This window comes from Tenacibaculum agarivorans (assembly GCF_001936575.1).
In the GTDB taxonomy this organism is placed as follows: Bacteria; Bacteroidota; Bacteroidia; order Flavobacteriales; family Flavobacteriaceae; genus Polaribacter; species Polaribacter agarivorans.
On record NZ_MSMP01000004.1, the window covers coordinates 1 to 226,920 of the forward strand.

At 30.7% G+C, this 226,920-nt stretch carries 210 protein-coding genes and 5 tRNA genes; 134 read left to right on the top strand and 81 right to left on the bottom strand.

What is annotated here, in order from left to right; genetic code table 11:
* Window positions 1-150: 150 nt before the first annotated feature.
* The 5 genes from thrS (at window position 151) to BVC87_RS03815 (ending at window position 4,083) form a co-directional block, all read left to right on the top strand.
* Window positions 151-2,103 (top strand): threonine--tRNA ligase, encoded by a 1,953-nt coding sequence (gene thrS / locus BVC87_RS03795; protein WP_075341030.1) that lies wholly within the window; start codon window positions 151-153, stop codon window positions 2,101-2,103.
* A 69-nt stretch (window positions 2,104-2,172) separates the two neighbouring features.
* On the top strand, window positions 2,173-2,691 hold the full coding sequence (gene infC / locus BVC87_RS03800) for a translation initiation factor IF-3 (protein WP_075341222.1): 519 nt from the start codon (window positions 2,173-2,175) through the stop codon (window positions 2,689-2,691).
* Window positions 2,692-2,756: 65 nt separating this feature from the next.
* Window positions 2,757-2,954 (top strand): 50S ribosomal protein L35, encoded by a 198-nt coding sequence (gene rpmI / locus BVC87_RS03805; protein WP_075341031.1) that lies wholly within the window; start codon window positions 2,757-2,759, stop codon window positions 2,952-2,954.
* Between the two features lie 110 nt (window positions 2,955-3,064).
* Complete coding sequence (gene rplT, locus BVC87_RS03810) at window positions 3,065-3,409, top strand: 50S ribosomal protein L20 (protein WP_075341032.1); 345 nt, start codon at window positions 3,065-3,067, stop codon at window positions 3,407-3,409.
* Window positions 3,410-3,486: 77 nt separating this feature from the next.
* A complete protein-coding gene (locus BVC87_RS03815) occupies window positions 3,487-4,083 on the top strand; it encodes a hypothetical protein (RefSeq protein WP_075341033.1) in 597 nt (198 codons plus the stop codon).
* A 20-nt stretch (window positions 4,084-4,103) separates the two neighbouring features.
* On the opposite strand, the gene BVC87_RS03820 is transcribed toward BVC87_RS03815, so the two are convergent.
* Window positions 4,104-4,724, bottom strand: a complete 621-nt coding sequence (locus BVC87_RS03820; protein ID WP_075341034.1) for a hypothetical protein — start codon at window positions 4,722-4,724, stop codon at window positions 4,104-4,106.
* Window positions 4,725-5,240: 516 nt separating this feature from the next.
* Here BVC87_RS03820 and BVC87_RS03825 point away from each other — a divergent pair.
* The 5 genes from BVC87_RS03825 (at window position 5,241) to obgE (ending at window position 13,759) form a co-directional block, all read left to right on the top strand.
* Window positions 5,241-5,678: a hypothetical protein gene (locus tag BVC87_RS03825; protein WP_075341035.1), complete on the top strand. Its 438-nt coding sequence runs from the start codon at window positions 5,241-5,243 to the stop codon at window positions 5,676-5,678.
* A 10-nt stretch (window positions 5,679-5,688) separates the two neighbouring features.
* Entirely contained in the window at window positions 5,689-7,926 is a 2,238-nt protein-coding gene (locus tag BVC87_RS03830; RefSeq protein ID WP_075341036.1) for a tectonin domain-containing protein, read from the top strand.
* Window positions 7,927-8,377: 451 nt separating this feature from the next.
* Window positions 8,378-11,365, top strand: coding sequence for a protein translocase subunit SecDF (gene secDF / locus BVC87_RS03835; RefSeq protein WP_075341037.1), 2,988 nt, complete (start codon window positions 8,378-8,380; stop codon window positions 11,363-11,365).
* Window positions 11,366-11,461: 96 nt separating this feature from the next.
* On the top strand, window positions 11,462-12,580 hold the full coding sequence (locus BVC87_RS03840) for an adenylate kinase (RefSeq protein WP_075341038.1): 1,119 nt from the start codon (window positions 11,462-11,464) through the stop codon (window positions 12,578-12,580).
* A gap of 186 nt (window positions 12,581-12,766) precedes the next feature.
* Window positions 12,767-13,759, top strand: a complete 993-nt coding sequence (gene obgE / locus BVC87_RS03845; RefSeq protein ID WP_075341039.1) for a GTPase ObgE — start codon at window positions 12,767-12,769, stop codon at window positions 13,757-13,759.
* On the opposite strand, the gene BVC87_RS03850 is transcribed toward obgE, so the two are convergent.
* Genes BVC87_RS03850 through surE form a run of 5 tightly spaced genes read right to left on the bottom strand, consistent with a single transcriptional unit; the run spans window position 13,756 to window position 16,958 of the window.
* Window positions 13,756-14,256, bottom strand: coding sequence for a C40 family peptidase (locus BVC87_RS03850; protein WP_075341040.1), 501 nt, complete (start codon window positions 14,254-14,256; stop codon window positions 13,756-13,758). The two genes, obgE and BVC87_RS03850, sit on opposite strands and share 4 nt — an antisense overlap.
* On the bottom strand, window positions 14,253-14,786 hold the full coding sequence (locus BVC87_RS03855; protein WP_075341041.1) for a C40 family peptidase: 534 nt from the start codon (window positions 14,784-14,786) through the stop codon (window positions 14,253-14,255). The genes BVC87_RS03850 and BVC87_RS03855 overlap by 4 nt, the downstream gene beginning before the upstream one ends.
* Window positions 14,787-14,797: 11 nt before the next feature.
* Window positions 14,798-15,907: a lipid-A-disaccharide synthase gene (gene lpxB / locus BVC87_RS03860; protein ID WP_075341042.1), complete on the bottom strand. Its 1,110-nt coding sequence runs from the start codon at window positions 15,905-15,907 to the stop codon at window positions 14,798-14,800.
* Between the two features lie 5 nt (window positions 15,908-15,912).
* Complete coding sequence (locus BVC87_RS03865) at window positions 15,913-16,200, bottom strand: hypothetical protein (RefSeq protein WP_075341043.1); 288 nt, start codon at window positions 16,198-16,200, stop codon at window positions 15,913-15,915.
* Complete coding sequence (gene surE, locus BVC87_RS03870; protein WP_075341044.1) at window positions 16,188-16,958, bottom strand: 5'/3'-nucleotidase SurE; 771 nt, start codon at window positions 16,956-16,958, stop codon at window positions 16,188-16,190. Before surE ends, BVC87_RS03865 begins: the two co-directional genes overlap by 13 nt.
* Before the next feature lie 120 nt (window positions 16,959-17,078).
* On the opposite strand from surE, the gene BVC87_RS03875 reads away from it, so the two are divergent.
* Entirely contained in the window at window positions 17,079-17,600 is a 522-nt protein-coding gene (locus BVC87_RS03875) for a hypothetical protein (protein WP_075341045.1), read from the top strand.
* A 71-nt stretch (window positions 17,601-17,671) separates the two neighbouring features.
* Window positions 17,672-19,795: a carboxy terminal-processing peptidase gene (locus BVC87_RS03880; RefSeq protein WP_075341046.1), complete on the top strand. Its 2,124-nt coding sequence runs from the start codon at window positions 17,672-17,674 to the stop codon at window positions 19,793-19,795.
* 164 nt (window positions 19,796-19,959) lie between these two features.
* On the opposite strand, the gene BVC87_RS03885 is transcribed toward BVC87_RS03880, so the two are convergent.
* Together BVC87_RS03885 and BVC87_RS03890 are read right to left on the bottom strand one after the other, a co-directional pair.
* Entirely contained in the window at window positions 19,960-20,685 is a 726-nt protein-coding gene (locus tag BVC87_RS03885) for a LytR/AlgR family response regulator transcription factor (protein WP_075341047.1), read from the bottom strand.
* Window positions 20,686-20,697: 12 nt separating this feature from the next.
* Window positions 20,698-21,753: a sensor histidine kinase gene (locus tag BVC87_RS03890; protein ID WP_075341048.1), complete on the bottom strand. Its 1,056-nt coding sequence runs from the start codon at window positions 21,751-21,753 to the stop codon at window positions 20,698-20,700.
* Window positions 21,754-21,952: 199 nt separating this feature from the next.
* Between BVC87_RS03890 and BVC87_RS03895 the strand changes: the two genes are divergently transcribed.
* The gene (locus BVC87_RS03895; protein WP_075341049.1) at window positions 21,953-24,346 is read left to right on the top strand and encodes an outer membrane beta-barrel family protein; all 2,394 of its coding nucleotides are present in this window, start codon (window positions 21,953-21,955) and stop codon (window positions 24,344-24,346) included.
* A 168-nt stretch (window positions 24,347-24,514) separates the two neighbouring features.
* Here the strand turns inward: BVC87_RS03895 and BVC87_RS03900 are convergent, their stop codons facing one another.
* Together BVC87_RS03900 and BVC87_RS03905 are read right to left on the bottom strand one after the other, a co-directional pair.
* The gene (locus tag BVC87_RS03900; RefSeq protein ID WP_075341050.1) at window positions 24,515-25,144 is read right to left on the bottom strand and encodes a hypothetical protein; all 630 of its coding nucleotides are present in this window, start codon (window positions 25,142-25,144) and stop codon (window positions 24,515-24,517) included.
* Window positions 25,145-25,280: 136 nt separating this feature from the next.
* Window positions 25,281-26,078, bottom strand: a complete 798-nt coding sequence (locus tag BVC87_RS03905; protein ID WP_083629249.1) for a DUF2797 domain-containing protein — start codon at window positions 26,076-26,078, stop codon at window positions 25,281-25,283.
* Between the two features lie 55 nt (window positions 26,079-26,133).
* On the opposite strand from BVC87_RS03905, the gene BVC87_RS03910 reads away from it, so the two are divergent.
* The 4 genes from BVC87_RS03910 to BVC87_RS03925 all read left to right on the top strand — a co-directional run bounded on the left by BVC87_RS03910 (window position 26,134) and on the right by BVC87_RS03925 (window position 28,815).
* Window positions 26,134-27,645, top strand: coding sequence for a GH3 auxin-responsive promoter family protein (locus tag BVC87_RS03910; RefSeq protein ID WP_075341052.1), 1,512 nt, complete (start codon window positions 26,134-26,136; stop codon window positions 27,643-27,645).
* Between the two features lie 6 nt (window positions 27,646-27,651).
* Entirely contained in the window at window positions 27,652-28,212 is a 561-nt protein-coding gene (locus tag BVC87_RS03915; RefSeq protein ID WP_075341053.1) for a Crp/Fnr family transcriptional regulator, read from the top strand.
* A 66-nt stretch (window positions 28,213-28,278) separates the two neighbouring features.
* Entirely contained in the window at window positions 28,279-28,470 is a 192-nt protein-coding gene (locus tag BVC87_RS03920) for a hypothetical protein (RefSeq protein ID WP_075341054.1), read from the top strand.
* A gap of 42 nt (window positions 28,471-28,512) precedes the next feature.
* Window positions 28,513-28,815, top strand: coding sequence for a hypothetical protein (locus tag BVC87_RS03925; RefSeq protein WP_075341055.1), 303 nt, complete (start codon window positions 28,513-28,515; stop codon window positions 28,813-28,815).
* A gap of 20 nt (window positions 28,816-28,835) precedes the next feature.
* Here BVC87_RS03925 and BVC87_RS03930 read toward each other — a convergent pair whose 3' ends face one another.
* The 6 genes from BVC87_RS03930 to BVC87_RS03955 form a co-directional block, all read right to left on the bottom strand.
* The gene (locus BVC87_RS03930; protein WP_075341056.1) at window positions 28,836-30,314 is read right to left on the bottom strand and encodes a hypothetical protein; all 1,479 of its coding nucleotides are present in this window, start codon (window positions 30,312-30,314) and stop codon (window positions 28,836-28,838) included.
* 94 nt (window positions 30,315-30,408) lie between these two features.
* Window positions 30,409-30,891: an energy transducer TonB gene (locus tag BVC87_RS03935; RefSeq protein ID WP_075341057.1), complete on the bottom strand. Its 483-nt coding sequence runs from the start codon at window positions 30,889-30,891 to the stop codon at window positions 30,409-30,411.
* A 105-nt stretch (window positions 30,892-30,996) separates the two neighbouring features.
* On the bottom strand, window positions 30,997-31,887 hold the full coding sequence (locus tag BVC87_RS03940) for a DUF4350 domain-containing protein (protein ID WP_143569710.1): 891 nt from the start codon (window positions 31,885-31,887) through the stop codon (window positions 30,997-30,999).
* Window positions 31,888-31,892: 5 nt separating this feature from the next.
* Window positions 31,893-33,398, bottom strand: a complete 1,506-nt coding sequence (locus BVC87_RS03945) for a M56 family metallopeptidase (protein ID WP_075341059.1) — start codon at window positions 33,396-33,398, stop codon at window positions 31,893-31,895.
* 12 nt (window positions 33,399-33,410) lie between these two features.
* Entirely contained in the window at window positions 33,411-34,805 is a 1,395-nt protein-coding gene (locus tag BVC87_RS03950) for a M56 family metallopeptidase (RefSeq protein ID WP_075341060.1), read from the bottom strand.
* Between the two features lie 5 nt (window positions 34,806-34,810).
* A complete protein-coding gene (locus BVC87_RS03955; RefSeq protein WP_075341061.1) occupies window positions 34,811-35,179 on the bottom strand; it encodes a BlaI/MecI/CopY family transcriptional regulator in 369 nt (122 codons plus the stop codon).
* A 113-nt stretch (window positions 35,180-35,292) separates the two neighbouring features.
* On the opposite strand from BVC87_RS03955, the gene BVC87_RS03960 reads away from it, so the two are divergent.
* The 3 genes from BVC87_RS03960 (at window position 35,293) to BVC87_RS03970 (ending at window position 39,872) form a co-directional block, all read left to right on the top strand.
* Window positions 35,293-35,793 carry a DUF456 domain-containing protein gene (locus tag BVC87_RS03960; protein WP_075341062.1) on the top strand — a complete coding sequence of 167 codons (501 nt, stop codon included), beginning with the start codon at window positions 35,293-35,295 and terminating at the stop codon, window positions 35,791-35,793.
* 248 nt (window positions 35,794-36,041) lie between these two features.
* Entirely contained in the window at window positions 36,042-37,736 is a 1,695-nt protein-coding gene (lysS, locus tag BVC87_RS03965) for a lysine--tRNA ligase (RefSeq protein WP_075341063.1), read from the top strand.
* 24 nt (window positions 37,737-37,760) lie between these two features.
* The gene (locus tag BVC87_RS03970; protein ID WP_075341064.1) at window positions 37,761-39,872 is read left to right on the top strand and encodes a hypothetical protein; all 2,112 of its coding nucleotides are present in this window, start codon (window positions 37,761-37,763) and stop codon (window positions 39,870-39,872) included.
* A gap of 68 nt (window positions 39,873-39,940) precedes the next feature.
* Here BVC87_RS03970 and BVC87_RS03975 read toward each other — a convergent pair whose 3' ends face one another.
* Complete coding sequence (locus BVC87_RS03975; RefSeq protein WP_075341065.1) at window positions 39,941-41,671, bottom strand: polysaccharide lyase family 7 protein; 1,731 nt, start codon at window positions 41,669-41,671, stop codon at window positions 39,941-39,943.
* A 362-nt stretch (window positions 41,672-42,033) separates the two neighbouring features.
* On the opposite strand from BVC87_RS03975, the gene BVC87_RS03980 reads away from it, so the two are divergent.
* Together BVC87_RS03980 and BVC87_RS03985 are read left to right on the top strand one after the other, a co-directional pair.
* Entirely contained in the window at window positions 42,034-43,989 is a 1,956-nt protein-coding gene (locus tag BVC87_RS03980; protein ID WP_083629251.1) for a NosD domain-containing protein, read from the top strand.
* Window positions 43,990-44,156: 167 nt separating this feature from the next.
* On the top strand, window positions 44,157-46,178 hold the full coding sequence (locus BVC87_RS03985) for a ComEC/Rec2 family competence protein (RefSeq protein ID WP_083629253.1): 2,022 nt from the start codon (window positions 44,157-44,159) through the stop codon (window positions 46,176-46,178).
* 12 nt (window positions 46,179-46,190) lie between these two features.
* Here BVC87_RS03985 and BVC87_RS03990 read toward each other — a convergent pair whose 3' ends face one another.
* The 4 genes from BVC87_RS03990 to BVC87_RS04005 form a co-directional block, all read right to left on the bottom strand.
* The gene (locus BVC87_RS03990) at window positions 46,191-46,706 is read right to left on the bottom strand and encodes a thioredoxin family protein (RefSeq protein ID WP_075341067.1); all 516 of its coding nucleotides are present in this window, start codon (window positions 46,704-46,706) and stop codon (window positions 46,191-46,193) included.
* Window positions 46,707-46,799: 93 nt separating this feature from the next.
* Window positions 46,800-48,377 carry a peptide MFS transporter gene (locus BVC87_RS03995; protein ID WP_075341068.1) on the bottom strand — a complete coding sequence of 526 codons (1,578 nt, stop codon included), beginning with the start codon at window positions 48,375-48,377 and terminating at the stop codon, window positions 46,800-46,802.
* A gap of 19 nt (window positions 48,378-48,396) precedes the next feature.
* A complete protein-coding gene (locus BVC87_RS04000) occupies window positions 48,397-49,947 on the bottom strand; it encodes a peptide MFS transporter (RefSeq protein ID WP_075341069.1) in 1,551 nt (516 codons plus the stop codon).
* A gap of 24 nt (window positions 49,948-49,971) precedes the next feature.
* A complete protein-coding gene (locus BVC87_RS04005; RefSeq protein WP_075341070.1) occupies window positions 49,972-52,131 on the bottom strand; it encodes a S9 family peptidase in 2,160 nt (719 codons plus the stop codon).
* 151 nt (window positions 52,132-52,282) lie between these two features.
* On the opposite strand from BVC87_RS04005, the gene BVC87_RS04010 reads away from it, so the two are divergent.
* The 4 genes from BVC87_RS04010 to BVC87_RS04020 are packed head-to-tail and all read left to right on the top strand — an operon-like array spanning window position 52,283 to window position 56,382.
* Window positions 52,283-54,016: a hydroxymethylglutaryl-CoA reductase, degradative gene (locus BVC87_RS04010; protein ID WP_075341071.1), complete on the top strand. Its 1,734-nt coding sequence runs from the start codon at window positions 52,283-52,285 to the stop codon at window positions 54,014-54,016.
* Window positions 54,016-54,192, top strand: coding sequence for a hypothetical protein (locus BVC87_RS23330; protein ID WP_159439313.1), 177 nt, complete (start codon window positions 54,016-54,018; stop codon window positions 54,190-54,192). The genes BVC87_RS04010 and BVC87_RS23330 overlap by 1 nt, the downstream gene beginning before the upstream one ends.
* 46 nt (window positions 54,193-54,238) lie before the next feature.
* On the top strand, window positions 54,239-55,168 hold the full coding sequence (locus tag BVC87_RS04015; protein ID WP_075341072.1) for a GYDIA family GHMP kinase: 930 nt from the start codon (window positions 54,239-54,241) through the stop codon (window positions 55,166-55,168).
* Window positions 55,165-56,382 carry a BaiN/RdsA family NAD(P)/FAD-dependent oxidoreductase gene (locus tag BVC87_RS04020; RefSeq protein WP_075341073.1) on the top strand — a complete coding sequence of 406 codons (1,218 nt, stop codon included), beginning with the start codon at window positions 55,165-55,167 and terminating at the stop codon, window positions 56,380-56,382. Before BVC87_RS04015 ends, BVC87_RS04020 begins: the two co-directional genes overlap by 4 nt.
* 4 nt (window positions 56,383-56,386) lie before the next feature.
* On the opposite strand, the gene BVC87_RS04025 is transcribed toward BVC87_RS04020, so the two are convergent.
* The 3 genes from BVC87_RS04025 to BVC87_RS04035 all read right to left on the bottom strand — a co-directional run bounded on the left by BVC87_RS04025 (window position 56,387) and on the right by BVC87_RS04035 (window position 58,294).
* Window positions 56,387-57,238, bottom strand: a complete 852-nt coding sequence (locus BVC87_RS04025) for a CPBP family intramembrane glutamic endopeptidase (RefSeq protein WP_075341074.1) — start codon at window positions 57,236-57,238, stop codon at window positions 56,387-56,389.
* 111 nt (window positions 57,239-57,349) lie between these two features.
* Entirely contained in the window at window positions 57,350-57,652 is a 303-nt protein-coding gene (locus BVC87_RS04030) for a hypothetical protein (RefSeq protein ID WP_075341075.1), read from the bottom strand.
* An 18-nt stretch (window positions 57,653-57,670) separates the two neighbouring features.
* Window positions 57,671-58,294, bottom strand: a complete 624-nt coding sequence (locus BVC87_RS04035; RefSeq protein WP_075341076.1) for a hypothetical protein — start codon at window positions 58,292-58,294, stop codon at window positions 57,671-57,673.
* 114 nt (window positions 58,295-58,408) lie between these two features.
* Between BVC87_RS04035 and BVC87_RS04040 the strand changes: the two genes are divergently transcribed.
* Window positions 58,409-59,176: a sterol desaturase family protein gene (locus tag BVC87_RS04040; RefSeq protein WP_075341077.1), complete on the top strand. Its 768-nt coding sequence runs from the start codon at window positions 58,409-58,411 to the stop codon at window positions 59,174-59,176.
* Here BVC87_RS04040 and BVC87_RS04045 read toward each other — a convergent pair.
* Together BVC87_RS04045 and BVC87_RS04050 are read right to left on the bottom strand one after the other, a co-directional pair.
* Window positions 59,173-59,409, bottom strand: coding sequence for a hypothetical protein (locus BVC87_RS04045; protein ID WP_075341078.1), 237 nt, complete (start codon window positions 59,407-59,409; stop codon window positions 59,173-59,175). The two genes, BVC87_RS04040 and BVC87_RS04045, sit on opposite strands and share 4 nt — an antisense overlap.
* Window positions 59,410-59,642: 233 nt before the next feature.
* Entirely contained in the window at window positions 59,643-60,008 is a 366-nt protein-coding gene (locus BVC87_RS04050) for a MotA/TolQ/ExbB proton channel family protein (RefSeq protein WP_075341079.1), read from the bottom strand.
* A gap of 164 nt (window positions 60,009-60,172) precedes the next feature.
* Here BVC87_RS04050 and BVC87_RS04055 point away from each other — a divergent pair, with 164 nt between their 5' ends.
* From BVC87_RS04055 to rodA, 14 genes are all read left to right on the top strand, one after another.
* Window positions 60,173-61,270 (top strand): sensor histidine kinase, encoded by a 1,098-nt coding sequence (locus BVC87_RS04055; RefSeq protein ID WP_234974629.1) that lies wholly within the window; start codon window positions 60,173-60,175, stop codon window positions 61,268-61,270.
* Entirely contained in the window at window positions 61,260-61,967 is a 708-nt protein-coding gene (locus BVC87_RS04060) for a LytR/AlgR family response regulator transcription factor (RefSeq protein ID WP_075341080.1), read from the top strand. The genes BVC87_RS04055 and BVC87_RS04060 overlap by 11 nt, the downstream gene beginning before the upstream one ends.
* A 34-nt stretch (window positions 61,968-62,001) precedes the next feature.
* Entirely contained in the window at window positions 62,002-63,090 is a 1,089-nt protein-coding gene (locus BVC87_RS04065; RefSeq protein ID WP_075341081.1) for a diphosphomevalonate/mevalonate 3,5-bisphosphate decarboxylase family protein, read from the top strand.
* A 1-nt stretch (window position 63,091) separates the two neighbouring features.
* Window positions 63,092-63,580 carry a toxin-antitoxin system YwqK family antitoxin gene (locus BVC87_RS04070; RefSeq protein WP_159439314.1) on the top strand — a complete coding sequence of 163 codons (489 nt, stop codon included), beginning with the start codon at window positions 63,092-63,094 and terminating at the stop codon, window positions 63,578-63,580.
* 37 nt (window positions 63,581-63,617) lie between these two features.
* Window positions 63,618-64,544: a mevalonate kinase family protein gene (locus BVC87_RS04075; RefSeq protein ID WP_075341083.1), complete on the top strand. Its 927-nt coding sequence runs from the start codon at window positions 63,618-63,620 to the stop codon at window positions 64,542-64,544.
* Between the two features lie 5 nt (window positions 64,545-64,549).
* Window positions 64,550-65,470, top strand: coding sequence for a geranylgeranylglycerol-phosphate geranylgeranyltransferase (locus BVC87_RS04080; protein WP_075341084.1), 921 nt, complete (start codon window positions 64,550-64,552; stop codon window positions 65,468-65,470).
* A gap of 46 nt (window positions 65,471-65,516) precedes the next feature.
* Window positions 65,517-66,338 (top strand): pseudouridine synthase, encoded by an 822-nt coding sequence (locus BVC87_RS04085; protein WP_075341085.1) that lies wholly within the window; start codon window positions 65,517-65,519, stop codon window positions 66,336-66,338.
* Complete coding sequence (locus BVC87_RS04090; RefSeq protein ID WP_075341086.1) at window positions 66,339-66,794, top strand: GAF domain-containing protein; 456 nt, start codon at window positions 66,339-66,341, stop codon at window positions 66,792-66,794.
* A gap of 352 nt (window positions 66,795-67,146) precedes the next feature.
* The gene (purH, locus tag BVC87_RS04095; protein WP_075341087.1) at window positions 67,147-68,670 is read left to right on the top strand and encodes a bifunctional phosphoribosylaminoimidazolecarboxamide formyltransferase/IMP cyclohydrolase; all 1,524 of its coding nucleotides are present in this window, start codon (window positions 67,147-67,149) and stop codon (window positions 68,668-68,670) included.
* 76 nt (window positions 68,671-68,746) lie between these two features.
* Window positions 68,747-69,775: a rod shape-determining protein gene (locus BVC87_RS04100; RefSeq protein WP_075341088.1), complete on the top strand. Its 1,029-nt coding sequence runs from the start codon at window positions 68,747-68,749 to the stop codon at window positions 69,773-69,775.
* 7 nt (window positions 69,776-69,782) lie between these two features.
* Entirely contained in the window at window positions 69,783-70,595 is an 813-nt protein-coding gene (mreC, locus tag BVC87_RS04105) for a rod shape-determining protein MreC (protein WP_075341089.1), read from the top strand.
* Entirely contained in the window at window positions 70,588-71,100 is a 513-nt protein-coding gene (gene mreD, locus BVC87_RS04110) for a rod shape-determining protein MreD (RefSeq protein ID WP_075341090.1), read from the top strand. Before mreC ends, mreD begins: the two co-directional genes overlap by 8 nt.
* Complete coding sequence (mrdA, locus tag BVC87_RS04115) at window positions 71,097-72,995, top strand: penicillin-binding protein 2 (RefSeq protein ID WP_075341091.1); 1,899 nt, start codon at window positions 71,097-71,099, stop codon at window positions 72,993-72,995. The genes mreD and mrdA overlap by 4 nt, the downstream gene beginning before the upstream one ends.
* Entirely contained in the window at window positions 72,967-74,244 is a 1,278-nt protein-coding gene (gene rodA / locus BVC87_RS04120) for a rod shape-determining protein RodA (RefSeq protein ID WP_075341092.1), read from the top strand. Before mrdA ends, rodA begins: the two co-directional genes overlap by 29 nt.
* A gap of 380 nt (window positions 74,245-74,624) precedes the next feature.
* On the opposite strand, the gene rpsT is transcribed toward rodA, so the two are convergent.
* The 4 genes from rpsT to proS all read right to left on the bottom strand — a co-directional run bounded on the left by rpsT (window position 74,625) and on the right by proS (window position 76,722).
* Window positions 74,625-74,876: a 30S ribosomal protein S20 gene (gene rpsT, locus BVC87_RS04125; RefSeq protein ID WP_075341093.1), complete on the bottom strand. Its 252-nt coding sequence runs from the start codon at window positions 74,874-74,876 to the stop codon at window positions 74,625-74,627.
* A 36-nt stretch (window positions 74,877-74,912) separates the two neighbouring features.
* Window positions 74,913-74,984: transfer RNA gene (locus BVC87_RS04130), tRNA-Glu, on the bottom strand.
* Between the two features lie 113 nt (window positions 74,985-75,097).
* A tRNA-Glu gene (locus BVC87_RS04135) sits at window positions 75,098-75,169 on the bottom strand.
* Between the two features lie 74 nt (window positions 75,170-75,243).
* Entirely contained in the window at window positions 75,244-76,722 is a 1,479-nt protein-coding gene (proS, locus tag BVC87_RS04140; RefSeq protein ID WP_075341094.1) for a proline--tRNA ligase, read from the bottom strand.
* Between the two features lie 144 nt (window positions 76,723-76,866).
* On the opposite strand from proS, the gene BVC87_RS04145 reads away from it, so the two are divergent.
* The 5 genes from BVC87_RS04145 (at window position 76,867) to porT (ending at window position 81,791) form a co-directional block, all read left to right on the top strand.
* Window positions 76,867-77,931, top strand: a complete 1,065-nt coding sequence (locus tag BVC87_RS04145; RefSeq protein WP_075341095.1) for a hypothetical protein — start codon at window positions 76,867-76,869, stop codon at window positions 77,929-77,931.
* A gap of 43 nt (window positions 77,932-77,974) precedes the next feature.
* Window positions 77,975-79,351, top strand: coding sequence for an OmpP1/FadL family transporter (locus BVC87_RS04150; protein ID WP_075341096.1), 1,377 nt, complete (start codon window positions 77,975-77,977; stop codon window positions 79,349-79,351).
* 116 nt (window positions 79,352-79,467) lie between these two features.
* Window positions 79,468-80,370, top strand: coding sequence for a NifU family protein (locus BVC87_RS04155; protein ID WP_075341097.1), 903 nt, complete (start codon window positions 79,468-79,470; stop codon window positions 80,368-80,370).
* Complete coding sequence (ubiE, locus tag BVC87_RS04160) at window positions 80,363-81,091, top strand: bifunctional demethylmenaquinone methyltransferase/2-methoxy-6-polyprenyl-1,4-benzoquinol methylase UbiE (RefSeq protein ID WP_075341098.1); 729 nt, start codon at window positions 80,363-80,365, stop codon at window positions 81,089-81,091. Before BVC87_RS04155 ends, ubiE begins: the two co-directional genes overlap by 8 nt.
* Before the next feature lies 1 nt (window position 81,092).
* Complete coding sequence (porT, locus tag BVC87_RS04165) at window positions 81,093-81,791, top strand: type IX secretion/gliding motility protein PorT/SprT (RefSeq protein WP_075341099.1); 699 nt, start codon at window positions 81,093-81,095, stop codon at window positions 81,789-81,791.
* 443 nt (window positions 81,792-82,234) lie between these two features.
* Here porT and BVC87_RS04170 read toward each other — a convergent pair whose 3' ends face one another.
* The 3 genes from BVC87_RS04170 to BVC87_RS04180 all read right to left on the bottom strand — a co-directional run bounded on the left by BVC87_RS04170 (window position 82,235) and on the right by BVC87_RS04180 (window position 83,873).
* Window positions 82,235-83,041 carry a mechanosensitive ion channel family protein gene (locus BVC87_RS04170; protein WP_075341100.1) on the bottom strand — a complete coding sequence of 269 codons (807 nt, stop codon included), beginning with the start codon at window positions 83,039-83,041 and terminating at the stop codon, window positions 82,235-82,237.
* Window positions 83,042-83,070: 29 nt separating this feature from the next.
* The gene (locus BVC87_RS23845; protein ID WP_262509520.1) at window positions 83,071-83,196 is read right to left on the bottom strand and encodes a hypothetical protein; all 126 of its coding nucleotides are present in this window, start codon (window positions 83,194-83,196) and stop codon (window positions 83,071-83,073) included.
* 104 nt (window positions 83,197-83,300) lie between these two features.
* Window positions 83,301-83,873: an RNA polymerase sigma factor gene (locus tag BVC87_RS04180; protein WP_075341102.1), complete on the bottom strand. Its 573-nt coding sequence runs from the start codon at window positions 83,871-83,873 to the stop codon at window positions 83,301-83,303.
* A gap of 217 nt (window positions 83,874-84,090) precedes the next feature.
* Between BVC87_RS04180 and BVC87_RS04185 the strand changes: the two genes are divergently transcribed.
* Window positions 84,091-84,954, top strand: coding sequence for a sigma-70 family RNA polymerase sigma factor (locus tag BVC87_RS04185; RefSeq protein WP_075341103.1), 864 nt, complete (start codon window positions 84,091-84,093; stop codon window positions 84,952-84,954).
* Window positions 84,955-85,054: 100 nt separating this feature from the next.
* Window positions 85,055-85,711, top strand: a complete 657-nt coding sequence (gene rpe, locus BVC87_RS04190; RefSeq protein ID WP_075341104.1) for a ribulose-phosphate 3-epimerase — start codon at window positions 85,055-85,057, stop codon at window positions 85,709-85,711.
* On the opposite strand, the gene BVC87_RS04195 is transcribed toward rpe, so the two are convergent.
* The gene (locus tag BVC87_RS04195; protein WP_075341224.1) at window positions 85,671-86,495 is read right to left on the bottom strand and encodes a zinc-dependent peptidase; all 825 of its coding nucleotides are present in this window, start codon (window positions 86,493-86,495) and stop codon (window positions 85,671-85,673) included. The genes rpe and BVC87_RS04195 overlap by 41 nt on opposite strands.
* Before the next feature lie 278 nt (window positions 86,496-86,773).
* Between BVC87_RS04195 and BVC87_RS04200 the strand changes: the two genes are divergently transcribed.
* A complete protein-coding gene (locus BVC87_RS04200; RefSeq protein ID WP_143569711.1) occupies window positions 86,774-88,117 on the top strand; it encodes a hypothetical protein in 1,344 nt (447 codons plus the stop codon).
* Window positions 88,118-88,218: 101 nt separating this feature from the next.
* Window positions 88,219-88,545: a hypothetical protein gene (locus tag BVC87_RS04205; RefSeq protein WP_075341106.1), complete on the top strand. Its 327-nt coding sequence runs from the start codon at window positions 88,219-88,221 to the stop codon at window positions 88,543-88,545.
* A 140-nt stretch (window positions 88,546-88,685) separates the two neighbouring features.
* Here the strand turns inward: BVC87_RS04205 and BVC87_RS04210 are convergent, their stop codons facing one another.
* The 16 genes from BVC87_RS04210 to mraZ form a co-directional block, all read right to left on the bottom strand.
* Window positions 88,686-89,783 (bottom strand): helix-turn-helix domain-containing protein, encoded by a 1,098-nt coding sequence (locus tag BVC87_RS04210; RefSeq protein WP_075341107.1) that lies wholly within the window; start codon window positions 89,781-89,783, stop codon window positions 88,686-88,688.
* 154 nt (window positions 89,784-89,937) lie between these two features.
* Window positions 89,938-90,011 (bottom strand) — tRNA-Arg (locus BVC87_RS04215).
* Between the two features lie 65 nt (window positions 90,012-90,076).
* Window positions 90,077-90,523: a GatB/YqeY domain-containing protein gene (locus tag BVC87_RS04220; protein WP_075341108.1), complete on the bottom strand. Its 447-nt coding sequence runs from the start codon at window positions 90,521-90,523 to the stop codon at window positions 90,077-90,079.
* 87 nt (window positions 90,524-90,610) lie between these two features.
* On the bottom strand, window positions 90,611-92,485 hold the full coding sequence (ftsZ, locus tag BVC87_RS04225) for a cell division protein FtsZ (protein ID WP_075341109.1): 1,875 nt from the start codon (window positions 92,483-92,485) through the stop codon (window positions 90,611-90,613).
* A 38-nt stretch (window positions 92,486-92,523) separates the two neighbouring features.
* A complete protein-coding gene (ftsA, locus tag BVC87_RS04230; protein ID WP_075341110.1) occupies window positions 92,524-93,873 on the bottom strand; it encodes a cell division protein FtsA in 1,350 nt (449 codons plus the stop codon).
* Entirely contained in the window at window positions 93,860-94,525 is a 666-nt protein-coding gene (locus BVC87_RS04235; RefSeq protein WP_234974631.1) for a cell division protein FtsQ/DivIB, read from the bottom strand. The genes ftsA and BVC87_RS04235 overlap by 14 nt, the downstream gene beginning before the upstream one ends.
* Before the next feature lie 77 nt (window positions 94,526-94,602).
* A complete protein-coding gene (gene murC, locus BVC87_RS04240; protein WP_075341111.1) occupies window positions 94,603-95,949 on the bottom strand; it encodes a UDP-N-acetylmuramate--L-alanine ligase in 1,347 nt (448 codons plus the stop codon).
* On the bottom strand, window positions 95,946-97,040 hold the full coding sequence (gene murG, locus BVC87_RS04245; RefSeq protein ID WP_075341112.1) for an undecaprenyldiphospho-muramoylpentapeptide beta-N-acetylglucosaminyltransferase: 1,095 nt from the start codon (window positions 97,038-97,040) through the stop codon (window positions 95,946-95,948). Before murG ends, murC begins: the two co-directional genes overlap by 4 nt.
* Window positions 97,041-97,042: 2 nt before the next feature.
* Entirely contained in the window at window positions 97,043-98,233 is a 1,191-nt protein-coding gene (locus tag BVC87_RS04250; protein WP_075341113.1) for an FtsW/RodA/SpoVE family cell cycle protein, read from the bottom strand.
* Between the two features lie 2 nt (window positions 98,234-98,235).
* On the bottom strand, window positions 98,236-99,570 hold the full coding sequence (murD, locus tag BVC87_RS04255; RefSeq protein ID WP_075341114.1) for a UDP-N-acetylmuramoyl-L-alanine--D-glutamate ligase: 1,335 nt from the start codon (window positions 99,568-99,570) through the stop codon (window positions 98,236-98,238).
* Window positions 99,570-100,796 carry a phospho-N-acetylmuramoyl-pentapeptide-transferase gene (gene mraY / locus BVC87_RS04260; RefSeq protein WP_075341115.1) on the bottom strand — a complete coding sequence of 409 codons (1,227 nt, stop codon included), beginning with the start codon at window positions 100,794-100,796 and terminating at the stop codon, window positions 99,570-99,572. Before mraY ends, murD begins: the two co-directional genes overlap by 1 nt.
* A gap of 3 nt (window positions 100,797-100,799) precedes the next feature.
* Window positions 100,800-102,266 carry a UDP-N-acetylmuramoyl-L-alanyl-D-glutamate--2,6-diaminopimelate ligase gene (locus BVC87_RS04265; protein WP_075341116.1) on the bottom strand — a complete coding sequence of 489 codons (1,467 nt, stop codon included), beginning with the start codon at window positions 102,264-102,266 and terminating at the stop codon, window positions 100,800-100,802.
* Window positions 102,267-104,228: a penicillin-binding protein gene (locus tag BVC87_RS04270; protein ID WP_075341117.1), complete on the bottom strand. Its 1,962-nt coding sequence runs from the start codon at window positions 104,226-104,228 to the stop codon at window positions 102,267-102,269.
* A gap of 62 nt (window positions 104,229-104,290) precedes the next feature.
* The gene (locus tag BVC87_RS04275) at window positions 104,291-104,614 is read right to left on the bottom strand and encodes an FtsL-like putative cell division protein (RefSeq protein ID WP_075341118.1); all 324 of its coding nucleotides are present in this window, start codon (window positions 104,612-104,614) and stop codon (window positions 104,291-104,293) included.
* A gap of 1 nt (window position 104,615) precedes the next feature.
* Window positions 104,616-105,515 (bottom strand): 16S rRNA (cytosine(1402)-N(4))-methyltransferase RsmH, encoded by a 900-nt coding sequence (gene rsmH, locus BVC87_RS04280; RefSeq protein ID WP_075341119.1) that lies wholly within the window; start codon window positions 105,513-105,515, stop codon window positions 104,616-104,618.
* Window positions 105,508-105,969, bottom strand: a complete 462-nt coding sequence (gene mraZ, locus BVC87_RS04285; protein ID WP_075341120.1) for a division/cell wall cluster transcriptional repressor MraZ — start codon at window positions 105,967-105,969, stop codon at window positions 105,508-105,510. The genes rsmH and mraZ overlap by 8 nt, the downstream gene beginning before the upstream one ends.
* A gap of 198 nt (window positions 105,970-106,167) precedes the next feature.
* Between mraZ and BVC87_RS04290 the strand changes: the two genes are divergently transcribed.
* The 12 genes from BVC87_RS04290 to BVC87_RS04345 all read left to right on the top strand — a co-directional run bounded on the left by BVC87_RS04290 (window position 106,168) and on the right by BVC87_RS04345 (window position 116,933).
* Window positions 106,168-106,932: an alpha/beta fold hydrolase gene (locus BVC87_RS04290; RefSeq protein WP_075341121.1), complete on the top strand. Its 765-nt coding sequence runs from the start codon at window positions 106,168-106,170 to the stop codon at window positions 106,930-106,932.
* A 2-nt stretch (window positions 106,933-106,934) separates the two neighbouring features.
* The gene (gene yihA / locus BVC87_RS04295; RefSeq protein WP_075341122.1) at window positions 106,935-107,546 is read left to right on the top strand and encodes a ribosome biogenesis GTP-binding protein YihA/YsxC; all 612 of its coding nucleotides are present in this window, start codon (window positions 106,935-106,937) and stop codon (window positions 107,544-107,546) included.
* 7 nt (window positions 107,547-107,553) lie between these two features.
* On the top strand, window positions 107,554-108,243 hold the full coding sequence (locus BVC87_RS04300) for an RluA family pseudouridine synthase (protein WP_075341123.1): 690 nt from the start codon (window positions 107,554-107,556) through the stop codon (window positions 108,241-108,243).
* 96 nt (window positions 108,244-108,339) lie between these two features.
* Window positions 108,340-109,368, top strand: a complete 1,029-nt coding sequence (locus BVC87_RS04305) for an alkane 1-monooxygenase (RefSeq protein WP_075341124.1) — start codon at window positions 108,340-108,342, stop codon at window positions 109,366-109,368.
* A gap of 4 nt (window positions 109,369-109,372) precedes the next feature.
* Entirely contained in the window at window positions 109,373-110,773 is a 1,401-nt protein-coding gene (locus tag BVC87_RS04310; protein ID WP_083629262.1) for an aldehyde dehydrogenase, read from the top strand.
* A gap of 190 nt (window positions 110,774-110,963) precedes the next feature.
* Window positions 110,964-111,362, top strand: coding sequence for a hypothetical protein (locus BVC87_RS04315; RefSeq protein ID WP_075341125.1), 399 nt, complete (start codon window positions 110,964-110,966; stop codon window positions 111,360-111,362).
* Between the two features lie 153 nt (window positions 111,363-111,515).
* Window positions 111,516-112,214, top strand: coding sequence for a DUF3667 domain-containing protein (locus BVC87_RS04320; protein ID WP_075341126.1), 699 nt, complete (start codon window positions 111,516-111,518; stop codon window positions 112,212-112,214).
* Between the two features lie 23 nt (window positions 112,215-112,237).
* Window positions 112,238-112,600, top strand: a complete 363-nt coding sequence (locus BVC87_RS04325) for a hypothetical protein (RefSeq protein WP_075341127.1) — start codon at window positions 112,238-112,240, stop codon at window positions 112,598-112,600.
* 28 nt (window positions 112,601-112,628) lie between these two features.
* Window positions 112,629-113,156 (top strand): DMP19 family protein, encoded by a 528-nt coding sequence (locus tag BVC87_RS04330; protein WP_159439315.1) that lies wholly within the window; start codon window positions 112,629-112,631, stop codon window positions 113,154-113,156.
* 259 nt (window positions 113,157-113,415) lie between these two features.
* The gene (locus BVC87_RS04335) at window positions 113,416-114,876 is read left to right on the top strand and encodes a serine hydrolase (protein ID WP_075341129.1); all 1,461 of its coding nucleotides are present in this window, start codon (window positions 113,416-113,418) and stop codon (window positions 114,874-114,876) included.
* A 55-nt stretch (window positions 114,877-114,931) separates the two neighbouring features.
* On the top strand, window positions 114,932-115,807 hold the full coding sequence (locus BVC87_RS04340; RefSeq protein ID WP_234974632.1) for an AraC family transcriptional regulator: 876 nt from the start codon (window positions 114,932-114,934) through the stop codon (window positions 115,805-115,807).
* Between the two features lie 52 nt (window positions 115,808-115,859).
* Window positions 115,860-116,933: a family 16 glycoside hydrolase gene (locus BVC87_RS04345; protein WP_075341130.1), complete on the top strand. Its 1,074-nt coding sequence runs from the start codon at window positions 115,860-115,862 to the stop codon at window positions 116,931-116,933.
* Between the two features lie 13 nt (window positions 116,934-116,946).
* Here BVC87_RS04345 and BVC87_RS04350 read toward each other — a convergent pair whose 3' ends face one another.
* Entirely contained in the window at window positions 116,947-118,452 is a 1,506-nt protein-coding gene (locus BVC87_RS04350) for a serine hydrolase (RefSeq protein WP_143569712.1), read from the bottom strand.
* A gap of 265 nt (window positions 118,453-118,717) precedes the next feature.
* Between BVC87_RS04350 and BVC87_RS04355 the strand changes: the two genes are divergently transcribed.
* The 18 genes from BVC87_RS04355 to BVC87_RS04435 all read left to right on the top strand — a co-directional run bounded on the left by BVC87_RS04355 (window position 118,718) and on the right by BVC87_RS04435 (window position 129,440).
* Window positions 118,718-119,284: a hypothetical protein gene (locus BVC87_RS04355; protein WP_075341132.1), complete on the top strand. Its 567-nt coding sequence runs from the start codon at window positions 118,718-118,720 to the stop codon at window positions 119,282-119,284.
* Between the two features lie 43 nt (window positions 119,285-119,327).
* Window positions 119,328-119,678, top strand: a complete 351-nt coding sequence (locus tag BVC87_RS04360; RefSeq protein ID WP_234974633.1) for a hypothetical protein — start codon at window positions 119,328-119,330, stop codon at window positions 119,676-119,678.
* Window positions 119,679-119,716: 38 nt separating this feature from the next.
* Window positions 119,717-121,090, top strand: coding sequence for an SH3 domain-containing protein (locus tag BVC87_RS04365; protein WP_075341134.1), 1,374 nt, complete (start codon window positions 119,717-119,719; stop codon window positions 121,088-121,090).
* Between the two features lie 90 nt (window positions 121,091-121,180).
* Complete coding sequence (locus BVC87_RS04370; protein ID WP_075341135.1) at window positions 121,181-121,747, top strand: hypothetical protein; 567 nt, start codon at window positions 121,181-121,183, stop codon at window positions 121,745-121,747.
* 165 nt (window positions 121,748-121,912) lie between these two features.
* Entirely contained in the window at window positions 121,913-122,479 is a 567-nt protein-coding gene (locus tag BVC87_RS04375; RefSeq protein ID WP_083629263.1) for a T6SS immunity protein Tdi1 domain-containing protein, read from the top strand.
* Between the two features lie 34 nt (window positions 122,480-122,513).
* On the top strand, window positions 122,514-122,900 hold the full coding sequence (locus tag BVC87_RS04380) for a VOC family protein (protein ID WP_075341137.1): 387 nt from the start codon (window positions 122,514-122,516) through the stop codon (window positions 122,898-122,900).
* 27 nt (window positions 122,901-122,927) lie between these two features.
* Window positions 122,928-123,470, top strand: coding sequence for a hypothetical protein (locus BVC87_RS04385; protein WP_075341138.1), 543 nt, complete (start codon window positions 122,928-122,930; stop codon window positions 123,468-123,470).
* Window positions 123,471-123,541: 71 nt separating this feature from the next.
* On the top strand, window positions 123,542-124,261 hold the full coding sequence (locus BVC87_RS23760; RefSeq protein ID WP_234974634.1) for a hypothetical protein: 720 nt from the start codon (window positions 123,542-123,544) through the stop codon (window positions 124,259-124,261).
* Window positions 124,262-124,324: 63 nt separating this feature from the next.
* Complete coding sequence (locus BVC87_RS04395) at window positions 124,325-124,759, top strand: GNAT family N-acetyltransferase (RefSeq protein ID WP_075341139.1); 435 nt, start codon at window positions 124,325-124,327, stop codon at window positions 124,757-124,759.
* Between the two features lie 154 nt (window positions 124,760-124,913).
* On the top strand, window positions 124,914-125,348 hold the full coding sequence (locus tag BVC87_RS04400) for a hypothetical protein (protein WP_075341140.1): 435 nt from the start codon (window positions 124,914-124,916) through the stop codon (window positions 125,346-125,348).
* A gap of 133 nt (window positions 125,349-125,481) precedes the next feature.
* Window positions 125,482-125,928 (top strand): hypothetical protein, encoded by a 447-nt coding sequence (locus BVC87_RS04405; protein WP_075341141.1) that lies wholly within the window; start codon window positions 125,482-125,484, stop codon window positions 125,926-125,928.
* The gene (locus BVC87_RS04410; RefSeq protein WP_234974635.1) at window positions 125,885-126,364 is read left to right on the top strand and encodes a RidA family protein; all 480 of its coding nucleotides are present in this window, start codon (window positions 125,885-125,887) and stop codon (window positions 126,362-126,364) included. Before BVC87_RS04405 ends, BVC87_RS04410 begins: the two co-directional genes overlap by 44 nt.
* 14 nt (window positions 126,365-126,378) lie before the next feature.
* Entirely contained in the window at window positions 126,379-126,774 is a 396-nt protein-coding gene (locus BVC87_RS04415) for a VOC family protein (protein ID WP_075341142.1), read from the top strand.
* Window positions 126,775-126,781: 7 nt separating this feature from the next.
* A complete protein-coding gene (locus BVC87_RS04420; protein ID WP_075341143.1) occupies window positions 126,782-127,327 on the top strand; it encodes a GNAT family N-acetyltransferase in 546 nt (181 codons plus the stop codon).
* A gap of 12 nt (window positions 127,328-127,339) precedes the next feature.
* Window positions 127,340-127,837: a hypothetical protein gene (locus tag BVC87_RS04425; protein ID WP_075341144.1), complete on the top strand. Its 498-nt coding sequence runs from the start codon at window positions 127,340-127,342 to the stop codon at window positions 127,835-127,837.
* Window positions 127,838-127,901: 64 nt separating this feature from the next.
* The gene (locus tag BVC87_RS04430; protein ID WP_075341145.1) at window positions 127,902-128,537 is read left to right on the top strand and encodes a transglutaminase-like domain-containing protein; all 636 of its coding nucleotides are present in this window, start codon (window positions 127,902-127,904) and stop codon (window positions 128,535-128,537) included.
* Between the two features lie 18 nt (window positions 128,538-128,555).
* Window positions 128,556-128,723: a hypothetical protein gene (locus tag BVC87_RS23915; RefSeq protein WP_317041723.1), complete on the top strand. Its 168-nt coding sequence runs from the start codon at window positions 128,556-128,558 to the stop codon at window positions 128,721-128,723.
* A gap of 9 nt (window positions 128,724-128,732) precedes the next feature.
* On the top strand, window positions 128,733-129,440 hold the full coding sequence (locus BVC87_RS04435) for a pirin family protein (protein WP_317041724.1): 708 nt from the start codon (window positions 128,733-128,735) through the stop codon (window positions 129,438-129,440).
* Between the two features lie 16 nt (window positions 129,441-129,456).
* Here BVC87_RS04435 and BVC87_RS04440 read toward each other — a convergent pair whose 3' ends face one another.
* Window positions 129,457-131,844 carry a penicillin acylase family protein gene (locus BVC87_RS04440; RefSeq protein ID WP_075341146.1) on the bottom strand — a complete coding sequence of 796 codons (2,388 nt, stop codon included), beginning with the start codon at window positions 131,842-131,844 and terminating at the stop codon, window positions 129,457-129,459.
* Between the two features lie 70 nt (window positions 131,845-131,914).
* On the opposite strand from BVC87_RS04440, the gene BVC87_RS04445 reads away from it, so the two are divergent.
* The 5 genes from BVC87_RS04445 (at window position 131,915) to BVC87_RS04465 (ending at window position 136,266) form a co-directional block, all read left to right on the top strand.
* Window positions 131,915-133,063, top strand: a complete 1,149-nt coding sequence (locus BVC87_RS04445) for a DegT/DnrJ/EryC1/StrS family aminotransferase (RefSeq protein WP_075341147.1) — start codon at window positions 131,915-131,917, stop codon at window positions 133,061-133,063.
* Between the two features lie 6 nt (window positions 133,064-133,069).
* Entirely contained in the window at window positions 133,070-133,489 is a 420-nt protein-coding gene (locus tag BVC87_RS04450) for a hypothetical protein (RefSeq protein WP_075341148.1), read from the top strand.
* Window positions 133,490-133,494: 5 nt separating this feature from the next.
* A complete protein-coding gene (gene galE, locus BVC87_RS04455) occupies window positions 133,495-134,502 on the top strand; it encodes a UDP-glucose 4-epimerase GalE (RefSeq protein WP_075341149.1) in 1,008 nt (335 codons plus the stop codon).
* A 589-nt stretch (window positions 134,503-135,091) separates the two neighbouring features.
* Window positions 135,092-135,652 (top strand): TetR/AcrR family transcriptional regulator, encoded by a 561-nt coding sequence (locus tag BVC87_RS04460; protein ID WP_075341150.1) that lies wholly within the window; start codon window positions 135,092-135,094, stop codon window positions 135,650-135,652.
* A gap of 62 nt (window positions 135,653-135,714) precedes the next feature.
* A complete protein-coding gene (locus BVC87_RS04465; protein ID WP_075341151.1) occupies window positions 135,715-136,266 on the top strand; it encodes a carboxymuconolactone decarboxylase family protein in 552 nt (183 codons plus the stop codon).
* Window positions 136,267-136,305: 39 nt separating this feature from the next.
* On the opposite strand, the gene fabD is transcribed toward BVC87_RS04465, so the two are convergent.
* Entirely contained in the window at window positions 136,306-137,190 is an 885-nt protein-coding gene (gene fabD / locus BVC87_RS04470; RefSeq protein ID WP_075341152.1) for an ACP S-malonyltransferase, read from the bottom strand.
* A 67-nt stretch (window positions 137,191-137,257) separates the two neighbouring features.
* Here fabD and BVC87_RS04475 point away from each other — a divergent pair, with 67 nt between their 5' ends.
* The 5 genes from BVC87_RS04475 to BVC87_RS04495 are packed head-to-tail and all read left to right on the top strand — an operon-like array spanning window position 137,258 to window position 141,569.
* On the top strand, window positions 137,258-137,962 hold the full coding sequence (locus BVC87_RS04475) for a queuosine precursor transporter (protein WP_075341153.1): 705 nt from the start codon (window positions 137,258-137,260) through the stop codon (window positions 137,960-137,962).
* 18 nt (window positions 137,963-137,980) lie between these two features.
* Window positions 137,981-139,240: a mechanosensitive ion channel family protein gene (locus BVC87_RS04480; RefSeq protein ID WP_075341154.1), complete on the top strand. Its 1,260-nt coding sequence runs from the start codon at window positions 137,981-137,983 to the stop codon at window positions 139,238-139,240.
* Window positions 139,230-140,276 carry an ABC transporter permease gene (locus BVC87_RS04485; protein WP_075341155.1) on the top strand — a complete coding sequence of 349 codons (1,047 nt, stop codon included), beginning with the start codon at window positions 139,230-139,232 and terminating at the stop codon, window positions 140,274-140,276. The genes BVC87_RS04480 and BVC87_RS04485 overlap by 11 nt, the downstream gene beginning before the upstream one ends.
* A 32-nt stretch (window positions 140,277-140,308) precedes the next feature.
* Entirely contained in the window at window positions 140,309-140,755 is a 447-nt protein-coding gene (locus BVC87_RS04490) for an acyl-CoA thioesterase (protein WP_075341156.1), read from the top strand.
* Entirely contained in the window at window positions 140,748-141,569 is an 822-nt protein-coding gene (locus BVC87_RS04495) for a DNA/RNA non-specific endonuclease (protein ID WP_075341157.1), read from the top strand. The genes BVC87_RS04490 and BVC87_RS04495 overlap by 8 nt, the downstream gene beginning before the upstream one ends.
* 139 nt (window positions 141,570-141,708) lie before the next feature.
* Here the strand turns inward: BVC87_RS04495 and BVC87_RS04500 are convergent, their stop codons facing one another.
* Genes BVC87_RS04500 through pabB form a run of 4 tightly spaced genes read right to left on the bottom strand, consistent with a single transcriptional unit; the run spans window position 141,709 to window position 147,163 of the window.
* Window positions 141,709-143,688: a protein-disulfide reductase DsbD family protein gene (locus BVC87_RS04500; RefSeq protein WP_075341158.1), complete on the bottom strand. Its 1,980-nt coding sequence runs from the start codon at window positions 143,686-143,688 to the stop codon at window positions 141,709-141,711.
* 16 nt (window positions 143,689-143,704) lie between these two features.
* Complete coding sequence (tilS, locus tag BVC87_RS04505; protein WP_075341159.1) at window positions 143,705-145,015, bottom strand: tRNA lysidine(34) synthetase TilS; 1,311 nt, start codon at window positions 145,013-145,015, stop codon at window positions 143,705-143,707.
* A 6-nt stretch (window positions 145,016-145,021) separates the two neighbouring features.
* Window positions 145,022-145,843, bottom strand: coding sequence for an alpha/beta hydrolase (locus BVC87_RS04510; protein WP_075341160.1), 822 nt, complete (start codon window positions 145,841-145,843; stop codon window positions 145,022-145,024).
* Window positions 145,844-145,846: 3 nt separating this feature from the next.
* Window positions 145,847-147,163: an aminodeoxychorismate synthase component I gene (pabB, locus tag BVC87_RS04515; protein WP_075341161.1), complete on the bottom strand. Its 1,317-nt coding sequence runs from the start codon at window positions 147,161-147,163 to the stop codon at window positions 145,847-145,849.
* A 222-nt stretch (window positions 147,164-147,385) separates the two neighbouring features.
* Here pabB and BVC87_RS04520 point away from each other — a divergent pair, with 222 nt between their 5' ends.
* The 8 genes from BVC87_RS04520 to BVC87_RS04555 all read left to right on the top strand — a co-directional run bounded on the left by BVC87_RS04520 (window position 147,386) and on the right by BVC87_RS04555 (window position 161,094).
* Window positions 147,386-149,200: a hypothetical protein gene (locus BVC87_RS04520; protein ID WP_075341162.1), complete on the top strand. Its 1,815-nt coding sequence runs from the start codon at window positions 147,386-147,388 to the stop codon at window positions 149,198-149,200.
* A 22-nt stretch (window positions 149,201-149,222) separates the two neighbouring features.
* Entirely contained in the window at window positions 149,223-150,965 is a 1,743-nt protein-coding gene (locus BVC87_RS04525; RefSeq protein ID WP_143569713.1) for a hypothetical protein, read from the top strand.
* Window positions 150,966-150,970: 5 nt separating this feature from the next.
* Window positions 150,971-151,663, top strand: coding sequence for a hypothetical protein (locus BVC87_RS04530; RefSeq protein ID WP_143569714.1), 693 nt, complete (start codon window positions 150,971-150,973; stop codon window positions 151,661-151,663).
* A gap of 3 nt (window positions 151,664-151,666) precedes the next feature.
* Window positions 151,667-153,640: a hypothetical protein gene (locus BVC87_RS04535; protein ID WP_075341165.1), complete on the top strand. Its 1,974-nt coding sequence runs from the start codon at window positions 151,667-151,669 to the stop codon at window positions 153,638-153,640.
* Between the two features lie 212 nt (window positions 153,641-153,852).
* The gene (locus BVC87_RS04540; protein ID WP_075341166.1) at window positions 153,853-155,775 is read left to right on the top strand and encodes a hypothetical protein; all 1,923 of its coding nucleotides are present in this window, start codon (window positions 153,853-153,855) and stop codon (window positions 155,773-155,775) included.
* A gap of 22 nt (window positions 155,776-155,797) precedes the next feature.
* A complete protein-coding gene (locus tag BVC87_RS04545; RefSeq protein ID WP_075341167.1) occupies window positions 155,798-157,258 on the top strand; it encodes a M12 family metallopeptidase in 1,461 nt (486 codons plus the stop codon).
* Between the two features lie 22 nt (window positions 157,259-157,280).
* Complete coding sequence (locus tag BVC87_RS04550) at window positions 157,281-159,653, top strand: DUF7452 domain-containing protein (RefSeq protein WP_143569715.1); 2,373 nt, start codon at window positions 157,281-157,283, stop codon at window positions 159,651-159,653.
* A 19-nt stretch (window positions 159,654-159,672) separates the two neighbouring features.
* Window positions 159,673-161,094 (top strand): hypothetical protein, encoded by a 1,422-nt coding sequence (locus BVC87_RS04555; protein ID WP_143569716.1) that lies wholly within the window; start codon window positions 159,673-159,675, stop codon window positions 161,092-161,094.
* A 443-nt stretch (window positions 161,095-161,537) separates the two neighbouring features.
* On the opposite strand, the gene BVC87_RS04560 is transcribed toward BVC87_RS04555, so the two are convergent.
* Window positions 161,538-161,759 (bottom strand): hypothetical protein, encoded by a 222-nt coding sequence (locus BVC87_RS04560; RefSeq protein ID WP_075341170.1) that lies wholly within the window; start codon window positions 161,757-161,759, stop codon window positions 161,538-161,540.
* 348 nt (window positions 161,760-162,107) lie between these two features.
* Here BVC87_RS04560 and BVC87_RS23655 point away from each other — a divergent pair, with 348 nt between their 5' ends.
* From BVC87_RS23655 to BVC87_RS04580, 5 genes are all read left to right on the top strand, one after another.
* Window positions 162,108-162,278, top strand: a complete 171-nt coding sequence (locus BVC87_RS23655) for a hypothetical protein (protein WP_200799161.1) — start codon at window positions 162,108-162,110, stop codon at window positions 162,276-162,278.
* A gap of 32 nt (window positions 162,279-162,310) precedes the next feature.
* Window positions 162,311-163,882: a T9SS type A sorting domain-containing protein gene (locus BVC87_RS04565; RefSeq protein WP_075341171.1), complete on the top strand. Its 1,572-nt coding sequence runs from the start codon at window positions 162,311-162,313 to the stop codon at window positions 163,880-163,882.
* Window positions 163,883-163,892: 10 nt separating this feature from the next.
* A complete protein-coding gene (locus tag BVC87_RS04570) occupies window positions 163,893-164,759 on the top strand; it encodes a fibrobacter succinogenes major paralogous domain-containing protein (RefSeq protein WP_075341172.1) in 867 nt (288 codons plus the stop codon).
* Window positions 164,760-164,805: 46 nt separating this feature from the next.
* Window positions 164,806-165,909, top strand: a complete 1,104-nt coding sequence (locus BVC87_RS04575) for a fibrobacter succinogenes major paralogous domain-containing protein (RefSeq protein WP_143569717.1) — start codon at window positions 164,806-164,808, stop codon at window positions 165,907-165,909.
* Window positions 165,910-165,977: 68 nt separating this feature from the next.
* On the top strand, window positions 165,978-167,327 hold the full coding sequence (locus tag BVC87_RS04580; RefSeq protein WP_075341174.1) for a TlpA family protein disulfide reductase: 1,350 nt from the start codon (window positions 165,978-165,980) through the stop codon (window positions 167,325-167,327).
* A 185-nt stretch (window positions 167,328-167,512) separates the two neighbouring features.
* Here the strand turns inward: BVC87_RS04580 and BVC87_RS04585 are convergent, their stop codons facing one another.
* Window positions 167,513-169,048, bottom strand: coding sequence for a YifB family Mg chelatase-like AAA ATPase (locus BVC87_RS04585; protein ID WP_075341229.1), 1,536 nt, complete (start codon window positions 169,046-169,048; stop codon window positions 167,513-167,515).
* 305 nt (window positions 169,049-169,353) lie between these two features.
* Between BVC87_RS04585 and BVC87_RS23765 the strand changes: the two genes are divergently transcribed.
* From BVC87_RS23765 to msrA, 3 genes are read left to right on the top strand one after another with little or no spacing between them, the layout of a single operon-like run.
* Window positions 169,354-169,884: an N-acetyltransferase gene (locus tag BVC87_RS23765; RefSeq protein ID WP_234974636.1), complete on the top strand. Its 531-nt coding sequence runs from the start codon at window positions 169,354-169,356 to the stop codon at window positions 169,882-169,884.
* 10 nt (window positions 169,885-169,894) lie between these two features.
* Window positions 169,895-170,146 carry a peptide methionine sulfoxide reductase gene (locus BVC87_RS04595; RefSeq protein WP_075341175.1) on the top strand — a complete coding sequence of 84 codons (252 nt, stop codon included), beginning with the start codon at window positions 169,895-169,897 and terminating at the stop codon, window positions 170,144-170,146.
* An 11-nt stretch (window positions 170,147-170,157) separates the two neighbouring features.
* The gene (gene msrA, locus BVC87_RS04600; RefSeq protein WP_075341176.1) at window positions 170,158-170,658 is read left to right on the top strand and encodes a peptide-methionine (S)-S-oxide reductase MsrA; all 501 of its coding nucleotides are present in this window, start codon (window positions 170,158-170,160) and stop codon (window positions 170,656-170,658) included.
* An 88-nt stretch (window positions 170,659-170,746) separates the two neighbouring features.
* Here msrA and BVC87_RS04605 read toward each other — a convergent pair whose 3' ends face one another.
* Window positions 170,747-175,939 (bottom strand): beta strand repeat-containing protein, encoded by a 5,193-nt coding sequence (locus tag BVC87_RS04605; protein WP_075341177.1) that lies wholly within the window; start codon window positions 175,937-175,939, stop codon window positions 170,747-170,749.
* A 283-nt stretch (window positions 175,940-176,222) separates the two neighbouring features.
* Between BVC87_RS04605 and BVC87_RS04610 the strand changes: the two genes are divergently transcribed.
* Together BVC87_RS04610 and BVC87_RS04615 are read left to right on the top strand one after the other, a co-directional pair.
* A complete protein-coding gene (locus BVC87_RS04610) occupies window positions 176,223-179,267 on the top strand; it encodes a glycosyltransferase family 117 protein (RefSeq protein WP_159439316.1) in 3,045 nt (1,014 codons plus the stop codon).
* A 10-nt stretch (window positions 179,268-179,277) separates the two neighbouring features.
* Entirely contained in the window at window positions 179,278-180,042 is a 765-nt protein-coding gene (locus tag BVC87_RS04615; protein ID WP_075341179.1) for a class I SAM-dependent methyltransferase, read from the top strand.
* Window positions 180,043-180,306: 264 nt separating this feature from the next.
* On the opposite strand, the gene BVC87_RS04620 is transcribed toward BVC87_RS04615, so the two are convergent.
* A complete protein-coding gene (locus BVC87_RS04620; RefSeq protein ID WP_083629268.1) occupies window positions 180,307-183,033 on the bottom strand; it encodes a substrate-binding domain-containing protein in 2,727 nt (908 codons plus the stop codon).
* Window positions 183,034-183,444: 411 nt separating this feature from the next.
* On the opposite strand from BVC87_RS04620, the gene BVC87_RS04625 reads away from it, so the two are divergent.
* The 5 genes from BVC87_RS04625 to BVC87_RS04645 all read left to right on the top strand — a co-directional run bounded on the left by BVC87_RS04625 (window position 183,445) and on the right by BVC87_RS04645 (window position 187,753).
* Entirely contained in the window at window positions 183,445-184,749 is a 1,305-nt protein-coding gene (locus BVC87_RS04625) for a site-specific integrase (RefSeq protein ID WP_075341180.1), read from the top strand.
* Between the two features lie 14 nt (window positions 184,750-184,763).
* On the top strand, window positions 184,764-185,627 hold the full coding sequence (locus BVC87_RS04630; protein ID WP_075341181.1) for a hypothetical protein: 864 nt from the start codon (window positions 184,764-184,766) through the stop codon (window positions 185,625-185,627).
* 176 nt (window positions 185,628-185,803) lie between these two features.
* A complete protein-coding gene (locus BVC87_RS04635) occupies window positions 185,804-186,103 on the top strand; it encodes a DNA-binding protein (protein ID WP_075341182.1) in 300 nt (99 codons plus the stop codon).
* Window positions 186,096-187,313 carry a primase C-terminal domain-containing protein gene (locus tag BVC87_RS04640; RefSeq protein WP_075341183.1) on the top strand — a complete coding sequence of 406 codons (1,218 nt, stop codon included), beginning with the start codon at window positions 186,096-186,098 and terminating at the stop codon, window positions 187,311-187,313. The genes BVC87_RS04635 and BVC87_RS04640 overlap by 8 nt, the downstream gene beginning before the upstream one ends.
* 80 nt (window positions 187,314-187,393) lie before the next feature.
* Window positions 187,394-187,753, top strand: coding sequence for a hypothetical protein (locus BVC87_RS04645; RefSeq protein ID WP_075341184.1), 360 nt, complete (start codon window positions 187,394-187,396; stop codon window positions 187,751-187,753).
* A gap of 18 nt (window positions 187,754-187,771) precedes the next feature.
* Here BVC87_RS04645 and BVC87_RS04650 read toward each other — a convergent pair whose 3' ends face one another.
* The 8 genes from BVC87_RS04650 to BVC87_RS04685 form a co-directional block, all read right to left on the bottom strand.
* Complete coding sequence (locus BVC87_RS04650) at window positions 187,772-188,488, bottom strand: recombinase family protein (RefSeq protein ID WP_075341185.1); 717 nt, start codon at window positions 188,486-188,488, stop codon at window positions 187,772-187,774.
* Window positions 188,488-188,805, bottom strand: coding sequence for a hypothetical protein (locus BVC87_RS04655; protein WP_075341186.1), 318 nt, complete (start codon window positions 188,803-188,805; stop codon window positions 188,488-188,490). Before BVC87_RS04655 ends, BVC87_RS04650 begins: the two co-directional genes overlap by 1 nt.
* 100 nt (window positions 188,806-188,905) lie before the next feature.
* On the bottom strand, window positions 188,906-191,944 hold the full coding sequence (locus BVC87_RS04660; protein ID WP_075341187.1) for a type III restriction-modification system endonuclease: 3,039 nt from the start codon (window positions 191,942-191,944) through the stop codon (window positions 188,906-188,908).
* 81 nt (window positions 191,945-192,025) lie between these two features.
* Window positions 192,026-192,931: an Abi family protein gene (locus BVC87_RS04665; protein WP_075341188.1), complete on the bottom strand. Its 906-nt coding sequence runs from the start codon at window positions 192,929-192,931 to the stop codon at window positions 192,026-192,028.
* Window positions 192,932-193,094: 163 nt separating this feature from the next.
* Complete coding sequence (locus BVC87_RS04670) at window positions 193,095-194,966, bottom strand: site-specific DNA-methyltransferase (protein ID WP_075341189.1); 1,872 nt, start codon at window positions 194,964-194,966, stop codon at window positions 193,095-193,097.
* Window positions 194,963-195,733 (bottom strand): DUF4391 domain-containing protein, encoded by a 771-nt coding sequence (locus BVC87_RS04675; RefSeq protein ID WP_075341190.1) that lies wholly within the window; start codon window positions 195,731-195,733, stop codon window positions 194,963-194,965. Before BVC87_RS04675 ends, BVC87_RS04670 begins: the two co-directional genes overlap by 4 nt.
* Window positions 195,734-198,892 carry a helicase-related protein gene (locus BVC87_RS04680; protein ID WP_075341191.1) on the bottom strand — a complete coding sequence of 1,053 codons (3,159 nt, stop codon included), beginning with the start codon at window positions 198,890-198,892 and terminating at the stop codon, window positions 195,734-195,736.
* Window positions 198,893-199,093, bottom strand: a complete 201-nt coding sequence (locus tag BVC87_RS04685) for a helix-turn-helix transcriptional regulator (protein WP_075341192.1) — start codon at window positions 199,091-199,093, stop codon at window positions 198,893-198,895.
* Window positions 199,094-199,206: 113 nt separating this feature from the next.
* On the opposite strand from BVC87_RS04685, the gene BVC87_RS04690 reads away from it, so the two are divergent.
* Together BVC87_RS04690 and BVC87_RS23335 are read left to right on the top strand one after the other, a co-directional pair.
* Window positions 199,207-199,407 (top strand): hypothetical protein, encoded by a 201-nt coding sequence (locus tag BVC87_RS04690; protein WP_075341193.1) that lies wholly within the window; start codon window positions 199,207-199,209, stop codon window positions 199,405-199,407.
* Window positions 199,408-199,785: 378 nt separating this feature from the next.
* Window positions 199,786-199,959: a hypothetical protein gene (locus tag BVC87_RS23335; RefSeq protein ID WP_159439317.1), complete on the top strand. Its 174-nt coding sequence runs from the start codon at window positions 199,786-199,788 to the stop codon at window positions 199,957-199,959.
* Window positions 199,960-200,084: 125 nt separating this feature from the next.
* Here BVC87_RS23335 and BVC87_RS04695 read toward each other — a convergent pair.
* Window positions 200,085-200,166 (bottom strand) — tRNA-Leu (locus BVC87_RS04695).
* A 126-nt stretch (window positions 200,167-200,292) separates the two neighbouring features.
* On the opposite strand from BVC87_RS04695, the gene BVC87_RS04700 reads away from it, so the two are divergent.
* From BVC87_RS04700 to BVC87_RS04710, 3 genes are all read left to right on the top strand, one after another.
* Complete coding sequence (locus tag BVC87_RS04700) at window positions 200,293-201,555, top strand: phage integrase SAM-like domain-containing protein (RefSeq protein ID WP_075341194.1); 1,263 nt, start codon at window positions 200,293-200,295, stop codon at window positions 201,553-201,555.
* Window positions 201,556-201,622: 67 nt separating this feature from the next.
* Window positions 201,623-201,832, top strand: coding sequence for a hypothetical protein (locus BVC87_RS04705; RefSeq protein WP_075341195.1), 210 nt, complete (start codon window positions 201,623-201,625; stop codon window positions 201,830-201,832).
* Window positions 201,829-202,644 carry a hypothetical protein gene (locus BVC87_RS04710; RefSeq protein ID WP_075341196.1) on the top strand — a complete coding sequence of 272 codons (816 nt, stop codon included), beginning with the start codon at window positions 201,829-201,831 and terminating at the stop codon, window positions 202,642-202,644. The genes BVC87_RS04705 and BVC87_RS04710 overlap by 4 nt, the downstream gene beginning before the upstream one ends.
* Window positions 202,645-202,868: 224 nt before the next feature.
* Here the strand turns inward: BVC87_RS04710 and BVC87_RS04715 are convergent, their stop codons facing one another.
* Complete coding sequence (locus BVC87_RS04715; protein ID WP_075341197.1) at window positions 202,869-203,531, bottom strand: hypothetical protein; 663 nt, start codon at window positions 203,529-203,531, stop codon at window positions 202,869-202,871.
* A gap of 100 nt (window positions 203,532-203,631) precedes the next feature.
* On the opposite strand from BVC87_RS04715, the gene BVC87_RS04720 reads away from it, so the two are divergent.
* A complete protein-coding gene (locus tag BVC87_RS04720; protein WP_075341198.1) occupies window positions 203,632-203,847 on the top strand; it encodes a helix-turn-helix domain-containing protein in 216 nt (71 codons plus the stop codon).
* A 164-nt stretch (window positions 203,848-204,011) separates the two neighbouring features.
* Window positions 204,012-205,016 (top strand): hypothetical protein, encoded by a 1,005-nt coding sequence (locus BVC87_RS04725; RefSeq protein ID WP_075341199.1) that lies wholly within the window; start codon window positions 204,012-204,014, stop codon window positions 205,014-205,016.
* A gap of 179 nt (window positions 205,017-205,195) precedes the next feature.
* Here the strand turns inward: BVC87_RS04725 and BVC87_RS04730 are convergent.
* Both BVC87_RS04730 and BVC87_RS04735 read right to left on the bottom strand, forming a co-directional pair.
* Window positions 205,196-205,277 (bottom strand) — tRNA-Leu (locus BVC87_RS04730).
* Window positions 205,278-205,379: 102 nt separating this feature from the next.
* A complete protein-coding gene (locus BVC87_RS04735; protein WP_075341200.1) occupies window positions 205,380-205,880 on the bottom strand; it encodes a hypothetical protein in 501 nt (166 codons plus the stop codon).
* Between the two features lie 115 nt (window positions 205,881-205,995).
* Here BVC87_RS04735 and BVC87_RS04740 point away from each other — a divergent pair, with 115 nt between their 5' ends.
* From BVC87_RS04740 to rimM, 8 genes are all read left to right on the top strand, one after another.
* A complete protein-coding gene (locus tag BVC87_RS04740; protein ID WP_075341201.1) occupies window positions 205,996-207,381 on the top strand; it encodes a dipeptidase in 1,386 nt (461 codons plus the stop codon).
* Between the two features lie 80 nt (window positions 207,382-207,461).
* Window positions 207,462-209,363 carry a DUF3857 domain-containing protein gene (locus tag BVC87_RS04745; RefSeq protein ID WP_075341202.1) on the top strand — a complete coding sequence of 634 codons (1,902 nt, stop codon included), beginning with the start codon at window positions 207,462-207,464 and terminating at the stop codon, window positions 209,361-209,363.
* Between the two features lie 17 nt (window positions 209,364-209,380).
* Window positions 209,381-211,363, top strand: a complete 1,983-nt coding sequence (locus BVC87_RS04750) for a DUF3857 domain-containing protein (RefSeq protein ID WP_075341203.1) — start codon at window positions 209,381-209,383, stop codon at window positions 211,361-211,363.
* A gap of 5 nt (window positions 211,364-211,368) precedes the next feature.
* The gene (locus BVC87_RS04755; RefSeq protein ID WP_075341204.1) at window positions 211,369-213,318 is read left to right on the top strand and encodes a DUF3857 domain-containing protein; all 1,950 of its coding nucleotides are present in this window, start codon (window positions 211,369-211,371) and stop codon (window positions 213,316-213,318) included.
* A gap of 91 nt (window positions 213,319-213,409) precedes the next feature.
* The gene (locus tag BVC87_RS04760) at window positions 213,410-214,510 is read left to right on the top strand and encodes a DUF4407 domain-containing protein (protein ID WP_075341205.1); all 1,101 of its coding nucleotides are present in this window, start codon (window positions 213,410-213,412) and stop codon (window positions 214,508-214,510) included.
* A gap of 88 nt (window positions 214,511-214,598) precedes the next feature.
* On the top strand, window positions 214,599-214,790 hold the full coding sequence (locus BVC87_RS04765; RefSeq protein WP_075341206.1) for a cold-shock protein: 192 nt from the start codon (window positions 214,599-214,601) through the stop codon (window positions 214,788-214,790).
* 188 nt (window positions 214,791-214,978) lie between these two features.
* Window positions 214,979-215,479 carry a 30S ribosomal protein S16 gene (locus BVC87_RS04770; protein ID WP_075341207.1) on the top strand — a complete coding sequence of 167 codons (501 nt, stop codon included), beginning with the start codon at window positions 214,979-214,981 and terminating at the stop codon, window positions 215,477-215,479.
* 14 nt (window positions 215,480-215,493) lie between these two features.
* Window positions 215,494-216,021: a ribosome maturation factor RimM gene (gene rimM, locus BVC87_RS04775; protein ID WP_075341208.1), complete on the top strand. Its 528-nt coding sequence runs from the start codon at window positions 215,494-215,496 to the stop codon at window positions 216,019-216,021.
* Here rimM and BVC87_RS04780 read toward each other — a convergent pair.
* From BVC87_RS04780 to BVC87_RS04790, 3 genes are read right to left on the bottom strand one after another with little or no spacing between them, the layout of a single operon-like run.
* Window positions 216,018-216,455 (bottom strand): c-type cytochrome, encoded by a 438-nt coding sequence (locus BVC87_RS04780; RefSeq protein ID WP_083629272.1) that lies wholly within the window; start codon window positions 216,453-216,455, stop codon window positions 216,018-216,020. The two genes, rimM and BVC87_RS04780, sit on opposite strands and share 4 nt — an antisense overlap.
* Before the next feature lie 19 nt (window positions 216,456-216,474).
* Window positions 216,475-216,861: an SMU1112c/YaeR family gloxylase I-like metalloprotein gene (gloA2, locus tag BVC87_RS04785; RefSeq protein ID WP_075341210.1), complete on the bottom strand. Its 387-nt coding sequence runs from the start codon at window positions 216,859-216,861 to the stop codon at window positions 216,475-216,477.
* Window positions 216,862-216,864: 3 nt separating this feature from the next.
* Window positions 216,865-217,368, bottom strand: a complete 504-nt coding sequence (locus BVC87_RS04790; protein WP_075341211.1) for a GNAT family N-acetyltransferase — start codon at window positions 217,366-217,368, stop codon at window positions 216,865-216,867.
* 67 nt (window positions 217,369-217,435) lie between these two features.
* Here BVC87_RS04790 and BVC87_RS04795 point away from each other — a divergent pair, with 67 nt between their 5' ends.
* The 3 genes from BVC87_RS04795 (at window position 217,436) to BVC87_RS04805 (ending at window position 220,334) form a co-directional block, all read left to right on the top strand.
* Window positions 217,436-217,864, top strand: a complete 429-nt coding sequence (locus BVC87_RS04795) for a Cif family virulence factor (protein WP_075341212.1) — start codon at window positions 217,436-217,438, stop codon at window positions 217,862-217,864.
* A gap of 289 nt (window positions 217,865-218,153) precedes the next feature.
* Window positions 218,154-218,732 carry a PhnA domain-containing protein gene (locus tag BVC87_RS04800; protein WP_075341213.1) on the top strand — a complete coding sequence of 193 codons (579 nt, stop codon included), beginning with the start codon at window positions 218,154-218,156 and terminating at the stop codon, window positions 218,730-218,732.
* 66 nt (window positions 218,733-218,798) lie between these two features.
* The gene (locus BVC87_RS04805; RefSeq protein WP_075341214.1) at window positions 218,799-220,334 is read left to right on the top strand and encodes a tail fiber protein; all 1,536 of its coding nucleotides are present in this window, start codon (window positions 218,799-218,801) and stop codon (window positions 220,332-220,334) included.
* 125 nt (window positions 220,335-220,459) lie between these two features.
* Here BVC87_RS04805 and BVC87_RS04810 read toward each other — a convergent pair whose 3' ends face one another.
* A complete protein-coding gene (locus tag BVC87_RS04810) occupies window positions 220,460-221,509 on the bottom strand; it encodes a nucleoid-associated protein (protein ID WP_075341215.1) in 1,050 nt (349 codons plus the stop codon).
* Window positions 221,510-221,568: 59 nt separating this feature from the next.
* Here BVC87_RS04810 and BVC87_RS04815 point away from each other — a divergent pair, with 59 nt between their 5' ends.
* Together BVC87_RS04815 and BVC87_RS04820 are read left to right on the top strand one after the other, a co-directional pair.
* Window positions 221,569-222,096 carry a hypothetical protein gene (locus tag BVC87_RS04815; protein ID WP_075341216.1) on the top strand — a complete coding sequence of 176 codons (528 nt, stop codon included), beginning with the start codon at window positions 221,569-221,571 and terminating at the stop codon, window positions 222,094-222,096.
* Window positions 222,097-222,098: 2 nt separating this feature from the next.
* Window positions 222,099-222,533: a cupin domain-containing protein gene (locus BVC87_RS04820; protein WP_075341217.1), complete on the top strand. Its 435-nt coding sequence runs from the start codon at window positions 222,099-222,101 to the stop codon at window positions 222,531-222,533.
* Between the two features lie 58 nt (window positions 222,534-222,591).
* Here the strand turns inward: BVC87_RS04820 and BVC87_RS04825 are convergent, their stop codons facing one another.
* The gene (locus BVC87_RS04825; protein WP_075341218.1) at window positions 222,592-223,191 is read right to left on the bottom strand and encodes a ribonuclease HII; all 600 of its coding nucleotides are present in this window, start codon (window positions 223,189-223,191) and stop codon (window positions 222,592-222,594) included.
* Window positions 223,192-223,261: 70 nt separating this feature from the next.
* Between BVC87_RS04825 and BVC87_RS04830 the strand changes: the two genes are divergently transcribed.
* Entirely contained in the window at window positions 223,262-225,226 is a 1,965-nt protein-coding gene (locus BVC87_RS04830) for a putative porin (protein WP_075341219.1), read from the top strand.
* 68 nt (window positions 225,227-225,294) lie between these two features.
* Here BVC87_RS04830 and BVC87_RS23340 read toward each other — a convergent pair whose 3' ends face one another.
* The 3 genes from BVC87_RS23340 to BVC87_RS04840 all read right to left on the bottom strand — a co-directional run.
* On the bottom strand, window positions 225,295-225,450 hold the full coding sequence (locus tag BVC87_RS23340) for a hypothetical protein (RefSeq protein WP_159439318.1): 156 nt from the start codon (window positions 225,448-225,450) through the stop codon (window positions 225,295-225,297).
* 39 nt (window positions 225,451-225,489) lie between these two features.
* On the bottom strand, window positions 225,490-225,936 hold the full coding sequence (locus tag BVC87_RS04835; RefSeq protein WP_075341220.1) for a GNAT family N-acetyltransferase: 447 nt from the start codon (window positions 225,934-225,936) through the stop codon (window positions 225,490-225,492).
* The coding region (locus BVC87_RS04840; protein ID WP_075341221.1) for a Na+/H+ antiporter NhaC family protein at window positions 225,936-226,920 on the bottom strand (985 nt) is incomplete at its 5' end. The genes BVC87_RS04840 and BVC87_RS04835, both read right to left, overlap by 1 nt.

Genomic DNA, 226,920 nt, shown 5'->3' on the forward strand with positions numbered 1-226,920 from the left:
GAAAAATGAAGATTTATTCAAATCCAATAATCCAATAAAAAAACACACAGAGTTTACATTATATATTGTATTAAAAATGCTTTTACAATATCTTTGCGCCTCAAGATTTTCAATTGTAGGAAAATCTAACACTATAACATATTATATATAATGATTAAAATCACATTACCCGATGGAAGCGTTAGAGAGTATGAAAAGAATTCAACTCCAAACGATGTAGCAAAAAGTATTAGCGAAGGTTTAGCAAGAAATGTAATTTCTGCAAGTTTCAATGGTCAAACAGTAGAAACCACTACTCCATTAACTACTGATGGTGTTTTAACCTTATTTACTTTTGACAATCCTGAAGGCAAAAAAGCATTTTGGCACTCTTCTGCTCATGTTTTAGCTCAAACCGTCTTAGACTTTTACCCAAATGCAAAACTTACTATAGGACCTGCAATTGAAAATGGTTTTTATTATGATGTAGATTTTGGTGAAGAAACAATATCCGAAAAAGACTTTGCTTCTATTGAGAAAAGATTTTTAGAAAGAGCTCGTGAAAAAGCTGAATTTAAAATGAGATCAGTTTCTAAAGAAGAAGCTTTGTCATATTATAAAGAGCAAGACAATACTTATAAGGTAGAACTTATAGAAGGTTTAGAGGATGGCGATATTACTTTTTGTGATCATAGCAATTTTACTGATTTATGCCGTGGTGGACATATTCCAAATACTGGAATTATAAAAGCTATTAAAATAATGAATGTTGCTGGGGCCTACTGGAGAGGAGATGAAAAGAACAACCAGCTAACACGTATATATGGTATTTCTTTTCCTAAACAAAAAATGCTTACTGAATATTTAGAACTTTTAGAAGAAGCCAAAAAGAGAGATCATAGAAAATTAGGAAGAGAACTTGAGTTATTCACATTCTCTCAAACTGTTGGACAAGGTTTACCGTTATGGCTTCCAAAAGGAGCAGCATTAAGAAGCAGACTTGAAGATTTCCTAAAAGTTGCTCAAAAAAGGGCTGGCTATGAAATGGTAATGACTCCTCATATTGGACAAAAAGAATTATACGTTACTTCTGGTCACTATGCTAAATATGGAGAAGATAGTTTCCAACCTATTACTACTCCAAAAGATGACGAGGAATTTTTATTGAAACCTATGAACTGTCCTCATCATTGTGAGATTTATAAATTCAAACCATATTCTTATAAAGATTTACCAAAACGTTATGCAGAGTTTGGTACTGTATATAGGTATGAGCAAAGTGGTGAACTTCATGGCTTAACAAGAGTAAGAGGATTCACTCAAGATGACGCTCATATTTTTTGTACTCCTGACCAATTGGACTCTGAATTCAAAAATGTAATTGATCTTGTATTATATGTATTTACATCTTTAGGGTTTGATAACTTCACTGCTCAAGTTTCTGTTAGAGATCCGGAAACTCCAGAAAAGTACATTGGAAACGCAGACAATTGGGAAAAAGCCGAACAAGCTATTATAAATGCAGCTAAAGACAAAGGTCTAGACTTTATTATCGAGCCAGGTGAAGCAGCTTTTTATGGACCTAAGTTAGACTTTATGGTGAAAGACGCTTTAGGAAGAAGTTGGCAATTAGGAACAATTCAAGTAGATTATAATTTACCTGAACGATTTGATCTTACCTATAAAGGAAGTGATAATGAACTTCACAGACCTATTATGATTCATAGAGCCCCATTTGGTTCTATGGAAAGGTTTATCGCTATTCTATTGGAACATACTGGAGGTAATTTCCCGCTTTGGTTAACCCCTGAACAGGTTATTATACTGCCAATCAGTGAGAAATACGAAAAATATACAGAAAAAGTTTTACATTTGTTAGAAAATTCCGAAATTCGCGCCCTCGTTGATAACCGAAATGAAAAGACAGGTCGTAAGATCAGAGATGCGGAAGTAAACAAGATTCCTTTCATGATTATAGTAGGTGAAAAGGAAGAGCAAGATGGCACGGTATCTGTTAGAAAGCATGGTGAAGGAGACCTTGGAACTTATACAATAGACGATTTCGTTTCATTGATTAAGAATGAAATTAAAAAAACATTAGTTACCTTTAATAGTAACAATTAAATAATAATTTAAAATATATAAGCCATAGCAATTAGAAGAAAAGGTGGGCGTAGAAGACCCGCAAGAATAATTAAAGAAGATCAACATAGAATCAACGAAAAAATAAAATATGTTGATGAAGTTCGCCTAGTAGGTGATAATGTAGAAGTAGGTGTTTACTCTCTAGCCAAAGCTAAAGAAATCGCTCGTGAATTAGAGCTTGATTTAGTTGAGATTTCACCGAAGGCAGTTCCCCCTGTTTGTAAAGTAATTGATTATAAAAAATTCCTTTATGAGCAAAAGAAAAGAGAAAAAGCTTTAAAAGCTAAGGCGACAAAAGTAGTAGTAAAAGAAATTCGTTTTGGCCCTCAAACGGACGATCATGATTATGAGTTTAAAAAGAAGCACGCTATCAAGTTTTTACAGGATGGTGCTAAACTTAAAGCTTATGTATTCTTTAAAGGTCGTTCTATTGTATTTAAGGAACAAGGACAAATTCTATTACTTAAACTAGCTCAAGAGTTAGAAGAATATGGAAAGGTTGAACAGATGCCTAAGCTTGAAGGAAAGCGTATGATTATGTTCATTGCTCCAAAGAAAACAAAATAAAAATGTTATTCATATACATTAGATAACATAGAAAAATATAAGCAAGATAAAAACGATAGCAAGAGATGCCTAAAATGAAAACTAAATCTAGTGCCAAGAAACGTTTTAAGTTAACTGGTTCTGGAAAAATTAAAAGAAAGCACGCTTTTAAAAGTCATATCTTAACAAAGAAGTCTAAAAAGCGTAAGCTTGCATTAACACACTCTACATTAGTACACAAATCTGATGAGAGTAACATTAAGCAACAATTATTATTAAAATAATAGTTAGCTAGGTAGTAAATTAATTATTAACCATGGAGTTAGGCTCACAAAGAATTATAAATTACCTATTCGTAATTAGATAATCGCCTACTACAAAAAAACAGAGAATTATGCCAAGATCAGTAAATTCTGTAGCTTCAAGAAATAGAAGAAAGAAAATCTTGAAGCAAGCTAAAGGTTACTTTGGACGTAGAAAGAACGTTTACACAGTAGCAAAAAATGCGGTTGAGAAAGGATTACAATATGCTTACCGCGATCGTAAAAACAAAAAGAGAAACTTCCGTTCTTTATGGATCCAACGTATTAACGCTGGTGCACGTCAGTACGGAATGTCTTATTCACAGTTTATGGGTAAAGTAAAAGCTAATGATATTGAATTAAACCGTAAGGTTTTAGCAGATTTAGCTATGAATAACCCTGAAGCTTTTAAGGCAATTGTAGATAAAGTAAAATAAGTTTAATTACCTTGCTTATACTAAAAACCCAAACTTTCCCGTTTGGGTTTTTTTAAACTAATTGAAATCTAAAGCCAATGAAAATCATCAATTTTTTACTCGTAGTACTGATTTCTTCTACTACATTCAGCCAGAATAAACTAACTAAGAAACAGTTAGACGAATTACCAAATACTATAGAAAATCAATTTATTAAAACTTATGGTAAAGCTAGTTCTTGGCAGAAGTACAAAATGATTCCTAGAACTGAATTTCAAGCTTTTCAAAAAAGTGTTTTGGACAGTGTTAACCTATTAAAAAAAGATATTTCAACAAAGTTATCTACTATTGAAAATCAAGCTAAAGAAATCTCTTCTTTAAATGAAAAAATTAATGGTTTGTCTGGCAATTTAGATACAGCAATAGCTAAAGAAGATCAAATTAACTTCATTGGTATAGCTTTATCTAAAAAAACTTATAATGTAATTACTTGGTCAGTAATTGCTCTTCTTCTTGGTAGCCTACTTTTCTTTATTTTTAGATTTAAGAACAGTAATATTCTAACTAGAAAAGCTAAAAATAATTTGGCTGAAATAGAACAAGAGTTTGAACTTCATAGGAAGAAATCTTTAGAGAAAGAACAAAAACTAAGGCGTCAATTACAAGACGAAATTAATAAACAAAGGGGAGTTTAATAAACTTCCTTTTTTTATTCTTATAGGATATCATACAGTTCAGCAATTGCTTTTTCATGTTGTAAAGATTCATCAATTTCTTTTTCAAATTTAGACTCTAGTAAATAATTATAAAATCCATACTCATAGGTAATATAATTAATTGAAAAGTCTACTTCTTTTTCTATAAATATATAGTTACTCTTTTCGTCTTTTACATATGAATTGAATAAGTCTAACTTTTTTAGATTAAAATATTTCTTTGCTATAAGGTTTATAAATACTTCTTTTTCATTTTGATCTCGAAAAATATATCTAAAACAAACTAGCTGCTGCTTAAAAAAGTGTAGTTCTACAATAAATTTATAACTCCCCAACTTAACCTCCATAAACAGTACATCTATAAATTTTATTTTTTTTACTATTCTAAAGGAACCTTTTATTCTAGACTTCACTCTATTTAGGTGAGCCCCAAAATCTATGTCATTAAAAAACGTAATTTTTTCACTTGTTTTACATTCCGTTTTTAATGACTCTAATGAATTGAATAAGTTCAAGTATGAATCAGTATACTTGTAATTATTAATTATTCTTTCAAAATAAGAAGTATGATACTTTTTAGATTTGAAAAAGTATGAAAATGTTTTTCGGAATAATAACATAATAGTTTTCTATAGGTATCATCTTTCCCACCGAATTACATTGTGTACTAAATATATTAAAATTCTATGAAAAACTTAGGGTGAATTTCCTCAAAAAATGTTTATTTTTTGCAATAACTTTAAAAGTTATAAATTTTACTTTATGAAAAGAAGATTTTATTTTTTGTGATAAACTCCCCCCCTATTCTATTTAGCTGGAATTAAAAAATCCATAATTAGAATTAGATAAGTATAACAACACTTAAATTATCATATTTTCTTCCCAATCAATAATTCATTTTATTTCAAAAAAACAATTATTAGTTAGATTATTCAAAACGTTCCTTAAACTAGCCTTCAAAAATAAAGTTTCTTAATATCTATAGTTAATAGATTCATCATACACATTCAAGCTTCAAATAAAATAACTATTTATCATACTATTTTTTATTTCATTCAAAAAAAGACAGTCTTTATGTTAATTTCTTGTGCTTTTAAATATTTTTGCGATTTAATCAACCCTATAAATTAATCTCAATGAAAAAAAATTATTTATTTTTCACACTATCCCTATTGAGTATTTTTTCCTTAAGCTCTCAAACTAAAGAGCAAGAATACTCTAAAAAACAAATTCAATCATATAATAAAGTTTATCAAAAAATTCTAGACAATCCGTTTGACATTACTGCTTCGATGAGAAAAAACATTAAACAAGTTTCCATTACAGAAGAAAGAATGGGAGAAATTTTACAAGCTCAATTTAATGGCACTAAAATATCCATTACAAAAAAAGAGGCTCAAGAATTAGAAAAGTTAAAGTCTTTAATGGAGAATGATAAAAACATCCATGAAATTAAGATAAAAAAAATAATGACTGAAAATCATCTTGATTATGAAAACTATCAAAAAATTAAGAAAAAAATCACTACTAATAAGACTTTAAAAGCTAGAATTAATAAATCTCAAATTAAATAATCCCCCGAAAATGAAAACAAAATTAGTATATAAAATATTGTTTCTTTTATCCATTTCTGTTTATAGTCAAGAATTACCTAATCGCTATATAGATGAAATTACTAATGATATAACTATCACTAAAAACATAACTTTTAGCACAAATATTCCCACTATAAGAACTATTAACTTATTTGGAAATCAATTAGCCAATGAAAACACTTACGGTGAAGTTAGAACAAATCTTAAAATGGACATCTACAGTCCTAATAAAGATTATTTAGATAAAAGACCCGTCATCATATTTGCTTTTGGTGGTGGTTTTGTTAATGGCAGCAGAACAGAAAGAAGTATGGTTCAATTATGTGAAGCTTTTGCTAGACGAGGGTTTGTTACCGCTTCTATTGATTATAGATTAGGATTACATATTGGTGACTCCGAATTGGCAAAAAGAGCTGTTTATAGAGCTTTACAAGATGGAAGATCTGCAGTACGTTTTTTTAGAAAAAATGCTTCTACATATAAAATAGATCCTAATCATATTTATCTTTCTGGGCATAGTGCTGGGGCTGTATTGTCCTACCATGTTGCTTATTTAGATAAAGAATCTGAAAGACCTGCATCTACGAGAAATTTTATGGGACGAAGAGATTTAGGAAAACTTGATGATATCGGAGACAATAAAAGATATAGTAATGGTACTCTTATAAGTGGAAAAGCGAATGGTGTTATGGGCTTTGCTGGTGCTATTGGTGAATTAGATTACATTGAAAATTCATCAGAAATTCCTGGGGTATATTTTCATAGTTCAGATGACGGCACCGTTCTTTATAATACTGGCGAACCTTTTTCCAATCTAAGTTGGATTCCTGGTATAAATTTACCGGAGATACATGGTAGTAATGTCATGAATAACAGAGGGAGAAATGTAGGTGCAGAAAGAAAGTTTTATCCATTTACCAATCGTGGACATGGAGTACATACCAATGGAAGAAATATATATCCTGATATTATAGCTAATGGTGCTAAATATTTTCATGATGTACTCTTAAAACCCTCTAACACAAAACTTGAAGGAGATACTAATATTTGTGTAAGTTGCTCTTCTCAAACTTACTCTCTTACATCTGATGATTCTTATTATTATGATTGGAAGATTGAAGGTGGTACTTTTATTGACAAAGACTCTAAAAAAAATACAATTTCGGTAAAATGGAGTTCTACATTCAACGGTGAAAGAAACATATCTGTTACTCCTTATAGTAAACAACTTGCTAGAGGAGCTACTGTAAGTCTTAAGCCTCAACAAAGTTGTAATTGGGAAAAGCTTTCTGGATTAGCCATAGATGTTGGAGCTGGTAACGATAATACGTATATAGTTGGCACTAACAACAAGGTATACAAGTGGGAAAATAACAGATGGAATCAAATTCCTGGTATTGATGCCAGATTAGTTGATGTAAGTAATGGGATTCCATGGGTAATATCTACTAATAATAGAATTCATAGATATCTAAATAATAGTTGGGAACGTATAAGAGGTGCTGCTTGGGATATTGGTGCTAACGGGCCTCATGTATACCATATGGGAAGAAGTAATTCTATATACAAATATGCAGGCAATAACAGTTGGGATCATATTCCTGGAAAAAGAATTAAAAAGGTAGATGCTGCCGCTAATGGAGAAGCTTGGGCTATAGGAATGGATGATCATGTGTATCAATATCAAAATAGTGGTTGGACTGGTAAAAAGGGTAACTTCAGAGCTTCGGATATCACTGTAGTTGATGGTACTAATAAAGTATGGGCAGTAGAGCTAGGTACTGGTTACCCTCACTTATATAAGGGCAACGGTATTTGGGAAAAATTCCCAGGAATACTTACAAGTATTTCTGGCGTAAATGGACAATTATGGGGTACAAACTCTAGTACTTCTATTTATAGAAACGATTGCTTTAGTCTACAATCAAGATCTACAGAAACATCCGAAATTGTTACTAATACAGAAAATGATTTCACTAATGAAATTAAACTATACCCTAACCCTGTAAGTGATATTTTACATCTAGAATTCATTACACAAGACGATGATGAAGTTACTATAACTCTCCATAACATGTTAGGACAAATAGTATACACATCTACTATGGATAATATTGAAAGTAAATCATATCAAATCAATATGGAAAGTTTCCCTAAAAACTTATACATTTTAAATGTAGAACATAAAGGGAAGTTAATCTTGACAAAGAAAGTTATCAAAAAATAACTTTGATTTTAAAATAGTATTCATTTTAAAAGAGATGTAATATTTAAATCTCAGATAACACCTATATTATCTGAGATTTATTTTCCAGACTTTGTTACCGTTAACGTATCAATTCTGGCACCAATATTTAACATAAATTCACTCATTATTCATTTAATTATTATACATTAAAATTCGATTACGTAAAATAAAACAAATGAATAATAGTTAACATTAAAAAAACTGTAATAATCTTGATATTAAGAGATTAAAATTACAGTTTAAATATGTAGCCATAATAACTTAAACATATATTAACACCTTCATTTTTGGTCAGTTAAATAATTTAATAAAAGAATTTTCATTGCAATAGCATTGAAAATTATGAAAAAACTAGGTTTTTTTTTCTGTTATACTTTTGATACACTATATTTGCTCGATTTTAAAATGAAGTCAATTTAAATTATTGAAAATGCAAAACAAAGGTCTAATCAGATTATTTGCAATCCTATTTGGGTTAGTAAGTTTATACCAATTATCATTTACATTTTTTGCTAATAAAGTAGAAAAAGAAGCAAAAACTTTTGCTGAGGCAAATGTAAGTGATAATAAAGATGGTAGAGAGCTAGCTCGTTTAGAAAGAAAATACTTAGATAGTGTTGCAAATAAGGAAGTAGTATTAGGTAACTCTTACAATGACATTAAGGACAAAGAAATGAACCTTGGTCTTGATTTAAAAGGAGGAATCAATGCTATCTTACAAGTATCGGTAAAAGATATCTTAATAGGATTATCTAACGATTCTAAAAACACAATTTTTAACCAAGCTTTAGCTAATGCTGACGAAGCTCAGAAAAATGCTCAAGATGATTACATCGATCTATTTTACAATGAGTTTGAGAAAGCTAGCAATGGTTCAATAAAACTAAGTGATCCTACAATTTTTGGTAATAAATTACTTCGTGAAAAAATTAATTTCGAAAACACTAATAGTGAAGTAAAAGCTATTTTAGAAGAAGAAATTAATACTTCTATCACAACTGCTTTTGAAGTTTTACGTAGTCGTATTGATAAGTTTGGTGTTGTTCAACCAAATATCCAAAGAATTGGAACTTCGGGTAGAATTCAAGTAGAATTACCAGGAGCTAAAGATATTGATCGTGTACAAAGATTATTAGAAAGTACTGCTAAATTACAATTTTGGGAAGTATACACTAATATAGATGTACAAAACTTTTTCTTTTCAGCTAATGCAAAAGCAGCAGAATTATTAAAAGAAAAAACAGCGGAAACTACACAAGAAAAAGATTCAACTAAAACTAATGAATTAGATGATCTTTTAGGTGAAGCTAAAGATTCTACTGAAATCGCTAATCAGAAGAATTTATTCACATATTTATTTCCAAATATTGCTCAAAATCAGAATCAAGCTAGTTCTTTAGTAGCACAAGCAAAAGTTGCTGATACAGCTAAAGTAAATAGTCTATTAAAGAATAAAGAAATTCTAGCTTTATTACCAGCAAATTTAAGGTACGTTAAATTCTTATGGGACTACAAAGCAGCCCCAAGCGCAGATAAGACTACCGAGATACTTGGTCTATATGCTCTTAAAGGAAATAGAAATGATGTCGCTCCTATAGAAGGAGATGTAATTGCTGATGCAAAACAAGATTATGATCAATTAAGTAAGCCTGTAGTTTCTATGGCAATGAATAGTGTAGGGACTAAGAAATGGGCTAAAATGACTAGTGAAAATGTAGGGAAATTCGTTGCAGTTGTACTAGATGAGTATGTGTATACTGCTCCAAGTGTAAATCAAGTAATTTCTGGTGGTCAAACTCAGATTTCTGGTGGTACTATGACTGTTGAAGAAGCTCAAGACATTTCTACGGTATTAAAAGCTGGTAAATTACCTGCTCCAGCTAGAATTATTGAAGCAGAAGTAGTTGGACCTTCATTAGGTAAAGAAGCTATTAGTGCTAGTATGTGGTCGTTTGCTTTAGCAATTTTACTAGTATTAGTATGGATGGTTTTATATTATGGAAAAGCTGGATTATATGCTAATGTTGCTTTACTAGTAAACATATTATTCATATTTGGAGTACTAGCATCATTTAATTCTGTATTGACACTACCTGGTATTGCAGGTATCATTCTTACGATTGGTATGTCTGTGGATGCCAACGTAATTATATTCGAACGTATTAAAGAAGCCTTAAGTTCAGGTAAAGGATTATTGGAAGCCGTTAAAGAAGGATTTAGCTTTAAAGGAGCTTTATCTGCGATTATAGATGCTAACATTACTACCTTTTTAACTGGTATTATATTATATGTTTTTGGTACAGGACCAATTAAAGGTTTTGCTTTAACATTAATGATCGGTATTGGTACTTCTTTATTTACAGCTATCTTCATTACTCGTTTATTTGTAGATGGAGCTGTTAGAAAAGGATCTGATTTAACTTTTAATACTAATTTCTCTAAGAACTGGTTTAAAAATATCAACATTGAATTCTTAAAGAAGCGTAAATTAGCTTACATCGTTTCTGGAGCTTTAATTTTAATAGGTTTAGGTTCTATGGCTACTTTAGGTTTAAAACAAGGTGTTGACTTTAAAGGGGGTAGATCTTACGTTGTACGTTTTGACAAGCCTATGAAAGCTAATGAAGTAGCTAATTCTTTAAAAGATGTATTTGGTACTGCTCCTGAAGTTAAAACTTATGGTGCAAACAATCAGTTGAAAATAACTACTGTATTTAAAATTGAAGACAAGAGTAAACAAGTTGACGAAGAAGTACAAAATGCTTTATATACTGGTTTAAAATCTCACTTTACAGATCTTAGTTACGAAAACTTTAAACCTGGTTTTGAAAAGATTGGAAATGCTCAAGGTATTATGAGTTATATGAAAGTAGATCCTACTATTGCGGATGATATTAAACAAGCTGCAATATGGGCTGTATTAGGTTCATTACTTGTAGTGTTCTTATATATCTTATTACGTTTTAGAAAAGTTTCATTCTCTATAGGTGCAGTTGCTGCCGTTTTCCATGATGTTTTAGTAGTATTAGGGGTATTCTCTTTACTATATAAAGTAATGCCTTTTGATATGGAAATTGGTCAATCGTTTATTGCAGCAATTCTTACCGTAGTAGGTTACTCGCTGAATGATACCGTGGTAATCTTCGATAGAATTAGGGAATATGCTGATAATAGTAAATCATTCTCTGCAAGTTTGGTAGATAAAGCTTTAAACAGCACTTTAGGTAGAACAATCAATACATCTTTAACAACATTATTAGTAATGTTAGCTATCTTCTTCTTTGGTGGAGATAGTATTAAAGGATTTATGTTTGCCTTAATTGTTGGTGTTGTTGTAGGTACTTACTCATCTTTATTCGTTGCAACTCCAATTATGTTTGATGCAACTAAGAACAAAAAAGAAGATACTAAAAAGTAAATTCATATAAAATTATAAACAAACCGTTTTGTTTTCACTGAGTTAATCAGTAATCAAGACGGTTTTTTTTATTTAATTACCTATATTTACCACCATATGAAAATAAAGAAACTTCACGATTTATACTTCAAAGAAGTAATTAGTAAGGAAGAGATAAATTCTATTGTAAAAACTCTTGCTTATCAGGTAAAACAAGACTTACCAGAAAATGAAGTACCTTTATTTATCGGTATTTTAAATGGTTGTTTTGTATTTGCTTCTGACTTTGTACGTGAGTTTAACAGAGACTCTGAAATCACTTTTGTTAAACTAGCTTCATATGAAGGTACCTCATCAACTGATACCGTAAAAAAACTGATTGGAATTAATGAAGATATTTCTGGAAGAACAGTAATTATTTTAGAAGATATAATTGATACTGGCACAACACTTCAAGAGATTTATGAAATATTCCGAACAAAAAATATCAAAGAATTAAAAATCGTATCGTTATTTTTTAAACCAGACGTTTATCGTAAAGAACTACATATTAACTATATTGGAAAGAGTATAGAAGATAAGTTTATTGTTGGTTATGGTTTAGATTATAATGGTTTAGGGAGAAATTTACCCGCAATATATCAATTAACAACACAACCCAAAATGAAAAATATAGTATTATTTGGACCTCCTGGTGCTGGAAAAGGTACTCAGGCAACATTATTAAAAGAGAAATATAATTTAGTTCATATTTCTACTGGTGATGTTTTTAGATTCAATATTAAAAACCAAACTGAACTTGGGGTTTTAGCTAAAAAATATATAGATGCAGGAGATCTTGTTCCTGATGAAGTAACTATTAATATGCTAAAACAAGAAGTAGATAAAAATGCTGAAGCAAATGGTTTCATTTTTGATGGTTTTCCACGCACAGAAGATCAAGCTAAGGCTTTAGATGAATTTTTAGCTGAAAAAAATGAACGAATCAATGGTATGGTTGCTTTAGAAGTTCCTGAAGATTTATTAGTGGAACGAATTTTAGACCGTGGAAAAACTAGTGGCCGTTCAGATGATACTGATGAGGATAAAATCCGTAATCGTTTTAATGAGTACAATACAAAAACTGCAATCTTAAAAGATTACTACGAAGCTCAAGGTAACTTTTATGGTATTGATGGTGTAGGAACTATAGAAGAAATAACCTCTCGTTTAGCTACTGTTTTTGATAAACTATAGGCTTAACGATATTAGATATTAGATATTAGATATTAGATATTAGATATTAGATATTAGATATTAGATATTAGAAAGTTATAATATTACTTTCTATTCAACTACTTCGTTAGGATATATTCCTGAATTAGTATTTTGTTTTTAAACTATAATTTTAACTTTCTAATATCTTACTCTTAATTTAGAAAAATGACTGAAGGAAATTTTGTTGACTATATAAAGATTTATGCTTCTTCTGGTAAAGGAGGACGTGGATCTGCACATTTACATAGAGAAAAGTTTATTGCCAAAGGTGGTCCTGATGGTGGAGATGGTGGTCGTGGTGGACACATTATTTTTCGTGGTGATAAAAATATGTGGACATTATTTCATTTGAAATTTAAACGTCATTTTAGAGCTGAAGGTGGTGGAGATGGTGGATCTAGTAGAAGTACAGGTAAAGATGGTGCTGATGTTATCGTTCCTGTGCCATTAGGTACAATTATAAGAGATGCTGATACTGATGAAATCCTATTCGAAGTTACCAAAGACGGACAAGAAACTATTGTACTTGAAGGAGGCAAAGGAGGAAGAGGAAATTGGCATTTTAAATCGCCAACCAATCAAACTCCAAGGTATGCTCAACCAGGTATTGATGGTAAAGAAGCATGGTATCGAATTGAACTAAAAATACTAGCTGATGTAGGTTTAGTAGGATTTCCTAACGCCGGAAAATCTACACTTTTATCTGTTTTAACTGCTGCAAAACCTAAAATAGCTGATTATGCTTTTACCACACTTAAACCTAATTTAGGGATTGTAGAATACCGAAATCATCAGAGTTTTGTAATGGCAGATATTCCAGGTATTATAGAAGGTGCTGCTGAAGGAAAAGGTTTAGGACATTACTTTTTAAGACATATAGAACGTAATTCTTTATTACTTTTCTTAATCCCTGCGGATAGTGATGATATCAAAAAAGAGTATGACATCTTACTCAATGAGCTTAAAAAGCATAATCCAGAATTATTAGATAAGGATCGTTTACTCGCAATATCTAAATCTGATATGTTAGATGATGAGTTAAAAACTGAAATTAAAGCTGAACTACCTGAAGGTATTGAAAGCTTGTTTATTTCTTCAGTCGCACAAATGGGACTTACTGAATTAAAAGATAAACTTTGGAAACAGCTAAATAACTAGTTAATTATTCTTTTAGCAAACACAAATGCCTTTTTCCAGTAGCTCTCTTCTAGAGACGCAATTACTACTCCTTTTGATGTGCTAGAATGAATAAATTGAACAGTATTAGATCCTGTTGAAATAACTAATCCTACATGATTAATAGGTCCATCTAATCGATCGATATTAAAAAAAAGTAAATCACCTCTTTTTACTTTAGATACATCTACTTTTTCTCCTGCAGCACTCATTGCTCTGGAAGACCTTGGTAAAGTGATGTCAATTCCTTTAAAAGAAGTAAAGACTAAACCCGAACAATCCATACCATTTTTTGTAGTCCCTCCAAATTTGTATGGCGTACCTCTATAAGAATTTGCTATATCTATAACTTCTGTAATTTTACTTACCTCTCCTACTCTTTCTATTTCCATTGCATTTCTTGCTCTCTTATTTTTGTTTGCAAATCGATATGCAGAAATCAACATTAAAATCACCACAAAAAATACTACCTTCTTCATTTCAACACTCGTTTTGCTTTTACAAAGTTTCTCTTGTAATATTTTTGCGACATGTTGTTAACTGTTACCCCTCTTTTTGTTGAAGCATGAATAAAATATACAACTCCATTCTTTACTGAAGTTACTAATCCTACATGAGTAATTCTTCTGGGTTTTCTAGGATTCGTTTTAAAAAACAACAAATCTCCTTTTCTTGTACTATTCAAAGAAATTGTTTTTCCTTGGTTAGACATGTCATATGAAGTTCTAGGTAACGAAACTCCATGCTTTTTAAAGGAAGTCATAATTAAACCAGAGCAATCCATACCTCTACTAGTTACTCCTCCGTACTTATAGGGTGTACCTTTATACGTATTTGCTGTATTTATAATTTTGTTAGCTAACGCCGTTCCTTTTTTTCTGTAGGTTTTCTTTTTTGCTACAGTCTTTCTTTTTGTTGTATATCTCTTTGATGAAGTTGTAGGTTTAGATGATGAACATCCGTACGCTAAAAATAAAATCAATAAAATTTGGGGTAGTTTTTTTATCACTTATTTTCGATTTATGTTATACCATTTACAATCAATTTAGCCGTTTTTTCAGAAGCTCCTTTGCCTCCCAATTTTTGTTCTAGATCAAAATAATCTAAAAACAATTGTTCTCTTTTTTCTTTTTGAAGTAGCAATTGCAATTCTTGTTCCAGTTTTGTTTCAGTGAAGTCATTTTGAATCAATTCTGCTACCACTTCTCTATCCATAATTAAATTTACTAAAGAAATATACTCTAAAGTTATAATTCGCTTCGCTATTTGATACGATAACCAACTTCCTTTATAACAAACCACTTGCGGTACTTTAAATAAAGCCGTTTCCAATGTCGCTGTTCCCGAAGTTACTAAAGCAGCATGAGATATACTTAATAAATCATATGTTTTATGCTGAACAAATTTCACTTTTCCTTCAGACATAAACTGCTGATAAAAGCTTTCTGTTTGACTAGGCGCACCAGCCACAACAAACTGAAAATTTGGAAACTTATCTACCATTTTTAGCATGGTATCTAACATTTTGGTAATTTCTTGTTTCCTACTTCCAGGTAATAAAGCTATAATTTCTTTTTCTCCTAAATTATGCTCTTTTCTAAAACTTTCTTCATCTACTTGAACTCTATCTACAATACCATCTATTAATGGATGACCAACAAATTCAACTTCATAATCATATTTTTTGTAGAATTCTTTTTCAAAAGGAAGTATAACAAACATTTGGTCCACATCTCTTTTAATGGCCTGAACTCTACTCGCCCTACTTGCCCAAACTTGCGGTGAAATATAATAGTTTGTTCTAAACCCTTTTTCCTTTGCCCATTTTGCAATTCTAAGGTTAAAACCTGAGTTATCAATTAACACTATCACATCAGGATTAAAAGCTTCTATATCTTGCTTACAAAACTTGATAAAACCAAGAATTTTTCTGAGATTTAAAATTACCTCTACAAATCCCATAAAAGCTCTATCCTTATAATGACTTACAAGTGTTCCTCCTTGAGCTTTCATTAAATCACCGCCCCAAAAACGAATATCAGCATTAGGATCTTGTTGTTTAATCTCTTTCATCAAATTGGCGCCGTGTAAATCTCCAGATGCTTCTCCTGCTACAATATAATATTTCATTAGTTTTATAAAAACTTAAGAATAAACGTAAAAATTGCTGTACAAATAGTTGCAATTAACACTCCTTTCGCTCTATTGTCTTGTTTCTTTTTTAGAAAAATAAAAAACACAAATAAATTAGGTAAAGCTGCTAGTGCAATTACAGGACCTATTACTCCTCCCTGTTGTAACATCTCAATAGTTTCGTAAAATCCAAATCTAGAAACATATTGTACGTATATAAAAAATCCAGAAGCAGTAGCAAACAATGAAACTAAAAAACCAATAAGAACTTCTTTTTTTACAGATCCCATGTATTTAGTTTTTGTATGGCATGATGAGCTGTCATATCAAATTGAACAGGAACTACAGAAATATACCCATTTTCTAAGGCCCAAATATCAGTATCCTGACCTTTATCTTTATTAATAAATTCACCAGATAACCAATAGTAGTCTTTTCCCATAGGACTCTTACGTTTTTCAAAGTCCTCTTTCCAATATCCATTTGCTTGTCTACAAACTTTTATGCCTTTAATTTCATCCTTTTTAAGTTTAGGAATATTTACATTTAAAACTACTCCGTCAGGTAAACCATTCAGTAATACATTTAATGTAATATTTTTAATAAACTCCTTTGATGATCTAAAATCTGCATGCCAACTGTAATCTAACAAAGAAAAACCAATAGCAGGTATTCCTTCAATTCCAGCTTCTACAGCTGCACTCATTGTACCTGAATAAATAACGCTAATAGACGAATTTGATCCATGATTAATACCCGACACACATAAATCTGGCTTTCTATTTAAAATTTTATTTTTAGCCATTTTAACACAGTCTGCAGGCGTCCCAGAACAACTATATTCTATCTGTGGACCATCATCAATAGAAGTTGGATTACAATGTAAAACATTATTGACTGTAATTGCATGTCCCATTCCACTCTGTGGACTATCAGGTGCTACTACAATTACTTCTCCAATTTCATTCATTATTTCAATAAGCATTCTAAGACCAGGAGCAGTAATTCCATCGTCGTTAGTTACTAAGATCAAAGGTTTATCTTGCATTACTTTTTTATTTTTCTAAAACAAATATACATTAAATATACAGGTATTCTTTTTAACATTTCGTAAAGATATTTGCGAAGAATTAATCTGTAAACTTGTAGTGATTAAACAATTACTTATATGATTCGTATCATTATTTTTTTATTGACATTTGTTTTCTCTTTTTTTTTCTCTAATCTAAAAGCTCAAAATTCTACAACAGTACCATGTAACAGTAAAGAGTATCATCAATTTGATTTTTGGGTGGGAACTTGGAACGTTTTTGATGTAAACAATAAATTGATAGGTCAAAATACTATCATCCAAATGCCTAATGCCTGTGCAATTCAAGAAAATTGGACTTCTGCTAATGGTAATTCATTAGGTACTAGTTATAGTTATTTTGATATTTCAGATCAGAAATGGCATCAATTATGGATTGATAATAAAGGATATGTTTTAAAAACTGAAGGTCATTTTAAAAACGATAAGATGATATTGAATAGTGAAATTGTTGAATCTAAAAAAGGAAAATTTTATAATAGAATTACTTGGATACAAAATGAAGATCAAACAGTTACCCAAATATGGGAATACGTCTCTCCAGATCATAAAGTAATAAAAGAAGCGTTTAAAGGTATATATAAAAAGAAAAAGAGCTAGTAAAATTGGCATTATTTTAGTAGCTTAGCAAATACCCAATAATTTTTAAATATTTAAAAGACAGTAGGTTTATGAGGTTGAAAGTACTTATCACATTAGTAGTTACTCTATTAATTAGTAACCACACTTATGCATATAATGAGCATACAAATGATAAAGATCCTGAAAAGGATAAATTAATATTATACGTATTAAAAAATCTATTGACTCGAGGACATTATGTTCAAAAAGATTTGAACGATACTTTTTCTGAGCATGTCTACAATGAGTTTATTAACAACTTAGATCCTAGTAAAAGGTATTTTACTCAAGATGATTTAAAGGAGTTCTCTCAATATAAGTTTGAAATTGATGATCAATTAAGAGAATCAAATATTGCTTTTTACAAATTAGTTTATGGTCGATTTTTAGAAAAAATAAAAGCTGCAAAATTAACCTACAATACACTATTACTTCAACCTTTCAATTATGAAAAAGACGAAGAAATTAATATTGATTACGATAAAGTTCCTTTTGCTAAAGATGAGAATGAATTGATTCAATATTGGCGAAAGCAATTAAAACTTCAGGTAATTAGCAGAGTGCAAGATGCAGAAGAGCAACAAGAAGAAAAACTGAAAAAAGATAAGAAAGCTAAAAAGAAATCTTTCGAAGAATTAGAATATGATGCACGCAAGGAGGTATTAAAGAATATGGAAGATTTATATATCAGAATTGAAGAACTTGAAAATTCTGATTGGTATTCTACTTTTTTAAATAGTGTAGTGAGTGGCTTTGATCCACATACATCATATATGTCTCCAAGAATTAAGTCTAGATTCGATCAAGACATGTCTGGTAAATTAGAAGGTATTGGGGCTAGATTACAAAAAGAAGGAATTTATACTAAAATTGTAGAACTAGTTTCGGGAGGACCTGCTTGGAAACAAGGAGAATTAGAGCCTGGAGATATCATTCTAAAAGTAGCTCAAGGTGAAGAAGAACCTCTTGATATTGTTGGAATGCGCTTAGATGATGCCATTACTTTTATTAAAGGGAAAAAAGGTACTGAAGTTCGTTTAACAGTAAAGAAAAAATTAGACGGATCTACCAAAGTAATTCCTATTATTAGAGACATTGTTGAACTTGAAGAAACTTTTGTTAAATCTAGTGTAGTTGAAAAGAACGGAAAAAAATATGGAATTATAAATCTTCCTAAATTCTATATTGATTTTAGTGATGTTAAGAAAAGAAACGCTGCTAGTGATATGGAGCGTGAAATTGAGCGATTAAAAAAAGAGAATATAGAAGGACTTATTGTAGACCTTAGAAATAACGGTGGTGGTTCTTTAAAAACGGTAATAGATATAGGTGGTTTATTTATCGATAAAGGTCCTATTGTACAAGTTAAATATCGTGGTGAAGCAGCGAGTATTAAAAATGACACAGATGGTAAAACTTCTTGGAACGGTCCATTAGTAGTAATGGTAAATGAAATGTCTGCTTCTGCTTCAGAGATCTTTGCTGCTGCTATGCAAGATTATGGTAGAGGAGTTATTATTGGTGGTAAGCAGACCTACGGAAAAGGTACTGTACAAAATGTATTGCCTTTAAACTATTATGTAAAGAAATATCCAGACGATCTAGGAGCTTTGAAAATGACCATTCAAAAGTTTTATAGAATTAATGGAGGATCTACACAAATTGAAGGCGTGTATTCTGATATCGCTATGCCAGATCGTTATAGTTACATGGAGTTTGGAGAACGCGATTTAGATGGTGCTTTACCTTGGGACAGAGTGAAGCCAGCCAACTATAAAAGAACAAGTAGTTATAGTAACTTTGGGGAGGTTATAAGTAGTAGTAAAGAACGTATTAATGCTGATCCTAAGTTTATTTCCATTAACGAGTATGCAAAGTGGCTTAAAAAGAATCAAGATGATAACACCTATTCATTGAATTATGATTTGTATAAGCAAGAAAGTGAGGATTTACAAAAGGAAGGAAAGAAATTTAAAGATATTTTTAAGTTTGAATCTAAATTAGATTTTAATTCTCCTGAATATGAAGTTCCTTTATTTAAACAAGATTCAGTATTGAAAGATAAAAGAGTAGCTTGGCATAAAAATATGAAAAAAGACATTTACTTAAATGAAGCTTTAAATGTGTTAAGTGAATTAAAAATGAAGAACAACTACCAGTTAGTTAAGAAATAAAAAGAAAAGCGACCTTTTGGTCGCTTTTCTTTTTATTTATAAATAGGTTTAATTCTTATATATGACTACTTATTATTACTTCATAAATACTTCTCTAAATATAAAAACCATAATATCCTTATCTATTTTACTTTAGCAAAAACATCCAAAAACTAGTTCTTCAGTTATAAAATTAATTCTTTAATCTTATCAGCATACCCGCGACTTACTTTTACTTTTGTATCGTTTTTAAGTACTAACAAATAACTTTTCCCATACTTAGATACCTCTTTAATTGCTGGTAAACTTACAATACTACTACGATGAATGCGTAAGAATTGTTTAGGATTTAATTTTTCTTCCAATTGACTAATTCCTCTGTTACTAATATAGATTTCCTTTTGATCATAAATTTTAGAATAATCACCATAGGCTTCTATATGATAAATATCTTCAGTAGCTAGTGTTACATATCTAGTTCCTTTTTCTACAATCATGCGATCAGGGTATTCTGTTTTTGACATGATATGCTGATCGGCTAGTGGACCAATATGTTGTGGTGAATTTTCTTTAAGTTTAGAAATCGCTTTATCAAAACGTTCTCTCGTATAAGGCTTTAACAAATAATCTACGGCATGTACTTCAAAAGCTTGTAATGCATATTTATCATATGCCGTACTAAAAATAATAGTAGGTAATTCTTCTAGGTGTTCTAATACATCAAAGCCTGTCAATCCAGGCATCTGGATGTCCATAAATACCAAATCAGGTTTGAATTCATTAATAATTTTAATCGCATCTACACCATTATTGGCTTCTCCTACAAGAATTAATTCTTTATGATTTTCTAAATATTCTTTAATAAGTGCACGCCCAGACTTTTCATCATCCACTATCACTACTTTTTTCATGTATTTGTTGTTTTATAACTCAAACTGTACTTTGAGTCCACTAGGGAAATTATCAGTAACTTGTAATGTTGATTGATACATTTTCTGTAGGCGTTTTTGAGTATTACTTAAACCAACCCCTAAATTGAAAATAGCTTCTTTATCTTCTACACCAATCCCTGTATCATTAATTTCAAACACTAATTTATCATCTTTTTCTTGAACGATAATATCTATATGACCACCTTTCACCAATGGAGAAATACCATGTTTCACAGAATTTTCAACTAAAGGTTGTAAAATCATAGGAGGTATTTTTCGCGAAAGTAAATTATCAGGTACTGAAATATTAATAGAAAGTCTATCTTCAAAACGTTTTTGCTCTAGTTTTAAATAGGTAGTTACAAACTCTAATTCTTCTTTTAAAGTCACCAAATCTTCACGACTTGCTTTTAATTGGTATCTGAAAAGATCTGCAAGCTCAGCGATCATTTCTCGTGTCTCTTCCATTTCTTTAGGAACACTTGCATTGATTGTATTAAAGACATTATATAAAAAATGCGGATTTAACTGTGCTTTGATTGCACTTAATTCACTTTTAAGTGCTGCATTTTTAAGCTCTATTTCATATTGAAGTCTTCTTTGATTGATAATATAATGTTCATAAGCATGGAATATAGAAAACTGAATTAGGTAAAACAGTGCAGGAATATAGATATCCCATATCTCTGAATTCCCATCTAAATGCCAATAACCTAACACTTCACAAGCTTTATAGAATATTGTTTTTGCAAATAAAATAAAAAACGGAAGTCCTAAAAAATGGAGCAGTAATCGATACTTTAGAGTCCAAGCACGACATATTCTAAAAATGAAAAACCACACAATAGCCGTAGCCACAAACATTAATGTATATTGTAACCCTTGAGTAAAATACCAATCCTGTAAACTCCATAAAGTATCTGCTGGATCATTTTGCCCTCCTCTGTTATAATATAAAGTAACATGATAAAAAAAGGAAAGTGCAAGGTAGACACCTATAACGGCTAGGACTTCAGAAATGCGTATGCTAAAAATACTTTTTCTCATAATGGATTTTCCTTTATCAATTAGTGAATATACTCAAAACTATCTTTTTCTAAAGGAATGACAATTTTACTTTCGACGAGTTGACCTATAGACCGATGAATGGCCCTAAGTCAATTCATCTAGCTATACGGCACCTCATCGGTTCTTTATTTTTAATGGATGTAGCATGTTTCATATTTGTATCAAACATATAGAAATTATGAATACTCGAACACTATTTACTACTTTACTTATACTCATATCTGCTTTTGTTAAAGCACAAACACTAACTGGAACCATAGTCTCAGAAACTCAAGAGCCTTTACCTTATGTAAATGTTATTGTAAATACACAAGAAGGTAATCTTATAAAAGCTGCTATTACTAATGAACAAGGTATTTTTAAAATACAAGACCTTTCCCCTAATACATATAATCTAGTAGTATCTTTTGTAGGATATACAACGGTAAAAAAAATAATTACAATTACCTCTACATCTCTTGAATTACCTTTAATTCAAATGCAATTATCCTCAGAAATACTAGATAATGTTACAATAGTAGCTCAAAAATCTATTATTAAAGTAGAACCTGATAAAACTGTATTTAATGTGTCAGCTACAATAGGTAGTACTGGTAATAATGGTCTTGAAGTATTAAGAAAAGCTCCTGGTGTACGTTTGGATAATGGTAACAATGTTATTGTCGAAGGAAAAACAGGAGTATTGATATACATAGATGGACGTCAAAGCTTTCTACAAGGCGATGATCTTACCTCTTACTTACAATCGTTACAGGCTGATACTATAGAAAGTATAGAGATTATTACACAACCTTCTGCTAGATTTGATGCAGCTGGAAATGCGGGAATAATTAATATTATTTTAAAAAGAGAGAAAGGATTAGGTACAAGAGGTAGTATATCTAGTACTGTAACTATGGGGGATTACCTGCGAACTAATAATACCGTTTCACTCACTAGTCGACTTAAAAAGTGGAATGTATATGGCACATACTCTAACTATCTAGGACGTTCTACTAGTTTTATTGATCTTTTTCGAATTCAAGGGAATACTATTTTTGACTCTAAAACAGATTCAGAATTAGATGGGTTCTCTAATAATATCCGTTTTGGTGCTGATCATTATCTAAATAAAAAAAGTACTATAGGAGGAGTAATTACTGCTAATTTGAATGATACAGAGAGTACTTCCAATAGCAGAACTCCTATTATTAATCGTACTACAAGAGTTATAGATAGTATTTTAAGCGCTCCTAATAGTACTGACAACAATACCACAAATTTAGGACTGAACTTCAACTATCGTTACAAGGATACAACAGGAACTATATTTAGTACCGATATCGATTATGGACGTTATACTCGTGATCGACTCAATAATCAACCTAACTTTTATGTATCTCCTTCAGGAGAAGTACTTAATGAGAATATTACCTTACAGAATACACCTATACATATTGATATATATGCTGCTAAAGCGGATTACCAACAAAATCTTGGAAAAGGCACTTTTGAAACAGGTGTGAAGGTGTCCAAAGTACGTACAGATAATACTTTTGATTTCTTTAATACCATTAACGGAGAAAATATTTTAAACCTTGATCGAAGTAATCAATTTATTTATGATGAAAAGATTTATGCTGCTTATACAAAATACAACTTCGGTATTGGAAAATGGAAATTCCAAGGAGGATTACGCCTAGAAACTACCGATTCTGATGGTGATCTTATTACAAAAACAGCAACAAATGATCAATCCGTAAGTCAAATTTATACCGATATATTTCCTTCGGCAGGATTGACTTATACTGCTAACAGGAATAACTCATTTGCATTAACCTATAGTCGGAGAATTCAACGTCCTAATTATCAAGATCTGAATCCATTTGAATATCAAATTAATGAATTGAGTTTTAGACGTGGTAATCCTTTTTTACAGCCACAATACACAAATAATTTAAAGTTAGCTCATACGTATAAGTATACGTTAACCACAAGTTTTAGCTATTCATATGTGAGTGACTTTTTTGCTCAAGTAACAGAAGCTATTGACAATACTAGAAACTTTTTAAGCACTCGTAATGTTGCTAATCAAGAAGTATATAATGTTAGTGTATCTTATCCTTTCAAAGTTAATAATTGGTGGCGTGTTTATGCTAATATATATGGATCATATAATAGATTCATTGCAACTGATGATGCTTTTATTTCGACTTCACAAAAGACCTTTGGATTTTATGCACAAAATACTATTCGATTACCTAAAGATGTTAAGATAGAAGTCAGCGGATGGTTTAGTAGCCCTTCTATATGGGGGGGTACCTATAAGACAGAAAGTTTAGGTTCTCTGAATCTAGCCGCTCAAAAAAGTTGGAAGCAATGGACAGGAAAGATTAGTGTAAATGATGTACTTTACACAACTCCTTGGAATGGTACAACACAATTTGGTGATTTATTTATTGATGGGCGCGGAGGTAGTGATAGCCGTAATGTGAATTTTCACATACGATACAGCTTTGGAAATTCAGATGTAAAGAAAGCTCGTAAGCGCAAGGGAGGTTTAGAAGATGAAAAAGAAAGAATAGGTAGATAATAATGAAAGACATTCATTTACTGTAAAATCAACACTTTATATATTTAAAAATTAAAACGATGTTAACTCAAAAAAATTGATACAAAATCAAGAAATATTATTAAATCAGTTTTAACTATTTTTAGAAAACAGGTTAAACTATTCTTTATAGTTTAACCTGTTTAATTTTTATCTATGAACCCATCCTATAACTCCTTCATAAATATACCCAGCATTGACACCTTCATTATAATTTGTGGTATATAAATGATCTGTATTAGATTGTCCATAAAAACGATATAATTTAACTCGACCAGAACCTCCAGAAGTATGGATGTATGCAGATTGATTAAAGAGAATTCTTCCAGAACTAAACTCACGATCTCTAAAATTATATTCACTTAAATTTCTCCATCCTCTTCTGAGCACATTATTTCTTTCAGTTGTACTAGTGGTTAATAAGAAATCTCTATTACCTGGACTCAATAGGAAAAAAACCTGTTTAGTTCCTGATGGTGGTGTAGGAGTTATTAACTTATTATAAATACCTAATTTAAAAGGTACCCCTTCTCTCCTACCTACAGCAACTCCCACATTACCTACTCTGTAAGTGTGTATACTATTTGCTCCTCCTAAATAATAACGAGAAACGCCCATTAAACCAACAGATCTACTACTAACCGCTTTAGGTTCTAATTCAGTAGTTTCTGTAGTACTAGTTTCTTCAACTAATGGTTCCTCATCATTACATGAAGTGAATACAGCTAATGCTCCAATTACAAGAGCAAAGGTTACGATTTTAGATTTAATTGTTTTCATAAAATATAAGGTTAAAATTTACTATAAATTTAAACCTCCTTACTCTACAAAAAACTCATTTGAGGATGAATAACAGAATCTTGTGGATTGATAAGTCTACATCTGTGATTAATTACTGGCCTTTATTAAAAAAACTCTAAATCAACACCTTAATAGTCACCACTAGTCCTTCATTAGCTCTAACATTAAAAACAGTATTATCTTCGAAAATAAAGTATTGTCCTTTAACTCCCACAAGTTTTCCTGTATAGCTACCTTGTTTCTTTATATTTAAACTCTTAGGCTTTTCTGGATATTGATTTACTGGAAAGTTAATTGCTGTTTCTTTATTGTTTTCTATAAAATATTCCTGAACCTCATCAGGAATAAAAGGTCGTAAACGCTCTTGCCATATTTGTAAATTTTCATCTTCAATATCATTCTTCAGCATTTTTCTCCAGTTTGTTTTATCTGCTACATGCTCTTTTAATGCTACTTCGGTAATTCCTGCTAAATAACGATTAGGTACTTCAACTATTTCAATAGCTTCATGTGCACCTTGATCTATCCAACGTGTAGGAACTTGACTTTTACGCGTTACTCCAACTTTAACATTACTAGAATTTGCTAAATACACAATATGAGGTTGTAATTGCACTTTTTTCTCATATTCTAAATCTCGATCTTCTTCTCCTAAATGTGCTTTACTTAGCTCAGGTCGCATGATCCAATCTCCAGCACTTGGGGCATCAAAAAAGCAAGATTTACAAAAACCTTGACGATAAATTTCTTTTTCTAATCCACATGACAAACACTCATAAGTTTCAAAAGTCAATTCAATAGTTTTATTAAGTAACTGATTTACATTAATAAAATCCGTTCCCATATCTAAAAAATACTGAACTTTCTCTAAGTTTTCAGTCATCATCTTTTTTAAAACGCCCTTGTATTGCATGTTGTAAAATTTACTATTTTTAACCGTAAACAAACTTACAAATTCGAAGTCGGAAATGCCATTTCAGTTTATAAATTCTATTATTTCTTGGTTTTTAAAAAAAAGGAAGCATCAAATGGAGTTATTTTTAAAGTATCCTATTGATGTTCAGCAAGAACTTCTTCTAAAACTTATTGCCATAGCTAAGCATACAGAATTTGGAAAAACGTATAAGTTTTCAAAAATTAAAAGCTATACTGATTTTGCCAATTATGTTCCTATTCAAAAGTATGAAACTTTTGAACCTTTAATAGAACGCTGTAGAAAAGGAGAACAAAATTTATTTTGGCCAACAAAAATTAAATGGTTTGCTAAATCCAGTGGAACTACCAATGCGAAAAGTAAGTTTATTCCAGTAAGTGATGAAGCTTTAGAAGATTGTCATTTTAAAGCTGGAAAAGACATGCTATGCTTATATATAAACAATAACGAAGCTGCGCAATTATTTACAGGAAAAGGATTACGATTAGGGGGTAGCTCTGCTATTTATGAAGATAATGATACCTATTTTGGTGATTTATCTGCCATAATTATAGAAAATATGCCTTTTTGGGCAGACTACAGTTCTGCACCAAAACAAGAAGTAGCGCTGATGAGTGAATGGGAAACTAAGATGGAAGCTATTATAGATGAAACCATCCATGAAAACATTACTAGTTTAGCTGGTGTGCCTTCTTGGATGTTAGTTCTTTTAAATAAGGTTTTAGAGAAAACTGGAAAATCAAATATCTTAGAAGTCTGGCCTAATTTAGAAGTTTATTTTCATGGAGGAGTAAATTTCAACCCTTACCGAGAGCAATATAAAAAACTCATCCCAAAACCAAACTTTAAATATTATGAAACCTACAATGCTTCTGAAGGTTTTTTTGCCATACAAGACAAAAACAATTCGCATGAGCTTTTGCTGATGTTAGATTATGGGATCTTCTATGAGTTTATTCCAATGAGTGAATATGATGGTGAAAATTCGAAAGCAATACCTTTAGCTCAGGTACAAAAAGATGTAAACTACGCAGTAGTAATTACTACTAATGGCGGTTTATGGCGTTACTTAATTGGAGATACCGTAAAATTCACATCTACTGATCCTTATCGTGTTAAAATTACGGGGCGTACCAAACATCATATTAATGTATTTGGAGAGGAACTTATTATAGAAAATGCTGAAGAGGCCTTAAAATTAGCCTGTGAAAAAACTAAAGCAACCATTAAAGATTATACTGTAGCTCCAATTTTTATGGCTGGAAAAGAGAAAGGTGGACATGAATGGATTATTGAGTTTACTAAAAAGCCTAAAGATATTCACTTCTTTACCGAAATGTTAGATAACGCTTTAAAAAATTGTAATTCAGATTATGAAGCAAAAAGGTATAATAACATGACATTAGCTATGCCTAAAGTACAAGAAGCTAGAGAAGGTTTATTTTATGATTGGCTAAAACATAAAGGAAAATTAGGAGGACAACATAAAGTGCCTAGATTATCTAACAAAAGAGAATTAGTAGAAGAACTGCATAACTTAGAATAAATAGCCATGGAAAATTTTTTTATAGATAATGCTGAATTATTATTACAAAACAAAGAAATAGCTGAAGCCTTAGAAAAAATTGCAACGATTAAGCATTTTAAAAAAGGAGAGAAAATGCATACTGCTAATAACATCTGTAAACACTTTTTTTTAATTACTTCTGGTGTTGCTAGAGTATTTTACTTTAGAGATGGTAAAGATGTAACTGTGCATATAGCACAAGAACAAGAAAGTATTACTGCTATTGATAGTTTTGTACAACGTAAAAAAAGTAAATACAATGTAGAAGCTATAGAAGATGTAGATTGCTTAGTTATTTCTAGAGATGATATTGAGGAACTTTCTGCTAAAAGTCATCAATTTGAACATTTTGGTAGATTATTTTTAGAAAAGTTATACATTAATTTAGCGGAACGATTAGATAGTTTATTACTACATACTTCTATAGAACGCTATGAAGATTTATTTAGTAAAAAACCAGATTTATTCAATCGTGTACCTTCCAAACATTTAGCTTCTTTCTTAGGAATGACCCCTGAAACATTTAGTAGAATTAGAGGAAAGTAATTTCTTGACAATTATCAAGAGTTAAGAAAAATTGTAGAATTAACTTTAATCTATAAAATTAAAGTTATGACAATTTCTCAAAAACTTGACATCTTTTATCTTGAAAATAACCTTTCAGAAAAGGGTGGTGAAGATGACAATTATTTCACATTACAATTTAAATTCTTTGCTATAAAACTACCAAATTCTGAATTCAGAAAAAAAGCGGTATATATTCACGACATACAACATATTCTTTTTGATTGCGATACTACCTGAAAAGGAGAGGCCTATATTGCAGGGTGGGAAATAGCTACAGATATGTGGAAGCATTTTCCAATTGGGATACTCAGCTTATGGGCTATGGGATTTAGTTTTTTTATCTATCCAAAAGAAGTAATTAAAGGCTATAAAAAAGGATTACAATACAATGGGTTGATTGATCAAAAGATTTCTAAAGCAACGGTTATGAATCATTCTATAGAAGAATTAAATACAATGTTGCTAAAAGAAAAACCTGCTCATTTTAATCTACTTAACTTATCTTTTTGGTTCTTAATTTCTACTTTATTTTTTCTTTCTCCTTTGTTGCTACTTTTAACTGCTTTTTGGCTTTTAGTATAAAAAAATAAAAAAAGAGAATACTAGTATTCTCTTTTTTTATCTGTTTCAATATATTTCCATCCGTCTTTTCTAAAAACATTTAGTGTGTAAGAACCTTTACCTTCTTGAAAGCTTTGTTTCATACTAATCTGTATCGTATCATTTTTAACCTTGATCTTTGAAAGTCTTTCAGACATGCCATCGTCATGAATAAATATCTTTTTCTCTACTTCTTTTTCACCTTTATTTTCTATGTTATATATATGATGGTAATTATTATCTGATTTTATAAATATTTCACTGTAATCATCACAACCAGTTAATCCCATTTCATCAGCAGATTCAACCGTATAATTATCAGCTTGCACAAAAAGAACTCTTTCTCCTTTGTCTAACGTGATTGATAAATCTGCTGAAAACTTTAAAACATCATTCCCAAATAAAATAACTTCTTTTCCTTGATATTTTACACTCACATAATTTGACCATTTACAATATTCTTGCTCTTTTATCTGAGGCCGTTTGTTTTTTGTTTTTCCAAGAATAGTTACCTCAGTTATATCTTGTAAAGTAATACTCGATATTGCCTGTAATTCTTTGTCATAAACAACATGCTTTCCTGGTAGAACTACTCCTTTCTCATAAGTGCTTTCAAATACTGCTGGGGAATTTAAAATTATAATTTGATAACTTAATTCATTTCTTTCGACTAGATAACCACTAAAAACAAATACTTTTTCTGCTTTATCAGTATTTAGCTCTACTTCTACCCATTCCCCTTTTATTTTTTCTCCATCATCATCTACTGTTTTTTTCATATCTGTTACACCAGTAATGTGTAATTCCTCTCCGTAAACAAATTTTCCCAAAGCTCTACCATTTGGCACATCTCTATAAATAAGACCACTTTCCGCACTTACACATTTATACTCATCGTGCTCTGCTATACTGTATCCATTTCGAGTTTCATCAAATGTATCATCTTTTAGAAAAACTCCATATGATAAAGTCCCTTCTTTTACATCTACAGAACCTTCTTTGGCTCTTGAAAGATCTAATCGGCCAAAAGAATCTGGTTTCACTTCATAAGTAAAAACTATATGTTCATTCCAAGTTACCTCCTCGTTAGAAATTCGTTCTTCTGGATAAATATAACCATCAAACGATTGTATATCCTTATATATAAGCTCGTCTCCTTTATTTTCCCAATACAGAATCACCGTCTCTTTAAAAGAGTTATCACTTTTATTTAAGAGACTTACAAAGGCAATACCATCTAAAAACCCATTTTTATTTAAGTCGATAGTTGCGTAATCTTTACTTTTAATGGTAACTTTTTGATCAGATAAAAAGGTTGAAGAAAACTCCTTTTCTATAAATTGAGTCATCTCTTTTTTAATAGATGCTTTATCTTTGAAATTTTTCTTTACCGTCTCTTTTTTATCATTGCTTTTAGTTTCACATTTCAGCATTGAAAAACACACCACAGCAAGCCATAAATATTTTACTACTAATTTCATTTTTTTAGTTTAAAATTTAAAGGTACCTAAAGGATAAAGAATCAATATAGTTAGATTTATTTTTGAAAAGGTTCTTCCCATATTCGCAATCTCTTTATTTTCTTTCTTTTGTTTTTATGTTTATTGGAAGTTTATATTGTGTAGTTACTGGAATACCTCTTTTTATGGCAGGATATAACTTGGGCATATTCGCTACAATATCATCTAAAACATCAGGTAATTGAGGGATTTGCTCTTGAATTAATTCAGATAGATCAATGTCTTGAACTTGCATATTTCCTTCCTTATCGATAATTAGAATTACGGTTACCACTTCATTAATAAATTGTTCACTTGAAATATCATGCAACTTTAATTCTTCAGTAAATTTCTCTCTAACATTTGTTCTAAAACAATTCGTTTTTTCATCTTCCAAAAGCTCTGAACACTCTTTAAACCAAGGAGATACATCCACTGTAGAAAAATCTACAATAGTATCATTAGCTATTGAGTCTGATGTATTTACTTTTCCTGAAATATAATCACAAGAAAAGCAGACAATTAAACCTAAAAAACAAATACTGAATTTGACATTCATGATTGAAAAGTACAAATTTTTCTATTAAGAATATCATTTAAAAAGCTGAAGTAAAAACTTCAGCTTCTTTATTATTATAATCAAAATCTATATGTAGACAATTTATTATTTCCCAGATAACCAATTCATAATGTTTAATAACAATTTATAGTTTTCTGAAGCTTCCTCAGAATTCATTCCTACTTTAAATTGATTAGGTCCTGCTAATTGAGCCGTAAACATAGCTGCTTCTCCAAAAATGGCAATCCTCCCTTTTCCATATTTCATTACTGCACCTTGTGAGAGCTCTTTTGCTGGAAAACGTTTTGTTTTTTCATTAAATCTCCACATGGTATCTGGCAAATGCACAATTAACTTCTCAGTTGTTTTTAATATTGCTAGTGCTTTACTTGGGATTTTAAATGCCTGCCCCGTAAATGTTCTTATTTTTTTAATTTTTTTAAAGTGCTCATTTCCATCTACAAGTTCATGATTCCCAAGCATTTTATTCTCTTTTGTAAAATCTATAATTCCTCTTCTATTTTCATCTAATAAAAAGCTATCATAAAAAGTAAATCCAAAAGCTTTTCCTAATTGTACACTAGCTCCTGCAAAAGGCATATGGTCTGCGATAAGAAATAAGGCCCCTCCATTATGTACCCATTCTTGTATTGTTATAACTTCTTTGTTCGTGAATGCACTTTTCGTAGGTACAACAAATGGACCTCGCGCATTTTCTGATAACGCGTTCGATATCACTAAAGTTGTGACTGTATCTAGTACATGATTAGTAAACTTATGTGCAAATGATTTTACTGTATACCCTGCTTTTCGTAGTACTTTAGCAAAGGGTAAAAATCTATTATTTATTGTATGAAAATTATTGTGTGCTTCATCTACATAAACTACTCCTGTATATTTTCCTTTTTCTAATTTAGGAGTATATAATGTATCTGGTACTTGTTGTGAAAATACTAGACAATTAAACACTAAAAATATAATAATACTTAATCTCATACCCATTATTTCATTTTAAACCATAGCGGCAGTGTGTATTTTATTGCTACTGGCTTACCGTCTTTCATTGCTGGTTTCATTTGAGGCAGCTTTTTTACGATATCCATTGCGTGTTTTTTTAATTCAGAACTCATTCCATCTGCCTTTATCTTTGCAATTCTCCCTTCTTTAGTGATTATAAAATGTACGTATACTTCATCAAATAAGCAATCATGAGTCTTACACTTTTTAATGAAATTAAAGTCGAAATTTTCTAATACAAATTCTCTTATTTTAGTATTAAAACAATCTCTATCTCCTTCTTCACAACCAGGATAGACTGGAAAAACTCCGGCCATAGAAAGTGGGATTTTATTAATTGTATACTTACTACCGTAACCTTGGCTATAGTTATAATACTTCATTGACATCCCAACAGATTCTCTCGAATTATAGTGCAATATTTTTTTACCATTTTTCCCTTCAAAAATCCTAGGTTTCATTAAAAAAGATATTCTTTCGGTTTCATTATTAATAGCTACATTGTACTCTTTTCTTTCTGCTTCAGTTAGATCTTCAACTGAGTATTCTTTAGTTTTAGGAATTTCTTTTGACCAAAGTACGGTTATCAAATTTCCTTCATTATAACGATTAATATTTGATATAACTGATCCAGTTTCATCTGTATTTGAACACGAAGTATATATCAACATACTTGTTATTATGGGTAATAATAATACATATTTTAGCTGTAGAATTTTGTTAGATTGTTTTTTAGTCATCATCATAATTCTCTTTTTTACTAACGATTTTTTATAAAATTGATTTACAAATGCAATCTGTTCAACCTGAAATGCTTCTGCTAATAAATTATTGATGTATTTATTTTTCTCTGAAGATTTACTCACTATTTCATCCGAAATGAATTCATGAACTAATGAGATTCGTTTTTGATATAACCACACCATAGGGTTGAACCACATTAGTATTTTTAAAAGTTCAAAAAGTAATAAATCAATTGTATGCCTTTGTTTGCAGTGTACTAACTCATGCTCGATAACTTTTTGTCTTCTTTTATCCTCTATATTTTCTCCTAGAAAAATAAAATTGAAAAACGAAAATGCTTTTGAGTTTTCAGGGAGTAAAACAATGGAATGTGTTTTCTTTTTTTCTATTGGATTTTTATAAATCAACTGTAATATTGTGTACGATTTGATTATAAATAATACAGAAAAGAAAGAAACTCCCAACCAAAAAATAATTCCAAAGTAATTTATTGATTGATACCATTCCTGCTCTTCTATAATCGTTTCTGGAGACAATACAACCTCTGGTAACAAAACACCATACTTAACTGAAACAGAATTTTGTACTATTGGTAATTTTATAAGCGGTATTATAAAAGACATTATAGAAGTAAACAACAAATAAAATCTGTTTTTAGAAAAGAAGGTTTCTTTACTCAGAAACAAATCGTAAATAGCTAAAAACAATATTTGAAATAGTATTACTTGAATGATATAAGGTAACATAACGTTTATTATTTATTTCACTTCAAAAGTTATAGGTAACACATAGGATACCGTTACAGGTTTCCCTTGGTATTCACCAGGATGCAACTTTGATATTTTCTTTACCATACGTATAGCTTCTTCCTCTATTTTGGGATGTGGAGCTCTCGTTTCTACATCAACAATATTCCCTTTTTTATCTATTTTAAATCTCACATAAATTCTTTTTTTACCTGATGTTAGCCCTAAACTATTTACGAGATCAGCATTAAAGTTTTTTTGCACAAATTCTATTATGTTCTTATTAAAAGCTTCTTTTCCCTCTCCTTTACCTATAAAAGCAGGAGCTTTGTCTAATTCTGAAAAAGGGACAATTCCTTTTTCTAATGATAATTTCGCATTTTCATCACGCATCTTTTTCAAAAACTCTCTAACCTCCTCTTCCGAAACACTTTCTTTACCAGTTAATTCTTTTATTTTATTGAGCATTTCTTTAGAAAGTGGCGGCGGCGGTGCTAACTTCTCTTTTTCCATTTCAGCAAATGATTTTGTCTCTTTTTCATCTTCTTTTGAAGATTGATTATTGGAGCACGCTGTATATAAAAGCATACTCGCCAATACAGGAATTAATACTAAATACTTTACTTGTTTAATTTGTTTTGATCTGTTTTTAATAATCATAGTAATTCGTTTTTTAATAAATGAATGTGTATAAAATTGATTTACAAATGAAATCTGTTCAACTTGAAATGCTTCTGCTAATAAATTATTGATGTATTTATTTTTCTCTGAAGATTTACTCACTATTTCATCCGAAATGAATTCATGAACTAATGAGATTCTTTTTTGATATAACCATACCATAGGGTTGAACCACATTAGTATTTTTAAAAGTTCAAAAAGTAATAAATCAATTGTATGCTTTTCTTTACAATGCACTAACTCATGCTCAATAACTTTTTGTCTTCTTTTATCCTCTATATTTTCTCCTAGAAAAATAAAATTGAAAAACGAAAATGCTTTTGAATTTTTAGGGAGTAAAACAATGGAATATGTTTTCTTTTTTTCTATTGGACTTTTATAAATCAACTGTAGTATTGTGTACAATTTGATCATAAATAATATAGAGAAGAAAAAAACTCCTAACCAAAAAATAATTCCAAAATAATCTATTGATTGATACCATTCTTGTCCTTTAATAATTGTTTCTGGAGACAATACAACTTCTGGTAATAAAACACCATACTTAACTGGAATAGCATTTTGTACTGTTGTTAATTTTATAAGCGGTATTATAAAAGATACTATGGAAGTAAATAACAAATAAAATCTGTTTTTAGAAAAAAACGTTTCTCTACTCAGAAACAAATCGTAAATAGCTAAAAACAATATTTGAAATAGTATTACTTGAATGATATAAGGTAACATAGCTTTTATTGTTTATTATTTTTTTCAATCTCTTTTAAAATACTTTCTAATTCTTTGATATCCATTTTATTTTCCTTCATAAAAAAAGACACCATACTTTTAAAAGAACCTCCAAAGTAACCGTCCATTAATTTATGTAAGCTCTGATTACTGTAATCTTCTTTTTTAACAATTGAATAATATACATATCCTCTTCCCTTTTGCTTATGATCTACAAAGCCTTTGGTTTCCAAAATCCGAATAATAGTAGATACTGTGTTATACGCTGGTTTAGGTAATGGAAGTTCTTCAATAATATCTTTTACTGACGCTTCTTTTAGTTCCCATAACACTTGCATAATTTGCTCCTCTGCTTTAGTTAGTTGCTTATTCATAAATTTTGTTTTGAACAAATATAACTAAAAAATTAGTTTAAACTAATTTTTTAGTTAAAAAGTAACATTTTATTCAATTCATCGTCTCATAGTTATAAATAGTAGACATATAGATGGATATATTTTTAACTCTTTTAGGCTTTATATTTATTTGTTTAGGCATCATTGGATCATTTTTACCAATATTGCCTGGTCCTATTACAAGTTGGATAGGTTTGTTATTACTACACCTTACTAAAGCAATACCTAAAGATTGGACATTTTTAGGTATCACTTTATGCGTTGCAATAGCTATATTTATTTTAGATTACTTTATACCTGCCTTTGGAACTAAAAGATTCGGAGGTTCTAAATATGGAGCTTACGGTACTACTATTGGACTGATCGTGGGTCTGTTCTCTCCTATTCCTTTTGGAATGCTTATAGGTGCTTTTGGAGGTGCTTTTTTAGGTGAAGTTTTGTTTGATCGAAAAGATAATACTCAAGCCTTAAAAGCTTCTTTTGGTGCTTTTTTAGGTTTTTTAACCTCTGCTATGATTAAATTTTCAATCGCTTTTATCTATTTCTTGTTATTTCTAAGTAAAGTATGGGAATACAGTAGTGTACTTTTTTAAATTGCTATAAACAAAAAAAGCAACCCATTTACGGGAAGCTTTCCATTGGTTAACAAAACCATGGCAGTTTAACTGCCGAACAACACAACTAATGCTGCCTTACAAGAAAGCAGCCTGCAAATATACAACCTTTTTTTAATCTGATCAAAATATATTTTCATTTTTCTATAAACTAAAAGTAAATTGTTTAATCTTACAATTGATTGTATCTTTGCGCCTTAAATTTTCAATCTAAAAAAAGAATACTAATGCAATTATCAGAACAAGAAATTGTACGTAGAGAGAAGCTTAGCAAGTTACGTGAATTAGGTATCAATCCTTACCCTGCAGATTTATTTCCACTAGATAACAACTCCCAAAAAATAAAGGAAGAATTTGAAGAGGGTAAAAAAGTAATTATTGCAGGTAGACTAATGTCTCGTCGTATTCAAGGAAAAGCTTCTTTTGCTGAATTGCAAGATAGTAATGGTAGAGTACAAGTTTACTTTAATAGAGATGAAATTTGTATTGGAGAAGATAAGACGCTATACAATGAAGTATATAAAAAGTTATTAGATATTGGTGACTTTGTAGGAATTGAAGGAGAGTTATTTAAAACTCAAGTTGGAGAGATTACTGTAATGGTGAAAGACTTTAAATTATTAAGTAAAGCATTAAAACCTTTACCATTACCAAAAGTAGATGCCGATGGAAATACTTATGATGGATTTACAGATCCAGAAATGAGATATCGTCAACGTTATGCTGACTTAGCTGTTAATCCACATGTAAAAGAGGTATTTGTAAAAAGAACCAAGTTATTTAATGCGATGCGTCAGTTTTTTAATGATGCTGGATATTTTGAAGTAGAAACTCCTATTTTACAACCAATTCCTGGTGGTGCGGCAGCTCGACCATTTATTACGCATCATAATTCATTAGATATTCCGTTATACATGAGAATTGCTAACGAATTATATCTAAAAAGATTAATTGTTGGTGGTTTTGATGGTGTATATGAGTTTTCTAAAAACTTCCGTAATGAAGGAATGGATAGAACTCATAATCCTGAATTTACAGCTATGGAGATTTACGTGGCTTACAAGGATTATAATTGGATGATGGAATTTACTGAAAAGTTATTAGAGCACTGTGCTATTGCAGTTAATGGTACTACTAAAGCTACTTTTGGTGAATATGAAGTAGATTTTAAAGCGCCATATGCAAGAGTAACCATGGCTGACTCTATCAAACATTTTACAGGTTTTGATATTAACAGTAAATCTGAAGAAGAATTATTCGAAGCTGCTAAAGGTATGGGAATAGAGGTTGATAAAACCATGGGTAAAGGAAAGTTAATTGATGAAATTTTCGGAGAAAAATGTGAAGGAAATTATATTCAACCTACTTTCATTACTGACTATCCTAAGGAAATGTCTCCATTGTGTAAAGAGCATAGAGATAATCCTGAATTAACTGAGCGTTTTGAATTAATGGTATGCGGTAAAGAAATTGCCAATGCATATTCTGAATTAAACGACCCTATAGATCAACGTGAACGTTTTGAGGAGCAATTAAAGCTTTCTGAGAAAGGTGATGATGAAGCAATGTTTATTGATCAAGATTTCATTCGTGCTTTAGAATATGGTATGCCTCCTACTTCTGGATTAGGTATAGGTATGGATCGATTAATTATGTATTTAACTAATAATCCTTCTATTCAGGAAGTGTTATTCTTCCCGCAAATGAAACCAGAACGCAAGGCTCCTACTGTTGAATTAAATGACGATGAAAAAGCTGTATTGACTTTATTACAAAAAGCTGAGAAGATTGACTTAAATGAATTAAAGTCTCAATCAGGATTAAGTAATAAAAAATGGGATAAAACTATTAAAGGATTAACTAAAAATAATTTAGCTAAAGTTTCTAAAGAAGAAGCTGGATTATTTGTTGAAATAGTATAGGAACATAAAAAACGAATTTTTAAAATGATTAGATTCATAAAAAGAAAAATCAACATTAATGTTTTAATGTTGATTTTTTTATTGTTAAGCACACAAAGTATATTAGGACAAAAGGTAGATTTAGACAAAGAAAGAGCTTCTATAAGATTTATTCAACTACCTACCGATCCTATTTTAAATAGCGATGATAGAACGTATACGGTAGCATCTAATATTTCTGATTTCATTAAAAGAATTAATATTTCTGGATTTACTAAATTAGAAAAAGAAGGAACTATAAAAATTAGAATTGATGTTGATGAATTACTTTCTACTCCTGTGAAAGTATCCAAAATAGTAGAGGAAAATAAAGATAAAGAAGGAAAAGTTATAAATACTAGTACTTTTTATACAGCTAACATGGAACTTATATTGAAAGGAAGATGGTTTGTTAGCATTACAAATGGTAAATCATACAATTACCCAATAGAGTATTCTAAAAAATTACAAAGTAAAAAAACTAGCAGTTTAGATCATACAAAAAAATACTTTGAAAAAAATCAAGAAGCTTTAATCAAAAACTTTAGAAAAGAGTTTATGAAAGAACAAATTTCTAAGTTGAACTATTATCTTAATGCATCATATGGTTATAGAAATGAAAGACGAGAAGAAGTTTTTTGGATTTTAGATTCAGAAAAAAATCCAGATTATAAGGGATACCAGAGTCAATTTAAAAGAATAAAAGAAGTTTTTGGTAGAATAAAAGCTAAGCAGCCTATTACCTCAACTCATACACAGTATTTAGATAATTTTGAAGAATATTTTAATCAGTTAGTTAAAAAATATCCATTAGATAAAAGGAAACATCGAAAAATGAGGTATGCTAGCTATTACAATCTTGCCAAGCTGTATTATAATTTTGATATGTTGGATAAGGCTATTGAGTATGCCAATAAACTTATTGAGAATGATTACGATAAATCTGACGGGAAAAGAATCATTAAAAAAGCCAATAAGCTTAAAAAGTTATTTGAATTAAATCAGGTTACATCTACTCACTTTCCGGTGCAAACAGTAGATAAAGTTGTTTACAAGCAAGAAGATAAAATTGTCTCTGATAAAGCCAATAGTACCATTCCTGTAAAACAAACACCAAAAACAAAACCTTCATCAGAAATAAAGAAGAAAAATAACTATTATACCTTAACTAATAATATAGATAAGGATAATGAAATAGTTAAATCTATTATTACTGATATTGAAGAGTTTTATATGACATACGATAAAACAGGACTTGTTTTAGAAAAAGGGTATTTGATTGACAAAAATAGAATTGTAGGAAAAGAATACTATTCTCTAGGACAAGATAAGTTTACTCAATTACTAATTGTTACAAAAGATAATCAAATCAATAGTGTAAAACTTCATAATACAGAAATAGAATTAAATCTAAATGATAAAAAAAGAATAGAAAAATTAGAATATCTAAATGGTAAGTATCAGTTTAAAAGGGATGCATCTGGTAGAATTATTGATATCGTTCATAATACATACTATGATAAAATTGAAAATATCAGTTTTAATAGAGATGTTAATGGTTTACTCGAAATAAAAAAGAAAATAAAAAAATTCGGTCCTACAATCATTACTCATAAAGAAAATACACCTACTAAACATTCTTCAATTTATACTGAATTTGACAAAAAAAATAAAATCAAAATTAAAATTGAAAATGATTTTACGCTAAAGAATGACAACCATGTAGTTCTTAATAAAAATTATACATATCATACGGGTGAGAAAAAAAAGACATCAAGAGATTTTATTTATAATAATTTTAATAAACTAATAAAGTTTGAAAAAAGAACTTCTGATCATAAAAATATTCATACTCTTGAAACAAAAAATTATGAATATTTGAATAATGAGCTAGTAAAAACAGCTACAAAGATGTTTATTGATAACCAAATTCAATCTACTGATATTAGCATTTCAAAAGATATTACATCAAAATCAGAAAATGCGCCTGAGTATGAATGGAGAGAAGGTATCTATAGATTAAATAGTAATAATGAATTAATTAGTATTGTCAGAGATGGTAAATACAAAGAAAAAACCAACGGAGTTTGGAGTGATTGGAAATTCCAAAGAATGTAAATTATAAGAAAAGAGCAATTGAAATTTCAATTGCTCTTTTTTTTAGTATTAGCCTTAGTTTAAAATAATTAATGAAAAACCTTTAATTCTCTAATGGCAATCAGCCCAAAATCATCAGAATTTTTTGCTTTCTTTCCCTTCACTGATTGTAAATAACATCCTGCTTTAAAGTAATTTTCTCTTGCAGCAACTGACTTAGATGTATAAATCGTTTTTACCCTATTGCCGTTATTATCTAATTCATATAGCTTAACAATCTTATTTTTATATGTTAATTCTAAGTGTAGCTCTTGACCTAAAGTTAAACTACCTACAGTTTTTCCTCCACCTTCTAATACTTCTGTGACATAACCGTTGATTCTAAATTTAACATTTCCTGTTTTTTGGAAAGGATCTCCTTCACATTGCACTCTTATAACATCATCAAACTTATCTGTTTTGTCATGAATTTGTCCAAAACATACTTTTCCCGATTGTGGTAAATGATCCACTCTTACTCTCCAAATCATTCTATGCTCAGTATTAGTTGCTCCATCCCAGTAAATATTATTATTCCCGTTTGCAGTTAATTCTCTTAGTTCTGATCTTGGATTACCTGAACCACTAGAAGTTGGATTACCTGTATAGGCTTTAAAGTAGGTCCATGTACCATCTGTATAAAACCAATCTGGATTACTAAAATTCGCTAAATTTGGGGTTTTGTCCACATAACTCAACCCATTATTGGATGCACCTAACTTAAATGTCCCTGAATATCCATTTAATTTCCAATTTTGTAATCCTCCTAAAACTCCAGCCGGTGTTCCATTATTTCCTGGTCCAGGATCAATAACTACAGAAGCCTCTTTTATTTCTAACCAATTGATATTCCAACCACCATCTGTAGCCAATAAACGTAATGTTTGTTTTCCTTGATTTAATCTAATTGTTTTTTTCGTAGTAATCCAATTTTGCCATCCATTAGTTGTTTCTTTACTAATTCCAGCCAGTCTATTCCCATTACTTAATACATCAAATCTAATCGTTTTGTTTAATGAAGCTACTCTAAATTCGAAAGCATAATCATTCGTCGAAGGCACATCTATTTCATATTCTAAATAATCTCCAGCATCAATATATCCAACATTTAAACCTCCTCCAGTATCTGCAGTATTTTCAGTTCTTGTCCCTTGTTGATTTGTAAAATCTTCAGCTTGTATTCTTGATGGGACTGTTACAGCATTCTGTGTTCCTCCATTATTATTAGCTTCTCTTACGTTAATTTGTACTTCAGTTATACTATTCCAATCGTTACTAGAGTTTCCAAAACCTCTAATTCTTACATATCGACCTTCTGTATCTGGTAATTCGTATTTTACTAGTGCTTTAGTAGTACCTGAAGAACCTTCCGTTTTTTTGTTTAATACGGTAACAAATGAAGAAGTGGTTTCTCCTATTGCAATTTGGAAGAAGGTTTTTCTTTGATCGCCTTTAAAAAAGGCAATACTTACATCATCTATGGTCATACTCTTTCCAAGGTCATAAGTTATATACTTACCTGTTTTACCTAAAGATGACCATCTTGTATTTAAATTTCCATCAAGTGTATTAATCGGTCTATTACCATCATCTCCATTAGCAGATACGGTTATTTCATTACTATTTAGGATTCTATTAGAGATTACTAATTGCCCAATTTCTTCTGATGAAGTATCATCAATAATAGCTAATTCTTCATTAGAGCAAGAAATAGCAGAAAACAGACATAAGGCTGTAATTGTCTTAAATAAAGTAATAGGTTTGAAGGGTTTGTTTCTCATGATTTCTTCTGTTAAGTTAATGTTTTGTTTGTGTTATTTTGGTTTTCCAAATTGACAAACCATATTGGTTTACCAATTTTTAGATTATAAAAATATAAAAAAACAAATAAATGATTTGTTTTTAATCATTCTGACAATTCAAAACAAATCGGGCATAATTGTAAACCATAAGAAAACATAACATTTCCATAAAAAGTGATACAATATTTTATTTTACATTAATAAATTGAACTCAAAAATATTTGTATGTGCCTAATATATATTTGCTGGCATACAACATATATATAAGTAACTTAATCCCGTTAAATCATTGTACATTTACACTACAATAAATTATATATGAACTTCAATCCCTACATAAGATGAAAATTAACTTGTCAATATTATTAATTTGTTTCACTTCATTATTGATCTGTTGTAGTAAAAAGGAAGCTGTAATAACTGAGGATCCAATCCATAATGATAATGGACAAGATCAAAATACAACAGCCTCCCCTTGTGAATTTGACCTTTCGTCAATTCAAGCTGGAGATACTATAATTATTGATTGCCTATTAGATTTAGATGGAAAAAATATTGATCTCCCAGATGGCGTAATTTTTACTTTTAAGGAAGGTGATATTATTAATGGAACACTTAACTTTTCTGGAGAAAATAATAAAATTGATGGTAAACTTTTAAATTCAACATTAACTATTACAGGAAATGTTCGTTTATCAGAAGAAACATTTACTTTTTCTCCATCTCGATGGAAAAATATAATTCAAGGGACAGTTTCATATGAAGTAGCTTTGCAGAATACCCAAGCTTTTGAAGAGATTCTATTTTTTATTGCTGATCTAGGGGGAAAAACTATTGAAATAGATAATTTCGATGCTTATTTTGAAGTATCTACAGTAACTAGCACCACTAGTGATCAAAACTTCAGACCTACTAAGGAGGCTATTAATTTACCTTCTAATATTCATTTAAAGATGACAAATAATACATTTTTACGAATGTTTACTACTCCACCCGGTGGCGTAAACGCAACTTTAATGGCTGTTAGAAATGTAGACAATGTTAAAATATCTGGAGGAAATTTAATAGGAGATCGATTGACACGAAAATATGTTGGTGACGGTGCTGGAGAACAAGGCTCTAGATTATTTTCAATCCATGCTTCTCGTTCAATAGAAGTTGATAATGTAACTTTCGAATATGGTTCTGGTGGGGGAATTACTATTTTCTCTTTAGGTTTTCCATTTAATCCTGATTATATTCCAACTGATGGTGTACTCATTAAAAACTCTATTTTTAAGAACCTTAGACGTATGTCTACTTCTGTAACTGACGGAAAGAATATAAAAATCATAGGAAATACTTATATAAACACTGGGCAACCTATAGCTAATAATGACGATGGTGGAAATGTTGGTTATGCTATTAATATTGAAACTTTTAGAAAAAGAGATGATGACGGTAATTTATTAGAATATCAAAGAGTAAATAATGTAGAAGTTAAAGACAATATAGAGGATAATAGTAGAATAGGTTTTTTACTCGTATTAGGTAGTAGTGATGTCATTGCTGAAAACAATACAGTTCAAACAAGAATGGCCTTTAATTTTAGTAGTGGTGTTACCTTTAGCAATAATAACTTCATTGGAAAAACGAATCAAGATCAAAGCTTTGCTATTTTCGGAGCTGGGGAAAACAGTGAATTTACATTTGATAATGAAATACATAATAATACGATTGATGGAAATTATGGAACTGGAATTTCTCTATCAACTCAAAAATGTAAACTATATCAAAACACTATAAAAAATGTTGCTGTTGGTATTCAAATAAGTTCTTCTAACAGTATTGATATTTATGAAAATAAAATTAAGGCTTCTAATAATGGAGTTTTCTCCAATTCAACAACTATAAATGCCATTCAAATATTTAACAACACTATAGAATCTGATAGTTTTCATATGAAATTTACACTAGTGAATCAGACACCTGAAAGTTCTAACTTTGCCATTAATATTTATGAAAATGAATTCATAAATCAAGCTAGTAGCGTCAGTATTTCTAATACTAAAGGGATAAATTTTAATAAGAATACACTTTTAGGAGGTATCAGCTTGAACAATGTTGTTAATACCAATATTACATCCAATACCATTGCTCCTAAAAATAGCAACGGAATATTACTACAAGGAGACCTAACTGAATTGATAGTAGAGGGTAATACTATATCAAAACCTACTGTAACTCGATTTGAGTGTATTAGCAATGAATCTACCTCAACATCTGAAGTAACAACAACTAATAATTCTTGTAATTAATCTTATTTACCTTGAATTTATATAAAGAATCTAAATTATCATTTGCTAATTTAAAGGTGTGACTTCATTAAATCACTTTTTAATTTACATCAATTAATAGAAGTCTTTAAATTATTGATTAAATAGCTATTGTAACTTAACAATGTATGCATTACCTTTGAACTGTTATGAAAAAGGTATTGCTATACCCACCTACACATGTATTGCTATGTGTTATTTTGGGAATTTATATTCAACATTTTGAAAAAATATGGAAATTTGGTTTTAGTAGTTTACTAATTCTAAATTGTGTTTTTTTATTATTGCTATTTTTCTTTACTATATTACAAAGGAAAAAGCTATTCACACTTTTGTGCTTTTTATCCTTTTGTACTTTTGGTACTAGTGCTACTTACATTTCAAATTCTAAGAACTATAGTAATCACTATACAAATCTTCCATACACAAGTTCTTCAGCACTTCTTAAAATATCTAAACGGTTAAAATCGAACTCTTATTACGATACATATATTGCGAAAGTTATTCAAATTAAAGAAGTTTCTAGTACTGGTAGTATCTTATTGAATGTAAAAAAATCAAATAAAGAAAGGTTAATTGAAAATCAATTGATACTCTTAAAGCCAATATATAACGAGCTAAAACCACCTTTAAATCCTTATCAATTTGATTATAAAAACTATCTTCTCAGACAAGGTGTAACACATCAAATAACTACTGAAAACAAATATTTTAAAATCATTCCGAATACTACCTCATCGATAGAAAATTATATCTATAGTTTTAGAAACCATCTTCAAAATGAGTTAAAAAAATATTTCTCCGATACTGAAACTGTATCGGTAATGTTTGCACTTTTATTAGGGCAACGTCAAGATATCTCTAAAGCATTACTCGAAAGTTATACCAATGCGGGTGCAGTACATATTATCGCCATTTCAGGTTTACATATTGGGATTTTATATCTTCTATTATCCTTTGTATTACAACCAATAGAATTACTACCAAAAGGTAAAACTTTCAAAATTTTAATTTTAGTTGCCCTCCTTTGGTTGTTTGCTATGTTTACAGGACTTTCAGCTTCTGTAGTTAGAGCTGTAACTATGTTTACATTTATTGCTATAGGAAAAGTATTGAAAAACAAACCTCCTATAGAGTTTTCCTTAATATCGTCGATGTTAGTATTATTATTGATCAAACCTATGTTTTTATTTAATGTGGGATTTCAATTAAGTTACTTAGCCGTATTTGGAATTGTATGGATTCAACCTCTAATTGCTAGAACATATCATCCCAAACTATGGATCCTTAATCAATTTTGGCAATTGACTAGCGTTTCAATTGCAGCTCAAATTAGTACACTACCTGTAAGTCTATATTATTTTCATCAATTTCCAGGCTTATTCTTACTATCCAACTTAATTATAATTCCTTTTCTCGGTGTTATCCTTGGCTTTGGATTCTTAGTCATTATTTTACTAACTATAAAAACTGTTCCGGATTTTCTGATTTATACATATAGTACAGTTATAGAAAGCATGAATAAATGCATTACATGGATATCTGGGCAAGAACAATATATTTTTTCAAAAATCCCAATGTCATTATTAGATATGCTATTATGTTATGTCTTAATTTTTTTTATTGTTCAAATCTTACTGAAGAGAAAAACCAATTACATATTTGCGGTTCTACTTACTATAATTTGCATACAAATTTCACATATCTACCAAAACAATAAAAATCAATCAACAAAGGAGCTCATTGTTTTTCACAACTATAAATCTAGTATAATCGGTATACGAAATGGGAATGAAATGCAAATAGTTAGTAACTTAGATCGTTCAGCTATTGAAAAGAAGAAAATAATAGCTTCTTATGAGGTCAACGAAGAGGTATCTTTGAAATACGATACACTTAGAAGAAATATCTTTGCTTTTCACAATGAATATATACTTGTGATTGATAGTACAGGTGTTTATCCTAAAAAGTTTAAGAAGGATCCAATATTGGTATTACAACAGTCTCCAAAAATCAATTTAGAACGCGTAATTGAAGAGCTAAAGCCTAAACAAATTATTGTTGACGGTTCTAATTATAAAAGTTATGCTAAACGTTGGCAGTTAACTTGTATAACAAAAAAAACACCATTACATTATACAAATGAAGATGGTGCTTATATTTTAAAATAGTAAGTTTAATTACTATAGAGAGCTTTTAAAATTTTTCTCAAAATCTTTCCATGGTGTACTTTTATAAGCTTCACCACTGAAGTATGATAATATTTTTTCAAATCTTTCTTTAGCTAAATATCCTGGAACGGTTTGTATTAACTGTTCTTTAGGATCAAAAAATGCTGTAGATGGGTAACTCATTTTACCATTCATAATAGCTGCTGCTAATTCATGATATTTCGATTTCCCTTGCTGTACAAATTTGAATGTTTTTCCTTTAAAATCTATATCTCCTTTACCTTCTCCATCCATTTTCACTGCATAATAGTTATCATTTATAAACTTTACAATTACTTCATTTTTATAGGTAGTTGCATCCATTCTTTTACACCAACCACACCAGTCAGTATACAAATCAACTAAAATTGGTTTTGGGGTAGTTTTATTTAACTTTAATGCCTCTTCAAATGACATCCAGTTCACTTCTTGCGCTTGTACTGCAAATGCTGAAAGCACAAATACGGCTGCTAATAAAAAATTTCTCATACTCTTTATGTCTCAATAAGTATTCCAAATTTACAAAAAAACCTGTCAAATTTATTTTGACAGGCTTAATTTATTATAAATATGGTAATTATTCTATTTTACTCCGTGCATTAATCTTTTCATTACTGGACTTAGTCCTGCTATAATTAATCCTGCAGCTATAGGAATTACTGTAAAAATTAAGAAAAATCCTGAAATAGAATAAGCCTTTTCAATTTCTTCTATATAACTTCCTACTGTACCTGCTAATTTATTCCCCATAGCAATAAATAAATAATACACTCCAAACATAAATCCAATCCATTTTGCTGGAACTAACTTACTTATATACGATAAGCTTACTGGAGAAATACACAGTTCTCCCATGGTATGAAACAAATAAGCAGCTATTAACCAAAACATACTTACTTTAACTACTGGTTCTCCTGCAACTATACCTTGAGATCCAAGTGCTAGAAAACCAAAACCTAGACCTAATAATAAAAGACCTAATCCATATTTCATAGTTCCAGATAAGTTATACTTACTTTCCCACCATTTAGAAAAGAATGGTGCTAGTGTAATAATAAATAGTGAGTTTAAAATTCCAAACCAAGTCGCAGGAACTTCTACACTATCTTTAGAAAAATCTCTATTAATTTTCCACCCTACTATACCCCAAATAATAATGAAACTAATTGAAAGTATAATATTTCCTACAGCATATTTAGCAAATGTTTTCTTAAACAACAAATACAACACATAAGTAATAATACCTAGAGGCAAAATAGTGAGCAAAGCATCAACATATTTAAATACTGTACCATATATTCCTGTTAAATTTCTTTGAGTATATTCTTCTGCAAAAATTGTCATAGAACCACCAGCTTGTTCAAAAGCTGCCCAAAAGAAAACAGTAAAAACACAAAATACACCTACAGCTATTAATCTATCGAATACTACTTTAGAGCTTACATTTTCTTCTTCAAGATTATTATCAACAAAATCCTGATCTCCATCTTTACCAATATTCTCAAAACTTAATTCTTTGATCTTTTTTGGGGATAATCCAATATTACCAAATATATTTTGTGTGAAATAGAATTGTAACATTCCTATAAACATAAAAATTCCTGCTAATCCAAAACCTAAAGACCATGAATAATTTTCACCTATATAACCACATAGCATGATTCCCAAAAATGCACCTGCATTTACTCCCATATAAAAAATAGAATAAGCCCCATCTTTTTTTCCTTCATGATTTTTATACATATTAGAGATTATAGAAGTCATATTTGGCTTAAACAATCCATTACCAACCATCAAACATCCTAAACCTATGTATAAAAATAGAGGAGTTTCAACAGCCATAGCTGCATGTCCTAAAGTCATAATCAAGGCACCAAAAATAACTGCCCATCTATATCCTAGTAATTTATCAGCGATAAGGCCTCCAAAAACTGGTGTTAAATAAACTCCCATTGTATACGTCCCATACAAAGAAAGTGCTTCGGCTTTTTCCCAACCAAAACCTCCACTTGATATAGAACTAATTAAAAATAAAACTAAAAGTGCACGCATTCCATAATAGGAAAAACGCTCCCACATCTCTGTAAAGAAAAGCACAAATAACCCTGCTGGATGACCTAATACTTTATCTTTAAACATACTATCAATATCCGTATTCATATACTATTAATTTGGTTTATTAATTATCTGCTAATTCAAATCCTTCAGCTTCTTCATGTTTTAAGTCTCTCTCTTTCTCTTCTACTCCATGGGTTAATCTTTTAAGAGGTTTTAATATTAATATAAAAAGTCCTCCAATTAAAACTGTAAAGATCAAAATTCCAGAGAAAATAGTCAACTCACCATAATCTGAAGCGGATTCTCCAACTATACCTGCAACTTTATTTCCCAAACCTGTAGCTGCAAAATACACCCCCATCATTAGCGATGCATATTTTACTGGTGCTAGTTTCGTTATGAATGATAAAGCTACGGGAGAAATACATAACTCCCCTACAGTATGAAAAAGATACGCTAAAACTAACCAAACCATACTTGAAGTACCAGATTTTTCAAATTCCATAGCTGCAAAAACCATAAACAAGAAACCAAATCCCATAATTATTATTCCTAAAGCCATTTTAAATAGTGATGAGGCTTCTTTTCCTTTAAGTTTTCTTTTAGCCCAAAAGCTTGCTACTGCTGTTGCAAATAAAATGATAAAACCAGCATTTAAACTTTGAAACATTACTGTTGGTACTTGCCAACCAAAGAGATTTCTATCGGTTTTTGTATCAGTGTATAAATTCATTAACCCTCCAGCTTGCTCAAAAGCACCCCAAAAGATTATTACCATAATAAAAGATAGTAATAAAACTAAGAACCTATCTTTAAAAACCTGTGTTTCTAGCTCTTTATATATCATCATTAACAAAGCTGTAATTGCTGTTAAAAACAAAAATAGAAGCCCATAACCCCAGCCTAATTTATACCAACCTACTATTGATACTAAAGTTAAAAGTACAGTAATTATTAATTGTTTTGAAGATTTAAAAAGTTTACCGTACAATTGACCATAAGAAATTTCATTTTCATCATTTTTATTTACTTGTAAATTACCTACATGTTTAAGATATTTTTGTCCATATACATAATTGATAAGTCCTAAAATCATAACTATTCCTGCTAATCCAAAACCAGCATGCCATCCCCATTTAGCAACTACTAAACCTACAATCATAGTAGCCAATAGCGATCCTAAATTTATTCCTATGTAAAAAATACTAAAACCTTTATCTCTTCTAATATCTCCTTCTTTATACAATCCTCCTACCATGGACGATATATTAGGTTTTAGAAGACCAACTCCTAAAATTACTAATCCTAAACCAGTATAAAAAGCCCAAATATCTGTCATAACTAAAACTCCATGCCCTAGACATAAAATAATAGCACCTAACAAAACAGACTTTTTTTGACCTAGTAATTTATCAGCTATCATACCTCCAGGAATAGAAGCCACATATACTAACATTGTATACCATCCATATAACGCTAGTGCTTCTTTACTTGTCCAACCTAAACCTGCTCCTCTTGCATCTTCTCCCATAGTTGAAGCTGTCATATAAAGTACTAATAATGCTCTCATTCCATAATAAGAAAAGCGTTCCCACATTTCAGTTAGGAAGAGTATATATAGACCCACAGGCTGTCCAAATAACTCCTTTTGTTTAATAGCTGAATCTTTCATATAAATATATAGTTTGTTTTAAATTTAGTTTTTAAGACTATTCAATACAAAATTGGTCATTTTAGTAAATAAATGTAATCTTGTATTTTTCCCTCTGTATATTCCATGTGTTCTATCTGGATAAATGAATAGATCAAACTGCTTGTTTGCCTCTACCAAAGCATTTACCATTCTAGTTGTATTTTGAACATGAACATTGTCATCTCCTGATCCGTGAACTAATAGATAATCTCCTTTTAGCTTATCTGCATGAGTAATTGGCGAATTATTATCGTAACCACTTGCATTTTCTTGTGGAGTAGTCATATAACGTTCTGTATAAATAGTATCATAAAAACGCCAAGAAGTTACTGGTGCTACTGCTATTGCCATAGAAAACACATCGTTTCCTTGTAATAAACAGTTAGTACTCATAAAACCTCCGTAAGACCAACCCCAAATTCCAATATTCTTTGCATCTACATAAGGCTCTGTAGAAAAGAATTTTGCTGCTGCAATTTGGTCTTCTACCTCATACTTCCCTAACTCTTTTTGTGTAACTTTCTTAAAATCTCTTCCTTTATATCCTGTTCCACGTCCGTCTACACATGCAATAATTATACCTTTTTGTGCTAATAACTGATGCCAGTAATCGTTATTTGAGTTCCAACGATTTGCTACTTGCTGAGAACCAGGACCTGAGTATTGGAATAATAATAACGGATATTTTTTATTTGGATCAAAATCCTTTGGTTTTATCATCCACATATTTAAATCATTTCCATTGATATTATAAGTAAAAAACTCTTTTTTACTCATTTTGTATCCTTTCATCTTAACTTGAAGTTCAAGATTATCCTTTAAAGTCTTGAGCTTAGTTCCTGCTCCATCATATAATGTGTAAGTAGGCACTTTAGTTGATGACGAGTGTGTATTGATAAAATACTTCATGTTTTTGCTAAAAGAAGCATTACTATGTCCGCTCTTTGGAGATAATAATTGCTTTGCACTTCCATCAATACTTACGGAATATACACCTCTATTAATAGAACCATTCTCTACTGACTGATAGTATACTTTTTTAGTATCTTTATTAAATCCGTAATACTTAGTAACATCCCAATTTCCTTTAGTTACTTGATTTTTTAAAGTTCCATTTTCATCATAGTGATAAATATGATTATATCCATCTTTCTCACTAGTCCAAATAAAACTATTATCATCTAAAAATGTTAAGTCGTCTTGTACATCTACATAAGCCTCATCAACTTCATTTAATACTACTTTAGATGTATTTGTTTTAGCATCAAAGAAATATAATTTTAAATCGTTTTGCTTTCTATTTAATGTAGTAACTGATAATACATTTGGTTTATTTGTCCATTGAATTCTAGGAATGTATTCATAACCACCAAGATCAATATTCGTTACACTTTTATCAGAAACATTGAATAACTTCAAACTTACTTTTGCATTTTTTTCTCCTGCTTTAGGGTATTTAAAAGTATGCATTGAAGGGTATAACTCATTCCCTGTAACATTCATAGAAAATTGAGGTACGTCAGTTTCATCAAAACGTAAAAAAGCTACATAGTTACTATCCTTACTCCAATCAAAGGCCTTTACAAAAGCAAATTCTTCTTCATACACCCAATCCGTAGTACCATTAATTATAGCATTTACTTTTCCATCTTTTGTTACTTTTATTTCTCTATTCTCTTCAATGTTTCTTACATATAAATTATTCTCTTTTGCATAGGCTACTTTCTTGCTATCAGGAGAAAAAGTAGGTTCTTGAATATCTTTCCCTAATAAATCCAATTGCTTTGTAGCAATATCATATATATAATATGTTCCTTTATAGGAATAACGATATACTTGTTTAAAGTCAGTTCCTAATAATAATTTGGTTTCATCAGCATTAAAAGCATAAGACGTAAAATACTGTAGATTGTATAAATCTTTACTATCTACAATAGTTGCTACTTTTAATTGTGTTTCATAACTATACTTATCCACCGAAGAAGTACCTGATGCTCTGTCGAAATTAAGTACAGAGTAAAAGTCTCCATTCATTGAATTTAGCTCATTCATTCTATCGGCTGAAAATGCTCCAGACCATATTTCCTGTAATGTGATTTCTTTAGTTTGACTTGTAACAGAAAAAACTATTCCTAAAATTGCTAGAAAAATTATTTTTCTCATGGGATTTTTCATTTAGTTGACGATTTGATAAAATGTGTGCCAAGTTTACGAAAAAATAATAAATTTTACTTCAATTTAACAGAAAACTACTTTTCTAAAACCTGATTTAAAGGAAAGAAGTATCTTTGTTTCGTTATTTAAAATAAGATGAATGTCTAAGATTATTTCTGGATTCTCAAAGCTAACTAAAGAGGAAAAAATTGATTGGTTAGCTGAAAACTACTTCAACAATCAGCCTGAAATTATTCAAACTATAAAGCAATATTGGAATGTTGATGAAAAGCTACAACAGCTTCATGATGATTTTATAGAAAATACCATTTCTAATTTCTATATGCCTTATGGGGTTGCTCCTAACTTTATTATAAATGGTAGAGAGTATGTTATACCTATGGTGGTTGAAGAAAGCTCTGTAGTTGCTGCTGCTGCTAAAGTAGCTAAATATTGGAGTACCCGAGGTGGTTTTAAAACAGAAGTAATTTCTACTACTAAAATTGGACAAGTTCATTTTTTATTTGCTGGAGAAAAACAAGAGTTAGAAGAGTATTTCAATCAAAATAAAACCGAATTATATGCAGCTACTGCTTCCATCACTAAAAATATGGAAAAACGTGGTGGTGGGATTTTAGATATTGTATTGGTTGACAAAACCGATGATTTAGAAGATTATTATCAACTTCATGTTACGTTTGAAACTAAAGATAGTATGGGTGCGAATTTTATTAATTCTTGCTTAGAAGCTATCGCTAAACAGTTTCAAAGAGAAGACATAGAAATCATCATGAGTATTTTATCAAATTATGTCCCTGAGTGTTTGGTAAGAGCAGAAGTAAGCTGTCCTATTGAAGAATTGGGAGGTGAAAATCCTGAGAAATTTGCTTATAAATTTGAGCAAGCTGTTAAAATTGCAGAAATAGAACCTTATAGAGCGGTAACGCATAATAAAGGTATAATGAATGGTATTGATGCTGTTGTTTTAGCTACTGGTAATGATTTTAGAGCTATTGAATCTGGAGCACATTCTTATGCCGCACGTAATGGTAAATACTCTAGTTTAACACATTGTGAAGTAAAAGATAACATTTTTAGGTTTTGGATTGAAATCCCATTGGCTTTGGGAACTGTTGGTGGTTTAACAGCATTACACCCAATGGCGAAGTTGTCTTTAGATATGATGCAAAAACCAAACGCAAGAGAATTAATGCAAATTATAGCTTCTGCTGGTTTAGCTCAAAATTTTGCTGCATTGAAAGCATTAACAACTAAAGGTATTCAGCATGGACATATGAAAATGCACTTAATGAATATTTTAAATCAACATAATGCCACTCCAGAAGAAAAAGAGGAAATCAGTATTTATTTTGAAAATAGAACGGTTTCTCATAGCGCTGTTGTTGAAAAGATAAATGCATTAAGAAAGCCTAAAGTACCTTGGATTGATTTTTCTAATGAGCATACGGTTCGTACACAATTGAATACACTTTCTAAAAGTAGTACTCCTATATTTGGTAGCATGAACGCGCAACAAATGATAGAACATTTGAGTGCTGTAACTCAGATTGCTAATGGTAATTGGAACGTAGATGTTTTTGTTGAAGATGAAAAAGCAGCAAGACGTAGGCCCTTTTTAAACACAGATAATGAATTAACTCTTGGTTTCAGACCTTCTTTTTTGTCTGATAATCCTGTTCCTGAAAAATTCAACTCAATACCTGATGCTATTGATGATTTAATAGAACAAGTGCAATTGTTTTTTAACGTTTTTGAAAAAGATCCGAGTAGGACTGTTGTTCATCCTTTTTTCGGAGAATTGAATTTTGATTACTGGAAAAAGTTTCAAGTAAAACATTTTACACATCATTTTAAACAATTTGGATTGGTATAATGAGTAAATCACTAGAAAACTTTATAATTGGGTTAGGAACTGCATCTATCTTTTTTGCTATTTATGGAATCTTTAGAGGAGATGAATTTATAGACGCTTTAAGTGGAATAATTATTGGAGCAAGTTTAATTGGTGCTATATTCATTGAACATAATAAGAAGAAAAACAAGAAATAGAAACCGCCTAAATTCATAATCGATTCAGTTCGATTTTACAAATAGTTTGGAAAAATATTACAGCAACGGAAAATTATTACTAACTGGAGAATATCTGGTTTTAGATGGAGCAAAAGCTTTAGCCATTCCAACCAGTTATGGTCAAGATTTAACGATTACTCCTATTGATCAACCTGAATTAATATGGGGAAGTTTTACAGATGAAGGTGAATGTTGGTTTGAAGCTGCATTTAGTTTACCAAAATTACGTTTAACTTCTGCTTCTTTTAATTCTGATAAAGAAGGAAGTTCTGAAACTATTGCTGAAACATTACAAAATATTCTACAAGAAGCAAGAAAGTTGAACCCTGATTTTTTACAAACCGAAAAAGGTTATGTCGTAAAAACATCGCTAACTTTTCCTCAAAATTGGGGGTTAGGGAGTTCTTCTACTTTAATTAACAATATAGCATCTTGGGCAAATGTGAATGCCTTTGATTTATTATGGAATGCTTTTTCTGGTAGTGGGTATGATATTGCTTGTGCACAACATAACTCTTCTATTTTCTATCAACTTGACAATAAAAAACCAATCGTAGAAACTACTAGCTTCTCTCCTACTTTTTCTGATCAATTGTACTTTGTATTTTTAAATCAGAAGCAAAATAGTAGAGAAGGTATAAAAAGATACAAAGAGAAACGTGAAAAAATAAAAGATGAACATCTTTTGATTTCTAAAATTTCTGAGGATTTAATAGTAACCAACAACATTTCGGATTTCGAGAATTTAATCACTACTCATGAAGATATCATCTCTTCCATTATAGAACTACCGAAAGTAAAAGACCACTTATTTCCTGACTATTTTGGAGCTATTAAAAGCTTAGGTGCTTGGGGAGGCGATTTTGTTTTGGCAACTGGTAATGAAAACACTATTGATTACTTTAACGCTAAAGGTTACCATACTGTAATTCCTTATCACAAAATGGCATTATGAATAAAGTTATAATTATAGGTGGTGGCGCAGCTGGTTTTTTTACAGCAATTAACGCTAAAGAACAAAATCCTGATTTAGATATTACTATTCTTGAAAAAGGTAAAGATGTATTACAAAAAGTAAAAATCTCTGGTGGTGGACGTTGTAATGTAACTCATGCTTGTTTTGAGCCTAAAGAATTGGTGAAATTTTATCCAAGAGGAAAAAAAGAACTCTTAGGTCCTTTCCATCAATTTATGACTGGCGATACTTTTGAATGGTTTGAAAATCGAGGTGTTCCTTTAAAAATTGAAGCAGACAACAGAGTATTTCCTGAAGCAAATACCTCACAGGCTATTATTGATTGCTTTCAAAAAGCAGTTAAAAAACTACATATAAAAGTGTTAACAAGCCAAAATGTAGTTTCGTTTTATCAACAAAATGAAAACTGGGTTATTAACACCAAAGATCAAGAGTTTATTGCCAATAAATTAGTGATTGCTGCGGGAAGTAGTAAAAAGATTTGGGATCTTGCACATAAATTGGGCCATACAATCATTAATACCGTTCCTTCATTATTCACCTTTAATATTAAAGATGAAAGAATTACAGATTTAGGTGGTATAGCAGTTCCTAATGCTACTGTAAAAATCTCAGATACTAAATTAGAAAATTACGGACCTCTTCTTATTACACATTGGGGATTAAGCGGACCGGCAGTACTTAAACTTTCTGCTTTTGGGGCTAGAATTTTAGCTGAAAAGGAATATCGTTATAAAGTAGTTGTAAATTGGATATCTAAATCTTCAGAAGAAATACTCAACAACCTCAACGAGCTTAAAAAAGCGAATGCAAAAAAACAAATTGGGTTAAAATCGCCATTTTCAGAAATTCCAAGACGTTTATGGGAGCGTTTACTACAAGCTTCTAAAATAAATGTACAACAAAATTGGGCTAACTTAACCAAAGGCCAGGTTTTAGATTTAACAAATCAATTGACTAATGCTACTTTTTCTGCTGAAGGAAAATCTACTTTTAAAGAAGAGTTTGTCACTGCTGGTGGAATTGATTTAAAAGAAATTAACTTTAAACGTTTTGAAAGTAAACTTCATAAAAATTTGTTCTTTGTTGGTGAAATTCTAAATATTGATGCTGTTACTGGTGGCTTCAATTTTCAAAATGCTTGGACAGGTGGTTATATTTGCGCAAATGCTATAAGCAATAACGACATATAGAAATTTACTTTTTATATGGTATTATTTTGCTTTCTTTTACTGAAAGGTAGAAAAAGACAATACACACAATAAGTAATAAAAAGATAGACAAAATAGAATCTTCTATCCCATAATTAATAGTTCCTGTTATCAACTTGGGACCAGTAAATTCAGCTTTAAATACAGATCCTACACTATCTATTCCTGATAAATTTGAGCCATAAAAAGGTTGTGCAAAATTCCATCCTAAGTGAAATGCAAATGGCAACCAAATTCTTTTGGAATAGGTATACATAATTCCATGAGCAAATCCAAAAAGCAAACCTAAAACAACTGATAAAACAGTTACATTATCATTAAAAATATGCGGTAATTCAAATACAACCGAAATGATTGCTAAAGCAATATAAGTTCCTATCCAATTCTCTAAAATCCTGTATAAAATGGCTCTAAAAAAAATCTCTTCTATAAGCGCTGCTATAACAAGAAATGAAAAACTTCCTAAAAAATAAGTAAAACCCGAAAAGCTGAGTATTTTATAATAGCCTAACAAGTGTAAAATTAGAATTACAATGGACAATATGAAGAAACCCAATAAAAAACCGCCGCCTAATTCACTAAATAGATATTTTCGAGATAATTCTGTAATCTTTCTTTTTTCATAGAATTGAAATAAATAATAGTACGTTGTTAATAAAACTGCAACTGACACATAATTAATTATGAGATCTGATATTTCTTTGGATACAATAAGGCTTTGAAATATTGGTTTCGAAATAAAATTTTGAAAACCAATTAACACCAACAAACATATTCCAATACCAAGAACAATTCTAGTAATAGGATAGTTTACAATTTTTTTAAGCTTCTCATTCATATATATTCAATGTAATAAAACTAAAGCAATATACATAATTGATATTACTCTCTCCCTTATTCTTTCAACACTTGTGTTAAAGTTTTGGTTATTTTTTTGTAACCTGATCAGTTATTCTTCCTCCCCTTCGTCTTCGGATTCATAGCAATTGAAAATCATAGTATAGCCATATTCTTTAGCTTCTTCAAAAAATTGTTTTTGCTCTTCATCTAATTCTGTAGCATTTTCAATTTCAAAAAACTCATCGTCTATATTTTCAACCTTCCATCCTTCATCTTCAGTATAAAACTTTGCCAGTTGTATGGCTCCTTCTGCATCTACATAATCAACATAAACGCTTACATAAGCTCCAATTACTTTTCCAAAATATTCAGATGTAGACTCAGGAATTGCGTGTAAATTTATTAAGAACATTTTTTTATTTTTAAAAGATTAGTAATTCATTACTGTACCATAATACAACAATTGAAATGTCTGTACATCAAGCAATAAATAATTCATTGACATCATCATTCCATAGTTTGTTTTATCATAGAAAAGATAATGAAAATAAGAGAGTTTTTGTTCATTATGATCATAAAAATCTGAACTAGTTTTCAACTTCTCCTCAGAATAATTTTCTAACTGAGACAACCTATGAACATTAATTCTTAGTGAATAATTATAAAGACTATCAATTTTTATTTTTAGTTGTTTTCCTTTTTCTGTTAGATCTCCTTGATAATCAAAAATAACCTTTTCGTAATGGTCTTCATCTAATAATTCATAAAGTACACGTTCACTATTTACTTCGTTTTGAATACCTGAAATATATTTGATCACATTAGTAGACAACCTATTTAATTCTCCAATCATAACTTTAGTTTTCTGAAACATTAAAGGCTTTTCTTCAGCTTGCTTCTCAAAAAACTCAGTTCTTCCTTCTATGATTTCATTATTCATATCTATAGTTTGCTGAAGAGAGTAATGCGCAGTATTAGAAACAAGCCTATGCTGTGCATAACTATTGATTTGCAGTAAAAGAATGATTAGTAAGGTTGATTTATTGGTATACATGAACAATATTAAAGATGAAAGATACAATATTTTATTAGACAAATTATAGATTAATTACTTACAATCTATAATGCAAAGTTTTGAATAAAAGTTTAATTATTATACATTTAAAACATGATTGCGGCAGATACATTTATAGAGTTTTGGTCTAAGGGAACTTATAAAATTCTAATTAGATACTTAATAACGGCTAGTTTGGCTTTTATTTCGTTCTATTTTATGTTTAAAAACATTTTTTGGTTTAGAAAAATTCAAAAGAAACTTCCTAAAAGAAAAGATTACAAACGAGATATTATCTATTCTTTAATTTCTGTTTCTATTTTCGGAACAGTTTCACTGATTATATTTTATTATCTATTTTCTTATACCAATATCTACAGAAATTTTAATCAATACGGAGTTTTATACTATATTTTCAGTTGGATTTGGATGCTTTTCTTGCACGACACCTATTTTTATTGGATGCATCGAATGATGCATCACCCTAAACTATATAGAAAAGTACATTTAATTCATCATAAATCTACCAATCCATCACCTTGGACAGCTTATGCTTTTCATCCTTTTGAAGCTTTTTTAGAAGCTTTAATTGCTCCTTTGATAGCATTTACATTACCCGTACACATTTCTGCTTTTGGACTATTTTTCTTATTCCAAATTATCTACAATGTATATGGACATTTAGGGTTTGAATTATACCCAAAAGGATTCCACAAAACTCTAATTGGAAAATGGATAAATACTTCTACAGCACATAATCTACATCACAAAAAATTTAATGGAAATTATGGATTGTATTTCCTTTTTTGGGATAGAATAATGGGAACAATTCGTGAAGACTACTATAGTACTTTTGAAGAAACTACAGTAAAAACTAATTAATCAGCAAGTTCTCCTCGGTGCGGTTTTAATGCATCTCTGTAAATTTTCATTACAGATTCATCAACTATAACAAAAGCAATAGTATGCATTTCATTCAACTGTTGATGATCTATTTCATAATATGCTAAATTCTCAATTTGAGTAAACTCTTTTAAATGTATACAATGATGTTTTGCTGTTTCTAGAGCATCTGGACCTTTAAAATCCCAAATCAATTTTAGTTTTCTATTCATATCGCAAAAATAACCCATTTCTGATTTAGAAATGGGTTTTAACGCAACTTAACTTCATAAAAAGGACAATAAAGAAATTACGCTTATTTATTATTAATTAAAATCTTATAATTTATAGATAGTAGTTACCTGTTCCAAAAATTGGAATACTTAAAAATGGCTTTCGTTTATATCTAAAGAAATATGGAAATAGTAATGTAAGGTTAAATACTTTTAATTTATTTTTGGTTATGTTATTTCTTAAAGGTCAAACTTAATATACCCAACCTACCTATTAGAAAAACAACCATTCCAAAGACAGGACTTAACAATGCTACTTTTAAACCTCCTGCTAAAATTTCTGGTGAAACTGGACCATGAGCACTAATCGCATCAAAAGCTCCAATTAAACCTAGCATTTGTCCTAAAAATCCCCAGACAAGAGCAAAGAGACTTACATGATGTATTATTTGTTTTAATTTACCAGAGACATCTCCTTTCATGAAGGAATAAATCGTTAATCCTATACAAGTTAAAAACATTAAAAACAATGGATACGTAAAAATTGGTCCTCCTTCATTTAATCTATCAAATAATTGACCTAAAAATAAAAAGTTCATAATTCTAAAATTTAAAAGTTATTATGCTCCAAAAGTATCTCTGATATCTAGTCTTTATTTTTTATTTCGACGTTTTACAAGATTACAAACCAAAACTACTACTTTTTCAAGATAAGCTTTGAATATGCATTCCGTCTCTAAATATTGGAATTTTAGCGCAAATTATGTTGATTTTTCAAAAAAAGAAAGATATTGCAGAGATGAAAAAATATACACCTATTTTTAAATGGATATCCATAACTGCAATACATTTGATTTTTTGGATTGGAGTATACTTTTTCTTTACCTACTTTTTAGGTTATGGAAGTAAAAACACAGCATACATTAATAAATTCTCTTTATTCCTGATGCCTGTTACCATATGTACAAGTTATTTTTTCTTCTTTTTCCTTATTCCTAATTACTTATTACAAAAAAAGCAAGGTTTATTCATCCTTTATACCATTTACACATTTATTATTAGTTCTTTCTTTATCATCCTTTCTATATTATATGGACTCGTTTTTTGCTATCATTTAACAACAGATAATGCATCTCCACTAACAAAAACGATTCCTTTTATTGTTTTAGGAATTTATTTTATCGTATTAATTGTTATTATGTTAGGATTAGTAATACATAACTATAAATCCGCTTTAAAAAGTGAAGATTTAAAAAGCAAGTTTTTAGAAACTCAATTGCAACTTAAAGAACAAGAGTTAAAGTATTTGAAGATGCAAATTCATCCACATTTCTTATTCAATACATTAAACACATTATATGGCTTTGCCTTAAAAAGATCTCAGAAAACACCTGAAATCATTTTAAAACTTTCTAGTTTATTGGATTACATTTTATATCAGGTAGACAAATCAAAAGTTTCTTTACAAAACGAGATAAATCATATTCAAAATTATATAGAACTAGAAAAAATAAGATTTCAAGATAGTTTAGAAGTTCATTTTCATAAAGAAGAAATTGATCCTAAAATTGAGGTCCCTCCTATGCTTTTTTTACCTTTTATTGAAAACGCTTTTAAGCACGGTATTCCTATACATGGTAAGCTTATGGTAGATATTATAGTACATATTAAACAGGGTTCCATCCATTTTTCAGTGGTAAACTCTTCTGGAAAAACTAAGCAACATCATGGAGGCATTGGATTAGCTAATCTTAAACAGCGATTACACATGTTATATAAAGATAATGCTACCCTAATCATTTCTGAACTTGACAATAAATTCCATGTCGAATTAAAAATTCCGATCAAAAATGAATCATAAACTCAAATGTGTTGTGGTTGATGATGAACCCGTAGCAAGAGAAATATTAGAAACATATATTGATAAAACACCTAATCTAGAATTGATAGGTACCTTTAATAATGCCATTGATGTAATTCAGTTTTTGAAACAAAATACTATAGATTTATTTTTTTTAGACATAAATATGCCGGAAATTAACGGAGTCAGTTTAGCTAAAATTATTAATAAGCAGTCTCATATTATTTTCACTACAGCCTATAGAGATTATGCAATAGATGGTTTTGATTTAGATGTCATTGACTACTTACTAAAGCCAATTGCTTTTGATCGATTTATTCAAGCTATACAAAAAGTACCAACAGATAGTATACCACAACAAAATTCTAACCCTCAAAAAAAACAAGAAGACTTCTTTTTTGTAAGACATGAGAGAAAAATGGTTAAAATTAATTTTGATGAAATACAATACATTGAAAGTATGAGTGATTACATCAAAATTCACCTGAATGAAAAAACTATTATTACTAGAGAAACTATAAGTAATATTGAAAACAGACTCCCAAAATCAAACTTTTTAAGAGTCCATCGATCTTTTATTGTATCTATAAAATGTATAGAAGCCTATACGAATGAATATGTAGAAGTAAATAGAAAATCCATTCCTATAAGTAGAAATTATAAAGAAACTGTTTTACAAAAATTGGTCGATATCTAAGTGAAGTTCTATCTTTACACAAAATTTTAGAACTTTGGGAACCAATACTACTTCTTTTATTCCGAAAAATTTAGATTATTCAATAGACAAGTTAACTACTGAATGGCAAACACCAAGTAACATTGCATTGGTAAAATATTGGGGAAAAACCAATCCACAACTACCTAAAAATGCATCTATTAGTTTTACACTGAGTAATTGTCATACTACAACAAAAATTGAGTTTTCTAAACATCAAAAACTAGAAACTCCTGAATTTGAATTATTTTTTGAAGGTAAAAAGAAAGATGATTTTAAACCTAAAATCGCAACATTTTTCAATCGAATAGCAACCTATTGTCCTTATGTATTGGAATATAAAATGGTAATCTATTCCGAAAATTCTTTTCCTCATAGTAGTGGAATTGCTTCTTCTGCAAGCGGAATGAGTGCTATTGCAATGTGTTTAATGAGTTTAGAAAAGCAACTAAACCCAACAATTTCACAAGACTTTTTCAATCAAAAGGCATCTTTTTTAGCACGTTTAGGTTCTGGAAGTGCCAGTAGAAGTATTGAAGGTCCTTTGGTTATTTGGGGAGAACATGCAGATTTCAAAGAAAGCTCTGATCTATTTGGAATTCCTTTTCCTTATGATATTCATCCTATTTTTCAAAATTACCAAGACACTATCCTTTTAGTAGATAAAGGTGAAAAACAAGTATCTAGCACTGTAGGTCATAATTTAATGATTGATCATCCGTATGCTGAGAATCGTTTTAAGCAGGCTAATGATAATTTGAGTAAATTATCTAAAATTTTACAAAAAGGCGATAGTAAAGCTTTTATCAACCTAGTAGAAAGTGAAGCTTTAACATTACACGCCATGATGATGACTAGTAATTCTTATTTTATTTTAATGAAACCTAACACATTAAAAGTAATTAACGAAATTTGGAACTACAGGAATGAAACTAATAGTACAGTTTGTTTTACACTAGATGCTGGGGCTAACGTGCATTTATTATATCCTGAAAGTGAAACAAAAGAAATCCATTCTTTTATAGAAAATAAATTAGCAAAATACTGTCAAAATGGTCAATACATTCATGATCATTCAGGAAATGGAGCTAAAAATCTTTACTAAAATGACAATTAAATCCATTACATTCTTATTTCTTTTTTTAACCAGTTTTGTGTATTCACAACAAAAAATTTGGTTAGATCTAAACGGAAATCAAACCTCTAGAGAAAAAGCATTATATTATAGAGGATATCCTAAAAAAGTAAAAAAAGGATACTGGATAATTACTTATTACAAAAACGGGAAAAAGTATAAAGAAGGTTTTAGTACAGAGAAAAATGTTGGTCTAGAATTCTACCATGGTATAGTTAAATTTTATTATAAAAATGGAAACTTATTGAAAAAGGTAGGCTATAAAAACAATGTTTTGCATGGTATTCAAAGAGAATACTTTGAATCTGGGGAATTAAAAACACTCTTTAAATTTAAAAATGGGAAAGAAGATGGAGTTTGGAAAAGCTTTCATAAAAGCGGTAAAATAAAAACTAAAGGAAAATATAAAGACGGAGAAAAGGTTGGTGTTTGGAAAACCTTTTATAAGAATGTTTATTAAATAATAAGTATCTTTGTAATTAAAGATAAACTTTGAAATGAAAGGACCTCTATTTTATGCCAAAATATTATTATTTGGAGAATATGGCATCATAAAAGATTCGAAAGGATTAGCTATACCATATAATTCTTACAAAGGAGCATTAAAAGTTTCTAAAAACTTATCTGGTCAAGCTCTTAAGTCTAATGGGTATTTACGTGAGTTTTACAAGTATTTATCAACTTTAAAAACTGATCTAGTCACTTTCAATTTAAGTGAAATAGAAAAAGATATTGAATCAGGAATGTATTTTGATTCTTCTATACCTCAAGGTTATGGAATTGGAAGTTCTGGTGCTTTAGTAGCCTCTATTTATGATAAATATGCTACTGATAAAATTACAGTTCTTGAAAATTTAACCCGTGATAAACTATTAAAATTAAAAGAAGTTTTCTCTTTAATGGAATCTTTCTTTCATGGAAAAAGTTCTGGTTTAGATCCATTAAATTCATATTTAAGTTTACCAATACTTATCAATTCAAAAGAAAATATAGAAGCTACAGGAATTCCTTCACAAAAAGAAGGAAAAGGTGCAGTTTTCTTATTAGATTCTGAGCAAGTTGGTGAAACAGAACCTATGGTATCATTATTCATGAATAAAATGAAGAATGAAGGTTTTAGAAAAATGTTAAACGAAGAGTTTGTTACATATACAGATGCCTGTATTGACGACTTTTTAAAAGGAAATGTAAAGTCTTTATTTAAAAACGTAAAGCAACTATCTAAAGTGGTATTAACCAACTTTAAACCGATGATACCAAATGCTTTTCATAAAGTATGGGAAAACGGAATTCAAACTAATGATTACTATTTAAAACTTTGCGGATCAGGCGGAGGTGGATATATCTTAGGTTTTACTGAAGATTACGAAAGAGCAAAACAAAGTTTAAAAGATTATAAATTAGAACTAGTATATAGATTTTAACCTCTATGAATCTTAAGTTTTACAACAGCCCCGTATTGGTAAAACTATTAAGTCTATTATCTGTTGTAAGAGGATATAATATTTTAGTATTAATAGCTGCACAATATCTTGCGGCTATTTTTATTTTCTCTGAAAAAAAATCAGTAAGACATGTCTTACTAGATTGGCACTTATTATACTTAGTGTTAGCAACAGTATGTGTAATTGCTTCAGGATATATTATTAATAATTTTTATGATGTAAAAGCTGATAGAATTAACAAACCTATAAAAGCTAATTTAGATGATTATATAAAGCAAGAAACCAAACTTTCTTTATATTTTCTATTAAACTTTATAGCATTCGCATTTGGATGTTTAGTTTCATGGAGAGCTGCATTATTTTTCAGTCTATACATTTTTGGTATTTGGCTGTACTCTCATAAATTAAAAAAATATCCTCTTATAGGATTAGTTAGCGTAACTATACTTACCATTCTCCCTTTCTTTGTCATCTTTGTACATTTTAAAAATTTCTCAAAAGTAATTTTTGTACACGCTTTTTTTCTCTTTTTAGTAATCATGGCTAGAGAACTCATTAAAGATTTAGAAAACATTAAAGGAGCTATAGTTAATAACTATAACACATTTCCGGTAGTATATGGTGAAAGAAAAACAAAACAGTTTATTCTTTTACTTTTAATTTTGACATTAGTACCCGTATCAATTTTATTCGATTATCCAGCAATTCAATATATGAAGTATTATTTTTATGTAGCAGGAATAACATTAATACTCACTGGAATATACACATGGAAGTCAACCACAAAACAACAATATCAACGCGTGCATAACGTTTTAAAAATTTTACTATTAATAGGTGTCTTTAGTCTTTTACTGATAGACAGAGCTTTATTATTAGATAAAGTAATTGATCAACTTAATTAAAATCAAATATTTAACCTATATTTGCGCCCGTTTTAAAAAATAAAAAATGAATAATAAAAACTCGTCGAGAGGACGACAAGCTGGCAGAAACAGCAATCCTCGCTTTAAACGTCAATCTCCAGTAAAGAAAACTAACAATAATCAAAAACAAGAAGATTCTTCTGGTGTTAGGCTTAATAAATTTATAGCTAATGCAGGAATCTGTTCAAGAAGAGAAGCTGATACATACATAGAACATGGAAGTGTTACTGTTAATGGTAATCTAGTAACTGAGATGGGATATAAGGTACAGCCTGATGATGAAGTACGTTTTGATGGTAGTTTAATTTCTATGGAAGAAAAAAAATATGTGCTACTTAACAAACCTAAAAATTACATTACCACTATGGAAGATGACCGTGGTAGAAAAACTGTAATGGAACTCATAGGTAATGCGACCAAAGAGCGTATATATCCCGTAGGAAGATTAGATAGGAACACAACAGGATTGTTATTATTTACGAATGATGGAGAATTAGCTAAAAAACTAACTCACCCTAAGCATAATGTACGAAAGTTATATCATGCTTCGTTAGACAAAAAATTATCATTATCTGATTTGGATAAATTAAGAGGAGATGTAGTTATTGAAGGTCGCAAAGTTTTCATTGATGCTGTATCTTATGTAACAGGAGAAAAGAAAACAGAAGTAGGTATTGAAATTCATTCAGGTAGAAATAGAATTGTTCGTAAAATATTTGAACATTTTGGATACCATGTTGTAAAATTAGATCGTGTAATTTTTGCGGGATTAACCAAGAAGAATCTACCTAGAGGTAGATGGAGAACTTTAACACAACAAGAAGTTAACAACTTAAAAATGTTATAAATGAATATTGAAAATTTAAAAAATCAAGTAGATACTATTTTAAATAATGAAACAACTAGTATTGAAAATAAACTTCAAGCAATTTGTGATTACTTAAAAGGAGAAGTATCTTATTATGATTGGGTTGGTTTTTATTTTAAAAATGGCAACAAAGAAGAATTAAAATTAGCTCAATTTGCTGGTGAGCCTACTGAACATACTATAATTCCTTTTGGTAAAGGAATATGTGGACAAGTGGCTGTTAGCAATGAAAATTTTGTAGTACAAGATGTTTCTGAGCAAGACAACTATATTTCTTGCGGTTGGAAAGTAAAATCTGAGATTGTAATTCCAATTTTTGTTGACGGAGAAAACATAGGTCAAATAGACATTGATTCACATACAGTTAATCCTTTTTCTAAAGACGATGAAGACTTATTAGAATACATATGTAAAAAAATCGCTACATTTTTGTAAAAAAATCTATAAATCCTTGGTTATATGGTTTTTTTGTATAAATTTGTTAAAAGTTATTAACATTTTTTTTACAAACTCAAAATCCCCTAAAGATGAGTAAAAACATCCCTAGTTATGAAGGCTTAGGTAAAAACACCGAAGCTGGAAAGTTGACTTTGCTGGAAAAAATTGCCCTTTGGGTTAGAGATTTCCTCGAAAATGCAGAATAAAAAGTCAACATGGAAAAAACCAAACCGAAAAAATTTGTAAGTTATTAACATATTTTTTCGGTTTTTTCTTTGCCTTTACATAAAATCATTGCAGTAGAATTCTTCTTTTAGTAAATTTGCGCGCTCATTGACAACACAACAACATGAGCACAAAAACAATAAAATCTGCATTAATTTCTGTCTTTCATAAAGATGGACTAGCACCAATAGCAAAAAAACTTAACGAATTAGGAGTAACTATTTACTCTACTGGAGGTACAGAAAAATTCATTTCTGAATTAGGAATTGATGTAGTTTCTGTGGAAAGTGTTACTGATTACCCTTCAATTTTAGGAGGACGTGTTAAAACTTTACACCCAAAAGTTTTTGGTGGAATTCTTAATCGTCAAGATAATGAAGGAGATGTTCAACAGTTAGAAGAATATAATATCCCTCAAATAGATTTAGTGATTGTAGATCTATATCCTTTTGAAAAAACAGTTGCTTCTGGCGCTTCTGAGCAAGATATTATTGAAAAAATAGATATTGGTGGTATCTCGTTAATTAGAGCTGCAGCCAAAAACTTTAAAGATACTTTTATTGTATCTTCAATGGAGCAATATGACGAGTTTTTAAACATTATTTCTGATAATAATGGAGAAACCTCAATAGTAGACAGAAAACGATTTGCTGCTAAAGCATTCAATATTTCTTCTCACTACGATACTGCTATTTTTAATTATTTTAATGAAGATGAAGTAGCTTTTAAAGCTAGTGAGACTATTTCTAAGACATTACGATATGGTGAAAATCCACATCAAAAAGGATTTTTCTTTGGAGATTTAGATGCTATGTTTGATAAGCTCCATGGAAAAGAATTAAGCTACAACAATTTATTAGATGTAGATGCCGCTGTTAATCTAATTGGTGAATTTAAAGGAGAAGCACCTACGTTTGCTATCTTAAAACATAATAATGCTTGTGGATTTGCACAAAGAGAAACCGTTTATCAAGCTTATGTAGATGCACTTGCTGGTGATCCTGTTTCTGCTTTTGGTGGAATTTTAATTACCAACACAACAATAGATAAAGAAACTGCAGAAGAAATTCATAAATTATTCTGTGAAGTAGTTATTGCTCCTAGCTTTAGTGATGACGCATTAGAAATTTTAAAAGGAAAAAAGAATCGAATTATACTTATTCAGAAAGAAGTTACGTTATCTACTCAAACAGTAAGAACTGCCCTTAATGGAGTATTAGTACAAGATAAAGATAATAAAACGGACGCTATAGAAGATCTTTCATATCCTACAAACACAAAACCTAATCAAGACGAGTTAGAAGATTTATTATTTGCTTCAAAAATATGTAAGCATACTAAATCTAACACTATTGTTTTAGCTAAAAACAAGCAATTATGTGCTAGTGGTACTGGTCAAACTAGTCGAGTAGACGCTTTACGTCAAGCAATTGATAAAGCAAAAAGTTTTGATTTTGATTTAAAAGGAGCTGTTATGGCTAGTGATGCTTTCTTCCCTTTTCCAGACTGTGTAGAAATAGCTGATAAAGCAGGAATTTCATCAGTAATTCAACCAGGAGGATCTATAAAAGATGAATTAAGTATCAACTACTGTAATGAGAATAATCTATCTATGGTATTTACAGGAACAAGACACTTTAAACATTAGAATTATAGTGTTTTTTCTTTCATTTTTTTTATTAGATTTGTGAGAATACATAAACGGGATATAATAAATAAAATTTATGGGATTTTTTGACTTTCTAACGGAAGATATAGCAATTGATTTGGGAACTGCAAACACCCTAATAATTCATGATGGAAAAGTGGTGATTGATAATCCCTCCATAGTGGCTCGAAATAGAGTAAATGGAAAAATCATTGCTACAGGTAAGGAAGCTCAAAAAATGCAAGGTAAAACCCATGAAAACATTAAAACTATTCGTCCACTAAAAGATGGAGTTATCGCAGATTTCCAAGCCTCTGAAGATATGATCAAAGAGTTTGTGAAACAGATACCTGCAATTAGAAAGAAAATCTTCCCTCCTTCATTACGAATGGTAATTTGTATCCCTTCTGGTATAACAGAAGTAGAAAAAAGAGCAGTAATCGATTCTGCTCGTCATATGAATGCTAAAGAAATTTATCTCATCTATGAACCAATGGCTGCGGCCATTGGTGTAGGTGTAGATATTATGGAACCTAAAGGAAATATGATTATTGATATAGGCGGTGGAACTACTGAAATCGCTGTCATTGCTTTAGCAGGTATTGTTTGTGACCAATCTGTAAAAGTTGCTGGTGATTTATTTACGAGTGATATTATGTATTACATGAGAACACAACATAACTTATATGTAGGTGAAACCACTGCTGAAAAAATGAAAATCCAAATTGGCGCTGCAACTGAAGATCTTGATGAAGCTCCAGAAGACATGATGGTACAAGGTAGAGACTTATTAAGTGGAAAACCTAAACAAGTTCAAGTTTCTTATAGAGAAATGGCTAAAGCTTTAGATAAATCAATTTTAAGAATTGAGGACGCTGTAATGGAAACCTTATCAAAAACTCCTCCTGAATTAGCGGCTGACATATATAATACAGGGATTTATTTAGCTGGTGGTGGATCGATGTTAAGAGGACTAGATAAAAGATTGTCTCGTAAAACTGATTTACCTGTTTATATTGCCGAAGATCCTTTAAGAGCTGTAGTAAGAGGTACAGGTATAGCTTTAAAAAACCTGAATAGATATAAGAGTGTACTAGTAAGCTAATGTTACCATGCAACAACTCATTTTTTTCCTACAGAGATACAAATATTTTTTGTGTTTCATTTTGTTGCAAATTATAGCGCTATTTCTAACTATTAATAATCATAGCTTTCATAGAAGTAAGTTTATTAGTTCTGCAAATTCAATTTCTGGCAACTTTTACACCAAGAAAAACAGCATTAGTAGTTATTTAGATTTAAGATCTGAAAACAATTCTCTTATTGAAGAAAATCAGCTGTTAAAAAACAAAATCTCATTACTTGAACAGCAAATAGATCAAGTTGATAGTCAAACCAAAATTGATTCTATTGCCAATCAACAGTATAAATATGTTGATGGTAAAATAATTAAAAATGAATTTCATAAACCCTATAACTTTTTAACTATCAATAGAGGAAAAAAGCATGGAGTTACTAGTGAAATGGCAGTTGTAAATCATAAAGGGATTATTGGGGTTACTGACTTTTCTTCTGAAAACTATAGTAGAGTTAGATCAATATTAAATAGAGATAGTAAAATCAATGCTAAACTAAAAAACACAACGTATTTTGGTTCTTTAAGTTGGGATGGAAAAGATCTAAATACTGTTCAATTAGCTGATATCCCTAGACAAGCTACAATTAATGTGGGAGATACAATTGTTACTGGTGGTAATTCAACTATTTTTCCAAAAGGAATACCAATTGGAATTGTTGAAAAAAATTCTAAGGCAATGATTCAAGTGAAGTTATTTAACGAAATGAATAGACTTGAAAACATATACACTATTATTAATTTTGACAAACAAGAAATTAAAGATTTAGAAAACGCTAATAATGAATAAAAGAACATTCAATTTATTGTTGTCTTTCATTGGGTTAACACTATTACAAGTATTAATATTAAATAACATCTTAATATTTGGCTATGTAAACCCATACTTATACATTATTTTCATTTTTATCTTCCCGTATAAAGTAAATAGATTTCCAATACTTTTTTCAGCTTTTTTCTTGGGCTTATTTGTAGATTTATTCTCAGATTCTGGAGGGATACACACATTTGCCACAACTACAATTGCCTACATAAGACCTTACTTTTTTAAAACCTTTTTTCAAAAAACTGAAGTTGATTATGAGTTTTTTACCATGAGCCAAGAATCTTTTGGAAAAGTATTTAATTTCATTGCTTCACTAACTCTAATTCATCATTTCATTGTTTTTCTGTTGATCAATTTTAGTTTTAATAATTTCTTAAATGTTATTGTAAACACACTATTATCCTGCATTTTTTCGTTAATTTTATATTTTGTGGGGAACTTTATTTTTAGAAGAAAACAGCAATTGTGAAACGAAGCTTTTTATTAATTTTTTTAATAGGATTAGTAGGCATTATATACATAGGTAGATTATTTCAGTTACAAGTATTAGAAGGCGGTAACCCTAATCCAATAAGTAGTGCTACTATAAAAATTGAATATGACTATCCTGAACGAGGTTATATCTATGATAGAAGTGGTAAACTGTTAGTTGCCAATCAAATTTCTTACGATGTTATGGCGATTCCTAAAGAATTATCAGCCATAGATACTCTTGAATTTTGTAGCTTACTTAAAATCTCCAAAGAAGATTTTTTACGCAGAATTAAAAAAATTAAAAATGCAAAAAAGTTTGCTCCTTGGTTACCCGCAGTCTTTATAAAGCACTTAGCCAAAAAAGATTATGCTTTTTTACAAGAAAAACTACACAAATTCAAAGGATTTTACATTCAAAAAAGAACCATTAGAAATTATCCCAAACCAATTGCAGCAAACGTATTAGGTTTTTTAGCAGAAGTAAATGAGTTACAAGCTAAAAATAATCCTGAATATGAAAATGGTGAATTAATCGGAAAACTTGGAGTTGAGAGATATTATGAAAAGGAACTGAGAGGTAGTAAAGGTAAAAAACATTACAACAGAGATAATCTCAATAGAATTACAGGTTCATATAAAGAAGGTATTTATGACACGCTTTCTGTTCCAGGAAAAGATCTGACATTAACCATAGATAGTGATTTGCAGAAGTATGGTGAAAAATTAATGACAGGTAAACGAGGAGGAATTGTTGTGCTCGAACCATCATCTGGAGAAATACTCGCTTTAGTTACAGCTCCCTCTTACGACCCAAACTTATTAGTGGGTAGAAAACGTTCAGTATACTCTCCTACTCTTTTCGGAGATACCATAAATAATCCTACATATGATAGAGGCCTTCAAGGTGTTTACCCTCCTGGTTCTCCTTTTAAAATATTGAATGGACTTGTTGGCTTACAAGAAGGAGTTATTAGTGAGCAATCATACGTATATTGTTATGGAGGATATCGATACGGAAAACGTAAAAATGAATTCATGAAATGTCATTGTGGTATTTATGGCAGACCTATTCGTTTAAAAAAAGCTATAGCTAGATCCTGTAATAGCTATTTTTCTGATGCTTATCGAAAAATTATAGATAAACCTAAGGATATAAAATCCGGATTTGATAATTGGAGTAATCAGATTAAAAGTTTTGGTTTAGGAAATTATCTAGGTTACGATCTACCAGTAGGTCAAAAAGGATTAATTCCTAATGCTAAGTATTATAATGATCGTTATTCTTTTGGTTGGGGACCTACCACTAATATCTCGAATGCTATAGGTCAAGGAGAAATTCAAACTACACCTATCCAACTTGCAAACGCGACAGCTGCTATTGCCAATAGAGGGTTTTACTTTACGCCACATATTGTCAAAAAATTAAATAGTGAGAATATCAACAATGAAAAATTCACGTCAAAAAGGCAAACCACTATTGCTCCAGAACATTTTCCTGCTGTGATTGATGCGATGCATGAAGTTTTTAAAACTGGTACAGGTAGATATAGTCAGGTAAAAGGAATTGATATATGTGGAAAAACAGGAACCGTTGAAAATTTTACTAGAATAAATGGTCAAAAAGTGCAATTAACTGACCATTCAATACTTATAGCTTTTGCACCAAAAGACAACCCTAAAATAGCCATGGCTGTTTTTGTAGAAAATGGAGGTTTTGGTTCAACAATCGCGGCTCCAATAACTAGTTTAATGATTGAAAAATACATTAACGGTAAAGTGGAACGAAAATATTTAGAAGATCGAATGGTGAATCTGAGTCTTCAAAAAGAATACGATAAATTGATAATAAAAAAAGATTCCATTGAGGCAACAGGAGAACAACATCTTTAAAAACATAGATTGGTTTACTATACTACTATATTTAATTCTAGTTGCTTTTGGCTGGGTTAATATTTATGCTGCATCTTCTACAAATAGCAGCGGCGAGTTATTTGATTTTAGTAGCAGATATGGAAAACAGCTGATTTTTATCGCTTTGAGTTTCCCTTTAATTGTTTTCATTCTATTCCTTAACTCTAAATTTTACGAACAGTATTCCAGTTTAATTTATATTTTTTCTTTGGTTTTATTAGCTGGAGTCTTGGTCTTTGGAAAAAAGATAAATGGAGCTACCTCTTGGTATAATTTCGGAGGAATAGGATTACAGCCTTCTGAGTTTTCTAAAGCTTTTACAGCGCTTGCATTAGCAAAATTAATGAGTGATAGACAATATAATTTAGATCTTGTAAAAAATCAAATCAAGGCATTTATTGTTATTTTTCTCCCTGCTTTTTTTATTGCATTACAGCCAGATATGGGATCTGTATTAATTTATTTCTCTTTCTTTTTTGTATTGAATAGAGAAGGATTAACACTAAGATATTTCATATTAGGAATTATCACTATAGTTTTGTTCTTACTTACTGTAAACTATGGAACTAAAATTATCTTAATTTCTACCTTATCCGTAACCTCGCTTATCATTATATACTTAATATATAAAAACAAACAGTTTTTCAGATTTAACTGGCCCATAATTTTACTCACGTATGTAGTTTCTATTTTATTTATAACTGCTGTAGGTTATACATATACCAATATTTTAAAACAACATCAAAAAGACCGATTTGATATTTTACTTGGAAAAATTGAAGATAATAGAGGAATTGGTTATAATACCTATCAATCTGAATTAACCATTAAATCAGGAGGTTTTTTAGGCAAAGGTTTTTTACAAGGAGATCGTACACAAGGAAATTTTGTCCCCGAACAAGATACCGATTACATTTTTAGTACAGTAGGAGAAGAATGGGGATTTCTAGGTAGCGCACTAGTTATCATTCTTTTTTCTGTTTTATTATATAGAATCATTTTTTTAGCTGAACAGCAAACTAATAAGTTTTCAAGAATATACGGTTACGGTTTAGTTTCCATCCTATTTTTTCATGTTATTGTTAATATAGGAATGGTTATTGGGCTTTTACCTACCATTGGTATTCCTCTACCCTTTTTTAGCTACGGTGGATCTTCTTTATGGGGTTTTACGCTATTAATATTCATCTTTATACGATTAGATGCACACAAAAAGTATGACTATTAATTAATTTCTAATAAACACATGAATGTCGTTTAAGAATAAATGTATCACTTCGAGTGAAATTATTTGTGTAATGACATGAAAAATAATTTTATGTCAAGAAGTAAAAATAGTGTTCTCGATAGCTTTACTTAGCAAAACCGAAGTACAATTTTACCTCATCATTATTCCGTAAAGCTACTCGAACTGACAAGATTTTCATCTAAGATTAACGTTAATAAAAGAATTTAAATAGTCTTTTTTACTATTCACAATACTACTTTGACAAAATAATTCCTGGAATACTAAATCATATTTTTGATTTAAATATATAAACAACAAAAAATACCTCAGATAAAATCTGAGGTATTTTTTGTTATATTAACTAACCTTAAAATTCTTTCTTATAAAGCAGCTACGTGCTTAGTAAGCTTTGACTTTAAATTAGCAGCTTTATTCTTGTGAATAATATTATTTTTAGCCAATTTATCAAGCATAGCAACAACACCAGATAACATTCCTTCAGCTTCCTTCTTATCTGTAATAGCTCTTAATTTTCTAACAGCATTACGTGTAGTTTTATGCTGATACTTATTTCTTAAGCGCTTAGTCTCGTTACTTCTTATTCTCTTTAATGCTGACTTATGATTTGCCATTTTACTAAAATCTTAAATGTTTATAAAAAAACTTTGTACTCCGTACGGGATTCGAACCCGTGTTACCAGGATGAAAACCTGGCGTCCTAACCCCTAGACGAACGGAGCGGGAACAACCTTTTCAGATTGCGGGTGCAAATATAGAATTAATTTTCAGTACTTGCAAAATTTTATCTAAAAAAATCAGATAAAAAAAGCTTCGAAATAAATTCGAAGCTTTGTACTCCGTACGGGATTCGAACCCGTGTTACCAGGATGAAAACCTGGCGTCCTAACCCCTAGACGAACGGAGCAAAAAAACGATCTTTTGCGTTTGCGGGTGCAAATATATAATACTTTTTATAATCGCACAACTTTTTTTTATTTTTTAATACGCTTTTGCAAAAAGAACCCTTTTATTTGAGCTTTTTCCAGTTAATATACAAGAACCTTCCTCTTCTACAGCATCATTAGGTATGCATCGTATTGTAGCTTTAGTTAATTCCTTTATCTTATCTTCAGTTTCTTCTGTTCCATCCCAATGTGCAGACACAAAACCACCTTTTTCTTCTATTACTTTTTTAAACTCTTCAAAAGAATCCACTTTAGTAATATGAGTATCTCTATATGATAAAGCCTTATCATATAAATTTGTTTGAATTTCAGATAATAGATTTTCAACAAAGTTTATAAGATCATCTTGTGCTACAGTTTGCTTTTCAAAAGTATCTCTTCTTGCTACCTCTACTGTTCCATTCTCTAAATCTCTATTACCAATAGCAACTCTTACAGGCACTCCTTTAAGTTCATATTCTGCAAACTTTGCCCCTGGCCTCATGGTATCTCTATCATCAAACTTCACAGAAATTCCTTTTGCCTTTAATGCTGCAATTGTAGGTTGCATTTTATCAAAAATAGCATTCAACTGCTCTTCACCTTTATATATAGGCACAATAACAACTTGGATTGGAGCTAACTTAGGAGGTAGTACTAATCCTGCATCATCAGAATGTGTCATAATTAAACCTCCAATTAATCGAGTAGAAACTCCCCAAGACGTAGCCCAAACGTACTCTTGTTTCCCTTCTCTAGATGTATATTTTACATCAAATGCCTTTGCAAAATTCTGTCCTAAAAAATGTGATGTACCTGCCTGTAGTGCTTTTCCATCTTGCATTAATGCTTCTATAGTGTATGTATCATCAGCCCCAGCAAAACGCTCACTTTCAGATTTTGCTCCTCTAACCACTGGCATAGCCATAAATTGCTCTGCAAAAGTTGCATATACTTCTTGCATCTGTTTTGCTTCTGCTACAGCTTCATTTTTAGTTGCATGCGCTGTATGTCCTTCTTGCCATAAAAACTCAGCTGTTCTTAAAAAAAGTCTTGTACGCATTTCCCAGCGTACTACATTTGCCCACTGATTAATTAATAAAGGTAAATCTCTATGTGATTGTATCCAACCACGATAGGTATTCCATATAATAGCTTCAGAAGTTGGTCTAACAACTAACTCTTCTTCTAATTTTGCTTCTGGGTCAACTCTTAATTTCCCTTCCTTATCAGGATCTGCTTGTAAACGATAATGAGTTACTACTGCACATTCTTTAGCAAAACCTTCAGCATTTTTTTCTTCAGCTTCAAATAAACTTTTAGGGACAAAAAGAGGAAAATAAGCATTTTGATGACCTGTTTCTTTGAACATTCTGTCTAATTCTGCTTGCATTTTCTCCCAAATGGCAAAACCATATGGCTTAATTACCATACATCCTCTAACGGCTGAAGTCTCTGCTAAATCTGCCTTAACAATCAGTTCATTATACCATTTTGAATAATCTTCTGCTCTTTTTGTTAAATGTTTACTCATAATTAAAAGTTTGGCACAAAAATTGTTGCTTTTTTATTGTAAATTACAGCTACAAAACTACTGTTAAATTAGTAATTGCGATAATAAACTCGTTTTTTTTTGCTGCTAATTTCAAAAATTTTAAATTTATAAAAAGATAAGAGTATGAAATCATATTACACCAAAACCAAACTTCCAGTATACTTTTTATCATTACTTGTGGTAACTACACTAGTTTCTTGCGGGGCTGCACAATCGGTTTCGGATAGTGATGATGGAATTTATGCGGAAGACACGGAGCAGCCAAAACGCAGAGTTATTGTTAATAATCAAAAAGAATATGATGATTATAATGAAAACTACTTTACAAAAGAATTAGAACGTTTAGATGATTTAAACGGAACAGACATAATTACAGATATTGAAAATTATAGTTCTGAAGATTATGATTTTGAAGATGTTGTTGAAGATGAAGAAGAACCAGAAAATCAAATATCGACCAATAGAGAACCTTGGGGATACAGTAATGATTCTGATGTAGTTGTTAATGTTAACACATTTAGAAATGGTTTTGGTTGGGGATTCTATGATCCGCTATGGGATCCTTTCTGGAACAATCAATGGGGCTTCGGATGGGGTAACCGTTGGGGCTGGGGTTGGAATCGTTGGGGATGGAATAACTGGGGCTGGGGATATGATCCTTTTTGTCCTCCATTCTGGAACAATGGATTCTATGCAGGCGGTTTTTATGGAAATAGATTTCGTTATGGATTCAGAGGTAATAGATTTAGTCGTTTTAATAGATACGGATACAATAGAGGTTATGGCCGTGGAATTTATGGAAGAAATGCTATAGCTTCTAGAAACAGAAGAGCTTACGCTAGAAATAGTTCAAGAGTAGGTTCTAGAAGATCTAACGTATATAGAAGAGGTAACAGAACTGTAAGAAGAAGTAACGGTAATGTATACAGAAATAGAAGAGGTACTACAAGTACTAGAAATTCTCGCTCTAGTAGTAGAATAAATAGAAACTCAAACTCAAATAGAAACTATTCTTCTAACGGAAGCTCAAGAAGTAGTAGGTCTAGAAGTTATAATAATTCTAGCAGTAGAAGTAGTAGATCTTACTCTGGCAGTAGAAGTTCATCACGAAGAAGTTATTCTTCAGGACGATCTAGTTCTTCTCGTAGTAGTGGTAGAAGTTACTCTAGAAGTTCTAGAAGAAGATAACCAAAACTTAAGTACAATATAATTTAGCTATTATCCTTAAAACATGAAAAAAATTACATTCTTTGTAGCATTATTTGCTACAATAAGCAACTTGTATTGCCAATTTTCAGATCTTAATGACATTGGTATTCTTTTCTCTCAAGACCAAAGAAATGGTACTGCTCGATTTAATGCAATGGCAGGAGCTTTTGGAGCGCTAGGTAGCGATGTTTCCGCTACAGATATCAATCCGGCGGGAGCTGCAGTTGCTAGAAAAAGCAAAGTTTCTTTTACTTTAGACAATACTATAAATGATCTTGATGTCAATTATTATGGCAATACAAACAATCTCCAAGATGAAAGGTTCAATTTTAGTCAATTAGGAGCGATTCTTGTAGTTGACACCAATAGTAAATCAAACTGGAATAGAGTTGCTTTATCATTCAATTATAAGCTAAAGGCAGATTTCGACAGAACTTTTAGAGGTAACGGAAACAGTAATCTTATTTCATTTGATGAACATATTAATGATTCTAATACACCTACAATTCTTTTTGACAGATCATTGTCACAAGACTTTTCAAAAGAAACAACAGGTCAAAATAGCGTATTCAACTTAGGTTTATCAGCAGTCCATGACAATAAACTATATGTTGGTGCTTCTTTAAAATTCCATAGTTTAGAATATAGAGAAAGAGCTTTCTTCAGAGAAAGAAATGATGAAGTAAATGGAAATATATTGACAGCAGAAGAAAGTTTTGATCGATTTATTGATGGACAAGGTTTTTCTTTTAATGTTGGATTCATTTATAAGATAAATAAATTTATGCGTATTGGAGCTGCTTATGAATCTCCTACATGGTATCAAGATGTTGTTGAAGAAGAAGCTTATGATTTATTTATGGCAGGTATTCAAAATTTAGGTATTAGCGCTGGAGAAGAATCAAACTTTTTTGGACCTAATGCCCTACGATTTAGAACTCCTAGTAAATTAACTGCTAGTGGTGCATTCATATTTGGTAAAGATGGATTAATAAGTTTAGATTACACATATAGAGACTTTAGAAATGTAACCTATATAACAGATGTAAGCACAAGAAATCCTGATGGTTCTTTTTTTGACCCTAATGACTTCTTTGCTACCGACTATAGAGCAACACACGCTTTAAACCTAGGAGCAGAATGGAGATTTGAAAGATTAAGCGTTAGAGGTGGTTATTTTTATGAACAAAACCCAAACTTAAGAGAAGGCGGTAATACCAATACCGACAACTATAAAGGTTTTACAGCTGGTTTAGGATATAACTTTGGAAATACTCAAGTTGGTTTATCATATTTAAATGCTCAAACTGATGAGTTTTACAGTATCTATAATACAGGAGATGTTACTATTAATAATAGTAACTCTAGAATATCTGCAAGTGTAACTTTTAGTTTGTAAAAAATTAATTGGGGATTTTAAAACCTCTTAGGCGACGTTAATAACTAACAAAGTCCTAAGAGGTCTTTTTTATTAAATCAGTTTTTTACTGTAATTTTGTAATCTCATTTTTGATTATGAAAGAAATAAATATCCAAATAGAAAATACTAGTAATGATACTATTGTAAAGTTTGTAAGCAACTCTTTACTTATCAATACTGGTAGCCACGAATATAACAATATAGACGAAGCTAAAAACTCTCCTCTAGCTCAACAACTATTCTATCTACCTTTTGTAAAGAAAGTTTTTATAGCTGCAAATTTTGTAGCCATTCAACGTTATGATATAGTAGAGTGGGCTGATGTTCAAGAAGAGGTAAGAGTTCAAATTGAAAACTATTTAAACGAAGGGAATAGTATTGTAAAAGAGGATACTACTAAAAAAGAAGCTATAGAAGTATATGCTGAAGTTACTCCAAACCCTGCTGTAATGAAGTTTGGAACTAATAAAGCGCTTACTCAAAGCGATGTGGAGCTTAAAAATATAGAAGAAGCGAATCAATATTCTCCTTTGGCTAAAGCTTTATTTACTTTTCCTTTTGTTAAGGAAGTATTCATTTCCGAAAACTACGTTTCTGTTACCAAATATGATGTTGTTGAATGGAATGAAATTTACCAAGAAATACGATCTTTTATTAGAACATATCTTCAAGAGAAAAAGCCTATTATTTCGAAAATTCAAAAAACACCAGTTGAACAAGAAGAAGTAAAAACAGGTATTACAACGGATAATTTAGACGATACTTCTGTTAAAATAGTAGAGATTTTAAATGAATACATCAAACCTGCAGTAGCCTCAGATGGAGGAAATATAGCTTTCAAAAGCTACAATGCTGAAACAAAAGAGGTAAGTGTAGTTCTACAAGGAGCATGTAGTGGATGTCCTTCATCTACTATAACACTAAAAAACGGTATTGAAACTATGCTTAAAGAAATGTTACCTAACCAAATAAACGAAGTAATTGCCATTAATGGATAAACAAGTAAAACCTTATAAAGACTCCGAGTTAGGTAAAAAAGAGCAAATAGCTCAAATGTTTGACAATATATCTGGAAACTACGACGGTTTAAACCGTGTTATTTCTCTTGGTATAGATGTTAGCTGGAGAAAAAAAGTGGTAAAGCTAATTGGAGAAACGCAACCAAAATCTATTTTAGATATTGCCACTGGTACTGGTGATTTAGCCATGATGATGGCAAAATTAAATCCTGAAAAAATAGTAGGTTTAGACATTTCTCCTGGTATGTTAGAAGTTGGAAAGCAAAAAATTAAAAAAGCCAGCCTAGATAAAAAAATTGAAATGATTGTTGGTGATAGCGAAAATATTCCTTTTGATGATAATACTTTTGACGCTATTACTGTATCTTTTGGTGTACGTAACTTCGAAAACCTAGATAAAGGCCTTCAGGAAATTCTTAGAGTATTAAAACCTAACGGGAAGTTTGTTATTTTAGAAACATCAAACCCAACTAAATTCCCGTTTAAACAATTGTATAAATTGTATACTAACACTATATTGCCTACTGTTGGAAAGTTATTTTCAAAAGATAAGTCAGCGTATTCTTATCTTTCTGAAAGTGCTAATACTTTTCCTCATGGAGAAGCTTTCAACAATATTTTAATAAAAAATGGGTTTAAGAATGTGGAGAGCTTACCTGTTACATTTGGAGTAGCCTCTATATACACATCAATAAAATAACATGTTTAAAAAACTTTCTGTTTCTAGTTTATTATTTTTAATAGTATTTGGTGCCTACGCGCAAAGAGAACGTGTAGAGAATTTACCAAATTTTGATAAACGTTTAATCCATTATGGGTTTTATTTAGGTGCTAATACTAATGGTTTTAAAATTTCATATAAACCAAGTATTTTTTCCAATGTAGAAGTGGAAGTAGAATCTAATGTGGGATTTAATGTTGGTTTAATTGGAGATTTACGATTACATCAAAATGTCAATCTTCGTTTTGAGCCAGGTTTAGTTTCAAATACAAAAACACTTCGATTTAAGCATATTGCAAATGAAACACAAGGAACAAGAGAGGTAGGAAATACCTATTTACATTTACCTTTTATCTTTAAGTTTAGTACTAATAGGTTAAATAATATCAGGCCTTATGTATTAGGAGGTGCTTCTTTTGATTTTAACTTTTCTAGTAACGAAAAAAATCAAGATGATAACTTTTCAGGTCAGTTTAGACAGAATGCTAGTAACTTTATGTATGAAGTTGGAATTGGTATAGACCTATACCTTCCTTACTTTAAATTTTCACCTTCCATAAGAGGTGTTTTTTCTATGACTAATGAGCTAAAGCCTGATAATCGTACTCCTAGCCAATGGACAGATCCTATTGATTTCTTTGGAACAAGAGGTATATTCTTACATTTATCTTTCGAATAACAAATCATAACAATAATAAAAAAGAGTTGCTCATAAAAATGGCAACTCTACTTTAATGAATTAAGACTAGGTGTCCCCCCGGTTACCTTTGCCTTATATATAGTAAGACACTTTTACTTTTAAAAAGTCACTAATTACATCATAAAAAAATAGATTTATAAAGAAAATCAAAACAATCATCTGATTAAAAACCAATTATAAATCATAAAAAATCACTTAAATACTCAGATAAATTGATGGAGTAGTAAATTACAGTTATAAAAAATAAAAAGGACCAGTAAAACTAGTCCTTTTATGAGTTGCTCACTACGCAACCCTGTAGATAGAAGTCCCCCGAAATCTACCAAATTTTTATATAAAAAACTTTTAAGATTTGATAATCTTAAGTTTATATGTTTTCGTTATAAACTGGACAAATATAATCTAAATTTATTGAAACAAAATTATTTTTTTACAATTATTTTACTATCAACCACATCTTTGATTGGAAATATAACTTCTCCTTCTTTGGTTTTCAACGTAAGACATATATTATCTATTGCTGTAACCACACCTTCAACGTCTCCAATTTGTAAAGTAGATCCGATTACTATATTACGTCGTGAATAATATCCAAATAACAATCTAGCCACTGCATCTCTTGCTCCTAAACCAAAAGCAATAGTAAAAGCTAGTAAAACGGAACCTATAACTAAAGTTAAATTACTCTTGATTAAAGACGTATCTACTTGCGCTGCATCTAAAGCTGTTATGGAAAGAAAAACTACAATTAAATAAAAAGCAATATTACCTACTACATTACCACCACTAATTTCAAGTGATTTAAACATTCCCTGTATAGCTTTTTTAACCACGGTCCCTAAATATGCACCTCCTGCAAAAATTGCTAAGGCAGATACTAAATTTGGCAGATACTTAAAGAAACTTCTTAAACCATCAGATACAAATGTTAGTCCAAAAATACTTGAACCTGCCATTACAAAGATTAAGATTAGCAACCATTTTAATACCCCTAATATTACATTCGTAAGTACAATATTAATGGTAGTATTACCAAATATTTTTGTTTCACTTAATTTTTCAGACCACTGATCTATTTTAGTTTTTGATAGAATTTTTTTAACTATCTTCAATAAAACCTTGGTGAATAACCATGCAAAAATTAAAAAACCTAAAAACTTAAAGACTGAAGGAATAACATTCTTTATTTCGTTTAGTATTTCTTCAAAAGGTTCCATTAACTCATTCATAATGTATAGCTTAGTTTAGTTAGTGTATTTTACCCTTCATCTTTCTCACCTTTCAATTTTTCTTTTCTCTTTTTCTCTTCAACTTCATCTACTCCTCCACCTGTTAGTAAATCTCCTACAGCACTAGGATATTTCACTACGAATAAGTCCGCCATATCTATAGACAGCTTAATCATCGCCACGTCATTAAGCACTTTCTTCTTAAGTACTTCTGGCAGCTCTTGATCGCTAAGTATTTTTTTAAACGGATTATCCATATTTATAACTCATTATAGGCATTAACTACCTTTTCTTTTGCCCTCTTTAAACGCATTTTTACAGCGCTTTCCCCTAACTCTAATACCAATTGAATATCTTTTATACTCATATCATCTTGGTATTTCATTAGTAATATCATCTTATCTGATGGATCAATAATTTCTAGAGCTTTCGCTAATTTATCAGATTTCAATTCAAATAATGATGAATCATCTATTTCATCCATATTTGTATCTTCATCTTTAATCACATCAGTTACTACCGTCACTTTCTCATTCTTCTTTGCACTATTTCTTTGCACGTAATTTACACAAAAGTTATAGGTAAAAGAATATAACCACGTAGAAAACTTAGATTTTCCCTTAAATGTCCTTAGTTTAATAAATAAGCGTACAAACACGTCATGTGTTAAATCTTGAGCTTCTTCTTTACTTTTAGAAAAACCATAGCATTTGTTATACACCACACCTGCATACCTATCATAAAGTATAGCAAATAAATGGGTATCATTTTTTTCTACGATCTTCTTTACAAGCTCTTCGTCGCTTATATTATCAACTTTACTAGTTTTCAATAGTTTTATTACTAATTTGGCTCTACATTTAGATGAGACACAAAAAATAAACTAAAGTCACTTTTTAGTTTATTTCAAACCTAAATTTAACATTTAAGAATGCATCTGAAAACTTTTTTTAAAAAAAAATATACATTTTTTGTAACATTTATTTGATTGCCTACGTATAAGTATATGTAAAGTATTGATAGATAGAAAAGTTTAAAATAGAAAGTGTATGAGACAACTAAAAATTACAAAACAGGTAACCAACAGAGAAACTGCGTCATTAGACAAATATTTACAAGAAATTGGTAAAGTAGATCTAATTACTGCTGATGAAGAAGTAGAGTTAGCGCAGCGTATTAAAGCTGGTGACCAAAGAGCTTTAGAAAAATTAACTAAGGCTAACTTACGTTTTGTGGTTTCAGTTGCGAAGCAATATCAAAATCAAGGTTTAACGCTACCTGATTTAATTAATGAAGGAAATCTTGGATTAATAAAAGCTGCTAAGCGTTTTGATGAAACTAGAGGTTTTAAGTTTATTTCTTATGCTGTTTGGTGGATTCGTCAGTCTATATTACAAGCATTAGCAGAACAATCACGTATTGTACGTTTACCTTTAAATAAAATTGGTTCGATTAACAAAATCAATAAAATGTACGCATTTTTGGAGCAAGAAAATGAAAGACCTCCAAGTGCTGAAGAAATTGCAAAGAAGTTAGACATGACCGTAAGTGATGTTAAAGAATCTATGAAAAATTCTGGACGTCACGTTTCAATGGATGCACCTTTAATTGAAGGAGAAGATTCAAATCTTTATGATGTTTTAAATTCTGGTGAGTCACCAAATCCTGATAAAACATTATTACACGAATCTTTACGCATCGAAATCAACAGAGCTTTAGAAACCTTAACACCTCGTGAGGCAGATGTTGTTAGATTGTACTTTGGTTTAGGAGAACACCAACCAATGACTTTAGAAGAAATCGGAGAAACTTTCGATTTAACTAGAGAGCGTGTTCGTCAGATTAAAGAGAAGGCTATCAGAAGATTGAAACATACATCTAGAAGTAAAATTCTGATGACATACTTAGGGTAATTAGTAAATAACTGACTACATATATTTCGAAAACTCTCTTATTTAAGAGAGTTTTTTTATTGTACTTTTGCGAACAATATAAACACAACACAACTTAAAAATGAATAAATTAATAGCACCTTCTATATTAGCTGCTGATTTTGGAAATCTACAACGTGACGTAGAAATGGTAAACAACAGTAAAGCAGATTGGTTTCATATTGATATTATGGACGGTGTATTCGTTCCTAATATTTCTTTTGGAATGCCGGTTTTAAAAGCAATTTCTTCTCATGCAAACAAGACGATTGATGTTCACTTAATGATTGTTGACCCTGATAGATATATTTCAACTTTTGCTGATTTAGGAGCTGATGTTTTAACTGTACACTACGAAGCTTGTACGCACTTACACAGAACAATTCAAGCCATTAAAGCTAGCGGAATGAAAGCTGGAGTAGCGTTAAACCCTCATACTCCAATTAGTGTTTTAGAAGATATAATTACTGATTTAGATCTAGTTTGTATTATGAGTGTAAATCCAGGTTTTGGTGGTCAGTCTTTTATTGAAAACACCTATAAAAAAGTAACTCAATTAAAACAGTTAATAACTGAAACCAATTCAAACACTTTAATTGAAATTGATGGAGGTGTAACGAACAAAAATGCAAAACAATTAGTTGATGCTGGTGCAGATGTTTTAGTAGCTGGTAGCTTTGTATTTAAAAGCGACAACCCTACTGAGACCATTGCTGATTTAAAATCGATCTGTAATTAAGCATCTTTTCTATTTTAGCATACAACTTTGGAAATTGTTGCTGTAATTCTATTGGAGACTCAAAAAAATGCTCCATAATTACAGCAACAAATTCAATTTTATTTGTCATAGCATATTCTCTAAAGTAGTTAGACTCTTGTATTTGCTTTAATCTTCCTTCATTACTAACATAATCAAGAATTTCTTTATATTTTCTATAAAAAATCCTAGCACTTACATCTTTAGATTTACTACCATGAAATGTTAATGCATGCGAAAATTCATGTATGCCTAGATTAATATTATCATTGGTAATAATATTACCTATTAAAAAATCTTCCCAAGAAAAAATAATAATTTTCAATGCAGGATTATATTCCCCTTTATGATATTGTTCCGTAATAAGTGAGTAATAGACCTCTGGATATACAATTATTTTATCAAATGTTTGAGTTAAGTATTTTCTCATCCCAAATGTTAATTTGATATATGACGCTGCTATCAATACCTTTTTCTCTGGTGTGAATTCAAAGCTATTTCTAGAAATAAATTGATATTCTCTGATAAATTTAGCTACTCTATGCTCAAAGTATGCTTTGTGCTTATCATCTAAATTTTGATAAAAGGTAATACTTGTTTCTAAAAACTCTTTTTTCTGTTTCGATAGCTTTTTCTTTCTAAAATATACGTGAACGAAAATAGGTTTATTAAATACAAAAGCATACACTCTTTCTACAACATTTAACAATACCGTGGAAAAGCTAACCCCATACAAAGTTAGCTTCAACAAATAATACGACTTCATAGTAAAATTTAAGTTCGCAAGGTACATTAAATTCTTTAGCTACATTTCTATTTCAAAATGGAAATACACACTTATAAATACCAAAACTTCTAATAATGTTTTAGTGCAGTAATACTGAAGTTTTTCATTTTTCTCATTCCTATTTAATACAAACAGGTTATAGGTTATAATTTTTGTCTTAATAGGCTATAAGAATATCTTTTTGGATCAGCTTTTTATAACCTCAACCATTAATTTCATTCACCAAAACAAACATATAATTCTTAAAAATCAATAAGATGAATAATTTAAAATTCCACACGAAAAATTATTTAAAAATAATTTTTCTATTAACTATAATCTGTAAAACACAAACAGTTTTTTCTCAATTACGGTCACCAGAAAGCATATCTTGTAACACAAAAACATTAGTTCTAGTTCCTTCTTTTGAAGGTAATCCAAAGACTAATAACCTTTCCATATCTGGACTTAATCATTCCTTATTATTTGCGCAGTTATTAAACAAACAACTTTCCAATAATTGCATCGACAACATGGCTATATATGCTTTAAGTCCTGATTATAAAGAGAAGCTACAAACTTTAAAGAAAATAGACATGAAACCATTAGAAACCATAGAGCCTTTTGCTGTTTCTCACAAAAAAAGTGTCAATGTAAAATCCTTAAATACATTTTTAAAGGATTTCCATACTAATAAAAGCGATAATTTATTTGTCGTAGGAGCCGACAGCAATACTATAGGAAGGATAATAGACAAAATAGCTCCTTCAAATTCAGACATTAAAAGGTGGCCTCGAAAGAAAGTTGATTATTTAGTGTTGACCAAGGTTAGTTCTGGCAGATATATTTTAAATTATTTTAACGATGGTATAAATCCAAAATCAGAATACCCAGATATAAAAATTCCAAGAACTAAATGCTGCCCAAATCTTCCTGTAACACTTCGAACATCTGTTCCAACTAGTTCAGATTCCTTTACCCCTTATAAAAATCAAACTGTTTACTTCATACGTCATGCAGAAGCGCATCCAGGGGGGCATTTTGAAAATGGAAATTATGTCTGTAGAGGAGAATGGCGTGCGTTAGGTGCAAATACTATTCTTTATAATATAATGGATGGAAAACCAGATTATATTTTTTCTTCTAATCCTACTCAACTAATAGATGGATATTCATATGTTAGACCTTCATTAACCATTGCGCCTTTTGCTATTCAATATGGTTTACCCATAACTCTGGCTAGTTTTGAATGGTATGAATCTGAAAGCCTAGCTAATGCTTTATTCAATAAAAAATCAAAATATTTTAATCATAAAGATAATCAAACCATTATTGTATGTTGGGAACACGGGAATCTGAGAGCGTCTGTAATATCGGTTTTTGAAGAGCTCTATAAAGTACAGATAGCAACAAATAAACATTGCTACTGTGAAACAAGAAGAGAAAACCCTAAACCTGGAGGAAATACAATAATCACCTGTTGGAGAGGTGACAATTATGATTCGGTTTGGATATTAAAAACCGATAATGAAGGTAATCTTACTTTTGCCAATACTTGTGAGCATATACCTACTGAGAAATTACCTACATCCTGTCCTATTTTTAAATCTAATGAACACTAAATATTAAATTTATTTAGCCCACCTGAATTAATAGATCTATATTTTTAAATCAATTCCATTATAATAAAATTTAAAAAACTTATCACTAAAATCAATATATTATGAATAATTATATTTCTTCAGCATCTTTTTCCGTATCAAATTTCCTTACTGGCGCTTCAGCTTTTACTTCAATTGTTAAAGAAGGATACAAAATCCAAGGTTATAGAACATTAGTTGAAAATGTTTCTGGAGGTTCTGCTAAACTTAGCCTTCAGTTTTGGAAAGAAGGAAAACCTCTCGGTAAACCTCATACACTCGAAATTAGTGACTCTAAACCTCCTGGTAATTTCATCATCGCACCTAAATTTGCAACTTTAGTTGTTATTTCATTTGGTGTAATCACCTTTCCTATGGGAACTATTTTACTTAGTGTTTCAGTAAAATAATCTTTACTCCAATTTAAATATAAGAACTTACTTCCTTTGTTAAGATAATAAAATAACAGAGGAGGTTTATCTTTTTCTTAAGTACCAGACTCAATTCTACTAAATATGTTTCATGACTCAGTATAAAACCAAATTAGTCCTTAAAAATTTATTATATCTATCTGATGTACTTCAGAAGGTAAATAACCATAATTCTTTTTAAAAGCTGCTGAAAATTTACTAGGATTAATATACCCAAGTATATTGGCCACGTATGAAATTTTTAGTGAGGGATCTTGTAGAAGCATCTCTTTTGCAGATTCCATCTGTTTTAACTGAAAATACTTAAATAATGAATACCCATAAGTCTCCTTAAAATCATTTTTAAGCTTAGTAGTAGACATTCCTATATCTGATGCCAAATTTTCTATCCCTGGAAAACCTTCAAAGATAGCATCAGAAAGTCTTTTTTCAGCCTTAAGAATTTTTCTTCTACTTGGATTAGTCATAATATCAGACTTTGGTTGAACATCTTTATGTTGCATTTTTTCAATAAAAGTTGACATCAACTCAAGTGTCTGAATTTTTAACTTTAATTTATTGTTCACTCCTTTCTCTCCTTTTGTTAAGATAGTTTTTAAAATAGGAGATGACAAATTATAGGTTGCATTAAAAAGCTCAGGAATAAATAAACTCGTACTATCTGAATGTAACCATTCTTTCATTTTATCACTAGAAAATATTTTATTCTTATTCGTATTATTGTCCAACCATTTCTGAGAAAAATAAATCACAAAAAAAAGTCCTCTAGAGCCCGCAAAATGACCATTAATAGCTTTGTCTCCTGGTTTATGCAACATCCAACCTCTATCTACATTTACCATATTATTAATCAATGAAGACGGTGCTACCCGTCTCGTTTCATTCATGTATAGGCTTAATGTATAATATTCAATAGGTAATGTTGCATCGTAAATCAGCTCATAACTAACATTCTTTTTAAATTTCACATCCGATACTAAAATCCAAAGTCCCTCTTCTAATTCCTCATAATGGCAATCTCCTTCAAAAAAAGGGTTTTTAGCTTGGAATACATTTTTCTTTTCATTTATTTTCACAAAGGGCATCCAACTCATGCTATCAAGCATAATTTTAGGTGAATTGGCCAAGTAGGGTAAAACAAAAAAGCCATCTTTAACGTAAAATAATCGTGTTTTAAATTTTACAATAAACTTTTGTAGTACGGACTTTAATATCATTAATTATTTTTTGAGGGGATATAATGTATTCTAATTTACTATTAAATATTTATCCAACAAAGCTCATTAATTATATACATTTTAAAAATTCAAAGATTAATACTTAACATATATTTAAAAAAAAGAGATCAACTTTATCATTCATCTCTTTTTGTGACCTTGAAGGGAGTCGAACCCCCAACCGCTGGAGCCGAAATCCAGTGCTCTATCCAGTTGAGCTACAAGGCCTATACTTAGTTTTTAAAACAAAAGTCTTTTGGACTATATTAACAAAAAGTCCAAACCAATATGCTTTACGCTAATTTCTGTTTTACAATAGTAGATATTGTTTTTCCATCAGCTTGTCCTGCTAATTTTTTAGAAACAATTCCCATCACCTTTCCCATATCTTTCATTCCTTCAGCATTAACTTCTCCAATTACTTCTATCACCACTTTAGCAATCTCTTCTTCACTTAATGCTTCTGGTAAAAATTGCTCTAAGACTTTAGCTTCTGCCAACTCAGGATCTGCTAAATCTTGACGATTTTGTTCTATAAAAACTTGTGCACTATCTTTTCTTTGCTTTACTTGTTTCTGTACAATTTTTAGCTCTAGATCACTTGATAAATCACCTGCTCCTGACTCTGTTTTAGCTAACATAAAAGCAGACTTTAACGATCTTAAAGCAGTTAAAGCTACGGTATCTTTAGACTTCATAGCTTCTTTAAGCTTATTCATTACTTCTTGTTGTATACTCATTTGTGTTTTTTTTAATCAAAGATACTAAACAATAAAAAAATCCTGAAGAATTCAGGATTTAGTTCTTTGTTTATATTCTTACTGTTATTAATCTACATTATCATGTAAAAAAGAATTATTAGATCGTAAAGGTAAATCGTCAGAGTTTGTATCTAACGGAGTTTGCTTCTCACTAATTTTAGTATTTACATCTAAATCTATACCCAACCTTTTATATGCAGGTTGCTTTTCTATATCGTCTATATTCTGATTTACCTTATCAGAAAACTTATAGTTAAACCCTTTCATTTTCTCTCTTCTTTCTTTTGCTCTTCTCTGTAATTCAGAAATAGTAAGACTTAAAGGAGAACCTTCCGTTTGATCGTCTGAATCCGCTCCAGAGTCATTAGTAGTTCTTACCTCAAACCTTAAGTCTTCCTCTATCTCCTTTTCTATTGCAGGTGTAGAACTTTTACCTATGGTTGGTTGAATATCAAAATCATCTAACACATAACGTTTTTCAACAGCGGGAGTAGATTTAACTTCTTCAAAAACTACATCTAAGTTTTTAATTGCCTCTGTAGTTTTTATAATATCATTATTAGTTGTCTCTGGCTTGATTTCTTCATATGAATTTAATGGTAAATCAAACAATAAGTTCTGCTGAATTGGCGCCTCTACTTCTACTTTCTTCTCTTCAACTTGAGTCATATTTGTAATAATAAACTCTTCTTCTGGCACATCTTTATAACTTACTTCTTCAAATACTACACTTATATCTTTAATTGCCTCAGTAGTTTTCAACAAATTTGGCATTTTCTCTGCTGGTTCTTCAACATCTAAAACATGAACAACCTTGGTATTTGTTGTAGGTCTTGAGATTGGTTCATCAAGAGAAGTAGCTTTAGAAACTTTTTTAGTTTCAAACTCATATGTTGCTTTTTGATTGTCTTCTAAAGTATGTACAATCTTTTTCGTTTCGGTATTGTTAATCGTATTTTGCTGATCTAAAGCAAAACCTGTAGCTACAATAGTAACAGCTAGCCCTTCTTCTAGACTTTCATCCTCTCCAATCCCCATTATAATATTAGCATCATAACCAGCTTCAGTTTGGATATAATCATTAATCTCTCCTATTTCATCTAAGGTAACTTCATTAGTTCCCGAAACAATTAACAATAATACATTTTTAGCTCCTGTAATCTTATTATCATTTAATAACGGAGAATCTAATGCTTTTACAATAGCATTTTTAGCTCTGTTTGCACCAGATTCTTTAGCAGACCCCATAATTGCTGTTCCGCTGTCCGCTAATACCGTTTTAGCATCATGTAAATCGATATTTTGCTTATAGTGATGTGTAATTACCTCTGCTATACCTTTTGCTGCAGTTGCTAATACTTCATCCGCTTTTGAAAACCCTGATTTAAATCCAAGGTTTCCATAAACTTCACGTAATTTATTATTGTTGATAACAATTAAAGAGTCAACATGTTTACGAAGCTCATCTATTCCTTTCTGAGCTTGTTTTGAGCGCATTCTTCCTTCAAATTGAAATGGCATAGTAACGATACCTACCGTTAACACATCCATATCTTTAGCAATTTTAGCAATTATAGGTGCAGCACCAGTACCAGTACCACCTCCCATACCAGCAGTAATAAACACCATTTTAGTTTGCGTGTTTAACATTTGCTGAATTTCTTGAATACTTTCTGCCGCTGCTTGTGCACCTATTTCAGGATTTGCACCAGCACCTAAACCAGATGTTAAGTGTGCTCCTAATTGAATTTTATTAGGTATTGGACTATTTTCTAATGCCTGTGCGTCTGTGTTGCAAATCACAAAATCTACTCCGTGTATTTGCTTATTATACATGTAATTTACGGCATTACTACCTCCACCTCCAACACCAATCACTTTTATTGTGTTTGATTGCGTTTTTGGCATATCAAATGAAATGTTATCAAATTCTGCGCTCATAATAACTCCCCTTTATTATACTTTTTTTACTACTAATTTTATTCTGCGTTATCCAAAAATTCTTTAAATCTTTCTGTGAATTTTTCCAAGAAAGACTTCCCTTTAGGCTTAGGCCTATACACACTCTCTTTTTCTACAGAAGGTTGTTGCACTTCCTCTTCTACACTATTTTGAGCTTCTTCTTTCTCAAAACTATCATTAATAACTACAACATTATCTTCTTTAGTATACTTATCTAAACCTTCCATTAATAATCCTACTGCAGTAGCGTAAGAAGGACTAGACAATACATCATCACTGTCTCCAGCTAAATGTTCATTAGGATAACCTATACGCGTATCCATGCCTGTAATGTATTCAACTAATTGGCGTAAGTGTTTCAATTGAGAACCACCTCCAGTTAATACAATACCTGCAATTAATTTTCCTTTTTGGGTTTCATGTCCATAGTTCTTAATTTCTAGATACACATGTTCTATAATTTCTTGAACTCTTGCATGAATTATTTTAGAAAGATTTTTCAAAGTAATTTCCTTTGGTTCTCTTCCTCTTAACCCTGGAATAGATACTATTTCCGTTTCTTTATTTTCACCTGGCCAAGCAGAGCCAAACTTTATTTTTAATAATTCTGCTTGCTTTTCTATAATAGAGCAACCTTCTTTAATATCTTCTGTAATTACATTTCCTCCGAAAGGAATTACAGCTGTATGACGGATAATTCCATCTTTAAAAATGGCTAAATCTGTTGTTCCACCACCTATATCTATTAAAGCAACACCTGCTTCTTTTTCCTCTTGACTTAATACTGCAGATGCAGATGCTAAAGGTTCTAAAGTGATATCAGATAAATTTAAACCTGCACTTTTTACACATCTTCCAATATTTCTTATAGACGATACTTGTCCGACTACCACATGAAAATTAGCCTCTAGCCTACCTCCATACATTCCTATTGGCTCTTTGATATCTGGTTGACTATCTACCTTAAATTCTTGAGGTAATACATGAATAATTTCTTCACCTGGTAACATAACTAATTTATGCACCTGATTCACTAACATTTCAATATCTTCATCAGTTATTACTTCATCTGGATTAGATCTAGTTATATAATCACTATGATGTAAACTTCTTATATGCTGTCCAGCAATACCAACCACTACCTCACTAATTTTCTGTCCTGAAACACTCTCTGCTTCATCCACAGCTTGTTGAATAGACTGGATTGTTTGTGTAATATTATTTACTACACCTCTTTTCACTCCCAAGCTTTTTGCTTTACCAATACCAAGAATTTCTATTTTATTATATTCATTCTTGCGACCAATCATGGCAACAATCTTGGTAGTTCCTATATCTAAACCAACTGCGATTTTATTGTTCTCCATCTTGATTTTGTTTTGTACATACCACTTGGTTGTGATATTTAACGTTTATTATTTTATACTTATTAATTGTCTTATCCTTTAAAGCTTTATTATAAAAAGCTTTCAGCTTTTTAAATTTTAAATTGACATCAGAATACTTCCCGAAGTAAATTCTATAGTCTCCACTTCGAACGGTAAATACGTACTCGTCTGTGTTTAATTTTTGAATCCCAGTTATTTCTTTTTGGAGAAACTGATCTTTGGAAATAAACAGCACTAATTGTGTTATTTCTTCGATATTTCCTGATAAATTTACTCCACTAATTAAAGGTACGCGTGCAGAAAAGCTATTAGACAAAGGAATTTTAGCTCCTTCTTTATCAATATAATAAGCCTTATTTTCTGAAATAATTCTAGCTATAGGCTCTTTTTGTGTAATATGAGTTTTTAGCACTCCCCCAAGCGTCATAAAAACTCTAGCATTTTCTACGTAAGGATTCGACGAAACCTTCTTTTCTAGGTGGTGTAAATCTATAACTCTTTTTGATTGGTTTTTAACCGTAGCTTGATTTTGTATTAACAATTTATTAACCGACTCATGAGTTAAAAATGGATTTGCTCCTTCATCAAACTCAACTATCACATTTTCAACTACTTTCTTATGATTTCGCACTTTGGTAAAACTGTACAAAAAAAGCAATCCAATTACCAGAAATAACAACACCAAATATTTCATCAATTTCTTCATCATTACAGCTTACATTCTTTAATTAAACCCTCTTTTACTTCCTCTACTAACAACCCAATATCTCCAGCCCCTAACATTACTATAATATTTTTTTTCGATTCTTTTATAACCTCAATAACATTACTTTTCTCAACCAACTGTTTATTATCATGATTAATTTTTTGTAATAACCAATCTGATGTAACTCCTTCTATTGGTAATTCTCTTGCTGGATAAATATCTAACAATACAATTTCATCAAATTTAGAAAGTGAAACAGCAAAATCATCAGCAAAATCTTGCGTTCTACTATATAAATGAGGTTGAAAAACCACTAGCACTTCTTCTTCTGGATACATTTCTCTTACTGCTTGCTCTACTGCATTAATTTCAGTAGGATGATGTGCGTAATCATCAATTAAAACAAAATCATCAGTTTTAATTTTATACGAGAACCTACGTTGTACACCTGAAAAACTAAATAATCTATCTTTAATCTCTATCAATGAAACCCCATATACATCAGCCATTGCTATAGCAGCTAGAGCATTCATAATATTATGACGACCAGGTAAATGAAACTTAATATTTATAATCTTATCTTTTGGTGTTTTTACATCAAACACATAAGTCCCTCTTTCCACTCTAAGATTGTAAGCCGTATAATCTGCCTCTTGTTCAATTGCATAGGTCAGCCCGTTAATTGGTAACCCTTTAGCTACAATTAGTTTGTGAGCAACTTTACTAGTAAATTCTTTAAACGAATCTAGCAATGCTTGATGTTCTCCATAGATATCTAAATGATCTGCATCCATGGAAGTAATACATGCCACATCAGGAGAAAGATGCAAAAATGAACGATCAAATTCATCTGCTTCAACCACTGAAACTTTATCTTTTCCTAAGATTAAATTTGAATTATAATTCTCCGCAATACCACCTAAAAACCCAGTAGCTCCAACTGGTTGCATAATATGACCTAAAATAGAAGATGTTGTTGTTTTACCATGTGTTCCTGAAACCGCCAAACAATAAGTATTCTCAGTGATCTTACCTAAAATTTCTGCTCTTTTTAATACTTTGAAATTATTATTCAAGAAATACTCAAGTTCTGAATGTACTTTAGGTATTGCAGGAGTATATACAACTAACGAATCTTCTGTGTCTAAGAAATCATCTGACACTTGTTTAATATCATCTGTAAAATGAATAGAAATACCTGATTTTTGTAAACTATCAGTTATTGGCGAAGGCGTCTTATCATACCCCTCCACTTTCTTTCCATTTGCATGGAAATACCTAGCTAAGGCACTCATTCCAATACCTCCAATTCCAATAAAATAAACGTTATGTATCTCTTTTAAATTCACTTCTTAATCAGTCTTTCTACTTCGTTTACAATATGAGTTGTTGCATTAGGCAATGCTAACGCTTTTATATTTTCACTTAAACTTTCTTGTTTTCCTTTATCTTTCAACAATGTTTCAAACACCACCGGAAATGTATGCAATTCATCTTCTTTCAACATAATAGCTCCATGCTTATCTACTACAGACTTTGCATTCTTCGTTTGGTGATCTTCAGCAACATTAGGAGAAGGAATAAATAACGTTGGTTTTCCTACTATACACAATTCTGAAACTGAACTTGCACCGGCACGAGAGATTACAAAATCAGCTGCTGCGTATGCTAAATCCATTCTATTCAAAAATTGATGCACCTGTATATTTTCTTCAGTATTATATGTTTTATATTCCTCGTAATACAATTTACCACATTGCCATATGACTTGTAATTCTTGTCCTTTTAAAAACTCTAATTCTGTTGCTACCAACTGATTTATCCTTCTTGCTCCTAAACTTCCTCCGATAACTAAAACCGTTTTCTTTTTTTTATCTAGTTTAAAAAACGCTAAAGCCTCTTCTTTTTTTGTATGGATTAACAGCAAATCTTGTCGAACAGGATTACCAGTTTTCACTATCTTTTCAATAGGAAAAAATCGTTCCAAATTATCATAGGCTACACAAATTTTATCTGCTTTTTTACTTAATAATTTATTTGTAATTCCTGGATATGAATTTTGCTCTTGTACAACTGTTGGAATTCTTTTTCTACTTGCCATTATAAGCGCCGGACCACTTGCATAACCTCCTGTACCTATAGCCACATCAGGCTTAAAACGATTGATAATTACATTCGCTTTCCATAAACTACTCAGTAATTTAAACGGAAATAAGATGTTTTTTAACGTTAACTTTCTTTGAATACCTGAAATCCAAAGCCCTTTAATTTCATAACCCGCTTTAGGCACCTTTTCCATCTCCATCTTACCCTTAGCTCCAATAAACAAAATTTTAGCGTTTGGATAACGCAACTTTAGCTCATTAGCTATTGCGATAGCAGGATAAATATGACCTCCTGTACCTCCTCCACTTATGATTATGTTTATTGACTTTTCCATATTTATATTGTTTCGTGTAAAATATCTAACGGATTATCATCTAAAATCGACTCTTCAGTTTCATGTTTTGACGCACTCACACTTAACACCATTCCTAATGCAAAACAGGTCATCCAAATTGATGTACCCCCACTACTAATTAATGGTAATGTTTGTCCTGTTACTGGAAATAAATTCACTGCCACTGCCATATTTATAATCGCCTGAAAAACGATCGGCAAACCTACACCAATTACTAATAAAGTTGCAAAGATTGTTGTTGCTTTTTTTGCTGCAATTACAATCCTGAATAACAATAAGAAATACATAAAAATGACAAACAACGCTCCCATCATACCATACTCTTCTACAATAATTGCATAAATAAAATCGGAAGATGATTGTGGTAAAAAATTCTTTTGTACACTTTTTCCCGCTCCTTTACCAAAAGCCCCACCAGTAGCTATGGCTATTTTTGCTTTTTCTACTTGATAATTTTCTGGCGCTTCTTTTGAATTTATAAAGCCATCTATTCTTTTTTCCCAAGTATCTACTCTATTCTTCATTAAACCAGGAAACGCTTTCACCACAAGAATAAATAATCCGAGTGCAACGATTCCCATTCCTAAAATATTAGCTATGTATTTTAAAGGATACCCTCCTATGAATACCAATATTAAAATCATTGAAAAAATAATAGCCGTTGTTGAAAAGTTTGCAGGAAGAATTAATAGCAGCACCATACCAACCGGTAACCATAACTGCAATAAACTCTCTCTAAAAACAATTTCTTTTTCTTTATTTTTAGCCAAATATCTAGCTACATACACTAACGCCACCAATCCTGCTAATGTAGACGTTTGAAAACCAACTCCAACAAACGGTATATGTATCCATCTACTAGCGTTAGCGCCGCCAATAGTTGTTCCTTGTGCTAATGTTACAATAAGCAACAAAACAACTATTGGAAACATTAACACCGACCCTCCGCTAAAATATCTGTACGGAATTTTATGTACACCATATAAAATTCCAAACCCCATAATTAACAACGCAATGTGCTTAATTAAATGCCCTGTGGTTGAACCATTTCCTACCACATACACTAAATTAGTGCTTGCGCTATACACTGGCATGAAAGATAGAATTGCCAAAATAGCAACGATAGCCCAAATAGCTCTATCTCCTTTTATATGTTTAAATATCGTTTTCAATATTATAAGTTTCTTACTGCGTCTTTAAACTGCCTTCCTCTATCTTCGTAACTTTCAAATAAATCAAAACTCGCACAAGCTGGCGACAACAGAACTGTTTCCCCTTTTTGTGCAATTTTATGAGCGACTTTCACTGCTTCATCTGCACCTGCTGTTTCTACTATTATATCTACTACATTTTGGAATGTTTCAATAATTTTTCGATTATCTAAGCCTAAACAAACAATACCTTTAACTTTCTCTCTAACTAATGGTAACAAATCCGAATAGTCATTTCCTTTATCAACTCCTCCTACAATCCAAACTGTTGAACCATCCATACATTCTAGCGCATAATATGTTGCATTTACATTTGTTGCTTTACTATCATTTATATAGGTAACCCCCTCAACTTTGATTACTTTTTCTAAACGATGTTCCGCTCCTTCAAAACCTGACATACTTTCTGTAATCTTTTCATTACGTACTTTTAAAAGTTTTGCAGCCAACATTGAAGCCATTGCATTTTTAGTATTGTGCTTACCTTGTATCCTTAAATAAGATGTATTCATTATAAATTCCTCTTCGTTTATTCTAATTATTATATCACCACCCTTCTTAAAAGCTCCATAATTCAATTCTTTTGTGATTGAAAACGGAACCAATTGTGATTGAACAGGATGTAAATTCAACCAATTTGTTATCACCTCGTCATCAGCATCATAAATCAAATAATCATCTTTTATTTGATTCATTACGATTCTAAATTTTGAAGCGATATATTTATTAAAATCATAATCATATCGATCTAGATGATCAGGAGTAATGTTTGTAATCATGGCAATATGACATCGAAAGCGATCTATTCCGTCTAACTGAAAACTACTTAACTCTAACACATAGTTTTCATAACTTTTTTGTGCCACTTGCAACGCAAAACTATCTCCAATATTCCCTGCTATTCCTACATCTAATCCTCCATTTTCCAAAAGATGATGCGTAAGCATTGTTGTTGTAGTTTTACCATTAGATCCGGTGATCCCTACAATAGTTGCGTCTGTATACTCAACTGCAAATTCGATTTCAGAAATCACTTTAATCTCTTTAGCAATCAACTGTTGAATTAAAGTAACTTTATCAGGAATACCTGGGCTTTTCATTACTATATCAGCATTCATAATTTTACTTTCTGTATGCTGATTTTCCTCAAAATCTATCTCATTATGTATAAGAACTTTTTTATAATTTTCTTTTATTTCTCCCCTATCTGAAACAAAAACCTGAAAACCTTTTTGCTTTCCTAGAATAGCTGTCCCTATTCCGCTTTCTCCACCACCTAATACAACTAACCTCTTCATTATCTCAGTTTAAGTGTAACTATTGTAAACACCGCCAATAGAATTCCAACAATCCAAAAACGATTGACAATTTTACTTTCGTGATAATTCAACTTTTGATAATGATGGTGTAATGGTGACATTTTAAAGATTCTTTTTCCTTGACCATATTTCTTCTTCGTATATTTAAAATAAGATACCTGCAGAATAACCGATAAATTTTCAGCTACAAAAATTCCTGCTAAAACCGGTAGTAATAACTCTTTTCGAATTGCAATTGCAATCACAGCAATTATTCCACCTATAGTCAAACTTCCAGTATCTCCCATAAACACTTGCGCAGGATAAGTATTATACCATAAGAACCCTATTAGTGCACCAGCAAAAGCAGCCACAAAAACAGTCATTTCACCAGAATTAGGGATATACATTACATCTAAATAATCGGCAAAAATGATATTTCCAGACACCCAAGTAAAAATAGCCAGTGTTACCACCATTATAGCTGAAGAACCTGCAGCTAAACCATCAATTCCGTCAGTTAAATTCGCACCGTTTGATATCGCGGTGACAATAAAAATGACAATTGGAATAAATATTAACCAAGCATACTTTTGATATCCATCACCTAAAAAACTTAACGCTTTAGCGTATTCTAATTCATTATTCTTTAGAAATGGCACCGTAGTTTTTGTAGATTTATGAGCCTCTCCATACACCTTTTTCTTCCCATTTTCCATTACCACTTGTTCTGATTCTGGCAAATGTTCTTTAATAGTTACACCTGGATGGAAATACAACATAGCCCCAACAATTACACCTAAACCTACTTGACCTATGACTTTAAAAATTCCTTTAAGACCTGCTTTGTCTTTTTTAAACACCTTGATATAGTCATCTGTGAAACCGATTAACCCCATCCATATCGTAGTAATGACAAGAATTACCACATAAATATTTTCTAGTTTAGCAAAAAGCAACACCGGAATTAAAGTTGCCATAATAATGATAACTCCTCCCATAGTAGGTGTTCCAGATTTTTGCATCTGTCCTTCTAGCCCTAAATCTCGAATACTCTCCCCTACTTGTTGTCTTCTTAAAAAATTGATAATTCTTTTCCCAAAAATTGCAGAGATCAACAACGAAAATATAAACGCAGCTGCCGAGCGAAATGTAATAAACTGAAATACACTTGCACCAGTTAAATTGAATTCATTTTCTAAGTATTGAAATAAATAATACAACATGCTTTATATTTTTTTTAATTGATTAAAACAATGTTTCACTTCTTCTAAATCATCAAAATGATGTCGTTCTCCATTAATTTCTTGATAATTTTCATGCCCTTTACCAGCTACTAGGATAATATCACCAGGTTTTGCTAGTTTACATGCTGTTTTTATCGCCTGCTTTCTGTTTACAATTGAAATAGTTTTCCTAAAATTTTCAGGAGAAACCCCAGCTTCCATTTCATCTATAATAGTTTGCGGGTCTTCTGTTCTTGGATTATCTGATGTAAACACCACCTGACTACTTAATTGAGAAGCAATATTTGCCATTTTTGGCCTCTTACTCTTATCTCTATCTCCTCCACATCCAACAACCGTAATCACATTTTCATTACCTGTACGAATATTATTGATTGTTTCTAATACATTTTTCAATGCATCAGGCGTATGTGCATAATCTACAATTGCTGTGATTTTATCATTAGAAATCACGTATTCAAATCGTCCACTAACGCTTTCTAGTTCACTAATTGTTTTTAAGGTTTCTAATTTCTCCAATCCTAACAAATCACAAACTCCGTATATAGCCAGCAAGTTGTATGCATTAAAATCACCTATCAGCTTAGACCACACCTCTACTCCGTTAATAGTAAGCAATGAACCCGAAAAACTTTTTTCTAAAATTTTCGCTTTATAATCTCCAAGGGTTTTTAAGGCATAGGTTTTCTTACTTGCCTTAGTATTTTGCAACATAATCACCCCATTTTTATCATCAATATTCGTTAATGCAAAAGATGATTTTGGTAAATGATCAAAGAATGATTTTTTTACGTCTCTGTATTCTGCAAATGAATTATGATAATCGAGATGATCATGCGATAAATTGGTAAACACACCTCCAACAAACTCCAACCCTTCTATTCTACTTTGATGAATTCCATGTGAACTTACTTCCATGAAACAATATTCCACTCCTTCATCTACCATTTTTGCTAAATAACTATTCAACATTAAAGGATCTGGAGTTGTATGTGTCGCATTATACTCATCAACATCTACCATTATTTTAACCGTAGACAATAAACCTGTTTTATACCCTAACTTTTGAAACAACTGATATAATAATGTAGTTACAGTAGTTTTTCCATTAGTACCTGTTACTCCTATCAGTTGTATTTTTTTAGATGGATTATCATAATAATTAGCAGACATATACGCTAACGCTTTATTTGCATCAGCTACTTCAACATAAGTAATTCCTTCCACCTTAGTTTCAGGCAAATCTTCACAAACAATTACAACAGCTCCTAAATCGATAGCCTTATCTATAAACTGATGCCCATCTACATTCACCCCTCTTTGAGCTACAAACACATCGTTTTTTGCAACCTTTCTACTATCAAAAGCAATTGCATTAATTCCTATGTTAGTATCACCAAACACTGAATTAACACTTACTCTATACAATATGTCTTTAACTATTTTCAATTATGATAATTTTAAATATACTGTTGCTCCTTTAGTTATTTTTTCTCCTTTATTTATAGATTGCTCCATAACTTTTCCTACACCGGAAATCTTCACCTTTAACCCCATATTTTCTAGAATTGAAATTGCATCCATCGCTGACATCCCAACTACTCTTGGCATAATTGTTTTATACTTATTTAAAACCGTGTAATACGAGTTATAATCCTTACTTATCGAAGCCGTTACTACTGAATCTGTTACTTTTTGAACACTAGATGGTGTAGATGTATATATTTTATGTGCTATTTCTTTAAATACTGGAGCCGCAACCTTAGCACCATAATACCCTTTCATAGGATCAGGTTCATGAATAACAACAATACAAGAATACTCCGGCTCTTCCACTGGAAAAAAACCTGCAAAAGAAGCCACATATTTTTGATTCGAATAATAGCCTCCTTCCCATTCTCCTTTAGAGTTCTTTCTTCTAGGAATGAATTTTTTTGCAGTACCTGTTTTTCCTGCCATAGAAAAATTAGGAGAATAAATATCTTTTGCGGTACCTTTTTTCACCACATTCTCCATCACTTTTGTCACCTTATCTATAGTAATCTGCTTAGCAATTCTCTTTTTAACAACTACCTTATCAAACTCCTTTACCGTTTTACCTCCAGTTTTTAATGCCTTAACAAAGCGAGGTTTTACTAATTCTCCATTATTCGCAACTGCATTGTAAAACATTAATATTTGTAATGGAGTTAACGAAACACCATATCCCCACGACATCCATTCTAAAGCAATTGGACTCCAGCTTTTACCTTTCGGAGTCGGAATAAAAGGCTCTCCTTCACCAACTATCTTAACACCGGTTTGCTGATCTAAACCAAACTGTCTGATTCTTTTTAAAAACTTTTCTGGATTGCGATCATAATGTTTTTGAATTGTTTTTACAATACCCACATTAGAAGAGACCTCAAAAACTCTAGCTAAAGATATTTTTCCATATCCATCCCACTGACTATCTTCTACTTTCTTATTATTAATAAAAATCTTTCCTTTCTCAGTATCTACTACCTCAGAAGTATCTACTACCTTATCTTCCAAAGCAGCCATTAAACTTGCTAATTTAAAAGTAGAGCCCGGCTCATGACTTTCCCAAACAGCATAGTTCCTTTTCTCGTAATATCTTCCATTAGACGTTCTTCCCAAATTCGAAATAGCCTTAATTTCACCAGTAGCAGTTTCCATCACTACAGCACAACCATGGTCTGCTTCAAAATACTCTAATTGCTTTAACAACGCATAGTGCGTAATATCTTGCATATTTACATCAATCGTTGTAATAACATCCTTACCATCTTCAGGTTCCTTTTCATTAGTATCACTTAATGGCTTCCATTGTCCTTTTGCTATCTTCTGCTTTAATCTCCATCCATTTTTCCCTTCCATATAATCAGAAAAAGCCCCTTCAATTCCTGCTCCTCCTCTATGATCACTATAACCTACTGTTCTTTCTGCTATTTTACCAATTGGATGTTCTCTTACTGTTTTTCTTTCCGCAATAAAACCTCCTCTATACACGCCTAAATTGAATATAGGAAAGCTTTTCATCCTCATATAATCATTATATCCTAAGTTTTTAGCAATTAATAAATATCTATTTCTTTTTTGCTTAGCTTCACGTAGTTTCTTCTCATAATACTTAGGCGTTCTCCCTAGCATATCAGACAACTCTTCGGTTAAGGCTGCAATATTTTTCTCAAAAACCCTATCCTTAACAGACATTACATCCATTCGGATAGTATAATTAGACACAGAGGTAGCTAATAAGTTCCCATCCCCCGCATACACATTCCCTCTATTTGCCGCTATCGTATCGTTTTTAATTGTAGTTTCTAGAGCAAGCTTCTTATACTTCTCTCCTTTCACATACTGTAGTTCGAAAACTCTCCCCCCAACAACCAACAGAAAAAGCGACATTAAAACCGCAACGATGTACAACTTATTTAATATGCTTTTTTTAACTACTGACAATCTTTTATTTATTTAATTACTACTTTTATTTTTTGTGGCGGTTCTTGTGCCGGTTCTAATCCTGTTGAAGAAACTTTTTTCCGTATTGCACTTTCTAATTTCATCCGCATTAAAATGGTACTTGTATCCACATACTCCGCTCTCAACTCTCTTTTTACCCTATTCAACTCAGCTATCCTCACCACTTTCTCATCAATAGAATGTGCACTCCATATCATCACCAACAATAACCCAACAACAAAAATGATGATCCTCCAATTTTTTGCTGCAGAGTCGTCCGTTAAAAAACTCCCTCTTAACACATCATATATTCCCCCTGAATTTTCTGCCATATTATAATTTCTTTGCTATTCTCAACTTAGCACTTCTAGCTCTATTATTGGCTTGTATCTCTTCATGAGTAGGAATAATTAACCCTCCTACCTTTTTTAACGGAACATCTACATTCCCAAAAAAATCTTTTTCCGGCTCGCCTTCAAACAATCCAGTTCTTATAAACCTTTTCACCAATCGATCTTCTAACGAATGATATGAAATCACACTTAACCTACCTTCTTCAACCAATAACTCTGGCGTTTGATTTAAAAACTCCTTCAACACCTCTAACTCTTCATTCACCTCAATCCTGATAGCTTGATATATTTGAGCCAAAATCTTATGCTCTTTCATTTTAGGCAAAAACCTTTTCAACACTTCTTTTAACTCAAAACTCGTTTCTATCTTTTTATCTTTTCTCGCCTCTACTATTCTTTTAGCTATCGCTCTAGAGTTCCTCAACTCCCCATAGTAATACAACACATTAGCCAACTTCTCTTCTTCATATGTATTAATCACTTCTTTCGCTGAAATCTTAGCTTCTTGATTCATCCTCATATCCAACTCTCCATCGAAACGAATAGAAAACCCTCTAGAAGCTTCATCAAACTGATATGAAGACACCCCTAAATCTGCCAAGATACCATCCACCTTTTTCACTCCATAAAAACGCAAGAACCTACTGATGTATCTAAAATTTTCACCAATCAACACAAATCGCTCATCATTAATTTCATTTTGCTTCGCATCTACATCCTGATCAAAAGCAAACAAACGCCCTTTCTCTCCTAATCTTTTTAAAATTTCTTTAGAATGCCCTCCTCCTCCAAAAGTCACGTCTACATACACCCCATCTTCTCTAATATCTAGCGCATCTACACTTTCTTTAAGCAATACTGATTCGTGATAACTACTCATCTATTTCAAAATTTCCCATTACTTCCTCAGCTAAATCTGCAAAATCAGTAGCTGAATCTTCTATTACTTTTTCGTACTTCTCTTTATCCCAAACCTCAATAATATTTACTGCACTTGATAACACCACTTCTTTTGTAATACCAGCAAACACACATAAATCTTTTGGGATTAAAATTCTTCCAGTTGCATCAACATCAACAACCTTTACCCCTGCAGTAAACCTTCTAATGAAGTCGTTATTTTTCTTCACAAAACGATTTAACTTATTGATTTTACTCATCATCGCATTCCATTCCTGCATTGGATACAATTCCAAACAAGACTGAAAAACAGAACGTTTGATAACAAAACCTTCTTGTAACACAGGAGACAACTGCTTCTTTAAATTAGATGCAATCATAAGCCTGCCTTTAGCATCAGCTTTACACTCATATGTACCAATAAGGTTTACCAAGATTAACTATATAGTATTACAAAACTAAAAAATATTTACCACTTTTTACCACTTTTTACCACATTGTTAATAAATTATACCACAACTCAATAGATAAAGAACCTTAACCTATATTAATGATGTTGAAAACCATACTTTAAAAGAAAATTGACTTGTAACAAAAAAGGTTTATTTTTGCGTCTAGCCAAATGTTAGCTAATGACAAATTTTTTAAAGAAAGAAGATAAATTTACTTACGCGGAAGCTGGTGAAGGTAGACCTATAATTGTACTACATGGTTTGATGGGTGCATTAAGTAATTTTGACAACACCTTTAATTATTTTTCTGAAAGAGGATATCAAGTACTTATACCTGAATTACCTCTTTACACATTACCTGTGTTGAAGACAAATGTTAAAAATCTTGCTAAATTTTTACACGACTTTATTGAGTTTAAAAATTTAAAAGATGTTGTTTTATTAGGAAATTCTTTAGGAGGCCACATTGCTTTATACTATATTAAGCATTATCCTCAAGATGTTTCTGCTTTAGTACTAACTGGAAGCTCTGGTTTATATGAAAATTCTTTAGGTAGCAACTACCCTAGACGTAGTGATAAAGGATTTGTTCGCACTAAAACAGAAGAAGTTTTTTATGATAAAGCTATCGCAACAGATGAATTAGTAGATCAAGTCTACGAGGTAATTAACGATAGAAATACGTTAGTCAAAACTTTAGCTATTGCCAAAAGTGCTGTTCGACATAACATGGCCAAAGATTTACCAAACATGAATCAGCCTACTTGCTTAATTTGGGGTAAAAACGACACTGTTACACCACCTGAAGTAGCTGAAGATTTCCACAAACTTCTTCCTGATAGTGAATTGTTTTGGATTGATAAATGTGGACACGCCGCTATGATGGAACATCCACAGGAATTTAATGAGATTTTAGAAGATTGGTTTAAAAAACGTAACATTTAGGAATGAAGATTAAATCTGCAGAGTTTGTAATGAGTAACAGTAATGTTACTAATGCTCCTAAAGACAGAATTCCTGAGTATGCCTTTATTGGTCGTTCCAATGTAGGGAAGTCTTCACTAATCAATATGTTAATGGAACGAAAGAAGCTGGCTAAAACTTCTGGAACCCCTGGAAAAACGCAATTGATAAACCATTTCAAAATAAATGACGAATGGTTTTTAGTGGATTTACCCGGTTATGGATACGCTAAGGTTTCCAAAAAAAAGAGAACCATTTTTCAATATTTTATTGAAAACTACTTTAAAGAAAGAGAACAATTAGTTTGTGCTTTTGTTTTGGTAGATTCTAGACACGATCCTCAAAAAATAGATCTCGAATTCATGCGTTTTTTAGGAGAAAACGGAATTCCATTTGCCATTATTTTTACCAAAGCAGATAAACTACCTAGCTCTAAACTCAACAAACAATTACTTTCTTACAAGAGAAAATTACTACAGCATTGGGAAAGTTTACCGGTAAACTTTTTAACTTCTTCTACTAGTAAACTAGGAAGAGACGAAGTATTGAGCTTTATTGATCAAGTGAATAAAGATGTAGCAGACGATTTTAAATAGACTGTGTATGCATTCTAACAAAAATAATCTTCAAGTACTTCACGAAGACAACCATATTATTATTATCAATAAAAGAGCTGGAGATATTGTTCAAGGTGATAAAACTGGTGACAAACCTTTAAGCGATGTTGTTAAAGAATATATTAAAGAAAAATACGATAAACCTGGCAATGTTTTTTTAGGTACTGTACATCGTTTGGACCGCCCCACTTCTGGTATTGTTATCTTCGCTAGAACTTCTAAAGCTTTAGAGCGTTTGAATAAAATGTTACGCGAAAAACAATTCAAAAAAACATATTGGGCAGTGGTAAAAGGACATCTTACCAAAGAACAACAAACCCTAACCAATTTCCTAAAGAAAAACCCCAAAAACAATAAATCTAAAGCTTTTGACTCTGAAATAGATGGCAGTAAAAAAGCCATTCTTCATTACCAAGTAGTAAAAAAACTAGATCGTTATTCTTTATTAGAAATTGATTTAGAAACTGGGAGACATCATCAAATCAGGTGCCAATTGGCGAATATTGGATTCCCTATAAAAGGAGACTTAAAATACGGATTTCCTAGAAGTAATAAAAACGCTAGCATACATCTTCATGCCAGAAAAATCTCTTTTCTTCACCCAGTACAAAAGGAAGAAATTACAATTACTGCACCTACTCCTTTGAACGACCCCATTTGGCAAGCTTGTAATTAACATCCGTTAATTTATTCGCATTTTGATCTAATTGAATTTATGAAAATGCAAATGAAAACAGTATAATTTGTATCTTTAGTACAAAATCCTCAACAGATGAAAGCTTTAAAATACTTATTGGTCTTTACAATTCCATTAACGACTTATATTTCTTTCACCTCTTCTGGATGGTTAACTTTTTTAACCTTACTATATACTTTTGGTATTGTTCCTATTGCTGATTTTTTTGTACAAACTGACGCAGAAAACTTCGATAAAGAGCAAGAAGAGATTGAAAAAAACAACAAATTATATTCTTATATTTTATATCTAACAGTACCTGTACAAGTCGGATTTTTAGTTTGGTTTTTATTTGTTATTAACGAACCTCATACTACTTTAGATTTAATCGGAAAAATTTCTTCTATGGGAATTATGTGTGGCGTTATAGGAATTAATGTAGGACACGAATTAGGTCATAGAGCTAATCGTTTTGAACAGTTTTTAGGGGAAATTCAACTACTAACTTCTTTAGAAACACATTTTTTACCTTATCATAACGGAGGTCATCATTTTAATGTGGCTACACCAGAAGATGCAGCTACAGCAAGAAAAAATGAATCGCTGTATACATTTTGGATTCGCTCTCAATTGATGAGTTATCTACAAGCATGGAAATTAGAAAATAAAAGAATGAAAAATTCAGATAGAAGTTGGTTTCACCTCCAAAACAGAATGCTTGTGTATACATTTTTTCATGTTGCCCTATTAGCCAGCATTTTTTATTTCTTTGGAATAAGTACTCTATGTTACTTTTTGGCAGCCGCTATTATAGGAATTCTTTTATTAGAAACTGTAAACTATATTGAACATTACGGATTACTCCGAGAGAAAAATAAATTTGGAAGATATGAACGCGTAAAACATACGCATTCATGGAATTCTAACCATTTAATTGGAAAATTAGTATTATTCAATTTATCTAGACATTCAGATCACCATTACAATGGGAGTAAACATTATCAAACTTTAAAATCGTTGCCTGAAAGTCCGCAAATGCCAACTGGATATCCAGGCATGATGTTACTTTCTTTACTTCCGCCTTTATGGTTTAAACTAATGAATAAAAAACTACAAGAAATTTAATTTTATGATCGATACTGTAACTGCAACTTCTGCTATTGCTGGATTAGTTCAGCAACAAAAAGACTTTTTTGCTACACAACAAACTAAAGATATTATCTTTCGAAAAAAAAGCCTGCAAAATCTACTTAAGGAAGTACAAAAGAGAGAAAAGGATATTCTACAAGCATTGCATAACGATTTTAAAAAATCAGCATATGAAGGTGTAATGACTGAGACTGGAATCGTAGTTTCAGAACTTAAAATGATGATTAAAAACATTCATTTATGGTCTAGACCTAAACGTGTGGCTCCTTCATTTTTAAATTTTCCTTCATCGGCAAAAATACATCCAGAACCGTATGGTACTACTTTAATTATAGCACCTTGGAATTATCCATATCAATTAGGGTTTTCTCCTTTAGCTGGGGCTGTGGCCGCAGGTAATACCGTAGTATTAAAACCTTCTGAACTTACACCGCACACTAGTGCTATTTCTAAAGAAATTATTGAGGCTGTTTTCAATCCTAAACATGTTACTGTTGTGGAAGGTGGAATTCCTGAAACTCAAGAACTGTTAGCGCAACGCTGGGATTATATTTTCTTTACGGGAAGTGTTCCTGTTGGTAGAATTGTGGCTAAAGCTGCTGCTGAATATATTACACCAGTAACTCTGGAATTAGGTGGAAAAAGTCCATGTATTGTAGATGATACAGCAAAGATAAAACTTGCTGCTCGACGCATTGTTTGGGGTAAATTTTTAAATGGTGGACAAACTTGTATTGCTCCAGATTATTTACTCATTCATAAAAGTGTAAAAACAAAGTTTATTGAGCATTTTCAAAAAGAAATCACCAAAGCTTATGGTGAAAACCCTGAACTATCTGACGATTTCCCTAGGATTGTAAATACTCGGAATTTTGATCGATTGAGTAATATGTTAGCTAATGAAAATATTGCTATTGGAGGGCAAACCAATAGAGAAAGTAATTATATTGCTCCTACTTTAATTGATGAACCTAGCCTAGGTAGCGAAGTAATGAAAGAAGAAATTTTTGGCCCGATACTTCCACTTCTTTCTTATGAAACAGAGCAAGATTTAGCACAAATTATTTCTAACTACGATAAACCATTGGCTTTTTATGTATTTACTGGTAAAAGTGCTTTTGCTAAGAAATTAATCAAACGATACTCTTTTGGTGGTGGAACTATCAATGATACTACTGTGCACTTTGCCAATCACAACTTACCTTTTGGTGGTGTGGGAGAAAGTGGTATTGGAGGATATCACGGTAAACACACTTTCGATGTTTTTTCACATAACAAGGGGGTAGTTATTCGTGGCAATTGGTTGGACGTACCTACACGATATGCCCCATATAAAGGAAAACTACAACAACTAAAAACCTTATTAAAATTCGGCGGTTAATCTTTAGTTTTAAAATACCTATATGCTGAAAAATCTAATAAAAACAGATCAACAGCAACTATATGTAGCAGTGAAAAATAATAGATTTGAAAGACCGAATTTCTCTAATTGAGCATCTGCAAAATAATAAAACACAACGTTTGATTTACTTTGTGGTTTTACTTTTATTGTTATTTATTACATTAAAAAAATGAAAATAAAAGAACCCGAATTTAGATGCGGAACTAAAAAAGCAATTGAAAGCTTAGTTAATGAATATAATTACCCATACGAAAATTGGATGCTAGATTGGCCATATGAAATTGCTAATCCAGAAAAAATTCAAAGCTATTTTACACATTATAATGAACAAGATGATGAAGACAAAAAGTTTAGTTTAATACAAATGCTAATACAAGCACTAACTGACATCGATAATGAAAAAGAATTTAAGAAAAATTGGCAACAACTAAAATTATTAATAATTAAAGATTTTAAAATCCATGAATACACTATTTTTTATTGGTGCTGTTTCGGAGAAAAACTATCTGATTGTTGGAAAATAACTCCATACATGAGAAAAGTCTGGAGCAAAATAAAAACTAATTAGAAAACTTCTCGAAATAAAATCTATAATTAATTACTTCTAAGTTTAAATTTATTACCCCTCACAAATCTCTCAAAGTCAAAATTTCAGGTTTTTAATTAACTTTACATTCAAAATCGTAAAAAAGGTAATCACGATTAACAAAAAATTGAGCATATGAATACACCTTTTGAAAGTGAGGAATTCCAAAAAGTAGAGAAACAGCAAATTTTAGAAAGAATTGACGGAAAGTATATATGGAGTGAAATCAGTAGTGTTTTAAATTTTGACAAGGGGATATTTTACACCATAAAGGAATTATTAATAAGACCAGGTAAAACTGTTCATGAATTTCTATTGTATGATAGAAAAAGGCTTGTTAAACCTATCTTTTTTGTGATTTTTAGCTCATTATTTTTTGTAATTATCCAACAATTTTTTGGATTCAACACAGGAACAGTTCCTGAAAACATCAAAAGTGACGGTGTAAAAAAAGCTTTTGAATGGGTTGGAGAAAATTTTGGTGTTGTGAATATTCTTTTAGGTTTTTTTATTGGATTTTGGATTAGATTATTCTTTTTTAAATCGAAATTCAATATTTACGAAATATTTATTTTGGTATTTTTCACTATTGGAATTGGAAACTTGATTTTTACATTTTTTGGTATCATAGAGAGTGCTACTGGTTTTGGAGTTGATAGCTGGGCATACTACGCTGCACTTCTATATTCTGCTTGGGCTATCGGAAACTTTTTTGAGGAACGTAAAATTTTAAGTTATGTGAAAGGTTTACTTGCCTATGTATTTGGATCCACTACTGGTTCATTTGTTATTGTTCTCATTGGGATTTTAATTGATCTTTTTAATAAAAAGTAATCATTATTAACACATAATACACAATGAAAGAAATTGAAATCGAAAGAATGATACATTTTTTGTACAGAATGCAAATGTATATTCTCGACTCAAATAAAGAAAACATCATATCTTTTATGCATGGGGCTGATTTCGGAAAGCTTAATGATCCATTTTGGACTCAACTATTACATAATTTTATTTCTAACAAATATCAAATTGATGGAGGAGCAATGGGATGGCCTTATCAAGTTGAAGTATTTAGTAATAGAGAAAAAATTGAATGGACAGAAGGTTTCATAAAATTAATGATTAAGATGATAAGAGAATCTGATGAAATACCTTTTACTGAAGATACACAGGAATTAATTAAAAAAATGATCCTGTTGAAAAAAGAAAACAAATAGAAACATGTATCAACTAATATCTAAAACTATGAAAAAAGTACTCCTATTTACTGTCTCTATATTTTTTAGCTGCTTACATTCTCAAAACAACTTTGACATTGATACTACCCTAAAAACTGAAAGACGAGATCAAATAATTACGAAAATTGATATCTACTTAAATAAAAAGTGTAACTATGGTCAGAATATCGGAAAATTAAATGATGCTCAAAGAGTATTATTGATTATAGAGAATCTTGAAAGGGAAATTAACAATGGAGGTTTCCATCAGTTTTACATCAACCCTAGTGGAAATTATGCTAATGAAACTATAGATGCTTTAACTAGAATTGGGGCTTTAAAAACAGCTAAAATTGTAAGAATTGCTAATTCAGAATTTAAAAATGGCTTGGTTCCAACTGATAGAGGACAAAGATTTAGTGAAGTCCAGAAAATAGCGCAAAAAGCTGAAAAAAATTGGTCTAAATGTAATTTAGACTTTTATGAGTATGAAGACAATTTAACTGAATTACTAATTTCATTTGTTATTGAACATAAAAATGATTTTAGAGAATAGTTTACTATCTTAAGCTCTATTTTTAATAGAAAATGTGTTTGATAAAGGTGGACTTTACGAATGGCAAGAAGAACTTGGAATACAATAAAAGTAATCGTTGATAATTAGAGTCATTCATTCAGTTTTCTTAAAATCAGAATCTTTGCTTTTTAACTAACTTTAAAGGAAAGCAATGCAAAATAATCTTATATAAAATATATAACAACCTAAATTTTGTAACGTTAAGATATTTTGTCGGTCCTTCTAAAAATATTTTTAAATGAAATACCTATTAATTCCTATAGTATTTACTTGTTTACTAGTTTCTTCTTGCACTAGAACTTCTATAAAAGAGAACCCAAGAATCAAACAGTTAGATACTCTAATGACATATAGCCATGATCATGGAATGTTTAATGGTTCAATTGCTATTTTACAAAACAACACCATTATTTTTAAGCAATCATATGGTTTTACAAATAACAACACTACACAAAAAATAAATACTGAAACCTTATTTTACATTGCTTCAATTTCTAAGCAGTTTACTGCTATGGCTATTATGATATTACAAGAAAGAGGATTACTGAACTATGATGACACCATAAGCAAATACTTACCAGAACTAAAGTCTATTCATAAAGACGTCAATATAAAAAATCTTTTACAACACACATCAGGTATTTCAGATAGAACGTATTATCAATTAACAAATCCAAACAATCAGGATGTCTTTGAAAAACTAAAAAGTCTTGAAGATTCTAGCATTGGAAATCCAAATCAACGATTCTCATATAGCAACACAGGCTATGTACTTTTAGCATTCATTATTGAAAAAGTTTCAAAAACAACTATTCAAGATTTTTTTCAAAAGGAGATATTTGATAAGCTTGATATGAGCAGAACTACAACCTATAAAGAAAAATTCACTTCAGATCTAAATAAAGCCTACCCCTACAATATTTTGGGTTTAAAATCTACGTATAGTTCTTCTGTAATTGGTCCAGGAGGAATTTATTCTACTGTTACAGATTTAATACAATGGAATACTGCTATAAACAACAATAAATTAGTTACTGAAAACACAAAAAAATTAGCCTTTACCAATGGTAGTATTGAAGGTAAGCCCATAAGTTTCAAACTTGGAAAAAATGAATTTGGTTATGGTTTTGGTTGGAGTCCATTTTCAAAATATAATGATCATTATGTTAGACATGATGGAAGCACAGAAGGATATCGTGCTTTAATCAGAAAAAATCTATCTAAAAACACAGACATCATACTACTTACAAATCACGGTGGTGCTTTTGCAATGGACGAAATTGTAGATAAGTTGGATCAAATTTTAGAAACTCAAACGTATACTCCCCCAAAAATCCCACTTACAAATCAAATAATGAATATATTGAATACAAAAGATATTGATGCAGTAGTTACCATGCTCACCTCTACTTTAAATCAAGATAATAAACCCGATGAACGTGTGTTAGGAAGACTTGGATACACAATGCAAAACAACGGTAAAATTAATGACGCTATAGCTTTATACAAAGTGAATCTAGATTTATACCCTACATCAATTAATGCACTTTATGTGCTAGGAGAAGCGTATTTATCTGAAAAGAAATATAAACTAGCCAAAGAAATATACAACCGATTTTTAGAAGTGCAACCTGATAGTGAATATGCTATTGAAAAATTAAAATTAATAAATGGAGGACTCAATAAAAACAACCAATAGCCACAAAAAGATTAAGAATTGTAAAGTTTGTAAGAAATAAAAAATCAATCATATTTTGCGAAAATTCTCTTTTGAAAAAAGGAAATACGGTTTTGAGTTACTAATGGATGTTCACACTTTTGAAAATAATCCTAATGTTTTCTTTGAGTCAAATCCACATACCTGTGATTTTTTTGAAATTATGATTTTCGAAAAAGCTTCAGGGACAATGGATCTGAATGGACAATTATTAAATGTTACTGATAATAGTATATTTTTTATTTGTCCCTTTCAAAAAAAATCTTGTAGAATTCCCACAAAAAATACCAAAGGTTTTCATCTTGTTTTTCAGAATAATTTTCTGTCTGATTTTTTCGATGACAAGCTGTTTGCTTATCGATTACAATATTTTTACAACTTCCAACAACCTCAGTATTTACGACTTAAAAATGAAGAATATAATATTATCCGATTTGCTCTAAACGAGATCATTTCTGAAATTAACAATTACCAAAGTGATAGCTCTCATATCATACGCTCACTTTTATATTTTTCCTTATCAAAACTTAATCGACTATACTCTGCGTTTTATAACATTTCCCCAAATACAGCATCTGACACCAGAATCCATAAATTCAAAGAATTACTTGAATTAAATATTCGCAAAACACATTCCGTTAGTCACTATTGTGATATGCTAAACATCAATCGACATAAGCTAAACAAATTGGTAAAAGCACATACAGGGCATTCTTCCAAGGAAATAATCAACAACAGGTTGTTACAAGAAATAAAACGAGAGCTTCGTTATTCTACTAAAACAATAGTAGAAATAGCATATGATTTAAATTTTAGTGAGGCCAATAACCTAACTAGATTTTTTAAAAAAATGGAAGGCATTAATCCTGTTGCTTATCGAAAAAATGCTCAAAATGATAATTTTTATGATTAAAATGATATGATCATAAGGTTGTATATCATTGATATTTGTAAATAAAAAAATCATGACAAAAATCCTGTTTACCATTATTTCTTTTTTGGGGCTTCAACTAGCTTTCGGACAAAATGAATTACAAAACATTGACTTGATTCCTTCTAAATGGAACGTTCCAAATGATGCAATTTTTGAAGAATTTGACAACCGAAAAACTCTTGTTCTAAAAAGAGGAAGAGCTAAGGCTAAAAACCTGAACTTTTCCAATGGAACAATTGAGGTAGACATATATGCAAATGTTAACAGAAGTTTTGCTGGCATCAACTTCAGAGATCAAAATAACCATTCAGAAGAAGTCTACGTGCGTATGCACAAATCAAACCAAGTAGATGCCGTTCAATACACTCCCATTTTTAATAATGAATCTAACTGGCAATTGTACCGTGAACATCAAGCTAAAGTAACTCTGAAACAAACTGGATGGAATACCTTACGAATTGAAGTACATCATCAGAGCGCTGAAATATTTGTCAATAAAATTAAAGTAATGACTGTATCTCAATTAAAAACAGATCAATTTCAAGGAGGTGTTGGACTCTGGGCTTTGTTTGGTAATCGATTTTCTAATTTCAAGATCTCACATGGGGATAGTAATAAAACGCCCAACTCAATTAAAGTAGCTAAAGAAGACCCTAACATCATTACCAATTGGAATATCTCTAAAGCCTTTCCATATATAAAAGGAAAACTCAACTTTGAAGCTTTTTCTAAAGAAAAATACACCACCGTATCCACTGAAAAATCAGGTTTAGTTCCGATATCAAAATACGTTAAAAAATCTTCTGCAGGTAGATTTGAACAAAATAAAGAAGATTATGTAGTTGCAACTAAAATAATCCATTCAAAGAGAAAGAAAACTCTCCTTTTTTCTTTTGATTATAGTGACAAAATAATAGTGTATTTGAATGGTAAAGTTATTTTTAAAGGCAATAATGCTTTCAGATCCAAAGGAATTCAATACACAGGACATATTGATATTAATACCAATAAATTGTATTTAGAGCTTGAAAAAGGTGACAACAAAATTCATTGTGTAGTTATAGACAAAGCTAATGGATGGGGATTAATCGGAAAATTGGAATAGATCATTTGCCAAACTACATTTTTTCAATTTTTAGAATCATCTCCTTAGATTTTTCGTTTTCTGGTTCAAGTTCTAAGGATTTTTTATAGTTAAATAATGCTTTTTTAAACTGTTTATCTTTATAATAGGCATCTCCTAAACCACTATACGATTTTCCAGAAGGAAACTCTTTGATCATCAGTTGATAGATTAAAATTGATGTATCAATTTGATTTTCATTTAAAATTCTTCCTCCTAAGTATGCAATCGTTTCTTCGGATTTTTTCGGCAATTCAGAGACCAAAAGTTCAAGTATTTTGATAGCACTCTTGCTTTGATTCTTTTCAAACAACTTGTACGATAATCGTGCTAGTTCCCATTGATTTGAAAAATTATACGTATCAAAATTAGATTTTTTCAAACTCTTATAATATGCGATTCCTTCATCTACATTTTGGTATGTCTTTTCACGAATCGTTAAATAGACTGACTTTTGTGGTACTTCATAATTTTCATTTTTTACTATATGCATAATTGCCTCTGCTATATCTCCAATTTTCAAGCTCTTACTATTCGTCATTAGCACAATCATTACCTTTTCTTGTACATCGTAATATATAATTGACTCATAACTAAGGGAAGAACCATGATGCACATAAGAAGTTAATTCTTTATTACTAAAGGTACCATTTCCTAAAGCAGATTGACTCTCTTTTGAATATGCTTCAAAAAGTTGATATAAAGATTCTTTTGAAATGATATTGTACGACAATAATTGATTGCCCCATTTTGCTAAATCACCTATTGATGGACATACCCAACCCGACATCTTTAATTCTAGTTTTTTATCATTAATTCCCTTGCTATTAAATCCTCTTACAAAATCAGGATTTCCATATTGGTGATCAATCACAGAACTATTCATTCCTATGGGTTGTAAAATATCTTGTTTTAAAAATTGATCAAATGTTTTTCCTGTTATCTTTTCTATAATACGTTTTTGAAGAAATATATTATTATTGCTATACAAATACCCTGTACCTGGTTCAAACTTTAATGCTTTTAGATTTTGTAACCTCTTATAAACATCACTATCACTATGAACAGCTTCCCAATTCACTTGTGGCAAACCACTACTATACTGCAAAAGATGTTTGATTGAAATTTTATTTGACCAATCTGGAAGATCTAATTGATATTTAGACAATTTATCATTCAAACTAAGTAGCCCTTTTTCTTTCAACATCATAATTCCAACTGCATTAAACTCTTTTGAAATAGAACCTATATCAAAAATTGATTTTTCACTTAACTTTTTCATTTTACTTCCATCAGTAAAGCCTTTTTCAGCCCTGTAAATCGTTTCATCATTTTTAATAACTAAAGCATTACCATTAAATATTCCTCTTTTGTGACAAACCTCTAATAGTGAATCGATTTGAGTGCTATGATTATTTTGAGCACGCAATTGAAAAGTAAAACTGGAAACAAATAGGAAAAAGATTAAAGTATTTTTATACATCGCAAATTGATTATTCACAATACAGACGTTTAATTTTAAAATGTGTTACAAAAGTTTAGAATTCATTACTTCTTATTAAAACACAAAACGTATGAAAACTTTGAAAACATCAAAAATCTACTACTACTCTGCAAATATTAACTCCTCATTGCATCAAAGGTTAATAATCCAATATTTAATACAAATTAAGAGATACTTATTAACTTTAAAGTTTACATAGCAAGTAATAACCTCTTATTAATAAATTCTATTTTATACTAGACCTTTGTAATAATAAAACCAAATGAACAAATTCTTAGCGCTATTATTAATTCTAATCATAGCCCCTATTTTAGGTGGACTGTATGGAATACTAAACGATCAAATAACCTACACCATATCTTCCGAATATTACACAAAATTCAAATTCATTCAATTTGGATTTGAAAATTGGGGATTAGGAAAAAATATAGGAACCGAGAATATACCTGAAATTAAACTGAGAAATCCAAGAGTTGGAGCTAGTATCATTGGATTTTTAGCCACTTGGTGGGTTGGAATGATTATCGGCATACTACTTGGATTTGTAGGACTGATCCATAAAAATGGAAAACAATTATTTTTAATCACTATAAAATCATTTGTTTTAACAATAGTTATAGCGCTACTCACAGGAATCATTGGACTTTTATATGGGAAATTATTCTTACTTAAAAGCCGTCCTAATTGGTATTTTCCTGAAAACTTAATTGATTTCGATCGGTTTATATTGGTAGGATCTGTGCATAACTTTAGCTATTTAGGAGGTTTAATAGGACTTATAGGTGGAATTACATATAGTATAAGACAAAAGAAAAAATATGTTGAATAAATATCTCATAACGAAAGCCAAGTTGCATCCTAAAAAGTTATTTTTGATAGATGGAATTGGAGCAACTGTATCTGCTTTTTTATTAGGTATACTTCTAGTTAGATTTGAAAAACTATTTGGCATTCCCACTTCTTCTTTATATTTCCTTGCAGTTATCCCATTATTTTTTATTGTCTATGATTTTTACTGTTATCATAAAAGCCATCATAAGACAGGAGCACTTCTCAAAGGAATAGCTATATTAAATCTCATGTATTGCGGGGTATCATTAGGATTTGCAGTTTATCATTTCGATACTATCACTATTTTAGGCTGGATATATATAGTTATCGAAATTATAATTGTATTTTTTTTAGCTTTAATCGAGTTTACAGTAGGGGAAGAACTAATTTAAGTCTGTAAATTTATTATTTCTAATAAGCCTTATAAAAAATGATGCATAGTAATCCATGTAAAACAATACTTCTTATTTGTATCTTATTTTGTGTTACCTGTTTTTCGCAACGTAAATACACCGTAAAAGCTTGGGAAGGAATTGCTATTAGAAAATCACCTTCATTCTCTGCTGAGCAAGTTGGGAAATTAACTTACAACTATAAGTTTGAAGTAAAAGAAGAAGCTGTAGGTAAAAAAGATATATTCATTGAAAATGATACTAAAATCAAAGGGAATTGGGTTCTAATTGAAACTCTTAAGATAAGAGGTTATGTTTTTGATGGTTTTACCAAAAGAGATTATGACATTAATTATAATGATCATTATTATTTTTTTGGAAAAGTAAAATCCTTTAAAAATTTTAGTTATCACCGAAAAGAACCTATGGAAATTGATGATAAACTAATTTTTAATACAAGAGGGCAAATAACAGAAGCGTTTTATTTCTATAAAAATAAATGGGAACTTGATGAAAGTTATGCTTATGATGAAAATCACAAACTGATGATTAAAAAGTCAGATGATAACACTGAAAAATACACTTATACTAAAAATACGATTACACAACTTAATATTAGAAACAATACGCCAAGTCGTAGATATATTGAAAAGTATGACAATAAAGGAAATAAGATTTCTTTTGAAAGCTATGATTTTACTAAAGACAAAGTAGATTTAAAATCAATCTATAAATTTAACAGCGCGAATAAATGTACTAAAAAAGCACACTATTTTAATGGTCGTAAAAGTGGTATAATTCTAAAATTTAAGTATAAGAAAGATAGCATTTTAATGAAAAAGCAAATCATAGCAGGTAAACTAAAAAGAATACTTGGAGAGCGAAAAATTAAAAAAGTAGATGAATACAAACTTGATAAATATATTGAATATGAAGAAGCTTTGACTTTAAAAAATAGTATCCAGCGTATTACTAAAAGAAAATTTAACAAAAACGATGAATTAATAGAAGAAGACATTTATGAGGATGCTAATTTGGCTCCTAACTTGGAAAAATCGAATCAAAGAACAATCAAATTTTATAAAAACGGTAAACTTTTTAATGAATTAGTTTATACCAATGTAGAACTTCAAGGAGAAGAAATTATTGGTCAAACTATTCGTGAAGAAAATCATTATAAACAAAACTATACTCGCTTTGTACGTATGGATGTTCCCATATCAACAAGTGAGTATTTTTATGATTACCAAGGAAGGATATTGAAATCCACACATCAATATGCAAATACTAATCAAAAAGAAATCACAGAATATAAATACACTTTTGACACCTATGGGAATTGGATAAAGAAGGAAAGTTTCCGTAATGGAAAGCTATATAAAACAGAATTGCAAGAGTTTGAGTATTATTAGATTCAAAACGGAACATGGAAATTAAAAATAGTATTGTCATCGATTAATCTGTAATAGTGTAACAGTTAATGAACCAAAATGAAATAAACTATGAATAATCTAGAAGAATTAATTATTGGGTTGGAATCCGTAATGATCAACCTAAATTCTGACATTCCTGCCGCTCAAGCATTAATAAACATAAAAGAATCCAAAAATGTTGTAATGAACAACCATTGCTTTAATGCTTTAGAAGCGTATCAATCAAAAGCAAGTATTTTTGAAAGGTTCCTTCAACAAACAACTAATACAACACTCAAAGTAAGAGGTCTGGAATTACTATTTATGAAAGCTATATTTGAATTACGATTACAAAAAATAGATGACGCCTATATTACTTTACAATTACTAAGAGAAATTTCGGATCACAATTTCTTTTTTCATTTAGCAAATATTAACATTGGTCAATTGTTATATACACATTATAGATATGTACTAGATCATGATAAAAGACGTGAAGAAATAAAAATGCTAATAAAATCAATTGATTATAAACACGAACGTACCAATACAATTCTTAATACTTATAAAAAAGAACTAGAAGAAGAAAGTAAACGCGTAAATTCTATATTCTATAGTTTTAAATATCAATGGAAACAATACAGGCATTTTGGTTAACAAAAAGTATGATTTCAATACATATATCCATCCATATTAAGCTATAGATAAAAACTCTTTATCAAATTAGTACAATAAACTTAAATGGAATCCCATAATGTAAGTAAGTACATTTTTTTCTTCTAAATTTCTTAATTTCATTTTCCTTATAATCAAAAAATTAGTATGATGAATCTTTTCAATAAATTATTTAAAAAAAAGAAACCCGAAAACACTTCTTCTGCTTCTATTATTGAAGAATACAAAACTAAAGTTCCTAAATTTTTACTAGACTTATGGAAAAAAGATGGATTTGGTAAACTTCATAATGGATTAATCGAATTGATAAATCCTAAAGATTTTGAACCTGTCTTATGGACTTGGTTAGGTCGTGAGGTAGAAAACTATGTCCCATTTGCAATTAGCGCTTTTGGGGAGCTATTTTATTATAGAAAACTTACTGAAACAGATGAAGATGTTTGTATGATCGATATTCAATATAGAAAGATTGAAACCATAGTTTGGAGCTTAACCTCTTTTTTTGAAGATTGTTTGGAAGATGAAGAATTTAGAAAATTATATTTAAGAGAAGCTTTATGTATAGAGGCTATAAAAAGTTTAGGTGATCTTAAAAAAAATGAAGTATTTACATTTACGCCTATGTTAGATTTAGGCGGTATAGAAGAAGTCAAATACTTAAAAAAAGGGAATGCACAAGTTTATCAAGATATTGTATTTCAAATGACAATGTAAAAAAGACGATAACGTAAACATTAAACTAAACAGAATGAAAATTGAACACATTGCTATTTGGGTATCAGACTTAGAAAAAATGAAGGATTTCTATCTTAATTTTTTTGAAGTAAGCACAAATGAAAAATATTACAATCCAAAGAAAAAATTTAGTTCGTATTTTTTATCCTTTAAAAAAGGAACTCGTATAGAATTAATGCATAGGCCAGATATTTCTGAATTCATAGAGAAAATCGATTCAAAATTAGGTTTAGCTCATTTTGCTATATCGGTTGGTTCAAAAGAAAAAGTAGATACACTCACCGAATTGATTCGTAGTGAAGGTCACACTGTAATAGGCGAACCACGAACAACTGGTGACGGATACTATGAGAGTGTTATTGCAGACCCTGAGGGAAATTTGATTGAAATAACAGAATAATCTATTTATCAAAATATAAAGCTATAAATGAAAAACAATTTCAAAGAATTTATTAAAGATATTATTCCTGTTTTATTAGGCGTATTAATCGCTTTATGGGTAAACAACTGGAATCAAGAAAGAAAAGACAAAACATACATAGACAACTTTTATTCCTCTTTAAAAAAAGAACTTAAAGATACCAACAAGCAAATAACTGAAAAATCACCCTATCAGCAGAAATTAGTAGATACACTAGAGGCGTACTCTAATAATGAAACAATACCTTTACTTAAAGTCATTGAAAAAGCTGGAGGAGTAAACGGCCCACTTATTAAACTCAATTACTGGAATGCACTGTCAAATTCAAAAATAGAGCTGATTGAATATGACAAACTATCCATTTTAGCTGACATCGAAGAAGGGAATGAACTCCTAAAATATAAACGAAATAAGCTTTTGGATTTTATCTATTCAAACTTAACAGAAACCGGTAAAAAAGAAAAAGTTTTATTAAAAATAATGATGTTAGAATTAATGAGTACTCAAAAAGAAGTGCAAAAAGACATCCAGAAAATACTGAATAAATAAACTCCAATAATTAAATATCATAGTAATTATCTACACTGCGGTATACTCAACGGTGATCTATACATAAAAAAATGAATATCAGTTTTGATCTTGATAGCACTTTAATTCCAAATGGGACAGAATTTGAAACAGAAAAACGAAGTAAAATAGCTAAACTTTTAGGTATTGAAGCCATACGAAAAGGAAGTCCTAAACTAATTTCTGACTTACAAAAAGAAAAGCACAAGATACATATTTACACTACCTCGTTTCGTAAAAAAATAAATATTCGATGGACATTAAGGTATTATGGAATTAAAGTTGATCGAATTGTAAATCAATCAGAAAATAGAAAAACTTTAAAATCTCTGAACATTAATGCATCAAAATATCCACCTGCATTTGGTTTTGATTTACATATTGATGACTTAAAAGGCGTTGAGTTAGAAAGCAAAAAATTTAGTTTCAAAACACTAATTATCATGCCTAGTGATAAACACTGGGCAGAAAAAGTAAAAACAGAAATCGATAAAACATTTGAGCTAAGAACACTAAAAAGGCTCTTTAAAGAATTATGGCTTCATTCTAATAACTGTTCAGAACCAATTAAAAGTATGTGGTTCTCTATTCAAGAAGTATCAAAATCCACAGGAAATACCAAAAAAGAAGTCAGAAAGCATGTAAACATGTTAATTTCTAACAACTATATCTGTATGACATCTGAAGAACCAATGCGATTTGAATTTACAGAAAAGGGTAAAAAAATTAAAACAGATTTAGATATACAGAAAATAATACAAAACGTTGGATAAAAATTTTACGACCTTTGATTATTAAATAACTACGAAACTTTATACACTTAGTAATATACTCAAATGGAAATAAAAACTGATTTTAGTATTGAACCTTGTAATACGAAAAATATTCAAAAAATAGTAGATGGAATTAATACGTACAACATAAGTAAAGTACCTGCACTTGCGGATACTTGGACTCCTTTAGAGTTTGTTGCAAAAAATAAAAATGGAAGTGAAATAGGTGGCGTATTAGGTGGGATAGGATATTGGAATGGTCTAGAGATTAAAATTTTGTGGGTAAGAGAAGAGTATAGAAAAAAAGGAATAGGAACTCAAATTTTAAAACACATTGAGGAAAAAGCAAAAGAAAAAGGCGCTACAATAGCATTGCTAGATACATTTGACTTTCAAGCTGAAGATTTTTATCTAAAAAACGGATATGAGCCTTTTGGAGAACTAAAAAATTTTCCAAAGGGAAAAAGACGTATCTATTTTTCAAAACAATTGAACTGATGAAAAATGTAATTATTCTAGATTTAGATGGAGTTTTTAATATTGATCCCTAACTAGTAAATTAGGTTATACTCTACAAACTAAAAAATTCATCTTTACAATCACGCAACCTTATCAGAAAATGATCATCTACTAGATATAAAAAAACTTTAATATGAAAAAAATTATAATCTTGGTAGTAAGCCTCATTATTTTCTCTAACTGTACAAATGACGAAAATAACATTAACGAAACTGGTAACGAAAAAATTATAGGTGAATGGAAACTAATAGAATCTAAATTTCACGGACTTGAAGGTGGAACCTATTCTGAGGGTTCAATTGATCATTCTAATGAAAATATTATTTATAATTTTCAACCTAACGGGAAATTACTAGTTACAGGTGGAAACAATCCTGGTTATCCTAATCGTGAATATGATTATGTATTTGGTGAAGACTATTTAAGTGGATCATCAAGTCCTGGAGAGAAAAAAATACTTTTAGTAAAAATCGACAATACAAAATGGACTTATAACTTTACTGATGGGCGAATGACTTTAGGCATTTCATACGTTGATGGTCCTGATTTAATATTTGAACGAAAATAACAACTATTCTCCGCTAAAAGACAAAAATTGTTTCTCTACACATCATACTAAAAACTTAAAGTTTAGCTATATTTATAAAGTAAAATAATGCAATATTTTCTTTACTGAAATATTATGAAATATATAAAGCTATATGTGTGATTTCAACCAAGGTTTTATATTGTGTAAATGCAATGATTCTAAAGTAATTGTTCATCATAAAAAATCGAAACGAAATAAAAAGAAGTTACAAAAGGAAGTACAAAAGATTGAGTATACTTGGACACTTTTCAGGTTTATTGGAATGTCTAAAGAAAGAGAACTTGGAAGGTATATGTTTCCTGTAAGTGATGTTGGCAACGGATTAACCTCAACCTTTGTAGCTAATGAATTGAATAGTAGAAATTGCTTCGATTTTAAATACACCCCAAATCAAGGTGATAATTTAATCATCAGTAAAAACCAATCCTCTCATAGAATTGAATTTATTTTCAGAAATGGAAAATGGGAAGAAGATCATTATTCACCATTCGATCATGAGTACGTAAAAATTGATAATGGAAAAATTAAAACAAATGAATATAAAGGAGAACCTAGCTAAACTTGGCTTACAATTGCCTAATACTTCAACTCCTGGAGGAAATTATGAATCTGTAAATATTAGAAAAGATATTGCCTATATTGCTATACAATTTCCTATTCTCAATGAAGAATTTAAATACCAAGGACGTTTAGGGAACGAAATTTCAACCGAAGAAGGATATAAAGCTATGGAATTATGTGCCTTAAATGTTCTGGCTCAAGTTGACAAAAAAATAGGGTTTGAAAAAGTTATAGGACTCAATCACATAGACGCTTATTTCCAATCTGGATCCGATTGGGATGATTCACCAATTGTAGTTAATGGAGCCTCCGATGTATTTGTAAAAGTATTAGGAGAAAAAGGAAAACATTCAAGAGCTATTTTCGGAGTTGAAAAACTTCCTAGAAACTTTAGTGTAGGCTTAACCGTATCATTCACCATAGAAACAGCATAAAAACCGAATACAAAATGAAATATGGATATACAATAATTTATGTTGAGAATGTAAAAGAAACCATTGAATTCTATGAAAAAGCATTTGGATTTCAGCAAAAATTTGTGACACCTGAGAATGACTATGGGGAGTTGGTTTCTGGAGAAACTACTATCGCTTTTGCTTCAATAGAATTAGGGAACTCTAATTTCAAAAAAGGATTTACAAAAACAAATAACACCGAAAAACCTTTTGGTGTGGAAATGGCATTTGTAACTGAAAATATTGAAGCTGACTTTAAAAAAGCAATCGAAATGGGAGCTACTGAATTTGAACCTCTAACTAAAAAACCTTGGGGACAAAAAGTTGGATATCTAAGAGATAACAACGGTTTCTTAATTGAAATTTGTACTCCTGTAAAAACTGAATAATCAAAAAATGAAAATCCATATAGAAACCGAACGACTTATCATAAGAGATCTAGAAGAGCATGATGCTAAGGGAATTTTTGCTTTGGATTCAGATCCTGAGGTTCATCAATTTTTAGGAAAAAAACCGATACAAACACTTAAAGAAGCAGAAGAAATTATTGCCTATATCAGAAACCAATATGTGGAGAATGGTATAGGTCGTTGGGCGGTAATCGATAAAGAAACTGACGATTTTATTGGTTGGACTGGCTTAAAATATGAAAAAGAGTTACGAAAAGAGTTTAATTATTATGATTTAGGATATCGACTTAGAAAAAAATATTGGGGTAAAGGAATTGCCACAGAAACCGCAATTGAATCTCTTAAATATGGTTTTGAAAAACTAAATCTGAAAGAGATTGGTGCAGCCGCTGACATCAAGCATTTAGCTTCTAACAAAATTCTCACTAAGATCGGCTTGAAATTGATTGACACTTTTGAGTATAATGGAGTTCCTCATAATTGGTATAATCTTAAAAAGACGGAATGGTTAGAATTTAGTAATTTTGGTTAAAATTAAAATGCTATGATATATTTCATGTGGTCTTTAATAAACCTTATTACTTTAATCTACCTTCTTTTCTTTATTAACAAAAGGGTACTTAAACATAAAACTAAATCTTTTTCAGCCACTATAATTATTATTGGAATTATTCTATTGGGATCCAATTCAAGTTCTAATAAGATCAATAATCACATAAAAATTACTGATACTTACAATAGAAATAATAAACTGATTATAAAGTATATTAAACTTGAAGATAATTTAATTTTTGATATCAATTCAAGTATTCAATATTCAGTTGATGGAAATAAACACATACCCATTGATTGCCATAGCTATATAACTGGATTTAGTAGCGGTTTTGTTTGGGAGCTTAAATCTATTTACAATCTTAACCAAACAGGTAATTTAACTGCTACTGGAGTACTAAAATGGAACCTTTTAGGTATTAACATTTATAGTGAACTAAAAAATTTTGACATATCTTTCAATGGGGATCACGTAAAAATTAATTCCTAAAACTCTCATCAAAAAACACTACATTGTTCTAACGTAAAATCAAACACTAGAACAATCGCTGTTTATGGATTTCTTAGGAGCTACATATTTTTTTGACTATGAACATGACGTAATACAAGAATTAATTTCTGAATTTTCTACTTCCACTATTTCAGAGAAAGAAAAGACTATTGCCTTATACTCTAAAATTCGTGACGGTTGGAAATATGATCCATATAGCATAAGCTTTTCTAAAGAGAGTTATAAAGCAAGTACTATTGCCCAAAAATCTACAGGACATTGTGTAGAAAAATCAGTATTACTTATCGCATGTTTACGAGCTTTACACATACCTGCAAGATTACATTTAGGAAAAGTAAAAAATCATATTGCTGTAGAGCGATTAATTGAAAAGTTTGGTTCTAATGAACTCACTCCACATGGTATGGTTAATGTGTTTTTAAATGATAAATGGCTTAAAATGTCACCCGCATTTAATACTTCTTTATGTAAAAAATTAAACGTTGATCCGTTAGAATTTGATGGAGAAAACGATTCTTTCTTACAACAATTCAATAGTAATGGTCATAAATTTATGGATTACATTGATGATTATGGTTATTTTGATGATGTACCTGTTGAGTTTATGCAGAAAAATGTAAAAGAACATTATCCACATATTTTTGATACTGACGAAAATATTACAGAATTTAAGATCTAATTAAACTACATCTAAACTATGGGAAATAATAAATTAATAGTTGATGAGCGTCAAACCGATTTAGGTAATTTTATGGTGGGTAGGTTACTCCCTTTTAGAAAAAAAAGACAAGTAGGCCCTTTCACTTTTATAGATCATATGGGACCTGCCGTAATTGGTGATGGTAAGTTTATAGATGTAGATTAGCATCCATATATTGGATTATCAACATTAACTTATTTATTTGAAGGAGAAATTGAACACAGAGATAGTACTGGAGCACAACAAATTATCACACCAGGTGATGTTGGTTTTATGACTTCTGGAAGTGGCGTAACACATACGGAAAGAACACCTAAAGAAAGTAGAAATAAAACGAAACATACATTACACGGCTATCAAATTTGGGTGGCATTGCCCATAGCAAAAGAAGAAATGAATCCTCGTTTCGATTTTTATCCCAAAGAAGCTATTCCTACTTGGGAAAAGAACAATGTAAAAATGAAACTTGTTGCCGGTAATGCTTTTGGCAAAAGCTCTCCTCTTCAGGGATACTCTCCTTTATTTATGGTGGATATTTTTGCTAAAGAAGAAACTACACTACAATTAGGAGGACAAGTAAAAGGTGAAATTGCTTTTGTAATAGTAAAAGGAAGTATTAAAACACAAGATCAAAGAGTTGAAGCTGGACAAATGTTAATCAGTAAAACAGATGATGCATGTGAAATTTGTTTAGAAAAACACACTCAGATATTACTTTTTGGAGGCAAACCCTTACCAGAAGAACGTATTCTAATGTGGAATTTTGTATCTCACAATAAGGAAAGATTATTAAAAGCTAAAGAAGGTTGGAAAAACAAAAAATTTCCAAAAGTTCCTAATGACAATACATATATCCCCTTTCCTGAATTAAAAAACAAATAACGAAAAAACTATAAACTTAATTTTTAGGTTTAAACACTAACTTATTTTTAGACTTTTTAATTTGTTCTTCATTTAACAACATTACATCCATTTGCTCATTCACATATTTCTGTGCTTGATCTTTATAATGAGGACTAAATCTATTTCCACTCTGCCCTGTTGGAATCATTCCTAAACTCTTATCTACAGCTGAAAAATCAACAACACGTCTAGAAGAAGGTATTGATGACACTTTATAAACTCCTGTGCTATCTAGTTTAAAACCTAATTTATTAATAATATCATCTCCTCCATTCACTTCAAAAGGACCAACATTAAAATACTTCCTTAACAATCCTCCAGCCTTACCAATGGCATGTCCATGTTCCATAGAAAAAACTCTTTTCCATTGCCATTCATCACTGTTTTTTCCTAATTGATTTTCTAAAAAAGTAACCGTATTTTTTATTGATTGTGTTAAGACATCTTTTCTTCCCTCTTTTTTTTCTTTTGTTTTCACGTTATCCCACCAAACAGATTCTTGTCTACTAATTTGTGTAGAAAGACATTTCTTTTTTAATGATGCCGCATTTAAAAATAGTTCAAACAAATCTTTTCCTAATTCATCTGCATAGGTACCTTTGTAAAATTCATACATAAACCTATTATAAATTGTTGGAGCTACATAATCTTTCATATAAGTTCCATCCCAATCTTTCAGCTTCTTAAAAACTTCTTTTTCATTATCTTTCAAATCTTTTTCATCAATAACTTTAGATATTTCTTGGATAACTTCAACAGCCACAACTGAATTTACATCATGAATCATTTTGGCAATATCTTCTTTAGTAAAATCATCTTTACTCTCCAATATATTTTTAATTCTTTTAGCTCTATCTTCATTTGAATAATATCCCGGATATAATCTTCCTCCTATAGAATCTGGTTGATTATTTGCAGAATACACAAAATTCCATTCAGGATTTATAGCCTGTGGATTTTCTGAAAAATCATGATAACCTATGATTTCATCCTTTCCTGAAGCTCCATCCAAGAACAATTTTGTATTTAAACTATCTCTATGTTTATATAATTTTGCTGAAGCAAACCAAGCTATGTTATCCTTGGCATCTCCGTACATAACATTTAATCCTGGTGCATGAATCTTAGAAACTGTATTTCTAAAACCTAAAAGTGAAGTGGCATGAGACAATCCATAAGAAACATCTAATAAGTCATTTGGTAATTGCGTATAAGCCCATTGCATTGCAATAGGTTTAGTAGATTCTATTTGATTTATAACATCATTAACTATTGGACCATGCTTACTTACCCTTATTTGATATGAAGTATCTTCTCCATTTTTAACTTTTATTGTTTTATTTCTAAGCTCATATTTTAAAAACCCTTCTGAGGTTTTATATTCAAGATCATTATTAGGGTTATTTTCTTCAATATAAAAATCGATATCATCATTTTGTAACATTGTTAAACCATACGCATATGCTGTATTGTGCCCTAATAAAGGAAAAGGTGATAAAGCTAAATTAAAACCGTACATCTCAAAATCTGGAGTTTTAATGTGATTTTGAAACCAAACACCAGGTTGTGCAGAACTTATATGAGGATCGTTAGCAAATATTACTTTTCCATTTTTTGTTTTTTCTGGTCCTAATACCCAAGAATTACTTCCCATAAAACTTGGTACTGGAAGCGTTTCCATTATTTTGTGCACTTCTGCAGCAAACTGTGCTTGAGTATTTAAATTTCTTGCATTATGCATTAGTGTAGTTTTTTCAGGAGAAATTCCTAGTTCTTCTACATATTTATTTCCTAATTTATTTTGAACTTCAGTCAAAAAAGGATCTACCTTATGAGCAGAAGCAAAACTAAAAGACATATAACCAAAAACATTATACATATCTCTTTCAGTAAACTTTTCTTTTTCTAATCCAAGCAGATAATATTCTACAGGTGTAGCACCATTTTCTATAAATTCATTTACACCATCTAAATATGCTTTAGCTAATTTATATTGTTTAGATGTTTTATCTAAATTTGAAATCGTTTTACTAGCAGCTTCTTCTATTCCTAGACTCGAAAAAAACATATCTGTTTTAACCATTGTCTCACCAAATACTTCGCTCAATCTACCTGCAGCAATTCTTCGAATCAATTCCATTTGCCACAATCTATCTTGTGCATGCACATATCCAAAAGCTCTATAAGCATCCTCTTGATCTTGAGCATTAATATGCGGAACTCCATTTCCATCATAGTACACAGTAACTTCTTCTTTCAAATTAGGCAGTTCAAGTTCTCCGCTATATTTAGGTTTTAACATAATGCTAGTAACCCAAAAACATACAAGTAATAAAGCAGCAACAATAACAATGAAAAAAGTTAGTTTTTTTAATAGTTTCATTAGGACATAATTTTATCAAATATAACTGTTTTAAATTTGTACTTTTGAGTAAACAAACTTGACTAGGTTTATGAAGAAAATTCATATGGTTGACTTACAAAGTCAATATCAAAAAATAAAAGAAACTATAGATACTTCAATACAAGAAGTTTTAAATTCTTCAGCATATATTAATGGTCCTTATGTTAAAGATTTTCAAGCTGATTTAGAAAAATATTTGAAGGTAAAACATGTAATTCCTTGTGCTAACGGAACAGACGCGCTGCAAATAGCAATGATGGGACTTGGATTACAACCTGGTGATGAAGTAATTACTGTTGATTTTACTTTTGCTGCCACAGTAGAAGTTATTGGGTTATTAAACTTAACTCCAGTTTTAATTGATGTTGAACCTGATTCATTTAATATTGATATTGAAGCTTTAAAAAAGGCTATTACACCTAAAACAAAAGCTATTGTACCAGTTCACTTATTTGGACAGGTAGCCAATATGGAAGCTATTTTAGAAATTGCTTCACAACACAATCTGTTTGTTATTGAAGATAACGCACAGGCTATTGGTGCTAATTATACTTTTAAAGATGGTACAAAGAAAAAAGCAGGAACAATCGGAAATGTTGGTACAACTTCTTTCTTTCCTTCTAAGAATTTAGGTTGTTATGGTGATGGTGGCGCTATTTTTACTAATGATGATGAATTAGCACACACTATCAGAGGTATTGTAAACCACGGTATGTATAAAAGATACTATCATGATGTAGTAGGAGTTAATTCTCGTTTAGATAGTATTCAAGCAGCGGTATTAAAAACTAAACTTCCTTTGTTAGACGAATATTGTAATGCCAGAAGAGATGCTGCTAGGTATTACAATAATGCATTTGCAAACAATGAACATATAGAAACACCTACTAGCTCTTCATGTGGACAAATTTGTGATTCATGCGATTGCCATGTTTTTCATCAATATACACTTCAAATTAAAAATGGGAAGCGTGATGAATTACATCAACATTTACTAGATAATGGAATTGCTAATGCTATATATTACCCGGTTCCTTTACACCAGCAAAAAGCATATACGAATGAACGTTATAACGAAGATGATTTTAAAGTAACCAATACTCTTATCAATACAGTGATCTCATTACCTATGCATACTGAATTAGATGAAGAGCAATTGGCTTTTATAACCAAAACTGTAAACGACTTTTTAAAATAAGGAATTATGGATCAGAAAGTAAAACTAATGCAAGTTATACACATAGCACTTGTAATTGGTGTTTCTCTGATATACTTTGTTTTAGGAAATGTTATGAATAATTTTTTCAATTTCAATGAGTTTAATATTTCTTCTGTTCCGTTTTTAACTATTCCAATAATCGCAGTATTTGCTGGAAATTTTATGTTTAAAAATGTCATAAAAACAATAAAAAAAGAAGCTTCTTTACAGCATAAATTAGTCACTTATCAAACGGCTTCTATTATTCGTTGGGCTATTTTAGAAGGAGCTAGTATGATTATTTTACTTATTAAACCAGACCTTATACTTATTGGAATATGCCTTATTTTTTACATGGCTTTTCTAAGACCAACAAAAGAAAAAATTATACAAGATTTACAACTTAAAACATCTGATTTTAAATAAAAATTATGAAAAAAATATTAGTTACTGGAGGATTAGGTTTTATTGGCTCTCACACTGTAGTTGAGCTTTTGAATGCAAATTTTGATGTTGTTATTATTGATGATTTATCCAATTCAAAAATTGAAGTTTTAGATAGTATTCAAGAAATTACTGGTAAAAAGCCAGATTTTTTTAATATTGATCTAAGAGTAAAAGAAAAAGTGAATCATTTCTTCAGTGAAAATCATATTGATGGTATCATTCATTTTGCAGCTTTCAAAGCGGTAGGAGAAAGTGTACAAAAACCTCTAGATTATTATGAAAATAATATCGGTAGTTTGGTGTACTTGTTACAGGAAATGAGAGATCGAAAATTAGATAATTTTATTTTTAGTTCTTCTTGTACTGTCTACGGTCAAGCAGATGAATTACCTATTACTGAAAATGCACCTATAAAACCAGCAGAGTCTCCTTATGGAAACACCAAACAAATAGGAGAAGAAATTATAAAAGATACATGTAAAGCAAACGGATTGAATGCAATTGCTTTACGTTATTTTAATCCAATAGGTGCTCATGATACTGCTAAGATTGGTGAACTGCCTCTTGGAGTTCCTCAAAACTTGATTCCTTATGTAACGCAAACCGCTGCAGGTATTAGAGAACAACTTTCTATTTTTGGAGATGATTATGACACACCTGATGGTACGGCTATTAGAGATTACATTCATGTTGTTGACTTGGCCAAAGCTCACATTGCTGCTTTACAAAGATTAATTGAGAAGAAAAACGATACTAATTTTGAGTTTTTTAATGTTGGTACAGGTAAAGGAAGTTCTGTGTTAGAAATTGTAAAAGCCTTTGAAAATACTACACAACAAAATTTAAATTATAAAATTGTAGGTAGACGTGAAGGTGATGTTACCGCTGCTTATGCTGATACTACTATTGCAAACGAACAATTAGGTTGGAAAACTGAAAAAACACTTGAGGAAGCATTACTTTCTGCCTGGAAATGGCAAGAAAAACAATAAAATTTACTTTCTCATTTTGACACGATCTATGATTAAAAACTTCGTATAAATTGGTTGAATTATTTTTAATTTACACAATTAATATGCGAAGTTTTTAGTTGTAAATCACATTACAAAATCTTTAATACGATTTACAATTAATTTTTTCGCATATGTCAGTTCGAAACCCTCAACAAAAAATTTGAGAAACGGTTGTAATGACATGTTACTAAAAAAATGACCTATTGATAAGAATTTGTAAAAATCAAGGTAGCAGCATTGGCTGAAAGATGAAAAGCTGTTTGAGCGGTAGCGAGTTCTTTTCATCTGTGGCTGGAGATACCGTAGTATTTTTTAAATTCTTATCATTTCAGTCTTGATTTTTGCTCCTTTGCATCAAGGCAAAGGAGAGGAAATATATAGATCATTTTGAATATTATATAAATATTTATTTTTCAGTGTTTAAAAAAGATGTCAATGATAGATCCTCGACAAAATATTTACAGAAATTATATTCCAACAAATATTTAAGATAAAAATCAAGGAACTATTAAAATTTAGTTAACTATTTTTATATTTCTAAACGATTGTTTAGTTTTGTATCGTAATTATGGCTAGAAAAAAAGCATACATAGAATCTGAAGTTATAGACAAAGCAATGCATTTGTTTTGGAGAAATGGCTATGAATGTACTTCAATGCAGCAATTAGAGGCTGAAATGGGTATTAATAAATTTTCTATATATGCTAGCTTTGGTAGTAAAACAGGTGTTTTTCTAGAAAGTATAAAAGCGTATAAACGTAAACTAAGTGAGATTACTGTTAAACTTGAGCAATCTAATAATGGTGTTGAAGGAGTTAAACAATATTTTTATGACTTCTTAGAATTCTCTAAGGATAAAAGTAAGTTTGTTAGAGGATGTCTAATTACCAATACAGCAAATGAACTTAATGAAGATTCAGATCCTACTATAAAAAAACAACTAACTGATTTCACTAGTCATATTAGAACTTTATTTGAAAATAATGTAAGACAAATGAATAGTTTATCTGAAGTAGAAATCCAAGAAAAAGCTGACTATCTCATCATATCTATGTATGGTTTAGCTTCAGCTAGTAGAGTATTTACCAAATCTCAATTAGATATTTATATAGAGAATATTTTTAAATAAAATTTTTTTTAACCCATAACTAAACGATTGTTTAGTTATTAAAATCGATCAATTTATATATTATGAGTACATTAAAAATCCACACTATTGAATCTGCTCCTGAAGGCAGCAAAAAACAATTAGAAGAATCTGTAAAAGCTTTTGGAATGCTTCCAAACTTACATGGAGTATTAGCTGAATCTCCAGCTATTTTGGAAGGTTATAAAAAACTACATGAATTATTTTCTACTCAAACATCATTTAATGCTGAAGAATTAACTGTAGTTTGGCAAACTATAAATGTAGAACACGAATGTCATTATTGTGTTCCAGCTCATACTGCTATTGCGCATATGATGAAAGTAGATGATCAATTAATTGAGGCTTTAAGAAATAAAGCAGCTATGCCAAATGCTAAATTACAGGCACTACATGATACTACATTAACATTAGTAAGAAACAGAGGAAATATTTCTGATGAGGAATTGACTTCTTTTTACGAAGCAGGTTATAACGAAAAACATGTTCTAGAAATCATTTTAGGTTTATCTCAAAAAGTAATCAGCAATTATGTGAATCATATTGCAAATACCGAGGTAGATGAGCCTTTCAAAAAATTTGCTTTAGTACACTAAATATCAAAAGAGCTCGCTTTACGCGAGCTCTTTAATTTATTATTCTAGAGTAACTCCAGAAGCAGTAACACTTCTATCAATCTTTCTCATTAATCCTTGTAAAACCTTTCCTGGTCCAACTTCTACAAACTCAGTAGCCCCATCAGTTATCATTGCTTGAACACATTGTGTCCATTTTACTGGTGCAGTCAATTGAGCAATTAAATTTGTTTTAATTTCTTCAGGATCTGTCACCGCTTTTGCTACTACATTTTGATATACAGGACAACTAGGCGTATTAAAATTAGTTTCTTCAATTGCTTTTGCTAATTCTTCTCTAGCTGGTTCCATTAATGGAGAATGGAAAGCTCCACCAACTGGTAAAACTAAAGCTCTCTTAGCTCCCTTTTCTTTTAATGCTTCACAAGCCTCATTTATTGCCGATATCTCTCCTGATATAACCAATTGACCAGGACAATTATAATTAGCAGCTACTACTACACCTTCTATTGAGCTACAAACTTCTTCTACAACTTCATCTTCTAAACCAAGTACTGCTGCCATAGTAGATTCTTGCATTTCACAAGCTTTTTGCATAGCTAAAGCTCTTTTAGAAACTAGCTTTAGCCCATCTTCAAAAGATAAAACATTATTGGCTACTAATGCTGATAACTCACCTAAAGAATGTCCTGCTACCATTTCAGGTTTAAAATCTTCTCCAAGTACGTTAGCTAAAATTACAGAGTGTAAAAAAATAGCTGGCTGTGTAACTTTTGTTTGTTTTAACTCTTCAGCTGTACCTTCAAACATTATGTCTGTAATACTGAACCCTAAAATAGAATTCGCCTTTTCAAAAAGTTCTTGAGCTAACGAATACTTTTCGTACAGGTCTAATCCCATTCCTGTAAATTGTGCTCCCTGTCCAGGAAAAATATATGCTTTCATAAATCTATTTTAATCATTTGTTTAACATTGCAAACATAATCAATTTTAATTTTGTTATTTTCGTTGTATGACTAGTAAAAATAGGGCTCTCGCTCAGAATATATATTTAATTTTAGCCGCATTATTTATTGCTTCTCTAGTTGCTTCGAATCTAATTTTTCAAAAGTTCTTTTATTGGTATCCTTTTGACATGGAGCTATTTGGAGTAAAATTATTTGAAGTTTCAGTTGGTCTATTACCCTATCCAATAACCTTTTTAATTACGGATATTTTATCTGAAATCTATGGACAGAAAAAGGCTAATCAAGTAGTAGTAGCAGGAATTTTTGCCTCTCTTTTTTCATTAGGAATAATTTTTATTGGTAATTATGCACCCGCTACACCATGGTCTCCAGTTAATGATGAAACATTTAATCTTGTTTTTGGTGCTACACCACTCGCTGTTTTAGCTTCAATGATGGCTTATTTATTTGCTCAGTTTATAGATATTAAAGTATATCATTTTTGGAAAAACCTTACTAAAGGCAAATATTTATGGTTACGTAATAACTTTTCAACATTTACTTCTCAATTCATAGATACTTTAACCGTACTACTCCTTTTATGTTCTTTTGGAATTATTCAGTGGGATAAATTTTTAGGTTTATTAATCAGTGGAGTATTGTTTAAAATTCTTATTGCTGCGTTAGATACACCTTTTTTATATGGGTTTGTATACCTGTTTAGAAAACAATTCAACTTAAAACCTGGAGAAGAAATTCAAAATATTTAAAAAAATAGCTTCAAACTTATGAATAAGTTTTTTTACCATTTTTTAAAAGAACAACTTGGAGTATCTCATGAATTGGCAATATACTTCAATGTAATATGCAACTTATTAATTATAGCTTTTTTGGGTTTTATCTTGTTCAAGATTATTAAATATTATGGAAGTAAACTCATTAGAAAAATAGCTAATAAAACCAAGACAGAATTTGATAATATTTTAATTCATAATGCCTTCTTTTTATCTCTTTCAAGAGTTTTAATTTTCTTTATTATTTATGGGTCTTTGGACTTTTTACTAATCGATTTTCCTCAACTTTTAGAATATTCACATCGTTTTGTGAATTTATTAATCCTCATTAGCATAGTTTGGTTAGTAAAAAGTATACTTCAAAGTATAAAGGACTTTTTACGTACACTTATTGCTTTTAAGGATAAACCTTTGGAAAGTTATGTCCAAATATTCATGATTATTTTATGGATTATAGCTTTAGTTGTTTCATTCTCTATTATTACAGGAAAACCTTTACTGCGCTTTTTTACCACACTAGGTGCTTTTTCTGCTGTTTTACTTCTTATTTTTAAGGATACCATATTAGGATTTGTCGCTAGTATTCAAATCTCAGTATATGATACTGTAAGACTTCAAGATTGGATAACAATGGAAAAATATGGTGCTGATGGAAACGTTATAGAAATTAATCTTACCTCTGTTGTAGTAAAAAACTTTGATAATACCATTACCAGTATTCCTACCTACTCTTTGATCTCTGATTCATTTAAAAACTGGAGAGCAATGAGTAATTCAGAAGGGAGAAGAATAAAAAGAGCTATTTCTTTTAAAATTAATAGTATTCACTTTTTAACTGAAGAAGAAATAAACGAATACAAAAAAATTGAACTCATTACTAATTATGTTATTGAAAGATCTAATGAGGTAAATGCTTTTAATACTAAGAATAATATTGACAAATCTTTACTTATTAACGGAAGAAATCTTACCAATTTCGGTATGTTCAGAAAATACATTGATATTTATCTAAAACGTCATCAAAATATCAATCAAGATTTACTTTTTATGAGTCGTCAATTAGCACCAACTCCAAACGGAATTCCTTTAGAAATTTATGCTTTTAGTAGTGAAAAAGAATGGGTAAAATATGAAAGAGTTATGGCTGATATTTTTGATCATATTTTTGCTAGTGTACGATTTTTCAATTTAGAAATCTTTGAAAACCCTTCTAGCCTAGATATAGTAAATCTGAATACTAAACATGAAAAATAGTATAAGACACAATAAAGTAGGCATTTTTAGTCTATCCTATATCATTTTTTGTGGTATTGTAGCTTTATTCTGTTATGTATTAGCTCCTGATAATAGTAATTCTGCCAATCAAATGCATTTAGAAATTCATTCTAAATCTCCTGGTTTTTCTACATTAATGCTAAAAGTTCCAATTGAAGACGTTTCTGAAAATTCTTGGATTGAGACCTTTCTTAGAGGTGCAAAAATTCATTACAACGAAATCCCAATAAAATCCTATACCCAAAATGATCAAAAACTTGGGTACACACAACTTTCAGACGGTTTAAAAAAAGAGATAGATCTTTCAATATTTAATTTTAAACCTGAAAATTACATCACAACCAAAACTTTTTATTTTGGTACAGATAAATATGGAAGAGATTTATTAAGTAGATTACTAATAGGGGCTAGAATTTCATTCTTTATAGGCTTTATTGCTGTTTTTATTTCTTTACTCATAGGAATTCCAATAGGAGCATTAGCTGGGTACTATGGAAAAAGAATAGACACTTTCATCATGTGGATTATTAATATTACTTGGTCTATTCCCACATTATTACTAGTAATCGCTTTTGTATTAATACTGGGTAAAGGTTTTTGGCAAGTTTTTATCGCAGTAGGATTAACCATGTGGGTTGAAGTTGCTAGAGTTGTTAGAGGTCAGGTTATAAGTGCTAAACAAGAACAATATGTTGAAGCGGCTAAAGTATTAGGATTTTCAGATTTTAGAATTATCTTTAAACATATACTCCCTAATATTTTAGCGCCCTTAATTGTTATTTCTGCTGCTAATTTTGCTGCTGCTATACTTATAGAAAGTGGTCTAAGTTTTTTAGGTATTGGAGCTCAACCTCCTACCCCATCATGGGGTTCAATGATTAAAAACCATTATAACTATATTATACTTGGTAAACCGTTTTTAGCAATTATTCCTGGTTTGGCAATTATGAGTTTAGTAATGGCCTTTATGCTATTAGGAAATTCACTTAGAGATGCATTGGATGTGAAAAGTTAAGTTTGTACTTTCGCTTCTTTTAAAAATATCACATGAATTTTACAGTACAGTTTACTACTAGATGGGCAGATTTTGATGCCAATATACACATGCGCCATACAGCTTATAATGATTACGCCGCAGAGTCACGTTTACGTTTTTTTAATAAATTTGGGATAACTATTCATGACTTTACCAAAGAAAAAGTAGGACCAATTTTATTTGAAGAGAATACAAAATTTTTAAAAGAAATACATTTAGGCGAAGATATTTCTGTTAATCTTAAAATTACTGGGTTATCAGAAAAAGGAGAACGTTGGAAAATTCAACACGAAGTTTTTAATAGTCAAGGAAAACTCTCGGCTGTTATTAATGTTTACGGAGCATGGTTAGATTTGGCTAAAAGAAAACTTACCGTTCCTCCTACTAAATTTCAGCACATTTTTAAAGATGCCGAAAGAACAGAAGATTTTAAAGAAATACCATTAAAAAGTGAATAAAAAAAGAATCATTGCTGCGCTATTATTAAGCGCAGTTTTAGTTTATAAGTATTATTTAGACAGACGTGATAACGCTACTAATAAAGAAACTCATAAACAGCAAAAAGATAATACTATAAAAGATGTAAACTCTTTTAACTATTTACCTACATCTACTACTAAACAAATTGTACAACATCAATATTATACTCTCTCTTATAGCGAGCAACATGAACAAGCTGAATGGGTAGCATATGTATTGGATAAAAATGATATAGCACATACTAATTTTAAACGTCCATTTTTTATCGAAGATCCTAAAGTACAAACAAAATCAGCCCATTGGAGGAATTATAAAAAATCGGGTTACGATAGAGGTCATTTATGCCCTGCTGGAGATAGAAAATTCTCTAAAGAGGCATTTGATGAAACTTTTTATACTTCTAATATCTCACCTCAAAAGCATGATTTTAATTCTGGAATATGGAACAAATTGGAACAGAAAACACGTTATTGGGCGAAAAAATACAATCAATTGTATGTAGTTACTGGAGGGGTTTTAGAGAATAATAAAAAACTACGTATTATAGGTAAAGAGAAGGTCTCTGTTCCTAATGCTTTTTATAAAGTTTTGTTGGATTATAAGCAACCTGAAATTAAAGCTATAGCATTCTTAATACCCCATAAAGAAAGTAAGAAACCATTGTATGAATTTGTGGTTTCAATAGATGAATTAGAAGAAAAAACAGGTATCGATTTCTTTTATAATTTACCTGATGGTTTAGAAAAAAAGCTAGAATCAAGTACCAATTATAAAAATTGGTCTTTTAGATAGTAAGATCCTCTAAGGTATACAATCGGAATATTTGAAAGGAATATATTTCAAATTTTAAATAGACTTGATGTATCTACTCTTTAATGAATAAAAAAAGGAACGCTAAAGCGTTCCTTTTTTTATTTGAAATTATATTGTCTTACTGCTTAAAACGTTTTAAACCGTCTTTTAACCAGTTATAATATGTTAACTTATCAGTATACTGTTGTGGAGAGTTTAATAACTCCATATCAGCAGTCATTTGAACATAATAAGGTTGTGAAGCATTTTTAAAGTTTACAGATTGTAATGTAGCCCACTTTTCACCATATGTTCTAATTTTCTTGATTTTACCACTAGGCTTTACAAAATCAAATTGTTTTTCTGGTGGTAATGTATTTTCATTATCATCAACATAAAGAGAAATTAATACATAGTCATCTTTTAATGTTGCATAGATATTGTTCTCACTCCAAACATTTTCTTCCATCTTACGACAGTTTACACATGCCCAACCTGTAAAGTCTAATAATACTGGTTTATTCACTGATTTAGCATATGCTATACCTTCATCAAAATCTTTAAAACAATTCAAAGCTAAAGGACACTTATCACTTTCTTGATTGTAAATACTATAAAACTGTGGAGGTGGGAAACCACTCAACAAACTTTGATTCCAAACAGGCTTCTTCATAACCCCTGGAGCTAAATACACAGCGAAACCAAGTACTAATAATCCTAAGACAATTCTCATACCAGATACTCTTCTTATTTTTTCTCCACCTGGGAACTTAATTACTCCAAACATAAATAATGCTGCCAGTATAGTAATTAGTAACCAAATACCAATAAAGATTTCTCTTTTTAATACGTTCCACTGACCTACTAGATCTGCATTTGATAAGAATTTGAATGCTAACGCTAATTCAATAAAACCTAACATTACAGTTACTGCCTTCATCCAGAAACCAGATTTTGGTAATGATGATAATAAGTTAGGGAATAATGCGAAGAATGCAAATGGTAAAGCTAAAGCTACACCAAAACCACCCATACCTGCTGTTAATTGCATAGGTCCTCCATCAGAAGTTAATGAACCTGCTAATAAAGATCCTAAAATTGGACCTGTACAAGAGAAAGATACAATGGCTAAAGTAACTGCCATGAAGAAAATACCTAAAATACCTCCTATTCCAGAAGCACTGTCTGTTTTATTACTCCATGAACTTGGTAATGTGATCGTATAAAAACCGAAGAAAGATCCTGCAAAGAACACTAATACTATAAAGAAGAATATGTTCAACCACATATTTGTTGAAATAGTATTTAATATCTCTGGATCTAAACTATCAGCAAAGTGGAAAGGTAAACTCAATGCAACATAAATTGCAGCAATAAAGAAACCATATAATATAGAGTTTGTTATACCCTTTGATTTTTTTTGTGATTGCTTAGTAAAGAAAGATACTGTTAAAGGTATTAATGGGAATACACAAGGAGTTAAAAACGCTATTAATCCTCCTAAAAACCCAAGTAAAAATATATTTAATAAATTACCTTTATTGTCTTCTCCTCCAGCGTCTTCTCCTAGATTTAATTCTAAAAGTTCCGAATTTTTTAAGTTTAAATTTAATGAGTTAACCATTTTTTGGCTGCCTTCATCAATAGTAGCTACCTCATTAACTACTTCTCCCCCATCTAATGAAAATGTAAAATCATCATCATATGGTAAACAAAACTCTTTACAAACTTGTGCATCAATATTTAGTGATACTTGACGGATACTAGGGTCTTCTAATTTAATACGTTGCGTTAATACAGCTTCTTCTACAAAGAAAATTTCATCTACTCCCCAAATTTCACTAAACTCGGTAGTTGTTTCGCTCTCTTGTGCTTTTCCTTCTAACGTATATCCTGATTCTCCTTCAGAAGGTTTGATTGTCATTGGTAATGATGCATCTTTTGGATTATACTGAGAGTATAAATGCCAATCATCATCTATGTAAACATTAAATATCAAATCATATTCTGTATCTGATATCTTCTTTACAGATGTTTCCACTTCAACAGGATCATCTTGTGCATGAACCGAAAAAGCGAATCCTATAATGAATAAAAATAATGTAAAAACTCTTTTCATTGTGATTGGGGTTATTTTATATATTTACTTTTATAATATTACTGTCTAAATCTGTAGGAACAAATCGTCTATCTTGTCTTTTACCAACTATCCAAACGACCTGGTTTTGTTGGGTGCATAATAACCAAGTTTTCTCTTTGCTAAACTTTGACATTTTCTCGTCTTTAAAAAACTTACTTACCTTTTTCTTCCCTTTCATTCCCGTAGGATAGAAAAAATCACCTTCCTCCCATTTCCTTAAAATCATCGGGAAAGTTACTAAATTTTTGTTAACTAAAATACATTTTTTAGACAGTACTTGTGTTTTCAGGTATTTTTCTACATGAATCGTAGTATGAATGTCTATTTTATTTCGACCAAGACCTATTTCAAACCTGTCAGTTGTATTTGCCTCTTTTTCTTTATCCAAAACAAGCAAACTCTCTCTATTCCTGAGCAATACATGTGTTTTTGACTCTATAAACTTTCCTGTTTCAGCTTGTAATAAATCAGAAACATTGGTCCATTCTGTAAATCCAAAGTCTTTTAACACTTGGTATAGATACGCTTTTGAGTTCGATAATTTTAACACTTTAGCGATATCAATTTTATAGATTTCTTCTTCTTTTTCAAGGATTTTAGCACTTACTTCTTCAATTCTATCGTCAATTATCTGCTTACTTTCACTTAAAAATCCTGAAACCTTATCAAAGGTTTTTAAAATATTGGGATTTATTTCTTTTAACACAGGAACAATTTGATGCCTGATTTTATTTCTAACATATTTTACTTCTTGATTTGTATAATCTTCTCGCCACTCTATACTATGTTCTTTTGCATACTTTAAAATGTCTTCTCTAGAAAAAGTTAATAATGGACGAACTATTTTTCCGTTGACTTCAGGAATACCAATTAGTCCATCTAAACCAGTTCCTCTCGTCAAATTAATTAAAAAGGTTTCTAGATTATCATCCGCATGATGAGCTGTAACGATGTAATCAAAATCATTTTCAATTACTAAACAATCAAACCATTCATACCTCAGTTCTCTAGCCGCAATTTGTGTAGACAATTTGTTTTCTAAAGCATAATTTTTAGTATCAAAAGATATAGTAAAACTATCTATTCCTAATTTCTTAGCGAAAGATTTCACAAAATCTTCATCTTCATCACTATCTTTTCCTCTAAGTTTAAAATTACAATGAGCTAAAGACACTTCAAAATTTAAAGTATACAACAGATGAGATAATACAATACTATCAACCCCTCCTGAAACGGCCACTAATAACTTTTTCTTTATTAAAAATGGTAATTTTTCCTTAATATGACCTTTAAGATCAGTGAGCATATTAAACTATAATTGTTGATTTAACCAATTCACAATATCTTCTTTTACTTCTACTCTACATAAATCGTTATGTAATTCATGGTAAGCTTCGTCATATAACTTAATTGTCGCACTTTCGCAATTCTCTGCAAAAGCTGTACTTCCTTTATAACTAATTAGTTTATCTCCTGTACCATGCAATAGTAGAATTGGCTTTTTATTATGATGTGCGTTTGCTATAGCCCACTCACCTTTTTCCATAAATGCTAATGAAAAATTAGGACTCACTTTACTATGGATTAGAGGGTCGTTTTTATAGGTTTCTACTTCTTTTTCTTCTCTAGAGATAAAATTTGGATCAACTTCATTATCAAGTGTAACTGAAGGTGCTATTTTCTGGATAACTTTTCCCAAAGATAATTTCCATTTTGGTGGTTCAAAAGCTAATCTTAAAAATGCGCTTGTTACCAATGCTCCTTTTAGTTCATTTTCTCTAGAGAGTATATAATTTATAACAGCATTTCCTCCCATAGAGTGTCCGTATAGAAACATAGAATGCTTTCCAAAAATCTCTTTACTCTTTTCAATAAACTGACTAACACTATCTAAAACATACTCATAACCTGGATTATGCCCTCTCTTACCTGTTGTTTTGCCATGTCCATAATGATCAAAAGCAATTACTCCAAAATTATTAGATACAAGAGTAGTAGCAACTTCTGTAAATCTACCTGAATGTTCTCCAAGACCATGTAAAATAATAACTACTGCTTTTATTTGAGTTGGTTGCCAATATTGACCAAAAAAAACAGTGTTATTGTGATTAAATGTGAGTGTATTATGCGTCATTACTTATCTGTTTTTATACGTTAGAACATGCTTCATGGCTTTAGCTTTTAGTAAGCATTCCTCATATTCCTTTTCTGGAACTGACTTTGCTGTAATAGCGCCACCAACAGAAAAAGATACATATTTTTTTTCTGAGTTGTATAAAATACTTCGGATTACCACATTAAAATCAAAATCACCTTCTGGTGTAAAATATCCAAACGCACCAGAATATAAACCTCTTTTTGTTTCTTCTAAATCTTCAATAATTTTCATTGCTGAAACTTTAGGTGCACCAGTCATACTTCCCATGGGGAAAGTTTCTCGTATTACATCTACTGGGTGAACAGTATCTTCTACTTCAGCAATTATTGTAGAAATCATTTGATGAACTTGTTTGAAAGAATAGACTTTACATAACTCTTCCACTCTAACTGATGTTTTTTTTGCTATTCTAGACAAATCATTTCTAACTAAATCTACAATCATTACATTTTCTGATCGTTCTTTTTCATCTCTAGCCAAGTCAAAAGCTATCTTATTATCATCTATCGTGTTTACCAATCGTTTTGCTGTTCCTTTAATTGGTTGTGAAATAATTTTTGCCCCTTCTTTTCTTATATAACGTTCAGGTGAAGCCGACAATAAATACAGTTCTTCATGTTTAAAAAATGTAGCAAAAGGAGGTTCTGAAATTTCATTTAAATGTATATATGTATCCAAAGGATTGATATGTACATTTTCAGCATAAAACTCTTGACAAAAATTTGCTTCATAAATATCACCTCTTTGAATGTGGCTTAGCACCTTACCTAACTTATTAAAATACTCATCCTTATGTATTCTAAGCTTAATTTTAAGAGTAGAATTTTCAGTTTCTTCCGAATATGACTTTACAGTAGTAATAGCTAGAATAGATTCGAAATCTTCTTCAAACTCATCATCAAAAGCTCTTAAGTAGTGAAATTCAGCTTTATTATCCTTAATGAATATAATTTTCTGAGGTTGAAAAAAATAGACATCAGGAAACCCTAATCCATCAAAGTTGTTTGATGATAATCTTTCTACATCATTCTTTACATCATAAGATAAATAGCCAAAAATATAATCATTTGTGTATGACTGGTATTCTTTTAGCTTTTCAAAAGCATCAAAATGATCTGTTTTAATAGATGTAAATTCTTCGATAGCTAATGCACAATCAAAATTAGAGTATTGTTGATGGTAATTATTACTATCTAAAAAAGTAGCAGTTTCAAATTGTTCTCCCCATTTCAACAATCGTTGTTTAAAATCTGCTGGATTTTCTAAAAAAAATGTATGCTTAGTACGTAAAAACATTAGGCAAAAATAATAAATGAATTCTTACTTTTTCAACATATAAATAAAGGCTTTTAAATATTTTATAAAGTTATTTTCTCTTAACCTTTTAAGGTTTTTTCCTGTTCATTTAAAAGTGAAATATTAGTCTTAAAAAAACAGCAAATCACTTTTATAAAACCAAGAATTCTGCCCCAAATATCTACATAGCAAGGAATTAGTTTTGACAAAACTTTTATTATCATGAAAAATCTAAAACTAACAAAACGCTATTATGCAGTCATATTGATGCTACTAATACCTTTCTGTATTACAGCTCAGGTGAATTATGATGAAGGCCGATTACTAATTAATGGTATTCAATTATTACAAGACAGTAATAAACCAGATACTTATTATTATATACCAGACTATCCTCGATTAGCCACTAAAGAGGATGGGGATTTTGAATTAATGTGTATGAAATACATTGGTCAAGAAGGTAATGCAAGTGGTGGACTTTTCCATACATTAATTCAATTTGATCTTCCTAAAGAAGTATTAAAAGATCTAGAAAAGGAACTTCAAGAAAAAAAAGGAGGTGCAAAAATAGCAGGACCTGTACCTATGAAGCAAGCTTTAAAAGATGGCGAAGATGGAATAGCTAGCTTTAAAATAGTTTCTTCTATCCTTAATAATGTCGATGGTAAAAACCCTTTCACTCAAAACGTAATTACCTCTGGACATGCACCGCTGTACAAAAATTCTAAAGCTGCTATTGCCGCAAAACTAAATCAAGAAGGTGCCACTTTATTATGGGAATCGTTACAAGGAAAAACTTCTGATATTTCAGTAGTTGTAAGTGGATTTTATGAAGCAAAAGTAAAAGGATATAATGCTGTAGTTTCTGCAGACATGTCAACCATTTATGATCATTACAGTAAAGTATACAGTAATCAACAAGGATATACAAAAAGACAAATGCGCAAGATTACTGATGAAATGGTACAAGATCAGAAACTAGATATTGATGTTTTTGATAGATCAAGTGGTTTAGGGATTAAAACAGACGATATGAGCAGTATTCTTACTCTAGTTACTGATAAACTCATTGAATTAATGTTTGATGCTGAAATGGGTTGGGCAAAACAACCAGAAAAAGAAACAGCTGTAGAACAAGGACAACTTTTAGGAAGACGAAAAAGAGGGTTCTTTAGTAGAATCTTTGGAGGAGCCAGAGATGAAAAATATGTGACTGACAATCAGTTTGTATTGAAGAAGCGAACAGATATTAAAGTCAATAAATTCTACTTAAACTTAAGTAAATCTACAACGATTAAAGTACCTGTATACTCTTCAGGAAATATTAGTGGATTATATGAAGTATTTAAGGAAGATCCCACTAGTAAAGATAAATATTTTAGAGTAGTTAATTTAGAAGATACCGACTTTTTAAAACGAGAAATCATCTTTCAATTGGATGGTGAATATATCGACACTTTCAGCGAAATATTAAATTCAGTATCTGTTAGTTTCAAAAAGCATTATGGAGAAGATCATAATGATGTAACCAGAGATATTGTAATCAAACGTTCCGATTTAGACGCTGGTAAAGACTATAAAAACATTTTTTATCCTCGATTAGGAATTAAAGAGGTTGATTGGTTAGATTATCAATATCAAGTACGTTGGAATTTAAAAGGCGATAATAAATCGATACAATTACCAAAAGGAAAAGACAATTGGATGAAAGCCAATGATGCTTCTATTGCTTTAACTCCACCTTTCAAAAAACGAATTGTACAAATTGATGCTGACAGAACCTTCTTTAAAGAAGCTAATATCCAAGCTTGCTCTGTTCGATTCTTCACTATTCTCAATGGTCAACCAAATCCACAAGGCACCGTGGTTCTTCGTAAAAATGATGCGGAGAGCACTTCTAAAATCAATTTATATCACGATAAAGAAGAACCTGTTGCTTATCAGGTAAGTTGGTATGGAAAAAATGGAGCCAATCAACAACCGCTGAAATCTTTAGAAAGTGATTATTTATTTCTAATGCCTCCTTTAGAAGAATAGATAACTGCATAACATTTTGATCATGAAAAATCTAAAAAACAACATAATATTAGTTATGCTTATCGGTTGCTGCTTGGGTTTAAACGCACAATCAATTCTAATCGATAAAGGCGTAAATGCAGATGGACTATGGTGTTTTCCTATTCATAAAAAAGAAAATAGTTATAGATACCTACCTCAAAGAGCTAGATTATCATTACAGAATGATAGTATTCCAGAGTTTTCTTTTCTACGATATATTACAGAAAAACCTTCTGATAATAATTCTAAAACCATTACAGAAGCTGGAGGTGGCGGTATTCTTAATTTCTTAGTGTTATACGATACACCACAAGAATTGATCACAAATGCAGAGCGGTTTTTAAAGAAAAAATTTGAAAACGATGAAATTACAGTTGAAGGACCTATTGTTTTTGACTCTGGTAAATACACTTTAGTTTCTTCTATTTTAAACCCTGCGTCTGGAGCATCTAAAAAATCAATTCTTGGTACAGGCACTGCACCTATTATAGAAAATAGTAAAATTCCATTGTCTTTTGATGTAGACCCTGTAAAGTCTAAACTTCTCTTAGAAAGTTTGAAGATGTCTACACCGGATGTCTCGCTAATTTTTGAATTAGGCTTCTCCGGTTTAACCGAAAATTATGAGGCTGAGTTAGAAATTGACTGGTCTGAAGTTAAGAAAAGTCATGCTTTTGATGCAGGAGGTAGCGTCTATTTTGTGGGAGCTGATGTAGGTTTTGGATTTGATAAACTTAGAAAAGACAATGCTATAAAGTTCACTAGTGTAGGTAAAAGTGAATCTATGGAGAGTTTGGTCCAAACAGTTTACAACAAACTATTGGAATTAATGTTTAAACCTACACCATTAGAACAAGTCCCTGAGGAACATAGAGGTGGATTGGAAGATGCTATAGGATCTTTAATTGGTGCTAATGGAGCTATGGGAAGTAGAAATACTACAGGCTTTGGACTAAATGTAGGGTATCAATATAAAGAACATCGTACTACTGGAAAAAGTAATATGGTTTTTAAAGGACGAAGTTTAGTTCATAGAAATCATTACATCACTTTTAATGCTGGTAATCTTTATAAAAAGTATGGAGATAATGAACAAATTTTTAAAGATGTTCCACTTTGGGATCCCGCTTTTCAACAAAGAGATGTATATGTAGGTGTAGATGGTACCATAGAAAAAGAATTCGACAAAATGTTGAATAGTGTTACCGTAAAGCTGAATAAAAAACATGAAGCTGGAGATGCTACCCTAAAAGAAGTTTTATTAACCAAAAACACCTACAAAGATTCTAATGGAAAGATCGCTATGTCTTACCTAAATCATGGTGATACAAATCAAGATGAATGGCTCAACTATGAATATAAAACCATTTGGAAATTTATAGGTGGTGGTACATTCTCTGAAGATTGGAAAACAGAATCTGCTTCTATGATTAACCTGTACACTCCTTTTCAAAGAAGAAAAATTGAGCTTTCTGGAGATTTGGAACTCCTTGAGTCTAGAAATGTAAGAGCTGTTGCCGTAAAGATTAACTACGACTTTTTTGGAGAAGCAAAATCAAAACATCTTACCGTGTATCCAAAAAGAGGAATTGATGATAAATTCTTTGAAATCACTTTACCCAAAGGATCAGACAAGGTGGATTACAGTATTACTTGGTATATCAAAAACCAAGCACCTATACGTAAAAACGGAACGGACGAATATGGTCTATTATTCATTGACGAAATACCAGAACAAAACTAAATATTATGAAATCTTTTATACACTATTCAATCCAAATACTACTCATATTGTTGTATTTGGGAAGCAATGCACAAGTACTGGATGCTAGAAAAGAATTTTCTATAGTGCTATCGGATAGTACTCAACTAAAAGTTTTTAAAAAAGCAGGTAGTTTTGATGAAGTATCAGACGAATATTACAGTCTACCTTCTCATTTAAAATTCTCTGTTAATCAAAAAAAAGAACCTGAATTTTCGTTTCTAACCTATAGTGATAGAGGTGGCAGCCAAAGTGGTATACTCCATTTTTTAATGTCTTGGGGACTTTCTTTATCTCAAAGAAAAGAAGTGCAAACCGCTTTAGAAAAAATTGTAGGTGAAGATGCTCGATTCATGGGATCAATAGTACCTGAATTAGATAACACATACAACACACTTCAGATCATAGGAAGCTCACCATTAGTAGATATATTGAGTGAATCAGCTACCGCTATTGGTCGAGTACCTACTTTTTCCAATTCAAAAACTGCATGTTCTTTTAAACTCGATCATAACGATACTGAGACTTTAAAAACTGCTATTGCAGACAACACTGAAGATTTAAAAACACTCTTCCTATCCATGAATTTCATCATAAAATTTAAAGGAAAACATAGAGCGGGAATTTATGATGAAAACTATCAATTAAAAACAAATTTATTCGAATTACTAAATAACTAAATCATGAAAACAAAAATTAAACATGTACTAAAAGGGGTAATTTTACTTTACCTACTCATCAACTTTACATCGTCCGATGCGCAAATTGTTGACGATACGAACAAACTAAGTCTTACACTCAAAGACGGAACTCAAGTAGTGCTTTATGGAGAAGCATCTAGTTTATCTGACAGGAAATCTAAAAATTACTATTACCTACCTGTTTCATTACGATTAGGAGCTAAGCCTGATAAAACTCCAGAATTTTTATTCTTAAAATATATCACAGAAGAAAAAGAAGCTAATGGTGGTATTGGTGGTGCTTTATTACATATGCTAATGGAATGGGGATTAACACCAAAACAACAAAAAGAAGTAGAACAAATTTTAGCTAAAGGAGAACAAGGAGCTAGAAAGAAAAGTAAATTAAAAGGAGCTTTAGATGTTAAACCTGATGGAGACAAATCATTACGAATTATTTCGGCGACGCTAACTGATGGTAAATTAGCGCCTTCTGTAGTACAATCATTAAGCGCTCCTGTATTACCAGGATCAAAAGTAGCAGTAGCTTCTAACCTTAGTGCTAATGGTGCTCAATTGTTAGCAGCAACATTCGAAAAAACAAGATCAATTACAGATCTATCTATTGAAATGGGATTTAAATACACCACTCGAATTCCTGCTGCTAAAGGAAGAGTAATCGTAAATTGGAGTGAAGTTAAAAAGCATTTCGAAAGAGATTATGCAAAATACGAAGAAGTAAGAGGAAAGAAAAAAAGAGGTGGTCTTTTTGGAGGCATTGCTGATGCTCTTTTTGGTAAAAGAACAGAAGTAAAAAGTAGATCTTATGATGAAGTACGTAGCGTCATAGATCATATGGTAGAAAAAGAATATATAAAAGTAGATTTTGATGAAAATATTGCTGACGATAGAGTGACTAAAATCAGAGAAGCTTTTTTCGATTTCTTTTTACAAAAAATGACTGAATCTGGAGACTCTGATGTACTTACTCCTCCAACTGAAAAAGAAAAAGCTGCTATGCCTAATATAAAGTATGGAAAAAAGTATACTTATAATAGAAGATTCTTTGAAAGCAGTTTTAAAAAGAAAACAGAAACATACTATTTAAACTACAGATTAGCAGTTGAAAAGCCTTTTACATTAACAGCAAACTTAGCTAGTTGGTATAATGGTGTTAAAAACAACAAGAAATGTGTAGGTACTGTTTTAATGAATGATAAATTCTTTACCCATAGAGACATCAACATGATATTAGACTTAGAAGCTAAGGAAATGTTCGATAAAGAGGTAAACTATGTAACTGTAAACGTTAAAAAAGAACGTAAATCAGGAAAACATTTTAACGCCTATACTACTATTGACAAAGAGCATTTGAAAGATAGCGGGTTAAAAGCCACTATTAGCTACGCTCGTGGAAACGACAAAAGCTCAGAAGTCTATCAATATCAAACACAATGGAGTTTAAAAGGGGGAAATATTTACCCTAAAGATCCTGAATGGCAAGAAGGAAGTTGGCAGAGTATAACATTATTTCCTCCAATTGTTCCTAGAACAATCGAATTTGAAGCTGACTTAGAAGAATTAAGTGCTTTAGGTGTTGTACGTGCTACACTTTTATTACGCTACTACAAGTTTGGAGAAGAAGTAGAAACCAATGTTCCTTTAACGGTTTCTAAAGATGAACCATTAGTTGAAAAAATGATTTTCACAGACAGAAATACTCAAGGTTACGCTTACCAATTAGTGCTAACCCACAAAGAAAAAGGTAAGATGGCTTTAGGTTGGGATGATAAAATAAATGATGATTATATCTACGCTTCTATTCCACAAGAATTAAAAGATGATGATCCTGATTATTTGGATAAAATTATTGAGGCTGGGAAAGTAATTCTAAAGCCTGGAGCAGATGGTAAAGTTAGCAAAGCAGCTAGCATTTTAGACAAATTTAAAGATGTAATCGGTATCGTAAAAAACTAAAAACAAGTCCTTTAATTTTTTACAATCAAAAAATTTTAAACAGATGAAACGAGCATAAATCTTTAATTATTTCAAGTTCAGACAGAAAAATAATTAAAACTTATGGGAGTTCCTGAAATCTAAGATTCACGAATACAAAAAAGAGAATATTTAACTAATGAGTAATGTATTCAAATTTTTTGAACATTCAGAAATCAAAAAATTTTAAACAGATGAAAAACATATATAAAACTATAAGCGTGCTTTTGGTGCTATTTGGGATTTTTAGTACAGCACACGCACAACAACAAATATTATTAGATAAACCTGTTAGAGCTGGAGAACTTATTTTATTTCCCGATCTAAACAAACAAAGTAACTACTACTATTTACCAGACAAGCCGCAATTGGCATCTCACCCTACAGGTGACCCTATATTTTCTTTTTTACGTTACGTAAAAAATGAAACAACTTCTGCAGACTCTAATGAAGGAATTTCAGAAAGTGAAGTTGGTGGAGGAATTGTTCATGCTTTGGTCGAATTGAAAGTTTCAGATAAAATGATCAAAGATGCGGAAAGAGCTTTAACTCGAATTGATAGTAATGGAAAAATTATCGGTCCTGTAGTATTCAAATCTGGAACAGTATCATTAATCTCCTCTGTCGCTAAACCTAATGGTGAATTCGAAGCTAAAGTTTGTGGATTAGGAAATGCTCCTATTCTAGAGAATCAACGCTCAGCAGTTTCTGTACACATCAATAAACTAGGATCAAAAATTCTTTGGGAAACGTTTAACACACCAACTCCTGATTTTAGTGCACACTTTGAAATGGAAGTCGAAGGATATCAATCACCAAAACGTGTAACTATAGAAGCTAATTTTGATAGAATATACAAACACCAAACTTTTGAAGCTGCAATTGCTGCACCTGTACTTTCTGCTGAAATTAAAGCAAGTTTTGATGACCTATTTGACTCTGGAGCTATCAAACTGACTCAAATCGGTGATGATGAAGAGCTTAACAAATTAAAGGAAGCTGCCTACACACAACTTATGAATTTAATGTTTGATAAAGTTGGAGGTACAGGAGTTCCTCAATTAAACCAATTGATTCCTAACAATCAAAAAAGCATGTTAGATAGAGCCACTGAGCAATTGCAAAAAGCACGTCAAGAAGCTAGAGAAGAAAATAAACGTATAGATGCACTAGAACAATCTAGAGCACAACGTAACAGAGCTGCTAGACGACAAGCAAGAACTAGGGCTGATAGTGTAAGAACTGCTGGTGGTCATCAACCGATCTCTCGTAATCAAGATACTGCTGATAATGATGACAATGATAGAGATACACCTAAGAGAGAACCAATACCTAGTTTATCTGTAGCGGTATCCTATCAAATGAAACAAGTCAGAAGACGTGGTGTGTATAAAATAGATTTAAACAAATACACACAAACCACTAAAACTTTACCTTTTGATTACAACTTAGGTGATGTAAAAAGCATATGTCCTTCTTGTTTTAGAGAGATTAACGCAGACGATCCTCTAATGAAACAAAGACAAATTAATGCGACACTTGGAGGTGTAAATGCTGACGACTTTAAGCATGTGAATTTTGTAAATGTGATTATGCGTAAAAAACATGGAAATAATCAAGAAACTGTAGGTGAAATCAAAATTGACAAATCTGAATTTGAAAAACAAGGTAATTTCTTTAAGATGTTATATGGTTGGAAAGGAGACAATGATAGAGATAAATGGCTAGCTTATGATTTTAAAACACTATGGAGTTTTAGAGGTAATCATAAAATAGAATCAGATTGGGAAACTACAAAGTTTGGTAGTATCGCATTGGAACCTCCATTAGTAAAGAAACCTATTTACATAGAGGTTGATGAGGATTTTACACTAGAAAAAAACATTAAAGCTATAGAAATTAAAGTATATAGCAAACTAGGTAAAAAGAACGAAATAAGTAGCACAAACTTAAAAGTGAACAAATCCGAATTATCAAAAACAATAGAAATTTTATTACCAAGAAATTCTGAAGATTATGAATACGAGATCACCTATTTCATAAGAGGTGAACGTCCTAAAAAATCTGGTTTACAAAAATCGGACTATGGAAGAATCGATGTAGATAGATTTATGTAATACTTTAAAAACTGAAAAAATCATGAAATCAAATAGATATATAACCATATTGATACTAATGCTATGCTTTTCGTTTACAAACATTGCCATAGCTCAAGAAGAAAGACCTGATTATAACTCAGGAAGAACAAGAGAAGTAAGAGCAAGTCTACCTTTTACTTCAGGACAAACTACTATAAAAGTAACTGAAATTAACAATAAATACGTGTATGAAGGTGACATTTTAATTCAACGCTCTGGTGGTCGTGGTGGAGCAGCTACAACCTCATCAAGTGCCAGATGGCCTAACTCTAAAATGCCTTATGTAATTGCGAGTGGACATCCAAAAAGAGCAGATATACTTTCAGCCATAAGCTATATTAGTTCTAGCACTAATGTTTGTGTTGTACCTAGAACTTCAGAATCTGATTATGTTGAGTTTGTGTATGCAGCTGGCGCTTGTGGATCATCATATATTGGAAAAGTAGGCGGTAGACAAGTAATTGAGATAGGAAATAGATGTGGTGATACTAGAGGAAGTACTGTTCATGAAATGATGCATGCCTTAGGATTTTACCATGAACAAAGTAGAGATGATAGAGATCGTTATATTACAGTTAATGGATCTAATATAACTTCAGGAAATGCTCACAATTTTAGAAAATACAATCAAAGTTGGCATCATTATTTTTGGCCAGAAGGTAGAAATATGGGAAGCTATGATTATGGATCTATTATGCACTATGGACCCACCGCTTTTGGTAAACCGAAACCCGGTGGAGGACAAATGACAACTATAGTACCCAAACGTAGTGGTGTTACTATAGGACAAAGAAGTAGAATGAGTGCTACAGATATTGCTAGTATCAATGCTATTTATCCAACTGCTTGTAGTGCTTCTTCATCAAGTTCAAGTAGTACTGCCTCAAGTGATAATCCTAATAGTAGCTCAAGTAGTTCGACTGCTAGCACATCTAGTTCAAATAGTAGCATGGATATTTCTTACCCCATTCAATTAGTACCACAAACTAATGGTATGTCTTGTTGGGCAGCTGCAGCAGCTATGATTGTAGGATGGAGAGAACAAATCAGTATTGATCCAAGAGATATTGCACGTGGCGTTAACGGATGGGAAAGCTTTTACAATAATGGATTACCTCCAGATAACACAAGTATGTTTAGTCGTTGGGGATTACAGTATGAATACCCTCAAAGTTATACTATTGATGGGTTTGCTGGACTATTAGCTATTGGACCATTATGGGTAGCTACAGACTTGCAAAATGGAGCTCATGTTGTAGTAGTTGCTGGTATTAAAGGGGATGGTACGCCTAATGGCACCATACTAGAAATATTCGATCCATGGGAACAAGGAATGACTAGTTACAGATCTTCTAATAGAGGATCTACATATGAATTAACATATCAGGAGTTTGTGAATAGACAAGAAACACTTGCTAGAAGAGAGTTGAGTCAACCCACAGCTTTTTATGTAGCCTACTAAATTAACTGAATTGTGAATCATCATGAAAAAAATAATTCATAAAAGATCGTTACTACACCTCAACTTATTTATTATGTTGTTGTGTGGTGTAGTAACGGTTCAATCGCAAACTGTATTCAAACATACAGTGACAAAATCGAACACTAATAAACATATTTCGTCTATTAATCACGTGAGTGTGAATGGAAAAAAAGATAAAATTCTTATTGTAACTCATGACTATGGCAAATCTGGTCCATATCAAACCAAAGCTGTTGGTGTTTGGTACAATGGAAAAAAATGGACCATTTTTAATCAAGATAGAACACCTTTAGCAGCAAACACTATCTTTAATGTTTTAGTTGTTGATAAATCTAGTAATGCCTTTACTATTAAAGCAGGTACTAATACTAAAACTGTAGCTGTTAATCATGCTAAGTTGAATAGAAATCCAAATGCCAAGTTTTTAATTACTCAAAACTGGGGTAAGTTAGGACCATACAATACGAATCCCATTGGGGTTTATTATTCTAAAATTAAAGGTTTATGGTATATTTTCAATACAAATGGAAAACCATTACCTAAAGGAGCTAAGTTTAATGTTTTTATTAACTCTAGAATTTTTAAACATCAAGTTTCTAGGACTAATAGAAAAGGGCATATCACTTACATAAACAATTCTACAACCAACAACAAAGCAAATTCATTAGTCTTTGCCACCTTTAACGCCCAAACTTCAATGAAAACATTTAATAATCCTATTGGGGTTTGGTATAATTTGAATAAATGGTCTGTATACAATGAGAATAGAAGTTTATTAAAAGGTAATGAAGCGTATAATGTATTGTCTTTAATTTCTATAAATAGAGGAAGACCAATTACGTCCAGACCTAAACCTCCTTTATTAATAAAAACAGATAAAAAGCCTACCGTTGTTAACTCAAAAGGCTTAAAAAATATTGGGTTAGTGAAATATATACCCATTCGAACTTCTGGGAGTACTTCAGTCTCTTCTAAAGAACGAAAAGGACCTGATGTTACCAAAATAGAAAATCGTGAAAATATAGCTACTCATTTATCTGGAGATAGTTACGCTTCATTTCTAGAGAAATTAAATATTAGTAAGGAAATTTATAGAGACAAAAATAAAAACTCTAATATCTACTATTATTTACCAGAAGAATATACGTTAAAATGGAACAAAGAAACCTATGAGTACGCTTTCAATATTTTCTATATGGATTCAGAGGAAGGAAGAGGAAGTGTTTTGGTAAATGCCGAATTAACTCCTCAAATTAATAGTGAAGATATTAAACTTGCACAAAAGCTTTTGGCTGCTAAACTAAGAAAGCCTGTAATATTAATGCCGCTAGATTTAAGAGATGTTCCTAAAGTAGATTTTGGACCTATACTGGGTAGTTTTGGAGTAAAACCTGAAAGTATACATGCTAGTATTCCTACAGATTATCACAAACCTATTATACTTGACTGGAGAATGGATAGTAATGTAGATAATTTTGTAGGTGCTATGCTACGCAATATTGGTACAAGTATCAAACTACAATTTAAACCTCATGGTGATGAAAATTCTATAATTGATGTTCCTGTAAATTTAGAAGTGAACTCTCCACTTACTTTTGGGAAAATCGAATTTACGAATACTTCAGAATTAATTAATGGTTGGACTAATATTACTGATTATCCTATCATTCCTAAAAGTATAACTGTATTACGAAAACAAGGGAGTAGAAATTATTTTGAAAGTATAGTATTAGAAGGGACTGAAGTTCCTACAGGTGAAAAATTATATATCTCTGACAAAGCCAAAAACAAATTAACAAACAAGAATAATGTTGTTAGATTTTGGATAGACTATGCACTAAATAAAGAATGCCCTACATGTGATCAGACAGTTAAAAAGAAAATTATTCGTGGTACTTCAGGTAGTGAAATCACCAATCTTGAAGTTCAAATATTGAATGCCTTGGAATTTTCTAATGCACATTCTATGAAGTTAATTATTAAATCGCTCCAAGCTGATCCAAATGGTATAGATGAAATCACATTTCCTGCGTTTAGCATCACTGAAGACGATCAGGTCTTAGATGGTATACAATTTTTTGTACCTGAAAACAAAGAACTTTCTTACGACTATCAACTGGTAACTATTATGAAGGATGGTGAAATTAAAACTAGTGATTGGCAAACTGGCACTACTAGTTTACTAGTTATTGGAGAAAGTCAGATCAAAAAATTATACAACCACAAAGAAAAATCTCAGTTAGAAAAACTTAAAGATTCTTTACTCTCAAATCATAAAGATGATATTATTGAAAAAGGTAAAGAATTATTAGATGACATTCTTGGTAAAAAAGATGACGACAAGAAGAAGGAAGAGGAAACTGAGGAAGAATAAACCATAAAAAATAACAATCATGAGGATCGGTAAGTTTTTAGTAAACATAAGTATTTTTGTTTTCATAGTGAGCACATTCAACCTATTTGCACAACCTGATTTCAATTCCAAGCAAATACTAGAAGGTGTAGCAATTTTTCGTGATAACGCCGATCCTCTCTTGTTTTATTATGAACCTAGTAAGTTAATACTCAACACTACAAAAGATGGTCATCCTGATTTTAAGTTTCTAGACATGAGATATACAGGATCTAAATGCTATGGTGATGAGGGGGAAAAACAATTTATGAGTCTTATTCAGTTTGGAGTAATCTTACAAAAAATAGATCCAAAAATTAAAAAACGTATTCAATCAAAATTAAAAAAATACGGTCGTATCAAGTTAAAACCTTTACCAATATCTCATATTGATACTAGATTAATTCTTCCTGTTGAAAGCAATACGAATTCAAAAAATGTGATTCTTGATGATGATGGTTCACTAGAAGCTAATGATAAATCAGGATATAGTAGTTCTAAGTCATATTGGACTAAAAGAATATTCACTGTTAGATTGAACAAACATGAGTCGCAACTACTAAACACGCAATTAAAGGATAAGTTACTAGGTATCAATCTAAATTACACCTATCATTCTAATGTTTGGATGCCAAATAAAGAACAAGTTCTAGGCTCTAAAGAATTTAGAGATCAATTTGAAAAAGAAGAAAATGAAGAAGATGAAAACAAAAACATTCAAAATAGAATTATTGGTAGTAATACACTTACCATACATATAGATACTAACAAGTATCCTGATATCATCAAACAGATAGATTTAAACGAAGAAATCCCTCCTACTTACGCTGCTATTGAAATAAAATGTCATGATTTTTTAGAAAACCTACGTCCAGAATTGTATATGAAGATAGTGGAAATAGAAGCTGTTAGTGTAGACAATGAGAAGCCTATAAAAATAAAGACAACATTTAGAAAAAAGTATACAGATTTATACACACAACATATCAACTTTCCTTATGCCGTTGATATGAATATGACTATGCGATACCGAATTACTGAAATAGATACCAATGGAGAACGTTCTGTACTTGACTGGATGGAAAAACCTGAATGTGAATCTATTATTGATGTTACCTCAACTCGTGAAGAACAAACCATCGTCAATACTATAATTGATATTGAACTTAATCACGAAATTTTTGAAGATGAATCAGTTTCAAAAATCGAATTCAAATTGCTATATACTCTTCAAAATCAAAAGAAAACAGAAACTCTCACTTTTTTAAAAGACGATGATATTTCATTACAATCTATCCGATATAACATTGATAAAAACACTAAAGTATTCTTTACGTTAACAAAATATGATCTAGAGAAAAATACTATTCCTTCAGATAAAAAATTACTTACAGAAAAGTATTTGTACATAAACGATATGTAATACTTACTGGTCTACAAAATAAAATCCCTCGGATAATTTCCCATAGATGTTACTCTAGAAATCTTTATTTCCTTTTTCTAAGGACTGACATATCATTTTTAAGTATAGAAAGGTTATCTCAAGCATAAATTTTAAATTCTATAGAAAACAAAAATAATCGTCTAAGAAGACGACTATTTTTTCTATTTAACGTAAATTCGATATAATTTCACCTTGAACTTCATGTAAACAAAGAAGTCTTTGCGAAGAAGTGCAACGGATAAAGCAATCTTTCTGTTAAAAACAAGATTTTAGTTATTAAACTAACAGATTACTTCTTCACTTCACTATGTTTCGTTCATCGTAAAGACATAATTTACTCATTTACATATTAAAAATGTATTCTTAAATCGAAATCACTTTATTTAGCAACACTTTTATATCTTTTCTAAGCTTATTTAATTTTAAAAAAGATTTGTATGATCATAACATCTTTCTGCATCAGCTACAAGTTGTGAAATTACAAAGCTTCGTTGATCGTCTCTAATTCCTGTATCATTTTGAACTCTGGTTATTAACCTTTGATGTCTTCTAATACAAGAACCAACTCCTCCCCCTTCAATTGACTTTTGTTCATTTTTATTTAATACTGTAAAATTTTTAGCTGTTTTAAGACTGTCTAACATAAAATTATGATTTAAATGATTGAAGTCATAAGATACTACTTTTTATTTAGTTTTATTTCTTCTGATGTCAAACTGAATAACCCTAGGATGAAGTTCTTCATATTGATTTTACAGAAAAATATCTTATTAAATAATCCCTGATAATTCATTCACAAAGAAAATCGACAACTACACAAAGAATAATGATACTTCTATTGGGATTAACAAATGCATCAATAAAAATAAAATAGGTTTGTGTAATGGTAATGTGATGTTTTTTAAAATACCAATATTTAATTAAGGTTCCCCCCAACACATTAAAGTATAATGTAAAATTTAATCCCTAAAAGGATTATCAATATAACTATAATGAAAAAATTAAATCAAAAAACAGAAGATTCTATTTCCAGAAAAAAAGCTATAGAAAAATTGGGTAATTACGGGAAGTATGTAACTCTTACTGCGTTAGGAACATATTTAATTCTAAATCCTAAAAAAGCTCAAGCTGCAAGTCCTGAAGCACCTGGCTCAGGTTTTTAATCAAAAAATTTGTCTCATTAATACAACTTAAAATGAAATTTAATTTAGAAAAACTGCTATTAGTTTCCCTAATTATTTGTGCAATTAACTATACCAATTCACAAGAGCTACACGTTGCATCTGGTGGAAGTATTTATATTTCTCCAGGCGATGCTTTACATGTAAATAATTATCTTACTATAAATGCTGCAGGAAGCTTAACCATAGACTCTGATGCAACATCTAGTGGTTCTATAGTCGTATTCCGCCAAACAATTGGAAATATTACTTACAAAAGGCACATACCTGATACTGATTGGCATTTAGTATCTGCACCAGTTACGAATCAAAACATCCCTTCTTTTGTAACTGATCCTATTAATAATGTAACTACCAATCCCGCTAATGGCAATTTTGCTGTAGGCTATTACAAAAATACCAACAACGCAGGACAAAAATGGACGTATTATAATGCTTCACCTAGCGCACCTAACCAAGAAACTTTAACAGACTTTGCAAGTGGTCAAGGATATAGTACAAAAAGAACAACTGAAGGAGAATTTATATTCACAGGAACAGTATTGAATTCAGATGTAGATGCAACTTTTACAGCTAGTAGTGCGAGTGATTTATGGTTTTGTATTGGTAACCCTTATCCTTCTTTTACTGCCGCTAATAAAAGTACTCCTGCTGGTTTTAATCTTTTAGAACAAAATTTAAGTCGTTTAGATCCTAATTTTGCCGGTTTATACTTTTGGAATGGTAGTGATTACGAAGTGATAAACAGCACCAGTCCTACAGTATACTTATCTCCAGGGCAAGCTTTTATGGTTAAAGCTAGAACTGTTAATCAATCTACTAGTTTTTTCAGGTTCTTTAAATCCTTACAAACTCATCAAACTGGAGCTAATACCTTTTTTAGAAGTATCGATACAACTCCAAGCATAATAGTTAAATTATCTAATGGAGATATAGAAAAGAGCACTGAACTTAAGTACTTTGATAATGTTACCAATGGACTTGACATTGGTTATGACGCAGGGAGATACAGAGAAAACACACCTAATTTTTCTTTAGACACACACTTGGTAGCTGATAGTAAAGGAATTGATTTCATGCTACAATGTTTACCAAAAGACACCTATGAAACACAAGTGATCCCTTTATCTGTTAGAGCTCAAGCTAATTCAACTATTCATTTTAAAGCAAATGCTAAAAACCTGCCTCAAAATGTAGATGTGTATATAGAGGATAGAGAAAAAAATATTTTTCAAAAAATAGACGAGACTCCTTATAAAGTTACTATAACAACTGTACAAAATGGAATTGGTCGTTTTTATTTACATACTTCTTCTAAAACACTAAAAATTGAAGACACAGTAGCTAAAGAGAATCTTGCTATCTATAAAACAGATGATACTACACTAAGAATTGTTGGACTTGAAGTCCTTAATAAAGCCACTTTAAAAATGTATAGTGTTAATGGACAAAAAGTAATGACAAAAGAATTTACTACAAACGGTGTTCAAGATATTTTACTACCAGCTTCACTATCAACTGGAGTCTACATTGTGCAATTAACCTCAGAAAACAATAATTTATCTAAAAAAATAATTATCGAATAATAAAAAAGAAATGAAAAATACAACTAAAAAAACTATACTGCTACTATTACTGACTCTTATAAATTCTATAGCTTTTGCACAAGTAGGGGTCGGTACCAGTACCCCAGATGCTTCTGCTGCTTTAGAAGTTACCAGTACAACAAAGGGATTCTTATTACCTAGAATGACCGAAACTCAAATTACAGCCATTGCAGACCCTGCTGAAGGTTTATTAGTCTACTGTACAGACTGCTCTCCTAAAGGCATTTATATGTTTGATGGGTTATTATACAATAATATTATAGTTGGAAATACGTCTATAGTGAGTTCAAGTGGTAGTGTTGTTGTTGGTGGTGCAGGTGCTATTTGGATGGATCGTAATTTAGGTGCCAGCCAAGTAGCAACTTCTTCTACCGATGCTGATTCTTTTGGCGACTTGTATCAATGGGGCAGAAATACTGATGGGCATCAAATGAGAACTAGTAGTATAACAGCCGGACCTGTAGCGAGCGGTAATGAAGGAAGTAACTTTGTTACTAGTTCTACCTCTGGAAATTGGCTTAGTGCAGTAGACGCTAGTAGATGGAATGGTGCAAATAAAGGAATTCATGATCCATGTCCTGACGGGTTTAGAGTTCCTACTCGAGCAGAATGGGATGCTGAAAGGGTTACTTGGCCTTTTGCTGGTCCTATTGCTACGCCATTAAAATTACCTAATGCAGGTTTTAGAGATGGAGTAACGGGTGTGATTAGAGAGGTTAATACAGAAGGACGCTATTGTACAAGTACACTTTCATCGAACAGAAATACTGTTTTAGTGTTTGGTCCTACTGTTGGACCAAGAACAGAAATAGGAAGCGGATCTCGTGGGCACTCCGTTCGATGTATTAAAGAATAGTAAAAAAACAAAAATTGAATTAGAATAAATAAAGATGACATTAAAAATGAATATAAAATTTAAAAATTCGATTAAAAGAGGTTTATTGGTAACTATTTTGACTTCCGTTACCATAGTAAATGCTCAAGTAGGAATAGGTACTAATACTCCAGATGCTTCTGCTGCTTTAGAGGTAAGAAGTACAACTAAAGGATTATTATTACCAAGATTGACAAACGCCCAAATCAATACAATTTCTAACCCTGCTGAAGGTTTAATAATCTACTGTATAGATTGTGCACCTAAAGGAGTATATGTATATGATGGAATAAGTTTTAAAAGCTTACTTGATAATACTGCGGTAGACAATAGCCCTTCTGCATTAGTATTAAGCCAAATAGGAAATGAAGCAGATAACCCTGATGTTGTAAATTCTGTAGTAACTGTGGCACAACTAGGGATGATCACTCCAGCTTTATTAGGAATTGTAGCTAGTAATCAAACAGATTATCAAAATTACATTGATTCGAATCCTGATAATTTTTCTGTACCTGCTACTACTTCTGAAGTACAAGCAATGATTAATGCTGTAAATGGTTTTGGACAAGTTACAGGGGCAGGTGGAGCTATATGGTTAGATCGTAATCTAGGAGCTAGTCGAGTTGCTACATCTACTTCAGATGCTGATGCTTATGGAGATTTATATCAATGGGGTAGAAATACTGACGGACATCAATCTAGAACTAGTAATACAGCAACAGGTCCAGTAGCTAGTGGTAATGAAGGAAGTAATTTCATCATTGGAAGTAATAATTGGTTAAATGCTAAAGATAATACGCGTTGGAACGGTACTACTAAAGGAATACACGACCCTTGTCCTAGTGGTTTTAGAGTACCTACCTCAGCAGAATGGCTTACTGAAAGGGATGCTTGGTCTACACAGGATGCAGATGGTGGTTTTTCAAGTCCATTGAAGTTACCTATTACAGGTTTTAGAGCTAGTAGTACCGGTGAAGTTAGAAGTTTCATTAGAAGAGGATTTTATTGGTCTAGTATACAATCTGGTAATAGTGGTCCTGAAGCTCTTGAATTAATTGAAGGAGTTAACTTTAGCCAGATTGCAAATCCTCTTTTTGCATCTGGTCAACCTGTACGTTGTATCAAAGAATAAAAATATAAAATATCATACTTTTTAAACTGCCCTGCATCGGGCAGTTTCTTATTTACTAAACACAACTTATGAGAATATTTTCTATACTTCTTATAGTATTTTCAAATTTTATACAAATACCAGCACAAAATATTCAAGGTCAATTAATGGGTCATGCAGGTCAAAAATTGACATTAATTGGATTTGATTATTATAAAGACTATCCTCTTCATACTACAACTGTTGATCAACAAGGTAATTTCATTATTACTTACCCAGAAAACTATCGAGGCATGGCTATTTTAGAAACTGAGCGTAATAATCGTTTTATATTATTATTAGATGGGGAATCAATTCATCTAAAAGGAACTCATTTGAATGCTTTCGATAATTTGCAATTCACAAAAGGAACTCAAAACCAAAAATTTGTCGCTCATGCAAAAGCAATGATTCAAGAAGATAAGGTATATGCTGCTTGGCGTTACCTACAAAAACAGTACAATAATCCATATTTCAGCACGCAGAATAATAGTAAAAAACATATAGATAAAGAAATAAGACGCATTGAAGGCGCTCATACTAAAAGGCAAGAATCACTAAAAAAAGAAAGTTATCTGAGTTGGTATATGCCACTCCGCAAATTGGTGAACGACATGCCAAAATCTATTCAAAATTACTCGGAACGTATTCCTTTGAATATTCAACAGTTCAGAAATATAGACTTCACAAATTCTAACTTTAAAACCAGTGGTATTTTTAGAGAATTGATTGAAGGTCATTATTTTTTATTAGAAAATATGGGAACATCTTTAGGCGAAGTATATAAAGAAATGAATTTAAGTACTGATTACCTGATTCATACTCTAAAAAATAACTCCTCGTTACTTAATGCTGTAGCCAAAGAACTATTCGTACTATTTGAAAAACGTAGTTTATTTAAAGCTGCAGCACATTTATCATCTCGATTACTAGAAAAAACATACTGTAGTTGTACCATTGAAGAAAGTTTACAGAAAAGAATGCATAAATATGGAGTACTCAAAGTAGGAAATACAGCTCCAGACATTCAACTGACAACAACAAAAACGTTAAGTGATATCAAACAGAATGTTTTATTGGTTTTTGGAGCAAGTACTTGTGCTACTTGTCAAAAAGAAGCTAATGAATTAGTAACATATGACAAGCAATGGAAAGACTCTAAAACGCCTTTGAAAATTATTTATATAAGCTTAGACACAAATCAAAATATATTCAATAGTGCTTTTAAAAATGTTCCATGGCAGAGTTATTGTGATTTTAAAGGATGGGAATCAAAAGCGGCAAAGGATTACCACATAAATGCTACACCAACTTATATTTTACTGAATAAAGAACGTAAAATTTTACTACATCCAAGATCTTTGGCTCATGTTAATGCTTGGATTCAAGGAAAGCTGTAACTGTTAAATTAAAAGTTGTTATTACTATGAAGCTGTCTGAAAAAGTATTTTCAAACGTCATTACGAAAAATTTAATTTTGAAGTAATCTTATTATTAGTAACTTAAATTTACACGATTCCTTCATTTCATTCGGAATGACGACTTTTTAGACAGCCTCACCTATATTCATAATAGTTTTAAATTGCTACCCCAGCCACCCTTCTCTATCTAGGCTCCTATATTGAATGGCCTCTGCAATATGATGTGATTGTATATCTTTTGAACTCTCTAGATCAGCAATAGTTCTACTCACTTTTAAAATACGATCGTAAGCTCTAGCGGATAAATTCAATCTATCCATTGCATTTTTTAGTAATTCTTTACTTTGCATATCTAACACACAAAATTCACGTATTTGTTTTACATTCATTTGTGCATTATAATGTATTGATTCTAATATAGAGAATCGTTCTGTTTGTATTTTCCTAGCTTCTGTAACTCTTTTTCTAATTTCGACACTTGTTTCTCCTTGTCGTGTATCAGATAATTTTTCAAAAGGTACAGGTGTTACTTCAATATGAATATCAATTCGATCCAGTAAAGGTCCTGATATTTTACTCATGTAACGTTGCATTTCGGCTGGTGAAACCGAAGCTGCACTATTCTCATCTGAAAAATAACCTGTAGGACTTGGATTCATACTAGCTACTAACATAAAGCTACTAGGATAATTTACTGTAAATTTTGCTCTAGATATTGTTACTTCTCTATCTTCAAGAGGTTGACGCATCACTTCCAAAACAGAACGCTTAAATTCAGGAAGTTCATCTAAAAAAAGTACTCCATTATGCGCTAATGATATTTCTCCTGGTTGCGGATATTGACCTCCGCCTACTAATGCGACGTCTGATATTGTATGATGTGGAGATCTAAAAGGACGTTGATTTATCAATCCTGCTTTTTTAACTTTTCCTACTACAGAATGAATTTTAGTTGTTTCTAAAGCTTCATTTAATGACATTGGTGGTAAGATAGATGGTAATCTCTTAGCCAACATCGTTTTTCCTGCTCCAGGTGGCCCGATTAAAATAATATTATGTCCTCCTGCCGCTGCAATTTCCATACAACGTTTAATAGATTCTTGGCCTTTTACATCTGAAAAATCAAACTCAGGAAAATCTAATTGGTTGTAAAACTCTTCATGTGTATCTACAACGGTAGGCAATAGCTGTTGCGTTTCATTAAAATGATCTATAACTTCTGTTATACTTTCTACTCCATAGACTTCCAACCCTTCAACTATAGCAGCTTCCTTTGCATTCTCTTTAGGTAGAATAAAATAGTTAAAACCTTCTTCTTTTGCCTTTATTGCTATGGGAAGTGCTCCTTTTATAGGTTGCAACTTTCCGTCTAAAGAGAGTTCACCCATGATTACATATTCATCTATATTCGTAGATTGAATTTGGTTTGAAGCTGCTAAAATTCCTGTAGCAATGGTTAAATCATAAGCAGCACCTTCTTTTCTGATATCTGCTGGTGCCATATTTATGATTATTTTTTTCCCAGGAAGTTTGAAATTATTATTCTTAAGTGCAGCAGAAATCCGATATGAACTTTCTCGTACCGCATTATCAGGTAAACCAACTAAATGATACCCTATTCCCTTATCTATATTAACTTCAACAGTAATGGTGGTTGCTTCTACTCCGAATAGCGCGGAGCCATAAACTTTTACTAGCATAGCCTTTTTCTTAAACAATTTTCGCTAAATACGGTATTTTAAATTTAAAATGCAAATTCTAGGTTTTACAATTCGTTTTAAATAGAATAATTATAAAGTTATGTTATGATTAAACTAACAATATATACCTTCTATTGACTTCACTTATTTACCTAAACATCTTAGCTATGCTTTTCTTTATTTTATATAACTTCGTAAGCAATTCATATGTTATTAGACTAAACTATCAACATATGAAGAAAAGATGTTTTTACGAGTTATGGAATTAGAAACTTTCTAAAATAAATTACATATTTAAAGACAATTTGAGAAATATCCCAACTGTAAAATTATATGGAGCGAGTCATTGCCACAAAACTCAATACTATAAACAAATTTTTGATAAAATAGAACTGCCTTATACTTTTTTAGATGTTGAAATAAATAAAATACATGCAGAAGAACTTCGTAATCTCTACGAAAACAGAAAGTTGAATTTTCCGACAATTACTATTGGAAAGAAAAAACTACGAAACCCAAGTGAAAAAGACCTATTTAAATGGATACATAAATTAATACCTAGTATGTTAGAACTGAAACATAATAAAGACGAAAATAAATATACTTTAGATATAAACGGACAAGAAGCTAAGGTAGAATATGTTTTTCAAGAAGGACAAATGCTATTAACACATTCTGAAGTGCCTTATCAATTAAGAGGAAAAGGAATTGGAAAAGAATTAGTGTTGAAGACTTTCGAAAGGCTTACAGAAGAAGGTCATAAGGCTGTAGCTGTTTGTTCTTATATCAAAACTGTAAAAAATAGAAACAGTTACTGGAAGGATATTATAAGATAAGGTTTTTAACATGTCAATCTTAAACAACATAATAAGATTTCCAAACGGATACTCGGAAGGGATTTATCTAGATAAAACATACGGAATTACGAAAAGCACATTTAATAAAAATAAATCTTTTAAGATTTATGCAGAAGAATTAGGCGGAACCAACTTTATAAGCCTTAACTTTTACATCACTACAACTAATGAATTATTAAAACCTTGTGAAATGCCTGCTGAAAAAGTAATTCATTTTTTGCAAAACGTACGACTACTTTAAATTTAAAAATTATGAACAGTTATAGAAAAGCATATATAGCAGGGGGTTGTTTTTGGGGAATGGAAGATCTTTTTAGAAAAAGACAAGGGATCATTGATACTGAAGTTGGTTATCAAGGAGGAGAAAATGACAATCCAACCTACAGGAATCACCCGGGACATGCTGAAGGTATCGAAATTACTTATGATGCCGAAGTCACCTCTTTCAGGGAATTATTAGACTATTTTTTTAGAATGCATGATCCTACAACAGTAGATCGTCAGGGAAATGATAGAGGATCAAGTTATCGTTCAGCTATATTTTATCAAAATAATGAGGAAAAAACAATCGCTGAAGAAATGATTAAAATTGTAGATGCTTCTGGGAAATGGTCTGAAAAAGTAGTTACCAATTTAGAACCTTGGTCTACATTTTGGATTGCTGAAGACTATCATCAAGATTATTTAGTTAAAAATCCTAATGGTTATACATGCCATTTTGAAAGATTTAGCGAAAGTTTCATTCAAGAATAATTTAAATCTAACATTTTTTTTAAATAAAACTAAACAAAAAAAAGCTTCGCAAAATGCGAAGCTTTCTATATCGTTTTTAGTGTTCTTTTTATTTAATCACCATACGTTTGCTATCTATTTTTATTGTTCCTACATAAAGTGTATAATGATATACACCAGCTGGCAAACCGTCACTGTTAATATTTAACTCACCTTCTCCACGATCTTCTAATGCTATTTCAGAGATAATTTTACCTGTACCATCATTAAATACCATAGTTGCTTTACTAACCTCATATGGTAGATAATATTTTATTGATGAAGTACTACTAAAAGGATTAGGAATGTTTTGATATAACTTAGGCCTATCCTCTTTTGAAACTGGGGTCCCTCCTGTTGATAACGTTGCATCACATGCGCAGCTTTCAAGTGCCTGAATACGTGACAACACATTTGTCATTTGTGACTGTAAATTGGTTAACTCAGTTTGAGCAGAACTTAAATTTGATTGTAAATTAGAAATTAATGGTGCTAAGTTTACAGATACTGAAGTACCATTTTCTATTTCTATGGTTAACTTCGATCCCGATAAAGTAGCCGCTTTAAGATTTTGTTTATCTGTATTTACATAAGATGAAAGATCCACTGAATTCCCATTAGTTATTGCCAAATTATTATTAGATAACCCTAATGTTTGATTATCTGTATTTGTTCCACTTTGTAAACTAGATAAATCTACACTATTACCATTTGCAATACTCAATGTTGTTCCTGACAAGTTTAATGTTTGATTATCTGTACCTGTTCCATCTTGTAAGCTTGATAAATCTATACTATTTCCGTTTGCAATACTCAAATTTGTACCCGTTAAGGCTATAGTTTGTGCATCCGTGTTATCTAAATAACTTGATAAATCTACTGAAGTAGCATCGTTAGTTAAACTTAACGTATTGCCTGATAAAACTAAATCTTGCGCATCGGTATTATCTAAATACGATGAAAGATCAACTGTCTTTGAATTCCCAGAAATACTTAAGGTATTTGCAGATAACGATAATTCTTGATTATCCGTGTTATCCAAATAACTTGATAAATCAACTGAAGTAGCATCGTTAGTTAAACTTAATGTATTGCCTGATAAAACTAAATCTTGCGCATCGGTATTATCTAAGTACGATGAAAGATCAACTGTTTGTGAATTTCCTGAAATACTTAAGGTATTTGCAGCTAACGATAATTCTTGATTATCCGTGTTATCCAAATAACTTGATAAATCTACTGAAGTAGCATCGTTAGTTAAACTCAAAGTATTTCCTGATAAAACTAAATCTTGGGCATCGGTATTATCTAGATACGATGAAAGATCAACTGTTTGTGAATTTCCTGAAATACTTAAGGTATTTGCAGCTAACGATAATTCTTGACTATCCGTGTTATCCAAATAACTTGATAAATCTACTGAAGTAGCATCGTTAGTTAAACTTAATGTATTACCCGATAAAACTAAATCTTGTGCATCGGTATTATCTAAGTACGATGTAAGATCAATAGTCTTTGAATTCCCTGAAATGCTTAACGTGTTCATCGCTAATGATAATTCTTGACTATCCGTGTTATCCAAATAACTTGATAAATCTACTGAAGTAGCATCGTTAGTTAAACTTAATGTATTACCCGATAAAACTAAATCTTGTGCATCGGTATTATCTAAATATGATGAAAGATCAACTGTTTGTGAATTTCCTGAAATACTTAACGTGTTCGTCGCTAATGATAATTCTTGACTATCCGTATTATCCAAATAACCTGATAAATCAACTGAAGTAGCATCGTTAGTTAAACTCAAAGTGTTTCCTGATAAAACTAAATCTTGTGCATCTGTATTATCTAGATACGATGAAAGATCAATAGTCTTTGAGTTTCCAGAAATACTTAACGTGTTCATCACCAATGATAATTCTTGACTATCCGTATTATCCAAATAACCTGATAAATCAACTGTTTTAGCTGCTTCACCGTCTCCTTCCAATGATAAACTTAAGGTATTGGTGTTAAGTGTAAATCCATCTATCTTTTGATCATCTGTGTTATCTAAATATCTAGCCAAATCAATAGTAGTAGCATCGTTAGTTAAACTTAACGTATTTCCTGATAAAACTAAATCTTGTGCATCTGTATTATCTAAGTACGATGAAAGATCAACTGTTTTTGAATTTCCTGAAATACTTAACGTGTTCGTCGCTAATGATAATTCTTGACTATCCGTGTTATCTAAATAACCTGATAAATCAACTGAGGTAGCATCGTTAGTTAAACTCAAAGTGTTTCCTGATAAAACTAAATCTTGAGCATCTGTATTATCTAAATATGATGATAGATCAATAGTCTTTGAATTCCCTGAAATGCTTAACGTGTTCATCACCAATGATAATTCTTGACTATCTGTATTATCCAAATAACCTGATAAATCAACTGTTTTAGCTGCTTCTCCGTCTCCTTCCAGTGATAAACTTAAGGTGTTAGTGTTAAGTGTAAATCCATCTATCTTTTGATCATCTGTGTTATCTAAATATTTAGCCAAATCAATAGTAGTAGCATCGTTAGTTAAACTCAAAGTGTTTCCTGATAAAACTAGATCTTGAGCATCGGTATTATCTAAATACGATGAAAGATCAACTGTTTTTGAATTCCCTGAAATACTTAAGGTATTCGTCGCTAATGATAATTCTTGACTATCCGTGTTATCCAAATAACCTGATAAATCAACTGAAGTGGCATCGTTAGTTAAACTCAAAGTATTTCCTGATAAAACTAAATCTTGTGCATCGGTATTATCTAGATACGATGAAAGATCAACCGTAGAAGAATTCCCAGAAATACTTAAGGTATTTGTCGCTAATGATAATCCTTGACTATCTGTATTATCCAAATACTTAGCTAAATCAATTGAAGTAGCATCGTTAGTTAAGCTTAATGTATTGTCTGTTAATGTTAAATCTTGTGCTAAGTCTGATAAATCTACAGTTTGATTATGTCCAAATATTAATTGCTTGTTACTATTATTATATCTAGTTTGTTTAAAAATAGCTCCAATATCTATATATCTCGCACCACTATTGGTCAAGTCAATTCTTAGTGAATCTCCAGCTATTCCTCCTCCAATAATATCATTAAGCTGAACTGAATTTCCTTTTCCTATAGACAATTCTCCAGTATCTGGTTCATAAGCTAAATTTCTTGTAGACCAAGTTAAACTACCAGATCCATCCGTAACTAATACCTGATTTGCAGTACCATCTGTAGTTGGAAACTCATAATTACCTGCAATATTTAAACTATTTGCAATTTGCATTTTTCCTTCCGTACTAATAGCTGCCACTGGTGGAGCATTATAAGGTCCCCATGTCCAACCATTATTTGTTGAAGTACTCATTGAATTTTTAATACTAACACCAGTAACAGGACCATAATCATAGTTAGCACTTCCTCCATAAGAAATTTTGTAACGTTCACTGTTATTAAATTCTACTCCATTGGCTTCTCCATTATTAAATTGTAATACGTTATCTCCCATATTTAATGTAGTAGTTGCTGTATGATTACCTAAGTTATCAGCTAATAAAGTAACCCATGCAGTTCCATTCCAAGAGTATAATAAATTTTCATCCGTATCGTATACAATCAAACCGGCTTCAGTTTCTCTAATTCCAGGAGAAGTTGGTACCGCAGGAAATCTAGGTTGCATTGCAGTTCTTTGGGCAGTTGTTAAACGGTTTACAATTAAACCTTTGTTTGTTCCGGTTAGATCTAAAGAAGCAAATTCATTAGGTGTATTTGTACCAATACCAACTCGAACTGGATTTGTAGCACCTCCTAATATCATTGTATTTGCTGAAGAAGTTGTTGCTCCATTACCAATCGCAATGGAGTTACTAGCATTAACTACAGCATTATATCCGATAGCAATATTATTAGTTGCTTCAACAGCACTTGGAGTCGGACCTGAAGGAGAGCTATCAATAATATCATTAGAACGCGCACCATAACCAATAACAATAGCTCCATTATTTTGAGCTACGGTATTTGCCCCTATTGCTACGGCTTGAGTATTATCAATATCAACAGCTCGTCCAATACCTACTGCATCTGATTGTGAAATATTAGATTGATATCCAATCCCTACCGAATAATCACCATTACTAGTAGTTACAAATTGATATCCCATGCCAATTGCTCCTGTAGCATCTGACATATTCCCATCATTACCAATACCAATTCCATATTGTCCAGAATTAAACGAACGATATCCCATGGTTATTACATCATTTTGAGCTGCAATAGCTTGAGATCCAAAAAATGTAGTTCTACTACGATTCGTATCTCCTCTAAAACCAGTAAAGTTTGTATTCGAGGTTATTCCATCGGCTCTTCCATACCCTGAAAACGCTCCAAAACCAGCATTATCTTCACCTTCTCTATTAGACGCTCCAGACAAAAACCCCATATATGTATTACGGTTAGCATTAGTCGTATTATTGGTTCTATTGTTATCCCAACCTGACATTGCTCCGACAAAGGTGTTAAAATCTGCCCATTCAGTAGCTACTCCTGATGCAGCACCAACCATTGTATTGTATATTCCATCCCCAATATCAATAGCAGAAGAATCTCCAATAGAAGTATTATGGTGTCCATCATCAACATCGCTCATAGCTTCACTACCTACAGCAGTATTTCTATATCCTACATCTGCTGATATTCCTGCTTCATTTCCTACGAATACATTTTTATACCCAGTAGTATTACTCATACCTGCATCTTCTCCTATAAAGGTATTTTCATATCCAGTCGTATTTTTTGTTCCTGACTCTTCTCCTACAAAAGTATTGTCATACCCAGTAGTATTATTTTCTCCAGATTCTGTACCAATAAATACATTATCTCCTCCTGTTAAACTCAGTCGACCAGCTTCTTCCCCAATAAAAATATTATCAAAACCAGTAGTGTTTGAATATCCAGCTAAATACCCTATAGCTACCATTCCAGCAGATCCATTTAATGATGGATCACCAAAACTAGAGCTGTGAACCGCATTTTTACCAGCTCCAAAACCAAAAAGAGTTAATCTAGATGTTAATGTTGCAACTGAACCAGTACTATCTCCAAACATTGTGTTATAATCACCTGTTGTAATGCTAATTCCTGATCCTGTTCCTTGTGTTTCGTTAAGGATTTGTGCTTGTAATTTTGTAGTGTAAACTACTAATAGAAAAAATACTATTGAGGGTAGTAGATTTTTCATGAAAAATTGAGATTTTAAATTCTGTGTCAAAAGAAATAATTATTAATGAGCTACTTATTAATATAGACCGGACAAAAAACGGACAAAACATAAACAACTAAATAATAAACAGTTAAAAGCCTACCTTTGTCTCTAAGTTATGAGCTAAAAATTCATCCATAAGTACAACAGATATCCTTTTAAATACCCTGTATTTTTTTTGAAAAAAAATTAGATTTAAAAAATAATGAATCATTCAGATAAAAAAAACTTATATCTTTCGCCTCGAATTTTAGAATCTAACATGAAAAAAAAAGAACAAATTATAGGTTGGCTATTATGTACAACCGTATTCATAATTTATGCTGTTTGTTCTTCTCATACCATTTCTTTTTGGGATAGTGCTGAGTTTATTTCTAGCAACTACAAATTACAAGTTACTCATCCTCCAGGGTCTCCATTATATATGCTTATTTGTAATGTAATCATGGGAGTATTTCCACATATTAGCATTGCATTTTTAAGTAATATTCTTTCCAGTTTTTTCGGCGCAGTGACAGTTATGATAATTTACTTTATCACGATAATAATTACAAAATCTCTTGTTTCAGAAACTAAAATTCACACACCTGTTTTATTACCAATTATCAGTGGAATTATTAGTGGGTTTACACTAGCTTTTATACATAGTTTTTGGATTTCATCTACAGAGACTGAAGTATACACATTATCTTTTTTATTATTAGTACTTACTTGGTATATCGGTTTATTGTGGTTAAAAACTGAAAATAAAAGAAGAGAACTCCAATTATTCCTTTTAATTGGTCTTCTATTAGGTTTATCTACTTGTGTTCATTTAATCAATCTTTCCATAGTTATTCCTTTATCTATTCTTCTTGTCAAAAAAAGGCATTCTTTAACTTTTAAAAATATCTTAGTTGGATTAGGAAGCGGAGTATTTATTTTCTTATTTATTTACGGATTTGTTATTCAAGGTTTTTTAAGAGTTGCACTTAAATTAGATATCTTTTTAGTTAATGAACTTAGACTAAAAATTAATATAGGCCTCATTATACTCTATAGCTTTCTATTAAGTTTATTGGCTTTTCTTTTATGGATTACTATACAAAAAAGAAAACCTAAACTTTTACTATTTAGTGGATTTCTCTTATTCTTTTACATAGGAATAAGCCCTTATGGAACAAGTATGATTAGAGCTAATGCTAAAACTCCATTATCTAATAATCCTATCAACAGTTTAGAACTATTAAAATACATAACTGCAGAACAATTTGGCATAAGTAATACTCCCTTAGTTAAGGGATATTCTTTTAATGCTCCTTTAGATAAAAATAGGCCTTTCTCGAATCAAACACCTAAACTATATTATAGCACTAAGGAGAAAAAATATATCACTGTAGATGATGGTATTTATATTAAAGAAAATTATCCTCGTGAATTCATAACTTTTTTTCCTCGAATGTATAGTAGAAAGGAGGCTGATATTTCTGGATATAATACATGGACAACAATTAAAGGAACTCCAATAGAATATCCTATAAACGGAACTCTTCAACAAATTAACAAACCTACTTTTACAGAAAACTTAAGTTTTTTTTACAACTATCAAGTAAATTGGTTATACCTAAGGTATTTGTTTTGGAATTTCATAGGCAAACAGAATGATAACAAAGGAACTGGAACCATTCTTAATGGAAATTGGATTAGTGGTTTTGCATTTATTGATGCTCCAAGAGTTGGTGAAAATAGTATAATTCCTGATTATTACAAGAATGATTTAAGTAAAGACACCTATTACTTTTTACCTCTTCTCTTTGCTCTTACAGGCTTATTTTTTTTAAGAAAAAGTCCTGTTAACTTTTTCACTTCATTATTGTTTTTTTTCACTTTTGGCTTAGGAATAACATTATATGTAAACCCTACTCCCACTAGTATTTTAATCCGAGAAAGAGATTATATTTTTGTAGGTTCTTTTATTCCTTTATGCATTTGGATTGGGTTAAGCACTATTCAATTGTATACGTGGCTTTCTATTGTTAGTAAAACTAAAATAATAGTAGTTATTTCATCGCTGATTATTTTCTTCTCAGTCCCTTTTCAATTGTTCATTAAAGGTTGGGATGATCACAATAGAAGTAACGACACTTTTGCCAGAGATTTTGCTAAAGGTTATTTAGATTCTTGTCCTCCAAATACGATCTTGATTACTAATGGAGATAACATGACTTTTCCACTTTGGTATTTACAAGAAGTAGAAAATTATCGTAGTGATGTAAGAGTGATTAACTTTGATCAGTTAACCTTAAATTGGTACATAGAAAAATTAAAAACTACTGTAAATACTTCAAAAAAACTTACGATTTCTATTCTTAAAGAACTTTACCATAAAGGTCCACAACAACTGTTACCTTTACAGCAAGAAACGGATAAACCTGTAGATTTAGATATCCTTTTTAATTTTTTATCTGAACCTTCAACAAAAAAAGAATGGAATGGTAAAGCAACACACTATATTCCTGCTAATATTTTTTCGGTTTCTATTGATACCTTAACCATACCTAAACCGTACAATACAGATAAGTTAAATCTAAAGTTAGTTGACACAATTCAATGGAATTTTCATAAAAACTTTTATGCAGTTAATGATATTGTCCTACTTAATATTATTAAAGAAAATATAAATAATCGACCTATAGCTTTTGCTATAAATGGGAATCAAAATCATTATTTAGGATTGCAATCTCAAACCATACAAAGAGGAATGGTAGAATTATTAGCTCCTATTAAAAGATCAAAACCAGGTTTGAATCCAAAAATTGTTGATACTTCTATTGAACTTCCGCATTTTAAAGGTTTTGAAGACTCTAAAGTTTTTATCGACTATGAAAATCGTGCTTACGCCCAACAAATTTTAAGACGAAACTATTATTTCCAAGCTCAAGCTTTACTTGAAGAAGATAAAAAATTAGAAGCATTACAAATATTGGATAAGAGTATTAAAACTTTCCCTAATCAAACAGTACCTTTTAAACAATTTGCATTTGCCATGGGGAAATTATATTTCAGAGCTAATGATTTAGAAAAAGGAAAGATTACATGTTTAACAGCAATGCAAAATTTAAGAGAAGAACTTTTATGGCTTATCTCTTTTAACCCACCTAACCCAATTATAAATGTTAGGTATGCAAATAGATTAAAAAGTATGTATTTGCAAATGATTGATCAGTATTCAAGATTTCAGCCTGATAAAGCTCATCAACTCAAAGAAGAGTTTACATCTATTGAAATTTCTTTCCAAAAATGGCACAAATTAAACTGGCCATATTAATTCTTTTTTTATGTATTTTTTTTCCACTGAAGTAACCTCTTCAAAAATAATTTCAGACAGACCTTTATATTTACGAACCAAAAAAGCTTATGAAATAGTTAAAAATTTAGCTTTTGGGAACACATTAGAGATTGGTTGCGGCGAAGGTTATGGTGTTGATATATATTATAATTACATTTCTAATTTAACCCTAATCGATAAATCTAATTATCCTGTTGAACTTTTAAGAAAAAAATACCCAGACGCTTCTGTAATTCGGCAAAAGGTTCCTCCTTTAAAAAACATTCCTGATAATTATTTTGATACTATTATAGCTTTTCAGGTAATTGAACATATTAAAAATGACAATCTATTTCTTGATGAAATATATAGAGTATTGAAACCAGGTGGAAAGGTATATATTACAACACCTAATGCTAATAAAACAATTGCCAGAAACCCATGGCATTATAGAGAATATAATTTTTTAGAACTGGAAAATTTGGTTCAACGTTATTTTTCTCAATTTACAATACAAGGTATTGAAGGAAATTATAAAACAGCTCAATATTATAGCAATAATGAAAGATCAGTAAAAAAACTATTACGATTAGATCTGTTTAACCTACACAAAAAATTACCTGCATTCATACTAAAAATTCCTTATGAAATTTTAAACCGTTTGAATAGAAAGAAGCTTTTAAAGCAACAAATTACAGAAATTACTATAGATGATTATTCCTTAAATTCCTTTTCTGAAAATACACTTGATTTTTTCTGTATGCTTACAAAATAAAAAAAGCGCAACTCTTGTTTGCGCTTCTGTAATCTTTTTAACAATAATGTAAATAAATCCCCCAATTTTTTTACTACTCTTTCCTTGTTATGAAAGCTATGTAAAGATTACACTAACAAATTTATATGCATAAGGAAGGATAAAACTTCAAATTTGTTACCAATAAAAGAAAAACACAAATACCTGATTTCAAAATCAAAAGCTTAACCAAATTATAGTTTTGTTACCTATTCGTAATTATTTATTCAAAAAACATAAATAAAATTATGCCTTTTTAAATTGATTTGGTGTTTTGTTATACTTATTCTTAAAAGCTGTAGAAAAATAGTTTGGAGATGAAAATCCAACAGAATAAGCGATATCTGCAATACTTAAATTAGGTTCATTCAATAACATCTCTTTCCCTCTTTCTAATTTAATATTTTGTATATAATCACTAATCGTAATACCCAATACTGCTTTAATTTTACGATATAATTGAACTCGAGAAATCCCTAACTCTTCTGCTAAAATTTCCACAGTAAATGTAGAATCATCTAAGTTTTTAGTAATCAATTCATCTATTTTATTAATAAATGCCGTTTCTTTATTTTTCTTCTCTTTACTTTTTGTTTTTACTACAGTAACTTTACTCAGATCAAGAGATTCTTTAAAGTGTTTTTGTAACTTTTTTCTATTGTAAAGTAATGTTTCTAAAGATTGAAACAACACCGATAAATTAAACGGTTTGGTTAAAAACATATCTACTCCAGATTTCAAACCTTTAATATGTGCTTCATCAGATCCTAATGCAGTAAGTATTAATACAGGTATATGAGAAGTTCTCTCGTCTTTTTTAACAAAATCACAAATTTCAAAACCACTTTTTTGAGGTAAATTAACATCGCTAATAATTATATCTGGTATTACCTCTAATATCGTTTTCTCTACTTCTATTCCATCTGATTCACGTACAATATATAATTCTGATAACTTCGTTTTAAGAAAATCTCTTAGGTCTATATTATCTTCAATGATCAACAAGGTTTCTTTTTCTTTCTTTTCTTTATTCGTTGTTTTTACATCAATAAATGAAGTTTCTTTAATTACATCTACTTTTTCTATTTCTCCTGTAATTACAATTTCTTCAGGTTTTAAATGTGATTTACCTTTGGGTAAACGAATAATAAATTCGGCCCCTTCATTTTTTCTTGAATCGACTTTAATACTTCCTCCATGAAGCTTGATATACTCTTTTGTTAAATATAAACCAATCCCTGAACTTGATTGTTTATTATTAGAACCTTGGTAAAATTGATTAAAAATCTTCTCTTTTTCATTATCAGGTATTCCTATTCCAGAGTCTTTTACCGTAATAAACATATTCTTTGAATCCTCTTGTAAAGAAACCTTTACTTCACCTTTTAACGGAGTGAATTTAAAAGCATTGGATATCAAATTGAATAACACATTATCAAACAAATCTCTGTCTATAAATACCTCTTTTTCTTTCAATTCAGAATGAAAATTGAAATCAATTTCCTTTTTCTGTGCTTCTGAAGTAAAATCTGAAAAAATAACAGAAACGAAGGATTCTAAATTTGTTTTTGAAGCTTTTAACTTGAAATTTCTACTTTCAACTCGTCTAAAATCTAATAATTGATTAATCATTCTTAATAACCTTTTCGAATTATTATAAATTAGATTAAACTCTTTAGGCTTTTCAAATTCATCAGAAATGATGAGCGATTCTGTTGATGATAAGATTAAAGAAATAGGGGTTTTAAAATCGTGTGATACACCTGTAAAGAAATTATTGGTAGTTTCATTAGTAATTCTTAAATCTTCAGCAATTTGTTCAATTTCTTTTTTCTGGCTATCAATTTGATCAATCAACTTTACTAATAAACGCTTTTGTTTAGTTAGCTTTCTCTTTGCTAAAAAAGTTATAATTAAAAGGCTAATTATAATACCTAAGAAAATTAATGTTGCGATTAAAAATTGTGATTGAGATTTATACAATTGAATTTGCTCATCTATTCTAAATTGCTGCTTCTCTATATCTAACTCTTGAGTATGAATTAGTGATAATTGACGATTTAATAATTCAACATTTGTAGCATCTACAACTACTGAAGGTAATTTATATTGTTTTTCAACAGTTTTACCATTGATTAATTCAATGGCAGTTTTAAATGCTTCTTTTCCTCCTGTTGAATTTAAAATTGTTGCTTCTAAAATATCTTTCTGGACTAGATCAATTCCTCCATTCTCTGCATTCAATCCACCAACACCAACAAGTTTTATACTATTTACAAGTCCAACATCTTTTAATGTTGTATAAGCTTCATAAGCTAACTCATCTGAATGTGCAAAAATGTAGTCAATATTCTTGTTTTCAACTAATAGTTTCTTTAATTTTTCTTTAATCCCAGAACCATCATAACTATCTTGTATAGCAGCAACTACATTTAAATTATCGTATTTATTAACGTAAGTATTAAATCCTTTGCTCTTTTGTTTAGTTGGTGTGGTTCCTGCCCAACCTTTAATTTCTGCTATGTTTAACTCTTTTTTCAATGATTGAAAAAACTTTCCTGCGTTCACTCCTACTTCATAATTATCGACACCAATAAACGTAGAATACTTATCAATTTCTCTATCTAAAACTATGACTGGTATTTTTTTATTAAGCGCCTTGTTTATAATAGCCCTTAGTGGCTTTGGAGCTATTGGAGAAACAATAATAGCATCTACATTTTGAGCAATAAAATTTTCTATATCTGCAATTTGTTTATCAACATCTGATTCGGAATCAACTACTAGCAGTTTAGTATCTCCGTGGAAACCAGCTTCTATTTGCATAGATTGAACTACCGCTTTTTTCCAGTTTTTATTTGAAGAAAATTGTGAAAAACCTATTATAAACTCTTTATCGCCATTAGAGTTTTCGCATCCTAATATTATTAAAGATAGTAATACTAAAAACGCTCTTTTAATTATCGTTTTCAAATTCAGAGGGTTTGATTTTTGTTTGCTAAGCTAAAAATTAAAAGACGAAATCACAAAATATCAAATTTTAAAATGCATCATAATAACACAACAAATAATGAATAAAGGCTTTTAAAGAAGATATTATTTTAAAAAATTACTTGATTTGTAGGTAACAAAAAAACCGAGATTAAAAATCTCGGTTTTGTCTTTCAGTACGGGTGAAGGAACTCAAACCCTTGATTTATATTGAATCTCACAAAACACTACCAATACACATAAACCACTTATATCAACAAAGTTAAATCATATTTAATAAGATTTTGAATTTTATTGATTCATTATAATTCATCATAGCTCATCAAATTTCGGGGTAAAAATCGGGGTAAAAATCACATTCACTTTCTTATATTTACCAAAAAGTAATTGCTCATGCCTACCTCTAGCTACCGAATAAAGACTGATAGTAAATTCAACTCAATTTATCTTAGATTCAAAGAAGGGAAACTTGACCTTGAAGTGTCAACAAAAATAAAAGTACCTAGAGGTAAATGGAGTGCGAAACTCCAGAAAATTAATCACACGGACGAAATTAACTACAAAGAACTTAATAAGAAACTCAAGCAGTTAAAAGTGCATGTAGAAAATCAATATAGTACAGATTCACTAGAAGGCATCATTATAGATAACAAATGGTTAAAAAGTAATATTAACAACTTTTTAAATCGAGTCACTCTTAACAAGAGTTTGGATGAAAAATTATTTTTTACAGCATTCTTTCAATCATTTATAGACAGTGCCAAGAAACGAATTAAACATCCCAAAAATCCAATTAAAAAAAAAACAGTCCAACATTACCAAACTACAAAAAATAAAATTGAAGCTTATGAAAAGTATCATGGTAAACATTTGAAATTAGAAGATATAAATATAAAATTCCACACAGACTTTATCGAATATCTTGAAATAGAACAATACTTAAACCCTAACACAATTGGTGGCTACATAGATGTTATTAAGCATGTATGTAATAAGGCTTTATTAAAAGGCTACAGTATTAATAGCGAATTTAAAAGCTCAGAGTTTTACACACCTTCTAATGAAACGTTAGACCCTTATTTGACATTAGAAGAAATCCACAAAATAAACATGTTTAACTTCTCTCAAGACTATCTTGACAACGCCAGAGACTGGCTAATAATATCTGTCTGGACTGGACTTAGGGTTTCCGATTTACTTACCCTAACAAAAACTAACTTGGATAATGACTTTATTAAAAAAGATACGCTTAAAACTAAGTTTCCAGTAATCATACCTCTCCACAATCAAGTAAAAAAGATATTAAACAAAAGAAACGGCAATTTTCCCAGAAAAATTAGTAACCAAAAATATAACAACTACATAAAGGAAGTTTGTAAAGAAGCTGGAATCACTAATATTATTAAAGGTGGAAAAATCTGTGCACAAATAAAAGTAAAGAACGGTGTGAAAGAAACTGTATATAGAAAAACAATTGGCAAATACCCCAAATACGAACTAATTACAAGCCATATTGGTCGAAGAAGTTTCGCAACTAATCACTATGGTAAACTAGACACTTTAACACTAATGAAAATCACGGGACACAAAACAGAGAAACAGTTTCTAGACTACATCAAGATAACACCTAAAGAATATGCAATAAAACTAAAAGCCTATTGGGAAAATATTAATTTTAATGATTTTATAAACAGTTAGTAATATACAATTTAATGGAAGAAAATAAATCACAAGACAACTTTAGCAAACTGTTTAAAAAGTATAATGATTCAAATTATGTTAAATATTTGTATGCTAATCGAAGGGAGAATGTTGATATAGGTTTAGTAAAACACCCCTTTTCTTTTGTCAAAAAAAAATTCATTGAAAACATCAACTATAGTGAATCAAATTCATTTGAATCCTTATTACACTTTAAAAACGAAATTGACTCTAAATTTACAAATGCTTACAACTGCTTTGAACTAGAGTACAGTATTCTAACTACAGACAAAAGCAAATATTTAAACAAAATTATAAATTACTTACTTGAATGCATTCAAGCAATACCGAATAGCCAGAACAAGGAAGTTGAACACCATAATTCAATCATTACTTATGCAATCATGGGAATCTTAGCAAAGATTTCCTTGTCCCACATTCATATTCATATCAACAAAACTAATCGAAAAAAGTTATCTAAATGGTATAAGTTAGAAGAACCCATTCTATCATTTGAATCAATAAGCATCGTGGGTGACAAAAGGTTTCAATCATTATATTATGACCACATGGGGTCTTTTATCAACCAATTTAATACAGATTGGTATGTCTTTAAAGCATTGTTTTTAGGAAAGCCTTTAGAAAAAAAAATTGACTGGAAAGATGGTAAATCCTCTCTATATTTCTTCATTAAACTACTTATCAATTCTAAAGTAATTGTGAATCCAAAAAACAAGCATTGGCAAATCACAGCTGAATTTTTTCTGGTTAAAAATGAAACCATCAGTGCTAGCGATATGCTTAATCAAAAACCAACTACAGACAAGAGAAAAATAGCAAAGCTTAAAAAATTTGTCAGTTTAATAAATTGGTAAACTCTTAGTTTTAAACTATAAGTAGTTTTTGTTTAATATCTTCTAATAAACTCATTTAATAACAGCACTTTAACTTTTTAAGTACGACCAAAGACTCTTAGTCTCCTATAAGAGTCTAAAACAAACAAACATGTAAGTGTATCTTTGCCAGAGAATTAACGGTAAAAATATAACGCATGGAAAAAGTAATATTATCAACTTTAAGTGTTGAAGAGCTAACTGAAACGCTTACCCAGAAAATTTTCGCTTTAATAAAAAGTGAAGTCAAATCTAATCCTATTAAAACGAAGGAAAAGGAAATTCTTACCAGAGAAGAAACTGCAAAGCTCTGTAATATCAAATCTCTAACCACACTTTGGAACTGGGAACAGGATGGTAGGTTAATCCCAGCAATGAGAGCTGGTAAGAAACCACTATACCTTAGGCAAGATGTATTGAATTTCTTAAATATTAAGGAAGGAGACTCTCTTGTTTAATTATTATAAAAGCGTTACTAAGTCTAGTACAGTATTAGGCTCAGTAGAATTAGACAAATTCCTTTATACGATTAAGAATGGCAATGAACACTTAGAGCAGATAAATAAGGCAAGGACGGCTTATACTATAGATAAAAATCAATACAAATTCATAAAATTAAATGAGTTACCATGCTATACTTTAAATTTTCGATTTAATAAAATTAGAAAAAACAGCAATATCATAGATAGTACTGGTTTCATTTATTTAGATGTAGATGGTCAAACCAATATTAATTTATCTAATCCAATAATATTTGCATCATGGCTTTCATTATCTGGTAATGGTAGAGGGATTCTAGTCAAAGTTGAAAATATAAATAGTTCCAATTTTAAAGTCCAATACAACCAAATAGCTAAAGCTCTGGATATTGATGCAGATGATGGGGCAAGAAAAGCTACCCAACCTAATGTATTATCCTATGACCCTAACCTATATATCAATTATAATTCTGAGAAATGGTTAGTTGAGTATAAAAAATCTGTAGAAACAGAAAAAGCCCAGCACAGTAGCAATCTTAAAGCAACCAACACTATAGAGACTGTAGTGGACTATTTTAAGTCATCACTAAGATTTGACAATCTGAGTGACTTGATTGAAAATATTGAGTTTAACGGAGATGTAATACATGATTTTAAAACTAAGGTACTGTATTCTAAAACCACTATACCTTTTAATGGAATCCAAGAAGGGAAACGCAATACCACCTTAATTGCTATAGCATATCAAATTAAAGCTCTTAATAAAGGAATTACACATGAGACCCTATTTAGGTTGATGCGAAGTATTAATGCTGACCACTGCATCAAACCACTTTCATTAAATGAACTGAATTCTATTGTAAGCTACGCTATTAATCAAGAAGACCCAGAACCAATAAAAAACGCTGAAAGACGATTTGTGTTTAATTCTGATTACGATTTGACTACTAAGGAGAAACGTCAAGCGGTTATTAAAGTGATTAATCAAGATAGAGTAAAGGAAAGTAAACTCAAAATCGAAAAAGCAATTGAACAATGGGATTTTGTTAAAGATGGTATTATAACCCAGAAAGGTCTAGCAATTAACGCTAAGATGAATATAAAAACGATAAAAAAATATTATCCATCATACAAATCTGAAATACAAAGCTTAAACAAAGAATACAGAACTAACAACAAGAGTCCATGATGTTTTGATTTTGAATCGAATTACAATTAAAAAGTTTAAAACAAAATAAAATATTAATAATTAATAAAAAAAGTAAAATCATGAGAGAAAGAATTAAAGAATTAAGAAGTGAATTAAATTCGATTATTGAAGAGAATGATGAAATAATAGATGTTACGCAATACGGTGATGAAAAACAAATACGGATAGTATTTGGTTCAATATCAAAGATGGAAAAGCGATACGATTCATGGAAATCATTAGCACATTCAACAAATTTTAGAGGTAATCCGTATGAAAATAATTCATACATGAAAATAGTAGAAGGCAAGTATTTAATAGTTATTTATCCTCCTACATATCTAAATGGTGACTCAAATTGGACAGCTTATAAGGTGAATGAAATAGATTATCTCCATACAATAGCGACAATATCTTTGTTCAAAAGAACTGACTCTTGAATTAAAGAGACTCATTTTTTATTCACACTTTAGATAAAGTCGCTGAACTTGAATTGGGTTAAACTTTTTACCTCTTCTGGTTGTATATTGAAGTTTATTTAATTTATCTGCAATGGCTTGGAAAGTCATTCCTTCTTTTCGAGCTGAGCAGATAATGTCCATTGCTTGGATATTGTTCTTATTATTTCTTGCGTTTTCTTTTATTTTTTCAACACCAAGTTTTTGGTATTTACCAAAACCGTTTGGATTCCCTAAACGGAATTTTCCATCTACAGGAGTCATAGTAGAGCCATCTTTATTTATGTAGATACCTTTTTCAATTTTCTCCTTTTTAACTTTAAGAGCATCTTTAATACGTTTAGAAATCACCTCAGCTTCATGCTCAGCTATAACGGAAAGTAATTGAATGGTAAGCTTATTAGCGTTTGGGTTATCACAGCAAATAAACTCAACACCTCCATTAAATAATGCTGAGGTGAATTCAACATCACGAGCTAAACGGTCTAGTTTAGCAACTATTAAAATAGCCTTATTAGATTTCGCTAGCTCGATAGCCTTGTAAATTTCCACACGTTTCTTTTTACGTGTTCCAGTTTCAACTTCTGTAAATTCACCAACCAGATTTCCTTTTTCGTTAATATGATTGGAAACAGCATTTTTCTGAGCTTGTAAACCAAGCCCAGAATTTCCTTGTTTTTGAGTCGAGACTCTATAATATGCTACGTATTTTTTCATTAAGCAGCTTCGTATTTACCTTCAACATAGTCAATAATATCGACCAACATATCACAATAAACACCTTCATAAGATTTAACAACCTCAGCTTTCTTATTGATAAAAGATATTTGGTATTCATCTAGCCAAGTTAACTCAACTTTAACCCAACCCTTGAATGTTAATCCGTTCACTTGAAAGCTTACACCACCTTGAAAATCTTTCGATTCTGGAAGAGCAACATAATTTTTAGCTCCCCATGCCATTAAGGCAGATTTATCTAAATATTTGATTTGGTCTAAAATTGTTTGAGCGATTTGTACAGACGTATTTTCCATGACTAAGTTTTTAAAGTTAATCAAAGACAACACATTTATAACAAATCGCAAACTAATGTTTGCAATTTGTTATAAATGATAATTCTACATAGTTTATCTATTATGATATAGCATGATTTTCGACTTCATCCATACTAGCAGCAACAATCATTTCGCTATCTAAAGCTTTAAAATGCTTTTTACCACAATCTATTTTCCCTTGCTCTTTTGGTCTTAAATCAAAAAGTCCTGTGCTTCCTTTGGATTCTACCACAAAGAATAATTTTTCTTCTTGCTCATCTTTCCATAGGATTGCCCAGTCTGGATTATAAGTTCCTAAAGGGGTATCTATTTTAAACCAGTTAGGCAATTTAGCATATACCGAAATATTCTCGCTATTTTCAAAGTCGTTTGCCAGAGTTGATTCTACTTTTGAATCGTACACTACATAGTCGTAAGGTGATTTTGTACTTTCTTTTAAATTATTCTTTAAATAACCAAATAACTCTTCATTTTCAAACAATTCTTGACTGTAGTATTCTGTATCGTCAATCCTTTTGTACTGAATACCATCAATAATGTGCATTCGCATTTGCTCATTTATAATGTCAATACAGCCTTCAATAAACTTTTGAGGATTAATCTTGAAATATCTTAACTTATTAGTTCCTGTAAGTATTTCAACTATCGATTTTCTTGTTAATTGCGTTTCATTCTGTAAATAACCAACAATATCTGGAAGCATTTCTACTTCTTCATGTAAAGTTTCAGTTCTGGTACTATTAGCGTTTACCTCTGCTTCAATTCCTCCAATATCAATGGATACTGATGCTTTACTATAATGTAGTTTTCCTCTAGTAATCTTCAATCTGTCATCCAGCGCATTGATACATTCTTTTACTAAACTAGCAGAATCAAAATCTACAGAAAATGTTGTTTTATATTTTACACGCTCCCAAAGTTCTTTAAATTCTAGACTGTCTAAAACTCGCTTGTTAACCTTAACTTGTTTCTTATCGTCTTTATTTTTAATTTCTAGTTTACCAGCAGCATCTTTTAAGTTGCTCAATACCTGTTTTAAAACATGTTTATTTTCGGTAATAGCTTCTGGTAAGATTACTTTATCTTCTTTAAGGTGAATGCGTAATTCATCTTGAACTTTTCCTCTACCATCTATATAGCCTTGAGCCAGTAAATGTTTAAAAAGCTCTTCTGACTTCTCTTGTCCTAAATAAACTGGTGTTTCATCTTCAATAGATAATACCACATTTGCAAAACTGTGAGACTCCAGTATTCCAAAACGAATTCCAGTGTCTTTTTCAATTTCTTTCTGAAGGTTATCTACAAAGTCGGTATAAGACTCCGAAGCCATTACCGTAAGCGTATTTACTTCGTGACCATATACACGTTTTCCTTCTTGATTTACGCACAAACGCAAACCTCTACCAATTTCCTGTCGCCTCCTAATTTCTGAATTTCCAGCATCTTTAAGTGTACAAATTTGAAATACATTAGGGTTATCCCAACCTTCTTTTAAAGCTGAATGTGAGAAAATAAATTTAACTTTCTTTAACTTGTTTTTTCCGTCATAAAAAGATAATAAAGTCTCTTTGTCTTTCATGATGAGGTTGTATGTATCCTCGTCTGCTTTTACACTTCCACTAGTATCTTTAAAATATTCAAACTTATCTTTTTTGTTACTAACTTTAGATTTTTTGTCGATTGAAAAATAACCGTTATGTACTTGGGACGCATCCTTTTCATCATCGGTTATTTCGCCAAATAGGCTTACGTATTTTGGCTTGGTAATAAGTTTTTGATATTCTGTTTCAAATATTTCGGCATATTCACCGTTATCGGCATTTCCTTCTTCATCGTACACACGATATTTAGCAACAGAATCAATAAAGAATAAACTCAACACTTTAATACCTTGAGGATTTAATACTAATTCTTTGTCTAAATGTTCTTCAATGGTTTTACGAATCATTGCTGTTTTTACCTGTTTTTCATCTACAGCTCCAATGGCTTGTCCTAAACGGATAACATCTTCTTTACTTGTAAAATCGATATATTCATTTCCTTCAACCGCATGAATATCTTTTATAATATAACCTTCGTATTCAACTCTATCGGTAAGTTGTTCTAAATCTTCATTTTGTTTTACGGAATACGTTTTTCTTTTAATGCTCCCATTTACAAAAGCATCAACTTCTACTTTTGCTACTGGATAACCTTTACTCACTTTAACACTAACTAATCGAATATAGGCTTGGTTGTTTACACCTTCGGTTTGAATTGAACCAATTTCAATTTGCTTTACCAGCTTTCTATCGTAAGCATCAATAGCATCCAACTTGTACATAAGGTTTACTTTTTCCTTATGAGTTGCAGAATATCGAACAATAGACAAAGGGTGTAAACTCTGCACAGCTTTCTTACGAATAGGTGTACTCATGGTAGTTTGAGGCTCATCTATAAATACAATTGGATTGGTGTTTTTGATGAGGTCTAATGGTTTATAACCTAATGTATCATTATAACGGTGAATAATATTGGATTTGTTGTCTTTACTCGGGTCTTTAAAACTTTTAGAAAAAGCATCAATATTTATGACCATAATTTCTAAACCATCGTTGGTAGAGAAGTCACGGACTTCATTTAACTTACTACTATCGTAAATAAAGAAATTATAATTAACGTTATCATATAGCTGTTTAAAATGCTCCTTGGTAATTTCCAACGATTTGTAAACTCCTTCTTTTATAGGAATAGAAGGCACTACAATAATATGTTTAGAGAAACCATATTTGCGGTACAGCTCCATAATGGTACGTAAATACACATAGGTTTTTCCTGTACCTGTTTCCATCTCAATAGTAAAATCTAAATGATTACGGTTTACCTCAGCACGCTCGGAAGGTTTTAAGCCGTTAGCTAATTGAATATTTTGAACGTTCTCCAACAACTTACCTTCGCTTAAGGTTAAACGGTTACCGTAACCCATTTCGTTAAAAGCAAAGTTTTGTTGTTTTGCTAAAAACTCTGGTGAGTACACTGTAAAATTAGCCTCACAGACTTCTTGTCCTTGAAATATGTCTACTATAGCGTTTATGGCTTCCTGTTGGTAGTCTAACGCTGAATCAAATTGAATTTTCATATCGTTTAACTGTTGCAACGACTCCTGTTGCTTATTTGTTGTTAAATGTTGCTTAAGACTTTATTTATGTTTCTTAAACAGTTAGTTCCATAACGGATGGTCTTTCCATCCTTCTGGAAAGCCCATTTCTTTTTCTTGTTCTAAAGGGCATTTTGCCATTAGTTTTTTTAATTTTTTCTTAAAATGATGATTAGGGTCAATTTCTCCTAACATATAATTTACGCAGCAAAGTGTTGCATATAATTTATTTGCATAGATACTATTAATTTCAGCCTTTGATAAAAACGTATTTGTAGTATGATATGGTAATTTAGGTATTGCCGATAATCTTCTGTTCCATAATCGTCCATGATGCGCACAAATATTTCGCAAGCTTGAAAAACAAAACATCCAGTTTTCTAAAATGAAAAATTTGGGCAAGCCAAAACTTCTGCTTATAGTTTCCTTTTCGGGGCTTTTCTTTAAATTCTGATAAAATTTAGAAAGTGTCCCCATACTCGCTACCTCTAAACTCATCCATGATGGTGGTTGTGAAGGTGAAGAATATTTTTCTTTATAGTGTTTTATAAATGTCTCATCACTTCGCTCTACTTCTTTATTTAAGGTTTCAAGATGTTTGGCAAACCTTGCAATGTCTCGAAACAAATTAGGGTCTGTTTGCCAGTGACTTCCATGAGTTAAAGCAAAATGATAAATAATTTGAGTACGTAAGGCTATTTCTATTTTCTCTATGGCATCAAAAACTAACAATCGTAGCTTCCTATCGAATTTATACAGTTTAATAATAGTCTCGAAATCCACATCAACAATAAACGGATGGTTAGGGTCATCATTATTTTGAAAAGGATAAGTGTAAGCTCTCAATCTATAAAAACTTATACGAGACAAGGTGTGTTCTGCTACAGCTTCATCTTGAAAGCTTAACCCTCTGTCTTTAAGTTTTTGAATTTGTTCTGGAAAAGGAACGGCTGGTTTACTATATTTCATAGGCTATTGTTGTGCTTGAAGATTAACAAAACCTATAAAAATCGAAAACTCGCCCAGGTGCGCTGTTCTTTTGGGAAGCGTGGCGAGTATTATTACTGCAAATATAAGAAGTTTTGTTAATATAATGTTCATAACGTTTGTTAAATTTTCTTGCAAGCAAAAGTTAGATGCTCTTAATCTCGGTAATACCGTAGCGCTTAAGGGTTTGTACTGCATTTGTTTTTTCTACATCGGTGAAGCCTGTGTCTTTAAAAATAACACGGCAAACTTCTGGGTTGAGGTCTTCTTTCCATTTCCCAATACCCTCGGTTACTTTGCTGGTTAGGTTATCTCCTAAACAAATAAATAATGCTCCAAAACCAACATTAAACACCGTTTTACCTTCTATAGTTTTTTCTTCTATAGGTAAGGTAAGGTCTAAACCGTATTTTAAGAGTATCTCGTACAATACGTCTTCTTCTGTTCTATCATCTTTTATATTGCTTACTGCATCCCAAAGGTTAGCCTCTAGCTCGTTGGGGTTACCATCCCAAGTTTTTATATTACTACTGTCTAGTTTAAATACTTTAAAGCCGAGGTCAACATTTGAATTAAGATTAACTTCTTTGATTTTTCTTAATCTATCTTTAGCTATCTCTGGAATAGTTTTATAATTTGCCTTAGAAGCCTCACTGTTTTCTGGACAACTTTCGGGTAATTGAACCATAATATATTTAACATTCCCCTCGTTTTCAACATTATACTTAATAACCGAATGAGCAGTAGATGCTGAGCCAGAAAAGAAATCAACTACAATGTCATTGTTATTTGGTGCCGACATCAATAATAAGTCATTCATCAACTCAATAGGCTTAACATAGTCAAAATATGACCTCTCAATTTTGAAAAGATTTTTTATGGTCTCTGTACCTTTGGCATTGATATAATCTTTAGTGAATAATGTTGTAAATTGCTTTATTCTTGGTGAATCATCTCTTAATTTCTCATAAACTATGTAAGTACCATTTTCTCTTTTTTCATAAATAACATCACCATCTTTAACTTTCTGATGCATTTTTTCTTTACCAAGTCTCCATCTCCCATCACTTCCATCATTCCTTATAGGGAACACTTCTTCACCATTTGGTCCAGATATAGCAAAATACATTGACGGTGAATCTTCTCTTCTCGAACCAGCACCCCATTTATTCAACTCTCTTCCTTTAGCATATCTCCCTCTTTCATCTTCTAAATTAAGAACTATTCCATCCACCTCTCTACCTGTAAAAGAAATTTTGTTAATATTTTTAGAAAAACAAATAATGTAATCATGGGACACTCTAATATTTTTTGATTGACTCCCACCCCTAATTGCCTCTCTTATTATTTCAGCAATAAAATTTTCCTCACCAAAAATTTCATTCCCAATTTTTTTTAAATTTTCAACCTCATTATCATCAATACTCATAAAAATAACACCATCGTCTTTTAGTAAATTTCTGGCTAAACGTAAACGAGGATACATCATGTTTAACCAATTAGAATGGTAACGTCCGTCACTATCGCTATTGGTACTTAATTTATTACCTTCACTATTTAATTGCCCTGTAAGTTCTTGGTAATTTTTTAGGTTGTCTTTGTAATTGTCTTTATATACAAAATCCTTACCTGTATTGTATGGCGGGTCTATATAAATCATTTTTACTTTACCTGCATAAGATTTTTGTAGCAGTTTTAATACTTCCAGATTATCACCTTCTATGTAAAGGTTTTCAGTAGTATCCCAATCTAAGCTATCTTCTTTTACTGGTCTTAATGTACCTGTACTGGGTTTGTGAGCTTCTCTACGTGCTTGTGCTTTACCAGCCCATGTAAAACGGTAGTATTCATCTTCGTCTTCTATAGCTTCGCCCAAAACGTCTTGTAGCACTTTAAAATCTATCTTACCTTCGGTAACAATTTCTGGGAACAGTTGTTTTAGTTTTTCTATGTTATCGGCTACTAAATCCTTGCTTTGGGTTAGGGTATCGCCTTGTTCTATTTTTTCTATGCTCATGTTGTGGTGAGTTGTTGTTTAATGTCTTCTATTTCTTGTCTCTTTTTCTGTATTGCTACATTTAAAGCTACTTTATTATTTAGTTGTTTTTCTTTACTTAACTGGCTTTTTAGGCTGGTTATTTCGGTTTCTATGTTTTCTATAGCTAAAAGATTAGCCATGTCTTCTTCAGTACGTTTTTGGTTACGTTTGGTAAAAGTACCTATGCTATGAGCTACTTGGTATTGCACTACAGTCTGTATATAGCTTTTGTAAGTGGTTTCTAGATTGGTTTTGTCCAGATTATTAAATTCCAAAGCATTAAAAAATGCTAAGGTCTGCTCGTTTTTATACAATTTAGATAAAGTTGAGGTATTGAAATATTGCTCTACTACCAGTTTGTTGTTATCTACTTGGTTAATGCGTTTTTCAGCTACATTAATTATAAAATCGTTGCCATCTTCAACTACCAAAACCACTTGATGTGCAATGTATTTTTGGATGAATTGTGTACAACTATCAGCATATTTTCCTAATTGATTATTAGGTAAAGTACAGCTAATAATTAAAATATTCTCATAGCTATCAGTTTCTGTTAATACACTTGGAATGTTACTTTTTTCAAAATTAACTTGCGCTACTATTTCCATAGCAGTAATGGTGTTGTTTAACAACTTCTTTTCAGTACTTGTAAGGCTGAAATTTCGTAGAAAAAAAGCTTTGGTTAAACGTTGGTTTACAAGGCTGCGCTCTGGTATTTTAAATATGTTATTAAACGAACTACTCATTTATTTTATAATTAAATAACTCACCAATTCCAACGCATCATCATTATTTGCGTTTTTGTTTAACAAGTTTACCATACCACGAGTAGCTAACATATCTAAACCAACTTCTTCCTGTACGCCAGCTACCTCTTTTATACACTTTTTTAATAGCTTGGTATAGGCTTCCATTTTTTTAGTGGCTTTGGTTTCTTGGTTAAATCGAGCAACCAAATCTGGTAATACTTTATCGTTGCCCATACATAGCTTTCTAAAATAATCTAGTGCTACTCTAGTTTGCGTTGCCGCAAGCATTTCCTCACCATCTAAACTGGCATAAACTAAAAAATATGGATATAAAATATTGTTTTTAAGCTTATCGTTTATGGCGTTACTCGTGTCTTTTAAACAAAAGATTACACCTTCTTTTATACTAGGTAAATTAGATTTTACAATAGCGTAAGAGGCTGGTGGTATTTCGTTTAAAGCTTCAATTTGCGTATCGGTACTTTTTTCTAAATCGATTTTAAAATCATTAAAGGTCATATCTGTAATAGAAATATTTCCGTTAATATCTTCTAAATCTAGCACTTGGTTTTGCAACTGTTTTAATTGGCGTTTACGATAATCTAAATCTTGCATTTCACGGCTGTTTCTTGAAATAATATTATCTTCTCCTGTTGCTGAAACATCTAGCATTACCATACGTCCTTGCACTTTAGCTACCAAATCGATAAAGTTATCCAGCTCCATACTAGGAAAGAAGTTAACCAATTGAATTTGCTCATTAATAGAACCAATTCGGTCTATACGCCCGAAACGTTGAATGATACGCACTGGATTCCAGTGAATGTCGTAGTTAACAAGGTAATCGCAGTCTTGTAAATTCTGACCTTCTGAAATACAATCGGTACAGAATAAAATATCTATCTCACTGGTTGCCTCTGGGTATATGTCTTTACGTTTTTTTGAAAGTGGTGAAAAATGGGTTAGGATGGTGTTGAGGTCGTTTCTACAATCTTTCATATTGGTTTTGTTCTGACCAGAACCCGTTACCAATGCAGTATTTAAACCTTTTTCAGCTTTTAACCAATCTTTTAATTCGTGGTACAAATAGTTAGCAGTATCGGCAAATGCCGTAAATACAATTACCTTTTTATTATTTCCATTTAATGGGTTTTCAATTTTATCGTTTATTAAGTTTTTAAGCTTCAAAAGCTTTGCATCACGTTTCACATCTATTAACTTAATGCTTGCCAATAAGCTTGTTAAAACGGCTTTATCTTGCTTTAAATCCTGTTTCCAACGTATGCTATCAATATCTTGAATAAGTACTTTGGTTTTACCTCCAATTAACAAGTCTTCCAATTCTGTATCATCTATATCAATATCGGTTATGTTTATATCTAGGTCGATATTACCATTTTGATGCTCTTCTAACTGTTTTAAGTTTGAGTTTACCAAACTTATTAGTTTTTCTACAGTAAGCTTAAACGAGTGTATAGAACTTTCTAAACGTTTTAGAAGGTTTACACGCATTAAGTAAATTAAACTTTGCTCACGGTCAACTTGTTTAAATACGCTACCTGTATGGGTTTGCATATCATATTTTTCCTCATAATACTCTCGTTTATCTGACCTTACATAACCTAGTGGTGTATATGAAGCCAGCGTTAAGGTGCTTATTTCATCGTAGATTTGCCCAATATCCTTAAACTGATTTTTGGTATCAATTTCTGGATGAACCGTAATTGGTGTTAAACGATTTGGAAACTTACCAATATCAGCGGTATCGTAATACTTTTCGATATGTTTTCTTGACCTTGCAATGGTTAGCATATCCAGTATTTTGAAATATGCCCCATCTAAATGTTGCATCAATTCATTAACATCTAAATCATCTGGGTCACCGTCCCGAAACCAATTGGTAAATCTGCGTTGTGAATCCCTCATAACTTGAGTTATACTATCAATACCATATGAAGTAAATGCAGCATCATCGCCTTCTGTAATAAAGGAAATCTGATTTTTAAGGTCATTCATTTTATTATTTACAGGAGTAGCAGATAACATTAAAACTTTGGTTCTAATATTTGCCTTAATAACATCGTTCATTAAACGTTTATAGCGAGTCATTCCCTTTTTAGTAGGGTTATTTCTAAAATTATGAGATTCATCAATCACGACTAAATCATAATTTCCCCAATTAACAGTTTCAAGGTCTATGTCTCCAGACTTTCCACGCATTCTAGACAAGTCTGTGTGATTAAGTATATTGTAGTTTAACCTGTCTTCAGCTAGAATATTGCGTTTGTCATTTAAAGTGTAAACCGTCCAGTTTTCTCTAAGTTTTTTAGGAGCTAGTACTAAAATTCTACTATTTCGTAATTGATAATATTTAATTACACCAAGAGCTTCAAAAGTTTTACCTAAACCAACGCTATCGGCTATAACACACCCTCCATAAGTTTCTATCTTTTCAATAGCACCTATCACGGCATCCTTTTGAAAATTGTAAAGTAAACTCCATATTTTTGAGTTTTTGAAACCTACTTTTTCAAGTTTTTCATCTGCTCTTTCATTAATCGTAGAATAACGGAATATTTCACGAATACAATATTTATAAATGGCTTCTCCTGTGAAGTTTGATGTGCCTTTTTCAAGTTCTTCAACTACAACATCGTTTAATGACTGACTACTATTATCCCATGAATTTAAAAATAGTTTTAAATAGGTTTGATTGGTGTCTTCAATTGAATTTATAAGAACAGGAAACTCTGACGACAATACCCCCAAACTAATCGAATCTAAATTCAGAGGCGTTAAGGTAAAGCATGTTGAACTATCCTCATTTTCAACAACAAGTATGTTCTGGTTTGCAGTGCTTCCTTTTCTGAACTGGATTTTATCCTCAATTAAGCCAATTACTTGGTTTATTTTATACTTCCTATCTAATGCTAAATTTAGTTTTTGTTCAGCATCATTCTGTATAAATTTGAACTCCCCTTCGGTCTTGAGGTCTAATAGTATATTTACTTGGCTAGACTTTTTCAGTATTTCTATTAATTCAAAAACCGCAAAAGCCGTAAAGTAATTACAACTAATATAAACCTTTGATTTTTCATTAATTAAATACTTTATCTCATCAATTAACAAGGTATCTTGATTATTTATTAATTTCATTTAGCAGTTTTTTTTATTATCGATAAGCAAATCTTTAACACTAACATTTAGCAATTCGGCAATTTGATAAAGCACCTCGACACGAGGCTGCCTCCTATTTGCTACATAACTGTTAACCATATTATAGCTTTTACCTAATTTTTCCGCCAGAAAACCTTGCTTAATACCTTTTTCTTGCAATACTTCTTTTATACGATTCATAAAGGTATAGTTTTAGAAAACTAAATATAAAACATTATCTCATAAAATGAGATAAAACTTACAGAAAAATAGTCTTTTCAATTGCAGCTGCATATTTATTATAAAAGACTACTATGAAACAGAAAACATATTACAAATTTGCTGAGGTTTTAAAACTAACTGGCATAAGCGAACGCACGTTTCGTTACCGTATTAAAGAACTCAAACAAAAATACAAAGACACTCCAGACTTACTATATAAGAAAAAGCATAGTTGGAGAATACATGTTTCATTACTAAATGAATTTAATAACAAACGATTAAACAAAAACTAGACTATGGAAATAACTATTGAAAATATTGAACTGCTTTGCACACCACTAACAAAACAGCTATTAATAAATTACGTAAAAACTCAATACGAAGAAAATGCAGACCTTAGTAACGAATCGCTACGAATAGAATTACTCTGGCTATATAATAATAATTCCCTAGACCAACTCTTTTTAGGGGAGTACCTCACTAGCGAGACAAACCTAGTACAATAATTTTGAGACCCTTCTTACATATTAGTTTTCAATTCTTAAACAAAGTGGATATAATGCCTTTTATACATTTTTTGAACCTACAAGCACACCTATTCGCTAACATGCAATTAATAACAATACTCCTATATCGCTTTATTTAAAGGGTTTTTAACGTACCAATACTATATGGCAAACAAACAGGACATAAATGACCAGATAAAACTAAAGAAACATGCAATTAGTTTAGAAAATGATTCTAATAAACTAGCTGGATTACAAAACGATTTGAAAATTCTGGAGCTAAGATTGCAGATTGAAACTTATAGAGAACGTATTGAAAATTTGAGAAACAAGAATTGAATTCAATATTCTTTAAATCAATTCAAATTGAAGCACTAGCAATTTTTCGGGGTAAAAACAAGGGAATATTAAAAATAAAAAAGCCCTAACAACAACATTGCCAGAGCTTTAATTCTTTTTTATTGTACGGGTGAAGGGAGTCGAACCCCCACGCCTTGCGGCACTAGATCCTAAGTCTAGCGTGTCTACCAATTCCACCACACCCGCTAATACTAGACTAAATACTACATCCGTAAATGTTCCTATAAATTTGGTAGCGCAAATATACATAAATTCTTAAAACAATATATTTTTCAACTTTCTACGCTTTAGTGTGCAAATATTGTGCAAAAAATGGCTTCAATTAAATTCATCTTTAGGAGTAAGAAAAACTTCGCTCCTTTAACATTAAGATTTTCTCATAAAGAGAATAATTTTAAGATTGATATATTTATCAATACAGGGTTTAATTCTAATAGAGAATATTGGTTTGATTCTAAAAACAAACAATTAAAATATCCTAAAGCTTTAAGCAAGGAATCCTCAGAAGTAAAAACAAAGCTAATTCAACTAGAAGAATTTATTTTTAACAGATTCAATCAAGATTTTAAATTGAAAAACATTAATAAACCTTGGTTACAAGAATGTATAGATATATTCTTTGGAAGAAATAAGACTAAAGAAGAAAAACTTCCGACTACATTAGTAGGTTATATCGCTCATTATATTAGTAAAGCGCATACGATTAAGAACTCTAAAGGTACTTTTGGCTTATCTAAATCAAGAATTGACGATTTTAAAATACTAAAGAAGTTTATAACTGAATTTCAGGAAAATAATATTATCAAAATCATAGATGTAAACCTTGATTTTAGCAATAAGTTTACTAATTGGATGACTAAAATTAAGAAATATGCTTCGGGTTATGCTGGTAGAATGTTAAGCGCAATTAAAACAGTTTGTAACGATGCTTTATTTCATGGTTTAAAGGTTAATTCTCAACTTTCTAAGGTTACAGGATATAAAACTAAAAACGAATTTATAGTCGTTTTAAGCTTAGAAGAATTGGAGAGAATAAAACATATTGAACTCCCTTTAAAAAGCCTTGAAAATGCCCGTAAATGGCTCCTATTAGGCTGTTATACAGGTCAAAGATCAGGAGATTTACTTAATATAAATCTTAGCAATTTTCATACTAGAAATGACTTAGAAGTTATTGAGTTAAAGCAACAAAAAACAAGTAGTTTAGTTACAATTCCTGTTCTTGATGAAGTAAAAGAAATAGTTAACGACGGATTTCCATATAAAATAAGTCAACAAAAGTTTAACAAGTATATAAAAGACATTTGCAGACTTGCCGAAATAAACGAGTTAACAGAAGGATTTCTATATAATAAGAATACTAAACGACGTGAGTTTGGAAAGTATGAGAAATGGAAACTTGTATCTACTCATATTTGTAGGCGTAGTTTCTGTACGAACAACTTCGGAAGGCTTCCAAATTACTTAATTATGAGCGTTACAGGACATTCTAGCGAAAAAACCTTTCTAGGCTATATTGGCAAAACTTCCTATGATTATGCTAAACAATTTAAAGAACAATATGAGAAAAAGTAATTACAAAGACAGAATAAGGAATAAAATAATTTTGTATTGGTACAAAATTTGTTCTATATTTGATAATATGAGAAAAAAGTCATTTTTTAAAAATGTTATTTTAGGTAACACTAGAACTAAACAGTTATCTGGAGCTTCTGTAAGAATTGCTACAAATAAATATCTTTCTGAAAGACTTTACGAAGCTATGGATAAAAATAAATCTAATTTTGAAATAAAAGATGAAAAGGGTAAGACTTATAAAGTACGTCAATTAATACCAGCAAATAGAAAATGAATATAGCTGCTGTTAGTTTAGCTATTTTTATTATTGTTTTACCTGCAATTTTAGCTCGTAGAATTTATTTCACTAAAGAGTTATCTAAATCCTTCACAGATAAAAATACTTTACAAGAAATTTTTAGCTCCCTGTTTTTAGCAGGCTTTATACACTCTTTTTGGATTACCATTGTTGAAAATAGAGGATATAAAATTGATTTTGACATAATTTTAAAACTATTATTTAATGCAAGAGCAATAGATAGTTACGACAGTATAAGTGAAAACATTTATTCCATAATTAAGTATTTTTCTTCTATCACGGTTATTTCTGTTATTTTTTCTTATTTATTAAGAAATATCATTAGGTATTTTAAAATTGATAGAAAAACTAATTTATTTCGTTACGACAATAATTGGTACTATTTATTTTCAGGAGAAGTTTTAGATATAACCGAATATAATAGTGATGATACAATCTCTTCTAACGATATAAATCAAAGACTTGTCGATGTATTAACTAAATCTAATAGTGAAGAGATTATTTATAGAGGAACTTTAGTTGATTATCAACTAGATAAAAACAACTCTGTAGAGTATATAGTATTAAGTTACCCTAGAAAAAAAGTTAATGGAGTGAATAAAACAATAACAAGTAATTACTTTGTTATACCTTATGATGAAATTTTAAACATCAATTTGAAGTATATTTCAACTGAATCAGAATCTTCAGAAAACACAGAAAATGATAACCCACAGACAATTGAGGATACTGAGAATTTGACAGAAAATGATAACTCCCAAACAATTGAGGATACAGAGACTTTGTAGGAAAGACTCAATATTTGGTGGATGGGAAATAAAGAATGAAGATTTACTATATCGTATAAATAAATACGAAGAATTGGGCATAAAGCCTTAATATTAAGAAAATATTCTTGTACAAATCTCGGTAAAAGTTCTACTTATAATAGAATAAGAACACCTTACCGAGATTTGTACAAGATTTTTTAAGTTATTTAGAGTTACTTCTTAAGGATTTCTTTCCTTAGGTCTTAGAAATCCTTAATAGATTTGTACTTCTTAATTCCCGATTCCTTAATTAGATTTGAAGAAATTCTTATCCATTGATTTGAAACTTTTTTATCATTATCATTTTGCTCAAACATAGCCTGACTAAAGTCTGGTGTAGTAACAAATTTTATAATTTCTTTTAAGGTTTCTTCGTTATCTAACTCTGAAACAAAAATCTTTCTTTGCTTAGTATATTTAGAAGGGATTTTATCCGAGCCAGCGGGATTTAAAATATAATAATCGTATATCTGTGCTAGAAATTTTACTCTACGTTTTTCTTCTCCATTAAGTTTTAAAACTAAAGTCAATTCTTGTATTGATAATTGAAGATATAAAGAGTTTCTATACTTACCTTTATTAGATATTTCTTTAGACTTTCCTAGGCTCTTTTTTCTGCCCCATATTGAATTAACTTCATAGTTTAAAGGAAAACCTTCATCATCGGTTAAAGACCTCTTAGAATTGCTTAAATAAGCTTCTACGAGCTTAATATCTTCTTCTCTAGAAGGTTTATTTACCTCTGTTTTTTTGACCTCAGAAATTTCTTTTTTTGGTGATAATTCTAAGGATTTCTCTTCTTTTTGTGTGCTAGTTTTACAAGAAACTAAGAACAATATTACAAGTAATGTAAAATAATTTTTCATAAAGTTTTATTTAGATTAATTTCTTTCAAAGATAGAAGAATTATTCTTTTTGCGTCCTTTCGTCCGCATTATTTTTTACAACTATGTATTCATTTGTTACATGGATATAGACAAAGAAGTTTGTAATTATATAGCTAAAGAATGGGTGAATAAAAGTAAGTCTAATAGAAACTTTGCTTTAGATCATAATATTGATGAGAAAACCGTTAGAAAAATACTTCAAGTCAACGGTTATAGAATGCCTCTAAGGACTTTATACAAGATTTGTGAAGCAAGAAACATAAAACTAGAGGAATTTTTCAAACTAATTGACTGATAACAAACTGATAGAAAAATAAATTATAAAGTGCTTTAACTTTTGAATAATTATTGTCTAAAATCATAATTCACATTAGTTATATTTACACTTACAGTAATTATAACTCAGTTTAATAAAAATAGCTATATAGAATAACACAAATTTAAACACTATTCCTTTTTATGGTTTTAAAAAAATATATTGAAGAAGCACTTGTAATAGATAGTTTTCACGAAAAACACTCTGAAATTTTATCATATTTAAAAAACTTTTTAGAATCAGAGCAAATATTCATTGACCATCTAGACAAGTTAAATAGTCTTGATTCAAATATCGATACACTTACTAAAGAGATACTTAGCAACATGGTTAAATATATGTCTAGCTACAAACCATTTTCTTTTTTTGAAAAAATAAACGCAATTTACTCAGATATAAAGGAAATAGAAAGTATAAATTCAGAGAAGAAAGATTTCTTCTATCATATTACAGAAAAGCTTTGTGATTCTTTTAGCAATTGTAGAATTTACCCTGAAAGTCCATTTCTATACTTAATACTTCTATTTGAAATTCAAAAATTCTTATCTGAACTTAAAAGTATAATGTATGCAGCTGAACAAACAATAAATAATTTAAGTCTTAATCAACATAAAGTTGATACCAATAATTCAATTATTGACATATATATTATTAGTGAAAAAGAATCTTTAGACTCTTTTTCATCTTTTTTAAATCTTATCAACAATTTGTATAGTGGTTTATTACAAGCTTTTGAAATTCATTACGATGATTACCCTTTAAACATAATAAATATACAGTCAGGAAGTGTTTGGACTAAACTTTTTGGGAATACTAACATCATTGAATTAATAAAGGATTTAATATTCGGATTAGGACATTATATTAGAGATCTTCAAACTGGAAAAATTAGTAAAGAAGAGTTTGATAATCGTATTGATAAAGCTCAAGCCTTACTAGACCTAAGAACGAAAGCAATTCAACTTGGTGTAGATGAAAAAAATATATTATTAATTGATAAGGTTTTTAATCAAACAATAAATAATATATCTAAATCTTTACCAAAATCTACTACCGAAATACTTATTGATGAAAAACCGTTGTTTTCATTATCTGATAAAGAATTAAAAATGATTGAGGAAAAGAAAAAATTAATGAATAATAATTAGATAGTATATCTAAATTTTCAAGATCTTTTTTCTAAAATGAAAACCTTATAATAAATTAATTATTAATCAACATTAAAGCAATTTTGAAGAAATAAAGAATTATTGTGCAGATTTTGTGCAAACTCTATAAACTAAAAAATGCAATCAGTTAATTTTAAACTAATTGCATTTTAAATTTGTACGGATGAAGGGAGTCGAACCCCCACGCCTTGCGGCACTAGATCCTAAGTCTAGCGTGTCTACCAATTCCACCACACCCGCGTGTTTTTGAATTGTGGGTGCAAATATACACAAACTATTCAAATAACATAATATAATTTTTATTTCTATTACTTTTCATTAAAAATATAAATGATAAAAATGCTAATCTACTCGTTCAAAAACAATTCCAATATAATCACCAACATCTCCATGTATAAAGATCATCTTATTCTCACTTAAATGTATACATTTAATAATCATAATTCTTGAAATCGACACACCTGTTTCTTCTTTTTCATATGATCTCGCAAAACTCAATAATAATGTATTATCAGAAGTGTGCGTATACCTACCTCCTGCAAATTCATTTTTAACATCACTTACATTACCACATGTAATATTCCCTAAAGAAACTTCTACATCTTCCGTATCTTTAGAAAACACATATACATCATCTTGTACACAATCATTAAAAGTCTCGTCTAACTCTTGTAAATTATAATTAGAATAATAAGCAGTTATTTTCCATTTTTTTTCTCCTGTTCCATACATTTTACTCAAATCGTTCGTACGAACAGTTAGGTCTAATGTATCACCTGTATCGTCTGAACAAGAAATAATTCCAAAAATAATAAGACTTAATAGTAGTAATTGTTTTTTCATGTTTTAAATATACTGTTTGGGTTGATTTTTTATAAAACAAATCTTGTACCAAATATATACGTAAAACATATCTCTAAAAAATAAATTAACTTAGCATAGAAATAAACTTTTTACAATGCAAACCATACAAGAATATATAAAAACTCACAAAGACCGTTTTATTAATGAACTCATAGATCTTTTAAAAATTCCTTCAATTAGTGCGGACACTGCTTTTTCTCAGGATGTACTAAATACAGCAGATGCTATCATGGATGCACTTAAAAAAGCAGGATGTGATCATGTTGAATTATGCGAAACTCCAGGATATCCGATCGTTTATGGTGAAAAAATCATTGACAAGAATCTTCCCACTGTATTAGTATATGGACATTATGATGTTCAACCTGCAGATCCAATTGATTTATGGGATTCTCCTCCTTTTGAACCTGTGATTAAAACAACAACATTACATAAAGATGGAGCTATTTTTGCTAGAGGAGCTTGTGATGATAAAGGCCAGATGTACATGCATGTAAAAGCGTTAGAATATATGACTTCACAAGGAGAATTACCATGTAATGTAAAATTCATGATTGAAGGAGAAGAAGAAGTTGGTTCTGAAAGTTTAGCATGGTTTGTACCTAGAAATACAGAAAAGTTAGCGAATGATGTAATCTTAATCTCAGATACAGGTATGATTGCGAATGATATCCCTTCTATCACTACAGGTTTAAGAGGGTTGAGTTATGTTGAAGTGGAAGTTACAGGACCTAATAGAGATTTACATTCTGGATTATATGGTGGTGCTGTTGCAAATCCTATTAATATCTTATCTAAAATGATTGCATCATTACACGATGAGAATAATCATATTACTATTCCTGGTTTTTATGATAATGTTGAAAACCTAACGGATGCTGAAAGAGCTGAAATGGCTAAAGCCCCATTTTCTTTAGATGAGTATAAAAAAGCCCTAGATATTGATGCAGTTTACGGTGAAAAAGGATATGTAACTAACGAAAGAAATGCGATACGTCCAACTTTAGATGTTAATGGAATTTGGGGAGGATATATTGGTGAAGGAGCGAAAACAGTAATTCCTTCAAAAGCTTACGCAAAAATATCTATGCGTTTAGTACCAAACCAAGATTGGGAAAATATCACTGAACTATTTTCAAAACATTTTGTGAATATTGCTCCTGAAGGCGTAAAAGTTAAAGTAACACCTCATCATGGTGGACAAGGTTATGTTACTCCCATTGATAGTATCGGATATCAAGCTGCCAGTAAAGCTTACGAAAAAACATTTGGAGTTACGCCAATTCCTCAGCGTAGTGGTGGAAGTATTCCTATTGTTGCTTTATTTGAGAAAGAATTAAAAAGTAAAACTATATTAATGGGATTCGGATTAAACTCTGATGCTATCCATTCTCCAAATGAGCATTTTGGAATTTGGAATTATTTAAAAGGAATAGAAACTATACCTTATTTCTACAAATATTTTACTGAATTAAAATAGTAATACAAATAACTTCCAGCTTTTTAACTAAAAAGTTGGAGGTTGTTTTCTTTTTTTTACTTTTGCAAAAAAGATTAGTTATGAAAACCTATTTATTTTGCATTATTGCTTCTATTTTTTGCTTAACAGCAAACACCCAAAACTTTAATTTATCTTCAAATAATTTACCTGAGCTATTAACTAATGATGCCAATGCAATCGTAAGAAAACATACTATTGAGATTACTCTTGAAGCTGTTGATAAAATGGTGGTAAAAGAATTTAGAGCTGTAACAGTACTCAATAAAGATGGAAATAAAAAAGTTCAAGCTTATGTTAATTATAATAATGACACCAAAGTAAATAACTTATCTGCTAGAGTTTATGATAGCAATGGAAAAGAAATAAAAAAATATTCTAAAAGTAAGTTTAAAGATGTTAGTGCTGTAGATGGAGGTACTTTATATTCAGATTCTCGTGTAAAATATTTAGAACACACCCCTGTTGCTTATCCCTATACTATCATTTTTGAAAGTGAATATACAAATTCAACTACAGGGTTCATTCCTAGCTGGTATCCTGTAGACACCTATTCTACTTCTGTTGAAAGTGCTGAATACAAAATTTTAAACCCTCAAAGGTTAGCTATTAAAACCAAAGAAAAAAACTTTGGTACATATCCTATTCAAAAAATCACAAAAGATCCAATCCATTATAAAATAGAAAATCAACCTGCTCTTAAATACGAAAATAGTTCTATTGGTTTTTCTGAACTAATGCCTTGTTTATTAGTAGGTCTTAATAATTTCACCCTAAAAGGTGTGCCAGGAAAAGCTGATAACTGGAAAGAGTTCGGGCTATGGATGAACGATAAATTAATAAAACATAATGTTTCTTTAAATGAAGCAACTATTTCAGAGGCTAAAAACTTGGTTAAAGACATAGAGAGTGATATGGATAAGGCCAAAGCGATTTATGAATTTGTACAAAACAAAACTAGATACATCAGTGTACAAGTTGGTATTGGTGGCTGGGAACCTATTCCTGCTAAAGAAGTAGACAAACTTGGATACGGAGATTGTAAAGGTTTAACTAATTATACAAAGGCACTACTAGATGCTGTGGGTGTAGAATCTTATCATACACTAGTATATGCTCCAGTACATAAAGATATTGATAAAGATTTTTCTTCTTTACAAGGAACTCATATGATTTTAAATTTACCTAACAATGGTAATGATATATGGTTAGAATGTACCAGTCAAATTCATCCTTTTGGTTTTTTAGGAAGTTTTACGGATGATAGAAATGTACTAGTTATTACTCCTGAAGGTGGTATTATTAAAAGAACAACTTCTTATAAAAACGAAGACAATATTCAAACAACCAAAGCAAAAATTGAATTAACAAAAGAAGGAAATGTAATTGGTGATGTAGAAATTACATCCAAAGGAATTCAATATGCATATAAATTTCCAATAGAAAATAAAAGTGAAGAAGATTTAAAAAAGTATTACACATCTGATGTATGGTCTTACAACAACAATCTCGATGTTAAAAGTATAGAATTCCAAAATGATAAGGACAACATTGAATTCAAAGAAAATATATCTGTAACTATAAATGATTATGCAAAAATCAATGAAAATGAATTTCTATTTCGTGTTAATGTATTCAATAAAAACTCCTACATACCAAAACGATATAGAGACCGAAAATTTCCTTTAAAAATTGAACGTGGATATAAAGATGTAGATGAATTTACAATTACTATCCCTGAAAATTATAGCATCCAACAATTACCTCCTAAAAAAGAGTTAGACTCTAAATTTGGAGAGTATACTATGGAAATAAAAAAACTAGATGATAAAACATTATTGTATTCAAAATCTATATTCATTAAAGAAGGGGTTTATCCTAAAACAGAATACAATTCATACAGAAAATTCAGAAAAACTATAGCTAAACAGGAAAACTTAAGAATAGCACTACAAAAAAATTAAATTTTAAATCACATACTATGAAAAAGATTATTTTTCTCTTTGCCATTTTACTTGGCTTAACTTCTACATCTCAAGAAATTAAATTCGGAAAGATTTCTAAAGATGTCTTACAAGAAAAGTTTTATCCAATAGACTCCACTGCCACTGCCAGTTACTTATTAAAGCATAGAAAAACCTATTATGAATACAATTCAGCTACAGGTTTTCAAATTGTTAATGAAGTCCATTATCGTATTAAAATATATGCAAAGGAAGGGTTTGACATGGCTAATTTCAGTTTAGTGTATTACGATCCAAAAACTGGAGATCGCGATAAAATCACCGGTATTAAAGGATATACATTTAATTTAGATGAAAATGGAGAAGTTATAAAAACTAAACTGAGCAGTAATAGTATCTTTAAAGAAAAACTGAATAAGTATAGAAGTACTAAAAAAATTACTATGCCTGATATTAAAGAAGGCTCTGTAGTTGATTTAAAGTACAAACATATTTCTCCATACACACATTATATTGAAGAATTAAGTTTTCAAAACACCATTCCGATAAAAAAGTACTATGCAAAAATTGAAATTCCAGAATGGTATGTATTCAAAAAAATGAGTAAGGGATATTATGCACCATCTTTAAGATCAACTAGTAGAAACAGAACACTTTCTATTCCTAATCGAGGAACTTATGTCAATCAAGATCTAAAATATAATGTAGACGTTTATGAAGGAAATAATATACCTGCCTTAAAAAATGATGAGCCTTACGTTTCTAACGTTAGTAATTATTTTGGTGGAGTTAAATATGAATTATCATTAACTCAATTCCCGTTCTCTAGAATTAAAACCCATTCAAATACTTGGAAAAGTGTTTGTAATACAATCTTTAAGTCATCTAGTTTTGGTGGTGAATTAAGTAAAACCAAATATTTTAAAGATGATTTAAAAACAGTAATCGCTGATGCTACTACACTACAAGAAAAAGTAGTTCGAATTTTCGAATTCGTAAAGAAAAAAGTAAAGTGGAATGAATATAATAGTGTATATACAGATAAAGGAGTTAAAACAGCTTATAAAGAAGGTGTAGGAAATGTAGCTGAAATTAACTTAATACTAACTGCTATGTTAAGAGAAAGCGGATTAAATGCGAATCCTGTACTAGTAAGTACTAGAAAACATGGTATTGCTTTATTCCCTTCCATCAGTGGATTCAATTACATTATAAGTATGGTTGAATTTCCTAATGGGCAATCTATGTTGTTAGATGCTACCGAACCGTATTCATTACCTAATGTTTTACCTATTCGAGATTTAAATTTGAAAGGTAGAAAAATCACTAAAGAAGGAATTTCTGAGTGGGTAAACTTAAACTCTCCAAAACATACTTTAGAAGAAAACACTGTAAAAGTTAAGATTGATGATGATATGATGATGTCTGGGTTTGCACGAAAAAAAGAAACAAACCTAAATGCATTACTACATAGAAAAAACTATAATCATATCAAAAAAGAGGATCGTATTACAAAAGTTGAAGAAAAATACAATATCGAAATAGAAGATTTTAAGTCAACAAACCAAGATGAAATATATAAACCTTATATATCTCTTTATAAATTCAGTACTGAAGATTTAATAGAAGAAATTAATGGGAAATTATACGTAAATCCATTACTATTTTTGACTAATACTACAAATCCTTTTAAATCTAAAGAACGAAAATTTCCTATTGATTTTGCGACTCCTTGGCAAGAAAACAATAATGTGTATATACAAATTCCTGAAGGTTATCAAGTAGAATCTATACCAGAACAATTAGCCATCGGCCTACCTGATCAATTAGGTTTCTTTAAGTTTATCGTATCCGCAGATCAAAAAAACATAAGAGTAAACTCAAAATTACAAATGAACTCAGCTATTATAGCTCCTGTATACTATGAAGCAGTACAAACATTTTATAAACAAATAATAGATAAAGAGACCGAAAAAATTGTATTAACTAAAAAAATATAATTCGAGTGAAAAAAATAGCTTTATTATTATTCCTCTCTATAATTCAAACTGTCTACTGTCAAAGAGATAAAGAGAATTTTAAGTTAGATCGTACAACTAGAGACGAGTTGAACATTGCTGTCTATGAAAAGGACAGTACAGCCAATGCTGTTGTTTTAGAAGAAAGAGGACATGAATTTGTTGATGAAGATAATGATTACAAATTCAGAAGAGATATTTACAAGAGAATAAAAATTTTCGATAAGTCTGAATTTGAAAGAGCTACCATTTCTATCAATACATATAAAACCAAAAAAGTAATAGATATTAAGGCTATTACCTATACTATAGAAGGAAATAAAATTAAGAAAACTCACCTTTTAGAGAAGGATATTTATGTAAAAAAAATGTCTGAATATTGGACACAAACAAGCTTCACATTACCGAATATTGAAGAAGGTTGTGTTATCGAATTTAAATACAGCATTATTAATCCCTATTCTAAAATAGAAGATTGGGTATTTCAATCTGATATACCAAAAATCAAAAGTGATTTTTCTGCTTCTATACCTGGCAATTGGAAACATAATATTAGACTACGTTCATACAGAAATTTAGATCGAAATAACACTAAAATCAACAAAGGTTGTATATACATTCCCGGAATAGGAGAAGGTGATTGTTCTTTTGTTGAGTACGGATTCGATCATGTTCCTGCTTTTAAAAGTGAGGACTATATGTTATCTGAAGAAAATTTTAAAGCAAAAGTTATTTTTGAACCTATTTCGTTTACTTCTACTGATGGAAGAACAACCAAATACACAAAAACCTGGAAGGATGCTGATAAAACCTTAAGAAAAAACTTTTTTGATGGTCAAACTTCTAAAGCAAAATTTTTCAAAAAAAACTTACCTAATCAGTTACTTACTATTAAAGATAATTTTTCTAGAGCTGAAGCAATATATACGCATATTCAAGAAAAAATGAATTGGAATAAAAGATATTGGTCTCCAGAGAAATTAAAAGTACGAAACACTTATGAAGAAAAAACTGGTGCTGTTGATGCTATTAACTTAACCTTATATAATGCTTTAACTGCGGCTAATATAGAAGCGTACTTAGTTGCTTTATCTACAAGAAATAACGGAACGGTAACTAAACTTTTTCCTTCAGTTTCAGAATTCAATTATGTAATTGTTAAAGTTGTGATTGATGACAAAACATACTTTTTAGATGCTACCGATAAACAATTATTATTTGGAGAAATTCCGATGAGATGTTTAAATGGTGAAGGACGTGTTTTAGATACTAAAAAAGGTAGCTACTGGGAACTTATAAAACCCAGTTATAAATCTTATGTAATGAATAATATTAGTTTTTCTTTCGACAAAAATCAGTTAAATGGAAAAATAATTACATCCAAAAATGGATATTACGCTTATAACGAAAGAAAAAAAAATAATACCATCTCTGATGATGAGTATATTGAAAATTTTGAAACTAAATATCCTTTTTTAGAGGTAAATGATTTTAATACTATACCTTCTAAAACTCTAAATGGTACTTTTAAAACATATGTTGAAGTTTCAATACCTGATATTGAAAAAAACGATTTAATTCGTTTTAATCCATTCATTGTAGATCACATTACTAAAAATCCTTTCAAACTCGAAGAAAGACATTTTCCTGTGGATTTTGGATACTCTTGGTCTAAATCTCACAATATTAAGATAAAGATACCAGAAGGGTATATAGTAACTAAAATGCCTAAAAGTAAAAAGATATCATTGCCCAATAAAGGAGGTTCAACATTTTTGAGTATAAAACAGCAAAACAATCAAATTTCTATTTATGCTAAAACCTTCTTATCTAAAGCTATTTATACTAATAAAGAATATCATTACTTAAAGGAGTTTTACAATAAAATGATACAAATGCAAGATTGTCTTATTGAACTGAAAAAACAGAAAAATTAAACATCTATATTTATGTTAAAAGCCTCTTAAAAGAGGCTTTTTTTGTAACAAACTAAAAACCAAGTCGTTTTTATATGTAAATCATGTTATAATGATCAAACGTTTCTTCCTTCTATGTTCTGGTGTAGATCTTCATTTAATTGATAAATGCTCTAATGGAGAGCAAAATAAATATGCAGGTATTGGCGCTACAGTTTTTTTCACAGCTCTAATGGCTACTATCGCTAGTAGTTATGCACTTTACACTATTTTCGATTCTATTTATATTGCTATTGGCTTTGGAATAGTTTGGGGATTGTTAATTTTCAATTTAGATCGATATATAGTCTCAACTTTGCGAAAGAAAAAGAAGTTTACACATGAATTCTTACAAGCATTACCTAGACTTATTCTAGCCATAATTATCGCTATTGTGATATCGAAACCGTTAGAACTTAAAATTTTTGAGAAAGAAATTAATCAAGTATTACTTTCTGAAAAGAATAAAATGACTCTTGACAACAAAAAACAAATTGCTGATTTATTTAATCCTGAAATTGAAAAAAAACAACAGGAAATAACCAGTTTAAAAACTGAAATTGAAATAAAAGAAAAAGAAACTAATCAACTTTACGAAACCTATATTGCTGAAGCCGAAGGTAGAAAAGGAACAAAACTAAAAGGTAAAGGACCAGTTTACAAAGAAAAAAGAGAAAAACATGATACAGCCTTAGCTGAACTTAGTGAACTCAAAAAAAATAACACTGAAAAAATTCAAACTAAAGAAAATAAAATTAATGAATTAATTCAACAACAAAAAGAAAGAGAAGTAAACACGCAGCCTATAATCACAAATTTTGATGGTTTAATGGCCAGAATTAATGCTTTAAATACACTCCCTTGGCTACCTTCTTTCTTCATTTTTTTACTTTTTTTAGCCATCGAAACTTCTCCTATTTTCACCAAGTTGATTAGTTCAAAAAGTGAATACGATTATAAATTAGAAAATCAAGAATCTGAACTTGCTACCTGGATTCAACAACAAATTGATCAAAGAAATAAGATTCTAGAGACTGATATTGATATAAATACTCAGGTATATGATGATTTGAAAACCGAAGAAGAATTGTACAATTACAAACAAAAAATGGCAAAAAATCTAATGAAATTACAATCTGATAGTTTTTTTGAAAACCAAAAACACTTGTTGTAAGTTACTTAACAAATAAACATAAAAAAATACCTGATTTACTGAGAATTAAATCTTACCTTGCAGCTTTAATATTTAATACATTTTTATAATGAAACAAGGAACGGTAAAGTTCTTTAATGAATCTAAAGGTTTTGGATTCATTACAGAGTCAAATTCAGGTACAGAGTATTTCGTACACATCTCAGGATTAATCGACGAGGTTAGACAAGGAGATGAGGTAGAATTTGAACTTAAAGAAGGTAAGAAAGGATTAAACGCTGTAAGTGTTAGAGTAATTTAATATATAACAACATTTAATTTTTAAAAAGCATCTGAAAATCAGATGCTTTTTCTTTGAAATAAAGATTTATAAAACAACTTTATATTAAAAAGATTTAATACATTTGCACTCTCAAATTCCGAAATTACTTCGGATAATAATTTTAATAGATTAATAACCAAGGTCGTGTACCTTAAAAATTAACAAGTATGCCTGTAAAAATTCGTTTACAAAGACACGGTAAAAAAGGAAAGCCATTCTATTGGGTAGTTGCTGCTGATTCTAGAGCAAAAAGAGACGGTCGTTTCTTAGAGAAAATCGGAACGTACAACCCTAACACTAACCCTGCTACAATCAATTTAGATGTTGATGCTGCTGTAAAGTGGTTAGAAAATGGTGCTCAACCTACTGACACTGCTAAAGCTTTATTATCTTACAAAGGTGCTTTATTAAAGCATCACTTAGCTGGAGGTGTTAGAAAAGGTGCTTTAACAGAAGAGCAAGCTGAAGCTAAGTTTACTGCTTGGTTAGAAGAAAAAGCTGCTAAAGTTGCTGGTAAAGTAGATGGTTTAGCTAAAGCTCAAGAAGATGCTAAAGCTAAAGCTTTAGAAGCTGAAAAAGCTGTTAATGAAGCTCGTATAGCTGCAAAAGCTCCTGTAGTAGATAGCGAAGATGCTGCTACTGAAGAAGGTGGAGATAGCGAAGAGTAAAAAATTAGACGATAATGCAAATTAAAGATTGTTTTTATTTAGGCAAAATCGTCAAAAAACACAGTTTTAAAGGCGAAGTAGTAATCAAATTAGATACTGACGAGCCTCATCTGTACAAAAATTTGGAATCAGTATTTGTCGAACTCGGCAATAATCTGATTCCTTTTTTTATCGAAAAATCTTCATTGAGTAAAAACACCATGTTTCGTGTAAAATTTGAAGGTGTTGACTCTGAACAGGATGCTGAAGCAATTTTACGATCTGGTATTTATTTACCTCTTACTCTACTTCCAAAACTAACTGGAAATAAATTCTATTATCATGAAGTGATTGGTTTCACTATCAAAGACATCAACTTTGGTAACGTTGGAACCATTACAAACATTAACGATTCTGCTGCTCAACCTTTATTTGAAATTGATAGAGATGGAATTGAGATTTTTATTCCAATGATTGATGATTTCATCAAAAAAGTAGATAGAGAAAATAAAACTATCGAGGTAGAAACTCCAGAAGGATTGATTGATTTGTATATCAATTAGTAGCCATCAACATAACTTAATATATCCATAATATCCTTTTCTGAAAGATTAGGATTACTGTGTTCTGATTTATTGGAATTCCACTCAGCATTTAAAGTAATTACATCAGGATCTTTTTGATCTATCAAAATTTGCTCATCTTTAATGTATTGAATTAACCATTGTATCTCCCAACGTTCTTTTAGCCCTCTGAGAAATCCATCTTTTGCTGTTAATTTATGACACCGAATACAACCTTCATTTATCCATAGGTCTTTTCCTCTTTCCATTGACAATAATAACAAAGGATCGAGCTTCTCTTCTATTTCATCTTTCAGAGTATGTTTTGTTGGATCATAATCAGTTTCTGTTTGAATATTTACCGTCCAAAAAATCATGAATAACAAAACTATGGAGATAATACTTCCTAAAATAACATTTGCAGACAACTTCATAACTCTTATTTTATATTATTTATACTTCATATAATTCAATAGGTAACCCATCAGGATCATTGAAAAAGAAAAAACGCTTCTCTGTAAACTCATCTATCCGTATTGGTTGACTTTCAATACTTTTATCTAACAGATAATCCTTCCATTGATCTAGATTTTTCACTCCAAATGCAATATGTCGTAATCCTGTAGCTTCAGGAAATGAAAGTCGTTTGGGTGGGTTTGGAAAAGAAAATAACTCAATAAGATAATTTCCATTTAACGAAAGATCTAATTTAAATGAATCTCTTTCTTTTCTATACACTTCTTGTTCAATGGTAAATCCTAAGATTTCACTATAGAAATATTTAGAAACTTCATAATTAGAACAAATAATAGCAATGTGATGTAGACCTTCTATCTTCATGAGTTAAAACTTAAATTCATACACGCAATCTTCTTCACCTTCAAAAATACTTTTCATACCTACAAAAACAAAACCTAGCTTTTCTAATAATCGCTTTGATCTTTCATTTTCAGGAACAGTAAAGGCATATACCTTTTCTTGTTTAAATTTTTCTTTGATATAATCTATCATCAATACAGTTGCTTCACTTGCATAACCTTTACCTCTACCCTTTGACAACATTGCATAACCAACATCTATATACTCTAAACTATCTCTCTGCAAAGCAGAAGAAGTTCCTATAGCCTCATTAGTTTCTTTTAATACAACTGTAAAGAACCCAAGTCCATTTAGCTTTGCATTCTTTGGTAAAATATCTTCTAAATATAGTTTGGTTTCTTCAATCGATTTTAATTCTTTATTGTTGATATACTCAATCCAATCAGGATCATTAAATAATTCAAAATAAAATGGAGCATCTTCAACAATTGCGTCCCTAATAATCAAGCGGTCACTTTCTAAAATCATTATTCTATTTTTACCTCAATAATACAATTTTTAAAAAAGGTTATATCTTTCCGTTCAAATATTTATCATGAAAAAATTAATTCTACTACTCGTTATTATAATCTGTTCTTGTTCAAAAACAACTTCTGAAATACAAGAAAAAAAAGAAATTATAGCTATAATGAAACAACAGGAGACTGATTGGTCAGATAATAACATCGAAGGTTTTATGGAAGGCTACTGGAAATCAGATTCTTTAAAATTTTACGGAAGTAGTGGTATTACTTATGGTTGGCAAAAAACTTTAGACAACTACAAAAAAAGTTATCCTACTAAAGATCATACTGGAACACTAAAATTTAAAATCAACAGTATGGCTAAAATTGAACATAATAGTTACTATGTTATGGGAGAATATCATTTAACTCGAACAAAAGGAAATGCTGATGGTGTTTTTATGATTATTTTCAAAAAGATAAACGGCGAGTGGAAAATCATTGCGGATACCTCATGTTAGATTTATTTTAATGTTCAAAAATCTAATAGAGGTTGAGTTTATCGAAACCGAAGCTAGAAGCTAGAAGCTAGAAGCTAGAAGCTAGAAGCTAGAAGCTAGAAGCTAGAAGCTAAGTATAAATTATTGAAATTAAACCACAGCAAATACAATGTTAAATTATGAACGATTTTATATACATTACTTTGAAACTCATATAGTAATTTTAAGATCATCTGTTTTTCACTGAGATATCATTTTATCATAATTAATAATTGAAAAATACATACTTTCGCAACGAAAAAATAATAGAATGGGCTTATTACAAGAATTACAAGAAAGAAGTGGACATCAATGTGAGTTATGCGCTTCAATAACCGATTTAAGTATCTATGAAGTACCTCCTATTTCTACAGGTGGAGTTGATGGGAGTATTTTAGCCTGTGCTCATTGTATAGATCAAATTAATAATCCAGAAAATACAGATGCTAATCATTGGCGTTGTTTAAATGATAGTATGTGGAGTGAATTTACTCCTGTAAAGGTAGTCGCTTGGAGACAATTACATCGGTTAAAAAAAGACGGTTGGTCTCAAGATTTATTAGACATGATGTATTTAGAACCTGAAGAATTAACTTTTGCACAAGCTACAGGAGATCATTTAGATGAAAGTGAAAAAATAGTTCATAGAGATAGTAATGGCACTATTTTACAAGCTGGTGATAATGTTGTTTTAATAAAAGATTTAAAAGTTAAAGGTTCAAGCATGGTATGCAAACAAGGAACTGCTGTTCGAAGGATTTCTTTAGATCCAAACAATGCGGAATATATTGAAGGAAAAGTAGATGGACAGCATATTGTTATTGTAACTAAATATGTAAAAAAATTGTAACGCGCGTTTTGGTTATTCTATTGTAAATGATAAATTTGCAGCCGATTAATTATTAAATTTAAATTCATGAAAAAGATCATTTTAGCAATTGCTATGCTTACTTCTATGTTTAGTATTGAGGCTCAAGTTACTGACACAGGCAGTAATGTCGGTATTGGAACAACATCTCCCCAAACTAAACTTCATGTAAATGGTGAGACTAGAACATCTGATGTTCAGTTAAATGGAGGAAACATTAAAGTTTCTATACCTACTACAACAGGTGGTTGGGCTAGAGGTCTACTTTATTATAATCCAGGAGTTTATTCAACAAATGAAATTGGAGGTATTGGGATGCATGGTAGTGCTTTAACACCTGCAAGAATATTTTTAGGCTTTGGAGATAATCCATGGAATACAATCAGAGGTATTCAAATAAAATCAAATGGTTTTGTAGGTATAGGTACTACAAATCCATTAAGCAGGTTTGATATTACAAGTGGAGAATATAAAACCTATTTTACAGGAAACTCGATGTTATTTAAAAACAATAATGTAACATCATATATAGAAAAAAGAGATGCTGGTGATTTACGTTTTAGAATGGGAGTAAATTACAACACTGCTATGATTATTAAAAGTAATTTAAACATAGGTATTGGGACTACTTCTCCATCTTCTAGACTTCATATTAGTTCACCAAGTAATGAATCAAGAACAAAACCTAAAGACTTAATACACTTGACAGCTACAAATTCTAGTGTTGGATATAACGGTTTTGGAACATCTATTGTTGATTTTAGGAGAACTTATCAAAATAGTACACCACATGCAATAAATAGAATTTCTTTTATAGAAAGAGGTCACTCTACTTCTGATCAAGGAGGAGCGATTACTTTTTCAACAAAATTATTAAGCTCTGGAAATGCTGCTCCTGTAGAAAGAATGCGTGTTGATTACAATGGTAATATAGGTATCGGAACTACCAGTCCTACTGAAAATCTACATGTTGAAAGTGATGATAATGCTGTATTTAAATTAAGAACTAATTCTCATACAGCTAATCTTGGTCTTTTGTTACAAGGTAAAAGAGATGGATCTACAAATTATTCTTCGCATTACATAGGAGCTGATGGTGATAGCCATTATAATTTTAAAATTAATGCAGATGAAGGTTTCAAAATCCAAACCAACAGTGTAAATAGAATGTTTATAAATGGAATTGGTAATGTAGGTATCGGTACTACTACTATCCCTTCTGAATATAAATTGGCTATTGCAGGAAAAGTAATTTCTGAAGAAGTAAAAGTACAGTTACAAACCAACTGGCCTGATTATGTATTTACCTCAGCATACAAATTACCTAGTTTAGAAGAAGTTGAACAACACATTCAAGAAAAAGGGCATTTAGCAAATATCCCTTCTGCTAAAACAGTACAAAATGAAGGAATCTTTTTAGGTGAAATGGATGCTAAACTTTTAGAAAAAATTGAGGAACTTACTTTGTATACGATTCAGCAAGAAAAGGACTTAAAGAGCCAAGAAGAGAGAATAGAGAAACAAGGGCAACAAATTGAAGAATTGAAAACTTTAGTAAAACAATTATTAGACTCAAAAAAATAGAATTTCCTGCTTGTATAAAACACATAAAAAAAGCTTAATGTTTTAAAACATTAAGCTTTTTTGAAGAATATATCTCATAATTATCGCTGACTTTTACAAAGCTCAGTCACTAACTTCTAACAAAATTACTTTTCAGCGTTATAATACACCTTGTAGTATTTCATCTTCTTATCATCATCATATCCACGTTCTAAATATTCAGAAGCAGCATCTGGTGCATCAATATCTATTTTAATCTGGATATTCGTATCTAACTTAATTTCAGTTTTCAGCTTTCCTTTTTCTTTTTTCAATACAATATCTGAAACTTCAAAATTATTTCGAATGAGAACATCATTTAGTTTCTCAAAGTGCTTTTTATAATCCTCAAACATATCTTTATGCTTATCTTCTTCAAAGATTTCATCTTTAAATGTATGGTAATCTACACTTTCATGCTCTTTAAAATAATCTACCGTATTCGCTAAAAAATTTCCTTGTTCATGCTTTCCATATTCTGGTTTGATAATCTCTTCAGAAAAGTCTCTACATAATTCTATATAATGCTGCGTATGTAAATTTCTATCATCTGCATACTTCACATTCAAGAAATTCTTAATCCAATATTGAGCATCATAATTATTGTTATCAACAGATAACACCACTGTTCCTTCAGTATCAGAAGAATTTAAAATTAAACAACCTTTATCTAATTTTTTTGTAGAAATTCCTTTCTGTACTACAACATCAAAACTATCTTCATCCAAATAGGTTTGGAAAAAATCTACTTTGCTTTCAATTTTAAAAATACCAACGGCTTCAGTTAATACATCTTTATACTCTAAACCTTCAAACAAAACTACTAGTACATCTCCTGTTTTAATTTGAGCAGAATTTGATTGCTCATACAAATGATTTACTATATTTTTTGAATGCTCTATAAAAGCCTCTTCATCTTCAAAAATTTGAGAAGTGTAGTTATTGATTTCATTTAGACGAACATCTGCATGATGATTAAAACGGTAACTTTGCGTTACATTTCCAAATGGTTTCAATAAAAAAGGCAACAACAGTTCATAACTCTCTTCATCAAAACGAACTAAACTTTCAGATAACGAATTTTTTCCGCTATTATATTTATTCGCTACTTTATGAATAATACACTTTGTAAGTTCTGCACGAGTTCTTTTAATCATTTTTCAAAAAATTAGGACACAAAAATACGTATTTTAGTATCGTTTAAAATAGTTGATATATGAAATTATTAGGAATTGGATCAAGAATTAATCATCCTGAATACGGATTTGGAGTAGTTACTAACGTAGATAGTAAACATTATTGGGTTACTTTTCAAAAAAACGGTTTAGAAACTATTGCTCTAGACTCTGAATTTGAAACCATAGAAGCTGTAGACGATGAAGTGGACACCATTAGCTTTTATGAAGTAGAATCTTCTTTACGTAAAATTTTAAAAAAATGGAGCGATGTTTCTGAAGTTGTTCCTATTGCGGACAAATATAAAGGAGGTAAATTGATTTTGGAGCCTTCAGATACCAACCTAACTTCTAAAGAAATTCCAATTGATACTTTTTTCCATAAAATTGTAATGGTACGTGATCGTATTCGTGTTATGGAACAAAAAATAAATTCAAGTAAAACCTTAGACGATCAAGATAAAATAGATTTACAACAATACATTACTCGTATTTATGGTAGTTTAACTACGTTTAATGTACTTTTCAAATTAAAATCAGATCATTTTGTTGGTGTAAAATCAAAATAATTATGAAACGAGTTTTTGTACCATTCTTTATCCTTTTTTTGATGATCATAAGTTGTCATACAAATAAGATTACTCAAACCCAAGTTACTACCTTAACTAAAACAACAAAAAGTTGGAATGGTACAAAACTTCCTAATTATCCTGAGGGAGATCCTGAGATCACAATTTTAAAAATAGTGATTCCTCCAAAAACAAAATTAGCACTTCATAAACATCCTGAAATAAATGCAGGAGTACTCCTAAAAGGTGAGTTGACGGTTATTAGTGAAGCTAAAGACACTTTACACTTAAAGGCTGGAGATCCAATTGTAGAATTAGTAAACACTTATCATTTTGGAGAAAATAACAGTAAAAATTCTGCTGAAATTATTGTTTTTTATGCTGGCGAAAAAGGAAAACCTATTACCATTTTAAAAGAAGAAAAAGATCATCATTAACGCGAATCTCCTAGACGAAATAGGTTATAAAAGATTCGAAATAATAGTTTTAGACAAGTTATATTTTTAATTTCAATTGATCCGGAAGTAACTTAAATGATTTTCTGTGGTATTTTGTTATACCAAACTCTTCAATAGCCTTTCGATGTTCTTTGGTTGGATATCCTTTATTCTTCTTCCAATTATATTGAGGAAATTCATCATGGATTTTTTCCATAAATTCATCTCTATATGTTTTTGCTAATACTGAAGCTGCAGCTATACTCATAAATTTAGCATCTCCTTTAACAATAGTTTTATGCGGAATGTCTTTATACGTTCTAAACTTATTTCCATCTACAATAATAAACTCCGGCACAGTAGCTAAATCTTCTATAGAACGGTGCATTCCTGTTATAGAAGCTTGAAGAACATTTAGCTCATCTACCTCTTCATTTTCGATAAAACATACTGAAAAGGCTGTAGCATATTTTTCTATAAAAGGTTTTAATAGTTTTCTTTTTTTCTCTGATAGTTGTTTTGAATCATTTAGTAATTCATGTTCAAAATCTTCAGGTAAAATAACCGCTGCAGCGACTACAGGACCAGATAAACAACCTCTTCCTGCTTCATCTGTTCCTGCTTCTAATAAAAAACCACTATAATTTAGCTCTAACATGACACAAATTAACAGTTTTCATAGCTTTTATTCACATAAATTTTCGTTTTATTATTTTACTTTTGTCCATATGAAGTATAGTATCTGTATTCTTTTATTTCTTAGCTCATTAGTTGTGGGTGCGCAAATAAGATCTTTAGGAGGAGGTTTAGGTGGTTTTGGTCAAGGAGGTACAGTTCGCCTTGATTCTTTATCTAACGATGAAATAAGTGTTAAACTTAGTGGAAAAACAAAATACACTGATTATAAAATCATCAGCTTTAAAAATGATACCACATATGTAGATACCATACTGAATATTAAAAAAGAATATAAATTTAATTTCAGAAGAAAAGACAACTTTGAATTACTTGCTTTTCAAAACCAAGGACAAACATTCAATAATTTAGCCTATAATTTTAGAAATATATCTGACTTTCCTGATATTGGTTTTCGAGCTAAACAATTTAATTACTTAACTATTGAAGATATAAACTATTATCATGTTCCAACGCCAACTACTGAAATAATGGCAAGAACTGGACAAGAACAAGGACAAGTACTTGATGCTTTATTTACGCTTAACTTTTCTAAACGATTAAATTTTAGTATTGCATATCGTGGTTTGAGATCATTAGGCCAATATAGACAATCCTTATCTAGCTCAGGAAATTTTAGAACTACCTTGACCTATAGAACTCCTAAAGATCAATATAATATTAGACTACATGCTACTTCACAAGATTTTCTAAATCAAGAAAATGGAGGATTAAATGCAGAATCTTTACAAAATTTCCTTACAAATAATCCTAATTTTACTGATAGAACGAGATTAGATGTAAATTTAAATGATGCTGAAAGTGATTTAGAAGGAACTCGTTTCTATATTGACCATAATTTTAAGCTTTTTTCAAGTGTAGATACTACAAACACTAAAAATTTCAGCAATCTGAAAGTAGGACATATTTTACATTATGAAGACAAACAGTATGTATTTAGTCAGACTAATCTAACTACAGATTTTTTTGGTGATGCTAATAGGGTATCTGGAAATTTTGCTGAAGTAGCACAATATGATTTAATAAATAATCAAGCATACTTAGAGTTTAACTCAAAATATATATTAGGCCGTGTTAAAGTAAAAGCTAATTATACTAATGTGAATTATGGATATAATACATCCTACAATACAAATTTTCTTACCAATAGAATAAAACTTAATGGTACTGGAGTTTCCTTAGGTGCTGACTGGAATGGACGCATTAAAAACTTTAAAGTAAATGCTAGTGCCCGTATAGCTCCTGGAAGTGGTTATTTGGCGGGTAATCGCTTTAGTGGGGATGCTACATATAAAAAAGATAGTGTATTTAGTGTAAAAGGAAGCTTGGATTTAATTTCTAAAGCTCCTAATTTTAATCAGATATTATTTCAAAGTACATATAACAACTATAATTGGGATAATAATTTTGTTAATATTGATACTAGAAATATTGGTTTTTCATTAGAATCAAAATGGGGTGATGCTAGTTTAGATTTCACCAACATTGAAGATTATGTGTATTTTGATACGGATGCCACTCCTAAACAATTTGAAGGTTCTGTAACCTACTTAAAAGTGAAAGTGCATAAAGAATTTAAGTTTTTTAGAAACTTTGCATTAGACAATACCCTTATGTATCAAAACGTATCACAAGGTAGTAACATCTTCAGAGTACCTGAATTTGTAACAAGAAACACTTTATACTATACTGGAGAATGGTTTAAGGGAAAACCTATTTTAGTACAGATTGGAGGAACTTTTAACTTTTTCACAAAATATAATGCTAATGCATTCGATCCACTAGTTAATGAATTTAAATTACAAAATACTACTGAAATTGGCTATCCTTCATTAGATGTATTTTTTAATGCTAGAATCAAAAGAACGCGTTTATTTTTCAAAGTTGATAATGTAAGCTCAAGCTTTTTACCTAATAAAAACTATTTTTCGGCTCCTAATTACCCGTATAGAGACTTATCTATACGTTTTGGTATCGTTTGGAATTGGTTTATATAACAACAACAGGAATAACATATAAAAAAAGAGCCTTATTAAAAAATAAGGCTCTTTTTTTATTCTTTTGCTTACGCACATCCACATCTCACATAATAATGATCAGGATAATATCTATTACGAGAACAAACTTCTTCACAAAACTGTAAGCGAGAAGTTCCTCCGTTAATATTTTTTAATTCTTCTTTTTTTAGTGTTTTACCAAAGTTTAAAATTTGTGTTTTCATTATTAGAAATTTAAAGGTTATTTCTAAAGATAAAACATTTTAAAGTAACCTTTGCATTATAGGTAAAAATCTACCTTTAACTGAACTTTCTTTTCTGTCTATTACATTAAAACCTTGACTTTCATAAAAGCTTAGTGCATTAGGATCTGCTAATAAGTTCATACTTTCACATTCATATGATTTTGCTAAATGTAAAGCATGAAGTAACAATTGTTTTCCAATCCCCTTACCAATACAATCTGGCATTAAGAAAAGCATTTCTAATTCAATAGTTTTTCCTATAGGCGGGTTCAACACATAAAACCCTACGATCTTTTCTTCTACTTGAAAGGTAAAAACAGAACAATTTCTGATCATTTCAGGAGTTACTGTAAGCTCTTCTATCCAAGTATTAAGCAATTCCTTACTATATCCCCAATATCCTTTAGACACTAAAGCTATATTTGATAAAATCATAGCTTCAGTTTCTTTAGCTTCAATAATCATTACTTTTTAATAGCTTGCCTGATTTTAATACCAAAAGCTGCAAATAACAATGTCATTATTGGGCTTAGCCAATTAAAAATAGCATACATAAAATACTCTCCTACTCCTACTCCTACTCCTAAAACTCCAGATTGATAGGCTCCACAACTATTCCAAGGAATTAACACTGAAGTTACTGTACCTGAATCTTCTAATGTTCTACTTAGATTTTCAGGAGCTAAACCTCTATCTTCAAAAGCTTTTTTAAACATTTTCCCTGGAATAACAATCGCTAAATATTGATCTGAAGCTACGATGTTTAGCCCTAAACAACTTGCAACAGTACTTGTAAATACACCAAAAGTTGAAGTTGCTAGAGATAATAATTCATTTGTGATTTTAGCTAAAGCCCCTATGGCATCCATAATTCCTCCAAATACCATAGCTGCTAAAACAATATAGATTGTCCAAAGCATACCTTTCATTCCTCCAGCACTAAACAATTTTGTTAGCTTTTCATTATCTGTTTCTATTTGAGTATCCACAAAAACTGCATTAATAATAGCTTGAAATTTAGAACCATTTAAATTTGATAAAACATCCGTCTGAAAAATAAATGCAAAAATTCCTGCCAATACAACTCCCACTCCTAATGCTAGTAAAGGTTTTGCTTTTAATAAAATTAGAGTAACAACCAAAGCCGGAACTAAGAACAACCACGGAGAGATATTAAAAGAATTATCAATAGTTTGTAATAAGTTAGAAATATTAGCATCTCCTGTTGCTGAAATATTAAAACTTAAAATAGTAAATACAATCAAGGTTAAAACAATCGTTGGCACCGTAGTAAAAGTCATGTACTTAATATGCGTAAATAAATCTGTCCCAGCCATAGCTGGTGCTAAGTTTGTCGTATCAGACATTGGTGACATTTTATCTCCAAAGTAAGCTCCAGAAATTACTGCTCCTGCTATCATTCCTGCAGGAATTCCTAATGCGCTTCCA

Coding starts and splice junctions, on each gene's coding strand:
- BVC87_RS04220 (WP_075341108.1), bottom strand. CDS start 90,523: ATGAGTATACAACAAGAAGTAATGAATAAGCTTAAAGAAGCTATGAAG.
- BVC87_RS04575 (WP_143569717.1), top strand. CDS start 164,806: ATGAATATAAAATTTAAAAATTCGATTAAAAGAGGTTTATTGGTAACT.
- ftsA (WP_075341110.1), bottom strand. CDS start 93,873: ATGGAGAACAATAAAATCGCAGTTGGTTTAGATATAGGAACTACCAAG.
- BVC87_RS04485 (WP_075341155.1), top strand. CDS start 139,230: ATGAAAAATAGTATAAGACACAATAAAGTAGGCATTTTTAGTCTATCC.
- BVC87_RS03940 (WP_143569710.1), bottom strand. CDS start 31,887: ATGAGATTAAGTATTATTATATTTTTAGTGTTTAATTGTCTAGTATTT.
- BVC87_RS04300 (WP_075341123.1), top strand. CDS start 107,554: ATGCATTCTAACAAAAATAATCTTCAAGTACTTCACGAAGACAACCAT.
- BVC87_RS04185 (WP_075341103.1), top strand. CDS start 84,091: ATGAGACAACTAAAAATTACAAAACAGGTAACCAACAGAGAAACTGCG.
- BVC87_RS03990 (WP_075341067.1), bottom strand. CDS start 46,706: ATGAGAAATTTTTTATTAGCAGCCGTATTTGTGCTTTCAGCATTTGCA.
- BVC87_RS04320 (WP_075341126.1), top strand. CDS start 111,516: ATGAATACACCTTTTGAAAGTGAGGAATTCCAAAAAGTAGAGAAACAG.
- BVC87_RS04080 (WP_075341084.1), top strand. CDS start 64,550: ATGAATCTTAAGTTTTACAACAGCCCCGTATTGGTAAAACTATTAAGT.
- BVC87_RS03945 (WP_075341059.1), bottom strand. CDS start 33,398: ATGTTACCTTATATCATTCAAGTAATACTATTTCAAATATTGTTTTTA.
- BVC87_RS04535 (WP_075341165.1), top strand. CDS start 151,667: ATGAAAACAAAAATTAAACATGTACTAAAAGGGGTAATTTTACTTTAC.
- BVC87_RS04520 (WP_075341162.1), top strand. CDS start 147,386: ATGAAAAATCTAAAACTAACAAAACGCTATTATGCAGTCATATTGATG.
- BVC87_RS04490 (WP_075341156.1), top strand. CDS start 140,309: ATGAATTTTACAGTACAGTTTACTACTAGATGGGCAGATTTTGATGCC.
- BVC87_RS04200 (WP_143569711.1), top strand. CDS start 86,774: ATGAATAATTTAAAATTCCACACGAAAAATTATTTAAAAATAATTTTT.
- BVC87_RS04585 (WP_075341229.1), bottom strand. CDS start 169,048: ATGCTAGTAAAAGTTTATGGCTCCGCGCTATTCGGAGTAGAAGCAACC.
- BVC87_RS04645 (WP_075341184.1), top strand. CDS start 187,394: ATGAGAGAAAGAATTAAAGAATTAAGAAGTGAATTAAATTCGATTATT.
- BVC87_RS04305 (WP_075341124.1), top strand. CDS start 108,340: ATGAAAGCTTTAAAATACTTATTGGTCTTTACAATTCCATTAACGACT.
- BVC87_RS04055 (WP_234974629.1), top strand. CDS start 60,173: ATGTTGATTTTTCAAAAAAAGAAAGATATTGCAGAGATGAAAAAATAT.
- BVC87_RS04270 (WP_075341117.1), bottom strand. CDS start 104,228: ATGTCGCTTTTTCTGTTGGTTGTTGGGGGGAGAGTTTTCGAACTACAG.
- BVC87_RS04745 (WP_075341202.1), top strand. CDS start 207,462: ATGAAAACCTATTTATTTTGCATTATTGCTTCTATTTTTTGCTTAACA.
- BVC87_RS23330 (WP_159439313.1), top strand. CDS start 54,016: ATGAGTAAATCACTAGAAAACTTTATAATTGGGTTAGGAACTGCATCT.
- BVC87_RS04530 (WP_143569714.1), top strand. CDS start 150,971: ATGAAATCTTTTATACACTATTCAATCCAAATACTACTCATATTGTTG.
- tilS (WP_075341159.1), bottom strand. CDS start 145,015: ATGCTCACTGATCTTAAAGGTCATATTAAGGAAAAATTACCATTTTTA.
- BVC87_RS03885 (WP_075341047.1), bottom strand. CDS start 20,685: ATGAAAAAAGTAGTGATAGTGGATGATGAAAAGTCTGGGCGTGCACTT.
- BVC87_RS03960 (WP_075341062.1), top strand. CDS start 35,293: ATGGATATATTTTTAACTCTTTTAGGCTTTATATTTATTTGTTTAGGC.
- BVC87_RS04085 (WP_075341085.1), top strand. CDS start 65,517: ATGAATAATAAAAACTCGTCGAGAGGACGACAAGCTGGCAGAAACAGC.
- BVC87_RS03905 (WP_083629249.1), bottom strand. CDS start 26,078: ATGCAATACAAGGGCGTTTTAAAAAAGATGATGACTGAAAACTTAGAG.
- BVC87_RS04720 (WP_075341198.1), top strand. CDS start 203,632: ATGGATATAGACAAAGAAGTTTGTAATTATATAGCTAAAGAATGGGTG.
- BVC87_RS04380 (WP_075341137.1), top strand. CDS start 122,514: ATGAAAATTGAACACATTGCTATTTGGGTATCAGACTTAGAAAAAATG.
- BVC87_RS03825 (WP_075341035.1), top strand. CDS start 5,241: ATGAAAAAAAATTATTTATTTTTCACACTATCCCTATTGAGTATTTTT.
- BVC87_RS04700 (WP_075341194.1), top strand. CDS start 200,293: ATGGCTTCAATTAAATTCATCTTTAGGAGTAAGAAAAACTTCGCTCCT.
- BVC87_RS04050 (WP_075341079.1), bottom strand. CDS start 60,008: ATGAACTTTTTATTTTTAGGTCAATTATTTGATAGATTAAATGAAGGA.
- BVC87_RS04290 (WP_075341121.1), top strand. CDS start 106,168: ATGACAAATTTTTTAAAGAAAGAAGATAAATTTACTTACGCGGAAGCT.
- BVC87_RS03950 (WP_075341060.1), bottom strand. CDS start 34,805: ATGTTACCTTATATCATTCAAGTAATACTATTTCAAATATTGTTTTTA.
- mreC (WP_075341089.1), top strand. CDS start 69,783: ATGCAACAACTCATTTTTTTCCTACAGAGATACAAATATTTTTTGTGT.
- BVC87_RS03915 (WP_075341053.1), top strand. CDS start 27,652: ATGGAAAATTTTTTTATAGATAATGCTGAATTATTATTACAAAACAAA.
- BVC87_RS04170 (WP_075341100.1), bottom strand. CDS start 83,041: ATGAATGAGTTAATGGAACCTTTTGAAGAAATACTAAACGAAATAAAG.
- BVC87_RS04735 (WP_075341200.1), bottom strand. CDS start 205,880: ATGAAAAAACAATTACTACTATTAAGTCTTATTATTTTTGGAATTATT.
- BVC87_RS03910 (WP_075341052.1), top strand. CDS start 26,134: ATGCCATTTCAGTTTATAAATTCTATTATTTCTTGGTTTTTAAAAAAA.
- BVC87_RS03980 (WP_083629251.1), top strand. CDS start 42,034: ATGAAAATTAACTTGTCAATATTATTAATTTGTTTCACTTCATTATTG.
- BVC87_RS04195 (WP_075341224.1), bottom strand. CDS start 86,495: ATGAAGTCGTATTATTTGTTGAAGCTAACTTTGTATGGGGTTAGCTTT.
- BVC87_RS04680 (WP_075341191.1), bottom strand. CDS start 198,892: ATGAAATTAATAAATAATCAAGATACCTTGTTAATTGATGAGATAAAG.
- BVC87_RS04075 (WP_075341083.1), top strand. CDS start 63,618: ATGAAAGGACCTCTATTTTATGCCAAAATATTATTATTTGGAGAATAT.
- fabD (WP_075341152.1), bottom strand. CDS start 137,190: ATGAAAGCATATATTTTTCCTGGACAGGGAGCACAATTTACAGGAATG.
- rpmI (WP_075341031.1), top strand. CDS start 2,757: ATGCCTAAAATGAAAACTAAATCTAGTGCCAAGAAACGTTTTAAGTTA.
- pabB (WP_075341161.1), bottom strand. CDS start 147,163: ATGTTTTTACGTACTAAGCATACATTTTTTTTAGAAAATCCAGCAGAT.
- BVC87_RS03830 (WP_075341036.1), top strand. CDS start 5,689: ATGAAAACAAAATTAGTATATAAAATATTGTTTCTTTTATCCATTTCT.
- BVC87_RS04580 (WP_075341174.1), top strand. CDS start 165,978: ATGAGAATATTTTCTATACTTCTTATAGTATTTTCAAATTTTATACAA.
- BVC87_RS04030 (WP_075341075.1), bottom strand. CDS start 57,652: ATGTTCTTAATAAATTTACACGCAATTCCTGAGTCTACATCTGAATAT.
- BVC87_RS04040 (WP_075341077.1), top strand. CDS start 58,409: ATGATTGCGGCAGATACATTTATAGAGTTTTGGTCTAAGGGAACTTAT.
- BVC87_RS04630 (WP_075341181.1), top strand. CDS start 184,764: ATGGAAGAAAATAAATCACAAGACAACTTTAGCAAACTGTTTAAAAAG.
- BVC87_RS03975 (WP_075341065.1), bottom strand. CDS start 41,671: ATGAGAAACAAACCCTTCAAACCTATTACTTTATTTAAGACAATTACA.
- BVC87_RS04330 (WP_159439315.1), top strand. CDS start 112,629: ATGAAAAAAGTACTCCTATTTACTGTCTCTATATTTTTTAGCTGCTTA.
- BVC87_RS04420 (WP_075341143.1), top strand. CDS start 126,782: ATGAAAATCCATATAGAAACCGAACGACTTATCATAAGAGATCTAGAA.
- BVC87_RS04765 (WP_075341206.1), top strand. CDS start 214,599: ATGAAACAAGGAACGGTAAAGTTCTTTAATGAATCTAAAGGTTTTGGA.
- mraY (WP_075341115.1), bottom strand. CDS start 100,796: ATGTTGTATTATTTATTTCAATACTTAGAAAATGAATTCAATTTAACT.
- BVC87_RS04540 (WP_075341166.1), top strand. CDS start 153,853: ATGAAAAACATATATAAAACTATAAGCGTGCTTTTGGTGCTATTTGGG.
- BVC87_RS03840 (WP_075341038.1), top strand. CDS start 11,462: ATGAAAATAAAGAAACTTCACGATTTATACTTCAAAGAAGTAATTAGT.
- BVC87_RS04025 (WP_075341074.1), bottom strand. CDS start 57,238: ATGAATGAGAAGCTTAAAAAAATTGTAAACTATCCTATTACTAGAATT.
- BVC87_RS04795 (WP_075341212.1), top strand. CDS start 217,436: ATGAAAAAATTAATTCTACTACTCGTTATTATAATCTGTTCTTGTTCA.
- thrS (WP_075341030.1), top strand. CDS start 151: ATGATTAAAATCACATTACCCGATGGAAGCGTTAGAGAGTATGAAAAG.
- BVC87_RS04750 (WP_075341203.1), top strand. CDS start 209,381: ATGAAAAAGATTATTTTTCTCTTTGCCATTTTACTTGGCTTAACTTCT.
- BVC87_RS04835 (WP_075341220.1), bottom strand. CDS start 225,936: ATGATTATTGAAGCTAAAGAAACTGAAGCTATGATTTTATCAAATATA.
- lysS (WP_075341063.1), top strand. CDS start 36,042: ATGCAATTATCAGAACAAGAAATTGTACGTAGAGAGAAGCTTAGCAAG.
- BVC87_RS04670 (WP_075341189.1), bottom strand. CDS start 194,966: ATGAGCATAGAAAAAATAGAACAAGGCGATACCCTAACCCAAAGCAAG.
- BVC87_RS04460 (WP_075341150.1), top strand. CDS start 135,092: ATGGCTAGAAAAAAAGCATACATAGAATCTGAAGTTATAGACAAAGCA.
- BVC87_RS04205 (WP_075341106.1), top strand. CDS start 88,219: ATGAATAATTATATTTCTTCAGCATCTTTTTCCGTATCAAATTTCCTT.
- mreD (WP_075341090.1), top strand. CDS start 70,588: ATGAATAAAAGAACATTCAATTTATTGTTGTCTTTCATTGGGTTAACA.
- BVC87_RS04100 (WP_075341088.1), top strand. CDS start 68,747: ATGGGATTTTTTGACTTTCTAACGGAAGATATAGCAATTGATTTGGGA.
- BVC87_RS04355 (WP_075341132.1), top strand. CDS start 118,718: ATGAACAAATTCTTAGCGCTATTATTAATTCTAATCATAGCCCCTATT.
- BVC87_RS03955 (WP_075341061.1), bottom strand. CDS start 35,179: ATGAATAAGCAACTAACTAAAGCAGAGGAGCAAATTATGCAAGTGTTA.
- BVC87_RS03815 (WP_075341033.1), top strand. CDS start 3,487: ATGAAAATCATCAATTTTTTACTCGTAGTACTGATTTCTTCTACTACA.
- BVC87_RS23845 (WP_262509520.1), bottom strand. CDS start 83,196: ATGGCGGACTTATTCGTAGTGAAATATCCTAGTGCTGTAGGAGATTTA.
- BVC87_RS04790 (WP_075341211.1), bottom strand. CDS start 217,368: ATGATTTTAGAAAGTGACCGCTTGATTATTAGGGACGCAATTGTTGAA.
- BVC87_RS04000 (WP_075341069.1), bottom strand. CDS start 49,947: ATGAAAGATTCAGCTATTAAACAAAAGGAGTTATTTGGACAGCCTGTG.
- BVC87_RS04815 (WP_075341216.1), top strand. CDS start 221,569: ATGAAATTATTAGGAATTGGATCAAGAATTAATCATCCTGAATACGGA.
- BVC87_RS03890 (WP_075341048.1), bottom strand. CDS start 21,753: ATGAGAAAAAGTATTTTTAGCATACGCATTTCTGAAGTCCTAGCCGTT.
- BVC87_RS04570 (WP_075341172.1), top strand. CDS start 163,893: ATGAAAAATACAACTAAAAAAACTATACTGCTACTATTACTGACTCTT.
- lpxB (WP_075341042.1), bottom strand. CDS start 15,907: ATGAAATATTATATTGTAGCAGGAGAAGCATCTGGAGATTTACACGGC.
- BVC87_RS03875 (WP_075341045.1), top strand. CDS start 17,079: ATGATTCGTATCATTATTTTTTTATTGACATTTGTTTTCTCTTTTTTT.
- msrA (WP_075341176.1), top strand. CDS start 170,158: ATGAACAGTTATAGAAAAGCATATATAGCAGGGGGTTGTTTTTGGGGA.
- BVC87_RS04020 (WP_075341073.1), top strand. CDS start 55,165: ATGAATAAAGTTATAATTATAGGTGGTGGCGCAGCTGGTTTTTTTACA.
- BVC87_RS04725 (WP_075341199.1), top strand. CDS start 204,012: ATGGTTTTAAAAAAATATATTGAAGAAGCACTTGTAATAGATAGTTTT.
- BVC87_RS04760 (WP_075341205.1), top strand. CDS start 213,410: ATGATCAAACGTTTCTTCCTTCTATGTTCTGGTGTAGATCTTCATTTA.
- BVC87_RS04690 (WP_075341193.1), top strand. CDS start 199,207: ATGAAACAGAAAACATATTACAAATTTGCTGAGGTTTTAAAACTAACT.
- BVC87_RS04210 (WP_075341107.1), bottom strand. CDS start 89,783: ATGATATTAAAGTCCGTACTACAAAAGTTTATTGTAAAATTTAAAACA.
- BVC87_RS04440 (WP_075341146.1), bottom strand. CDS start 131,844: ATGAAACTATTAAAAAAACTAACTTTTTTCATTGTTATTGTTGCTGCT.
- BVC87_RS03850 (WP_075341040.1), bottom strand. CDS start 14,256: ATGAAGAAGGTAGTATTTTTTGTGGTGATTTTAATGTTGATTTCTGCA.
- BVC87_RS04665 (WP_075341188.1), bottom strand. CDS start 192,931: ATGAAATATAGTAAACCAGCCGTTCCTTTTCCAGAACAAATTCAAAAA.
- BVC87_RS03865 (WP_075341043.1), bottom strand. CDS start 16,200: ATGGGATCTGTAAAAAAAGAAGTTCTTATTGGTTTTTTAGTTTCATTG.
- BVC87_RS04650 (WP_075341185.1), bottom strand. CDS start 188,488: ATGAAAAAATACGTAGCATATTATAGAGTCTCGACTCAAAAACAAGGA.
- surE (WP_075341044.1), bottom strand. CDS start 16,958: ATGCAAGATAAACCTTTGATCTTAGTAACTAACGACGATGGAATTACT.
- BVC87_RS04675 (WP_075341190.1), bottom strand. CDS start 195,733: ATGAGTAGTTCGTTTAATAACATATTTAAAATACCAGAGCGCAGCCTT.
- BVC87_RS04385 (WP_075341138.1), top strand. CDS start 122,928: ATGAAAAACAATTTCAAAGAATTTATTAAAGATATTATTCCTGTTTTA.
- BVC87_RS04090 (WP_075341086.1), top strand. CDS start 66,339: ATGAATATTGAAAATTTAAAAAATCAAGTAGATACTATTTTAAATAAT.
- BVC87_RS04275 (WP_075341118.1), bottom strand. CDS start 104,614: ATGGCAGAAAATTCAGGGGGAATATATGATGTGTTAAGAGGGAGTTTT.
- ubiE (WP_075341098.1), top strand. CDS start 80,363: ATGGATAAACAAGTAAAACCTTATAAAGACTCCGAGTTAGGTAAAAAA.
- ftsZ (WP_075341109.1), bottom strand. CDS start 92,485: ATGAGCGCAGAATTTGATAACATTTCATTTGATATGCCAAAAACGCAA.
- BVC87_RS04450 (WP_075341148.1), top strand. CDS start 133,070: ATGGATCAGAAAGTAAAACTAATGCAAGTTATACACATAGCACTTGTA.
- BVC87_RS04405 (WP_075341141.1), top strand. CDS start 125,482: ATGTGTGATTTCAACCAAGGTTTTATATTGTGTAAATGCAATGATTCT.
- BVC87_RS04500 (WP_075341158.1), bottom strand. CDS start 143,688: ATGAAAAGAGTTTTTACATTATTTTTATTCATTATAGGATTCGCTTTT.
- BVC87_RS04070 (WP_159439314.1), top strand. CDS start 63,092: ATGACAATTAAATCCATTACATTCTTATTTCTTTTTTTAACCAGTTTT.
- BVC87_RS04150 (WP_075341096.1), top strand. CDS start 77,975: ATGAAAAAAATTACATTCTTTGTAGCATTATTTGCTACAATAAGCAAC.
- purH (WP_075341087.1), top strand. CDS start 67,147: ATGAGCACAAAAACAATAAAATCTGCATTAATTTCTGTCTTTCATAAA.
- BVC87_RS04155 (WP_075341097.1), top strand. CDS start 79,468: ATGAAAGAAATAAATATCCAAATAGAAAATACTAGTAATGATACTATT.
- BVC87_RS04315 (WP_075341125.1), top strand. CDS start 110,964: ATGAAAATAAAAGAACCCGAATTTAGATGCGGAACTAAAAAAGCAATT.
- BVC87_RS04060 (WP_075341080.1), top strand. CDS start 61,260: ATGAATCATAAACTCAAATGTGTTGTGGTTGATGATGAACCCGTAGCA.
- BVC87_RS23655 (WP_200799161.1), top strand. CDS start 162,108: ATGAAAAAATTAAATCAAAAAACAGAAGATTCTATTTCCAGAAAAAAA.
- BVC87_RS04310 (WP_083629262.1), top strand. CDS start 109,373: ATGATCGATACTGTAACTGCAACTTCTGCTATTGCTGGATTAGTTCAG.
- BVC87_RS04595 (WP_075341175.1), top strand. CDS start 169,895: ATGTCAATCTTAAACAACATAATAAGATTTCCAAACGGATACTCGGAA.
- BVC87_RS04605 (WP_075341177.1), bottom strand. CDS start 175,939: ATGAAAAATCTACTACCCTCAATAGTATTTTTTCTATTAGTAGTTTAC.
- BVC87_RS04625 (WP_075341180.1), top strand. CDS start 183,445: ATGCCTACCTCTAGCTACCGAATAAAGACTGATAGTAAATTCAACTCA.
- BVC87_RS04465 (WP_075341151.1), top strand. CDS start 135,715: ATGAGTACATTAAAAATCCACACTATTGAATCTGCTCCTGAAGGCAGC.
- rpsT (WP_075341093.1), bottom strand. CDS start 74,876: ATGGCAAATCATAAGTCAGCATTAAAGAGAATAAGAAGTAACGAGACT.
- BVC87_RS04805 (WP_075341214.1), top strand. CDS start 218,799: ATGAAAAAGATCATTTTAGCAATTGCTATGCTTACTTCTATGTTTAGT.
- BVC87_RS03995 (WP_075341068.1), bottom strand. CDS start 48,377: ATGAATACGGATATTGATAGTATGTTTAAAGATAAAGTATTAGGTCAT.
- BVC87_RS04430 (WP_075341145.1), top strand. CDS start 127,902: ATGGATTTCTTAGGAGCTACATATTTTTTTGACTATGAACATGACGTA.
- BVC87_RS23760 (WP_234974634.1), top strand. CDS start 123,542: ATGAATATCAGTTTTGATCTTGATAGCACTTTAATTCCAAATGGGACA.
- gloA2 (WP_075341210.1), bottom strand. CDS start 216,861: ATGAAGATAGAAGGTCTACATCACATTGCTATTATTTGTTCTAATTAT.
- BVC87_RS03880 (WP_075341046.1), top strand. CDS start 17,672: ATGAGGTTGAAAGTACTTATCACATTAGTAGTTACTCTATTAATTAGT.
- BVC87_RS04395 (WP_075341139.1), top strand. CDS start 124,325: ATGGAAATAAAAACTGATTTTAGTATTGAACCTTGTAATACGAAAAAT.
- BVC87_RS04655 (WP_075341186.1), bottom strand. CDS start 188,805: ATGGAAAATACGTCTGTACAAATCGCTCAAACAATTTTAGACCAAATC.
- obgE (WP_075341039.1), top strand. CDS start 12,767: ATGACTGAAGGAAATTTTGTTGACTATATAAAGATTTATGCTTCTTCT.
- BVC87_RS04475 (WP_075341153.1), top strand. CDS start 137,258: ATGACTAGTAAAAATAGGGCTCTCGCTCAGAATATATATTTAATTTTA.
- BVC87_RS04415 (WP_075341142.1), top strand. CDS start 126,379: ATGAAATATGGATATACAATAATTTATGTTGAGAATGTAAAAGAAACC.
- BVC87_RS04370 (WP_075341135.1), top strand. CDS start 121,181: ATGAATAATCTAGAAGAATTAATTATTGGGTTGGAATCCGTAATGATC.
- BVC87_RS04560 (WP_075341170.1), bottom strand. CDS start 161,759: ATGTTAGACAGTCTTAAAACAGCTAAAAATTTTACAGTATTAAATAAA.
- BVC87_RS04800 (WP_075341213.1), top strand. CDS start 218,154: ATGGGCTTATTACAAGAATTACAAGAAAGAAGTGGACATCAATGTGAG.
- BVC87_RS23335 (WP_159439317.1), top strand. CDS start 199,786: ATGGCAAACAAACAGGACATAAATGACCAGATAAAACTAAAGAAACAT.
- BVC87_RS04685 (WP_075341192.1), bottom strand. CDS start 199,093: ATGAATCGTATAAAAGAAGTATTGCAAGAAAAAGGTATTAAGCAAGGT.
- BVC87_RS03895 (WP_075341049.1), top strand. CDS start 21,953: ATGAATACTCGAACACTATTTACTACTTTACTTATACTCATATCTGCT.
- murG (WP_075341112.1), bottom strand. CDS start 97,040: ATGGAAAAGTCAATAAACATAATCATAAGTGGAGGAGGTACAGGAGGT.
- proS (WP_075341094.1), bottom strand. CDS start 76,722: ATGAGTAAACATTTAACAAAAAGAGCAGAAGATTATTCAAAATGGTAT.
- BVC87_RS04525 (WP_143569713.1), top strand. CDS start 149,223: ATGAAAAATCTAAAAAACAACATAATATTAGTTATGCTTATCGGTTGC.
- BVC87_RS04325 (WP_075341127.1), top strand. CDS start 112,238: ATGAAAGAAATTGAAATCGAAAGAATGATACATTTTTTGTACAGAATG.
- galE (WP_075341149.1), top strand. CDS start 133,495: ATGAAAAAAATATTAGTTACTGGAGGATTAGGTTTTATTGGCTCTCAC.
- rsmH (WP_075341119.1), bottom strand. CDS start 105,515: ATGAGTAGTTATCACGAATCAGTATTGCTTAAAGAAAGTGTAGATGCG.
- BVC87_RS03900 (WP_075341050.1), bottom strand. CDS start 25,144: ATGAAAACAATTAAATCTAAAATCGTAACCTTTGCTCTTGTAATTGGA.
- porT (WP_075341099.1), top strand. CDS start 81,093: ATGTTTAAAAAACTTTCTGTTTCTAGTTTATTATTTTTAATAGTATTT.
- BVC87_RS04445 (WP_075341147.1), top strand. CDS start 131,915: ATGAAGAAAATTCATATGGTTGACTTACAAAGTCAATATCAAAAAATA.
- BVC87_RS04610 (WP_159439316.1), top strand. CDS start 176,223: ATGAAAAAAAAAGAACAAATTATAGGTTGGCTATTATGTACAACCGTA.
- BVC87_RS04145 (WP_075341095.1), top strand. CDS start 76,867: ATGAAATCATATTACACCAAAACCAAACTTCCAGTATACTTTTTATCA.
- BVC87_RS03930 (WP_075341056.1), bottom strand. CDS start 30,314: ATGAAATTAGTAGTAAAATATTTATGGCTTGCTGTGGTGTGTTTTTCA.
- murD (WP_075341114.1), bottom strand. CDS start 99,570: ATGAAGAGGTTAGTTGTATTAGGTGGTGGAGAAAGCGGAATAGGGACA.
- BVC87_RS04045 (WP_075341078.1), bottom strand. CDS start 59,409: ATGAATAGAAAACTAAAATTGATTTGGGATTTTAAAGGTCCAGATGCT.
- secDF (WP_075341037.1), top strand. CDS start 8,378: ATGCAAAACAAAGGTCTAATCAGATTATTTGCAATCCTATTTGGGTTA.
- BVC87_RS04365 (WP_075341134.1), top strand. CDS start 119,717: ATGATGCATAGTAATCCATGTAAAACAATACTTCTTATTTGTATCTTA.
- BVC87_RS04810 (WP_075341215.1), bottom strand. CDS start 221,509: ATGATTAAAAGAACTCGTGCAGAACTTACAAAGTGTATTATTCATAAA.
- rimM (WP_075341208.1), top strand. CDS start 215,494: ATGCAAATTAAAGATTGTTTTTATTTAGGCAAAATCGTCAAAAAACAC.
- rplT (WP_075341032.1), top strand. CDS start 3,065: ATGCCAAGATCAGTAAATTCTGTAGCTTCAAGAAATAGAAGAAAGAAA.
- BVC87_RS04480 (WP_075341154.1), top strand. CDS start 137,981: ATGAATAAGTTTTTTTACCATTTTTTAAAAGAACAACTTGGAGTATCT.
- rpe (WP_075341104.1), top strand. CDS start 85,055: ATGAATAAATTAATAGCACCTTCTATATTAGCTGCTGATTTTGGAAAT.
- BVC87_RS04710 (WP_075341196.1), top strand. CDS start 201,829: ATGAATATAGCTGCTGTTAGTTTAGCTATTTTTATTATTGTTTTACCT.
- BVC87_RS04510 (WP_075341160.1), bottom strand. CDS start 145,843: ATGACGCATAATACACTCACATTTAATCACAATAACACTGTTTTTTTT.
- BVC87_RS04400 (WP_075341140.1), top strand. CDS start 124,914: ATGAAAAAAATTATAATCTTGGTAGTAAGCCTCATTATTTTCTCTAAC.
- BVC87_RS04005 (WP_075341070.1), bottom strand. CDS start 52,131: ATGAGAAAAATAATTTTTCTAGCAATTTTAGGAATAGTTTTTTCTGTT.
- BVC87_RS23340 (WP_159439318.1), bottom strand. CDS start 225,450: ATGAAAACACAAATTTTAAACTTTGGTAAAACACTAAAAAAAGAAGAA.
- BVC87_RS04825 (WP_075341218.1), bottom strand. CDS start 223,191: ATGTTAGAGCTAAATTATAGTGGTTTTTTATTAGAAGCAGGAACAGAT.
- BVC87_RS04715 (WP_075341197.1), bottom strand. CDS start 203,531: ATGAAAAATTATTTTACATTACTTGTAATATTGTTCTTAGTTTCTTGT.
- BVC87_RS04555 (WP_143569716.1), top strand. CDS start 159,673: ATGAGGATCGGTAAGTTTTTAGTAAACATAAGTATTTTTGTTTTCATA.
- BVC87_RS04545 (WP_075341167.1), top strand. CDS start 155,798: ATGAAATCAAATAGATATATAACCATATTGATACTAATGCTATGCTTT.
- BVC87_RS03935 (WP_075341057.1), bottom strand. CDS start 30,891: ATGAATGTCAAATTCAGTATTTGTTTTTTAGGTTTAATTGTCTGCTTT.
- BVC87_RS04635 (WP_075341182.1), top strand. CDS start 185,804: ATGGAAAAAGTAATATTATCAACTTTAAGTGTTGAAGAGCTAACTGAA.
- BVC87_RS04770 (WP_075341207.1), top strand. CDS start 214,979: ATGCCTGTAAAAATTCGTTTACAAAGACACGGTAAAAAAGGAAAGCCA.
- BVC87_RS04345 (WP_075341130.1), top strand. CDS start 115,860: ATGACAAAAATCCTGTTTACCATTATTTCTTTTTTGGGGCTTCAACTA.
- BVC87_RS23915 (WP_317041723.1), top strand. CDS start 128,556: ATGGGAAATAATAAATTAATAGTTGATGAGCGTCAAACCGATTTAGGT.
- BVC87_RS03820 (WP_075341034.1), bottom strand. CDS start 4,724: ATGTTATTATTCCGAAAAACATTTTCATACTTTTTCAAATCTAAAAAG.
- BVC87_RS04660 (WP_075341187.1), bottom strand. CDS start 191,944: ATGAAAATTCAATTTGATTCAGCGTTAGACTACCAACAGGAAGCCATA.
- BVC87_RS04740 (WP_075341201.1), top strand. CDS start 205,996: ATGCAAACCATACAAGAATATATAAAAACTCACAAAGACCGTTTTATT.
- BVC87_RS04035 (WP_075341076.1), bottom strand. CDS start 58,294: ATGTATACCAATAAATCAACCTTACTAATCATTCTTTTACTGCAAATC.
- yihA (WP_075341122.1), top strand. CDS start 106,935: ATGAAGATTAAATCTGCAGAGTTTGTAATGAGTAACAGTAATGTTACT.
- BVC87_RS04705 (WP_075341195.1), top strand. CDS start 201,623: ATGAGAAAAAAGTCATTTTTTAAAAATGTTATTTTAGGTAACACTAGA.
- BVC87_RS03925 (WP_075341055.1), top strand. CDS start 28,513: ATGTGGAAGCATTTTCCAATTGGGATACTCAGCTTATGGGCTATGGGA.
- BVC87_RS03920 (WP_075341054.1), top strand. CDS start 28,279: ATGACAATTTCTCAAAAACTTGACATCTTTTATCTTGAAAATAACCTT.
- BVC87_RS03985 (WP_083629253.1), top strand. CDS start 44,157: ATGAAAAAGGTATTGCTATACCCACCTACACATGTATTGCTATGTGTT.
- BVC87_RS04830 (WP_075341219.1), top strand. CDS start 223,262: ATGAAGTATAGTATCTGTATTCTTTTATTTCTTAGCTCATTAGTTGTG.
- BVC87_RS04565 (WP_075341171.1), top strand. CDS start 162,311: ATGAAATTTAATTTAGAAAAACTGCTATTAGTTTCCCTAATTATTTGT.
- BVC87_RS04375 (WP_083629263.1), top strand. CDS start 121,913: ATGATGAATCTTTTCAATAAATTATTTAAAAAAAAGAAACCCGAAAAC.
- BVC87_RS04550 (WP_143569715.1), top strand. CDS start 157,281: ATGAAAAAAATAATTCATAAAAGATCGTTACTACACCTCAACTTATTT.
- BVC87_RS04425 (WP_075341144.1), top strand. CDS start 127,340: ATGATATATTTCATGTGGTCTTTAATAAACCTTATTACTTTAATCTAC.
- BVC87_RS04410 (WP_234974635.1), top strand. CDS start 125,885: ATGGAAAAATTAAAACAAATGAATATAAAGGAGAACCTAGCTAAACTT.
- BVC87_RS04335 (WP_075341129.1), top strand. CDS start 113,416: ATGAAATACCTATTAATTCCTATAGTATTTACTTGTTTACTAGTTTCT.
- BVC87_RS04010 (WP_075341071.1), top strand. CDS start 52,283: ATGTCTAAGATTATTTCTGGATTCTCAAAGCTAACTAAAGAGGAAAAA.
- BVC87_RS04780 (WP_083629272.1), bottom strand. CDS start 216,455: ATGAAGTTGTCTGCAAATGTTATTTTAGGAAGTATTATCTCCATAGTT.
- BVC87_RS03970 (WP_075341064.1), top strand. CDS start 37,761: ATGATTAGATTCATAAAAAGAAAAATCAACATTAATGTTTTAATGTTG.
- BVC87_RS04820 (WP_075341217.1), top strand. CDS start 222,099: ATGAAACGAGTTTTTGTACCATTCTTTATCCTTTTTTTGATGATCATA.
- BVC87_RS04615 (WP_075341179.1), top strand. CDS start 179,278: ATGTATTTTTTTTCCACTGAAGTAACCTCTTCAAAAATAATTTCAGAC.